Below are 228,543 nucleotides of genomic sequence, written 5' to 3'. Positions count from 1 at the left end.
CGCGACGCTCGAAAGGCTGGCGATTTTCGCGCCGTCGTTTCACATCAAAGGGAATTTTTCGGCGCAGCTGGATGCGCTGCATCGCGCGATCGATGCGCGGCACGTGGTGCGTTTCGCCTACACCGACGCGAGCGGCGCGGCCACCGAGCGCCGCGTCTGGCCGCTCGCGTTAGCGTATTGGGGCGCACGCTGGACCCTCGGCTCATGGTGCGAATTGCGCGGCGACTTCCGCAATTTCAGTCTGGAGAAGATCGTGGATATTCAGGTGCTCGAACAGTATCCGGATCGGGAAGGCCGGCGGCTCGCGGATCTGCTGCGGCACGTGAACGCGAAGCCGAAGTGAGGATCCTGGCGTGTCGCGATGCGAGCGCTGGAGGGAACCTGTTGCAACACGCGGGCGTCAGGTCGAAGCGAACTTAGGCAAGCATCGCCGGGCTGACCGTGGTGAACCTCGGCAGGCACCCGGCGCGCCCCGTTCCAACAGCCGCACGCGAACGCCACGCCGAAGCGGGAATCACGGGCCCATAAACCATGCAACCCGCGATCCCCGGTTACGCACTTACTCGACCGCCTTCACCATATCCTCGATCACCTTCTTCGCGTCGCCGAACACCATCATCGTCTTGTCCATGTAGAACAGGTCGTTGTCGAGCCCGGCATAGCCCGCCGCCATCGAGCGCTTGTTGACGATCACCGTCCTCGCCTTGTACGCCTCGATGATCGGCATGCCCGCGATCGGCGACTTCGGATCGTTCTTCGCGGCCGGGTTCACCACGTCGTTCGCGCCGAGCACAAGCACCACGTCGACCTGGCCAAACTCTCCGTTGATGTCGTCCATTTCGTAGACCATGTCGTAGGCGACTTCGGCTTCGGCGAGCAGCACGTTCATGTGCCCCGGCATCCGGCCGGCGACCGGGTGAATCGCGTACTTCACCTCGATGCCCTTCTCGACCAGCTTGTCAGTGAGCTCCTTCAGCGCATGCTGCGCACGCGCCACGGCAAGCCCATAACCCGGCACGATCACCACGGTTTCGGCGTTGCCGAGCATGAATGCCGCATCGTCGGCCGAACCGGACTTCACCGGACGCTGCTCCGCCGCGCCGCCGGCCACCGCCGCGCCCGCCTCGTTGCCGAAGCCGCCGAGGATCACGTTGAAGAACGAGCGGTTCATCGCGCGGCACATGATGTACGACAGAATCGCGCCCGACGAGCCGACCAGCGACCCCGCGATGATCAGCATCGGATTGTTCAGCGAGAAGCCAATGCCCGCCGCCGCCCAGCCCGAGTACGAGTTCAGCATCGACACGACCACCGGCATGTCCGCCCCGCCGATCGGAATGATGATCAGCACGCCGAGCACGAACGCGATGATCGTCATGATGATGAACGGCAGCCACGCCTGCGTGAGAAAGAAGATGATGCCGAAGCCGAGCATCGCGATGGCGAGCATCAGGTTGATCAGATGCTGGCCGCCGTACACGACCGGCGCGCCCTGGAAGAGCCGGAACTTGTACTTGCCCGAGAGCTTGCCGAACGCGATCACCGAGCCGGAGAACGTGATCGCGCCGACGAACGTGCCGATGAACAGCTCGATGCGATTGCCGAACGGCAGGAAGCCCGGGATCGGATAGTCCGGATCGCCGAGCCCGAACGCGGCCGGCTCCGACACCACCGCATACGCGATACAGACCGCCGCGAGACCGATCAGCGAGTGCATCGCCGCGACCAGTTCGGGCATCTTGGTCATCTCGACGCGCGCGGCGACGAACGAGCCGACCGCGCCGCCGATCACGAGCGCGACCAGCAGCAGGCCGAGCCCGAGGCCGAGGTTCGAGCCGAGCGCCGAGGCCTGTTTCGCGATCAGCGCGATGGTCGTGAGGATCGCAATCGCCATCCCGACCATGCCGAAGGTATTGCCGACGCGCGCCGTCTTCGGATTCGACAGCCCCTTGAGCGCCTGAATGAAGCAGACCGACGCGACCAGATAAAGCAGCGTGACGACGTTCAGACTCATTACGCGTTCTCCTTAGCGGCTGCGGGGAGCTTCTTCGGCTCTTTCTTGCGAAACATCTCCAGCATTCGCCGGGTGACGAGAAAGCCGCCGAACACGTTGACCGCCGCGAGCGCGACCGCGAGCGTGCCGAAGAACTTGCCGGGCGCGCCCAGCGTGAGACCCGCGGCGAGCATCGCACCGACGATCACGATCGCCGAGATCGCATTGGTCACGGCCATCAGCGGCGTGTGCAGCGCGGGCGTGACGTTCCAGACCACGTGGTAGCCGACGTAGATCGCCAGCACGAAAATGATCAGGTTGATGACGGTGTGGTTGATGACTTCCATTGCCGTTCTCCTCTATGCCTTGCGCGTGACTGCGCCATCACGGGCCAGCAGCGTGGCCGCGACGATGTCGTCCGCGAGATCGATGTTCAACGCGCCTTCCTTCGTGATGATCAGCTTGAGGAAGTCGAGCAGGTTGCGCGCGTAGAGCGACGACGCGTCGGCAGGCACCATCGACGCGAGGTTCGTATAGCCGACGATCTGCACGCCATGCTTGACCACCACCTGGTCCGCTTCGGTCAGCGGACAGTTGCCGCCGCGCCGGCCTTCATACTCCGCGCCGCGTCCGGCCGCGAGGTCGACCAGCACGGAGCCCGGTTTCATCGCCTGCACGGTGTCGACCGAGATCAGCGTGGGCGCGGCGCGGCCCGGAATCAGCGCGGTGGAGATCACTACATCCGCCTGTTTCGCCCGCTCGTGGACCAACGCCGATTGACGCGTGAGCCACGACGGCGGCATCGGCCGCGCATAGCCGCCGACGCCTTGCGCGGCTTCGCGCTCCTCGTCGGTTTCGTAGGGCACGTCGAGAAACTTCGCGCCGAGCGATTCGATCTGCTCTTTCACGGCGGGCCGCACGTCTGACGCCTCGATCACCGCGCCGAGGCGCTTGGCGGTCGCGATCGCCTGCAGGCCGGCCACGCCCGCGCCGAGAATCAGCACGCGCGCGGCTTTCACGGTGCCGGCCGCGGTCATCAGCATCGGCATGAAGCGCGGATAGAGCGTCGCCGCCAGCAGCACCGCCTTGTAGCCCGCGATATTCGCCTGCGACGACAGCACGTCGAGGCTCTGCGCGCGCGTCGTACGCGGCGCGGCTTCGAGCGCGAACGCGGTGACGCCGGCCTCGGCGAGCTTCTGCGCGTTCTCGGCGTTAAACGGGTCGAGCATGCCGACCAGCGTCGCGCCGCGCTTCAGGAGCGGCAACTCGGCGTCGGTGGGGGACTGGACTTTGAGGAGGAGATCGGCGCCGAAGGCGGTGGCCGCATCGACGATTTCCGCGCCGGCGGCCGTGAAGGCCTCGTCAGGAAAGCTCGCGGGGACGCCCGCGCCGCTCTGGATCGTGACCCGGTGGCCCTGGGTCACGTACTTCTTGACCGTTTCGGGCGTCGCGGCGACGCGGGTTTCGTGCGCGCGCGTCTCAGCTGGCACTCCGATATGCATCGTGTTCCTCCTCGACTTCCTGTTTGACGACAGATCGGCCGACGAGGCACGCCGGCTTGCAATTGCAACGGCTAACGCCTCACTTTAACCGAAACCGGGGGGTGCACAGAAATCGGGGACAATCCGGGGTTGCCGTGCGGCCCGCCATGGGCCGCCGCTGGCCGGCTCCCGGCAGCCCAGGCCCATAAACGGTAAAATGCGCAGCCATGAAACCGGAAACCTGGCTGCCGCACGTGACCGTCGCGGCGATCGTCGAGCGTGACGGGCGCTTTCTCGTCGTCGAGGAACATACCGCCGACGGCCTGCGCCTGAATCAGCCCGCCGGCCACCTGGAGGCGGGCGAAACGCTGTTGCAGGCGGTGAGCCGCGAAACGCTCGAGGAAACCGCCCATCCGTTCACGCCCGAGGCGCTGGTCGGCCTGTACATGACCCACTTCGAGCGGCCCGGCAGCGCGGGCATCACCTACCTGCGCTTCACCTACTGCGGCGCAGGCGGCGAACCGGACCCGCAGCGCGCGCTCGATCCGGACATCGTCCGCACCTTGTGGATGAGCGCCGACGAATTGCGCGCGTGCCCCGAACGGCACCGCACGCCGCTCGTCATGCAATGCGTCGACGACTACCTCGCCGGCCGGCGTTTCCCGCTCGACTTCGTGCATACGCATTCGGTCGGGCCCACAAGATAACCCTCGCGGGCGCCGTCACGAGCGGCCGTCCCACGATCCATGCAGTCATGCAGCACCCAGTGAGCATCTTATGAGCAAGCAGAAAGTCGTAGTAGGCATGTCGGGCGGCGTCGATTCGTCGGTCACCGCATGGCTGCTGAAGGAACAGGGCTACGACGTGGTCGGCCTGTTCATGAAGAACTGGGAAGACGACGACGACAGCGAATACTGCTCGACGCGGCAGGACTGGATCGACGTGGTGTCGGTGGCGGACCTGATCGGCATCGACGTCGAAGCGGTCAACTTCGCTTCCGAATACAAGGACCGCGTGTTCGCCGAATTCCTGCGCGAATACTCGGCCGGCCGCACGCCGAACCCGGACGTGCTGTGCAACGCCGAAATCAAGTTCAAGGCTTTCCTCGACCACGCGATGTCGCTCGGCGCGGAAACCATCGCCACGGGCCACTATGCGCGCGTGCGCGAGAACGATGGCCGCTTCGAATTGCTGAAGGCGTTCGACCATACGAAGGACCAGTCGTACTTCCTGCACCGGCTGAACCAGGCGCAATTGTCGAAGACGCTGTTTCCGCTGGGCGAGATTCCGAAGACCAAGGTGCGCGAAATCGCCGAGCAGATCGCACTGCCGAATGCGAAGAAGAAGGATTCGACCGGCATCTGCTTCATCGGCGAACGGCCGTTCCGCGACTTCCTGAATCGCTATCTCCCGACCAAACCGGGCCCCATGAAAACCACCGACGGTAAAGTGGTCGGCGAACATATCGGCCTCGCGTTCTACACGTTCGGCCAGCGCAAGGGCATCGGCCTCGGCGGCAGCAAGGACGGCAGCGGCGACCCGTGGTTCGTGGCCGGTAAGGATATTGCGTCGAACTCGCTGTACGTCGCGCAGGGCCATGAGCATCCGTGGCTGCTCAGTCATACGCTGAGCGCGGGCAATACGAGCTGGGTCGCGGGCGAACCGCCGGCGGAAGGCTTCGCGTGCGGCGCGAAAACGCGTTATCGGCAAGCAGATGCGCCGTGTACGTTCAATGCGGCGAACGGTGGCGAAGGCCTCTTCGAACTGACTTTCGACACCGCGCAATGGGCTGTCACGCCGGGGCAATCAGCGGTGCTCTATGACGGCGAAGTCTGCCTTGGCGGCGGCATCATCGAACACGCGGTGACAGGACAGCCGGCTGTCCTGCCGCAAGACCAGACGCAAGAGCGGCCAAAGAAACGGCGGCAGAAAGCAGCACTGCTGGGCGCGCGCTAAGCGATGCAATGGGGCAAGCTGCGCAGGTCCGGCGCGCCCAGCGTGCCTGGCTCGCTCGCGCCGTCCGTTGCGCCCCTTCCTTCGCCATTCACACACGCTTCACCTTCGCGTGCGACGCTTGTCATTCGTTCGCATGCCTCATCTTCAGATTCGGCCGGCCGCTGCATTGTGCGTGGCTTCACCCGCACGGGCCAGCACGCGAGGCTGCTCCAGGCTCACGCCCGCTTCGCGCTGATCCGCAGCCGTCAGTTTCCTTCGCGGTGGATTCCGCCTGCGCCGAACGCGCCGGCGATCCCGCCGCGACGATCTTCACTGCACTGGAGTCCCCATGTTTTCTCGACGTTATCTGGCCATGTGGTGCACCACCGCGCTGCTCGCCATTTGCGCGGCGCTGGCCGCCACTCAGGCTATTTCGTGGTTCTGGATCATCGTGCCGCTCGCGCTCGTCGCGCTCGGCCTGTTCGATTTGACGCAGCAGCGCCATGCGATTCTGCGTAACTACCCGCTTTGGGGCCACTTCCGCTTCCTGTTCGAATTCATCCGCCCGGAAATCCGCCAGTATTTCGTCGAAAACGACACCGATGAAAAACCGTTCTCGCGCGCGCAGCGCAGCATCGTCTACCAGCGCGCGAAGAACGACGTCGACAGCCGTCCGTACGGAACCGAGGTCGACGTCAAAGCCGTCGCGCACGAATGGATCAGCCACTCGCTTGCGCCGACCACGCTCGAGAATCACGACTTCCGCATCGTCGTCGGCCCCGAGCGTGCGCAGCCTTATTCGATGTCGATCTTCAACGTCTCCGCGATGAGCTTCGGCTCGCTGTCCGCGAACGCGATCATGGCGCTGAACCTCGGCGCGAAGAAAGGCAACTTCGCGCACGACACCGGCGAAGGCTCGATGTCGAAGTATCACCGCGAGCATGGCGGCGACATCATCTGGGAAATCGCCTCGGGCTACTTCGGCTGCCGCAACGACGACGGCACCTTCAGCGCGGAGAAGTTCGCGAAGCAGGCCGCCGAGCCGCAAGTGAAGATGATCGAGGTGAAGCTGTCGCAAGGCGCGAAGCCGGGTCACGGCGGCGTATTGCCCGCAGCGAAGATCACGCCGGAAATCGCGGAAACGCGCGGCGTGCCGATGGGCCGCGATTGCATCTCGCCCGCCACCCACTCCGAGTTCTCGACACCGCGCGGCCTGCTCGAATTCGTCGAGCGTCTGCGCACGCTATCGGGCGGCAAGCCGACCGGCTTCAAGCTGTGCATCGGGCATCCGTGGGAGTTCTTCGGCATTGCGAAGGCGATGCTGGAAACGGGCATTGTTCCGGACTTCATCGTCGTGGACGGCGCGGAAGGCGGCACCGGCGCGGCGCCGCTCGAATTCACCGATCACGTCGGCGTGCCGTTGCAGGAAGGCCTGCTGCTGGTGCACAACACACTGGTCGGGATCGGCTTGCGGCAGCGCATCCGCATCGGCGCGAGCGGCAAGATGATCACCGCGTTCGACATCACGAAGACGCTGGCGATCGGCGCCGACTGGGTCAACGCGGCGCGCGGCTTCATGTTCGCGGTGGGCTGCATCCAGGCGCAGACCTGCCACACGGGCCGCTGCCCGACCGGTGTCGCGACCCAGGACCCGGCGCGCCAGCGCGCGCTGGTGGTGCCGGACAAGGCCGACCGCGTGTTCAGCTTCCACCACAACACGCTGCATGCGCTGAAGGAAATCATTCAGGCCGCGGGGTTGAAGCATCCGGCGGAACTGCGCGCGCATCACATCGTGCGGCGCGTGTCGTCGCATGAGGTGCGGCTGATGTCGGAACTGCTGAAGTATCTCGAACCGAACGATCTGCTCACCGGCAACTATCGCTACTCGCTGTTCGAAAAGTACTGGCCTGTCGCGCAAAGCGACTCGTTCTCGCCGAGGGCGGAACTGGCGGCGACGTGAGCGCCGACGCATGACTCACGACACCGGGCCGCCAACGCGCGGCCCGCTTGTCGTTCAAAAGCCGCATCCCGCCCGCGTCCGACCCCGTAAAACGGACGCCCCCTTGCCTTTCCGTTAAAATCTACGGTTTAGCACTTCGCTCCACGGCCACCTCGCGCGCTTCGGCGCCTGGCGGGGAGCCCCATGCCCGAAAGGCACTTCATGCTCACGTTTCAGCAAATCATCCTGACACTGCAGTCCTATTGGGACAAGCAGGGTTGTGCATTGCTCCAGCCGATCGACATGGAAGTCGGCGCGGGCACGTCCCACGTTCATACGTTCCTGCGCGCAATCGGCCCCGAGCCGTGGCGCGCCGCTTATGTGCAGCCGTCGCGCCGCCCGAAAGACGGCCGCTATGGCGAAAACCCGAACCGTCTGCAGCACTATTACCAGTACCAGGTGGTGCTGAAGCCCGCGCCGGAAAACATCCTCGACCTGTACCTCGGCTCGCTCGAAGCGCTCGGCTTCGACCTGAAGCAGAATGACGTGCGCTTCGTCGAAGACGACTGGGAAAACCCGACGCTCGGCGCCTGGGGTCTGGGCTGGGAAGTGTGGCTGAACGGCATGGAAGTGACCCAGTTCACCTATTTCCAGGAAGTGGGCGGTCTGGTCTGCAAGCCGGTGCTCGGCGAAATCACGTACGGGCTCGAACGCCTCGCCATGTACTTGCAGAAGGTCGAGAACGTTTACGACCTCGTGTGGACCGAGTGGGAAGAGCAAGGCCCGAACGGCCCGGAAATGCGCCGCCTCACGTACGGCGACGTCTATCACCAGAACGAAGTCGAGCAGTCCACGTATAACTTCGAGCACGCCAACGTCGATCTGCTGTTCACGTTCTTCAACAGCTACGAAGCGGAAGCGAAGCGCATGATCGAAGCGCAGATCGCGCTGCCCGCTTACGAACTCGTGTTGAAAGCGGGCCACACGTTCAATCTGCTCGACGCGCGCGGCGCCATTTCGGTCACCGAACGCGCGGCGTACATCGGCCGGATTCGCGCGCTGTCGCGTCTGGTCGCGCAGGCTTACTACGATTCGCGCGAAAAGCTCGGCTTCCCGATGCTCGGCAATCCGGTGCACGGCGTGCCCGGCCTCACCACCGACGCGCAAGACGCCGCAATGCCCGCGTGGGCGCCGCCGCTGAAAGTCGAACGCAAGATCGACCAGGACTGACGAGAACATCACCTCATGACTCAACCCCAACAAGCTACCCTGCTCGTCGAGCTCCTGACTGAAGAACTGCCGCCGAAAGCACTCGCCCGTCTCGGCGATGCGTTCGCCGAAGGCATTGCGCAGCGCCTCGCGGCGCTCGATCTGATCGAAGGCGAACTGACGTTCGAACGTTACGCAACGCCGCGCCGCCTCGCGGTCACGATCAAGAACGTGCGCCCGGTTGCGCCGGAAAAACACGTGCGCGAAAAAGTGCTGCCGGTTTCCGTCGCGCTGGACAAAGACGGTCAGCCCACCGCGCCGCTCGCGAAGAAACTCGCTGCGCTCGGCTTCCCCGATTTTTCGGTGAGCGACCTGGAGCGCGCGCAGGACGGCAAGGCCGAGGCGTTCTTCCTGCGCTATGCGGCGCCCGGCGCGACGCTCGCCGACGGCCTGCAAAGCGCGCTCGACGAAACGCTGGCCAAGCTGCCGATCCCCAAGTTCATGACCTATCAGCGCCCGGACGGCACCAATGTGAAGTTCGTGCGTCCGGCGCATCGTCTGACCGCGCTGCATAACGACCAGGTCGTGCCGGTCAGCGCGCTCGGCATCGACGCCGACGACACCACGCTCGGCCATCGCTTCCTCTCCGAAGGTTTCGTGCAGATCCAGCACGCGGACGCCTACTCCGAAACGCTGATGCACAAGGGCCGCGTGATCGCGAATTTCGCTGACCGCAAGGAAACCATCCGCACGCATCTGCTCGCGCATGCCAACGGCGACCAGGTCGTGATGCCCGAAGCGCTGCTCGACGAAGTGACGTCGCTGGTCGAATGGCCGGTGGTCTATTCGTGCCGTTTCGAGGACGAGTTCCTGCAAGTGCCGCAGGAATGCCTGATCCTCACGATGCAGACGAACCAGAAGTACTTCGCATTGACCGATGCGAACGGCAAGCTGCGCTCGCGCTTCCTGATCGTGTCGAACATCGAGACGTCGACGCCCGGCGATATCGTCGAAGGCAATGAGCGCGTGGTGCGCCCGCGTCTGGCCGACGCGAAGTTCTTCTTCGAGCAGGACAAGAAGAAGCCGCTCGCCGAGCGCGTGCCGCTGCTCGCGAACGTCGTCTATCACAACAAGCTGGGCTCGGCGCTGCAACGCGTCGAGCGTGTGGAAGCATTGGCCGGTGCGATCGCCGGGATGATCGACGCCGATGCAACGCTCGCGAAGCGCGCCGCGCGTTTGGCCAAGGCCGACCTGATCACCGACATGGTCGGCGAATTCCCCGAGCTGCAAGGCACGATGGGCACGTACTACGCGCGCCACGACGGCGAGCCGGAAGAAGTCGCGCTCGCCTGCTCGGAACACTATCAGCCGCGCTTTTCGGGCGACGCGTTGCCCACTACCGCGACCGGCACCGTCGTCGCGCTCGCCGACAAGCTCGAAACGCTGGTCGGCATCTGGGGCATCGGCCTGCAACCCACCGGCGAAAAAGATCCGTTCGCGCTGCGCCGTCATGCGCTCGGCGTGCTGCGCATTCTGGTCGAGAAGCAACTGCCGGTCGACTTCGTCGAACTGTTGCGCACCGCTTATGCGCAATTCGCCGCAGTGCCGAACGTCGCCGATTCGACTCAAGCCATCTACGACTTCAGCATGGACCGCCTGCGCGGTTTGCTGCGCGAACGTGGCTATGCGGCCGGTGAAATCGACGCGGTGCTGGCGCTGAATCCGACGCGTCTCGCCGACATCGTCGCGCGTCTCGATGCGGTGCGCGAGTTCGCGGCGCTGACCGAAGCGGCGTCGCTCGCAGCGGCCAACAAGCGTATCTCGAACATCCTGAAGAAGTCGGAAGGCGCGGCGACCGGCGGCGTGCAAGCCGCGCTGCTCGTCGAAGCGGCGGAAAAGGCTTTGCATGCGCAGCTCGAACAGGTCGCGCCGCGCGTGCAGACGCAACTGGCCGCGCGCGACTACACGGGTGCGCTGACCGCGCTCGCCGCCCTGCGCGAACCGGTCGACACGTTCTTCAACGACGTGATGGTCAACGCCGAAGACCCTGCGCTGCGCGCCAACCGTCTGGCCTTGCTCGGCGCGCTGCATCAGCAGATGAACTGCGTCGCCGACATTTCCCGACTCGCCGCCTGAGCCCCGCGCCATGCCGAACAAGAAAGTGGTGATCCTCGACCGCGACGGCGTGATCAACGTCGACTCCGACGCGTTCATCAAGTCGCCGGACGAATGGGTCGCCCTGCCGGGTTCGCTCGAAGCGATCGCGCGCCTGAACCAGGCCGGTTATCGCGTGGCGATCGCGACCAACCAGTCGGGCATCGGCCGCGGTCTGTTCGACATGAACGCGCTCAATGCGATGCATCTGAAGATGCATCGGATGGCGGCGGCGGTCGGCGGGCGCATCGAAGCGGTGTTCTTCTGCCCGCATACGGCGGAAGATCACTGCGAATGCCGCAAGCCGAAGCCCGGCATGCTGAAGATGATCACCGAGCGTTTCGAAGTCGATCCGGCTAACACGCCGGTCGTCGGCGACGCGATGCGCGATCTGCAAGCGGGCGCGGCGCTCGGTCATCCGGTGCATCTGGTGCTGACCGGCAAGGGCAAGAAGACGCTCGCGGCCGGCGGCTTGCCCGACGGCACGATCGTGCACGACGACCTGCGCGCATTCGCGCTCGACTTCCTCGCCGACGCCCAAGAGTGACGCGCGCCATGCGCGTCCCCAACCCTCACTGACCACGCCGATGCGCTTCATCCGTTCCCTGTTGCTGCTGATCTACTTCGTTCTGTTCACGGTGCCGTACGCGACCGCGTGCTTCATCGCGTTCCCGTTCATGCGCGCCGACAACCGCTACTGGATGGCGGCAGGCTGGTGCCGTGCGACGCTCCACACGGTGCGTTGGCTCAACGGCATCCGCTACAGGATCGAAGGCTACGAGAATCTGCCCGACGGTCCGGCGGTGCTGCTCTCCAAGCATCAATCGGCGTGGGAAACGCTGGCGTTTCCGGCGCTGATGCCGCGGCCGCTGTGCTACGTGTTCAAGCGCGAGCTGCTGTACGTGCCGTTTTTCGGCTGGGCGCTCGGCATGCTGAAGATGGTTCACATCGATCGCAAGGAAGGCAAGTACGCGTTCGAATCCGTCATCAAACAAGGCAAGGCGCGGATGGCGGAAGGCGCCTGGGTCATCATGTTTCCGGAAGGCACGCGCACGCCGACCGGCAAGCAGGGCAAGTACAAGACCGGCGGCGCGCGCTTCGCGATCGCCACCGGCGCGCCGGTCGTGCCGATCGCGCACAACGCGGGACGCGTGTGGCCGCGCAACTCGTTCCTCAAATATGCGGGTATAGTCACAGTGTCGATCGGCAAGCCAATCGACACGACGGGGCTCACGCCCGACGAAGTGAACACGCGCGTCGAACAATGGATCGAAGCTGAAATGCGTCGCATCGATCCTGCCGCGTACCGCGCGGCGGACAGCAGTTCCGCCGTCGCACCAATCTGACGCGCCCACGCCCTCGAAGGCGTATTGCGCGAAGCGAATCCGATGCAGAAGTCTCCTACGTCGCAGCCCGCTGCGGCGCTCGATAACCGGCAGCTCGATCTCCCGCTCTTCGCCGAGCCGGGGTCGACGTCGTCGTCCCCTTCGCCGTCCGCGCCTTCATCGGGCTCGCCCGCCGGGCAACAGCCGGCCGTGCCGCTGGCACCGGACGGCAGCAAGCTGCGCAGTGTGTCCATTGGCCCGCGCACGCTGCATTACGTGCTCAAGCGTTCGGCACGCCGTTCGATCGGTTTCGCGATCGACAGCACGGGCCTCACGATCACTGCGCCGCGCTGGGTCACGCTCGCCGATATCGAAACCGCGATTACCGAAAAACAGCGCTGGATTTTCACGAAGCTGATCGAATGGCAAACGCGTGTCGAACAGCGCGCGCTGCCGAAGGTCGACTGGAAAGACGGCGCCGAAGTGCCCTACCTCGGTCAACCGGTGCGCGTGAAGCTCGGCTCGCCGCAAGGCACGCTCGCGTTCAACGCGGACGACGCCGCCCTGCAAGTACCGTTGCCGTTGCAAGCCGATCCGCAGCAAATCAAGGACCGCGTGCAAGGCTGGCTGCAAGGCGAAGCGAAGCGTCTGTTCGGCGAGCGCCTCGCCATTTATGCGGAGAAGCTGGGCGTCAACTATCGCGCGTATGCGCTCTCGTCAGCGGCCACGCGCTGGGGCAGTTGTTCGAGCGACGGCAAGATCCGCTTGAACTGGCGGCTGATTCACTTCCCGCTGTCCATCATCGATTACGTGGTCGCGCACGAACTCGCGCATCTGCGTGAAATGAATCACAGCCCGCGCTTCTGGCAAACGGTCGAATCGATTTTTCCGGAGTTCCGCGAAGCGCGGCAAACGCTGAAGTCGCATCCGCCGGAATTGCTGCCGACGCTTTGAGCTAGCGCGTTGCGCCTCGAAGCCGGCGCTTCACGTGATGAAGCGCCGGGCGCATCGCAACCGGCAGACACTCAATCACCCTCGCCAGTTGCACCGATTCGCGCGTCACTCCGTGCAGTAGGTCTCGTGCAGATGACGCCAAGTCACCTTGCCGTGCGCGTCGAGGTCCAGCACCGCCGTCGAGCGCCGCACGTTCGCATTGCCCGCACCGTCACGCTGATATTCGCGATACTTCACCACCGCGCCCGACCCGTAGTCGGCGACGATTTCCATATCACGGATCGTGATTTGCGAGCCCGGACGCGCGCCGCGCAGCTTGCCGAAAAGCTCGTGCACGCCGGCGTGGTCCACGGCGATGCCGGACGGCATCACCATCGTGAATTGCGGCGCGAAGCGCGCCACGATCCGTTGCAGCGCACCGTCATCCGCGGAGCCGTCGAACAATGCCTGGATTTCAGCGTGGATGTCGCCGAGTTCTTTGAAGTAGGGATTATTGTTGTTCATCGTTCGCACTTGCCCCGCCGGCTACGTTACTTTTTCTTCTGGATGAATTCGATCTTGTAGCCGTCCGGGTCCGTCACGAATGCGATCACGGTGGTGCCGTGTTTCATCGGGCCGGCTTCGCGCACGACCGTGCCGCCTTGAGCCTTGATCTTGTCGCAAGCGGCATACGCGTCTTCGACTTCGACCGCGAGGTGACCGAAACCGCCGCCCAGATCGTACGACGGCGTGTCCCAGTTGTGCGTCAGTTCGATGACAGTGCCGTCGCGTTCGTCCGTATAGCCGACGAAAGCCAGCGTGAATTTACCGTCCGGATAGTCGTCGCGGCGCAGCAGTTTCATGCCGAGCAGTTCGGTATAGAAGGCAATCGAACGATCCAGGTCGCCGACCCGGAGCATGGTGTGAAGCAGGCGCATTGTGCACTCCCTGTTGCGTAGTGAAACGAGACCGTCAATGTACCCCGAATCACGCGGCGCTGCAGAGACCGGCGCGTGGGACGCGGCGTTCAGAACTGATGCCGCAGCCCCGCCATCAGGCCGAGTTGCGTGCCCTTCTGCGCGAGCCCGACGCCATTGACGCCTTGCAGCTGCGCGCCGATCAGGTCGCCCCGGTACTGCGCGAAATCGCCTTCCAGATAGACGTCGGTGCGCTTTGACAGGTTGTAGTCGGCGACCAGTTGATATTGCCACGCCGAGCCGTCCTGCTTCGCGCTCTTGCCGTCCTGCAACGTGCGCCAGATGTTCGCGGCGAAGTGCCATGCGTTGCCGACCTGCTGCGTGATGCCGCCCATGATCATGCGGCGCCGCGCGAAGTCCGTGTACTTGAGCGCGGCCAGCACGGGCGCGGTGAACGGTCCGTTGGCGAAGTTCGAAAAGCCGGCGTCGTTCTGATTGACGATGTAGCCTGCCGAAAAGCGTGTGAGATTCCATGTATACGAAGCGCCGAAGGTCCACGCTTTAGCCGCCGCGCCGTTCACCGAATCCTTCGACTCTTCGTACGCGCCGCCAATGCTGAACGGTCCGCCCACCGGTTTATAAGCGAGGGCCGCGCCGATCTGACTGCCGTACGAATTGCCCGCGTTGCCGCCAAACGCGTAGCCGGCCGCGAAGCTGAGACCGTTATATCTCGCCTGATACTGCACCTGGTTGCTGGTCCAGATGCCGCCCGTCATCGTCACTTCCGGCTGAAAGCTGAAGTCGTACGGAATCCACCAGTTACTGCCGTAGCCGCCCGCCGTGATGCCTTCGATCATCACGTTGTACTGGCGCCCCAGAATGACCTGGCCAAACGCGTTCGAGCGCACGCCCACCTGCGCTTCATTGAAGAACGGCAAGGTGGGGTCGCTGCGCCCGCTGTTGATGTTGAAACGGTTTTCGAGCTTGAAGAAAGTGGACCAGCCGCCGCCGAGATCCTCGACGCCTTTCATGCCCCAGCGGCTCTGCGTGAGGCCGCCCGGACCGAGCCCGACCGACGAGTCGCCGGCCTTGTTCACGTTGGTCAGATAGCGCACGCTCTCGTCCACCACGCCGTAGAGCGTGACACTCGATTGCGCGTGCGCGATCGGGCATCCGAGCGCTGCCATCGCCGCCACCCACCTGGTTGCGTTCTTCATTCCGTCTCCTCGTACCGGGCTCCGTGTTGCGCGGATGGGGTTCGTAGGCGTGGGGCGGCGCAATTCGATCTGGCGCATTGTCAGCGCGTTCGTCGTGGCGGAACGCTGCACTTGCTGTCGTCTCGGTCCATGCAAATGGGCTGACGAAACCCATCTGTTCGAACCTTAGCGCGAAACGGCAGCGTCAAGAAAATAGTCTGACAAGGGTGTTGTTAAGTGCACAAAAAACTTGCAGCGGTAAAGAAGCACGCGTAGAAGGTAGGGGCTTCGTTTGTAGGCGCGACGGGTTTGCTATCGTACGATCCGGCAGATGAGCGAGGCGACGGCCGCACGGCGAAGCCCGGTCCATCCGGCCGATTACCGATTACCCGCGGCGTGCCGGCATCCGATACTGTGCGCCGCCCCTCCACTGCTTCGTCGACCTCACCGCCACCGCCCCATGAGCACCACCGCCCTGCCCGCACGCCGCGCCCCGGATAGCTTCGCGATCCTGCTGATGATCGGCTTGTGCGCGATCTGGGGACTCCAGCAAGTCGCGATCAAAAACACCAACTCGGCATTGCCGCCGCTCTTCCAGGCGGGCTTGCGTTCGGCGATCGCGGCGGTGCTGGTATGGGGCTGGGCGCGCGCACGCGGCACGCCGCTCTTTCGCGACGACGGCACGCTCGGCGCGGGCCTGCTCGCAGGCGTGCTGTTCGCGGCGGAGTTCGTCTGCATCTTTCTCGGCCTGACGCTGACCAGTGCGTCGCGCATGGCGGTGTTTCTGTACACGGCGCCGTGCTTCACGGCGCTCGGGCTGCACTGGTTCGTCGACGGCGAGCGGATGCGGCGGATTCAGTGGCTCGGCATTTTCGTCGCATTCGCGGGGATGACGCTGGCCTTCGCGGACGGCTTCCTGCACGGCCCCGCCGCCCGTGGCTCGACGCTCGCGGGCGTGGCCGGCGACGCGCTCGGCGTGCTGGCCGGCATCGCGTGGGCCGCGACGACCGTGGTGGTGCGCGCGACGCGTCTCGCACAATCGAGCGCCAGCAAGACGCTGTTTTATCAGCTAACGGTGTCGGCGGTGGTGTTGCTCGCGCTCGCACTCGGGCTCGGCCAGGCTCACGTGGAAACCGTCACGCCGCTGGCGCTCGTGAGCCTCGCGTACCAGGCCGTGGTCGTCGCGTTCGTCAGCTATCTGGTGTGGTTCTGGTTGCTGACGCGTTATGTCGCGTCGCGCCTGTCGGTGTTCTCGTTTCTCACGCCGCTGTTCGGCGTGACCTTCGGCGTGTGGCTGCTCGGCGAGTCGTTCAGCCTGCGCTTTCTGATGGCCGCCGTGCTGGTGCTGACCGGCATTGCGCTGGTCAATGCGCCGGCGAAACGGCGGGTGGTGGCCTAGTCCTGGCAGGATTTAGCGGCGCACGCGGGCCTCGGAGGCATCAGAGGCCTCGGCGGGCCCTACGAGTCACGAAGCCTTGCCCGCCACAATCTGCGCCACACGCACGTATTCGTCCACCGGCACGTCTTCGGCGCGGCGTTGCAGATCGAAGCCGAGCGCCTCGAAATCCACCGAATCGCGGAACGCGGCCAGCGTGTTGCGCAACATCTTGCGACGCTGCGAGAACGCCGCCGTCACCACTTCGCCGAGCACGCGCTCGTCGACAGGCGCCAGTTCATGCAGTTCGTACGGGATCATCCGCACGATCGCCGAATCGACCTTCGGCGGCGGCTGGAACGCTTCGGGCGGCACATCCAGCTGCTTGTCGATCACGTAGCGGTACTGCAGCATCACCGACAGCCGGCTAAACGCCTTGGTGCCGGGCTCCGCCACCATCCGTTCGACCACCTCGTTCTGCAGCATGAAGTGCTGATCGATCACGCGATGCGCGAACGACGCCAGATGAAACAGCAGCGGGCTCGAAATGTTGTACGGCAGATTGCCGACGATGCGCAGCGACGCCTTGTCGCCCGGCGCGGCCAGCGAGCCGAAGTCGAACGCGAGCGCGTCGCCTGCGTGGAGTTCGAGCAGGTCGCCGAACCTGGTCTTCAGACGGCCGATCAGATCGCGGTCCAGTTCGACCGCGTGCAACGGCGTTTCCGGCGTCGCGAGCCGCTCGATCAGCGGTTCGGTGAGCGCGCCGAGTCCCGGCCCGATTTCGACCATGCGCTCGCCGCGTTGCGGCCGGATCACGTCGACGATCGAATCGATCACGCCCATGTCGACCAGAAAGTTCTGACCGAAACGCTTGCGCGCGAGATGACCTTGGTGCCGGCCCTGTTGCTGTCTGCTGGTGGACATCGAAGAAACGCTAAGAAAAAGAACTGCTTGAGAAAAAGGAAAACGCCGCAAACCGCGCCGCGGCGCGCGCGCAATCAGCCCGCGCGGCGATGCTGCGCCATCGACACCGCCGTGTCGATCGCGGCGATCAGGCTGCCCGCGTCGGCGCGGCCGGTGCCGGCCAGATCGAGCGCGGTGCCGTGATCGACCGAGGTGCGGATGATCGGCAAGCCGAGCGTGACATTGATGCCTTCGCCGAACGTTGCGTACTTCAACACCGGCAGACCCTGATCGTGGAACATCGCGAGCACGCAGTCGGCCTCTTCCAGATAACGCGGCTGGAACAGCGTATCGGCCGGATACGGGCCGCGCGCGTCGATGCCCTGGTCGTTCGCGAGCTTGAGCGCCGGCGTGATGACCTCGATTTCCTCGCGGCCCAGATAGCCGTTTTCGCCCGCGTGCGGGTTCAGGCCCGTCACGAGGATGCGCGGCGCCGGCAAGCCGAAGTGATGCCGCAGATCGTGATCGATGATGCGCAGCGTCTCGACGATGCTCTCGACCGACAGCGCGGCCGACACGTCCTTGAGCGGCAGATGCGTAGTCGCGAGCGCGACGCGCAACGGACGCTTGCCGGTGCCGGCCAGCATCATCACCACGCGTGGCGTGTGAGTGCGCTCGGCCAGATATTCGGTGTGGCCGGTGAACGGCACACCGGCGTCGTTGATCGTGCTTTTCTGCAGCGGCGCGGTAACGATCGCGTCGAAGGTGCCGGCCACCGCGCCGTCGATCGCGCTGTCGAGCAGATCGAGCACGTAACGGCCGTTGGCGGCGTCCAGCTTGCCCGCGCGCGACGGCGCGCCGAGCGCCTGATGCTGCACGCGTACGCGCTGGCCATGCGCCACCAGCGCGGCCCAATCGACACCCACCGCCCGCGCGCGTTCCGCGAGCAGACCCGCGTCGCCCAGCACGGTGAACTGCGCGTTGGGCCAGTGCGCCGCCGCGCCGGCCAGCGCCTGCGCCGTCAGTTCGGGACCGACGCCGGCGGGCTCGCCGGTCGTGATCGCGATCTGCAACGGCAGGCTGGTGGACTGGGCGGCGCTAGTCATGATGGTTATTGCACGCTCGACAGCGTGGGTTTCACTTCCACGTAAGCGGTGTCGCGCAGTTCGCGCAGCCAGTCGGCGTAAGCCTGTTCCGCCTTGCGCTGACCGATGGCCTGGCGCGCCAGATCCATCTGCTGCGATACCGAGCCTTCCGCTTCGCGGCGGCCCAGCACCTGGATCAGGTGGTAGCCGTACTCGCTGCGCACCGGGTCGCTGATCTGGCCGTCCTGCAGCGAGTTCATCGCACGCTCGAATTCCGGCACCGTTTCGCCCGGGCTGATCCAGCCGAGATCGCCGCCTTGCGACGACGAACCGTCCTGCGAGTAGGTGTGCGCGAACTTCGAGAAGTCGCCGCCCGCCGCAATCTGACTCTTGATGTCGAGCAGCTTCTGACGCGCTTGCGGCTCCGACATGCCGTCGCCGACGCGCAGCAGGATGTGGCGCACGTGCGTCTGCACGAGTTTCGGCGCATCCGCGCTCGTGCCCTGACCGGCGCGGCGATCGACCAGACGCACGATCTCGAAACCGTCGTTGGTGCGGATCAGATCCGGGCTGACCTCGCCGGGGCGCAGCGTCGACGCGGCCTTGACGAATTCAGGCGGCAGCTTGGACGGCGTGAGGAAACCCAGATCGCCGCCGTTCTTTGCCGCGTCCGGCGCCTGCGAGTTGGACTTCGCGAGCTTTTCGAAATTGGCGCCGCCCTTGGCTTCGGTCAGCAGCGATTGCGCTTTCTGCTGCGCCGCCTCGATGTCCGTTTCCGGCGCGTTCAGCGGCGCCTTCACCAGAATGTGCTGCAGATGCAGGTCGCTCGTCTGGCCGGCGTTAGGGCCACGCTGACTGGCGATGTAGTTCGCCACTTCGGCGTCCGACACCGTGACCTTGCTGTCCACTTCCTTCTCGCGCAGACGCGACAGCGTCAGTTCGGTGCGCGCGTCGCCGGTGAAGGTGGTCCAGGGCACGCCCTGCGCCTCGATGCGCGCGCGGTACATTTCGAGCGACATGTTGTTCGCCTGGGCGAGCCGTTCGAGCGTTTTTTGCACGGTGGCGTCGTCGATGTTGATGCCGTCTTCCTTCGCCTTCTGCAACTGGATGCGCTCCAGCACCATCTGGTTGAGCACCTGCTGGCGCAGCTGGTCCATCGGCGGGACCGGCGCGTTTTGCTGGTTCAGTCGGCGCGTGATCAGGCTCATGCGCTCGTCGAGCTCGCGCCGCGTGATGACACCGTTGTTGACCACTGCGGCGATGGTATCGACCGTCTGGCCGCTACTGCCGCCCAGCGCCTGCGCCTGAACCGGCGCGACCGACAGGAAAGACGCCGCGGCGACAAGACCGGCCGCAAGCGTTGCCAAGCGATGCTTTTTCATGATTGCCACAGATACTCCAATGATGTCGGGCACGCCTGGCCCGTCTTTTCGCATTCGATAAATGATTGGGCGCGCGTCATTCGTAATTGGTGAAGCGCGATTCCGGCGGCGGTGGCGGCGGCAACGGCGTGTAACCCGCCACGCTGTTGCGGAACGCGGTCATCAGCCCGTTGTCGACGCTCGACAGGCCCTTGAAGGTCAACTGCGCCAGGAACCGCGTGCTCGACTGATTCTGCCCCGAGGTGTTCAGGCCGTTCGCATACCGCTGGATGCCGGCGCCGAGCGTCCAGCAGTCGGCGTCGTATTGCATGCCGACCAGGCCGTCGACGATCCGGTGGCCGCCCAGGTCGTAATTGAAGCGCGCGACGCCGTACACGCGGTGCGTGAGCGGCCACTGCCCCGACACCAGTATCTGGTTGATCGGCTGGTTGTCCAGCGTGGTGTTCGCGCGCGTGTAACGGTACGCGACGTTGATCACCTTGCCGCTCGCCGGACTGAACCCGAAGCCGACACTCGTCTTCACCAGCTGATTGTTGTCGGCATTATATTGGAACGCCGTTTCCGAGGCGAAACCGGCGCCGAGCTTGAACGACGCACCCGCGATCAGGTCCGAATGCGTGGCCTGCGTGCTGGTCTGGTTCGGCTGCAGCGTGACGCGCTGGTCCTGGAAATAGTACTGCTGCGCGATCACGAAGCGCGCCCGCTCGTCGCCCGTGGCCGGGTTGATGAAGCGCGTGGTGATGCCCGCGGTCAGGCGGTTCGCGTCGGCGATCCGGTCATTGCCGACGAAGGTGTTCGGCGTGAAGATTTCCGCGAGACCGAAGTCGGAGTCGGCGGTGTCGAAGAGCGGCGCGTTGTCCTGATTGCGGTACGGCGTGTACACGTAGTACAGGCGCGGCTCCAGCGTCTGGATGTAGTCGGTGCCGAATATGCGCACCGAACGCTCGAAAGTCAGCCCCGTGTCGAAGCTCAGCGTCGGGATCGATTCGGTGAAATTCTTCGCCGAGCCGGCCGGCAGATCGGTGCCGATGTTGTTCAGGTTGTACGACGCGAAGTGCCACTGCACCTTCGGCGTGACGAAGTAGCCCGGCCCGACCACCGAATACGACACGTACGGGTTGAACAGCACCCGCTGACCTTCGGTCACGTCCGCGGTGGTGATGCGGAAGTTCGTGTAGTCGGCTTCGGCGCCGAAATCGAAGCCGCCGACGTTGTACTTCGCGTACTTCACGTTCAACTGCGGCTCACGGCCGTACGGCGCGACCGACGGCTCGAGCGTCTGCCAGTGCTGTTCGCGCGCGAGCACCGACCACGGCCCGTTGTTGTAGGTCAACCCGGCTTCCTGCTGATACAGGAGCTGGGTGCCGTTCATGAACTGATTGACCGACGACGACAGGTCTTCCGGATACGTATTGTCCGAAACCCTGTTGTAGTAGATGTAGCCGCCGAACCCGTTGCCGAAGTTCTGGTTGTGCTGGATATACAGCGCGTAGCGGTTGGTCTTGGTCAGGTGATCGTCCGGCAGGAATTCGCCGGTGATCGAGCCGGAATACGTGGGCGACAGATAACGGAACGTGCTCTGCAACTGCACACCGCGCTTGGAGATCAGACGCGGCGTGACCGTCAGATCGCGATTCGGCGCGATGTTGAAGTAATACGGTACCGAGAGTTCGACGCCATTCGACGAACTCAACGAGAACGTGGGCGGCAACAGCCCGCTGCGCCGCTCGCCCGACAACGGGAACGACAGCCAGGGCGAGGCGAACACCGGCACGCCCTGGAAGAACAGCACGCTGTTGTACGCGACGCCTTCGTCCGCGCCGGTGTCGAAGTCGAACTCGCTGCCCTTGATGTACCAGGCCGGGTTGTCCTCGCACGCGCACGCCGTGTAGGTGCCGCGCGTGAACACTGAGCGCTCGTAGTCGAGCAGGTCGACACGCTCCGCGCTGCCCGAGCCGCCCGTCAGGTTGAAGTGATACTTCGGCGCGGTCATGAAGCCTTCGGTCGAATCCACGCGCAGATGCGCTTCCGGACCGATGAAGGTATTGCCGCTGTTGATCACGTGAACCTGGCCGTATGCGTCGGCCATGTCCGTGTCCTGATCGTAATGCAGCGCGTCGGCCTTGATCACGGCCGTATTGCGGCGCAGCTCGCCCGAGCCCTTGACCGCCAGATCCTGGTCGATGGTGCCGGCGGCGCTGTCGCCGAGCACGAACGTGGCCGGGCTCTGGCCGGCTTGCAGCGGATGATCCTCGAGCTGCGGGGCAAGCCGCATGCCCCAAGGGATGTCGATGGATTGCGGCTGCGCGGCTTCCCCCACCAGCTGGGCGTGCGCGAGCGCGGGCATCAGGCCCGGAGCGGCGATCAACGCCGCGACGAGCCGCCTTTTGCGCGGCACTACGGCACAAGAGGGAGTCGTTTGGGAAAGCTTTCTAGGCGGCATGTATCGTTTGGCGAATCGGCCCGTCCGTCAGCTCCTGCAGTCACGATCCACCGCCTGCACACCCCGACCGTGACAGTCGGCTGTACATCAATATTTACAATCTGTCGAACGATGAGGCGGGCGGTAAAGCGGACCACGCGAAAGCCGGCGTGAGTCGCGTCAAAAAAGTCGTGGGGTATTATATGGCAAGACGTTGCCCCTCTGAATTTGCTGCCGGTTTTCATGACGCCCCCCTCCTCCCAAGACACGATCCAAGACTCCACCGACAGCCGTCTCGAACTGCTCAAAGCCTGGCTGCAAGGCCATGCGGCGCGTTATGCGCTCGAGCTCGACACGCTGGTGCCGGCTTCGTCCGACGCCAGTTTTCGCCGCTATTTCCGGCTCGCCGGTAAGGCGGCGGAAGGCGAAAGCGCCACTACCCTGATCGCCGTCGACGCCCCGCCGCCCGAGAAATGCCGCGAATTCGTGCAGATCGCCGGCTTGCTCGGCGACGCCGACGTCCATGTGCCGCGTGTGCTGGAGGCCAATTTCGACGCCGGGCTGATGCTCGTCACCGATCTGGGCACCGCGTCCTACCTCGCTGCGCTGACCGACGCGCAGCAGTCCGGCGATTCGCGCCGCGCCCGCACGCTGATGCGCGACGCGCTCGACGCGCTGATCCGCTGGCAGCTCAGTTCGCGCGAAAACGTGCTGCCGCCGTTCGACGAAGCGTTCCTGCGCCGCGAAATGGAGTTGATGCCGGAGTGGTTCATCGGCCGGCACCTCGCGCGCGAAGTCGACGAAAAAACCCGTGGGGTGCTCGATCGCACGTTCGCGCTGCTGATCGCGAGCGCGCGTGCGCAGCCGCAGGTGTTCATGCTGCGCGATTTCATGCCGCGCAATCTGATGATCGCCGCCGCACCGAATCCCGTGAACCCCGGCGTGCTGGACTTCCAGGACGCGGTGTTCGGCCCGATCACGTACGACGTCGCATCGCTGCTGCGCGACGCGTTCATCGGCTGGGACGAGGAGTTCGAGCTGGACTGCTTCGTGTACTACTGGGAACGCGCGAAAAAAGCCGGCCTGCCGGTCGATGCCGATTTCGGCGAGTTCTACCGGCAGATCGAATGGATGGGGCTGCAGCGGCACATCAAGGTGCTGGGCCTCTTCTGCCGGATCCACTACCGGGACGGCAAGCCGCACTACATGAAGGATCTGCCGCGTTTCATCGGCTATGCGCGCAAGGTGGCCGAACGCTATGCGCCGCTGCGTCCGTTCGCGAAGCTGCTCGACGAGCTCGAAGGCCGCGCGAATGAAGTCGGCTACACGTTCTGACCGGTCACCATGTCCCTGAAGAAAGCGATGATTTTCGCCGCGGGCCGCGGCGAGCGTATGCGTCCGTTGACCGACGCGTGCCCCAAGCCTTTGCTCGAAGTGGCCGGCAAGCCGCTGATCGTCTGGCAGATCGAACGGCTCGCGCAAGCCGGCTTCCAGACCATCGTGATCAATCATGCGTGGCTCGGCGCGCAGCTCGAAGCCGCGCTCGGCGACGGTTCGCGCTGGCAGGTCGAATTGCGCTACTCGGCCGAGCACGAAGCATTGGAGACGGCAGGCGGTATCGCGCAGGCGCTGCCGCTGCTCGAAGATGACGGCGCGAGCGACGTGTTCGTCGCGGTTGCCGGCGACGTGTACGCCGATTTCGATTACGCCGCGCTCGATGCTCGCGCCCGGCAATTGAAGGCGCAGCCCGCTCCGGGCATGCATCTGGTGATGGTGCCGAATCCGCCGTTTCATCCGACCGGCGACTTTGCTCTGGTCGACGGCGTGTTGTCGCTCGACGCGCAGCCGCGCCTGACGTTCGGCAGCATCGGGCTTTACGACACGCGCATGTTCCACGATCTGCCGCGCGGCACGCGGCGCGCGCTCACGCCGTATTACCGCGAGACGATTGCGCGCGGACTCGCGAGCGGCGAGTTGTACGAAGGCTTGTGGGAGAACGTCGGTACGGCGGCTCAACTGCAGGATCTGGATCAGCGCCTGAGGATGCGCTGAGGGCGGCGAATCAGGGGCGCAGCGCAATAAAGCGTCGACGGGAGCGGCGGCGTCACGCGAAGGCCGACGTGCAATGCCGCGCAGTTCACGCACGAGATTCGGTTCGACAGTGAAGCGGACGTAGTGCGTTCACCGCTCAAACCATTCAACCGCTCCCCGCGCCGCGCACGTTGCACAAGCCACCCAGGCCCACCCAGGTGCGGCACTCACCGCCCGCCCTCTCCCGTTCCAATCGTCTCCATCGGCTCCGGCGCCTGCGCCGCACGTTGCTGCTGCAAGGCCCACATCTGCGCAAACAGGCCGTTCGCGCGCAGCAATTCCGCATGCGTGCCGCGCTCGACGATGCGCCCCTTGTCCATCACGATGATCTGCTGCGCGTGCACCACCGTCGACAGGCGGTGCGCGATGATCAGCGTCGTGCGCTCGCGGGCGATCTGATCGAGTTCGTGCTGGATCGCGCGCTCGGAGCGGGAATCGAGCGCGGAGGTCGCTTCGTCGAACAGCAGGATCGGCGGATTCTTCAGGATGGTGCGCGCAATCGCCACGCGCTGCTTTTCGCCGCCCGACAGTTTCAGGCCGCGCTCGCCGACCGGCGTGTCATAGCCGTTCGGCAGCCCTTCGATGAACTCGTGAATATGCGCCGCGCGCGCCGCCGCGATCACTTCTTCGCGGCTCGCCGACGGCCGGCCGTATGCGATGTTGTAGTAGATCGAATCGTTGAACAGCACCGTGTCCTGCGGCACGATGCCGATCGACGCGCGCAGCGAATCCTGCGTGACGTCGCGAATGTCCTGAGCGTCGATGGTGATCGCGCCGCCGGTCGCGCGGTCCAGATCGTAGAAGCGGAACATCAGCCGCGCGAGCGTGGATTTGCCCGAGCCGCTATGGCCGACCACCGCCGTAGTGGTCCCGGCGGGAATCGTAAAGCTCACGTCGTGGAGAATCTGGCGCGCCGGCTCGTACGAGAAGTTCACGTGCTCGAAGCGCACTTGCGCACCGCGCACTTGCAATGGCGGCGCATCGGGCTGGTCGGGCACTTCCTGCGCCGCACCGAGCAGCGTGAACATGCGGTCCATGTCGGTGAGACTCTGCTTCAGTTCGCGATACACGACGCCGAGAAAATTCAGTGGAATATAAAGCTGCAACATGAAGGTGTTGATCAGCACGAGGTCGCCGAGCGTGAGGCGCCCGGCCATCACGCCTTGTGTCGCGCGCCACAGAATGAACACGAGCCCCGTGCCGATGATCGCCTGCTGCCCGAAGTTCAGCGCCGACAGCGAACGCTGCGATTTGATCGCCGCCGTGCGATAGCGCTTGAGGTTTTCATCGTAGCGGCTCGCTTCCCACTCTTCGTTGCCGAAGTACTTGACGGTTTCGTAGTTGAGCAGCGAATCGATGGCGCGCGAATTCGCCTTCGAATCGAGATCGTTCATCGTGCGGCGAAAATGCGTGCGCCACTCGGTGACCTTCACCGTGAACACGATGTACACCGCGAGTGCGATGAACGTGACGATCGCGTAGTACGCCTCGTATTTGACGACGAAAAAGCCGAGCACGAGGCCGACTTCGACGAGCGTCGGCAGGATGCTGTACAGCGAATACGAGATCAGTTGCGTGATGCCGCGCGTGCCGCGTTCGATATCGCGCGACATGCCGCCCGTCTGCCGTTCCAGATGAAACCGCAACGACAGCGCATGCAGATGGCGAAACACCTTCAGCGCCAGTTGCCGCACCGCGCTCTCGGTCACTTTCGAAAACAGGATCTCGCGCAACTCGGTGAAGAGCGACGTGGACAGCCGCACCACCGCATATGCAACCACCAGCAGGCCGATGCCGCCGAGCAGCACGATGCCCGGTGCGTCGTGCGCGCGGCCGAGCGCGGTGAGATGCTGGACCGACGCGAGGCTGTCGACGATGCGCTTCATCACGATCGGCACGCCCAGATTGGCGACCTTCGCGCCGATCAGGCAACTGAGCGCGAAGCCGACGCGCCATTTATAAGTAGCGAGGTAAGGCAGCAGCGACAGGATCGTCTGCCAGTCGTTGCGAGGCTGAGTGGAAATCGGCGAGGGTTCGGACGAGGGCGTGCGGCGCATGGGGATCTGCAAGGGGGAGAGTGTGGAAATGCCGGAGCTCACGCGACAATAGCGGCGCGCCGGGAGCGGTCTGCCGAGCCGGCACACCGCTTATTGACGCACGACCTCGCTGAACGCTTTCCCGTACAATTCCTGATCTTTCTATTGTCGCAGAAGCCGGCTGGCGCCGCTTTTCATGGGCTGTCCGGCCACCGGTTGCATGCTGGCCGCGCGGCCGTCCCATCTGGCTGGGTTGCCCCGCCGATGGTGCAGTCGTCGTGAAATCCCCGCCTGCCGGTCGAGCCGACCGAGCCAATACGTTTCTCAAGGGTGCCCCGATGACCGATCTTCTTCAACTCCCGCAAAAGCATTGTGCGCTGCGCGTCGTGCCGCAACCGTCGGACGCGAATGTTCACGGCGACGTGTTCGGCGGCTGGATCATGGCGCAGGTGGACATTGCCGGCTCGATCCCGGCGAGCCGCCGCGCCAACGGGCGGGTGGCGACCATCGCGGTGAATTCGTTCGTGTTCAAGCAGCCGGTGTTCGTCGGCGATCTGCTGAGCTTTTACGCGGATATCGTCAAGACGGGCAATACGTCGGTCACCGTGTCGGTCGAGGTCTACGCGCAGCGCATGAGCCTGACCGAAGATCTCGTGAAGGTCACCGAGGCCATCCTCACCTACGTCGCGACCGATAGCGACCGCCGCCCGCGCGCACTGCCGGTGCTCGACTGAGTGGCCGAACTGACTCGCTGAATCGAGCCGCTCAAGCACAAACGGAACGAGGCGCCTTGGCGCCTCGTTTCGTTTCATACCGTGAAGTTGCAGGTGCAGCGGCACGCTCGGGACCGGGCGAACCCGGTCCGGCTCCGCTACGGCTTGCCCGCTTACTGGCTCGCCGCCGCGCCAATGCCCGCTTTCTTCTGCGCGTTCTGGATGTCGTTCGGATAGTTCGGATCGTTGCGCGACGGCTGATAGCCGTGCGCCTCCAATTGTTTCAACTCCGCGTTCTTCTTCGCACGCGCTTCTTTGCGCGCGGCCTTGCGCTCCGCCTTCGTCGTGTGCGGCTTGGTGCCGGTCGTCGCCTTGGCCGCATCCGAGCCCTCGCCCGCCGGTCCTCCTCCGCCGCCCCCGCCGCCGCTTTGCGCGAACGCCGGCGCGGCAGCCGCCACGCTCAGTACAACCGATGCCAACAACACAGCCAGTTTCTTTGCAGGTGAAGACGACATTGTTTTCTCCAGTCGGATTGGCGGATAGTCGGCAGCACAACGCCCGGCACGCGATACGAGCAGCGGGAACGACGATCGGGCGAAGCGCTGCGTGAATCGGTGCTTCTTCGGTGCTTCGTCATGCCCGGCAAGGTCCCGGATGGGAGTCGTGAATATATCCGACTGTAATTCATGCGCAAATCGCTTTGGCCCGTGCAGGCAGCGGCTAGGCCGCCCGGCTGGACACCGCGGACGCGCCGTCGCCGCGCAAATAGGCATCGACCTGCGCTTCGATCCACTGCGCGAAATGCGCCTGGCGGGCGTTGGGAATTTCGCGCTGCTGCCACACCAGCCAGTACGGATAGCGGTACGGGACGCGAATCGTGGTGATCTGCACCAGCGCACCTTGTGCCAACGCGTGCGCGACCAGACTGCGCCGCTCGAGCGCGATGCCCTGGCCCAGCAGCACCGCGCCGATCGCGATGTTCGAATCGTTCGCCGACAGGACCACGGCTTCGGGCGGCGGCGGCGCCACCTGCGCCGCGTGGCACCAGTCGGCCCACGGGGCATCGGGGCTGGCGATCAGCGGGCAGGCGACCACGTCCTCGGCGCTGACCGGAAAGCGGCCGCCCGGCGCGAGGGCGAAATGAGGCGCGGCGACGACCACCATGTCGTCGTCGAACAGCTTTTGTTGCGCGACGTCGGGCCAATGGCCTTGTCCCATGCGGATGCCGATGTCGGCCGCGCTCTGGCGAAAATCCTCGACCTGCAGACTGGTCAACAGGCGCACCCGATAGTACGGATGCGCTTCGCGAAAGCTCGCGAGCCGCGGCACGAGCCAGTGCTGCGCGAACGACGGCAGGGTCGAGATCACCAGTTCGCTCTCGTGCGGGCGCGCCTGCGCGCGGCGCGTAGCCTGCGTGATGTCGCGCAGCGCGGCGCGAATGTCCAGCGCATACAGGCGCCCTTCGTCGGTGAGGCGCAAACCGCGCGCCTCGCGGATGAACAGCGCGACGCCCATCGCATCTTCCAGCACCCTGATCTGCTGGCTCACCGCCGAGTGCGTCACGTGCAGTTCGCGCGCGGCCTGGGTGACGCCGCCCAGACGGGCGACGGCTTCGAAACAGCGCAGCGCGGTAAGCGGCGGGATGGGCTTCATGTTAGAAATTCTGACGTAGATCGTCGGTAATTGTCGCTTTTTTTGCCGTGCGGAGATGCTTAATCTATCGGCTTGAGGCGCCACGCATCGCACTGACGAGAGGCGCCGCGCCGCGGTCCGCTCAGGCGCGCAATGATAGAACTTCTAACGGGAAACACATGAAACTGATCGGAATGCTCGACTCGCCCTACGTACGCCGGGTCGCCATCTGCCTCAAATTGCTGAAGCTCGACTTCGAACACGCGTCGATCTCGGTGTTTAGCACATACGACCAGTTCGCGCAGATCAACCCGGTCGTCAAGGCGCCGACGCTGATCGCCGACAACGGCAGCACGGTGATGGATTCATCGGTGATTCTGCAGTACCTGGCGACGCTGGCCGGCCCCGGGCAGCGGCTCTTCCCCACTGTGCCGGACGACGCTTTGCGCGCCGCCCGTCTCACCGGGCTCGCGCTCGCGGCGTGCGAGAAGAGCATCCAGATCGTCTACGAGCGGAATCTGCGGCCGGTGGAGAAGCAGCACGAGCCCTGGCTCGAGCGCGTGCGCGCGCAACTGCTCGCCGCTTACGCCGAACTCGAACGCGAGGTGGCGGCAGCCGCGCTGCCGGTCGAGCAGGACCAGTTCGACGCGGCGGACGTCACCGTGGCGGTGAGCTGGCATTTCACGCAGATGATGCTGCCGGAAATCGTCGATAAAGCCGCGTACCCGCGCCTGCAGGCGTTTTCGACGCTGGCGGAGGACTTGCCGGTTTTCGTGGATACGCCGGCGGTGTGACGCCGGCGGTGCGGGAAGCGCACGCCGTCATCGAGGGTGGGGCGTGCCGGGATCACCCGGCCCGCTGTTCCTTGTGGCGCGCGGCAGCACGATTGCCGCGCGCTGCCGCGCCCGGCTCCCCACGGCCAATCAAGCCGGCTCCAACTCCCGCCCCACGCCTCCTTGCAGCAACTCGGAAATCGCATCCGTCGACAACGGCCTCGCGAAGTAGAACCCCTGCATCTCGTCGCACGCGCGCTCTTTGAGGAAGTCGAGTTGCGCCGACGTTTCCACGCCTTCCGCGATCACATGCAGCTTCAACGAGTGCGCCAGCGCGATGATCGCCGAGGTGATCGTCTCGTCGTCGCCCGACACGCCGATGTCCGAGACGAACGAGCGGTCGATCTTCAGCCGGTCCACCGGGAAGCGTTTCAGATAGCTGAGGCTCGAATAGCCGGTGCCGAAGTCGTCGATCGCGAGGCCGATGCCGAGCGCGTGCAGCTCGTTGAGCATCGACACCGCTTCTTCGGCGTTACGCATGATGGTGCTTTCGGTCAGCTCCAGTTCGAGGTAGCGCGGCTCCAGACCGGTCTCGGTCAGCACCTGCGTGACCAGCTTCGCGATATCGCGCTGCTGGAACACACGCGCCGACAGATTCACCGACACCCGCGTCGGCGGCAGGCCCTCGTCCTGCCAGGCCTTGTTCTGGCGGCACGCTTCACGCAGCACCCATTCGGACAGCGGCCCGATCAGACCGCTCTCCTCCGCCAACGGAATGAACGCCGAGGGCAGCACCAGGCCGTCTTCCGGATCGTGCCAGCGCACCAGCGCCTCGATGCCGACAATCTGCCCGCTGCCGATATCCACCTGCGGCTGGTAGTGCAGCAGGAATTCATCGTCGCGCAACGCCCGGCGCAAACGCCGTTCGAGATTCAGACGCGCGCCCGCGCTCGCGTTCATCTCCGGCTGATAGAACTGGAACGTATTGCGGCCCATGTCCTTCGCGCGATACATCGCGAGGTCGGCCTTTTGCATCAGCGATTCGGCGTCGTCGCCGTCTTGCGGAAACAGGCTCGCGCCCATGCTGCAACCCACGTACAGCTCGGTGCCGTCGAGCCATACCGGCTCGGAGATCGACGAGCGCACGCGCTCCATCCACGCGATCAGCGACTGTTCGTCGACGGTGTCGGTCATCACGATCACGAACTCGTCGCCGCCGTGCCGCGCGACCGTGTCGCTGGTGCGCGAGCAGCGCGCGAGGCGCTCGGCGACCACGCGCAGCAGCCGGTCGCCGACGCTATGGCCGAGCGTGTCGTTGACGTTCTTGAACCCGTCGAGATCGAGGAACACGACCGCGACGCCGTTGTGATGCCGACGCGCGACGACCAGCGCATGTTCGAGCCGATCGCGCAGCAGGTTGCGGTTCGGCAGGCGCGTGAGGCTGTCGTAGTTGGCCTGGTATTCGAGCTGTTCCTGATAGCGGATCAGGTCGGTCACGTCGTTGATCACGCCGATGTGATGGGTGATCACGCCTTCCGCATTCGGCACGGGCGCGATGAACAGCTGATTCCAGAACAGCGCGCCGTCTTTGCGATAGTTGCGCAGCACCGCGCTGACCTCGCGGTTCGCCGCGAGCGCCTGACGGATCAGCGCCACACCTTCCTGGTCGCGGTCGTCGCGTTGCAGCACGCGGCAATCGTGGCCGATCACCTCGGCGGGATCGTAGCCGGTGATGCGCATGAACGCCGGGTTCACGTATTCGATCAGATTGCCGGTGGGCGACGGCGCCGTGATCAGAATCGCGTTGACGCTCGCGTCGAGCGCGCGGCTTTGCAGACGCAACGCGAGATCGGCGCGCTTGCGCTCGGTGATGTCCGTATAGGAACCGAGCACGCCGATCACGCGGCCCTCGCCGTCGGTGAACGGCAGCTTGCTCGTGACGGTGGTGCGGTGCACGCCGTCGATCACCAGATCGACCTCGAAGTTCATCTTCGGCACGCCGGTGCTCACCACCTCCTGGTCGTGGTCGCCCAGCAGATCGGCGAACGCGCGCCACGGCATATCGGCGTCGCTCTTGCCCACCACCTGCTCGGGATAGGCGAGCCCGGCGTCGCGCGCGAACGCCATATTGCAGCCGAGATAGCGCGACCCGAGGTCCTTCCAGAAGATGCGCTGCGGAATGTTGTCGATCACCGCTTCGAGCATCTGGTTCGAACGCTGCGCCTCGGCTTCGGCGTTGATCTGGTCGGTGACGTCGTCGGCGAGCACGAAGAGCGACGCGCGGCCCATGAAGTTCAGCGCGTGATATGAAATATCGACGCTGATGATCGAGCCGTCCTTGCGCCGGTGATGCCAGATGCCCGCCATCGTGCGGCCGTGCGGAACCGCGTCCTGGCGTTGCAGGTGCGATTCGAGTCGCGCGATCTCGGTATGGGTGCGGATCGCGCGAATCGTCATGCCGAGAAATTCGCTTTCGGTGTAGCCGTATTGCTGGATCGCGGCCGCGTTGACGGCGAGAAAGCGCATCGTCTCGCGATCGAAGATGTACATCGGCACCGGATGGTCGTCGAACAGGCCGCGAAAGCGTTCGTCGTGGCGCCCGAGCGCGCGCACGCTGCGCAGTTTTTTACGCGCGGTGTTTTCGCGGGCGCCGAACGTGAAGATGAGGGGCACGCTGCCGGCTAGCATCGTCACGATCAGCAGAAACATCGCGCGTTGGGTTTCGCTCGCCGAGACCGCGAGCGCCTTCTGCAACGCGCGGTTTTCCTCGCTGCGCAGCGCGGCCAGCGCGGCTTCCACGCGATCGAGTCCGAGCCCGAGGCGGGTATAGGTCGACGCAGCCCACGCGCGCGACGCATCCGGCTGGGCGCTGGCGCTTTTCAACAGCGCGTCGTCGATGTCGTGCTGCAACGCGTGGCTGTCCGCGTTCAGCCTCGCCAGCGCGTCGAGCATCGGCGGATCGCCGGCCAGTTCCTGACGCAGCTCGTGCTCCAGACCGGCGAGCGTCGTGGTCATCGCGGCGGCCGCGTTGACCGGCGCGGGTTCGCCCGATGCCTCGAAGCGGCCTAGTGCGGCCAGTGCGCTGTCGAGCGCCGTGTGATACGCGTCGAGGTTCTGGCGCACGCTCGTCGAGCGCAGCATGCGCACGTCGGCGTCGCGCTGGCCGACGATCTGCGTGTAGGCGACGAACGCGTTCGCACCGACCGCGGCGACGACCACCGCTATGTTGATCAGCAGCCGCTTCGATAAGAAAAGAGTCATGGATTCCGAACGTCAATCGTTCCGAGGGCGGGAGCGCGCGATCGTTCTCGGTGCGTCGGGCTGCATCGATGCGAGTCTTTTTACGCGCCAACCCATGGATAACGGCAACTATCGGAAAGGGGTTGAGGGTGGGGAATGAAAAAAAATGGGGATGGGGGCGCAATGATGGAAAGCGCATGGCAGATCGCGCTTGTCGGATCGTGCGTGGGTGGCTGCGCCCGCTACCCGCGCCTCGGCGCGGCTACCCCGCCGCGCCGAATTCCTTCATCGCCGGGACGAAGTCGTGATTGGCCTCAGGCTTGCGCGACAGCTTGGCGAGCACGTAGCGCTTGAATGGATCGAGTTCGGCCCAGCGGGCCGCGCTCGGCGCGACGAGGCCGGCCAGCCCGGCCTGAAGCGTGACGCCATCCGGTACGCTGTCCGTGTGGCGCCACGCGGGCGACTCGTCGGGCGTGAACCACTCCGGCTCGACGTTCGCGTGCGTGCGCAGCATCTCGAACAACGCGTGATCGAAATTCGGTTCGATTTCCGCGTCGTCCTCGACCGGGAAACGCGCCAGCAGCTTGCGGTCTTCGAGCGGCAGCAACTGCCACTGCGCCAGCGTGATGCGCAGCCCGAAACGGTCGAGATTGAAGCGCACCGACATCGGGATGTAGGTGAAATTCTCCGAAGACGCGACTTCGAAGTTGAACAGAAGCGGTGCTTCGTTGAGTCCCATAACAAGGCTCCTCCTGATGGCGCACAGCGTGCAAGCGCAGCTTGAGGTATTTTAGAACCTTATTCGCGCAACGGCGGCATGGCCAGGAGCCGCCCGGCGGCGCAGGGCAACCTTGGGGACCGCTACGCGCGCGCAGCATCGCACAGGAGTCGAGCATTGAACGAACAGGAAACAGCCGGACAGCCGGGCGCAGTGGAGCGCCAGGTGCACCGGCATCGCGGCGCGGCGGTCGAAACCGTCACCGATCACGTCGGTCAGGAATGGCCGGTCGCGCTCGTCTTCAACGGCATTTCACACGCGGTGATGATGTGTACGCCGCGCGATCTCGAAGCATTCGCGGTCGGCTTTGCGATTTCGGAAGGCATCGTCGAGCGCGGCAGCGATATTCAGGACATCGAGGTCGAACTGCATGACGACGATGAATTGCCGCATGCCGAAGTGCAATTGCAGGTCGTCCAGCAGGCGTTCGTCGCGCTGAAGGAGAAGCGCCGCGCGCTCGCCGGGCGCACCGGCTGCGGGGTCTGCGGCATCGAAAGCATCGATCTCCTCGATCTGAAACCGGAGCGGGTGCCCGACACCGGCTTTCTGCAACGGCTCGCGCCGGACGCGATCGCCCGCGCGGCCCGCGAACTGCCCGGACATCAGGCGCTCACGCGCTTGACCGGCGGCCTGCACGCGGCCGCATGGTGCGACGCGGCGGGCGCGATCCGCTACGCGTTCGAGGACGTCGGCCGCCACAACGCGCTCGACAAGCTGATTGGCCAGCTCGTGCTCGATCGCGCGGACACCCGCGACGGCTTCGTGTTTCTGTCGAGCCGCGCGAGCTACGAACTGGTGCGCAAGGCCGCGCGCGTCGATGTGCCGATGCTCGCGACGATCTCCGCGCCGTCGTCGCTGGCGATTGCGATTGCCCGCAAGGCGGGCGTGCGGCTGGTCAGTTTCTGCCGCGAAGGCAGCTACGTCGATTACGACACGTGGCAACCGGCGCAGGTTTGAGGGCTGATGGGTGCGGGTGGGGGGAATTTGAGGGCCTGGGCGTGTGAGCACCCGAGTGCCCGAGCGCCAAATCCCCCAGCGCTCAGGCATCCCGCATCAATCGAACTGCCGGAAATCCGGCTTGCGCTTCTCGAAAAACGCCTGGAACGCCTCGCGCGCTTCCGGCGCGAGCAGCATCTTGCCGAAGTGCAAGGCTTCTTCCGACATCTGCGTTTGCAGTTCCTGTCGGCTCGCGCGCTTCATCAAACTCTTCGTCACGCGCAGCGACGACGCCGGCAACGCGGCCAGCTTCGCGGCCTGCCCGGCAGCGAACGCATCGACTTCAGCGGCCGGCAGCACGCGATTCACGAAGCCCATGCGCTGCGCTTCGGCGGCGTCGAACGCTTCACCGAGCAGCAGCTTTTCCGCCGCCGCCTGATAGCCGCCCACGCGCTGCAACAATAGGCTCGACGCCGCTTCCGGACACAGGCCGAGCTGTGTGAACGGCAGCGAGAAGCTCGCCGTGTCGGCCGCGTAGACGAGGTCGCAATGCAGCAGCAAGGTCGTGCCGATGCCCACCGCCGGCCCTGCCACCGACGCCACCACCGGCTTTTCCGCCGAGCTGATCGCGCGCAGGAACTGGAACACCGGCGCGTTTTCGCCCATCGGCGGCGTCTTCATGAAATCTTCGAGATCGTTGCCGCCACTGAAAATGTCGGCGCTGCCGCGAATCAGGATCGCGCGCACGGACGTGTCGCCGTGCGCTTGAACCATCGCGTCGGCCATCGTCTGATACATCGCGGCCGTAATCGCGTTCTTCTTGCCGGGCCGGTTGAAGGCAATCGTCAGCACGCCGTCGGCGCGCTCGACCAGGATATCCATCGTCATCTCCTTCCTCTCCTCGTACTGTTGCTGAGAATGTAAAAACGGTTCGCAAGCCAGGCGGCCTGCGAACCGTTCTGCGGTTCTTAACGGACAAGCGCGGCCGTCATCTCGCCGATGACCGCGCGGACCGGGGCGTACACGCGCTCACCCGGTTACAGGCGCTCGATGATGCCCGCCGCGCCCATGCCGGTGCCGACGCACATCGTCACCATGCCGTACTTGTAGTTGCGGCGGCGCAGGCCGTGCACCACCGTCGACGCACGAATCGCGCCCGTCGCGCCGAGCGGATGGCCGAGGGCGATCGCACCGCCGAGCGGGTTGATCTTCGACGGGTCCAGCCCGAGGTCCTGAATCACCGCCAGCGATTGCGCGGCGAACGCTTCGTTCAGTTCGATCCAGTCGAGGTCGTCCTGCTTCAGGCCCGCGGCCTTCAGCGCGGCCGGAATCGCTTCCTTCGGACCGATGCCCATGATTTCCGGCGGCACGCCGCGCACCGCGAAGCTCACGAAGCGCGCGAGCGGCGTCAGGTTGAACTGCTTGAGCATCTTCTCCGACACGACGATCAACGCGCCCGCGCCATCCGACGTCTGCGAGCTGTTGCCCGCCGTCACCGAACCCTTGTTCGCGAACACGGCGCGCAGCTTCGCCAGACCTTCGAGCGACGTTTCCGCGCGCGGACCTTCGTCGAGCGACACTTCGCGCGTCTGTACACGCACTTCGCCGGTCGCGAGATCGGGGAAGCGTTCGGTGATCGTGTAGGCGGCGATTTCGTCGTTGAACTCGCCGGCCTGTTGTGCGGCGATCGCGCGGCGGTGCGATTCGACCGAGAAGGCGTCCTGCGCTTCGCGGCTGATCTTCCAGCGCTCGGCGACCTTCTCCGCGGTCAGGCCCATGCCGTATGCGATGCCGATGTCTTCGTTGCGATCGAAAATATGCGGCGAGAGCGAGGGCTTGTTGCCCATCATCGGCACCATGCTCATCGATTCACAGCCGCCCGCGATCATCGCATCCGATTCACCGACGCGGATGCGATCGGCGGCCATCGCCAGCGCGGTCAGGCCCGACGCGCAGAAGCGGTTCACCGTGACGCCGCCGACCGTGTTCGGCAGGCCGGCCAGCAGCGCGCCGATGCGCGCGACGTTCAGCCCCTGTTCGGCTTCGGGAATCGCGCAGCCGATGATCGCGTCTTCGATCACCTTGGTGTCGAGACCGGGCACTTGCGCCACGGCCGATTTGATCGCGTGCACCAGCAGTTCGTCGGGGCGCGTGTTCCTGAACATCCCGCGCGGCGCCTTGCCGATCGGCGTACGGCTCGCTGCGACGATGTATGCGTCTTGCAATTGCTTTGCCATTTGAGACTCCTTTGTCGGCGGGAGTTAGCGCTTTAGCGCTTACTCCCGCCCCATGCAACCCGTTGCGGTCGGCCAGCGTTAGCGCTTTAGCGCTTACGCTGGCCCCATGCATATGTATGCGATTGCTCGTCGCTTCAGTTGCGCACCGGCTTACCGGTCTGCAGCATGCCCATGATCCGCTCCTGCGTCTTCTGGGTGCCGAGCAGATCGACGAACGCACGACGCTCGAGTTGCAGCAGCCATTCTTCATCGACGAGACTGCCCGCTTCCACGTCGCCGCCACACACCGCTTCCGCGATGCGGCTGGCGATCAGGAAATCATGCTCGCTGATAAAGCGCCCATCGCGCATGTTGACGAGCGATGCCTTGATGGTCGAGATCGCCGAGCGGCCCGCGACCGGCACCTGCGTCACCCGCAGCGGCGGACGATAACCCGCCGCCGCCAGCGCGCGCGCTTCCTTCTTCGCGACGTCGAGCAACTCGAACACGTTGAAGACGATCGTATCGGACGGCTTCAGATAACCCATCGTGCGGGCATCGAGCGCGGACGCCGAGACCTTCGCCATCGCCGCGTTCTCGAACGACTTCTGCACAAACTTCAGCAGATCGGTGGTCGCGCCGACCTGGGTAGCAGCTTCCGCCGCGCGCAGCGCCGCTTCTTTCAGGCCGCCGCCCGCCGGCACGAGACCCACGCCGACTTCCACGAGACCCATATAGCTTTCGATGTGCGCAACCCGCTTCGCGCTGTGCAGCGCCAGCTCACACCCGCCGCCGAGCGCGATGCCCGACACCGCCGAGATCACCGGCACGCTTGCATACTTCACGCGCAGCATGCCTTGCTGGAACTTCTGCACGAACGGCTCGATGCCCTTCGCGCCGCCCATCATGAACGCGGGCAGCGCCTCTTCGAGGTTGGCGCCCGCCGAGAACGGGCCGCCCGGCGTGCCGAGCTTCAGCGACGTGGGCTGCCACACCACGAGGCCCTTGTAGTCCTTTTCCGCCAGTTCGATCGCCTGCGTCAGACCGTCGATTACCGACGGTCCAATCGTGTTCATCTTGCTCTTGAACGACACGATCAACACATCGTTCTCGCCCGCGCGATCGTCGACCCATGCGCGCACGGCATCGGTTTCGAACAGCGTCTTGCCGTAGGTCTTCGGATCGGCCGTCGTGTCGCCGACCAGCGGTGCACGGAACACCTGCCTGTCATACACGGACAGCGACGAGCGCGGCACAAAGGTCTTCGAAGCCGGCGACCACGACCCTTCGTTCGTATGCACGCCGCCCTTCTCCGCGACCACGCCTTCCAGCACCCACGACGGCAGCGGCACGTTCGACAGCGCCTTGCCCGCCGCGATGTCTTCCTGCACCCACTCGGCGACCTGCTTCCAGCCGGCCGTCTGCCAGCCTTCGAACGGGCCTTCGTTCCAGCCGAAGCCCCAGCGGATGGCCAGATCGACGTCGCGCGCGTTGTCGGCGATCGACTCCAGATGCACGCCGATGTAGTGATACACGTCGCGGAAAATCGCCCACAGGAACTGCGCCTGCGGATGCTCCGATTCGCGCAGCAGCTTCAGACGCTCCGCCGCTGGGCGCTTCAGGATGCGGCCGACCAGTTCGTCCGCCTTCGCGCCGCCGTCGACGTACTCGCCCGTCTTCGGGTCGAGCACCTTGATCGCCTTGCCTTCCTTCCTGTAGAAGCCGCCGCCCGTCTTCTGACCCAGCGCGCCCTTCTTCACCAGTTCGGCCAGCACGGCCGGCGTTTCGTAGACCGGGAAGAACGGGTCGTCCTTCAGCGTGTCCTGCATCGTCTTGATGACGTGCGCCATCGTGTCGAGTCCGACCACGTCGGCGGTGCGGAACGTGGCCGACTTCGCGCGGCCCAGACGCGCGCCGGTCAGGTCGTCCACTTCGTCGAAACGCAGGCCGAACTTCGCGGCTTCCGTGATGACGGCGAGGATCGAGAAAATGCCGACGCGGTTGGCGATGAAGTTCGGCGTGTCTTTCGCGCGCACGACGCCCTTGCCGACCACGCTCGTCAGGAACGTTTCGAGTTGGTCGAGAATTTCCGGACGCGTCGTCGCGGTCGGGATCAGTTCGACCAGATGCATGTAGCGCGGCGGATTGAAGAAGTGCACGCCACAGAAGCGCGCTTTCAGTTCAGCCGGGAAGCCTTCCGACAAAGCCGTGATCGACAGACCCGACGTGTTGGTCGCGAAGATCGCGTTCGGCCCGATGTGCGGCGCGACCTTCTTGTACAGGTCGTGCTTCCAGTCCATGCGTTCGGCGATCGCTTCGATCACGACGTCGCATTCGGCGAGCTTGGCGATGTCGTCGTCGTAATTGGCGGGCTGGATGTACTGCGCGTCGTCCTTCACGCCGAACGGCGCCGGCGACAGCTTCTTCAGATTCTCGATCGCCTTCAGCGCGATCGCGTTCTTCGGGCCTTCCCTGGCCGGCAGATCAAAAAGAAGCACAGGCACCTTGGCGTTGATCAGGTGCGCTGCGATCTGCGCGCCCATCACGCCGGCGCCGAGCACGGCTACCTTGCGAATGATCAGATTGCTCACGTCGTTCCTCCGGAGAGTTGTGCGGATGTCGCGAAGCGTCGAGGATGCTTCGCGATGTATGGCTTGAGCCAGGCGGGAATCAGGCGCCGCGGTTTCGATACGCGCGGCGCCTGTACCTCGATGTGTGTTTGCGTCGGGCTTAGAACAGCGCTTCTTCGACGTCCATCAGCGACTTCGAACCGGCGCGCGCCTGACGGATCGTCATCGCCGTTTCCGGCAGCAGCTTCGCGAAGTAAAAGCGCGCGGTGGCGAGCTTCGCCTTGTAGAACGGATCGCCCGACGCTTCCTTGTCGAGTGCGATACGCGCCATGCGCGCCCAGAAGTACGAGAACACCAGATGGCCGACGGTGCGCAGATACGGCACGGCTGCGGCGCCGACTTCGTCCGGGTTTTGCATCGCCTTCATGCCGATTTCCATCGTCAGCTTCTGCACCTTGTCGCCGATGTCGGCAAGCGGGTTCACGAACTCCTGCATCTCCGGCTTGATGCCTTCGGCTTCGACGAACTCCGTGACCAGCTTGCCGAACTTCTTCATCTTCGCGCCCATGTCGCCGAGAATCTTGCGGCCCAGCAGGTCGAGCGCCTGAATCGCATTGGTGCCTTCGTAGATCATGTTGATGCGCGCGTCGCGCACGTACTGCTCCATGCCCCACTCGGCGATGAAGCCGTGGCCGCCGTAGATCTGCATGGCGTGATTGGTGCCTTCGAACGCGTTGTCCGACAGGAACGCCTTCAGGATCGGCGTGAGCAACGCGACGAGGTCGGCTGCTTCCTTGCGCACCGCTTCGTCGCCGTGCGACAGTTCCTTGTCGATATGCAGCGCGGACCAGTACGAGAACGCACGCGCGCCTTCGGCGTAGGCCTTCTGCGTGAGCAGCATGCGGCGCACGTCCGGGTGCACGATAATCGGGTCCGCCGCTTTTTCAGGCGCCTTCGGGCCGGTCAGCGAACGCATCTGCAGACGCTCTTTCGCGTACGTGAGCGAGTTCTGATAGGCGATTTCGGTCAAGCCGAGGCTCTGCATGCCGACGCCCAGGCGCGCGGCGTTCATCATCACGAACATCGCGTTGAGACCCTTGTTCGGCTCGCCGACGAGCCAGCCCTTCGCGTTGTCGAGATTGATCACGCAGGTCGCATTGCCGTGAATGCCCATCTTGTGCTCGATCGAACCGCACTTCACGCCGTTGCGCTCGCCGGGCTCGCCCGCTTCGTTCGGCACGAACTTCGGCACGATGAAGAGCGATATGCCCTTGGTGCCCTTCGGCGCATCCGGCAGACGCGCGAGCACAAGGTGAACGATGTTTTCCGCGAGATCGTGTTCGCCGCTGGAAATGAAGATCTTCGTGCCGCTGATCGCGTACGAGCCGTCGCTATTCGGCTCGGCCTTGGTGCGCAGGATGCCGAGGTCGGTGCCGCAATGCGGTTCGGTCAGACACATCGTGCCGGTCCACACGCCGGCAACCAGCTTCGGCAGATAACGCTGCTGCAACTCGGGCGTGCCGTGCGCGTGCAGGCATTCGTACGCGCCGTGCGAGAGACCTGGATACATCGTCCACGCCTGATTCGCCGAGTTCAGCATTTCGTAGAGCGCGTTGTTGACGAATGCGGGCAGCCCCTGCCCGCCGTATTCCGGATCACAGCCCAGTGCCGGCCAGCCGGCCTCGACATACTGTTGATAGGCTTCCTTGAAACCCTTCGGCGTGGTCACGACGCCGTCGCCGGCATACGTGCAGCCTTCCTGATCGCCGCTATGGTTGAGCGGGAACAGCACTTCGGAGCAGAACTTGCCGGCCTCTTCGAGCACGGCGTTGATCGTGTCGGCATCGAGATCCGCGTGCTTCGGCATCTGCTTGATCTCGGCTTCCACGTTGAGCAGTTCGTGCAACACGAATTGCATGTCGCGCAGCGGCGCGGCGTACTGTCCCATGACTCTCTCCAAAGTTTGACAAGAAGCCAGGCCGTTAGCTGAGTCCGTGGACCGGAACCTTCTGCGCCGCTGAATCCGGTTGGTACCCGACGACGTTGCTAACGGCTTTCGCTTTGATACGAAACAATCAATTTTTCCAGCGCGGCCCACGTGAGAGGCACCGCATCCGGCAGGTGCAGGAAGCGCGCATCGTGATGCAGGCCGAGCGTGAAGCTGTACAGTTCGAAAAGCATCAGCTGCGGATCGGTGTCGGCGCGCAGATGCCCTTCTTCCATTGCCTGCGAAATCGCGCGGGTAAGCGCCGCACGCCAGATCGTCACGCTCGACACCAGTTGCTCGCGCACCGGGTTGTCCGCGCGGTCGTCGTATTCGACGGCGCCGCTGATGTAGATGCACCCGGTGGTGACTTCCTGAATGCGCTTCTCGATCCAGCGGGAAATCATCGCGCGCAAGCGCGGCAAGCCGCGAGGCTCGCGCAAGCTCGGGAAAAACACCTCGTCTTCGAAACGATGGTGATATTCGCGCACGACTTCGACCTGCAAATCCTCGCGCGACCCGAAATGCGCGAACACTCCGCTTTTGCTCATCTGCATGCGCTCAGCCAGCAGGCCGATCGTCAGACCTTCCAGTCCGTCGCGGCTTGCCAGATCGAGTGCTGCGTCGAGAATTGCGACGCGCGTTTGTTCGCCTTTTCGCATAGCTGTTTTTTACCGTTCTAATGTGACCGAAAGAAAATCGAACGGCCGTACTATTATTGAGTGCCGCCGTCCGCGAAACAAGGACTTTATTAGAAACCGGTTTCTAACCTGGTTTCAATTCTGCGACATCCGTCCATCAGAGGAATCAGATTTTTTAGAGGCGTTTGCCTTGAGACAGGTATTGCCATGCAGAATGCTTGCGTCTCCGTGATTGTCGCAGCCGGCCGACATGATGCCGCAGATCGGCGCGAATCCAGGAGGGTTTGATGGGTGTGGGGCGGGTGGCGGTTGTCGCTGCGCAACGGGCGCGGTGGTTGGAGGAATGGCGGTGTGTCTGGCGCCGATCAGAATAGCCCGACGGCGGGAGCGCCGCGCCGATGCGGACATGCTCGCGCGGAAGCCGTCATTCGTCCAATGGGAATCTCTGCTGCAACGCAATGGCGACCCGCGTCAGCACTTCGTCCCAATCGCCGCGCTGCGTCTGCGTGAAAAGACGCAAGCCGGGATACCACGGACTGTCGTCGCGGCCGCGTAGCCAGCGCCAGCAGCCCGCGAATCGGTTCAGCAACCAGACCGGCTTGCCCATCGCGGCGGCAAGATGCGCGACCGAGGTGTCGACGGAAATCACCAGATCGAGATTGTCGATCAGCGCCGCGGTCTCCGCAAAGTCGGCGAGTTCATCGGTCCAGTCGGTCAGACGTGCCTTGCTGGCAGCGTCGGCGAGCTTCGCGGGGTCATCGGTCTTTTGCAGACTGACCCAGCGCACCTGCCTCAGCGCGAGCAGCGGCGCGATCTGCGCGACCACGAGGCTGCGCCGCCGGTCCACCGCAATGCCCGAATGGCCGCCCGCCCACACGACGCCGACACGCGGCAAATGCGCGGCGGGCAGCGCTTCCAGGCGCGCGCGCCAATGGGCGGCGCGCGCGGCGTCGGCATGCAGATACGGCAGCGCGCTCGGGATCGTAGCGAGCCGTGTGCCGAACGCCATCGGCAGGGACATCAGTGGGCAGTAGCAATCCCAGCGGCTCAGATCGGAAGGCACGCCATCGAACAGCTGGAGGTCCGGCCAGCGCTCGCGCAACGACCGCTCGTACAGGCGGCGCAACGGCGGCGGGCACACGTAGCCCACCTGGGAAAAACGCTCGAGCGCCATCGGCAGGTAGCGTACGAACTGCAGACTGTCGCCATAGCCCTGTTCGTCGAGGACGAGCAGGTGTTCATTGGACTGCAGCCCGTTACGTCGAATTTGAATCGCAGCCGATGGGCGCTCGCCGGACCATCGCGGCAAAGCCACTTGCACAGGCTTCTGCGCGGGTCGTCCGTCGGACAGTTTGAAGCTGACCCAGCGGTCTTCGAAATACGGCCACGCCTCTTCGTAGCGACCCGCGGCGAGCAGCACGATCGCCAGATTGTTGCGGGCGACGAGGTTCGCAGGCGCCAGTTCGAGGGCGCGCCGGTAGTGCCGCTCGGCCTCTTCCAGCGCGCCGAGATCCGCATGGATGCGCCCCAGATTGTTGTGCGCGGCCGAGTGTTCAGGGTCAATCTCGAGCGTGCGCCGGTAGCTGAGCGCGGCGTCTTCGAGACGTTCGAGATGTTGCAGCGTCAACGCGAGGTTGTAGTGCAGCGCCGAGAAATCCGCCTGCAGCGCGAGCCCTTGCCGCAGGCTCTCGAGCGCGCCCGGATAGTCGCCGAGTTTGAGCCGGATCGCGTAGAGCGTGTTGTACAGGATCGGTTCGGGACGAATCCGGATTGCGCGTTCGAGCAAGTGCTGCGCGCTTTGCGTATCACCGCGAGCAAGTGCGAGCAGTCCTTGCAAATGAATTGCGCCGACATGCTCGCCGTCCTCGCCGAGGATTCGATCGACGAGTGTGCGCACCGCATCGAAGCGGCCGGCCTGATAGGCGGCTATGGCCTCGTCGTGAAGGCTCGATGTGTCGACGGATTCGGCTGGCTGGCGAACAGACATGATTGACGAACGAGCGAGCGCGCGTGATGCACGGGCCGGTCGCTATAAACGACGCAGGTGAACCGGCAAACACCGCTTGATCAGGGAAAGTGTCAGCGGTGCATCTCATACACGAGGCCGCTCGACTCTATCGAACGAAGATTATGTTTGAGCAGCGGCAGGGAGTCTTTAGGAGCGCTCTGAAACGCGTTATGCACCGTGCTTTGCATTGATGTGGCGCACGGCACGACGGGGTTGCATCTGAGCGATGCGACGGTCGGCCTTGCGGAGTGCGTGCGAGATTGCCGCCCCGTGTATTGCCGTGTTCGGAAATGGCGGCGCTTCGCCGCTTACGCTTGAATTCGCCATCCGCGTTTGCGCCTGCCGGACCGGGCCCTGTCCCGCCGCAGCCGGCCCTTGCGCCGCTACCGCCTAATCGTACCCACCCACCGTCAACAGCTTCATCGCCACCCGATAGCTCGTGTAAGCCAGCCAGTTGAGCGCCCGCTCGACGACCGGACGCGATTCGTAATGCGCCTTGTCGATACGGCGCGAATCCTTGAACGCATCGAGTATCGCCTCGCGCAGCGCCTGGGTCGACACGTCGTTCACCAGCACCACATTCGCTTCGTTGTTGAGCATCAAACTCAGCGCATCGAGGTTCGACGAACCCACGGTCCCCCAGTTCGAATCGACCACCGCGACCTTGCCGTGCAGCAGCGTCTTCTCGTACTCGGCGATCTGCACGCCGGACCTGAGCAACGCGTGATAAAGAAACGGCACGGCGTAGTCCAGCGCCTTGAACTCCTTGCGCCCAATGATCAGCTTCACCACGACGCCGCGGCGCGCGGCGAACACCAGCGCACGCCGCAGCTTGCGCCCCGGCATGAAGTACGGATTGGCGAGCAGGATCTCGTGCCGCGCCTGGCCGATTGCGGCCAGATACGCCTTCTCGATCGCGCGTCGGTTGATCAGGTTGTCGCGCGCGACGAACGCCACACACGGCTGCCCGCCTGCCCACAACTGCTCGTTGCGGCGACGTCGGCGCCGCCGCAAACTGCCGAGCGACGCGGACGTGTGCGTGCCGAGGTCCGGTTCCAGGGCCTCGATCGGCCGATGCCCGAGTTGAATCCGGCGCCACTGCAGCTCGAACGCCTGACGGACGTCGGCGACGACCGGTCCGTGCAGCTCGACCGCGAAGTCCCAGCGCCGGTAAGGCAGGGTCTCGCCGTTGTTCTCGTAGTCGTCGACGATGTTGATGCCGCCGCAATACGCAAATTGATCGTCGATGACCGCGAGCTTGCGGTGCGTGCGCGAAAAGCCGAACCGGCCGAACAGATGCGGGTTGTAGATGCGATGATCGATGCCGGCCGGCGTCCATTCGTTGAACATCGGCAGACGCGCGGTGCCGATGCCGTCGGTGATCACGCGCACTCTCACGCCGCGCGAGGCCGCGCGCAGCAACGCCGCGCTGACTTCCTGGCCGGCGGCGTCGTCACAGAAGATATAGGTTTCCAGAACGACGTCGCGCTGCGCGGCATCGACACGCTCGATCAGCGCGTCGAAAAAATCGTCGCCCGAGCGCAGCAGCCTGACGTCGTTGTCACTGGTGAAGCGATAACGCTGCCAATAGCGCCGGCCAAGCAGCGTGTGCCGCAGCCGCGAGAAACGGCCGCCTGCGCTCATCGGCCACGCTCCGCGGCAGGGACGCCTGCCGCGCGGGCGGCAAGCCGCCTTGGCAACTGCAGAATGGCGTCCGCATTCGACGACGAGAAGCAGCGCGAGGCCGCCTCTTCATGCGGCAGCCACAGAAACGCGGTGTGCTCGCGCGGCGCCAGCGTCACCTCGAGCTGCTCCGGCACCTGCACGCTGAACCAGTGCTCGGTGTTGTGGATCACGCCTTCGGCATAGCGATGGCGGAACTCCGGGTAGATCTCGTATTCGATCGAATACTGCCAGTCGAACAATGCGCTGTCAGGCACCTGCGCGCCGCCGATCACGATGCCGGTCTCCTCGGCCACTTCGCGCACCGCCGTTTCGACGAGCGGTTCATCGAGCCGATCCTTGGAACCCGTCACCGATTGCCAGAACCCCGCATGATCGGCGCGCTCGATCAGCAGCACGTCGAGCGCGGGCGTATGAATGATGACGAGGACGGATTGAGGAATTTTCGGCGGTTTCGGCATGGTGTAAAAACTGGGCGCAACGCTTGCGCGGTACATGTCGGCACAGAGTGCAATGAGCGGTCGAAAGCGGTTGCTTCGACTGTAACGCAAAAAATGAAAAAGGCGCATGCGCGCCTTTTTCGTTTGCTCCTGCTGTCGTTTTCAGACAGCACTCACTTGCACTTGCCTCAAGCCTTCGGCTCAGGCGTACGCAGACGGATGTGCAGCTCGCGCAACTGGCGCTCGTCCACTTCGCTCGGCGCCTGCGTGAGCAGGCACTGTGCGCGTTGCGTCTTCGGGAACGCGATCACGTCGCGGATCGAATCGGCGCCGGCCATCATCGTGACGATGCGGTCCAGACCGAACGCGATACCGCCGTGCGGCGGCGCGCCGTATTGCAGCGCGTCGAGCAGGAAGCCGAACTTGGCTTGCGCTTCTTCCGCGTTGATCTTCAATGCGCGGAACACCTTGCTCTGCACTTCTTCACGGTGGATACGCACCGAACCGCCGCCGATTTCCCAGCCGTTCAGCACCATGTCGTAGGCTTTCGCGAGGCAGCGCGCCGGGTCCGTTTCGAGGTACTCGAGGTGCTCGTCCTTCGGGCTCGTGAACGGGTGATGCGCGGCGACGTAGCGGTTGTCTTCCTCGTCGTATTCGAACATCGGGAAGTCGATCACCCACAGCGGCTTCCAGCCGGATTCGACGAGACCGTTGGCCTTGCCGAATTCCGAATGGCCGATCTTCAGACGCAGCGCGCCCAGGCTGTCGTTCACCACCTTCGCGCGATCCGCCGCGAAGAAGATGATGTCGCCGTCTTGCGCGCCGGTGCGCTCGATGATCGCCTTGACCGCTTCGTCGTGCAGGTTCTTGACGATCGGGCTCTGCAGACCGTCACGGCCCTTCGCCACTTCGTTGACCTTGATCCACGCGAGACCCTTCGCGCCGTAAATGCGCACGAATTCCGTGTAGCTGTCGATGTCGCCGCGCGAGAGTTCGCCGCCCTTCGGCACGCGGATCGCCGCAACGCGGCCGTCCTTCGTGTTGGCCGGCGTGCTGAACACCTTGAAGTCGACGTCCTTGACCGCGTCCGTCAGGTCGGTGAATTCGAGCTTCACGCGCAGGTCCGGCTTGTCCGAGCCGAAGCGGCGCATCGCTTCCGAATACAGCATGACCGGGAATTTTTCGTCGAGCGAGACGCCGATCGTTTCCTTGAACACGTGACGGATCATCGCTTCGAACAGATCGCGGATTTCCTGTTCCGACAGGAACGAGGTTTCGCAGTCGATCTGCGTGAATTCCGGCTGACGGTCCGCGCGCAGGTCTTCGTCGCGGAAGCACTTGACGATCTGGTAGTAGCGATCGAAGTTCGCCACCATCAGCAGCTGCTTGAACAGCTGCGGCGACTGCGGCAGCGCGAAGAACTGGCCCGGGTTCGTACGCGACGGCACGAGGTAGTCGCGCGCGCCTTCCGGCGTGCTCTTCGTGAGCATCGGCGTTTCGATGTCGATGAAGCCTTGCGCGTCGAGGTACTTGCGCACTTCGATCGCGACGCGGTAACGCAGACGCAGGTTGTGCTGCATCTGCGGACGACGCAGGTCGAGCACGCGGTGCGTGAGACGCGTGGTTTCCGACAGGTTGTCGTCGTCGAGCTGGAACGGCGGCGTGATCGAGGCGTTCAGCACGATCAGCTCGTGGCACAGCACTTCGATCTTGCCGCTCTTCAACGCGGCGTTGGTCGTGCCTTCCGGACGGCTGCGCACGACACCCTTGATCTGCAGGCAGAACTCGTTGCGCACGCCTTCGGCGGCCTTGAACATCTCCGCGCGATCCGGGTCGCAGACGACCTGAACGAGCCCTTCGCGATCGCGCAGGTCGATGAAGATGACGCCACCATGGTCGCGGCGGCGGCTCACCCAGCCACACAGCGAAACGGTTTGGCCCAGCCGTTCTTCGGTCACCAGACCGCAGTATTCAGTTCTCATCGACATGATGTTTGTCTTTCGTTTTGCATTGGTTGAACGGCGCGCGGCAGTTTGAAACTGCGTGAAACCTTGCGCACCGGCATTACAGCGGAGGCTCGACGGTCGTGCGGCGCACCGGCGCCGGCGGCGCGGACGGCGCCACGACGCCCATCGAGACGATGTACTTGAGCGCGGCGTCGACCGTCATGTCGAGTTCGATCACTTCGCTCCTGGGCACCATCAGGAAGAAGCCGGACGTCGGGTTCGGCGTAGTCGGCACATAGACGCTGACGTAGTCTTCTTTCAGGTGGTTGACCACGTCGCCACCCGGAATCCCGGTCAAAAATCCGATCGTATAGGAGCCGCGGCGCGGGTACTCGATCAGCAGCGCCTTGCGGAACGCATTGCCGCTGCTCGACAACAACGTGTCGGACACCTGCTTGACACTGGTGTAAAGCGGGCCGACCACCGGAATGTGAGCGACCAGCAGTTCCCACCACTTCACGAGCTTCTGCCCAATGAAGTTCTGCGTCAACAGCCCGACGACAAAGATGAACGCGAGCGTGAGCACTGCCCCGAGGCCGGGCAGGCGATAGCCGATTGCGCGCTCCGGCTGCCACGAGGTCGGCAGCAGCAACAGCGTCTGGTCCATCGTGCCGATGATCAGGCCGAGCACCCACAGTGTGATGGCCAGAGGCACCAGCACCAGCAGGCCGGTCAGAAACACCGATTTGAGCGTCGTCTTTTTCGTCGTCATGTGTACCGCCAGAAGACCGCGCGGGCCGAGGCACGACGCGCGGTGTGTGCGCCGCCCATCAGGGCGGCAGTCCCACTAGGCGCTGCCGGCACCGCTCGAGCTTGCCGAGGCGGCCGGTGCGGCAGCAGGCGCGGCCGGTGTAGCGGCTGCGCTCGATGAACCGGTTGCGGCCGTACCGTTGGCCGAGCCCGTATCGGATTTGGCGGCGCCGTTACCGACGGCCACCGTGTTCTCGCTCGCGCCATTCGACGCGCCGTTCGCGTCGGACGTGGCCGGCGCGCTCGCGCCGCTGTTGCCACCGCGGAAATCGGTCACGTACCAGCCGGAGCCCTTCAACTGGAACCCGGCGGCAGTGACCTGCTTGCGAAAGGTGTCTTTCCCGCATTCGGGACACTGCGTCAGCTGAGCGTCGCTCATCTTCTGAAGCACGTCTTTCCCGAAGCCGCATGACTCGCAACGATAAGCGTAGATCGGCATGAACTTTTCCTACTGAAATCGTGTAAACGCTTGCAAAGCCTTGAATTATAGCCGCAAACGATATCCGTTCCGTGGATTTCGGGAACCGATGCTCGACGCGACCGCCGTTGCGGTAAATTGGGGCGGCCGCGTTCGAATCAAGTGCGCCGGGCCGTGGCCGGGCATGACGGCGCACCCTTACGGACGTCGGCGCCAGGTGAGCCAGCGCTCACGTCCGGCGAAAACGGCAATCGAATCGGTCACGGCGTCGTCTTCGATCAGCTCGAAGTACGGCGTGAGCAGCGCATCGAGTTCGGTGCGATCGATACCGAACGGCGGCCCCTTGGGCGTCGCGCCGATGAAATAGAAACCCGCGAGCAGCGCGCCGCCGGGCAGCAGCTCCGCCATCCGGCAAGCGTAGTCGGTGCGGCGTGCAGGCGGCAGCGCACAGAGGAACGCACGCTCGTAAATCCAGGCGGGCGTAAACGGCGGCTCATAGGTGAAGAAATCCGCCTGCTCCACCAGTTGCGCGTGTTGCGCGCCCAGTTGCTCGTGCGCCGCCGCGACGGCGGCCGGCGAGAAGTCGATTGCGCGGACCGGGTTGCCGTGCCCAGCTAGCCAAACGGCTTCGTAGGCGCTGCCGCAGCCCGGAATCAGCACCGCGGCACCGCTGTGCCGCGCGGCGAACGCGCGAAACGCGGTGGGCACGCCCGCCTGATCCCACGGCATGAAACCGCGCTCGAAGCGCTCGTCCCAGAACGCGGGCGAGTTGGGGTCGCGCGTCGAGAAGTCGGGTGCGGTGGGTTGGGTCGGATCGCTCATCGGATGCCTCGCATGGGTCTTAATTACCCGCCATAAGCCAGCGCCAGAAACGCCCGCGCCAGCACCGCGCCGACGCCTACCGCCACGCCGAACAGCAATAGCCCTTGCAGCAGCCGGTTGGTGCGCTTCTGCTCGAGCAGGATCTGGCGAATCATGTCGTCGTTTGCGCCGCGCGTGTTGTCGTGCCGCTCGGCGAGCACGTGATGGATCAGGCGCGGCAACTGCGGCAGCGTCTTGCTCCACTGCGGCGCCTCGATCTTCAGGCGCTCGTACCAGCCGCGCACGCCGATCTGCTCGTTCATCCAGCGTTCCAGATAGGGCTTGGCGGTCTTCCACAGGTCCAGCTCCGGATCGAGCGAGCGGCCGAGCCCTTCCACGTTCAGCATGGTTTTTTGCAGCAACACCAGTTGAGGCTGGATTTCGACGTTGAAGCGGCGCGAGGTCGAGAACAGGCGCATCAGCACCTGGCCAAGCGAAATGTCCTTCAGCGCGCGGTCGAAATACGGCTCGCACACCGCGCGGATCGCGCTTTCGAGTTCTTCGACGCGGGTAGTCGGCGGCACCCAGCCCGACTCCAGATGCAGCGTGGCGACGCGGTGATAGTCGCGCTTGAAGAACGCGAGAAAGTTCTGCGCGAGGTAGTTCTTATCGAAATCCGACAGCGCGCCGATGATCCCGAAGTCAAGCGCGATATAGCGGCCGAAGTGCGCGGGATCGAGACTCACCTGAATGTTGCCCGGGTGCATGTCGGCGTGGAAGAAACCGTCGCGGAACACCTGGGTGAAGAAAATCTCGACGCCTTCGCGCGCCAGCTTTGGAATGTCGACGCCCGCCGCGCGCAGCGTCTCGACCTGGCTGATCGGCACGCCGACCATGCGCTCCATCACCAGCACCGTGGGCGTGCAGAACTCCCAGTACATCTCCGGCACCAGCAGCAGGTCGAGACCGACGAAGTTGCGCCGCAACTGGCTGCCGTTGGCCGCCTCGCGCATCAGGTCGAGTTCGTCGTGCAGGTATTTGTCGAATTCGGCGACCACCTCGCGCGGCTTCAAACGCTTGCCGTCGGCCCATAGTCGCTCGGCCCATACGGCGATGTCACGGAGCAATGCGAGATCGGAGTCGATCACGGGCAGCATGTTCGGGCGCAGCACCTTGACTGCAACCGCCTTGCCCGCATGCTGGCCGGCCTTCACCTTCGCGAAGTGCACCTGCGCGATCGACGCGCTCGCCACCGGCACCCGCTCGAAATCGTCGAACAGTACGTCGACCGGCGCGCCGAGCGACTTCTCGACCAGCCCGATCGCCACCGCCGAATCGAACGGCGGCACCTGATCCTGGAGCTTCGCCAGTTCGTTGGCGATGTCCACCGGCAGCAGATCGCGCCGGGTGGACAGCACCTGGCCGAACTTGACGAAGATCGGCCCGAGGCTTTCGAGCGCGAGCCGCAAGCGCACGCCCGGCGGCGCGTCGAACTTGCGGCCGATCGTGGTGACACGCAGCAGCAGACGCACGCGCCGGTCGTTGATGCGACCGAGCATCATCTCATCGAGACCGAAACGGATGACCGTGAAAAATATCTTGAGGAAACGCAGAAAACGCATAGTTGTGCCCGGTGACTAGCGCGTGCCGCGCGACATGGCGGCGCCGCCCGGCGCATTCGCGCCGCGGGCTTCGACCTTCTGTTCAAGACGCTCGATGCGTTTTTCCACGCGCGCCAACGCGTCGCGCGCGCGGGCCAGTTCGACGTTGAAATCTTCGAGCGCGGTACGGCGCACCAGTTGCGGATTTTCATCGAGCAGATATTCGGCGGCCGTGTCGAGCAGGTTGCGGCCGGTGCGTTGCACATGCTGGCCGACCGTGCGCACCACCGACGCAACCCGCCACGCCGGACCGTCGCCAATCAGCTTTGCCAGATCTTCTTCCGGCTCCCAGCGCAGATGCTCGGCGAGTTTCGCGATCACGGTGGCGAACTCGGCGTCGCCTTCGATCTTCACGTGCTTCATGACGGCGGCCTGGCCGCCTTGCACGAAGGCAGGCAATGCGTCGGACGGCACCGAGACGGTCACGTCGAACTGGTGCGTTTCGGTTTCGCCGACCGCGCCCAGATAGCCGTCGGGTTGCACCAGCAGCGTCAACACGACCGGTGGACACGACAGGCGCGCGATCTTGCCGGCGTAAGGGGCGAGGCGCTCACGAGCCCACGATTCGCGGGCGAGCAGATGATTGACAGCAGCAGCGAAGGGCTTGGCGGCGAGGGTCATCGAAAGTGGCAAGAAAAAACCCGCGCGAACGAGGTGCTCGCGCGGGTTCCTATTGTAACGTCCGTTCGCTTCGCGGCCTGCTATGCCGAACGGCCAACGCTATGCGCAAAATCAGGAAGAGCCGTACCGCCCGGCTCTATCCAGCTCACAGTTCAGTGCTGCGCCACCTGCTGGATGCCGGCCAGCAGCCACCCTTCGCCGGCGCGGTTCGCCTTGGACAGATTCCAGACTTCGACGAACGGCTCGGCTGCCGCGCCCGGTGCTTCGCGAAGCAGGCCGGAGAAGCGCACGCTGGCGAAGTATTCATTCGCGCGCTCTTCGACGCCCAGCAACTCGGCGTTCAGTTGCACCACGTCCGTCTGGTTGGACTCCGTGCCGCGCGAAGCGAGGTCGACCCGCACTTCGGCGAACATTTCCGGCGTGGTGAATTCGCGGATGTCCTCGACGTTGCCGACGTCCCATGCGGCTTGCAGGCGCACGAAGTACACCTTGGCATTACGCAGGAACGCGTCCGAATCGAAACCGGCAGGCACCATGGGCATCGGGTTGATGGTCGGCGTGCTCAGCGGGTTGCCCTGCGGCTCGAGATACGAGCCGGTGGGCGGCGCGCTGTAGCGCGGCTCCTGGCTATAGCCGGTGCCGCCCGCGTTCAGCGACGGCGAAGCGCCCGCGTACGCCGCTTGCGCCGTATCGCGCTTGCGGCCCGTGAAGCGGCGGATCAGCCAGATGACGACCATCGCGATCAACGCGATGATGATGACGTTGGCCATCATGCCGGCAAACGCTTCGCCCATGCCGAAGTGCGACAGCAACGCGGCGATGCCGAGACCGGCGGCGAGACCCGCGATCGGCCCGAGCCAGCGGTTGCGGTTAGGCGCGGCAGGCGGCGTCGGCGTCGGTTGCGCGCGCTGCTGCTGCATGGCCTGATTGTTTTGGGCAGGTTGCGACGGCGTCGCCTGCTGCTGCTGAACCGTGTTCGACTGACGGCCGATGCTACGGCCACCACCCATGCGGCGAGCTTCCGCATCGAGCGAAGCGAGCGTGCCGGCCATGATCAGACCGACCATCGCGATCAGTCCGATTCTTCTCGCCAGCGAACGCCCAACCTTACGAGTAGATAACACACCTGAATCGGACATTTTCGTACTTTCCTTTAAAAATCGATGGGTTAGGAACCCTAGTATTTGGTCCCCACATGTAAAGCTACCACGCCAGCTGACAAATTGTAATATTTGACGCCGTCGAGACCTGCTTGTTCCATCATTGTTTTTAAAGTTTCCTGATCCGGATGCATCCGGATCGATTCCGCAAGGTACTGATAACTCTCGGCATCTTTAGCAAAGCGCTCACCCAGCCACGGCAGCACCTTAAAAGAATAGACGTCGTAGACCTTTTTGAGCGGATCCCACACCTTCGAAAATTCCAGCACCAGCAGACGGCCCGCCGGCTTCAGCACGCGGCGCATCTCAGCCAGCGCGACATCCTTATGCGTCATGTTGCGCAAGCCGAATGCCACGGTCACTACATCGAAGTAGTTGTCGGGAAAGGGAATTTTCTCGGCGTCGCAAAGCAGCGCCGGGGTGATGACGCCCTTGTCCAGCAGCCGGTCGCGGCCCACGCGCAGCATCGATTCGTTGATGTCGGTGTGCCAGACTTCGCCGGTCTCGCCGGCCTGTTTCGCGAAAGCCTTCGACAGATCGCCCGTGCCGCCCGCGATGTCGAGCACCTTATAGCCCGGCCGCACGTGCGCCTGGGCGATCGTGAACATCTTCCACGCCCGGTGCAACCCGCCCGACATCAGGTCGTTCATCAAGTCGTAGTTAGCGGCAACCGAGTGGAACACGCCCGCCACCTTCTGCGCTTTTTCCTGTTCGTCGACCGATTGAAAGCCGAAGTGGGTTTTGCTCATCGCGCTCGTCCTTTCGCGTATTCTGAAATGTTGCGCCGCATCGGTGCGGCGATCGGGGCGAATCGTATCAGTGACAGTGGCCGTGCGCAGCGCCTGACGGCACCATCGGCGTATCGCGGTCGACACCCGCCGCTTGCAGTTTGGCGAGATAGTCGCGCCAGAGTTCATCCTGGCGGACCGCCATGTCGTACAGCAGGTCCCACGAATAGATGCCGGTAGCGTGCCCGTCGGAGAACGTCGGCTGCAGCGCATAGTTGCCGACACCTTCGATCATCGTGATCGTGACCTCGCGCTTGCCGGTCTGCAGCGTTTCCTGGCCGGGCCCGTGGCCCTGCACTTCCGCCGACGGCGAATACACACGCAGCAGCTCGAACGGCAGGCGATACGATTCGCCGTTTGCGTACTGCAATTCGAGCACACGCGATTTCGAATGCACGACGACGCCGGTCGGCACGGGGGTTTCGGGAGTCAGTCCGCTCATGATGGACTCGCAAGAAAACGCAGGGCCGCCTCAGGTTTTCGCCCCTAGGGGCTTGGGGCGCGCGACGCGTTGGGTTAGGGGCGCTCAGCTAAGAGCTTGTTCGATTTCCTGCCGCACGGCTTCGCGCAGCAAGGTGGCTTGCGCGCGGCGCGACGACAGCATGGCTTCGGACACCGTGCGCTGGCGCGGCGCCCAGATGGCCAGTGGAAAGTGAGCGTCGTTCGAAAAACGCGGAATCACGTGCCAGTGCACGTGTGGCACCTGGTTGCCGAGGCTCGCCAGATTCACCTTGACCGGCTGCATGACACGCCGGATCGCGCGTTCGACCGCATACACGGCCTTCATCACGCGATCGCGGTCGTTCACGGCGAGATCGGAGAACTCGGCCACGTGGGTGTTCCAGATCACCCGGCAAAAGCCCGGGTAATCAGGTTCGTCGGCCAGGACGACACGCAAGGTATCGTCCTGCCACAGCACATCGCCGCCTTCTTCGCGGCAAAAAACGCAGTCCATCGTCGTCCTCAGGCAAAAATCGTCAGTCGTGCCATTAAACCAGCACGCGCTCGATTCCGCCATTGTTCGCCCGTTGGACGTAATCCGCCATCCAGTCTTCGCCCAGCACGTGGCGCGCCATCTCGACGACGATGTAGTCTGCCTCGGTGCCCGCATCCTCGTTGTAGCGCGACAGGCCTTGCAGGCACGACGGGCAGCTCGTGAGGATCTTGACGTCGGTGACGCCGTTCGGCTGCGGACCGTCGCCGGCCTTCAACACCGAGCCGTTCGGCGCACCCGCCGCACCGGCCGAAGCATTGGCCGGATTGATCGCGTTCGCACCTGCTTCGGCCACGAGCGGAATGCCGCGCAGCTTGGCCGCGCCCTTACGCATCTCTTCTTCCTTGCGGAAGCGCACCTGTGTCGAAATGTCAGGGCGTGTGACCGCGAGTGTGCCGGATTCGCCGCAGCAACGATCGTTCTTCTCGATCTTGTAGCCGTCCTTCTCCGAACCCATCAGCTGGTTGACCAGCTTGACCGGGTCCATCGTCTTGATCGGCGAGTGGCACGGGTCGTGATACATGTAGCGCACGCCGTTCACGCCTTCGAGCTTGATGCCCTTCTCCAGCAGGAACTCGTGGATGTCGATGATCCGGCAGCCCGGGAAAATCTTCTCGAATTCGTAACCGGCGAGCTGGTCGTAACACGTGCCGCACGACACCACGACCGTCTTGATGTCGAGATAGTTCAGCGTATTGGCGACGCGGTGGAACAGCACGCGGTTATCCGTGACGATCTGTTCAGCCTTGTCGTACTGGCCCGAGCCGCGCTGCGGATAGCCGCAGCACAGGTAGCCCGGCGGCAGCACGGTTTGCACGCCCGCTTCCCACAGCATGGCTTGCGTAGCCAGTCCCACCTGCGAGAACAGGCGCTCGGAGCCGCAGCCCGGGAAGTAGAACACCGCTTCCGTGTCGGCCGTGGTCGTCTTCGGATTGCGGATGATCGGGACGATCTTGTTGTCCTCGATATCGAGCAGCGCGCGCGCGGTTTTCTTCGGCAGATTGCCCGGCATCTTCTTGTTCATGAAGTGGATCACCTGCTGCGTGACCGCCGGCTTGCCGACCGTGGCCGGCGGATGCGCCGTCTGCTTCTTCGCGAACTTCTTCAGCACTTCGTTGCCGAGCCGCTGCGCCTTGTAGCCGACGCCCATCATCGCGGTGCGCGCGAGGTTGATGGTCTGCGGGTTGGTCGCATTCAGGAAGAACATGCCTGCCGCGTTGCCCGGGTTGAACTTCTTCTTGCCCATCTTGCGCAGCAGGTTGCGCATGTTCATGGTCACGTCGCCGAAGTCGATCTTCACCGGGCACGGCGTCACGCATTTGTGACAGACGGTGCAGTGATCGGCGACGTCGTTGAACTCGTCCCAGTGCTTGATCGACACACCGCGGCGCGTCTGCTCTTCGTACAGGAACGCCTCGACCAGCAGCGACGTAGCGAGAATCTTGTTGCGCGGGCTGTACAGCAGGTTCGCGCGCGGCACGTGGGTCGCGCACACCGGCTTGCACTTGCCGCAGCGCAAGCAGTCCTTGATCGACTCGGAAATCGCGCCGATGTCGGACTGCTGCATGATCAGCGATTCATAGCCCATCAGGCCGAAACTCGGCGTGTAGGCGTTGCGCAGGTCGGCGCCTTCGAGCAGCTTGCCCGCATTGAAGCGGCCATGCGGATCGACGCGCTGCTTGTACGCGCGGAATTCGCCGATCTCATCCTCGGTCAGGAATTCGAGCTTGGTGATGCCGATGCCGTGCTCGCCGGAAATCACGCCGTCGAGCGAACGCGCGAGCTTCATGATGCGTGCGACCGCGGTGTGCGCGTCCTGCAGCATCTCGTAGTTGTCGGAGTTGACCGGCAGGTTCGTGTGCACGTTGCCGTCGCCCGCGTGCATGTGCAGCGCGACGAACACGCGGCCGCGCAGCACCTGCTTGTGGATCGCCTGGGCTTCGTCGAGGATCGGCTTGAACTCGCCGCCGTTGAAGATCTGCCGCAATTCGGCGCGGATCTCCTGCTTCCACGACACGCGGATCGTGCGGTCCTGCGTGATGTGGAACACGGTCGCGTCGGGTTGCTGGTCGGCGCGGTCGGCGAATTTTTCCGCGAGGCCCTCGTAGCCGAGGCCGACCAGATAGTGCTGCGCCTCGCGCACCGACAGGTCGAGCTTGTCGCGCAGGAACTCCCAGCGAGTGCGCACACGCGTGAGCAGATCGAGCGCCTGCTGCACGCGGTCTTCGAGCAGTTCGGCGCTGGGGATTTCGTTGGCGTCGTCGCTCTTGCCGAGCGGCAGCTTGCCGCCCTTGAAGAACGCTTCGAGCGCGTCGACCAGTTGCAGCTTGTTCTTGATCGACAGCTCGATGTTGATGCGCTCGATGCCGTCGGTGTACTCGCCCATGCGGTCGAGCGGGATCACCACGTCTTCGTTGATCTTGAACGCGTTGGTGTGCTTCGCGATCGCGGCGGTACGGCTGCGGTCGAGCCAGAAGCGCTTGCGTGCCTCGGCGTTGACCGCGACGAAGCCTTCGCCGCTCTTGCCGTTGGCCATCCGCACGACTTCCGAGGTGGCTTGCGCCACTGCATCCGCGTCATCGCCGACGATGTCGCCGATCAGCACCATCTTCGGAAACGCATTGCGCTTGCTCTTGGTCGCGTAGCCGACCGCGCGCAAATAGCGCTCGTCCAGATGCTCGAGGCCCGCGAGAATCGCGCCGCCCTGGCGCGACGTCTCGAACAGGTAGTCCTTGATCTCGACGATGCTCGGAATTGCCTCGCGCGCCTGGCCGAAGAATTCGAGGCAGACGGTGCGCGTATGCGCGGGCATCTTGTGCAGCACCCAGCGCGCGGACGTGATCAGGCCATCGCAGCCTTCCTTCTGCACGCCCGGCAGGCCGGCGAGAAATTTGTCGGTGACGTCCTTGCCGAGACCTTCCTTGCGGAACACGCGGCCCTTGATGTCGAGCGCTTCGGTTCGCAGCAGCTTTTCGCCCGGCGCGTAGTTGCCGTCGAACCACTTGAGCTCGAAACGCGCGACTTCGATGTCGTGAATCTTGCCCATGTTGTGGTCGAGGCGCGTGACTTCGAGCCAGTTCCCTTCCGGGTCGACCATGCGCCACCACGCGAGGTTGTCGAGCGCCGTGCCCCACAACACCGCTTTCTTGCCGCCCGCGTTCATCGCGACGTTGCCGCCGACGCAAGACGCATCCAGCGAGGTCGGATCGACCGCGAACACGAAGCCGGCCTGCTCGGCCGCTTCGGTCACGCGGCGCGTCACGACGCCCGCGCCGGAGAAGATCGTCGCGACCTTGCGGTCGACGCCCGGCAGCTGGGTCATCTCGACCGCGCCGAGCTGTTCGAGCTTTTCGGTATTGATGACGGCCGAGAACGGCGTGAGCGGCACCGCGCCGCCCGTGTAGCCGGTGCCGCCGCCACGCGGAATCACGGTCAGCCCGAGCTCGAAACACGCCTTGATCATGCCGGCAATTTCGGCTTCGGTATCCGGCGTGAGCACGACAAAGGGGTATTCGACGCGCCAGTCGGTCGCGTCGGTCACGTGCGACACACGGGACAAACCGTCGAACTTGATGTTGTCTTTTTCCGTGACTTTGCCCAGCACCTTCGTCGCGCGACGGCGCAGATCGTAGGTCTTCTGGAACTCGCTCGCGAAATCGTCGACCGCGCGGCGCGCGGCCTGGACCAGCGTTTCGACGCGCGCGGCGCGATCCACGCCGGCCTCGTCCCCGTGTTCCGTCAGATCGGCGCGGCGGCGCTTCTCGATCTCCGACAGACGGTGATGCAGCGCTTCGATCAACTGCGCGCGGCGCTTCGGATTGTCGAGCAGGTCGTCCTGCAGGTAAGGATTGCGGCGTACGACCCAGATGTCGCCGAGCACTTCGTACAGCATCCGCGCCGAACGGCCGGTGCGGCGTTCCGCGCGCAGTTCGGCGAGGACCGCCCACGCGTCGTCGCCAAGCAGGCGGATGACGATTTCGCGGTCGGAAAACGACGTGTAGTTATAGGGAATTTCGCGCAGGCGCGCTTCGGGATCGGCGGCCACCGTAGCGGCGGCCCCGTGCGGATCGAAAACTTGAGGTGCGTTCATGTTCGGACGACTCGGTAGATCAACCGGGCGCGCTCTTCGGGAGGCGTCGGCTGACGGTGCGCGTGGGGCGCAATGCCTGAAATCTTTCTATAGGGGAGCGAAGCACGACCGACGGCCTACCCACATCGGTCGCTTCGCGGCGCTCAGATATAACTACACGATCGTGCGTGGCGGACGTGACGCTCCGCCGCGGGACAAGACTCGCGCGGGACGGGCATCAAGTGAGCGATCCGAGGCTGCCAGTGCATCTTCCGATCCTTATTCCAAAATGGAATTCTACCGCATGATTCCGCCACGCGTTGACGGCTGCAATCGGAGCAGCAGCGGGGCTTCAGGCGTTTTCACACTGGGAGCGCATGAAGTCGATTTGCCGACCGGTCGGTCGGGTGGCCCCGCGCGAACGCACCCGACGCGCTTGCGAGACCGTCGCGGCGCTGCCGGGCGGATCGGGCGGAAAGGCCTGAGCGGGCACCGTTGGCGCTATCATTGACCCTTTCCCGTCTCACAACGCGCACCGCGCCACCCGCATGGCTTCCCACGACTACCTGAAAAAAACCCTGACCGCACGCGTCTACGACGTGGCCCGCGAAACCGAACTGGAACGCGCGCCGAATCTGTCGGCGCGGCTGCGCAATCCGGTGTATCTGAAGCGTGAGGACAACCAGCCGGTGTTCTCGTTCAAGCTGCGCGGCGCGTACAACAAGATGGCGCATATTCCGGCTGAAGCGCTGGAGCGTGGGGTGATCACGGCTTCGGCAGGCAATCACGCGCAGGGTGTCGCGTTGTCGGCGGCACGCATGGGTGTGAAGGCGATCATCGTGGTGCCGGTGACGACGCCGCAGGTGAAGGTCGATGCAGTACGTGCGCATGGTGGGCCGACGGTCGAAGTGGTGCAGTTCGGCGAGTCGTATAGCGACGCTTACGGCCATGCGGTCAAACTGCAGGAAGAGCGCGGCCTGACCTTCGTGCATCCGTTCGACGATCCGTACGTGATCGCGGGCCAGGGCACCGTGGCGATGGAAATTCTCAGCCAGCATCAGGGGCCGATCCACGCGATCTTCGTGCCGATCGGTGGCGGCGGGCTCGCGGCGGGCGTGGCCGCGTATGTGAAATCGGTGCGCCCGGAGATCAAGGTGATCGGCGTACAGACCGACGATTCGTGCGCGATGGCCGCCTCGCTCAAAGCGGGTGAGCGCGTCACACTGAACGAAGTGGGCCTGTTCTCGGACGGCACGGCGGTGAAACTGGTCGGTGAAGAAACCTTCCGCCTGTGCAACGAATATCTGGACGACGTGCTGCTCGTGAACACCGACGCGCTGTGCGCCGCAATCAAGGACGTGTTCCAGGACACCCGCAGCGTGCTCGAACCGGCAGGCTCGCTGGCTGTTGCCGGCGCCAAGCAGTATGCCGAGCGCGAAGGCATCGAGAACCAGACGCTGATCGCGATCACGTCGGGCGCGAACATGAACTTCGATCGCATGCGCTTCGTCGCCGAGCGTGCTGAAGTCGGCGAGGCGCGCGAAGCAGTGTTCGCGGTGACGATCCCCGAAGAGCGCGGCAGCTTCAGGCGTTTCTGCGAACTGGTCGGCACGCGCAGCGTCACCGAGTTCAACTACCGGATCGCGGACGCGAACTCGGCGCATATCTTCGTCGGCGTGCAGATCAGAAACCGCAGCGAATCCGCGCAGATCGCGGGCGCCTTCGAAGCCCACGGCTTCGCCACCGTCGACCTGACCTTCGACGAACTCTCGAAGCAGCACATCCGCTACATGGTGGGCGGCCGCTCGCCGCTCGCGCATGACGAACGCCTGTTCCGCTTCGAGTTTCCCGAGCGGCCGGGCGCGCTGATGAAGTTCCTGTCGTCGATGGCGCCGAACTGGAACATCAGTCTGTTCCACTATCGCAACCAGGGCGCGGACTACAGCTCGATCCTCGTCGGCATCCAGGTGCCCGCGAGCGAGACCGAAGCGTTCGAACGTTTTCTCGCCACGCTCGGCTATCCGAACTGGGAAGAGACGCAAAACCCGGTGTACCGGCTGTTTCTGGCATAACAAGGACTGAAACGCGCAGATGGCTCTCTCGCTCGCCGACAAACTGGTGGTGGCAATCTCCTCGCGCGCGCTGTTCGACTTCGAAGAAGAGAACCGTGTGTACGAAGAAGGCGACCTGCACACCTACGAAGCGTTGCAACGCGACCGGCTCACCGTGCCCGCCAAACCAGGCGTTGCGTTTGCGCTGATCCGCAAGCTGCTCGCGCTTAACGCCGGCGGGCATCGCGTCGAAGTGGTGATCCTGTCACGCAGCGATCCGATCAGCGGATTGCGCGCGTTTCATTCGTGCCGCGAACACGGGCTGGCGATCGAGCGCGGCGTCTTCACGCGTGGACGCGCGCCTTTCGGCTATCTGAAGCCGCTGAACGCATCGCTGTTTCTGTCCGCGAATCAGCAGGACGTGCGCGACGCGCTGGCCGCCGGATTTCCGGCTGCACGCGTGTTGCCCGAATCGGCGAAAATGGCGAGCAAGTATCCCGACGAAATCCGCATTGCGTTCGACGGCGACGCCGTGCTGTTTTCCGACGAAGCGGAACGCGTGTTCCAGAAAGACGGCCTGCGCGCCTTCGTCGGCCACGAGATTCACAACAAGGACTTGCCGCTCGCGGACGGTCCGTTGAAGCCGTTGCTCGAAGCGCTGCACCGGCTGCAAAAACTCGCGGATGAAGCCGCACCGATGCATATTCGTACGGCATTGGTGACGGCGCGCTCGGCGCCCGCGCATGAGCGCGCGATCCGCACCCTGATGGCGTGGAACATCGAAATCGACGAAGCGATGTTCCTCGGCGGCCTCGACAAGAGCGCATTCCTGCGCGAGTTCGAGCCGGACTTTTTCTTCGACGACCAAATTGGCCACTGCGAATCGGCCCGCGTCGTGACGGCGACCGGACACGTGCTAAGTGGCATCGTGAATGCATCATGACACCCGAACAATCTCCGCTGGGTAAGGTCTCCACTTACACCGAACAATACGACGCATCGCTGCTGTTTCCGATCGCGCGAAAAAACGCGCGCGAGGCGATCGGCATTGGCGCGCAGTTGCCGTTTTTCGGCACGGACATCTGGAATGCTTACGAGCTGTCCTGGCTGAACGCACGCGGCAAACCGCAGATCGCGGTGGCGACCTTTTTCGTACCGGCCGACTCGCCCAATATCGTCGAGTCGAAGTCATTCAAGCTGTATCTGGGCTCGTTCGCGCAGACGGCGTTCGAGTCGATGAACGTGGTGCGCGACACGATCCGGCGCGACGTCTCCGCTTCCTGCGGCGCGACGGTGTCGGTTCATCTGGCCGCGCCGTATGAATTCGGCAAGCTGCAGATGGAAGAATTCGAAGGCTTGTCGCTGGATCGGCTGGATCTGGATACCGACGTTTATCACCCGGACGCGTCGCTGCTGAGCGCGGCGCACGATGAAGCGCCGGTCGAGGAAACGCTGTTTTCCAACCTGTTGAAGTCGAACTGTCCCGTGACCGGTCAGCCCGATTGGGGCAGCGTGCAGATTCACTACGTCGGCCCGCAGATCGATCATGCGGGCTTGCTGCGCTACATCATCTCGTACCGCAATCACACCGGCTTCCACGAGCAGTGCGTCGAGCGGATTTTTATCGACGTGCTGAAGGCCTGCAAGCCGGTCAAGCTCGCGGTGTATGCACGCTATACGCGGCGCGGCGGGCTGGACATCAACCCGTTCCGCACCAACTACAACCTGCCGATGCCGGACAACGTGCGCCTCGCCCGGCAGTAACAACGACGCGTTTCGCCGCAGGTCCAGTCAACCGCGGCGAACGCAACGCCTCAAGCCGTCGGCTTCTTATACGCGACGCAATCCACTTCCACCTTGCAGTCGATCACCATCGACGACACCACACAGGCGCGCGCCGGCGGATTCTCGCCGAAGTATTCGCGGAACACCTTGTTGAACGACGCGAAGTCACGCGGATCGTCGAGCCACACACCGCAGCGGACCACATGCTCCGCGCCGTAGCCCGCTTCCTTCAGAATGGCGAACACGTTCTGAATCGCCTTGTGCGATTGCTCGACGATGCCGCCATTGATCACTTCGCCGTTTTCCATCGGCGTTTGACCGGACACGAAGAGCCAGCCGTCCGCTTCGACCGCACGCGAAAACGGCATATGCTGACCGCCCGTTCCCTTTCCGCCTTCAACGCCATAACGCTTCATCATCACACTCCTTAAAAAGTCCGGCACGCGCCCGGCACCAGCGCCGCGCGCACCGCCATCAATCGAACAAAAATAGTTAGAACGCGCCGTGCGCGTCACCCTTCGACGGCGCGCCGCGCGCCACGAAGTGACCGGCCCGCTCGCCCGTCACCGCGCCATCGCGATACGACAGCACGCCGTTCACCCAGACCGCGTCGATCCCGTCGGCCGCCTGCTGCGGCTTGTCGAACGTTGCCGCGTCGCGCACCTTGTCCGGGCTGAACAACACCAGGTCGGCGTGATAGCCGATTTGCACTTCGCCACGCTGCGCCAGACCAAAACGACGCGCCGACAGACTGGTCATCTTGCGCACAGCCTCTTCGAGCGGCAGCAGACCGGCGTCGCGCGCGTAATGGCCGAGCACGCGCGGAAACGCACCCCACAAGCGCGGATGCGGCAGCGGGTCGTTCGGCAAACCGTCCGAGCCGACCATCGTCGCCGGATGCGAGAGGATGCGCCGCACGTCGTCTTCGGACATGTTGTGATACACCGCGCCCGCCGGTTGCAAACGCTTGCCCGCCTCCTGCTGCGTGACGCCCCACTCCGCCGCGATCTCCTTGACGAGCTTGCCCGCCATCTCGGGATGCGGCTCGGACCACGTGATCGTGATATCGATGTCGCCCGTCACCTGCTTCAGATCGAGCGTCGACGAGCTACGGTTGTACGGATAGCAATCGCAACCGATCGGCTGCATGCGCCGCGCGCCTTCGAGCGACTTCAGCACCTCTTCGCTGCGCCCCCAGTTCGACGGCCCCGCGCACTTCAGATGCGAGATCACGACCGGCACATGCGCGTGACGGCCGACGCGGTACGCCTCGTCCATCGCGTCAAGAATCGCGTCGAATTCGGTGCGCATGTGTGTGGTGTACAGTGCGCCCGCGGCGGCGAGCGGTTCGGCCAACGCCATCACTTCTTCGGTCGGCGCGGCGAACGCCGAACCGTACGCAAGCCCCGAGCTCAAACCCAGCGCGCCATTGGCCAGCGCCTCTTCGAGTTGCGCGCGCATGCCGTCGATTTCCTGCGGCGTGGCCGCGCGATCGAGCCGGTCCATCTGATTGCTGCGCAATGCCGTGTGGCCGATCAACGCGCCGACGTTCACCGCCGGACGCGCGGCGTTCACCGCCTTCACGTACTCGGCGAAAGTCGGATACTTGAACGCGTCGCGCTCTCCGAGCAGGTTCATCGGATCGGGCGGATCGCCCTTCAGTGCCACCGGCGACGCGCTGATCCCGCAATTGCCGACGATCACCGTCGTCACGCCTTGCGTAATCTTCGGCAGCATTTGCGGCGACTGGATCACGTGCGTGTCGTCGTGCGTGTGGACGTCGATGAAGCCCGGCGCCAGCGCGCGGCCTTCCGCCTCGACCACTTCTTCGGCAAGCCAGTTCGACAGATTGCCAATCGCGACGATGCGGCCGTCGCGGACCGCCACGTCGCGTTCGACAGGCGGTGCGCCCGTGCCGTCATACAGTTGCGCGCCGACGATCAGCGTATCGGCGGCTTCGGGATGCGAGTGCATGGATCAGTCTCCTAACGGTTGTCGATCGCCGCCGCCGCGATGCGCGTCGAGCGCGTGCTTCATGCGGCGCAGCAATTCGCGGCTCTCGTCACCCTGACTGACGGCAAGTTCGGTGACGAGCACATCGAGCGCCATCATCATCGCGTAGCGCGACGACGACGGCTTGTAAATGAAATCGGTTTCGAATGCGACGATCGGGATCACCCAGTCCGCGAGCTTCGCCAGCGGCGAGGTGGGCGCGGTCAGCGCGATCACGGTCGCGCCGTAGCTGCGCGCGATCTTGCAGTTCTCGATCATCTCCGGCACGCGTCCGGTGGTGGACAACGCGATCACCACACATTCGCGCGACACGGTGCTCGCCACCATGCGCTGCAACAAGCCGTCCTGATAGGTCGCGACCGGGCGGCCGAGACGCACGAGCCGAAAGCGCATCTCGTCGGCGAGCGCGGTCGAGCCGCCACCCATGCCGAACACGTAGATCATGCGCGCCGCGCGCAAGGCGCTGGCCGCTTCATCGAGCGGCGCATTACGCAACAGTTGATGGTTATGGGCCAGCGCGGTTTGCAGTTCGTCGAATACGCGGGTCGCGATCGGCTCGGGTACGTCCGTTGCGCCGCCCGGCTGCAGGAAACGCTGCCCGACCGCCGCCGCCTGCGCGAGCCGCAGCTTCAGTTCGCGCACGTCGCGGCAACCGACCGCCTTGGCGAAACGCGTGACGGTCGCGACGCTCACCTCCGCCTGCTGCGCGAGCGCGCCGATGCTGGCGCGCGAGGCGCCCGTCAGATCGTCGAGGATCAGCGCGGCGACCTTGCGTTCGGCCGAGCGCAGGTCCGGCGCACATTCGGCGATGCGCGCGACGATGTCGAAAGCCAGCGGTTCGGCGGTTGAGTTCATGGCGGACTGGGGGAGGTCGCGCGAAGGCTTGCAATACGCCTTCGGAACGGCGTGGTACTAAATAACATTTCTCCTCCCATCGTACTTTCGGTAACATGGTAAAGTCAAATTTGATTCAATTTAACTGGACGATGGAGCAAGGAGACATGAAAGTTACAAACTATCAGGGCGCAACGATTGATCCTTATAGCAAGGGCTTGGGCATGGTTCCGGGCACCAGCATCCAGCTCACGGATGCACCGCGCCTCGAATGGAACCTGCTCAACGAGGACGTGAGCCTGCCGGCGGCCGTGCTGTACGCGGATCGCGTTGAGCACAACCTCAAGTGGATGCAGGCGTTCGTCGCGCAGTACGGTGTGAAGCTCGCGCCGCACGGTAAGACCACGATGGCCCCGCAGTTGTTTCGCCGCCAGCTCGAAACCGGCGCGTGGGGCATCACGCTCGCCACCGCGCATCAGGTGCGCGCGGCGTATCACGGCGGCGTCTCGCGCATCCTGATGGCCAATCAGCTGGTGGGCCGCCACAACATGATGATGGTCGCCGAGCTGCTGAGCGACCCGGACTTCGAATTCTTCTGTCTCGTCGACTCCGTCGAAGGCGTCGAGCAATTGGGCGAGTTCTTCACGTCGGTGAAGAAGCCGTTGCAAGTGCTGCTCGAACTCGGCGTGCCGGGCGGCCGCACGGGCGTGCGCGACGAAGCGCAGCGCAACGCGGTGCTCGCCGCGATCGCCCGCTATCCGGATGTGCTGAAGCTCGCCGGTGTCGAGTTGTATGAAGGCGTGCTGAAGGAAGAGCACGAGGTGCGCGAGTTCCTGCAAAGCGCGGTCGCGGTCACACGTGCGCTCGTCGAAGAGGGGCGTTTCGCGCGCACGCCGGCGGTGCTGTCGGGTGCGGGTTCCGCGTGGTACGACGTGGTGGCGGAAGAATTCGTGAAGGCGTCGGAGACCGGCAAGGTCGAAGTCGTGCTGCGTCCCGGCTGCTATCTGACGCACGACGTCGGCGTCTATCGCAAGGCGCAGACGGATATCTTCGCGCGCAATCCGGTCGCGAAGAAAATGGGCGAAGGCCTGCTGCCGGCGCTGCAATTGTGGGCGTACGTGCAGTCGATTCCGGAGCCCGATCGCGCGATCATCGGCCTCGGCAAGCGCGACTCCGCGTTCGACGCGGGCATGCCGGAACCGGCGCGTCACTATCGTCCGGGGAATGTTGCGCCGCGCGATATCGCGGCGAGCGAAGGCTGGGAAATTTTCGGCCTGATGGATCAGCACGCGTATCTGCGTATTCCCGCCGGCGCCGATCTGAAAGTGGGCGACATGATCGCGTTCGACATCTCGCACCCGTGTCTGACGTTCGATAAGTGGCGTCAGGTGCTGGTGGTCGATCCGGCGTATCGCGTGACGGAAGTGATCGAAACGTTCTTCTGATGTGGCCGTGAGTGGCGCGCGCCTTGCGGTGACAAGGCGCGCCGCTTGCGGTGGCTTTGATCATTAGTGGCTTGGACAACGCAAGGCAAATGCATTCCAGCGGCGTCCGTAGGCCGCCCACGCGACGAACGCGGTAGTGAATCAGGGCTGCCGCAACGCCCCACTGTGTGCCGCTTCACCTGCCTGTCCTACCTCAGCACCAACTGCACTCGCCGCGGCTGCAACTTCACCGATCCGCGCTTCAAGTATCTTCAGCGCGCCCGACAGCGCCCCCAGCGCATCGTCTGGCAGCGCGGCCATCGTGTCGTGCAAAAACGCGTTGCGACGCGGCAAGCTCGCTTCGGTCGCCGACTGCCCCGCCTCCGTCAGCCGCACATTGGTGACGCGGTTGTCGCGCGCATCCATGCTGCGCGCAATCCAGCCCAATCCTTCCAGCGTTTTCAGCTGCCGCGTGAGCGCGCCCGGATCGACCCGCAGGCGTTCGACCAGCCGTTTCTGCGACGATTCGCCCGCTTGCTCGTGCAACGCGAGCAGAATGCGCCAGCGCGGCAGCGGATGGCCGACCTGCGCCTCGAACGCGGACATGAACGCCCGATAAGTGCGGCCAAATTGCTGCATGACGGCGACGCGGTCCTGTTCTTCCATGATCTGTTCAGTCAAACGGTAAGTCTAAAAATCAGTCCGCGTGGATCACGGGCTCGAGCTTGCGCTGGAGCTTGATCGGCGGCACGCGGCGGCTTTGCCACACGGACACCACGGCGATGATCGCCGCCATTGCGAGGCCCAGATGAATCGCCCCGACGAGCGCCTCGCGCGCGCTTTCGAGCAGCATCGCGCCGTTGTGGCCCGCATGCGTCAGCTGCTCGACCAGGGTGGTCTGTGCTTCCCGGTTGATCAGGATTTGCGGATCGCCGAGATCGGCGAACCAGTGCGATGCGTTCGCGCTGTCGAGCGCGCTGCGCACGCCGCTCGCGTACAGGTGGCTGACCAGCGTGCCGGTCAGCGCCGTGCCGATCATCCCGCCGATCATCCGCAGCGACTGCAGCAGCGCCGTCGCGATGCCGAGATGTTCGCGGCCCGCCGTCTGCTGCGCGAAGATCGTCAGGTTCGGCATGACGAAACCGAGCCCGAGGCCGCCGACCACCATGAACGACATCAGCACCCATTGCTGCATGGAACGCGTCGCGACGACAATGCCAAGGCACGACAACGCCACCAGCGAAAAGCCGATGTACAGCATCAGATTCGGATTGCTCACGCGCGACACGATGCGCCCGTTGGCAATGCTGCCGATCGTGATGAACACCACCAGCGGCGTAATGACGAGCCCCGCTTCTTTCGGCGACATGCCGAAGCCGCCCTGAAACAGCAGCGGCGCGTAGAACAGCAACGAGAACATCGTGAAGCCGCCGAGCACCGCGAGCGTGAAGAGCGCGGCAAGACTGCGGTTGCGGAACATGTCGACCGGCAGGATCGCCGTCGGGCAGCGTTTTTCCCACTGCCAGAGCGCGTAGGCCGAGGCGATGCTCAGCGCGAGCAGCGCGAACGCGCTCAGCGTCACGCCGTGTTTCGGCAGCAACTCGACGAACAACTGCAGCGAGCCGAGCGCCACCGCGATCAGCACCGCACCGGGCCAGTCGAGCCGCATCTTGCCCTCGTGCTCGACGTGCCGCAGATGCGGCAGGAAGCGCCAGACGAAAAACAGCGACAACAGCCCGACCGGCAGATTCACGTAGAACACCGAACGCCAGCCGTAGTACTGCGTGAGAAAGCCACCGAGCGACGGCCCCACCGCGTTCGCAATGCCGAACGCCGAACTCATCAGCACCTGCCAGCGCAGGCGCACGACCGAGTCGGGAAAGAGATCGGGAATGCAGGCGAATGCGGTGCCGACCAGCATCCCGCCGCCGATGCCCTGCAAGCCGCGCGCGAGCACGAGGAACAGCATGTTGTTAGCCGCGCCGCACAGCACCGACGCCGCGGTGAACACGACGATCGACGCGATCACGAATGGCTTGCGCCCGTAGTAATCGCCGAGCCGGCCGAAAATCGGCACCGTGATCACCGAGGTGAGCAGATACGACGTGGCGACCCACGCGTACAGCTCGAAGCCTCTCAGTTCTGAGACGATGGTGGGCAGCGCGGTGCCCACCACGGTCTGGTCGAGTGCGACCAGCATCGTGACGAACGAGATGCCGAGCATCGCCAGCAAGGATTCACGGAAGGGTAAAACTTGCCCACTCGAGTGGTGGGCCGCGGTATGGACAGCCATTTTTTAGCGGAGCTTTTGATAGCGCAACAGTTGACTCGTCAAACGATTGGGAATCATACCACGGTGTGGCGCTCTAAGCGGGACGTGCCCGCGCGGTTCGACGCGCCGGCAATCGATCGATAAATGCACATGACATGACGCCAGGGAGGCCCATGCAGCCGAGTTCGCTCGCAACACCATCCTTATCGGAGCAGGATCTGACCGCGCTGCGGCGCGCGAAACATCAACTCGAAAGCCCCGCGCTGGCGATGAAGCTCGCGAGCGTCGTCGGCGCGCCGATCGAAAAGCTGTTGGCGCGGCTTCCGGCATTCGCCAACGCCAAGGTTACCGACGCGACCGAGTTGGCGCTACGCAAGTGCCTGTCGATCGCGCTGCGCACGCTGAACCGGCGCGACGCCACGTCCCTGATCGCGCCGGACAAGCCGAGCAACCTGCTGCACAAGTTCGCGGTGGCCACGACCGGCGCGGCCGGCGGCGCCTTCGGACTGTTCGCGCTGCCGGTCGAGTTGCCGGTCACGACCACGCTGATGTTCCGCTCGATCTGCGACATCGCGCGCAGCGAGGGCGAGGATCTGTCGTCGATCGACACGCAGTTGCAGTGTCTGACCGTGCTCGGCATGGGCGGCACGTCGAGCGAAGACGACGACGCCGAGTACGGCTATTTCTTCATGCGCGGCGCGCTCGCGCAGGCGGTATCGAAGGCGTCGTCGGAGATCGCGACCAAGGGCTTCACCTCGCATGGTTCGGCGGCATTGCTGCGGCTGGTGCATGCGATCGCCGCGCGCTTCTCGGTGCAGGTGAGCGAACAGATCGCCGCCAAATCGATTCCGGCGATCGGCGCGGTGCTCGGGGCGATGGTCAATACCGTCTTTATCGACCATTTCCAGCAGGTCGCGCACGGCCATTTCACCGTGCGTCGGCTGGAACGGCAGTACGGTCAGGACACGATCGAAGCCGTGTATCAGACTCTCGACGTCGCACTCGACGGTTGAGCGGCCCCTTGTTCCCCGTTCGCGGCGCGGCTCGTCGCGCGCCGCACGAAAGCGGCCGCATGATCGAGCGCGCGATTCGCTTCCGGAATGAACGGCGCGAACAGCGGCCAGACGTGCGGCATCTTCTTCCACACCTCGAACTCGCAGTCGACGCCCGCCGCACGCGCGTTGTCGGCGACGCGTTGCGAGTCGTCGAGCAACACTTCGGTGCTGCCCGCCATGATGAAAAGCGGCGGCAAGCGGTGCAGATCGGCATAAACCGGCGACGCATACGGATCGGTGGCCGGTGTATCACCGAGATAGACCTTCGCGGCACGCGCGATCGCGGCGCCGCAGAACATCGGATCGACGCTGTCGTTACCGCGGATGCTGGCGCCGGCCGCCGCCAGATCGGTCCACGGTGAAAACAGCAGGCCGCCTGCGGGCAGTGGATCACCGGCGTCGCGCAGCGCCACCAGCGTGGCGAGCGCGAGGCCGCCGCCGGCTGAATCGCCCGCGATCACGATCGACTCCGGCGCGATGCCCATGACGAGCAACTGTCGATATGCCGCGCTCGCATCGTCGAGCGCGGCCGGGTAGCGATGCTCGGGCGCAAGACGGTAGTCGAGGGAAAAGACCCGCGTATCGGCACGCGTCGCCAGTCCGAACACGAGCGAGCGATGTGTACGTGGGGAGCAGAAGTAGTAGCCGCCGCCGTGGCAGTACAGCACGGTCGGCGGTGCGTGGACGGCCGGCGCCTGAGCGGCGCGCTCCAGCCACTCGCCGCGCAGCGGCGCATCGTGCGTGCGGTACGTTTCGCGCAGACGCCAGTCGCGCGGCACGCGCGGCGACCAGACACGCTTTGCGGTCAGCGCACGCGCTTTCGCGACATCGATGCGAGGCGCAAAGGTTTCCGGTCGAAACTGCTTGCGCAGATACCAGCATGCGAGTGCGCTTTGCCAACTCATCAGGACACGCTCCTTCGATAATGTCCCGTCATGGTACGTGCGTTCGCGGCCGCGCCTGTGGACGGCGGCTTCTAATCGGATAACCGGTGGCCCACCTTGGGGGTCAGGTGAGCGTCTTCTAGTTCGCCGGCAACACCTGCCCGCGAATCTCGCCCGTCGGGTTCTGCGCGGTATGCACGTTGAAGTACCACTGTCCGGCCATCAGGTCGGTGACCTGTTGCTCGGTGAGCGCCGCCGATCCTTTGATCGGGCTCGCGAGCGCACCCTTGTCGATCGGCACCTGGACCTTCGCGTTCTGCCCGACCGGCGCCGGTCCGTGGAAATGCGCGGCGGTGGGCGCGCCGCTCAAGCCTTCATAGGTGACGGTCCATTGCAGGGATTGCGTCTTCGTATCGAAGGTCGCGTTCAGCATGCCGTGCCCATGACTCACGCGAGGCGGCACTTCGCTCGACGGCTCGAGGTCCGCCTTCAGTGCCACCGTATCCGCGAACGCGGCCCCCGACGCCAGCGCCCACACCACCACGGCCAGATTCAATTTTCGCAGCGAAATCATGGTCTTCTCCGGACTTTGATGCGCCGCCGCACCGAGAGTTCGGCCACGCGCGGAGCCACCACATACTAGTGCAAATTCCTCGGATATGTTGGCGTGGCGAGCGTGTTCGAATCGATGGCGACATTGCCGCTCTATCGCGGCGCGGGCTGGATCTGTAGTTATCCGAACCTGTTTGTCGCGTTCGTCATGCGTGACTGCGTTCGCCATGTCGAACTCGCAGCACGCACCCTCAACGCATTTCGAGCCCCTGTTTAGATCAATTTAACAATTGAGCCGCTTGTCTTCGCCGGTGCTTTACTCGAATTATCCGAACAATTATTTGCGAATTTTGTAATGAATCAATCGCGGCATCCCGGTTATGCTTCCGCCTGCGAGAAGTGACTCCTTCATCGAGGGAAGTCTCCAAACCTTTAACGCGGCCTCGGCCGCGTTTTTTTTCGTCCGCTTTTTGCCTGGTTATCGCGTACTCGCCTGCATTTTTTGCATTCGCCTGCACTCACCGGCATTCGTTGAGCCCCTACGCGAGCAAAGCCGCCTGCTGCTCGATACCGTCGAGCATCGCATTGCATTTGTCGATCAGTGCCCGACCTTCGTCGCGCAATCGCTCCGGTGACTTGAGGGCAATGTCGCGGCGATAGTCGTCGAGCGCGTTGAGCAGCGGCGGATATTGCAGCACGCCCGCGGCCCCTTCCACCCGATGCAGCCATTCGCGCACACCCGCAATCTCCACGCGTTCGAGCAGCGGCGACAACGACTGCATGTCTTCACGCACCGCTGAAACGAACGCGTCGAGCAATGCCTTGACGGTCGACGCGCTGCCCCACAGTTGCGTCATGTGCGTGAGATCGACCGGAACGAACGGCTCCTCGCCACCCTGCGCGAGCGGCCCGGCGACCTCCGGCTCGCTCTGCGTTTCCGCGGGCGCGGTCTGCCACGCACTGTCGATGCCGAACCAGCGGCTCAGATAGTCGCGCAACGTGGCGAGCCGGGTCGGCTTCACGAGACTATCGTCCATGCCGGCATCGCGGCATAAATTCAGATCGTCGGGCGCGGTGTTCGCCGTGATGCCGAGAATCGGCAGACGCTGCGTGCAGCCCCGCTCGTTCTCCCGGATGTGTCGCGTGAGTTCGTAGCCGGACAGATTCGGCATATGACAATCCGTGATCAGACAGCCATAGTTCGTGCGCTCCAGTGCGGCCAGCGCTTGCGCGCCGTCGTTCGCGACGTCGCACGCGAAACCGAGCAAAGCCAGTTGATGACGAATCAGTTCCTGGTTGACCGGATGATCTTCCGCGACAAGGATCAACCGCCCGCTCGCGATGGCGCGCTCACGGTCCGGCGGCGTCATGACGCCTTCGGCCGTGCGCGGCAGGCCTGCCGCAGGCCGCGCCATCGAAGGCAGTCCGGTCATCGCGGCGGCGCACGCCGCGCCAAGACCGCGCCACGAAATAGGGTTGACGCTCACGCGCACGGTATTGTCGAGAATGCGATACCCCGTCGGCTTCGGTTTCTCCGTCAGGATGATGACCTGTGTATCCGGGCCGAGGCATGCGGGCAACTGCACCTCCTCGCTCACGAACAGCAAATCCACGTTGGCCAGCGTGGCGCGGTCACGCAGTGCGCTGGCGTGCGGCGCGACGCTGCGCAACTTGAGCCCGAGCGCCTTGCCGAAATGCATCAGCGCATGGCCGACCCGCCTGTCACCGGTCGCGACAATCCCGTGTTTGCCCCGCAGGCGGCTCACGGAATAGCGCTGCGCCACGACTGGCATCGTGACCCGCACGATCATGCAGGTGCCGTGACCCGGCACGCTCCGCAACGCGAGCGTGCCGCCCATCAGGTCGATCAGCTTGCGGCAGATCGTCAGCCCGAGGCCGGTGCCGCCGAAGCGCCGCGTGGTGGACGACTCTGCCTGCACGAACGGCTCGAACAGACTGGCCTGCACGTCCGGCGCGATGCCGATGCCGGTGTCCTCCACACTCATTTCGAGCGTCTGCGCGGCTCCGTTCTGCTCGACGACCAACACGTCGACGTCGACCTCGCCCTGCGGCGTGAATTTGATCGCATTGCCGAGCAGGTTGAACAGAATCTGCCGCAATCGCACACTGTCGCCGCGCAGTGTGGCGGCGACGTCCGATGCAATGTTCACGCGCACTTTCAACCCCTTCTCGTGCGCGCGGCCCGCGAGCAGTCCGACGGCATTGTCGACCAGCTCACGCAGGTCGATCGGCTCCGCTTCGAGCGTCAGCCGGCCCGCTTCGATCTTCGAATAGTCGAGCAGGTCGTCGAGAATCTGCAGCAGCGCGCCCGCCGACTCGTGGATCATGCTCAGCATCTCCCCTTGATCCGTATTGAGCGGCGTGCGCTCCAGCACTTCGACCAGCCCCAGCACGCCGTTCATCGGCGTGCGGATTTCATGGCTCATCATCGCGAAGAAATCGTCTTTCGCGCGCGAAGCCGCCTCGGCCATGTCGCGCGCGCGAGCGAGTTCCTCGGAGCGGGCACGCTCCACGCTCGCGTCCACCCAGAAGCCGCTCCACACGACGCTGCCATCCGCTTCACGGCGCGGCACCAGCTCGGCGCGCACCCACTTGGGCTGCTGCCCGCCGCGCAGGCGAAACTCCATGTGTACCGGCGTTTCGCTGCGCGCCGAGCGCTCCAGTTCAGCCTGCACGAACTCCCGGTCTTCTTCCGCTACACGATCGAAGTCCACCTGAGCGCGATGACTCAGCGACACGCCGTTGTCGCCCAACAGGTGCCGCGTGTCGCCGCCGATATACGGAAACGAGTACGCGCCGCCCGCGGTGCGGCGCAACTGAAACACCACGGCCGGCAATGAACGCGTCACGTCGAAGAGGCGCCGCTCGGTGTCGTGCGCGAGCATTTCGGCGCGCCGGATAGTGGTGATGTCGACCATCGCGCCGACGAGGCAAACGGGTTGTCCATCGCTGCCGTGGCACACGCTGTTCCAGAACAGCCCATGCCGCACATCGCCCGTGCTGCTGCAGAACTGCAATTCCACTTCGGCAATGCCGCCGCTCTTCAGCACCTCGCGCGTCATGCCGTCGAGAATGCGGCTGTTCGCATCGCCCCATGTCCGCACATCGATCGTCGTGCGTCCGAGCACTGCCTCGCGGCTGATGCCGCACGCCTCCTCATAGGCCCGGTTGACCGCGATGTAGCGCCCCGCCAGATCTTTGGCGACCAGCGCATAGGGGACCGTCTGCATCATGGATTCCTGGAAATTCAGTTGCAGCGCGAGCGCGCGCTCGGTCCGCTTGCGCAGTCTGACTTCCCGTTGCAGCAGCAAATAGGCGCGCAACGTGACCACCAGTACGACGCCGACGCCGATCAGCACCGGCAGCAGACGCACCGCGCTCACGCTCCATAGGCCGGTGTCCGGAATCACGCCGCTCACCCAGCGTTGCCGGATGCGCTGCTCCTCCGCCGCCGGCATGGCCAGCAGCGCGCGATCGATCAGCCCGGCGAGCGGCTTCAGGTCCGAGCGCACCGCGATGTAGAGCGAGTCGGATTCGCCGAGCGCGCCGAGAATCTTGAGAGCGCCGCCATAGCGACGCTTCAGGCGGCTATCGACGGCGGCCAGGTTGCCGACCGTCAAGTCCGCTTCGCCGGCTGCGACCATTCGCAACGCGTCGTCCGTGCTGGGCGCGACGACGATGTGATCGGGCGCAGCGGCTTCGAACGCATGCGGGACCGAACCGGCAACACGAGCCGGGATGACGATACGGCGCGACATGAAATCTTCGAACGCGCGCGCCGGTTCGCCGGCGCGGCCGACGGCCACCATCGGGTAGCTCGCGTAGGCGCGAGTATGGGCGACGTTATTCAGTGTTGGCCCGTTGCTGGACGCCATGGGCAGAATCGCCAGTTCGCCGCGCTGGAACGCCTCGACGTTGGCCGACCAGTCGGACAGCCGGGTCCGGTTGAAGACGACGCCGAGAGCGCGGCTCAGGTATGCCAGATAGTCGGCTGTCATGCCGGCAGGGCGGCCCGATTCGTCGATGAAGCTGAACGGCGGGCAGTTGCTGTCGAAGCCGATCTGCAATGGCGGCAACGACCGAAGCCACGCTTTCTCTTCCGAGGTCAGCACGAACTGACGCGCGGCGGCGGCCGGCTGCGCGTTGAAGTTACCGGACAGCCAGCGCATGCGAATCGCCGCTGTGTCTGCCGGGCTCATCGACGCGAGTGCGCGATCGAGCTGATCGCGCAGCGCGACCTGATTGCGGGGCACGCCAAAGCGCAGGTCGGAGATTTTGCCGCTCTCGTCGAACGCGACATGCAGATCGCGGAATGGCTCGGTCGCCAACTCGAACTGGACGACCGTGGTCAGGCCGAAATAGGCGTCTGCGTCGCCGCGGGCCACCGCGGAGAGCGCGGCGTGCGTAGTGGCGAACGCGTGGACTTCAGCGCGCGGAAAACCCTCACGGATCGGACGCTCGAGCGCGAAACCCCGCTCTATCGCGATGCGCGCGCCGGCCAGTTCGCCACGGCTCGCATACCGCTCGCTGTCGCGCCGCACCACCGCCGAGATCGACGAGCGGAAATACGGCGCCGTGAAATCGAGGCACTGTTCGCGCTCGGGCACGCGGGCGACGCTCATCAACAGATCGACATTGCCCGCGCAGGCGGCGGCCAGCAACTGCGGCATGTCGGGATACGCTTTCGCTTCGATAATGACGTTCGGCCCCACCAGCGCGCGCAGATAGTCGCCGCTGATGCCGGTGAGGCGGCCGTCCTGCAGCATGTCGAACGGCGGCCAACCGCCCGCGAGCACGCCGACGGTCAGCCTGGCCGGGAACGTGCGCGCGGCCGGATAGCGCGCGTGGCTGCCGAACGGCTCGGCGACGGACCTCACCACGCCTATCGACAGGCAGACGGCGAGCAGCCACAGCGGCAGGTGCCGCACTGCGCGCCTCATCGCAATGCGCTCGACGAGACCGACGATGAACGGACCACGTGGCACGAGGCCGTGTTCACGCGGCGTCGCCCGGACCGTCGGCCAGCGCGGCCGCGGATGGATCGGCGTCGCCATTCAGAAACGAGAACAGCACGCCGGCCGCGATGCCGCCCGACAGTGGCGCGGCCCAGAATACCCAAAGCTGGTCGAGTGCCCAGTTGCCGACGAACAGCGCCTGCGCCGTGGAACGGGCGGGATTGACCGAGCCGTTGGTAACCGGGATCGATACCAGATAAACGAGCGTCAGACATGCGCCGACGATGAGCGGAGCGATCGGCGCCAGGTTCTTTCGGCCGACGATCAGCAGGCACACCATGACGAATGCAAACGAGAGCACGAACTCGATGGCCAGCGCCGAGTGCAGTTGATAGTCGGCAGGAGAATGGGCGCCGAAACCATTCGCAGCGAATTCGCTTGCGCCGGGGTCGAAGCCGGGGCGGCCACTCGCCACATACACGAGGAACGCCGCGGCGGTGATCGCCCCAGCAATCTGCGCGGCAATGTAGGGCAGCAGGTCACGCACAGGAAAACGCTGCGCCACCGTGAAGCCGACGGTGACGGCGGGATTGAAATGCGCCCCTGAAATTCCACCGAACGCGTAGCCGGCCGTGGCAAACGCAAGGCCGAACGCCAGCGACACTTCCAAGCCGCCATATCCTTGCAGAATCACGCTGGTATCCAGCACGGTGCTGCCGCATCCAACGAACACCAGCCACGCCGTTCCCACTCCCTCCACCCACATCCGCTTACCCAGCGTGACCATCCGCCCCTCCCATTTTTTTCCATACGAGGCAGACGCACCGCGTGATTGCACCAGACCTCTACTCTGACTTGTCTTAGGCCCGTCGCTTCCAGGACAACGAAATACGAGTCGCCGTCAGGTAGGTAAGCAATAGCGCCTCAGTCAATTCAGAATTATAGGATTCAGGGATCGCTATACGAATAAGAAAAATCTTAAATCCATTACTCTTTAATCATCAATGTTATTCGTTAAATTAATTTAAAAATTTTATTCAAAAGTCAAACACTGTTAGATCACGCCAATTTGCCTTGCGTAATCGACTAAATCGTCTTCCGTTTCCAATCCGAGTTTGCGCATCCCGCTGCGTTTTTGCGTGCTGATGGTCTTGCCGCTGCGCTGCAGACGTTCGGCGATTTCATGAACCGCGAGGCCTTGCGCATAGAGCTGGAAGACTTCCCATTCCCGCGCGCTCAGCGCACTGGCGCGAGGGTGCGGCGCCCGGTCCGCCGCGTTCAGCGCGATACGCACCTGCTCCGACAGATGAATGCGGCCGGAAACCACGACGGTGATGGCATCGACCAGCGTTTGCGCGGCGTCGCGCTTGTCGATTATTCCGCTCACGCCGATGCTTTGCAGTCCGGACAGCAGGTGACCGTTGCCGATCATCGTCAGTGCGACGACGTGCGGATGCGACCGGCGCCGCAACAGTCGGCGCAGAAACGGCACCGCGTTACTGCTTCCGTCGATCCCCGGCATGGCGATGTCCGAGACGACGACGTCGCACGCGCAGGCGTCGAGCAGGACAGCCAGACCACGGGTGTCGGCCGCCTCGCCGACCACCTCGATGTTGGGCCTCGCCTTCAGCAGATATTTGACGCCGACGCGAATGCATTCATGATCGTCGGCCACGATGACGCGGATCTTGTGTGTCATTTTGTTGTTGTCTTTGCCGATTGACGACGCCCGCACGCGCTGTGCTTCCCCGGGCTACGTCAACACTTATGCATGTTCGCCATGCGACCGCACGGCGCGTCACCTGTTTGTCAGTGGCTTATCAGTCACATCTTCCCGGTCTTTCAGCGGCTTTGATTACGCCACTCAGAAATGACGCCGTGTTCGGCGGCGAAGCGAAACAGTTCGGCGTCGCTGCGCAATGAGAGCTTGCGCATCGCCGTGCATTTCTGCGCACTGATCGTCTTGACGCTGCGCCCCAGACGCGCGGCGATTTCACTGACGGCGAACCCCGACGCGTACTGTGTGAACACCTCGAGTTCACGGCGCGACAACGCGCTGCGAACAAGGTCGAGCCTTTGGGCCACCGTTGTATCGGCAATCAGCGTGCGCACCGCCGGTCCGACATAACACTCGCGCGCGAGCGCCGTGACGACCGCCACGTGAATCAGATCGATCCGGTCGCGTTTGCTCACGAGTCCGTCGACTCCGAGCGCGATAACCCTCTGCAGCGCGGCCGCCTCCGTTTCCATGGTGAGGACGATGAGCGCGACATCGGGATACCGCGTTTTGAACTGCTTGACGACATCCAGCCCGGTGCCGTCGAAATTGCCCGGCATGTAGAGGTCCATCAGCACCAGGTCGCATGGACTGCGATCGACTTGCATGAAGAGTTCGGTGGCGTCCGCCGCGCGTCCGACAATCTGCATGTTCGGATAAGTGCGCACCAGATTTTCGATTGCCAGCAGAACCAGTGGATGGTCGTCCGCTATGATGGCTCGAACCGGTATGCTCGCCTCAGCGGCGTCGTTCATCGTCTGCTGCTCCTCGGTATTTTGTATTTTCGCCGCTGTTTGCGACGCAACCGGCTCGATCACGATAATTGAATATTTTTTCGCCGATAAACATAAGAGCGTTCCGAAATAACCTTAGTCAATCGGCAACGATCAATGCTTAAATGTGCGAATCAATTTCAAGAATGCCGCATGCGTACAGGCGTGAGAAAAGACCGGGGTTGTGGGTGACGCCGAGCTTCGCCATCGCTGCGCGCTTTTGCCGGCTAACCGTACGGCGATGACAACCGAGCGCCTCCGCTATCTCGGCAATAGACTGGCCACTGACCAGCCGCTTGATGATCGCTGTCTCTCGCCATGACAGACGAACTGTCTGCGGCGTTGCGCGCTCGTCGTTCCGCGGGCACGCGAGTACGTCTACGATGGAACGGCCGAGGTAGCGCGCGCCGTTTGCGCTGGCTTCGATCGCTTGCCAGAGTGCGTCCATCGACTCGGCTTTACTGAGCGCGCTCACCGCGTCGTCCGCCACGACCGCGCGCAGAATCGAAGGGTTCGTCAGCGTCGTGACCGCGACGATCCGCAGCTGCGGCCAGTCGCGGCGAAGGCGCCGGATCAGCGCGAGATCGTCTTCGGGAACGCCGTCGGCGTCCGGCATAGAGAGGTCGGTCACGAGCACGTCACAAGGGGTGTGCTGTAGCAGTTCGATCAGCGCCCGAGGCGTGTGCGCCTCGCCGGCGATCGTGACACCGGCGTGCACTGCGAGCATCGCCCGATAGCCGAGCAGCACGAACGGGTGATCGTCTGCCAGAATGATTCGAAGATGCACTGGAATTTAGCCCGTTCGTTGTAGGAATGATTAGCTCGCGCGCCAGACACGCTGAGGGCACGACGCGCTTTGACGTAGCGCGCGATGACGAAGCCATGCGCGAAGGCGCCCATAAAATCATCACTAAAATTCGGTAAAAATCAGAGCATTCCGAATCATGCAAAAATAAATGGTTTGTCTTTTTCTTATCGAAAAAACGAAAAATAATTATCCGGGTTGAATCATTCTGGTATTGGCATATCGCGCCTTTCTGTTAAGGCGCAATGGTTCGACTACCGGACGGCATCGCAAGCCCTCGCCCCAGACTTGGCCCTCGGCACTGCACGCGGGAAAACCGGCAACGCGAGCAGCGCGCACGCACTCGCCACCGCCCACACTATCGGCCACGAACCCACGGACAACAGCGGCGGAATCGCGAGCGGCGTCAGAAAGAGTGTGAGAAACACGCAGGTATTGCCGATCGCCAGCGCCGTGCCCGCGCGGCTCGTCCCGGCCAGCGTGGCGAGTTCGGTGAAGGCGACGCCGTGCCATGCCGACGCGCTCACGCCGCCCAGCACGACCATCAGCGCCAACAGCGTCGTGATCGCCGTGTGATGCGGGCCGGCGAGCCCCGTCGCCAGCGCCAGCGACGCGAACAGCATCGCGGTCAGCAAGCTGCAGGCACGCATGTAAGCCCGGCGATTGCCGCGCCGGTCGGTCCAACTGCCGCTCCAGACCCGCGCGATCGCGGCACCCGTTTGTACCGCGGCCATCGTCACGCTGATCGCCAGCACGCCCGCGTGGCCGTAGTCGTGCAGAAACACAGTGCCGAACGTGACGACGGCGAGTTGCGGCACGCACAGCACGCCGGCGCCGAGCGCGACCCGCCAGATGCCGACGTCGCGCAACGGCGAGACCCTCGTCGGCGCGCCGGCCGCCGCAACCAAGCCCGGCCTCGCCGCGCTGACCGCCGACGTCGAAACTTGCGCCCCCGAAGCGAGCGCCGCACTGGCGCCATGCGCCTGCCGAGCCGGCCGAAGCGACCCGCGAGCGGCCCCGCCCTCCTCTGCATCAGCATGCGCACGCGGCGGCTCATGCAGCCAGCGCCAGGCGAACAGCGCCGTGGCCGCACACGCCAGAGCCAGCACGGTATAAGCGCTCGCAAAACCGAAGCGCGACGCGAGCGCCGGCAGCATCAACGCGCCGAGTCCGCCGCCCGCGGGCACGGCGGTCTGCCGGATGCTCATCGCCAGCCCGCGCTCGCCCTCGCGAAACCACGCCATCACCGCGCGGCCGCTCGATCCGTTGACGCTGCCGCCGAGCAGGCCGACCAGCAGCAGCCCGAGCGCGAGCATCGTCACGCTGGGCACATGAGCACCGCTCGGCGCGACGAACAAGGCGAGGCCGGCGAGCGCGGCGGCGGTCGACAGCAGCCCGAGAAGCAGCACGCGGCGGTCGCCCCAACGGTCGGTCAACAGGCCCCACGGCAACTCGCTGATCGCAATGCCGAGACCCAGCATGCCGAGCACCAGTCCCAACCCGTCATTGCCGAGGTGGTAGCCCGAGCGCAGAAACACCGCGGTCGTCGGAATACCTGAAAACGCGGCGGAAAAGCTCGCGTTCGCGGCGAACCCGACCCCCAGCACCTTCCACCGATGGCTCGCCCCTCGCTCGTGCACCCCGCCTGCAACCGCAATCGACCTGTTTCCCATGACACCCTCCGCAATGATCTTTGGAGGTATCCTACGGCTGGGCTTTTCATCGGAAAAGCCGGAAAATCAGATGCCTTCCATCGGATATACCGAATCATGAGCCAACGCGGATTCGACCTCACCCAGTTGCGCACTTTCGTCGCCGTCGCCGAATCGGGCAGCGTTTCGGCGGGCGCGGAGCGTGTTTTCCTGTCGCAATCGTCGGTGAGCGAGCAGTTGAAGAAACTCGAGGAGCGCGCCGGCCAGCCGCTGTTCCTGCGCAGCAAGCAGGGCGTGAGCGCCACGCCCGCCGGCAGCCGCCTGCTCGATCATGCTCGGCGCATCATCGCGATGAGCGAAGCGGCGTTCGAAGACCTGCAAGGCCGCTCGCTCGACGGCGAGTTGCGCATCGCGATCACGGACTACTACCGGCCGCACGACATCGCCCGCATTCTCAAGACGTTCTCCGAGCAGCATCCACGGCTGAAGCTGCACGTCACCGTGTTGCCGAGCGCCGTGATCGACAGCAAGGCCGATGACGACGCGTCGTTCGACATCGGCCTCTCGCTACGGCTCGTGACGGGCAGCCCGCGCGCCGCCGGCCGGCGCAGCGGCGCGCCGGGCACCGTGGTGCGGCGCGAGAACCTGCGGTGGGTGAGCGCGGCCGATGCCCGGCAGCGGCCGGCGGCGCCGTATCAACTGGTGCTGCTGCCGTCGAGCTGCCAGTTGCAGCGTTTCGTCGTGAAGCTGCTCGACGAGCACAAGGTGCCGTATCTGATTTCGCATTCCGCGTCGGGCGTGGCGGGCTTGCAACTGGCATTGAAGGCAGGGCTCGGCATTTCCTGCCTGAACGAATCGTCGATCGGCGGCGGTCTCGTGGCCTGTCCCGCCAGCATCAGGCTACCTGCGTTGCCGGCCGTGGAGTTTCATCTGCTGCCCGGACGGCTCGGCGAAAGCGAGCTGGTCAGCAATGCACGCGCGGCCTTGATGCGCCTGTTCGCGTGATGCGTATGGTGCAACCTCAAACGATCCTGTTCGGGTGACAGCATCGATATGGATGCGTGCGCGCAATCCCATTTGAAAGCGTTTTAGCCGGCGCCTATGATGGCTTGATATAGATCAATTCGAGGTTTTTCCGGCTATTGACGCGTTGGTTAAATTCCTGCACCCTGCTACACGCTGCCTGACGTTTCAAACGTCGTTTCTCGCAGCCCGGAAGCCGCAGCCCAGCGGCGCATTCAGCGCAGGTCACCGTTTTCGCCAAACACTTGCATCGCCGCACAGCATCAACGCTTCGTCGTCCAGAATAAGTCCGTTTCGATTCGCCGTAATGCAGTCGTTATAAGAACAAAAGCAAAAAAACTGGCAGACCCGCGATGCGTCGTACGTCGGATTCGCGCATGAATCCACGAACGAACGCGTGACAAATAAATCGAGAAGCAGAACGCTCCCAACGAGGCCTGGCGTGCATCGTAGAACTATCGGATCTTCGGTTCTGTTCGTGCTTCATGTCGTGTGGAGCGGCGCGGCGCTCGCAGCCACTGATGCATCCAGTGCGATGCCGTCCGCGATGGCCGAGCGTATGCGCGCCTGCACCTCGTGTCATGGCGTGCAGGGTCAGGGCCGCAACAACGACTACTTTCCGCGCATCGCCGGCAAACCGGCCGACTATCTGTTCAATCAGTTGACCGCCTTTCGCGACGGCGGCCGCACCTATCCGCCGATGGGCTATCTGCTCGCCTTCCTGCCCGACGACTATCTGCGCCAGATCAGCCAGTACTTCGCCGATCTGCAGCCGCCCTATCCCAACGCCGATCACACCGACGTCTCGCCCAAGGTGCTCGCGGCCGGCGAGCAGTTGGTCATGCATGGCGACCCGGCCCGCGGCATACCGGCGTGCATCGCCTGCCACGGCCCGCGCATGACCGGCACGCAGCCGGGCATTCCCGGCCTGCTCGGTTTGCATGCGAGCTACATCGCCGGACAGATGGGCACGTGGCGCTCGGGCGCGCGTCGAGCGCTCGCGCCGGACTGCATGCATTCGATCGCGGTCAAGCTGAGCGACCGCGACATCACCGCGGTATCGAGCTGGCTGTCCCGCCAACCGCGGCCCGCCGATCCGCGGCCCGCACCGGCGTCCGCTGAGCGCCTGCCTCTAGCATGCGGGAGCCAACCACAATGAAGCCGATACTTTGTTCGCGGGATTGGGGGCGGGTGGGGGGCCTGGTTTTTAGCGGCGTTTCCAGCCGCGTTTCCTGCCGCGTTTCCTGCGCTGTTTTGCGCGCCGTTGCCCGCGCTGCGACGCAGGCTCGCCGCACGGCCTCGTCATTCGCCTCGGGCACGCTGAGCGCCGCCTTCATCGCGACGGGCAGCGCCGTTCTACTTCATGCCCTGCATGCGCCGCTGCTCTCCGAAGCCCGCGCCGCCGACACCGCGCCGGCCACGCCGACGGCCTCGCCATCGACTGCCGCGACGCACGGCGCCATGCCCGACACCCGCCCCGAGATCGTCAAACGCGGCGAATATCTGGCGCGCGCCGGCGACTGCATCGCCTGCCACACCGCGCCGCGCGGCAAGCTGTTCGCCGGCGGCCTCGCGATGGAAACGCCGTTCGGCACGCTGTTTTCGCCTAACATCACGCCCGACGCGCAGTACGGCATCGGCACGTGGAGCGAGGAAGCGTTCTTCAACATGATGCGCACCGGCCGCAAACCGGACGGCACGCTGATTTACCCCGCCATGCCGATCGCCCAGTACACGAAGGTCACGCGCGAGGACTCGGACGCGATCTTCGCGTTCCTGCGCACCGTCGAGCCGGTGCGTGAGCCGAACCGCAAGCACACGCTGCGCTTCCCGTTCAACAAGCGCGAGCTGCTATACGGCTGGCGCACGCTGTATTTCCACGAGGGCGAGTTCAAGCCCGACCCGACCAGATCGGTCGAATGGAATCGCGGCGCGTATCTGGTCGAAGGCCTCGGGCACTGCTCGATGTGCCACACCAGGATCAACATGCTCGGCGGATCGTCGCAGCGCGAACAGTTCGCCGGCGGCCTGATTCCGGTGCAGAACTGGTACGCGCCGTCGCTGACATCGGACAAGGACGGCGGCCTCGGCGACTGGAGCATCCAGGACATCGTCGACCTGCTGCAAACCGGCATCTCCGCTCGCGGCGCCGTGTATGGACCGATGGCGGAAGTCACCTATCACAGCCTGCAGCATATGTCGGACGAAGACGTCCGCGCGATGGCCGTGTATCTGAAGTCGCTGCCGGACAATCGCGGCCGCAAGACCGGCCCGTCCCCGCAAGCCGATCCCAAGACGTTCGCGCTCGGCAAACAGATCTACGCCGACAAATGCGCGCTGTGCCACGGCGCCAACGGCGAGGGACAGTTGCCGCACTACCCGCCGCTCGCGGGCAACCAGTCGATCGAGATGGATTCGGCGGTCAATCCGATCCGGATCGTGCTCAACGGCGGTTTTCCGCCCGGCACCAGGCACAATCCGCAGCCGTACGGCATGCCGCCGTTCGGCCAGGAACTGAACGACGTCGAAGCGGCGGCCGTCGTCACCTATATCCGCACGGCGTGGGGCAATCACGGCCAGCCGGTGACGGCCCGCGAGATCAACGAATTGCGTAAGGCGCCGTTGCATTGACGCGCCGCACCGGAGAACCATCGAGATGGAAGCGAACGACACCCACAGCGCGGCCCCGCCCACCGATGACGAAGTGGAGCGCGTCGTCGCGGCCGGTCCGCATGGCGCGGTTGCGCTCGCCGGCGTCGCCACGCTGATCGTCATGGCGATCTGGTTCGGCTTCTACTTTTTCGCGTTCCTGCCGCGCGGCATCATTCACTGACCATGTCGACCGATTCCAATCCTCAACCGGAGAGCGGCCACGCGGTCGCGTTGCGCGCCGAGCGGCGCTGGGCGATTTTCGCGGTCGGGCTGATCGTGCTGATGCTGGCCGTGATCGTCTTCTCCGGCCTGCATTGGGCGATGATGCCGCCGTCGCGCGTCGAGACGATCGACCCGGCGCGCCTGCAACTGTCCGGCGAATTCGTCGAGGACAATCTCGGCAGCGCAGTGCAGCCGGACGGCTCGGTGATCGTGCGCTTCATCGCGCAGCAGTATTCGTTCACGCCGCAATGCCTGCTGGTGCCCGCCGACACGCCGATCACGATCCGCACCACCAGCGCCGACGTCGTGCACGGCCTGCTCGTCACCAACACCAACATCAACACGATGGTCGTGCCCGGCTACGTCGCCACGCTGAACACGCGGTTCGACCAGCCCGCCGATCACACCATGCCGTGCCACGAATTCTGCGGCTTCGGCCATCAGACCATGTGGGCGCATGTGAAAGTAATCGACAAAGCCGCCTTCTTCGAGCAGGCCCGACAATCACGGAGGCTGAGCTGTGTTTCACGCTAAGCGACTCGTTCTCGCGCATTTCTGGCTCGCCTTCATCACGTTTCTGATCGCGCTGCTGCTGGGTGCCTGGCAAATGCTGGTGCGCAGCCCGCTCGTGCCGTGGATCGGCGACCCCGAGTTGTACTATCGATCGGTGACCGCACACGGCTCGGTGATGGCCTACGTGATGCCCACGCTGGTGTCGATGGGCTTCGGCTACGCGATCGTGGAACTCGCGCTCGCGCAGCGACTTGCCGGCATCAGGTGGGCCTGGGCCGCGTTCATCATGCTGGCAGTCGGCGCGGTCATGGCGATGGTGCCGGTCGCGCTCGGCACGGCCTCGGTGCTCTACACCTTCTATCCGCCGATGATCGGCAGCCCGTTCTATTACCTCGGCGTGGTGCTGGTGGTGGTCGGCTCGTGGATCTGGGTCGCGCTGATGCACGTGAATCTGCGCATCTGGAAGCGCGCCAATCCCGGCAAGGCGGTGCCGCTCGCGATGTTCGCCAACGTGGCGGGCGCGTACCTGTGGGCGTGGACCGCCGTCGGCGCGGCGGCCGAGATCCTGTTCCAGATCCTGCCCGTCGCCTTCGGCCTCACGCGAACCATCGACGCCGGCCTCTCGCGCATCCTGTTCTCGTGGACGCTGCACGCGATCGTCTACTTCTGGCTGATCCCGGCGTATATCGCGTACTACACGCTGGTGCCGCGCGCGATCGGCGGGCGCCTGTACAGCGATGCGATGGCGCGCGTATCGTTCATCCTGTTCCTCGTGTTCGCGATGCCGATCGGCATCCACCATCTGTTCGCCGATCCGCAGGTCGGCTCCGGCTTCAAGTTCCTGCACGCGGTGTTCACCGGCATGGTCTCGGTGCCGACGCTGCTGACGGTGTTCACGATCTGCGCGTCGGTGGAAATCGCCGGCAGGCTGCGCGGCGGCAAGGGCGCGTTCGGCTGGCTCACCGCGTTGCCGTGGCGCAATCCGATGATGCTGGTGATCGCGTTCTCGTTCGTCATGCTGGGGTTCGGCGGCGCGGGCGGGCTGATCAACATGAGCTACCAGCTGAACTCGACGGTCCACAACACGCAATGGGTGACCGGCCACTTCCATCTGATTTTCGGCGGCGCGATCGTCATCATGTACTTCGCGATCGCCTATGAACTGTGGCCGCAACTGACCAACCGCGCGATCGTCTCGGTGAAGCTCGTGCGCACGCAATTGTGGCTGTGGTTCATCGGCATGATGATGGTGACGCTGCCGTGGCATTACGTCGGCCTGCTCGGTGCGCCGCGCCGCATGGCTTACTACGACTACACGATGTCGGGCATGCAGGACCAGGCGTTCTGGGTCGGCATGTCGGCGGTGGGCGGCCTCGTTCTCGTCGCCTCGGGCGTGCTGTTCGTCTACATCCTCGCGAAGTCTCAATTCGGGCCGGCGGTGCAGCCGCAGGCGTTCCGTTTCGCGAGCGCGGTGCATCCGGTCGAACGCGTACCGGCCGCGCTCAATAGCTTCGGCTTGTGGGTCGCGCTGATGATCGGCCTCACGGTCGTCAATTACAGCGTGCCGATCGTGCAGTTGCTCAGACTGCCGCAGACGTCGGTGCCGGCGGTCGTCATCGGAGCGCAGCGATGAGTGAGGAACGCGTCTTCAGCTTGCGTAACCCGTGGTTCACCTGGAGCGTGGGCGGCACGATCGCGATTGCGATCGTAGGAATACTGATCGGTTTCATCTGGCTGCCGTCGGCGAGCAGTGCCTTCGGCGATCGCGGCTTATGGGCGACGATCTGCGGCGCGGCCGGCGCGCCGTCGAACTGGTATAGCGGTGCGAGCGCAGGCAGTCCGGTGCCGAGCGAGGTGGTCGTGTTGCCGCCGTGGCACCCGACGCGCTCCGCAGCGGATTCGATCGGCCGCGGCGCGACGATCGCGACGCAGCACTGCTCGATGTGCCACGGTGTGCTCGGCACGCCGCAGGTCACGGCACCCGGGCTGGCCGGACAGTACGGCGATGCGGTCTATAAGGAATTGCGCGACTACCAGAGCGGGCGGCGGCAAAACGCGGTGATGCAGGCGATCATCGCGGGGCGCAGCGATCAGGATCTGCAGGATCTCGCGGCTTACTACACGTCGCTGACGAGAGGCTTCGGCGCCGAGACGCCACGCGTCGGCGAAGAGCCGGATGCGAACGCGGTGAAGCTGGCGATGCAAGGCGATCCACAGCGCAACATCGCGCCTTGCGCAGCCTGTCATGGAGAGCTCGATCGCAAAGGCGCGGCGCCGTGGCTGGGCGGGCAGTCGTCGGCGTATCTTGCCGGGCAGATGCGCGCGTTTGCTTCCGGCGCGCGGCACAACGATATCAACGAACAGATGCGCAATGTGGCGCGGCAGTTGACCTCGGCGGAGATAGATAGCCTCGCCAGGTATTACGCCGCCATGCAATAACGCTGCACTTGAATGCGCGGTGCCTGTCGTCGTCGCTTCGAAGACGCTGCGCGCAATGGGCCTCGACCGAACGGCCTCGACGAACGGGCGCCAACGAACAGGATTCGACGTCAGGCCGCCATGAACTCGCCCGCGTCATCCCGCTTCGAAGCAGCGCCAGAAGCGTCCCGGCGCCGCGCGCCCGCAGCGCCGAACGCCGCGGAGCCGCTCTCCGTCTGGAACACCGCCACCGCCGACGACAACCGCCGCGCCTGATCTTCCAGCGAACTGGCCGCCGCCGCAGCCTGCTCGACCAGCGCGGCGTTCTGCTGCGTCACCTCGTCCATCTGCGCGACCGCGAGATTGACCTGATCGATGCCGGTGCTCTGCTCGATCGCCGCCGCCGCGATCTCACCCATGATCGAACTCACGCGCGCAATCGCGTCGACGATCTCAGCCATCGTCGAGCCCGAGCGTTCGACCAGTTGCGAGCCCGCCTGCACCCGCGCCGTCGATTCGTCGATCAAGCCCTTGATCTCCTTGGCCGCCGCCGCGCTGCGCTGCGCGAGCGAGCGCACCTCGCTCGCCACCACCGCGAAGCCGCGTCCCTGTTCACCCGCGCGCGCCGCTTCGACCGCGGCGTTCAGCGCGAGGATGTTGGTCTGAAACGCGATCCCTTCAATCACGCCGACGATATCGGCAATCCGCCGCGAGTCGTCGACGATGCCGTGCATCGTGCCCACCACCTGCTCGGTGAGGTCGCCGCCCTGCGCAGCCAGGCTCGACGCGCCCTGCGCGAGCGAACTCGCCTGCTTCGCGTTGTCCGCCGTCTGTTTGACCGTCGACGTGAGTTCTTCGATGCTCGCCGCCGTTTCTTCGAGCGACGCGGCCTGCTCTTCGGTGCGCTGCGACAGATCCGCATTGCCGGCCGCAATCTCGCTCACGCCGGTATCGATGGATTCGGTACCTTGACGTACCGCATTCACCGTCCCGATCAGCGACTCCTGCATCTTGCGCAGCGCCGCCGCGAGACGGCCCATTTCGTTGTCGCTGGTGACGTCGATCCGGCTCGTCAGATCGCCGTTGGCGATTCGCTGGAATTGCGCGATGGTCGCGTCGACCGGATTGACGATCGCGCGCACCAGCACCATGCGCCCGATCAATGAACCGAGCAGCGACACCACCATGCCGATCGCCACCGCGATGCAGATCGCGTAGAACAGATCCTGCGCCTCCTGATAGCGTTGCTCGCCGTGATCGAGCTGCAACTGTTCGAGGGCGAGCATCGCCTTCTCGTACGTGCTGTAGAGCGACGGCAGCTTGTGCGCCTGCAATTGATTGAATGCATTCCTGTCGCCCGACTTGAGCGCGGCAAGCGCCGGATCGACGCCCTCGCGCAGGAAGCTGTCGCGCTTGGCCTGCATGTCCTTGATCAGGCGCTGCTCGGTGTCGTCCGCGCTTGCGCGGCTCACATAGTGGGCAAGCCGCTCGTTGGATACTTTCTGGTACTGATCGAAACGCTTGAGCACGGCATTCGCGCCGTCCTGATCGTTCAGCTCGATCAGCGATGCGTACGTCGCGAGCGCCAGACGCAGGCGCAGCAGCTGGCCGGAGCTGCCTTCGAGGTCCGCGACGGCGGGCGTGTCGACCGTGTACATCTGTTGCAGTGACGCGTTGCTCGAGCGCAGCGACAGCAGGCCCGCGGCGGCGCCGAGCAGCAACACGACGCCAAAGAACACGATCATCAGGCTAAGGCTGGTGCGAATCGACAGATTTCTCAACATCGGGCTTGTCTCCAATGGGCCGCTGACCGGGTGCCTCGATGGCTCCGGCCACGCGTGCTGCGCCCAAACCCTTCCGGCCAGGTCCGCAACTTTTGTCTAGAATTTAAGCAACCACCACACTGAGGGACTACGGCGGCACAGCAGAAAACTTTATGGTCGATGACGCATACGGTTGCGATACATCAACTGACGGGCGCCAACGCAGGTCCGTTCCCGCCGCGCATTCTGGTGCGGGACTACCCGGGTATCCGGCGCCCGGCAGTTGATGGAAAGTGACGACGCACCTGTCTTCGGAGTATTTCTATGGCGGAAGTCGGATCGGCTCTACTGGTTTTTGCGCTGCTGCTGGTCGCGACCGGCCTGGGCGTGTGGGTGCGGCCGCTTCTGCCCGAAGAGCACAAGGCGCACGAGACCGTGCAGCTCATCCAGTTGGTGATCGGCATGCTGGTGACGTTCGCCGCCCTGGTGCTCGGCCTGATGACGGCCTCCGCGAAGTCCAGCTTCGATACCGCCTCGAACGATCTGCGCAGCTATGCGGCCGATCTGATCGAATTCGACACGACCTTGCGCGACTTCGGCAACGATGCCGACGAAGCCCGCCGCCTGTTACGTCAATACACGGCGGCGGCAATCGCGTCGACCTGGCCTCACGAGACGGCGCCGAGCGGCGACTACCCGAAGAACCTCGGTGTGCAGGACTCGAAGCGGCTGGAAAACGTGCGGCTCGGCGATATGCTCACCGACGTGGGCCGGCAGTTACGGCAATTGCGAATGCGCGATTCGCTGGAGGCACGTGCGCTCGACGACGCGTTGGCGCAATACCGGCGCGTCGTGGACGCGCGCTGGAAGCTCATCGAGGAAGCGCATAGCTCGATATCGCAGCCATTCTTCAAGACGCTCACGTTCTGGTTGTGCGTGATTTTTCTGAGCTTCGGCTTGATTGCGCCGCGTAATGCACTGGCGCTCGTCACGATTTCGCTGGGGGCGGTGTCGATTGCTTCGGCGATTTATGTAATCGTCGATCTGGATACGCCCTTTTCCGGGCCGATTGTGATTTCCAGCCAGCCGTTGAGAGATGCGCTGACGCATTTGCAGCGGTGAGCGCAAGAAGCAATGAAAACGGCCCCGGAAATTCTCGCCAAACCGTTTGAACGGTCGGGAGAGCCCGGGGCCTGCTGTACTTGCTGCCGAAATGGCTATTAGAACGGAATATCGTCGTCCATCTCATCAAAACCGCCGCCTGCCGGCGCGCTCGGACGGCTGGAACCGCCGCCGCCGCCGCCGCTGCCGCCACGCGAAGCACCGCCGCCCGACGACATCGCGCGGCCACCACCACCGCCGCCGCTACGCTCCGACGGCTCGCCGCGGCTATAACCGCCTTCGTCGCCACCGCCGCCGCCCATCGAGCCACCACGGCCACCCAGCATTTGCATCTGCTCGGCGACGATTTCCGTCGAGTAACGATCGGTGCCGTCCTGCGCTTGCCACTTGCGCGTGCGGATGCGCCCTTCCAGATAGACCGACGAGCCCTTCTTCAGATATTCCGAAACGATTTCCGCGAGGCGGCCGAAGAACGACACGCGGTGCCACTCGGTGGCTTCCTTCATCTCGCCGGACGCCTTGTCCTTGTACCGGTCCGTCGTCGCAAGGCGGATGTTCGCCACTGCGTCGCCGCTCGGAAGATAACGGACTTCCGGATCGGCTCCGAGATTGCCGACGAGAATGACCTTGTTCACGGATGCCATGAGTTTCTCCTGTTGATTCCGTTGCGGGCGGCGCGGCACTGCGCGGTTCGCGTCTAGTGGCCCGCAGGCCGAGATCGGAACAGCACCTCTGCCCGCCGCCGGGTGAGTTCTGGATGAATTCGGGATGTGCTCCCGGGTGCGCCGCGATAGCCCGGCGAATGTTGCGTACTACGCCTTGCGCGGCGGCTGTTTCATCTTTGCGGCGATTATAAGCCAGCAAAACACGAGCCCCGAGCAAGTGAGGAACACAGTGCTTTGTCCATCCACTTTCAGCAGCCAGCCGCCGACCATCCCGCCCAGCGCAAGACCGATCGACTGCGTGGTGTTGTACACGCCGGCAGCCGCGCCTTTGCGGGTGCCCGGCGCCAGTTTCGACACCAGCGAAGGCTGCGACGCTTCGAGAATATTGAAGCCGAGAAAGTACACAAAAAGGATCGCCGCCACACTCAGAATCGTATGCGGAGCGACGCCCAATAACAACTGTCCGATCAGGATAAGACCGATCGCGGATAGCAGCACGATCTTCATTTTGCCGCGCTTCTCGGCGGCGATGATCGCCGGCACCATCATCACGAAAGACAGGCCCATCACCGGCAGATACACCTTCCAGTGCGACGCGACCGGCAGGCCGCCGGCTTCGAGAATGCGCGGCACGACGAGGAACAGCGCGGTTTGCGTCGCGTGCAGTACGAGCACACCGAAATTCAGGCGCAGCAGTTCCACGTTGTGCAGCACTTCGGCGAACGGCGCACGCACGTGCACCGGCCTCGGCGCATCGGGCACGACCCACAACACCACGCCGATCGCGAGGATCGAGAAGATGCCGACCAGCGTGAACAGGCCGCTCATGCCGATCCACTGGAACACGATCGGCGCGCCGACGATCGCCACCGCGAACGACACGCCGATGCTCCCGCCAACCATCGCCATCGCCTTGGTGCGATGCTCTTCGGAGGTGAGGTCGGCGATGAACGCGATGACCGCGGACGACACCGCGCCCATCCCCTGAATCACACGGCCGACGATGATCCACGTCATGTCGTGCGCGCCCGCCGCGACGAAGCTGCCGAGCGCGAAGATCAGCAGGCCGGTGGCGATGACCGGCTTGCGGCCGACCTTGTCGGAGATCCAGCCGTAGAAGATGTAGAGCATCGACTGCGTCACCCCGTACGCGCCGAGCGCGATGCCCACCAGCAGCACGTTGTCGCCGCCCGGAATGGTCTTCGCATAGATCGAGAACACCGGCATGATCATGAAGAGACCGAGCATGCGCAGCGCGAAGATGGCGGCAAGCGACACGGTCGCGCGCAGTTCAGGCGCGCTCATGCGTGTGGAAGTGGCGGACGGATTGGACATCGGGAGCGTTCTTTGAATGAGCTGGACGGCACACTGCGGGCGGCCGGCGGCGGGACCGGCTCGTTGGGACCGCCACAAGCCGGCAGCCTGCCGCGGCGTAGGCGCAAAACCCGCGGCGCAGGCCTTCGAGCCGGCGGCCTTGCAGCATGCCCGCCCAGCCTCGCTTTGCCTTGTACTCGCGGAAAACGGCCCCAGTTAAACCCCTTCCCCGCGGCACCAAACCGCAGCCTTACAGCTTGCCTCGCGCGTGATTCGCGCCGTCAGGAAGCCGTAACGACGGCCTTGAAAAGTCGTTATAGTAGCAGGTTTAGCCTCTTCCTCTTTCCGCCAGTTCATGGAATAAATCCGTGGAACAAATCCGTATTCGTGGGGCTCGCACCCACAACCTGAAGAACGTCAATCTAGACCTACCCCGTCACAAGCTCGTCGTCATTACGGGCCTTTCCGGCTCGGGCAAATCGTCGCTGGCGTTCGACACGCTCTATGCGGAAGGACAGCGGCGCTACGTCGAAAGCCTCTCCGCCTACGCGCGCCAGTTCCTGCAGTTGATGGAAAAGCCGGACGTCGATCTGATCGAAGGTCTGTCGCCGGCAATCTCGATCGAACAGAAAGCAACCTCGCACAATCCGCGCTCCACGGTCGGCACCGTCACCGAAATTCACGACTATCTGCGACTGCTGTTCGCGCGGGTCGGCACGCCTTATTGCCCCGATCACGAGATTCCGCTCGAAGCGCAAAGCGTGTCGCAAATGGTCGACGCGGCGCTCGCGCTGCCGGAAGAGACCAGGCTGATGATCCTCGCGCCCGTCGTGGCGGACCGTAAAGGCGAGCACGTCGAACTGTTCGAGGAAATGCAGGCGCAAGGCTTCATCCGTTTCCGCGTGCGCTCGGGTGGCGGCACCGCCAACGAAGGCGTCGCGAAGATCTATGAAGTCGACTCGCTGCCGAAGCTGAAAAAGAACGACAAGCACACGATCGACGTCGTCGTCGATCGTCTGAAAGTGCGTCCGGACATGAAGCAGCGCCTCGCCGAATCGTTCGAAACGGCGCTGCGTCTCGCCGACGGGCGCGCGATCGCGCTCGAAATGGATACGGACAAAGAGCATCTGTTCAGCTCGAAGTTCGCCTGCCCGATCTGCTCGTATTCGTTGCAGGAACTGGAGCCGCGGCTCTTCTCGTTCAACAACCCGATGGGCGCGTGCCCGGACTGCGACGGCCTCGGCCAGATCACCTTCTTCGATCCGAAACGGGTGGTCGCGCATCCGTCGCTGTCGCTCGCGGCGGGCGCGGTGAAGGGCTGGGACCGGCGCAACCAGTTCTACTTCCAGATGCTGCAAAGCCTCGCGGCGTTCTATGAGTTCGACATCGACACCGCCGTCGAAGATCTGCCGGAGAAAGTCCGCAAGATCCTGCTGTTCGGTTCGGGCAAGCAGGAGATTCCGTTCTCGTACATCAACGAACGCGGCCGCACGTCCGTGCGCGAGCACGTGTTCGAAGGGATCATCCCGAATCTGGAGCGGCGTTACCGCGAAACCGATTCGGTCGCGGTCCGCGAAGAACTCGCCAAGTATCAGAACAATCAGCCGTGCCCGGCCTGCGCCGGCACGCGGCTGCGCCGCGAGGCGCGCTTCGTCCGGATCGGCGCGGATGGCGACGCGCGCGGCATCTTCGAAATCAGCGGCTGGCCGTTGCGCGATGCGCTCGGCTATTTCCAGACGCTGCGGCTGGAAGGCTCGAAGCGCGAGATCGCCGACAAGGTCGTGAAGGAAATCGTCGCGCGGCTGATGTTCCTGAATAACGTCGGGCTCGATTACCTGTCGCTCGAACGCAGCGCGGAAACGCTGTCGGGCGGCGAGGCGCAACGGATTCGCCTCGCGTCGCAGATCGGTTCCGGGCTGACCGGCGTGATGTACGTGCTCGACGAGCCGTCTATCGGCCTGCATCAGCGCGACAACGACCGGCTGATCGCCACGCTCAAGCATCTGCGCGATCTCGGCAACTCGGTGATCGTCGTCGAACACGACGAGGACATGATCCGCATGGCCGACTACGTGGTCGACATGGGCCCCGGCGCGGGCGAGCACGGCGGCATGGTGATCGCCGAAGGCACGCCCAAACAGGTGCAGGCGAACGCGGCGTCGATGACCGGCCAGTACATGTCCGGCACGCGCAACATCGAGTTCTCCGACGAGCGCAAGGCGCCCGATGAGCGGCGCCTGCGCATCGTCGAGGCGTACGGCAACAATCTGCAGCACGTGTCGCTGGACCTGCCGGTTGGCCTCCTCACCTGCGTGACCGGCGTGTCCGGTTCGGGCAAGTCGACGCTGATCAACGACACGCTGTATCACGCGGTCGCGCACCACCTGTACGGCTCGGCCACGGAGCCGGCACCGTACGAATCGATCGAAGGCCTCGAACATTTCGACAAGGTCATCAACGTCGACCAGTCGCCGATCGGCCGCACGCCGCGCTCGAACCCGGCCACCTACACGGGCCTGTTCACGCCGATCCGCGAGCTGTTCGCGGGCGTGCCGGCGGCCAAGGAACGCGGCTACGATCCGGGCCGCTTCTCGTTCAACGTGAAGGGCGGGCGCTGCGAATCCTGTCAGGGCGATGGCGTGCTCAAGGTGGAAATGCACTTCTTGCCGGACGTATACGTACCGTGCGACGTCTGCCACGGCAAGCGCTACAACCGCGAAACGCTGGACGTTCAGTACAAAGGCAAAAACATCAGCGAAGTGCTCGACATGACGGTGGAGAACGCCTACGAGTTCTTCAAGCCGGTTCCGGTCGTCGCGCGCAAGCTGAAAACCTTGCTGGACGTCGGTCTGGGCTATATCCGGCTGGGCCAGTCGGCGACTACACTGTCGGGCGGCGAGGCGCAGCGCGTCAAACTATCTTTGGAACTGAGCAAGCGTGACACGGGTCGCACGCTATACATTCTTGACGAGCCGACCACCGGTCTGCACTTTCACGACATCGCGCTGCTGCTGGAAGTGATCCACCGGTTACGCGACCAGGGTAATACGGTCGTGATCATCGAGCATAATCTCGATGTAATCAAAACCGCCGACTGGGTCATCGACCTTGGTCCCGAAGGCGGTGCGGGCGGCGGGCAGATCATCGCTCAAGGCACGCCGGAGCAGGTGGCGAAATCGAAGGCAAGTTTTACCGGCAAGTATCTGGCGCCGCTGCTCAAGCGGGCGGCCAGCAAAAAGTAATGCTGCACAACAAGGGTGGGAGACGGGATAAGCCATGGCCAAGCGGAATCAGGCGCGCGACGACGGGGAAGTGCAGGACCTACGCCCACGCCCGGTCAGGCTGACTAGCGACATGAGCCTGCCGAAGCTATCGGCGGTCGAAATCGGCAGTTATGTGCTGATGCTGGCCGGCATGTGGGCGGTCATCGAACTGAAGCTGCTCGGCGCATTGCTCGCCGGACTGCTGGTGTTTCAGCTCGTGCATACGATCGCGCCGCGCATCGAGCGCCACATGTCGAGCATGCGGGCGCGCTGGCTCGCGGTGGTGATCCTGTCGGTGGTGATCGTGGGGGCGCTGACCGGGCTCACGCTCGGCATCATCGAGCATTTCGAGAACGACGTGCCGAGCGTGCAGAACCTGCTCGATCAGGCCATGCAGCTGATTCACCAGGCGCGTGGCCGGATTCCGCAGTTCATCGCCAATTCGCTGCCGGTCGACACCGAGCAGATGAAGGCCAAGGCCGAAGAACTGATGCACACGCACGCCAACATGCTGCAGCAAAGCGGCACGACCGCGGCGCGCGGCTTCACGCACATCCTGATCGGCATGATCATCGGCGCGATCATCGCGGTCGGCGCGCAGAAGCATACGCACCGGCTGCCGCTGTCCACGGCCTTCATCACGCGCGTGACCCGTTTCGCCGATGCGTTCCGCCGCATCGTGTTCGCCCAGGTGAAGATTTCCGCGCTCAATGCGGTCTTTACCGCCATCTTCCTGCTGGTGGTCCTGCCGATCTTCCACGACCAGTTGCCGCTGTCGAAAACGCTGGTGCTGGTGACGTTCATCGTCGGTTTGCTGCCGGTGATCGGCAACCTGATCTCGAACACGATCATCGTCGCGGTGGCGCTGTCGGTGAGTTTCCCGGCGGCGGTCATGTCGCTCGTGTTCCTGATCCTGATTCACAAGCTGGAGTATTTCCTGAATGCGCGCATCGTCGGCGGACAGATCGAGGCGCGCGCATGGGAGCTGCTGATCGCGATGCTCGTGATGGAAGCCGCGTTCGGCATCCCTGGCGTGATCGCGGCGCCGATCTTCTACGCGTATATCAAGCGGGAATTGATCTACCTGCGGCTGGTGTGAATCGCGGACGAAACCCGGACGCCCGGGCAGCCAGGCAAAAGAACGGCACTTCGGTGCCGTTTTTTTCGTCTTTTGCCTTTGATGACCCCATCAAGCGCAGGCGGTCGCCGCAGCACGGGGAACTTGCGGGAGCTTGCACAAGCCCCTAAGATGCGAACAATTCCCATTCACAAATCGCTTCCGCCGTGACATCTGCCAAGTCCTTCCGCTCCCTCCTGCCGGCTCGTGCATGAGGCGCCAGCTCGTCCGCCTGCACCGGTGGTTCGGCGTCGCCACCGCGCTGTTTCTGTTCGTCGCCGGCCTGACCGGCGCGATCATCGCGTGGGACCATGAACTCGATGCAGCGCTGAATCCGTCGTTCTTCAAAGTCCACACGGAGGCTCCGGCGCTGTCGGGTCTGGAGCTGGCCCGCCGCGTGGAAGCCGCCGACCCGCGGCTTCAGGTGACCTATCTGCCGCTGACCGCCGAACCCGGCCACACGCTGCAGATGATGGTGCTGCCGCGCACCAACCCGGCCACGAAACAGCCCTACCCGCTCGATTTCAACCAGGTCGCCGTCGATCCCGCCACCGGCGAGATTCAGGGACGCCGCGAGTGGGGCGCCGTATCGCTCGCGCCGATCAATCTGATTCCGTTCATCTACAAGCTGCACTACACGCTGCACTTGCCGTTCGCCGGCAGTATCGATACCGGCACGTGGCTGATGGGGATCGTCGGCATCGTGTGGCTGTTCGACAGCGTGATCGCCCTCGTGCTGTCGTTCCCGAGCGTCAAGGCATGGCGCAAGTCGTTCGCGTTTCGTCTGAAGCGCGGCGGCTATGCGCTCACCTTCGACCTGCACCGCTCCGGCGGCGTCTGGATCTGGGGCCTGCTGATGGTCATCGCGCTGACGTCGATCTCGATGAATCTGTCGGGGCCGGTGGTGCGGCCAGTCGTCTCCAGGCTCTCGACGCTCACGCCGGACCCGATCAACAACCCTGAAATCCTGCGCGCCCCGCAGCCGGGCGATCAGGTATTGAGCCGTGAACAGATCTTCAAACTGGCTGAGCAGGCCGGCAAGTCGATGAACCTCGCCGCGCCGCCTGGCGGCATCTACTACGCGGAATTCCTGCACGCGTACGGTGTGGGCTTCTACGCGCCCGGCAACGATCACGGCGACATCGGCCTCGGCAACCCGTGGATGTATTGGGATGCGGTCACCGGCAAGCTGCTCGGCAAAACGATTCCGGGCAAGGGCACCGCCGGCGACATCTTCATGCAGGTGCAATTCCCGCTGCACTCGGGGCGCATCCTCGGACTCGGCGGGCGGATTCTGATCAGCGTAATGGGCATCGCGGTCGCCGTGCTGAGCGCGACGGGCCTGCTGATCTGGCTGAAGAAGCTGAATGCGCGCCGCCGTTCGGCACAGAACGCCGGTCTCGCGCGGAACGCGGGTGGGTCGGCGGCGCGGTCGTAGGGGGAAGGTTGCGCCGGCGGCATCGCGCGGCGCATTTTGTGGCGGCGGCACGACGACTATCGCCGCCGCCCGCTACAGAGTCATGGGCGCCTTGAACGCCTCTACCGGTTTTACCGGAACACCACCGTCTTACTGCCGTTCAACACGACGCGATGCTCGACGTGCCATTTCACCGCACGCGCGAGCGTCACGCATTCGACGTCGCGGCCAATCGCCGTCAATTGCTCCGGCGTCATGCTGTGGTCGACGCGCTCCACTTCCTGCTCGATGATCGGACCTTCGTCGAGATCCGTCGTCACGTAATGCGCGGTCGCGCCGATCAGCTTCACGCCGCGGTCGAATGCCTGGTAATACGGCTTCGCGCCCTTGAAGCTCGGCAGGAACGAGTGATGAATGTTGATCGCGCGGCCGGCCAGCGCTTCGCACAGCTTCGGCGACAGAATCTGCATGTAGCGCGCGAGCACCACCAGATCCGCCTGATGCTCGTCGATCACTTCGAGCACGCGCGCTTCCTGCGCGGCCTTAGCGTCGGGCGTGCCGCCCAGCAGCGGGAAGTGATGGAACGGAATGTCGTAGCTCGCGGCGAGCTGATAGAACTCCTTGTGATTCGAGATGATCGCGGCAATCTCGATGGCCAACTGACCGGTGCGGTAGCGGAACAGCAGATCGTTCAGGCAGTGGCCGATCTTCGACACCATGATCACTACGCGCGGCTTCACCGACGCGTCATGCAGTTCCCAGCGCATGCCGAACTGTTCGGCGAGTTCCGTGAACGACGTGCGCAACGCCTCCAGCCCCGGATCGCCGCCCACCTGCTGAAAATGCACGCGCATGAAGAACTCGCCGGTGCCGCTGTCGCCGAACTGCGCGGAGTCGAGAATATTGCTGCCACGCTCGAACAGAAAGCCCGACACTGCGTGAACGATGCCGGGCCGGTCGGCGCACGACAGTTTGAGGATAAAGCTGTGATCGGTCGACATGACCTGGGTGACTCCCTTCTTCAATGCGTGGTTTGTTCAGTCTGTACGGCTCGATGCTGCGTGCTTCGGGGTGTTCGTCGTGCGGGCGCTGCGGCTGTCAAAGTCGATGCCTACACCAGCGCCGGTGGCGCGAACAACGCTTCGATACCGGCGCACGCCTCTTCATCGAGCCAGCGGCGGCGCAGCAGGCAATCCAGCGTGGCGAGACTTGCGTCCACCGTCATCGCGCCCTCCTCGATCCAGCGCGCCACTTCGTCGATGCGCGCGAGCCGGTGCTCACCCACTTCGCCGTCCTGATTGCGCGGCGCGAAATCAGCCGGCAGCGCAAGGTCGTAGATAAAAATCTGTTCGGCCTGCGTGCCTTCCGGCAGCGATTGCAGCACATGCGCGGTGCGCCCGGCGACGGCGCGTGCGGCAATTTCCTCGGGGATGCCGGCTTCTTCCCAGCACTCCTTGATGATCGTCGCCTCGATGCCGAAGCCCCAGCCGATCCCGCCCGCGACGACATTGTCGAGCATGCCGGGGTCGGTCGCCTTGGTGTCGCTGCGGCGCGCGATCCACAATTGCGGTGCGCCCTTCTGCGCGCCATCCGCGTATTCTACGACGCCGTTCAGATGCACCGCGTAGGTCATCGTGCCGAAGAAGCGCGACGCCGCGCGTTCGATGTACGCGAGCGGCGGCGCGTCGAACGCATTGCGGATCGCGTAGGTCTCGTTGCGCCAGCCGGGAATGCGGCCTTCTGCGGCGAGCGCGCCGATCACGGAACCGAGCGCCGCGCTGCGCAGATCGACGCTATTGAACGCGGCCGCGAGGGTCACGCGGGCGTGGCTGCTATTGCTGTCGATCTCGAACACGTCGGGCCAGCGCGTGAGCAGGGGCACGTCGCCCGCACGGATCCAGCCGACCTGTTCGGCGCCGATCCAGAACGGCAGATGCGCAGCCGCATCGAAGCGGCGCGCGGCGGTGATGCAAGGCAAAGTCATCCAGAACTCCAAACTGAACAGTGCGCAAGACGCGGCCGGTGAGCGGCGAGCGCGTGGTCGATCGCACGGCCACGTCAGTCACGCAGCGCCACGCGAATCCCTATGGCGATAAACGTCGCCCCGGCGAGGCGATCGAGCCACACGCCCACCCGCGGCCGACGCTTGAGCCAGCCGCCGATGATCCCCGCGCACACGCCGAACAGCGAAAACACCACGACCGTCTGCAACATGAACAGCACGCCGAGTTCGAGCATCTGCACCGTGACGCTTTGCGCGCCGTTCGGCTGCACGAACTGCGGCAGGAACACGACGAAGAACAGCGTCACCTTCGGATTCAGCAGATTGCCGAGCACGCTCTGGCGAAACACCGTCATCAACGGCTGCGGCGCGCGCTGATGCGCGCTCGCGAGGCCCTGGCTGCGCAGCGCCTTGATGCCGATCCAGATCAGATAGGCGGCGCCGGCCAGCTTGATCGCTTCGAACGCAAGCGGCGACGAGCGCAGCAACGCGGCCACGCCGAACGCGGCCAGTGTCGTGTGAAACGTGATGCCGGCCGCGAAGCCGAGCGCGGCGACGAGACCCGCCGCGCGGCCCTGCGAGATGCCACGCGCGAGCACCTGCAGGTTATCGGGGCCGGGCGCCACGGTAATCGCAATCGACGTGGCAAGAAACAGCAGGAAGTTGGGCATCGTCGTTACCTTCTTGTTGTGCGGCGAAGTTCGGCGAAAAGCGGCGGCTACGCGCGCGCTCAATGACCTTCGAAGCTCGTCGCGGTGTAGAGCGCGAGGCCGGCCTCGCGCAGCAGCTTCGAGCCGCCGAGTTCGGGCAGATCGATGATCGCCGCGCCTTCCACGACGACCGCGCCGAGCCGCTCGAGCAGAATCTTGGCGGCCATCATCGTGCCGCCGGTAGCGATCAGATCGTCGATGATCACGACCCGGTCACCGGGCTTGCACGCATCTTCGTGAATCTCGACGGTCGCGGTGCCGTATTCGAGTTCGTACGACTGCGAGAGCCGCTTATACGGCAGCTTGCCCGCCTTGCGGATCGGAATGAAACCGATGTTCAACTCATACGCGAGAATCGGCCCGAAGATGAAGCCGCGCGCATCGAGCCCGGCGACGTAGTCGAGCTGCGCGTCGAAGTAGCGCTGCACGAACAGGTCGATCAGCACGCGCAGCGACTTCGGCTCCTGCAGGAGCGGCGTGATGTCGCGAAACTGCACGCCCGGCTGCGGCCAGTCGGGCACCGTGCGAATGTGGCTTTTGATGTAATCGGCCGCATCGAGCGGCGCGCTGACGAGCGCGTTGGACATGATGTCTCCGGATGGACCTCGGTAGGTCCAATGAAAAACTGAATCTGAGCGGCGTAAGGGCCGGCGGCTCGCAGCTTGTGCCTTGCGGCGCGGCGTCACGCGACGCGCATGCGCCCCCGGGCGCCCGCCTACGCCGCAGCCGCGCCCGCACCCGCTCGACGGTGCTTCGAGAGCCGTTCCTCGGCTTCCGCCAGTTGCTCGGGCAGACCGCGCAGTACCACGATGTCGCTCGCGCGCAGCTTGGTGGACGGGTCCGGCTCGACGCCGCGAATACCGTGCCGGCGAATCGCCGTCACTTCCACGCCCAGCTCCAACAGACCCAGTTCGGCGAGCGTGCGGCCCACCGCGTCCGCGTTGGCGTCGACCGGCACCGATTGTAGCCGCACCTGTTCGTGGCCGTCGTCGTCGTCGACGTCGTCGGCACCGTGGAAATACCCGCGCAGCAGCGCATAACGTTCGTCGCGCATTTCCTCGACCCGCCGCACCACGCGCCGCATCGGCACGCCCATCACCACCAGCGTGTGCGAGGCCAGCATCAGACTGCCCTCGACGATTTCCGGAATCACTTCGGTCGCGCCGGCGGCCAGCAGCTTCTCCAGGTCGGCATCGTCGACGGTACGCACGATCACCGGCAGCGTCGGTTCTTCCTCGTGAATGTTGTGCAGCACGCGCAATGCCGACGGCGTGTTCGCGTAAGTGATCGCGACCGCGGCCGCACGATGCAGGCCGGCGGCGAGCAACGACTCGCGCCGCCCGGCGTCGCCGAACACGACCGACTCACCGGCGGCCGCGGCCGCGGCGACGCGATCGGGGTCGAGATCCAGCGCGACGTACGAGAGGCCTTCGTGTTCCAGCATGCGCGCCAAATTCTGCCCGGCCCGGCCGTAACCGCAGATGATCACGTGGCCGCTCTGCTTCAGGCTTTGCGTCGCGATGCGCGTCATCTGCAACGACTGCATCATCCATTCGGTCGACGACAGCCGCAGCACGATACGGTCCGCGTTCTGGATCAGGAAGGGCGCGGCCAGCATCGACAGCAGCATCGCCGCGAGAATCGCCTGCAGCAGCGTGGCATCGACCAGGTGTCGATCGAGAATCAGGTTCAGCAGCACGAAGCCGAACTCGCCCGCTTGCGCGAGGCCGATACCGGTGCGCATCGCGACGCCGGGCGTCGCGCCGAACAGCCGCGCGAGGGCCGTGATCATCACCGCCTTCAGCAGAAGCGGGCCGATCAGGAAGGCGAGCACGATCAGCGGATGTTCCCAGATCACGGTCGGATTCAACAGCATGCCAGTGGTGATGAAGAACAGGCCGAGCAGCACGTCGCGAAACGGCTTGATGTCCTCTTCCACCTGATGCCGGTACGGCGTTTCGGCGATCAGCATGCCGGCGATGAACGCGCCGAGCGCGAGCGACAGCCCGAACTTGTCGGTGATGAACGCGGCGCCGAGCGTCACCAGCAGCACATTGAGAATGAACAGTTCCTGCGAGCGGCGCCGCGCGACCACGTTGAACCAGCGCGTCATGAAGCGCTGCCCGACGATCAGCAGCAGAGCCAGCGCCACGACGATCTTGATCGCCGCGATGCCGAGCGAGGTGACCAGTTCTTCCGACTTGCCGCCGAGCGCCGTGATGATGATCAGCAGCGGCACCACCGCCAGATCCTGGAACAGCAGCACGCCGAAGATGTTGCGCCCGTGCTCCGTTTCGATTTCGAGCCGCTCGGCCAGCATCTTGCTGACGATCGCCGTCGATGACATCGCGAGCGCGCCGCCGAGCGCCACGCTCGCCTGCCAGGTGATATGCACCCAGCGCTCCAGCAGGAAGCCGAGCGCGACCGCCACCGCGATCGTGCCGAGCACCTGCAACAGGCCGAGACCGAACACGAGCCGGTGCATCGCGCGCAGCTTGGCGAGCGAAAACTCCAGCCCGATCGAAAACATCAGGAACACGACGCCGAACTCGGCGAGGTTCTGCGCGCCGGCCGAGTCGGGAATCAGACCGAACGCGTTCGGTCCGACGACGATGCCGACCGTCAGATAGCCGAGCATCGGCGGAAGATTCAGAAAGCGAAACAGCACCACGCCCGCCACCGACGCCAGCAGCAGGAACAACGTCATCTCGAGCGGGGAGATCATCGGCAAAAACGCATGGGTGAAGCGTCCTCGTTCGTCAGCGGAACCGTGCACGCAAAACGCCGTGCGGCGAGGTTGAGGGGCCGGCAAATAGGCCGAAAAAAGGCTGTTGAAGGCAGCGGCTTGGCACAGCAGGCCCGGCGCGGCGAACAGGCGCCTTTGCTATACTCCGCGAATGATAGCGAAAATCAATGGCGACCGGGCACTGACGCTCGCTCGCGACGTGCTCGACATCGAAGCGGACGCCGTGCGCGCCCTTCGCGACCAACTCGACGACGGCTTCGTAGGGGCGATCGATTTCATCCTGGGTTGCCGTGGCCGCGTGGTGGTCTCCGGCATCGGCAAATCCGGCCATGTGGCCCGCAAGCTCGCGGCCACGCTGGCCAGCACCGGTACCCCCGCGTTCTTCGTGCACCCCGCCGAAGCCAGCCATGGCGACCTCGGCATGGTCACCTCGGACGACGTGTTCCTCGCGCTGTCCAACTCCGGCGAAACCGAAGAACTCGTGGCGATCCTGCCGCTCATCAAGCGCATCGGCGCGAAGCTGATTGCGATGACGGGACGCCCGTCGTCGAGTCTCGCACAACTGGCCGACGTGCACCTGAATTCCGCCGTCGCCAAAGAAGCCTGCCCGATGAATCTCGCGCCGACCGCCAGCACCACCGCCGCGCTCGCGCTCGGCGACGCGCTCGCGGTCGCGGTGCTCGATGCGCGCGGTTTCGGCCGCGACGATTTCGCGCGTTCGCATCCGGGCGGCGCGCTCGGCCGGCGCCTGCTCACCTATGTGCGCGACGTGATGCGCACCGGCGATCAGTTGCCGCAGGTCACGCCCGAGGCGACCGTGCGCGACGCGCTGTTCCAGTTGACCGCGAAACGCATGGGCATGACCGCGATCGTCGACGAGGAAGGCCGCGTGGCAGGCATCTTCACCGACGGCGACCTGCGCCGCGTGCTCGAACGCGATGGCGATTTCCGCCAGTTGTCGATCGCCTCGGTGATGACCGCCGGCCCGCGCACCATCGGTCCGGATCGACTCGCGGTCGAAGCCGTGGAACTGATGGAGCGCCACCGCATCAATCAGATGCTGGTCGTCGACGAAGCAGGCAAGCTGATCGGCGCACTCAACATGCACGACCTGTTCTCGAAGAAGGTGATCTGATGGCCATCGCTCCTCCCACTGCTACCGAACGCGCAAGCCGCGTGAAGCTGATGATTTTCGACGTCGACGGCGTGCTGACCGACGGCGGCCTGCTGTTCACGGCGGAAGGCGACACGATGAAGGGCTTCAACTCGATGGACGGCCACGGCATGAAGCTGCTGCGCCAGGCGGGTATCGAGACGGCGATCATCACGGGGCGCAAGTCGGGCATCGTCGCGGCGCGGGCGAAGGAAATGAACATTGCGCACGTCTATCAGGGCGTGCAGGACAAACCTCAGGCGTTTGCGGACCTTTTGCAGCAGACCGGCCTCACCGCGGAAGAATGCGGCTACATGGGCGACGACTGGGTCGACCTCGCCGTGATGCTGAAGGTCGGCTTCGCGGCGGCGCCCGCCAACTCGCATCCTGAAGTGATCGCGCGGGCGCATTGGGTCAGCGAGGCGCGCGGCGGTCACGGCGCGGCGCGCGAAGTCTGCGACACGCTGCTGCGCGCGCAGCACAAGTACGAAGCCCTGCTCGCTGCCGCCTGCAGCGGCGAACAGCGAGGCCTCGTCGGATGAATCAGTTTCGCTGGACTTCGCTGATTCCGCTGGTCGCGATGGCCGCGCTCGCCGGTATCACGTGGTGGCTGCTGCAAGCCACGCAGCCGCGGCAGAACGAAGGCGCGCCTCGTCCGAAGGGACACACGCCGGACTATTTCGCGGACAACTTTTCGGTTTCCGAACTCGATCAGTCGGGCGCGACGCAATACCGCCTGACCGCCCAGTCGCTGATCCACTACGAAGACGACGAGCTGAGCGACCTGATCAAACCGGCCATGCGCGCATTCCAGCCCGGCAAGCCGATCGTCACCGCCACCGGCGACACCGGCAAGGTGAACGCCGACGCGTCGATCGTCGATCTGTACGGCAATGCGCGCATTTTGCGGGCGCCCGGCAACGGCGATCCGCAGATGCAGGCAGATTCGGAGCATTTTAGGGTGCTGGTCAACGACGATGTGATCGAGACCGAAAAGCCGGTTAAACTTCAGCGCGGCATGTCGGTGATGACTGCCAGCGGCATGAACTACAACAACGTCACCCGGGTGATGCAGCTGTTCGGCAACGTGAGAGGCGCGATTACCTCGTCCGACGCCGGCGGCAGCTCGCCCAAGTAACCCGGGTAATCCATTCCAGGCGTGACTGCATGAACGAATCGTTCCCCCGTTTTTTTACCGGCCGCTCGCGCACCCTGTCCGCGTGCCGCGCCGGACTCGCTGCGTTCGCCGTCGCGTTGCCGCTCGCCGGCTTCGCGCCGCTCGCGCATGCGGATCGAGCCGACAAGGACAAGCCGCTGAACATCGAAGCGGACAACATGACTTACGACGACCTCAAGCAGGTCAACATCTTCACCGGCCACGTGGTCGCCACCAAAGGGACGATCGTGATCAAGGCCGATCGTGTCGAAGTGACTCAGGACCCGCAGGGCTATCAGTACGCCACCGGCACGTCGAGCGGCGGCAATCTGTCGTATTTCCGCCAGAAACGTGAAGGTCTCGACGAATACATCGAAGGCACGGCCATCCGCATCGACTACGACGGCAAGCAGGATCTGACCACGCTCACCACGAACGCCACGGTCCGCCGCTTGCAGGGTCTGTCGACGGTGATCGACCAGGTGCGCGGCAGCGTCATCACCTACGACGGCCAGAACGACTTCTATACCGCGAAGGCAGGCAAGGACGTCGCCAGCCCGGGCAACCCGACCGGCCGAGTGCGCGCGATGCTGTCGCCGCGCAACAACGGCGCGGCAGCGCCGGCCGGCGCGTCGGCCACGCTCGCGCCGTCCACCACGATCCAGGGAGCGCCGAATCAGTGAGCACGAGCGCGTCCCTCCCCAATCGCAAACCGGCCGGCACCAGCAGTTCGCTGGTCGTACGTAATCTGAAGAAGCGCTACGGTTCGCGCACGGTCGTCAAAGACGTGTCGCTCGACGTGAAAAGCGGTGAAGTGGTCGGTCTGCTCGGCCCCAACGGTGCCGGCAAAACGACTTCGTTCTATATGATCGTCGGCCTCGTGCCGCTCGACGCGGGCGAAATCGACCTGGACGGCAAGTCGATCAGCCTGCTGCCGATCCACAAGCGCGCGTCGCTCGGCCTGTCGTATCTGCCGCAGGAAGCGTCGGTGTTCCGCAAGCTCACTGTCGAGCAGAATATTCGCGCGGTGCTGGAATTGCAGCACGAAGACAACGGCAAGCGGCTCAGCAAAGACACCATCACCACCCGCACCGAAGCCTTGCTCGACGAGCTGCAAATCGCACACTTGCGCGAGAACCCGGCGCTGTCGTTGTCGGGCGGCGAGCGTCGCCGCGTCGAAATTGCCCGGGCGCTGGCCACCAATCCGAGCTTCATTCTGCTCGACGAGCCGTTCGCGGGCGTCGACCCGATCGCCGTGCTGGAAATCCAGAAAATCGTCAAGTTTCTGAAGCAGCGCAATATCGGCGTGCTGATCACCGACCACAACGTGCGCGAGACGCTCGGTATCTGCGATCACGCGTACATCATCAGCGACGGCAGCGTGCTGGCTGCCGGGGCGCCGAGCGAAATCATCGAGAACGAAAGCGTGCGGCGCGTCTATCTGGGCGAGCACTTCCGCATGTAAGCGCACAACGGGCCACCGGCGGTGCGAGCGCGCATCCGCCAGCCCTTTTGCGGCAACCGCACATCAGCATTCTGACCTGGGCCGTCCCGCGCCCAGCCCCGTCGAAACGGGCGCACGCGTAATTGCGCATGTCGCAAGGTATCGCGGTCGTGGCAAACTCTCTACAATGAATCTCAACTTGCCATGAAAGCCAGCCTCCAACTCCGCCTATCGCAGCATCTTGCGCTGACGCCACAACTGCAGCAGTCCATCCGGCTGCTTCAGCTGTCCACGCTCGAACTGCAGCAGGAAGTCGCCATGGCGATCTCGCAGAATCCGCTCCTCGAAAACGAGGATGACTGGATCGCGAGCCCGTTGCGGGTGGCGGCTGACGGTTCGCTGATCACCCAGTCGCCCAATTCGTCCCCGCCCCCTGAGCAGATGGGCGGCAACGGGTCGTCTTCGTCCACCAGCAGCAACGAGCGCGCCGAAAATGGCGAGCCGCAAGGTGTCGACGAATACAACGGCCTCTCGGGCGACAGCAGCGGCGACGCGTCGCAATGGAATCTCGACGACTACGGTCGCTCCGGCAACGCGTCGGACGACGACGACCTGCCGCCGCTGCAAATCCACGAATCGAGCACGTCGCTGCGCGACCACCTGATGGCGCAATTGCGCGTCACTCAGGCGGGTCAACGCGACCGGGCGCTGATCACGTTCCTGATCGAATCGCTCGACGACGACGGCTACCTCGCCGCCACGCTCGAAGAAGTGCTGGCCGACCTGCCCGAAGAGCTCGAAGTCGATGTCGACGAAATGAACGCCGCGCTCGCACTGCTGCATAGCTTCGACCCGGCCGGGGTCGGCGCGCGTTCCGCGTCCGAATGTCTGAAGCTGCAACTGCTGCGGCTCGATCCGTCGCCTACGCGCACTCTGGCGCTCGACATCGTCAGCCACTACCTCGAACTGCTCGCCGCGCGCGATTTCACGCGGCTGCGCAAACACCTGAAGGCGAACGACGACGACCTGCGCGACGCGCACGTGCTGATCCGCTCGCTCGAACCGTTTCCCGGCGCTGCCTATGGCAAGGCCGAAGCGGACTACGTGGTGCCGGACATCATGGTGCGCAAAACCGCACAGGGCTGGCAGGCCGAACTGAATCCGGAAGTGGTGCCGAAGCTGCGCATCAACCACCTGTACGCGAATATTCTGCGCAATAACCGCGGCGATCCGGGCAGCGGATCGTTGCGCCAGCAACTGCAGGAAGCGCGCTGGCTGATCAAGAATATCCAGCAACGTTTCGAGACGATCCTGCGCGTTGCGCAGGCCATTGTGGAGCGTCAGAAGAGCTTTTTCGTGCACGGCGAAATTGCCATGCGCCCCTTGGTTTTGCGAGAAATTGCTGATACGCTGGGCCTACACGAGTCGACTGTCTCGCGTGTGACAACCGGTAAATACATGCTGACCCCATTCGGGACGCTGGAATTCAAGTATTTTTTCGGCTCACACGTTTCAACCGACACGGGCGGCGCAGCCTCTTCCACGGCCATTCGCGCGCTCATCAAACAACTGATAGGAGCGGAAAACCCGAAATCGCCTCTCTCAGACAGTCGCATAGCCGAACTGCTGGCGGAACAGGGCTTCGTGGTCGCACGACGTACCGTTGCGAAATACCGCGAAGCGCTCAAGATCCCGGCAGTCAACCTGCGCAAGTCTCTGTAGCCCGTCGCCTTCCGTGGCGGGCATTTACCGGCCGCTCCGCAGTTGGCGGACAGGCCGGCCGATGCGACCTGCCAGATGTCAGTCACCGGGGGGCGACTCAGGCAAGCCGACAGATCGACCGGACCTTTGTCATCGTGCGGAACAAGCGGCCACTAGCTTGGAGAAGCACTATGAATCTGCAGATCAGTGGACACCACCTCGAAGTAACGCCTGCGTTGCGCGAATACGTGATCACCAAACTGGATAGGGTGCTAAGACATTTCGATCAGGTAATCGACGGCAGTGTGGTCCTCTCGGTCGACAACCACAAGGAAAAGGACAAGCGTCAAAAGGTTGAAATCAACCTGCATCTCAAGGGCAAAGACATCTTTGTCGAGAGCTGCGACAGCGATCTCTACGCTGCGATCGATCTGATGATCGACAAGCTCGATCGGCAAGTGATACGCCACAAGGATCGCCTGCAAGGTCACCAGCACGAAGCGATCAAGTACCAACCGGCGCCGCAACTGGACGTGCCGCCGCAATAAGGAGAATTAGAGGGCTTTCCTCATTTTTCTTACCCTGGCAAAACCGCCCCAAATCGGGCGGTTTTTCGTTTCTGGGCGCCTTTTTCGCACGTCGGCTCGGCTTGTGGACCAAATCGTTAAAAACCCATCGCGCATCGATGGCGCGCCGCACCATCCGTAGCTACCCTGTTCTATAATGTTCCGGTTACCATCGGGGTCAAGCTAGCTCATACGGAAATCGGCCGGTCAGAGTCGCGCACTTTCCGACTCCAACGCAGGTCTTCGCGAGCATCGAACGAATGGAACGCCACTCAAACGCCCCAGCGAGGAGAACCCAGGCCACGTTTTCGCCTGTCAACATGAATCGTTTAGCCAAATTTCTTCCCCTCGAGAACGTCGTCGTCGGACTATCGGTCACCAGCAAGAAACGTGTGTTCGAGCAAGCGGGCCTGATCTTCGAGAACCAGAACGGCATCGCCCGAAGCACGGTCACTGACAATCTGTTTGCGCGCGAGCGCCTCGGATCGACGGGGCTGGGTGAAGGCGTCGCGATTCCGCATGGCCGGATCAAGGGCTTGAAGCAACCGCTCGCCGCGTTCGTCCGACTTGCCGAACCCATCCCCTTCGAGTCGCCCGACGGTCAGCCCGTCTCGCTGCTGATCTTCCTGCTCGTGCCCGAACAGGCCACTCAGCAGCACCTCGAAATCCTGTCGGAAATCGCGCAGTTGCTGTCCGATCGCGAGGCCCGCGAGCGCCTGCACACGGAAGAAGACCGCGAATCGTTGCATCGCCTGCTCACTCAGTGGCAACCTTGATGCATCGGCGGTTATCCGCCCGCATGCGAATACCGGCTGGCAACGCGCGCGGCCCGCGTTAGCGCGTCCGCCTCTTGGCCCGGCAAGCGGCCCACACTGGAGTCACTGACTCATGGATACGTCCAGCATCAACGCCCAAAGCATTTTCGACGACAACGCCGCCATGCTGAAGCTCAGCTGGCTGACGGGGCATGAAGGCTGGGAACGCGGCTTTTCTTCGGAATCCGTCGCGAATGCCACGTCGAGCGCCGACCTCGTCGGCCACCTGAACCTGATCCACCCCAACCGGATCCAGGTGCTCGGCGACGCCGAAATCGACTACTACAAGCGCCAGACTGATGAAGACCGCTCGCGCCACATGGCCGAGCTGATCGCGTTGGAGCCGCCGTTTCTGGTGGTGGCGGGCGGCGTCGCCGCGCCGCCGGAGCTGGTGCTGCGCTGCACGCGCTCATCCACGCCGCTGTTCACCACGCCGATGTCCGCCGCCGCGGTGATCGACAGCCTGCGTCTGTACATGTCGCGCATTCTCGCGCCGCGCGCCACCTTGCACGGTGTGTTTCTCGACATCCTCGGCATGGGTGTGCTGCTGACCGGCGACTCGGGCCTCGGCAAAAGCGAACTCGGGCTGGAGCTGATCAGCCGCGGCCACGGCCTCGTTGCCGACGACGCAGTCGACTTCGTGCGCCTCGGCCCGGACTTCGTCGAAGGGCGCTGCCCGCCGCTCCTGCAAAACCTGCTCGAAGTGCGCGGCCTCGGCCTGCTCGACATCAAGACGATCTTCGGTGAAACGGCCGTGCGCCGGAAAATGAAGCTGAAACTGATCGTGCAACTGGTGCGCCGTCCCGACGGCGAATTCCAGCGGCTGCCGCTGGAAAGTCAAACCGTCGACGTGCTCGGCCTGCCGATCAGCAAGGTCACGATTCAGGTGGCCGCGGGCCGCAACCTCGCGGTGCTGGTCGAAGCGGCGGTGCGCAACACGATCCTGCAACTGCGTGGCATCGATACGCTGCGCGACTTTATGGACCGCCAGCGCCTCGCGATGCAGGAACCCGACAGCCAGTTTCCCGGCAAACTGATCTGAGCCGGCAAACCATGAAGCGTCCGCAGCCGCAGGCCGGCAGCAGGTACGCGCATGGGGACCGGATGCTATGATGAAATGTACGGTTTCGACGACTCCATGCGCATAATTCTCATCACTGGTATATCCGGCTCCGGTAAGTCAGTTGCCTTGAACGCGCTTGAAGACGCAGGCTACTACTGCGTCGACAATCTGCCGCCGCGCTTTCTGCCGCAACTTGCTACCTATCTGGCCGAAGACGGGCAAGACCACCTCGCGGTCGCCATCGACGCTCGCTCGAGCGCGTCGCTCGACGAAATGCCCGCCATGATCCGCGACTTGTCGCGCGCTCACGACGTGCGCGTGCTGTTCCTGAGCGCGAGCACGCAGTCGCTGATTCAGCGCTTCTCTGAAACGCGCCGCCGCCATCCGTTGTCGGGTTCCACCGCGCACGACGCGGATGTCGGCCTCCTCACCTCGCTCGCGGAAGCAATCGAACGGGAGCGCGAGCTCGTCGCGGGCCTTGCCGAATTCGGCCATCAGATCGACACCAGCAATCTACGCGCAAACGTGTTGCGCGCCTGGGTCAAACGTTTCATCGAGCAGAAGGAAGCGGGACTCGTGCTGATGTTCGAGTCGTTCGGCTTCAAACGCGGCGTGCCGCTCGACGCGGATTTCGTTTTTGACGTACGCACGCTGCCAAACCCGTATTACGATCATGAATTGAGGCCTCTCACGGGCCTCGACAAACCGGTGATGGATTTTCTCGATGCACTGCCCGTTGTGCATGAAATGATCGACGACATCGAGAAGTTCCTCTCCAAGTGGCTGCCCCATTTCCGCGACGACAATCGCAGTTATCTCACCGTCGCGATCGGCTGCACAGGTGGCCAGCACCGCTCGGTGTTCATTGCGGAGACGCTCGCCGCGCGTCTCGCAAAGTCGGCGAATGTGATTGTGCGGCACCGCGATGCGCCGGTCGACGTCGGCGAATCATCGAAGCTAGTGGCTTAACCGGCCGCGTCGCGCGGCCTCAACTCGAAGCGTTGCGCCATGTCTTCTACTTCTACTGTGCTTGCCGATGTGCCGCTGTTTCCGCTGCATACGGTGCTGTTTCCCGACGGACTGCTGCCGCTGAAGATCTTCGAAGCGCGCTACCTCGATATGGCGCGCGAATGCCTGCGTGAAAAAACGCCGTTCGGCGTGTGCATGCTGAAAAGCGGCGCGGAAGTGGCGCGCGAGGAAGAGCCTTCGGTACCCGAAGCAATCGGCTGTCTCGCTGAAATCGAAGAATGCGACGTGGAAGCCTTCGGCATGCTGCTGATTCGCGCGCGCGGCACGCGGCGGTTTCGCCTGCTATCGCATCGTGTGGAAAGCAGCGGCCTGCTGGTCGGCATGGCGGAACCGATCGGCGAGGACATGCCGCTCGAAGGCAATGAGTTGCTGGCCAAATTCGGCGCGTGCGCGGAGGTGCTCGAACGGATCATCGCGACGATTCGCGAACGCGACCCGGACAGCCTGCCGTTCGCGGAACCGTTCAGACTCGAAGACCCGTCGTGGGTGTCGAACCGTCTCGCCGAAGTCCTGCCGATCGCGTTACGGGCACGCCAGAAACTGATGGAACTGCAGGACGCCGGCGCACGGATCGACGTGGTTCATCACTACATGCAGCAGCATCAACTGCTTTAACGTGCCGCCGCGTCGCCGGCAAGCCAGGCCGATCGTTAGATCAACGAACCCTGCAGACTGTCCAGCAGTTTGCGCACCGGCGCCGGCACCCCGACTGAATCGAGATCGCTGAGCGCGACCCACGCGGTGTCCGCATCGCCCAGCGCGGCCAATGCGCCCACGCCGCGATCGAGTTCCGCGAGCCGCGGCTCGATATCCAGCTTGAAATGCGTGAATACGTGTGTGAGCGGCGCGAGCGGCGAGACCGCGCCGTCGCCGCCAAAGGCACGCGCCCGCTCGGCCAGCGCGGCTTCGTCGGCGGCTTCGGGCAGGCTCCACAAGCCGCCCCAGATGCCCGACGGCGGACGCTTCTCCAGCATCACCGCGTTGCCGTCACGCAGCACCAGCATCCAGGTGCGGCGCGTCGGCACGAGTTTCTTCGGACGCGATGTCGGCAGTTCGCGCTGACGTCCCGCGACGTTGGCCACGCAGTCGGCCGCGAACGGGCACCGCGGGCAGTCCGGCTTGCCGCGCACGCAGAGGGTCGCGCCGATATCCATCAGACCTTGCGTGTACGAACTCACTTCGTCATCCGATGCATTCGGCGGCAGCAGCGACTCCGCCAGCGTCCACATCGCATTCTCGACTTTCTTCTCGCCCGGAAAACCTTCGACGCCGAATACGCGCGCGAGCACGCGCTTCACGTTGCCGTCGAGGATCGTCGCGCGCGCGCCGAAGGCAAAAGACGCGATCGCCGCCGCGGTCGAACGGCCGATGCCCGGCAACTCCGCGAGTTGCTCGACCGACGCCGGAAACGCCCCGCCATGCTGCTCGACCACCACCTGCGCGCAGCGGTGCAGATTGCGCGCGCGCGTGTAGTAGCCGAGGCCGGCCCATAACGCCATCACGTCGTCCGAAGGTGCGGCTGCCAGCGCGGCGACATCCGGAAAACGCGCGAGAAATCTGGCGTAGTACGGAATCACCGTCGACACCTGGGTCTGCTGCAGCATGATCTCCGAGAGCCAGATCCGATACGGATCGCGCGTGTTCTGCCACGGCAGATCATGACGCCCGTGCCGGCGCTGCCACGCGATCAGGCGCGCGGAGAAATCGGGCATGGCTGGAAAAGCAGGCGTTTCGGACGTGCCGGTTTCGGACGTGCCGGTTTCGGACGTGCCGGTTTCGGACCTGCCGGACGAAGCTGAACGCGCGGCGGCGCGCGGAGTTAAACGAGAAGGCATGGACGATTTAGCGCTGGCAGGTGGGACAGAAATACGTAGAACGCTGCCCCTGCACGATCTGTTTGATCGGCGTTCCACACACGCGGCATGGCAGGCCCGCGCGATCATAGACGAAATAGTCGAGCTGGAAATAACCGCTTTCGCCGTCGCTGCCGACGAAATCGCGCAGCGTGCTGCCGCCCTTCTCGATCGCCGCGGCAAGCGTCACGCGCACGGCGTCCGCGAGCAGGTCGTAGCGCACCAGCGAAACGCGGCCCGCCGCGGTGGTCGGCCGGATGCCGGCGCGAAACAGGCTCTCCGACGCATAGATATTGCCCACGCCCACCACGATTTCACCGGCCAGCAGCGCCTGCTTCACCGACACCTTGCGCCCACGCGTGAGCCGATGCATCAGCGCGCCGGAGAACGCCGGCGAGAACGGTTCGACGCCGAGTCCCGCGAGCAGCGGATGCTCAAGAATGTCGCCGGCCTCGCGCGGATGCCACAGCACCGCACCGAAGCGCCGCGGATCGCGATAGCGCAGAATGAATTCGTCGAAGATCCAGTCGACATGGTCGTGTTTCGCCGCCTCAGGCGGATGCGGCACATGCCGCAGCACCCGCAGCGTCCCAGTCATGCCAAGATGCACGATGAACCAGCCCGCGTCGATCTCGAACAGCAGATACTTGCCGCGCCGCTCGACTTTGCGCACCACGCGGCCGCGCAAGGTTTTCGCAAGGTCGGCCGGAATCGGCCAGCGTAGCGCGGGCGTACGCACCTCGACGCGTTCAACCTTGCGCCCGGACACATACGGTTCGATTCCCCGTCGGGTAACCTCAACTTCTGGCAACTCTGGCATTTCTAACTGGTCTGCAACTTGCGTGAGTGGTTGTGCCCGTATTGTAGCGAGCGCGTTACAATCGTCCGAAACATTGAACGGATTTCCATGAACTTGTCCTTCGTGAAGCTGTTTTCGAAGCGCCCGGCTCGCGCATCCCGCGTGCCGCACGCCGTGTCCGCCCGCCGGATGCTCGGCGCCGCCGCGCTTGCCGTCTGGGCGCTGGCTGCCGTGCCCGCGCACGCGCAGGACCCATCGGCGGATCCGGACGATACCTCCGTCACCTTGGCGGACCCGCTCGGCCCGGCATCGGCGGAAGACCAGAAATCGTTGCCCGCCGTGCCGCTGTCGAGCCAGATCGTATTTCAGGTGCTCGCCGCCGAAGTCGCGCTGCAGCGCGACCAGCCGGCGCCCGCCTACCAGACCTACCTCGCCCTCGCGCGCGACACGCACGACCCGCGCATGGCGCAGCGCGCCACCGAGATCGCGCTGGCCGCGCAAAGCCCGTCGGACGCGTTGGCCGCCGCGCAATTGTGGCAGCAGTATGCGCCGAATTCGGAGCGCGCCGCGCAGCTCGACGCGTCGCTGCTGGTGCTGTCGGGCAAACCTGACGAGGCAGCGCCGATTCTCGCTGGCGAACTCGCGAAGGTGCCCGCGGACAATCGCGGCAGCGCGATTCTCGCGTTGCAACTGCTGCTGTCGCGCGGCCCGAACCGGATCGGCGGCCTGCACGTGCTGCAGGATTTGCTGAAGAACGACATGAACCGGCCGGAAGCGCAATTGGCAATCGCGCGCCAGCAGCTCCTGTCGGACGACGCACCGGGCGCGCGCAAATCGCTCGAGCAGGCGCTGACGCTGAAGCCTGACTACTTGCCGGCGGCGCTGCTGCTGTCGCAGATGGGCCCGGAAGAGCGCGCGGAAGGCATCGCGTCGCTTGAAAAATACGTGCAGCAGAATCCGAAATCGCATGACGCGCGCCTCGCGCTCGCGCAGCTGTATCTCGCGAGCGATCGTCTGGACGACGCGCAGAAGCAGTTCGAGATCATGCACAAGGCCAACCCGAACGACCTCACGCCGCTGATGGCGCTCGGGCTGATCAAGATTCAGCAGAAGAATTTCAACGAAGCGCAAACGTATCTGACCCAGTACGCGCAACTGGCCGAAAAGACGCCGGGCGCCGATGCGGGCCAGGCGTACATCTACCTGGCGCAACTGGCGCTCGAGCAGAAGAACGAAGCGGCGGCGAGCGACTGGCTCAACAAGATTTCGCCGTCGAGCCAGCAATATATGGCCGCGCAGATCACGCGCGCGCAACTGCTGGCGAAGCAGGGCAAGACCGACGACGCGCGCAAGCTGCTGGCCAATCTGCAGGTGTCCGATCCGCGCGACCTCGCGTTGATCTCCCGCACCGACGCGGCGATCCTGTTCGACGCGAAGCGCTACCCGGAAGCGGAATCCCGCCTGCAACAAGCCACGGCGGCCTTCCCCAACGACCCCGATCTCACTTACGACTACGCGATGGCCGCCGAAAAAACCGGCCATTACGACGTGATGGAAGCGCAGTTGCGCAAGCTCATCCAGACGCAGCCCGACAATCCGCAGGCGTACAACGCGCTCGGCTATTCGCTGGCCGATCGCAACCAGCGCCTGCCGGAAGCGGACAAGCTGGTCGAGAAAGCATCGGCGCTGGCGCCGAACGACGCGTTCATCATGGATAGCGTGGGCTGGGTCAAATTCCGCATGGGCGATACGTCGGACGCCATCAAGCTGCTGCGTAAAGCCTACGACCTCCAGCCGAACGCCGAAATCGGCGCGCACCTCGGCGAAGTGCTGTGGAAAAGCGGCCAGCAGGATCAGGCTCGCGCCGCCTTCCGCGAGGCGCGCAAGCTCGAACCGGACAACGAAACGCTTGTCAAAACGCTCCAACGTCTTCAGGTAAACGATCTTTGATGCGTCTTTCCCGTTTGATTGCCTTTCCCCCGGCGCCGCGCGGTGCGGCGCTCGGTTTCGCTGCGGCAGCGGTTGTCGCGTTGGCCGGTTGTGCGTCGGTGAAACCGCAGGGGCCGTCCACGTCGAATGCCGCCACCTCGGTCACCGCGCAGACGAGCCGCGCTTACCAGGGCCGCTTCGCGATCCAGTACAACGACCAGAATGGCCAGCAGCGTAACGCTTACGGCAACTTCTCCTGGCAGGAAACGGGCGACACCGTGACACTGCAATTACGCAACCCGCTTGGCCAGACGCTGGCAATCGTGACGTCGTCGCCGTCCGCGGCCACGCTCGAACTGCCGAACCGGCAACCCCTGACCGCGGACAACGTCACCACGTTGATGCAGGATGCGCTCGGTTTTGCGCTGCCTGTCGAGGGTCTGCGTTATTGGCTGCAACCGTCGCCCGCGCCTACTTCGCGCGCCAAAACCGAAAAAGACCCGGAGCAGCCGTCGCGTCTGAAGCAGATCACGCAGGATGGCTGGACCGTCGACTATCTCGCGTATGCCGACGCACCCGCCACCGGCGTGAAGCGCGTCAACCTGAGCCGTTCGGAGCCGCCACTCGACATCAAGCTCGTGCTGGATCAGTAATCCGCGTCTATTTGCAACCTTGCCGCTTCTTTGGCGCCGCCTGGCGCATGTAGCCTCGACTCATGATTGAAACGACCGATTCGCTGCGCGGGTGCCTCGCGCCAGCGAAACTCAACCTCTTCCTGCACATCACCGGCCGCCGGCCGGATGGTTATCACACGCTGCAAACGGTTTTCCAGTTGCTCGACTGGGGCGACACACTGCACTTCAAGCGACGCGACGACGGGCGCATCACGCGCAGCACCGAGATCGCGGACGTGCCGCCTGAGCATGACCTGACCGTGCGCGCCGCGACTTTGCTCAAGGCGCATACGGGCTCGCCCGAGGGTGTCGAGATCGAAATTGAGAAGCGCCTGCCGATGGGCGCCGGCCTCGGCGGCGGCAGCTCCGACGCGGCGACCACGCTGCTCGCGCTGAATCGCCTCTGGAAGCTCGATTTGCCGCGTCTGGAATTGCAGGTGTTGGCATTGAAGCTGGGCGCGGACGTGCCGTTTTTTGTTTTTGGAAAAAATGCGTTTGCAGAGGGTGTCGGTGAAGCTTTAGACGTTGTACAATTGCCGCCGCGCCACTTCCTGGTGGTGACACCGAGGGTACAGGTTCCGACTGCAGCGATTTTTTCCGAAAAAGCGTTGACAAGAGATTCAAAGCCCCTCATAATTACGGACTTTCCTGCAGAACTTAGCTGCAACACTGAATGGCCGGAAAGTTTTGGCCGGAATGATATGCAGCAGGTTGTCGTAGGAAAGTACGCGGAAGTAGCGCAAGTGCTGCGATGGTTTGAAAACGTCGCGCCGGCGCGGATGTCTGGATCAGGTGCAAGTGTTTTTGCAGCGTTCCGTAGTAAAGCTGAAGCAGAAGCGGTGCAAGCCAAGCTGCCAGCCGAATGGAATAGCGCAGTGGCCGCCGGTCTGGATCAGCATCCACTCTTTACTTTCGCGTCATAAGTTTTGCATCGTCGAACGAAACTCCACGTTCGGCGGAGCTCAGAGTTAGTGTAGGGGAGTCGCCAAGCTGGTTAAGGCACCGGATTTTGATTCCGGCATGCAAAGGTTCGAATCCTTTCTCCCCTGCCAAAATTTCTCGCATTTCCCCTCGCCCCCAGCCTGAAGCAGGTGCATGATGAGCAGCCATGACGGCCTGATGGTTTTTACTGGCAACGCGAATCCCGCGCTTGCACAGGAAGTCGTCAAAATCCTCGGTATTCCCCTCGGCAAAGCAATGGTTAGCCGTTTCTCGGACGGTGAAATCCAGGTCGAGATTCAGGAAAACGTGCGTGGCAAGGACGTCTTCGTCCTGCAATCCACGTGCGCGCCGGCGAATGACAACCTGATGGAACTGATGATCATGGTCGATGCGCTCAAGCGCGCATCCGCTGGCCGGATCACCGCAGCCATCCCCTACTTCGGTTATGCCCGTCAAGATCGTCGCCCGCGTTCCGCGCGCGTCGCCATTTCGGCGAAGATCGTGGCGAACATGCTGGAAATCGCCGGCGTCGAGCGGATCATCACGATGGATCTGCACGCCGACCAGATCCAGGGCTTCTTCGACATCCCCGTCGACAACATCTACGCTACGCCCGTGCTGCTCGGCGATCTGCGCAAGCAGAACTACGAGAACCTGCTGGTCGTTTCGCCGGACGTCGGCGGCGTGGTGCGCGCCCGTGCACTGGCGAAGCAGCTCAATTGCGATCTCGCGATCATCGACAAGCGTCGTCCGAAGGCGAACGTCGCCGAAGTGATGAACATCATCGGTGAAGTCGAAGGCCGTACCTGCGTGATCATGGACGACATGGTCGACACCGCGGGCACGCTCTGCAAGGCAGCACAGGTTTTGAAGGAGCGCGGTGCGAAGCAGGTGTTCGCTTACGCTACCCACCCGGTTCTGTCGGGCGGCGCAGGCGAGCGTATCGCAGCTTCCGCACTCGACGAACTCGTTGTCACGGACACGATCCCGCTCGGCGAAGAAGCCCGCTCGTGCGCAAAGATCCGTTCGTTGACCAGCGCCGGCCTGCTTGCCGAAACGTTCTCGCGCATTCGTCGCGGCGATTCGGTCATGTCGCTGTTCGCTGAAAGTTAAGTATTTGCGAAGGCGCAGCGTATCGCTTCAGGCGGCACGCTGCGCTTTTGCACAATCGGCGCGAGCGAACGAAGGTTCGTGCCGCAGCTCTGGGGCCTCAGCCATATTGGCTTGGAGGCCCCGTTTTTACTGCCTGGTCGCGGGCAGTGCATTGGAGATTCAACATGAAAGTAGTCGCTTTCGAGCGTTCTTTGCAAGGTACGGGTGCGAGCCGCCGCCTGCGTAACTCGGGCAAGACCCCGGGCATCGTATATGGCGCTGGTGCTGAAACGCAATTGGTCGAACTGGACCACAACGCGCTGTGGCACGCGCTGAAGAAAGAAGTTTTCCACTCGTCGATCCTCGACCTGGAAGTGGCAGGCAAGTCGCAACAGGTTCTGCTGCGCGACGTGCAATACCACCCGTTCCGTCAGCTCGTGCTGCACGTGGACTTCCAACGTGTCGACGCGTCGAAGAAGCTGCACACCAAGGTGCCGCTGCACTTCATGAACCAGGAATCGAACCCGGCAGTGAAGCTGTCGAGCGCAGTGATCTCGCACGTCCTCAATGAACTGGAAATCGAGTGCCTGCCGTCGGCACTGCCGGAATTCATCGAAGTCGACCTGGCGAAGATCGAAGCGGGTCAATCGGTTCACGCTAAGGACATCGCGCTGCCGGCAGGTGTATCGCTGGTCGCTCACCTCGACGCAGAAAACCCGGTGGTCGCAGCTGCGACGATCCCGGCTGGCGCAATCGCTGAAGGCGACGCCGCTGCTGCTGCTGAAGGCGAAACGCCGGCTGCTTAAGGACCTTTCGGGTTCTAGCCAAGCAATCCTCTCGATCCGTTTTCAATGAAACGGTCGATGTGACCCGCCGAGGTTCGCCCCGGCGGGTTTTTTTTGGTTTTTTTCGGCCCGGTCGAGTTCGGCTCCCTGGCCAGATGGACCTACACAATCATGATCAAGCTGATCGTCGGGCTCGGCAATCCGGGCGCCGAATACACCGCGACGCGCCATAACGCCGGCTTCTGGCTGGTCGATCAACTGGCGCGCGAAGCAGGCACGACGCTGCGCGACGAGCGGCGCTTCCACGGTTTCTACGCGAAAGCGCGGCTGCACGGCGAGGAAGTGCATCTGCTGGAACCCCAGACGTATATGAACCGCTCCGGCCAGTCGGTCGTGGCGGTCGCGCAATTCTTCAAGATTCTTCCCGACGAAATTCTGGTCGCGCACGACGAACTCGACATGCCGCCTGGCAGCGTCAAGCTGAAGCTCGGCGGCGGCAGCGGCGGCCATAACGGGTTGAAGGACATCACCGCGCATCTGTCGTCGCAACAATACTGGCGGCTGCGGATCGGTATCGGCCATCCGCGCGACCTGATTCCCGAAAGCGCACGCGCCGGCGCCAAGCCGGATGTCGCCAACTATGTGCTCAAGCCGCCGCGGCGGGAAGAGCAGGAGGTGATCGACGCATCGCTCGAGCGGGCGCTTGCCGTGATGCCGAAGATTATCGCAGGCGAGCTGGAGCGCGCGATGATGCAGTTGCATCTCAACCCTTGAGCTGCCACGCTTGCCGACGTATTGGCGTAGCGTTATCGCTCGCTACAGCAACTAGCTTGCATGGGACCGACCGTCTTGGCATGGGACTGCCTTGGCATGGGACCAGAGTAATCGCTAAAGCGCTAACTCTGGTCGACCGCCTTGGCATGGGACCAGAGTAAGCGCTCAAGCGCTAACTCTGGTCGACCGCCTTGGCATGGGACCAGAGTAAGCGCTCAAGCGCTAACTCTGGTCGACCGCCTTGGCATGGGACCAGAGTAAGCGCTCAAGCGCTAACTCTGGTCGACACAGGAGAATCGTTTGAGCCGCTATTGGAGTGACATCGTTCATCGTCTGACGCCGTATGTGCCGGGCGAGCAGCCCGTGCTCGCGCATCCGGTGAAGCTGAACACCAACGAGAATCCCTATCCGCCGTCGCCGCGCGTGCTCGAGGCGATCCGCCGGGAACTGGGCGACGCCGGTGAATCGCTGCGGCGCTATCCCGATCCGACCGCGCTCAAACTGCGCGAGACGGTCGCCGCATACCACGGCATCCGCGCAGACCAGGTATTCGCGGGCAACGGTTCGGATGAAGTGCTAGCGCTCACGTTCCAGGCGTTGCTGAAGCACGACAAGCCGCTGCTGTTCCCGGACATCACGTACAGCTTCTATCCGACCTACGCGCGGCTGTTCGACGTCGACTACCGGACCATCGCGCTCGACGACAGTTTCGCAATCAATGTCGACGACTACACAGTGCCCAATGGCGGGGTGCTGTTCCCGAACCCGAACGCACCGACCGGCCGTCCTCTGCCGCTAGCGGACATCGAGCGTCTGGTGGCGAGCAACACGGAATCGGTCGTCGTGATCGACGAGGCGTACGTGGATTTCGGCGCGGAGTCGGCCATTGCGCTGATCGACCGCTATCCGAACCTGCTGGTCGTTCAGACAACCTCGAAGTCACGCTCGCTGGCCGGCATGCGTGTAGGTTTCGCATTCGGCAATCTCGCGCTGATCGACGCACTGAACCGCGTGAAAGACAGCTTCAACTCCTATCCACTCGACCGCCTCGCGCAAACCGCGGCCAACGCCGCGTACGAAGACGACGCGTGGTTCCGCGACAACTGCGCCAAGGTGGTGGCGAGCCGTGAGCGGCTGGCGGCGGGATTGACGGCGCTCGGCTTCGAGGTCGTGCCGTCGGCAGCCAATTTGCTGTTCGCTCGCCATGAAGGCTACGATGCGGCCACGCTCGTCTTGCGGTTAAGAGGAAAGGAGATTTTCGTGCGCCACTTCAAGGCGCCGCGAATCGACCAGCATCTGCGGATCTCGGTCGGCACCGACGCCGAATGCGACATTCTGCTGGACGCGTTGCGCGACATCTTCAGCGCTTACGTCGGCTAGTCCGCGCACGACGAAAAAGCGCCGCGGCAAAAGGAAAGCGGCGAGGCCAAGGCCTCGCCGCTTTCTCGTCCACTTCGCGGATCTTATGCGCCCTTCGCTGCCTGCAGCGCGTGGTACTTCGCCATCAAGCCATCGGGCGTTTCCAGATGGTCAGGGTCGCGCGGAATGCACTCGACCGGGCATACCTGAATGCACTGCGGCTCGTCGAAATGGCCGACACACTCGGTGCATTTCTTCGGGTCGATCACGTAGATTTCCGGGCCCATCGAAATCGCGTCGTTCGGGCACTCGGGCTCGCACACGTCGCAATTGATGCACTCGTCGGTAATCATCAAGGCCATACTTCTCTCACTTCATGCCGGCCGCAGCCGGCTTTGATCCGTCAAACCGACAGTTTACGCCGGTTACGGCTGTGCCGCCGAAGCGCCGTTGTCCGGATCCAGCGCGGCGACCTTCTCGTGCAGCCATTTTTCGACCGACGGGAACACGAACTTGCTGACGTCGCCGCCCAACTGCGCGATCTCGCGCACGATCGTGCCCGAGATGAACTGGTACTGGTCGGACGGCGTCATGAACATGGTTTCGACGTCAGGCAGCAAATAGCGGTTCATGCCCGCCATCTGGAACTCGTATTCGAAGTCCGACACGGCGCGCAGGCCACGCACGATCACCCGGGCGTTATTGCTGCGCACGAAGTCCTTCAGCAGCCCCTTGAAGCTCATCACCTGGACGTTCGGGTAGTGCCCGAGCACCTCGTGAGCGATGTCGAGGCGTTCTTCCAGCGTGAAGAACGGCTTCTTGTTGCGGCTGTCCGCAACGCCCACCACCAGCGTGTCGAAAATGCTCGACGCGCGCCGAACGAGGTCTTCGTGACCGCGCGTCAGCGGGTCAAACGTGCCCGGGTACACGGCGACTACCATGAGACTTCTCCTCTTTTCAGACAAAGGGCACGTCAAAAGCGTCCACACGACGCATTTGGCACCGACCGCGCTCGTGACGTCAAACCGCCCGGCGCCTGTTTTGGAACGCGCATTATTCCTTATTTTCGCGCTGCAGCAAATGAAAGTGGACAGCGCCCGCTTTCCCCTGCCGCACGACTTCCCAACCGGCGAGCGTCTCGTTCCCGTCGAGTTCGAGCGCGTCGCCCGCTTCCACATACAGAAACCCTTTCGCGCTGACGAGCGGCACGGCCAGCGCGAGCGCTTTGGCGAGCAGGTCGCCGTCGAACGGCGGATCGAGGAACACCACGTCGAACGAGCCGGGTGCGAGACTCGCGGCAAGACGCAAGCCGTCCGCCTCGGCAATTTCGATCGTGCGCGCCGCCAGCCGTTCCTGGTTCGCGCGCAACTGGCCGGCGGCCCGCGCGTTGCGCTCCACCATCAGCACCCGCGCCGCGCCGCGCGACGCCGCCTCGAAGCCCAGCGCGCCGCTGCCGGCGAACAGGTCCAGGCAGCGCTGGCCGTCGAGGCGCTGGCCCAGCCAGTTGAACAGCGTTTCGCGCACGCGGTCGGGCGTGGGGCGCAAGCCGTCGAGATCGAGCACAGGCAAAGGCGTGCGCTTCCAGTCGCCACCGATGATACGGATGGCGTGCGGCTTGCCGCCTTTGGACGAAGCGCCGTGGGCGCGTGAGGGTGCGGAACGAGGCATGCAGTTTCAATGACGTGATGAATGCACCCGCGACGTCGATACGCGCGGGGTCGGAGCGCCAACGTTACCACAGGGGCGGCCCGCGTCCAGCTTGGCCGATCGGCCGATACGACGGGCGGCGGCGCGCCTGATAAAATGTCCGGCTTCCAGCGCCTTGCATCTCGCGCTTTGTCTACCCCTGCAACGCTGCCTGCTGCTCCCGCCGGTCTTGTGCCGGCTGCGCGCATCGGCGCGCGCTCTCACCACGCCAGATCATGTTCAGCTTTTTCAAACGATTCAAGGGTTCGAAAGAGTCCGATACCGCGGCAGACGAATCGCAGGCGGCACCCGAAGGCTCGACGCCCGAGGCCGCCGCAGAAGCGCCGGCAGTGCCTGTCGCGCAGCCGGCTGCGCGTCCTGCAGCCTCCGTTGGCGTCGAAGCGCCTGCGCCCGCCCCGGCCGCAATCGAGCCGGAGCCGGAACCGGAACCTGAGCCGGAACTCGAACCGGAACAATCCGCGCTCGACACCATCGAAATCGTCCCGCCGCCCGCGCAGGACGCGGGCGCGAAGCGCTCGTGGCTCACGCGCCTGAAAACCGGCCTGTCGAAGACGAGTTCGAACCTGACCGGTATTTTCGTCGGCGCGAAGATCGACGAAGACCTGTACGAAGAGCTCGAAACCGCGCTGCTGATGTCGGACGCGGGCGTCGAGGCCACCGAATTCCTGCTCGAATCGCTGCGCGAGAAAGTGCGCAGCGAGCGCCTCACCGACCCGCAACAGGTCAAAGGCGCGCTGCGCACGCTGCTGGTCGACCTGCTCAAGCCGCTGGAAAAATCGCTGATGCTCGGCCGCGCGCAGCCGCTCGTGATGATGATCGCGGGCGTCAACGGCGCGGGCAAGACCACCAGCATCGGCAAGCTCGCCAAGCATCTGCAGAGCTTCAATCAATCGGTACTGCTGGCCGCGGGTGACACGTTCCGCGCCGCCGCACGCGAGCAGCTGGCGATCTGGGGTCAGCGCAACAACGTGTCCGTGGTGTCGCAGGAAAGTGGCGACCCAGCGGCGGTGATCTTCGACGCGGTCGGCGCCGCGCGCGCACGCAAGATCGACGTGATGATGGCGGACACGGCCGGCCGTCTGCCGACCCAGCTGCATCTGATGGAAGAGCTGCGCAAGGTGAAACGCGTGATCGGCAAGGCGCACGACGGCGCACCGCACGAGGTACTGCTCGTGATCGACGCGAACACCGGCCAGAACGCGCTCGCGCAAGTGAAGGCCTTCGACGACGCGCTCGGCCTCACGGGCCTGATCGTCACCAAGCTCGACGGCACCGCGAAGGGCGGCATTCTCGCCGCGATCGCGCGGCAGCGTCCGATTCCGGTGTACTTCATCGGCGTGGGCGAAAAGGTCGAGGACTTGCAGCCGTTCAGCGCAGAAGAGTTTTCGGACGCGTTGCTGGGCGGTTGAACGTCCCGGCCGCGCAACGTTCCACGCACGCGCCAGCAAAAAGGGCACTCCACGGAGTGCCCTTTTTCATTTAACACCACCCGTTGTCACTCGGCGTCGGGCTGCACGCCAGGCGCCGCACGGGCAAACGCGTCGATCTGCATCGCGTGATCGTAGATGCGCTGGATCGTCGGAAACCGCGTCGTGTCGACCTTGAAGCGCTGCGCGTTGAAGACCTGCGGGATCAGACAGGCGTCGGCGAGCGTCGGCGTATCGCGGAAACACAGCTTGCCGGTGCGTGCGTTGCCGGCCAGATGGGCTTCGAGCGTCGCGAAACCCGCCTCGACCCAGTGCCGGTACCAGGCGTCTTTGGCGTCGTCGTCGACACACAGCGTGTGCTTCAGATACTTCAGCACGCGCAGATTGTTCAACGGATGAATCTCGCACGCGACCTGCAACGCGAGTGAGCGAACGTACGCGCGGTCGCCCGGCGCTTTGGGCAGCAAGGGCGGCTCGGGATGCGTCTCCTCCAGATATTCGATGATCGCAAGCGACTGCGGCAACAGCTCGTTGCCGTCGACGAGCGTCGGCACGATGCCGTCCACATTGACCTTGCGATACTCCGGCTTCAGTTGCTCGCCGCCATCACGCACGAGGTGCACGGCCACATAGTCGTACGGCAGCTTCTTCACGTTCAGCGCAATGCGCACGCGATAGGCCGCCGAGCTCCGGAAATAGCTGTAGAGCTTCATGTTGTCTGTCTCCTCCAAGCCGCCGCCTGTCAGACGACGCGTACGCTGAATTCGCCGAGTCCGTCCACACCACCCTTCATCAGATCGCCCTTCACCACCGCGCCGACGCCTTCAGGCGTGCCGGTGAAAATCAGATCGCCGGGCTGCAGTTCGAACAGCGTCGACAGATAGGCGACCGTCTCCGCCACCGACCAGATCAGCTGCGACACGTCCGAGCGTTGCTTTTCCTCGCCGTTCACCGACAACCAGATCGCGCCGTTGCCGACATGGCTGATCGCCGTCACCGGATGGATCGGGCCGAGCGGCGCCGAGTGGTCGAAGCCCTTCGCGGTATCCCACGGACGGCCCAGCTTCTTCGCTTCGGCTTGCAGATCGCGGCGCGTCATGTCGAGGCCGAGCGCGTAGCCGTAGACGTGGTCGAGCGCGCTCTCGGCCGGAATGTCCTTGCCGCCTTTACCAATCGCGGCCACCAGTTCCATTTCGAAGTGGACGTTTTTCGACTGCGTCGGATAGGGGAATTCGCCGGTGGCACCGGCCGCGACGTACAGCACGGCATCGGCCGGCTTGGTGAAGAAGAACGGCGGCTCGCGGTCGGGATCGTGACCCATCTCGCGCGCGTGCGCTTCGTAGTTGCGTCCCACGCAGTAGATGCGACGCACCGCGAACTGCTCGCTGGACCCCACAACCGGCACCGCCACCTGCGGTGCGGGTTCAAATACGTAACTCATCCCGTTCTCCGTTGCTTGATTTGTGCCGACGACGCGGCGAGAAAACATCGAGTGTAACGCGCGGCAAAGCGCCGCGCGCGGCAGTCGGGCAAGCGCGCACCCGGGCGCACGGCCGCGCGCCATGCCTCGCAGTATCGCCATAGATGCGATACTGACACCAACCTGCGACCCAACAGCTTCCCTTGAATACCGTGGCGAGCCGCCAGCGCGCGGCACGCCATCACGTCCCCTTGCGCCCGATGACCGACTCCGCCGATACCGCCATTGACACTCCGTTCCCCTGCGCCCGCTTCATCAAGGAAATCGGCCGCGGCCCGAATGGCGCCCGCGCGCTGACCGCCGACGATACGCGCGCGCTCTACACCGCGATGCTCGATGGTCGCGTGGCCGAGCTCGAACTCGGCGCGGTGCTGCTCGCTTATCGCGTGAAAGGCGAAACCGCCGACGAACTCGCCGCGATGCTGGCGGGCGCGCACGCGTCGTTCGAGCCGATCCATTTGCCGCACGGCGCATTCCGGCCCGTGTCGATCCCCACCTACAACGGCGCGCGCAAACAGCCGAACCTGGTCCCGCTGCTGGCCCTGCTGCTGGCGCGCGAAGGCGTGCCGGTGCTGGTGCACGGCGTCACCGAAGATCCGGGCCGCGTAACGAGCGCGGAGATCTTCACGCATCTGCAGATCCAGCACGCGCGCTCGCATGCCGATATCGAAGACGGTCTCGCCGAGCACCGTCTCGCGTTCGCGCCGATCGACGTGCTCGCACCGAAGCTCGCGCGCCTGCTTGCGCTGCGTCGGCGCATGGGCGTGCGCAACTCGACGCACACGCTGGTGAAAATCCTGCAGCCGTTCGCGCCGGCGGGGCTGCGCCTTGTGAACTACACGCATCCGCCGTATCGCGACAGCCTCACACAGTTGTTCAACTCGCATCCGGATGCGGCCGTGGGCGGTGCGCTGCTTGCGCGCGGCACCGAAGGCGAGGCGGTGGCCGACACGCGGCGTCAGGTGCAGGTGGACTGGCTGCACGACGGCGTCTGCGAAACGCGCGTGCCGCACGAACGTTCGTCGCCCGATGCGCCGGAAGTCGACTTGCCCGAAGCGCGCGATGCCGCCACCACGGCCGCGTGGATCAGCGCCGTGCTGCGCGGCGAAGCGCCGGTGCCGAGCGCGATCGAACGGCAAGTGGAACTGATCGCGGACGTCGCGAAAACGCCGGTGTGAGGCGTTGAAAATGAAGTTGAAGCCGAGATCGACGCACGACGCGTGAGCCGCCGTCGGGCGCTCCTATGGCATGAGGAAGCGGTGGTCGCGGGTTGACACACCGCTTCATACCGTCATACATTTAGGCCCATGCGTTCCCTTCCGAACACCCTCCGAATTACTTTCGGCCGCCTCGCGCGGCCCCTATCGCTACGCCTGGCGTAAGTCAGGCGTAGCGCCGTTCGTTGGCAACCCTTGTTGCCGTCGGGCGGTCCTCCAGGCAGTTTCGCAGTTCCCGTTTCACACCCCAGCGTAGTTCTTCACAACCAGTAGTCGTTTGCATTCGTCCGTTTACCGTGCGGACGAAGCGCGAGGGTCAAATGCACGTTGCATGGGCATCATCCACGTTCGTTTTCGTCATCGTCGTGACGTTGTTCGTTCGCGCCCGTTCATTGTTGCCGCTAGCCATCGGCTGGCGGGCCGTGCATCCGTGGCAGTCCGCCAACCGCTCAATGCCACTCCCTTTCGCATACGACACAACGAACGAGGCACATCATGTTGCGCAATCCCGCTGAAAAATACCGCCCCTTCCCTCCCGTGCGCCTCACCGGCCGCAAATGGCCGAGCCGCACGATCGACCAGGCTCCCGTCTGGATGAGCACTGACCTGCGCGACGGCAACCAGGCGCTGATCGAACCGATGAACGCCGCGCAAAAGCTCGAGTTCTTCGAGATGCTGGTCGCGATCGGCTTCAAGGAGATCGAAGTCGGCTTTCCGTCGGCGTCGCAGACCGACTTCGATTTCGTGCGCAAGCTGATCGAGGAAAAGCGCATTCCTGACGACGTGACCATCGAGGTCTTCATGCCGTCGCGCGCGGACCTGATCGCCCGTACGTTCGAGGCGCTCGAAGGCGCGCCGCGCGCCATCGTGCATCTGTATAACGCGATCTGCCCATCGTTCCGGCGGATCGTCTACAACCAGTCGAAAGCCGGAATCAAGGCGCTGGCCGTGGACGGCACCCGTTTAATCAAGGAACACGCGCAGGCGCGCCCGGACACACACTGGACGTTCCAGTATTCGCCCGAAACCTTCAATACCGCCGAGCTTCCGTTTGCCCGCGAGATCTGCGATGCCGTCGCGCAAACGTGGCGGCCCACGCGCGCGCGCAAGATGATCCTCAATCTGCCGGCGAGCGTCGAAGCGGCAACGCCGAACGTCTTCGCCGACCAGATCGAATGGATGGACCGTCATCTTGCTTATCGCGACAGCATCGTGCTGTCGGTGCATCCGCATAACGATCGCGGCACCGCGGTGGCTGCGGCGGAACTGGCGCTGCTCGCAGGCGCGGACCGCGTCGAAGGATGTCTGTTCGGCAATGGCGAGCGTACGGGCAATCTCGATCTCGTCGGTCTGGCAATGAATCTCGACGCGCAGGGCATCACCACCGGCCTCGATTTCTCCGATATGTCGGCGGTGCGGCGCGTGGTCGAACGTTGCAATCAGCTTCCGGTGCATCCACGGCATCCGTATGCGGGCGATGCGGTGATGCGGGCGGCCGATGCGGCCCGCGGCCAGAGCGTCGCGGCGGATCAGGAAGGGGCAGCGAGCGCAAACGGCACGGAGGATCGTGCCGGGTCCCGCGACGAGGAGCCGCAGCGCGTCGCCGCCTGATATCTGTGCGGGAAGTATGAGAAAAGCGACGAGAACGAGCGCGTACCCCGCGCTCTCAGGCTGCCGGCGCGTTCACGAGACGCGACCGGCCTGACGAGGTGAACCCAAAAGGCTCACTCGAGCGCGCACCGTGTGGCCTGCCACGCAATCAGGCGCCATTGCCCGTCTTCCTGCGTGTGAATCGCGGTGTAGGCGATCGGAAACAGCAACGCGCCGTTATTCGCCTCCATCTCGATCAGCGCGCGGCCGGTGACGACATACGTTTCCCGTCCGGCCGGCAGCACCTCCTGCGACTGCACTTCGATCTGCCGGTAACGGCGGCGCCCTCCGGTAATCCCGTCGATGAACTGCCGCTTCGTTTCGCGTTTGCCATTCGTGTGCACATAGCTCACGTTGTCCGCGAGCAGCGTGTCGAGCGATTGTCCGTCGCCTTCGACCATCGCACGGAAGCGCTCTCGCTCCAGCCCGCGAATCGCTTCGATCATCTTTGCCGCCATTGCTCAGCCCCCACACCGGTAAGCCGAACGCGGCCTCGGTCGTCAGAAGTTATATTGCAAATATAGCTGGCTGAAATTTATACCAGGATTCGGCTCTTTGATACCGCCGTTGGAAATATGCTGGAAGCGTAGCCCGCGAGGTACGGCTGGCGGTGGCCGAACTGCACGCCGACGCCCGCCATGTCGGCAAACTGGAACGCGGTGCCGAGCGTAAGGTCCGAAGCAATCCGGGGGACTCGACAACAGCCGGATGCCCGCTGCCACTTCGACGAAAGGGCGCACCCATCCCGATATCTTGATGAAGCGAATCACCGGCGTCACGCCGATGTCGCTGTGCACGTTCCCTTCGTCGATATGCCACCAGGCCGCGTGCGCTTCGCCGATCAGCGCGAAATGCCAGTCGCCAATCCGTCACCATACAGCCCTGGCTCCCAGGCCGCGCCAAGGTCGAATTTCTTGACGTGATGATCGCCCGCGTCGACGGCGACCTGCACGCCAAACTGACCGGCGGACGCAAGATCCGGGGCCACGGAGAACAGCCCAACCATGCCGGTTTTTAGAGCCGGACCACGCAAAACATATGTTTTGGTTGTCCATCTAACACCCGAACCTACTGAGGTTAAAAATGCATAACAGTTTTGCTTATCCTAGATAGAAAGTCGATTTGGTCGATCGTATGAAAAATGCTCATTTCACGCAATCAGTCACTACTGATTCTGAAAATATCGGTCTTTTGTGAGACTAAGCAGGAAGGAACGGGCAAATTCCACGTACTGCGCAAGATGCCCCGTTGGTGTACGCTATGGCTATTAGAACGCGAATTTCAATAGGACTTTACGGAACTTGGATGCCCCTACTGCCTCTAAGTATTAGCACTCCCCAAATCAGAGTGCTAACATCCAACGCTGGAGTCGTTTACTGAATACGCTTTTGTCTGATTCCAAAGGAGTTTTCTACGTGAGCCATGCAATGACCCTTCCGAGTGTTTTGAGCCCGTCGTCGGCTAAGGCCGCTTCGGCAGGTGCACTGGCGCTCTCGCATTCCTCGCTGCTGCCCGGTCAACTGGGCAATATCGACGCCTACATCCAGGCCGTTAATCGGATTCCGATGCTGACGCCGGCGGAAGAACGCCAGTTCGCCACCGAATTTCGCGAGCAGGACAACCTGGAGTCTGCGCGCCGTCTCGTGCTGTCGCACCTGCGGCTGGTCGTATCGATCGCGCGCAACTATCTCGGTTACGGACTGCCGCACGCCGACCTGATCCAGGAAGGCAATATCGGCCTGATGAAGGCCGTGAAGCGCTTCGATCCGGAGCAGAACGTGCGCCTCGTGTCGTACGCGATGCACTGGATCAAGGCTGAGATCCACGAATACATTCTGCGCAACTGGCGGATGGTGAAGGTCGCCACCACCAAGGCGCAGCGCAAGCTGTTCTTCAACCTGCGCAGCCACAAGCAGGGGCTGGGCGCGTTCACACCGGACGAGATCGAAGGTCTCGCGAAGGAACTGAACGTGAAGCGCGAAGAAGTCTCCGAAATGGAAACGCGCTTGTCCGGCGGCGACATCGCGCTGGAAGGCCAGGTCGAGGACGGCGAAGAGTCGTATGCGCCGATCGCCTATCTGGCCGACTCGCATAGCGAACCGACTGCCGTGCTGGCTTCGCGTCAGCGCGACCGCCTGCAAAGCGACGGTATCGCCAGTGCGCTGGACGCGTTGGACGCCCGCAGCCGCCGCATCATCGAGGCACGCTGGCTGAAGGTGGAAGACGACGGTTCGGGCGGCTCGACGCTGCACGAACTGGCTGACGAGTTCGGCGTGTCCGCCGAGCGTATCCGGCAGATCGAAGCGAGCGCAATGAAGAAGATGCGCGGCGCACTGACCGAATATGCATAAGGCCTGAAGCTGTCGGCACACCGGTTCGCCCGGCGTGCGCCACCTGGCCCCGAGCCCCGCCCTCGCAAGACGGCGGGGCTTTTTTTCGCCCACGCGGCGGCGCACTCGCGCACGCCCACACCGGCTGGATGAGGTCGCCTGACGACGGCCTGCCACGATAGCTTTCTTGACGTATGACAAACCAGATAGCAATACTGGATAAACACGGCGAGTTTAGCGACTCAATGCCGCACTGCCGAATCGATGTGCGCGAGGTTCCGCTCCTAAAATCGGGATGCACTCGCCAGACCGCTCAGGCGGCCTGGATCCAGCCGGATTCACCGGTGTGAAGTCGCTTTCGACCGACTATGACCATAGCCCTCAATCGCAGTACCACTCTCCGGTCGCGCTGGCGCAAGCGGCTCGCCGGCTGGGTGCGCGGTCCAACGCTGGCGCGGGATATCGCCATCGTCCTCGCCATCAAATTCGTTCTGCTGATGGCGCTCAAATACACCTTTTTCAATCATCCGCAGGCGGAGCATATGTCGCTGCCGCCTGAACAGGTCGCGCAGGCGCTGCTGTCCGCGCCTGTCTCGCATTCGTCTCAAGGTGATCAACATGCCCGTTAGCGAAGTCGTAGAACTGTCGCGCCTCCAGTTCGCCATCACGGCGCTCTATCACTTTCTGTTCGTGCCGCTCACGCTCGGCCTCGCATGGTTGCTCGTCATCATGGAGTCCGTCTATGTGATGACCGGCAAGCAGATCTACAAAGACATGACCCAGTTTTGGGGCAAGCTGTTCGGTATTAATTTTGCGATGGGCGTCACCACGGGTCTCACGCTCGAATTCCAGTTCGGCACCAATTGGGCGTACTACTCGCATTACGTCGGTGACATTTTCGGCGTGCCGCTCGCCGTCGAAGGTCTGATGGCCTTCTTCCTCGAATCGACCTTCGTCGGCCTGTTCTTCTTCGGCTGGAAACGGCTGTCGAAGGTGCAGCATCTGATCGTCACGTTCCTCGTCGCGCTTGGCTCGAACCTGTCGGCGCTGTGGATTCTGGTGGCCAACGGCTGGATGAACAATCCGGTCGGCGCCGTCTTCAACTACCAGACCATGCGCATGGAACTCGACAGCATCGGCTCCGTCCTGTTCAACCCGGTCGCGCAGGTGAAGTTCGTGCATACCGTCTCGGCCGGGTATGTGACCGCGGCGATGTTCGTGCTCGGCGTGTCGTCGTGGTATCTGCTGAAGCGCCGCGATACCGAATTCGCGCTGCGCTCGTTCGCAATCGCCGCGGGCTTCGGTCTCGCGTCGACGTTGTGCGTGATCGTGCTCGGCGACGAATCGGGCTACCGCACCGGCGAAGTTCAGCAGGTGAAGCTGGCCGCGATCGAATCCGAATGGGAAACCGCACCCGCACCGGCCCCGTTCACGATCTTCGGCATTCCGAACCAGGCGGAGCAGCGCACGGACTACGCGATTCGGGTTCCGTACGCGCTCGGCATCATCGCCACACGCTCGATCAGCGAGCCGGTGGTGGGTCTGAGAGACCTGATCGCACGCAACGAAGGGCGCATCAAGAACGGCATGCTGGCCTACGCCGCGCTGCAGAAGTTGAAGCAAGGCGACGCAACCGACGAAGCCCACGCCGCCTTCGAACTCCACAAGCAGGATCTCGGCTACGGCCTGCTGCTCAAGCCGTTCACGGCGAACGTGACCGACGCCACACCGGATCAGATCGCCCAGGCGGCCAAAAGAACGATTCCGCCGGTCGCACCGCTGTTCTTCTCGTTCCGCCTGATGGTCGGCCTCGGCCTGCTGTTCCTCGCGACCTTCATCCTGGCGTTCTGGTTCTGCGCGCAACGTACGCTGCTGCTGGAAAAGCGCCGCTGGTTCCTGCGCTGGGCCGTGTGGGCGATTCCGCTGCCGTGGCTCGCAGCCGAATTCGGCTGGATCGTCGCGGAAGTGGGCCGTCAACCGTGGAGCATCGCCGGCATCCTGCCGACCAGCCTCGCCGCATCGAGCCTGACGCCGCGCGACCTGTACCTGAGTATCGCCGGCTTCGTGCTGTTCTACACCGTGCTGTTCATCATCGAGATCATGCTGATGTTCAAGTACGCGCGGCTCGGCCCTTCGTCGTTGCATACGGGCCGCTATCACCACGAAGTGAAAGAGCCGCTCGACCAGCCGCTGTCGGCCAACCCGGCTGCATGATTCACCGCCACTCTGTTCCAAGGGAAAGTTCATCATGGATTACGCAACCCTCAAACTGATCTGGTGGGTATTGATCGGCGTGCTGCTGATCGGCTTCGCGCTCACTGACGGCTTCGACATGGGCGCGGCGATTCTGCTGCCGTTCATCGGCAAGACCGACGCCGAGCGGCGCATCGTCGTGAACACGGTCGGCGCGACGTGGGAAGGCAACCAGGTGTGGTTCGTCACGGCAGGCGGCGCGATGTTCGCGGCGTGGCCGCTGGCTTACGCGGCGTCGTTCTCCGGCTTCTACTTCGCGATGCTGCTGGTGTTGTTCGCGCTGTTCTTCCGGCCGGTCGGGTTCGACTACCGCAGCAAACGTGAAGACCCGCGCTGGCGCGCCGCGTGGGACTGGGGACTCTTTATCGGCGGCTTCGTGCCGGCGCTGGTGTTCGGCGTCGCGTTCGGCAACCTGCTGCAAGGCGCGCCGTTCTCGTTCGATACCGACCTGCGTGTCACCTATCACGGCGGCTTCTTCGGTCTGCTCAACCCGTTCGCGCTGCTGTGCGGCCTCGTGAGCGTCGCGATGCTGGCTGCGCACGGCGCCGCCTTCGTGAAGCTGAAGTCGGATGGTGTGATCGCCGCGCGCGCGTCGCTGGCGCTGCGCATCGCAGCGGCGAGCGGCGTGGTGCTGTTCCTGGTGGCCGGCGCGCTGGTCGCCACGATGATCCCCGGCTATCAGATCGTCGACGCCCCGCCTCTCGACGCGGTCGCCAATCCGTTGATGAAGACCGTGATCAGCGCGCCCGGCCTGTGGCTCTCCAATTACGCACTTTATCCGTGGACGGTGATCGCGCCCGTGGCCGCTCTGGTCGGCGGCTTGCTGGCCGCGGCGCTTGCGCGCTCACGCTTCGAGAAGAGCGCGTTTCTGTCGACCGGGCTGATGATCATCGGCGTGATCCTGACGGCAGGCTTCTCGATGTTCCCGTTCATCATGCCCTCTTCGCTCGACGGCCGCAGCAGCCTGACCATGTGGGACTCGACTTCGAGCCGCCTGACGCTGGAGATCATGCTGTTCGCCGTGATCATCTTCCTGCCGATCATCCTGCTGTACACGAGCTGGGTGTATCGCGTGCTGCGCGGCAAGGTGACCGCCGCGGCGCTCAAAGAGAATCACCATACGATGTATTGAACGGCACTACGCTTAACAGGAGTTCATGATGTGGTATTTCAGCTGGCTGCTCGGTATCGGTGTCGCGTTGGCGTTTGGCATCATCAATGTGATGTGGCTCGAATCGCGCAGGCCGTCGGAAGCGGCAAAAATCAAAGCGCACTGATGCAGTACGAACCGGCCTCGAGCCGGTAAACGTAAAAGCGGCACCTTGAAGCAAGGTGCCGCTTTTTTGTTGCTGGCTTATTGCCGCCTCATGATCGCTTTACCGCCGTATCAATGAATGCGCGGCATGGCAGGCCACTTCGTTAGCACCCTGCACGCTTTACGCGGGCAACGGCGTTGCGCCGCCGCTTTCCGACATCCGCGTCGCCAGCCTCGCGGCATAGCGCTGCGCCGCTTCGCCGACGACGATGTGGAACGTGTCGCCGGAGACCCATGCGGTGTCGAGCGAGGCCAGACGCTGACGATCGACCGCCGACGGATCGCGCACGACGATACGCAGACGCGTCGACGCCACCGCATCCAGCGACACCACGTTGCCCGCGCCGCCGAACACGGCGAGCCAGCGCAGCGGGTCCGGGTCGAGCGGGCCGCCCGTCGCACCCGTAGTAGCAGCAGCCGGCGCGCTCGCGGCGCTCGCAACGACAGCGGCCGGAACAGCAGCCGCCACCGGCGCCACCGCCTCGCCCCCACCCTGCGCGATCACCGCACGCATTTCATCCGCGATGATGTCCGCTTCCGGTCCGATGATCACCTGCACATTGGTCGAGCCGCGCTTGAGCACGCCACGCGCGCCGATCGTCTTCAGTTCGCTTTCGGAGACCTTGTTCGCATCGACCACCGACAGACGCAGACGCGTCGTGCACGCATCCACCACCGACAGATTCGACGCGCCGCCGAGCGCGGCGATATAGCGTTGCGCGCGCGGCACGGCCGCACCGGCTGCCGGCGAAACGAAACCGCCCGCCGCGAACGACTCGGCCTGCTCATCGGCGGCTGCGGGTTCGCGGCCCGGCGTCGCCATGTTGAACTTGCGGATGAAGAAGCGGAACAGCCCGTAGTACGCGACCGAATACACGAGGCCGATCGGAATCGCCCACCAGCCCTTGGTCGACAGGCCGAAGTTCAGCACGTAGTCGATGAAACCCGCGGAGAACGTGAAACCGAGGTGAATGCCGAGCGCCGAACAGACCGCGAGCGACAGACCGGTCAACAGCGCGTGGATCACGTACAGCACCGGCGCGAGGAACATGAAGCTGAATTCGATCGGCTCGGTCACGCCCGTCAGGAACGAGGTCAATGCCATCGAGAACAGCAGGCCGCCGACCACCGCGCGGCGCTCCTTCGGCGCTTCATGGAACATGGCGAGACACGCGGCCGGCAGGCCGAACATCATCACCGGGAAGAAGCCGGTCATGAAGGTGCCCGCGGTCGGGTCGCCCGCGAAGAAGCGATGCAGGTCGCCCGTCACCGCTACGCCGCCCGGCGGCGTGAAGGTGCCGAACACGAACCACGTCAGCGAGTTGAGGATGTGATGCAAGCCCGTGACGAGCAGCAGCCGGTTCAGCACACCGAACACGAATGCGCCGAGCGCGCCCGCGGTGGTCAGCCAGTGGCCGGCCGTATCGATCACGGCCTGCACCGGCTGCCATACGTAGCCGAACGCTATGCCGAGCCCGAGACAGACCACCCCCGTGGCAATCGGCACGAAGCGTTTCCCTCCGAAGAACGCGAGGTAGTCGGGCAGCTTGATGTCTTTGTATTTGTTGTACAGCAAGCCCGCGACGATACCCGCCACGATCCCCGACAACACGCCCATGTTGAGCTTGTCGTTGATGTCCTTCATCACCGCGATCTGCACCAGATAGCCGATCGCCCCCGCAAGCCCCGCGACACCGTTGTTGTCTTTCGCGAAACCGACCGCCACGCCGATCGCGAACAGCAGCGGCAGGTTGTCGAAGATCGCGCCGCCGGCGTCGGCGATCATCTTGATGTTGAACACATCGGGCTGGCCGAGGCGCAGCAGCAGGCCGGCAACCGGCAGCACCGCGATAGGCAGCATCAGCGCGCGTCCCAGGCGCTGAATCTTCAGAAACGGATTCCCATCCATTGATATCTCCAATCCTTGTCTCGTGGTCGAACGTCGTCGTTGAGTTTTTGTAGCTATACGAAGTAACTGTGCGAAGCTGGTTGCGGACTGTGTGCGGTTCAGTCCAGAGGCCAGGTTTCGCGGCTTGCTGCTCTTACCGCCTGCGCCGATTTGAGCGCGAGAGCATCCTGAGCGCGTTGACGGCACAGCTGATAATCGAGGTTGCGCACCCGCGCCTTGATGCCCGGCACCGACACCGGGTCAACCGACAGCTCGGTCACGCCGAGGCCGATGAGCAGCGGCATCGCGAGCGGATCGCCCGCCAGCGCACCGCACACGCCGACCCATTTGCCATACCTGTCCGCGCCTTGCACGGCGGCCGCGATCAGGCGCAGCACCGCCGGGTGCAAGCCGTCGGCTTGCGCGGCGAGATCGGCCTGGCAACGGTCCATCGCGAGGGTGTATTGCGTGAGATCGTTGGTGCCGATCGACAGAAAGTCCGCGTGTTGCGCGAGTTGATCGGCCAGCAGCGCCGCCGACGGCACTTCGATCATCACGCCGACTTCGATCGGCTCCGTGCGGCCCGCTTCGCTCGCCAGTTCGTCGATACGCTTGCGGATGCGGATCAGCTCACCGACATCGGTGACCATCGGCAACAGGATGCGCACCGCGCCGAGCGGCTGCACCGCGAGCAAGCCGCGCAACTGATCGTCGAGCAGATCCGGGCGCACCTGAGCGAGGCGAATGCCGCGCAGGCCGAGCGCCGGATTCGGTTCGGGCGGCAGCGTGAGGTAGTCCACTTCCTTATCCGCGCCGACATCCAGCGTGCGGATGATCGCGGTGCGGCCGCTCAATGCGTCGACGATTCCCTGGTAGCTCTGACGATGTTCGTCGGTGGTCGGCGCAGCCGCGCGATGGATGAACAGCAGCTCGGTGCGCAGCAGGCCCACTGCATCGGCGCCGTTGTCGACGGCGGCTTTCGCGTCGTCGAGCGTGGCGATGTTCGCGGCCACTTCGATCGCACGGCCGTCGGAGGTCACCGCGGCCTGCTGCGACGTGCGGCGATTCGCTTCGCGCACGTCGGCAAGACGGCTGCGCTCACGGCGAGCCTGCTCGACGTCGAGTTCGGTCGGCGCGAATTCGAGGCGGCCGGTGCTGGCGTTCACCACCACTTGCGTGCCTGGCGGAATCGCATGCAGCGCGTCGCCGACCGCGACCAGCGCGGGAATGCCCGCCTGGCGCGCGAGAATCGCCGCGTGCGAGGTCGCGCCGCCGCGCGCCATCACCAGCGCGGTGACGCGCGAGCGATCCAGCGACGACAGATCGGACGGCGTGAACTCTTCCGCCGCGAGCACGGCTTCTTCCGGCAATGTGCGCGCCGCGGCATTCGTATAACCGAGCGCGCGTAGCACGCGCTTGTCGATGTCGCGCAGATCGGCGGCTCGTTCCGCGAGCAACGCGTCTTCCACATTACTTAGGATGCCGATCTGTGCGCGAATCGTCTCGCGCCATGCAAAGCCGGCGCTCTTGCCGAGACTGATCAGATCGCGCGCGGCATCGAGCAGCGTGGGGTCTTCGAGCAGCACGCGATGCACCGCGAAAATACCCGCCTCGCCGTGCGCGCCGCGTTGCGACGCGTCGCGCACCGTCGTGTCGAGATCGGTGTCGACAGTGGCGATCGCTTTGTCGAGCAAACGGCTTTCAGCCGCGGACGTGCCGCTCGCCTGCTCCGGCGGATCGATGTCCGCATCGTCCCAACGCACCAGCTTGCCGACCGCAATGCCGGGCGCCGCGCAGACACCGGCGAGCGTATTCGGCGCGAGCGCTTCGCCCGCCGCACGCGGCACCGTCTGCGGCGCAGGCGAACTTTGCCGCGCCGGTTTCTCTTCGACTTCACCGTGCGCTTCGCGCGTCAGCTCATGAGCGATCGCGTCGACTGCGGCTTGCGCTTGCGGACCGACGCCGAGCAATTCGACGCTCGCGCCCTCACCCGCGCCAAGACCGAGCAGACCGACCACGCTTTCGATCGCCGCTTTACGCCCTTCGTATCGCACTTCGACACGCGCATCGAAACCGCGCGCCGCTTCGCGCGCGCGCGCCGCGGGACGCGCATGCAGACCGCCTGCGTGAACCAGCGTGACCTGACGGCGCGCTTCCTCCATCACCTTCGTCGCGCTGTGCTGGCGCGACGCGTCGGCTGCCGCGCCATCGCGGGCACGCAGCATGAGCAGCGGCGTTTCGCCCGCCTTCAGCACACCGCCTTGCGCACGCTCGACGATCTCGAACGCATCCGAATTGGCGATCGCGATCACCGACACGAGGCTCGGCGCATTCAATGCGACCTGATCCTGATCGAACTCGATCAGCACGTCGCCGGCACGGACGTGCGCGCCCTGCTCGACCATCGGTGCAAAGCCTTTGCCGTTCAGCTCGACCGTGTCGATACCGATGTGTAGCAAGATCTCGGCGCCTTCGGCGGTGGCCAGCGTGAGCGCATGACCGGTGCGCGCGAGATGGGTAACGGTGCCGTCGCACGGCGCGACCAGTCGCCCCTCCAAAGGATCGATGCCGATGCCATCACCGAACATGCCGCCCGAAAACACCGGGTCGGGCACCTGCGCGAGCGGCACGACCGGACCGGTCAGCGGCGCGAGCAAAACAATATGGCCTTCAGAATGGCTCTTCAAGCGGGACTCCTCGACACGTCGCATCTGATGTCTCGTCAGTGAGTTTCGGTGACTTTGTTGAGATGGCGCGGCGCATCGGGATTGCGCCCGCGCGCGGCGGCAAGGCCGGCGGCCATCACGTAAAAGGACAGGATGGCGGCGATCGGGTCGAGCGCCGCGTGAGCGGTGGCGGCCAGCGGCAAGGTGGCATCGGGCACGTCGTCCGGTGCGGCGAGCAGCACGCGCGCGCCGCGCGCGCGCATGTCGTGCGCGAGTTGCAACAAGCCGGCTTGCTCGGGACCGCGCGGAGCGAACACCAGCAGCGGGTAATCGCGGTCGATCAGTTCCATCGGACCGTGACGCACTTCCGCACTCGAAAACGCTTCGGCCTGAATGCCGGAGGTTTCCTTCAGCTTCAGCGCGGCTTCCTGCGCGATCGCGAGACCCAGACCCCGGCCGATCACGATCATGCGCTCGATGCCGCGCAGCTCATCCACGGCCTTCGACCAGTCGAGCTTGCCTGCGGTCTGCAAAGCGTCGGGCAGCGTGTTCAGCGCGCCGAGCAATTCGGCATCCTTCTGCCAGTGCGCGACCAGTTGCGCGGAAATCGACAGCATCGCGATATAGCTTTTGGTGGCCGCGACGCTCAGTTCAGGACCGGCGACAAGCGGCAGTTGCCATTCGCACGCATCGGCCAAGGGTGAACTCGGCGCATTCACGGCGGCAACCGTCAATGCGCCCGCCTGACGCAATGCCTGCATCGTGCCGACCAGGTCCGGGCTCTTGCCCGATTGCGAGAACGCCAGCGCGAGCTGGTCGCGCACCTGCAGCGGCGCTTGCTGGAGGGTCGCGACCGACATCGGCAGCGATGCGACCGGCACGCCGAGGCGGCTCATCGTCAGCGATGCGAAGTAACTCGCCGCATGGTCCGAGCTGCCGCGTGCGACCGTCAGCGCGACGTGGCGCGGCTGTTGCGCCAGCGTCGCGGCGAGCGCCGCGACGCGCGAGGTGTCCGTGAGTTGCGCGGCGACCGTTTCAGCGGACGCCAGCGCCTCTTTAAGCATATTCGACAATTGCTTCTCCTTCGACGTAGGTCGCGGTCAACGCCAGTTCACGATCGAACACGACCACATCGGCCCAAGCGCCGCGCGCGATACGGCCGCGGTCCTCGATGCCGAGATAGTCGGCGGCATAGCGCGACAAACGGTTTGATACATCGGCGATCGGCAGGCCAATCGATACGAGATTGCGCAGCGCCTGATCCATCGTCAGGGTGCTGCCGGCGAGCGTGCCGTCGGCGAGACGTACGCCGCCCAGGCACTTCGTCACGTGCTGGCTGCCGAGGCGGTATTCGCCATCGGGCATGCCGGTGGCCGACGTGCTGTCCGTCACCACGTACAGGCGCGGAATCGCGCGCAACGCGGCGCGGATCGCGCCCGGATGGACGTGCAGCAGGTCGGGAATGATTTCGGCGAACTCGGCGTGCGCGAGCGCCGCGCCCACCAGCCCAGGATTGCGGTGATGCAGCGGCGACATCGCGTTGAACAGGTGTGTGAAGCCGCACGCGCCGTGCTTGAGCGCGGCGACGGCGTCGTCGTAGGTGCCGAGCGAATGGCCGAGCTGCACGCGCACGCCGCGCGCCGCCATCGCCGAGATGATCTCCATATGGCCGGCGATTTCGGGCGCCAGCGTAACCACGCGGATCGGCGCGATCGACAGATACTTCAGCACTTCGTCCATCACCGCCGAGACCGCCGCGTCCGGCTGCGCGCCGAGCTTGCCGGGGTTGATGTACGGCCCTTCCAGATGCACGCCGAGCACGCGCGCGCCGCCCGGCGTGCGCACCTTCGCGTTGTTGCCCAGGCCGGCGACCACGTTCATCAGTTCGTCGCGCGGCGCGGTCATCGTGGTGGCGAGCAGGCTCGTCGTGCCGTAGCGCGCATGCGTGCGGGAGATCACTTCGATCGCGTCGCCGGCTTCCATCACGTCGGAACCGCCGCCGCCGTGCACGTGCAGATCGATGAAGCCCGGCAGGATGTACGGCGCGTCGTTCGTCGACGGATCGACGCGCTCGCCGGTGAGCGCCGTGATGCGGCCGTTTTCGTATTCGAGCGTGCCGTGAATCCACCCATCGGTGGTGAGTATGTTTCCGGTCAGCATGAGTCTTCCTGGTGAGGCGTGATACGGGTGTGGCCGACTTGCGCTCGCCGGCGCCGCGTCTGACGGCCGGCCACGCGGACCGCCCGGCGGCGCAACCGGCTGCGGCAAGTCAGACGCGCAACTCACGTGCGCAATTCGGCGACGAAGTCGTAGTAGTCGTCGCGGCAATAGGTATCGGTCAGTTCAATCGCGCGCTGGTCCGCGCTATAGCCGATACGGGTAATGACCAGCAGCGCCGTGCGCGGTTCGATGTCCATCAACGAAGCGATCTCGCTCGACGCGTTGACCGCCCGGAAGTGCTGCAACGCGCGCACGACCGCCGCGCCACGCTGCTCCAGATAGCTGTATAGCGATACGCCGATGGCCTGCGGGTCGGGCACGATCGACGCCGGCAGCGCCGAATGCTCGACCGCCATCACGATGCCGTCCGCGCGCCTCAGCCGCCGCAGACTCGCGACCGCCGCGCCGGGCGACAGTCCGAGGTGCACCAGCTCGTCGCGGTTGGCGGCGCGGATATCGCGCTCGAGCCACACCGAATCCGGCCGGAAACCGCGCTGCTGCATCTTCTTCGTGAAACCGGTGAGGCGCGACAGCGGGTCTTCGACACGCGGCGTGATGAAGCTGCCCGCGCCGCGTGCGCGCCGGATCAGACCTTGTTCGACCAGCAGCTCGATCGCCTTGCGCGCCGTGATGCGCGACACGCCGATCGCATCCGACAGCGTGCGCTCCGACGGCAGCGCCTCGCCCGCGGACCACACGCCGCAATGGATCGCCGTCGCCAGATTGCGCGCGAGCTGCAAATAGAGCGGCGTGACGTTGCGGGCGTCAGGCATCAGTGCGGACCAGCGAGTTTCCATGGGACTCCGGCGGCCGTCACGAACAGATAGGCCTACGAAAAGTGAGAGCCCATTATATAACCAACATAATACCAGTCAACCAACTGGTTCCATGCTGGTATAAATGGCCGCAAAGCCTTGCCAGGTAAGGCACACACAGGTCTTGAAAGGCGGCGGAGAGGATGTGTCGATGACCAGGATTTACCCGCACTCGTCCCATCAGAAGGGGTTTTCGTGGTCTTAGCCAGCTGCTATTTCAGCCGAAGGGGAGGTCCTGATTGATACCTGTTTAATACCAGTTCGGGGCACCCTTGTCCGGCGCGGCTTTGCTCCCGACAGGCGTTCAAATATAGTGCGGGATACCAAGCCATAAAAATTCCCGGGGAGCCGCACTTGACCGATTCCGAAGCGCGGCGGCGCGCTCAGGTCGTCCGCCATTTCAACCGCTTCTACATCCAGCACATTGGCGCATTGCATGAGCATCTCGCGAAGAGCGAGTTCTCGCTGACGGAGGTGCGCGTGTTGCACGAACTCTCACGTGGCCGTGCGCAGACGGCCTCCGTGCTGGGCCGCGCGCTCGGTCTCGACAGCGGCTATCTCAGCCGCCTGCTGACCAGTTTCGAACGACGCGGCCTGATCACGCGCCGCCCGTCCGAGTCGGACGCGCGCCAGTCGCTGATCGCCCTCACCGAGGATGGCCACGCGGCTTACGCCCCGCTCGACGCCGCCGCCATCGACGAAGTGTCGGCGCTGCTCGGCCGCCTCACCGTGCTTTCGCAGGAACAGCTGATTGCCGCGATGAAGCTCATCGAGCGGCTGCTGCGCGACAGGCCGAAACACGAACTCGTGACCCTGCGGCAGCCGCGTGCCGGCGAGTGCGGCTGGCTCGTGCATCGGCAGGCCCAATGGTTCGCCGCGCAATACGGTTGGGATCGATCGTTCGAGGGGGTGCTGGCGCGCGTGGTCGCCGATTACACTCAGCGTGACGACCCGTTGCGCGAGATGTGCTGGGTCGCCGAACAGGACGGTATGGTGGTCGGTTCGGTGTGCGTCGTCGGAGTGTCGACGACGGTGGCCGGCGTGCGGCTGCTGTGGGTCGAACCGGACGTGCAACGCCTCGGCATCGGCACGCAACTGCTCAGCGAGTCGATGCGGTTCGCGCGGCGGGCGGGTTATACGAAGCTCACGCTGACGACCGCCAGCTCGCTCGGGGAACCGCGGCGGCTTTGCGAGCGCGCCGGGTTCAGGCTCGGCGGCACGGCGGCTGAGCGCCGTTTCGGCAAGGATCTGATGATCGAAAGATGGGAACTGGAGTTGTAGCAGAAGGCGCGCAGCGGACATGGCCGCGCGCGCCTGCGTGCTCAGTGCCGCTCGCTTAGAACGACGGCACCATCGAACCCTTGAACTGGGTCTTGATGAACTGGCGCACGTCTTCCGACTGATAGGCCGCGACCAGCTTCTTCACCCACGGCTTGTCCTTGTCCTGCGCGCGCACGGCGATCAGGTTCGCGTACGGGCTGTGGATGTCTTCCAGCGCGATCGCATCCCTGGTCGGCTGCAGGCCGGCGGCCAGCGCGAAGTTCGTGTTGATCACGGCGGCGTCGACGTCCGACAGCGAGCGCGGTAGTTGCGCGGCGTCGAGTTCGACGAACTTGATCTTCTTCGGATTCTCGGCGATGTCCAGCGGCGTCGCGTTATTGCCGCCCGTGCCCGCGCCGGCCTTCAGCTTGATCAGACCTTGTGACTGCAGCAACAGCAGCGCGCGGTTTTCGTTCGACGGATCGTTCGGCACCGCGACCTTCGCGCCCGGCGCCAGGTCCTTCAGCGACTTCAGCTTCTTCGAATAGACGCCGAGCGGCGAGATGTAGGTGAGACCGGCGTTGACGAGCTTGTAGCCGCGCTGCTTGATCTGGCTGTCGAGGTATGGCTGGTGCTGGAAGCTGTTCGCGTCGAGATCGCCTGCGTCGAGCGCGGCGTTCGGCTGCACGTAATCGTTGAATTCGACGACCTTCACGTTCAGGCCTTCGCGCTTCGCCACTTTGGTGACGACTTCCCAGATTTGCGCATCCGGGCCGCCGATGGTGCCGACCTTGATCACCTTGTCGTCGGCATGGGCGCCGACGCTGGTGAAGATCGCCGCGCCGGCGACGACGGCGGAGAGGGCTTTGAGGAGGTTTCTGCGCTGCATGTGATTCTCGCTGTTTCTAATCGACTGTTTCTCACCGATGCTTTGCCCGGTGTCGGATTCAGGTGGAAGCCGGCGGCGGCGCTTACAGATGCGAGCGCGCCGCCAACCAAGCCCTAAATGGTCTCATATGCGCGTCGAGATGGGAAATAGCGCGATGGCATATCGGTATGCATATGAACGGCGCGGGACCGCGTCCGCTGAACACGCGGTACGCGACGGGAGTGGTGGCTAGAAGGTGGTCCAGTCGTCGTCGGGGGTGCGGGTGCTTGCGGGGGCGGGCCTTGCCGAGGCGGCGGACGAACGCTTTGCGGCGGCCCCGTTGTTCGCAGTCGATGCGGCCGATGCGGCCGGTGTGGTCCTCGCCGAACCGGCTGCTGAAGCCGTCGCGGCGAGTTTCGGCTCGGCGCGTATGGATGCCTCCTTGACCTCAGCCGCCGTGCTGCCGTCCCGTGTCGCCCCTGCGAGCGCCGCTGGTGCCGCTTCACGCGCTCTCCCGGCAACCGCGCGTTCAGCCGCGTCCACCGCGCCACTCGCCCCACCATTCACACGAAACGCACTCACCGTATCGCGCAGACGCCCAGCCTGGTCCTGCAACGATGCCGCCGCCGCAGCCGCCTGCTCGACCAGCGCGGCATTCTGCTGCGTCACTTCGTCCATCTGCGTGACGGCGCGGCCGACCTGCGAGATGCCGCTGCTCTGCTCCTCGGACGCCGCCGCGATTTCGCCCATGATGTCGGTCACGCGCTGCACCGCCTGCAGAATCTCGCCCATCGTCGCGCCGGCCTGCTGCACCAGCGTCGACCCGTTGTGCACCCGCTCTACCGACGCGCCGATCAACTGCTTGATCTCCTTGGCCGCCGTGGCCGAGCGCTGCGCGAGGCTGCGCACCTCGCCCGCGACGACCGCGAAGCCGCGCCCCTGCTCGCCGGCGCGCGCGGCTTCCACCGCCGCGTTCAAGGCCAGGATATTGGTCTGGAACGCGATCCCTTCGATCACGCCGATGATGTCGGCAATCTGCCGCGAACTGTCGTTGATCTCGCCCATCGTGCCAATCACGCGGCTCACGACATCATTGCCCCGGGTCGCGATTTCGGACGCGTTGTGCGCAAGGCCGCTCGCCTGGCGCGCGTTGTCGGCGTTCTGCTTGACCGTCGCGGTCAGCTCTTCCATGCTCGCCGCAGTCTCCTGCAACGACGCCGCCTGCTGTTCGGTGCGCTGCGACAGATCGCCGTTGCCGGCGGCTATCTGCTGCGTCGCCGACGCGATCGATTCCGCCGAGCGCCGGATCTCGCCGATCGTGCGCTGCAAACGGTTCTGCATGTCGCGCATCGCGGCCATCATGCTCGTCGTGTCCTGCGCACGAACCTCGACCGCGTGGGTCAGATCACCCTGCGCGATACTCGCCGCCAGCCGCGCCGCCTGGTCCGGTTCGCCGCCGAGACTCGCGCGCACGTTGCGGATGATCAGCACCATCGCGAGCGAAATGACCGCGCCGATCACCAGCACGACCACGAGGTGACCAAGCAGCGTTTCGTAGTACACCGTGTCGATGTCCTTGATGAACACGCCGCTCGTGATGTTCCAGTCCCACGGCGCGAACCGCACCACGTAACTGATTTTCGGCACCGCCGTTTCGCTGTGCGGCAAACGTCCGCGATACTGCGCGAAGCCGCGGCCGCTTGCCTTGGCCGCATCGACGATCGCCACGTACAGCAGCTTGCCGTCCGGATCCTTGAAGTCGCCGACAGGCTTGCCGGTCATTTGCGGCAGCGTCGGGTGCATCAGCACGACCGGCTTCGAGTCCATCACGAACAGATAGCCGGATTCGCCGTAGCGCATCGTGGCAAGCCGGGCGAGCGCCTCGCGCTGCGCATCGGCCTCGCTCATCCTGCCGCTCTGCGACAGCGCGTAGTAGCCGCTCACCACGCCCTGCGCCGCCTCGACGAGGTTCGCCATGCCCGCCTTGCGCTCGGCCAGCATCGTGCTGCGGGTTTCGACCGCGCTCCACAGGCCGACGCCAAGCAGCCCCAGCCATACCAGCGCGAGCGACAGCCATAGTTTGCGATTCAAACTCATCCTGCTCATTGTTGTGGTCTCTCTCGTGTGATTCGTCTTCGATTCGCGGCGCGAGCGTGTGGCCGCGCGCTGAGCGCAAACGATTGCCTCAGTTATATCGGCATGCCGGACGGCCAACTTGAGGGACCTGGCTGCGCCGCATGGCGGCGCGCGGATGAGTTGGTTTCACGCAATAAATCGCTCGCTGACCGATAATTCAAGGTCGTAGCCGCGAGCGCACAGGCGCGCGGCTCGTTCAATTGCCCGCGAGAACGCTCATGTACGTCATCAACCTTATCTACACCGCCTCGTTCGAACGCATCGACGACGCACTCGACGCGCACCGCGCGTTTCTGGCGAAGCAGTTTGAAGCGGGGATATTCGTCGCCGCCGGACCGAAAGTGCCACGCGATGGCGGCATCATCCTGGCGGTGCGCATCGAGCGCGAGAGGCTGGACCGGATCCTCGCCAGCGACCCATTCGCCGAGCAGAAGCTCGCGCGTTACGAAGTGACGGAGTTCAAGACGACGCGTCTCGCACCGGGGTTGAATCTACCGATGCCTGTCTGAAATTTGGAGGGGATGGGTTGCAGCGAGGAGATTTGAAAATGGGCGCGTGATCCGATCACGCGCCCATTTTGATGGTGCCGCGACTCAGTCGAGCAGCAGCTTGATATCGTGCACCCACGGCGTGGCGCCCTGGCCGTCGCGCGCGAACAGACGCAGCTTGCCTTGCGTGTCGAACACATAGCTCGCGGCCGTGTGATCCATCGTGTAGCTGTCGGGCGTCTTGCCCGGCACCTTCGCGTAATAGACGCGGAAGTCTTTCGCGAGCTTGGCGAGTTGCGCCGCATCGGCGGGACGCAAGCCGACGAAAGTCGGATTGAACGCCGGTACGTATTGCCCCAGCAATTCCGGCGTATCGCGCTCGGGATCAACGGTGACGAACAGCACCTGCACGCGCTTCGCGTCCTCGGGGCCGAGTTGCTGCAACGCTTGCGAGAGTTCGGCCATCGTGGTCGGGCAGACGTCCGGGCAATGCGTGTAGCCGAAGAACAGCACCACCACCTTGCCCTTGTAATCCGCCATCGTGCGGATTTTGCCGGACGTATCGGGCAGCGAGAAATCGCTCGCGAATTGGGTATTACCGGTGATGTCTAGATTGGTGAACGCCGGCGGCTGTTTGCCGCAGCCCGCCACCAGCATCGCGCCGCCCAGCGCGCAAGCGATCACGGCAGCACGCGCGATGCGCGCGAAGCGGTTTGTGAGCATGGTATTACGCGCCAATCAGGACGCGCGCATAGTGGTCGATCAGCAGCGCGGCGAACAGCAGCGACAGATAGACGATCGAGTAACGGAAGGTGCTGCGCGCCAGATCGTCCGAGTATTCCCGATAGATCTTCCACGCATACGCGAGAAACACGGCGCCCAACAGCACGGCCGCGGCGAGGTACACGACGCCGCTCATGCCGGAGATGAACGGCATCAGCGTGACCGCGAACAGGATCACCGTGTACAGCAGAATATGCAGGCGCGTGTACTTCTCGCCGTGCGTGTTCGGCAGCATCGGCAGGCCGGCGTTCTCGTAGTCTTTGCGGCGATACAGCGCGAGCGCCCAGAAATGCGGCGGCGTCCACACGAAGATGATCAGCACCAGAATCCAGGCATCGCCCGGCACGTGACCCGTGACCGCAGCCCAGCCGAGCGCGGGCGGCATCGCGCCCGACGCGCCGCCGATCACGATGTTCTGCGGCGTAGCCGGCTTGAGCAACAGCGTATAGATGACCGCATAGCCGACGAAGGTGGCCAGCGTGAGCCACATGGTCAGCGGATTGGCGAACGTGTAGAGCGTCCACATGCCGATGCCGCCGAGCACGGCCGAAAACAACAGAATCTGCGACGTGGTGATTTCACCGCGCGCGGACGGACGCCACGAAGTGCGGCGCATCTTCGCATCGATCTTCTGTTCGACGAGGCAATTGATCGCGAACGCGGCGCCGGCCAGCAGCCAGATGCCGACGGTGCCGCCGATCAGCACGGTCCACGGCACCATGCCGGGCGTCGACAGGAACATGCCGATGACGGCGCAGAACACGGCGAGTTGCGTGACGCGCGGCTTCGTCAGGGCGATGTACTGGGAAACCCGGCTACCGGGCGTTTGGGAGAGTGTTGTGCTGTCCATGTGGAGTCACGCTGGCGCGGCATCGCGCGCTGGGAGCACGGCGCGGCCGGGACGGCTATAAGCGATCCGAAAGTTTAACATAACGAGCAAAAGCAGCAGGATCGCGGCCCCGCCGTTATGGGCGACTGCAATCGGCAAAGGCCATTGCAGAACGATGTTCGACAGCCCGGTGATGAACTGGATCAGCACCACCAGCAGCACGCCGTTCGCCGGCGCGCGCAGCGATTCGAAGCGGCGCAGCTTCGCCGCGAACCATAGCAGATAGCCAATCACCACGAACGCAAACGTGCGATGCGTCCAGTGGATCGCCACCAGCGCGTCCTGGGTGATCACGTCGCCGTCGCCGGTCATGCCGAGCGCACGCCACAGGTGAAAGCCGTGCGCGAAGTCCATCGGCGGAATCCATTGGCCGTTGCAGGTCGGGAAGTCGGTGCACGCGAGCACCGCGTAGTTCGTGCTGACCCAGCCGCCCAACGCGATCTGCACGACCAGCAGCGCGAGGCCCGCCAGCGCCGCCGCGCGCCAGCGCGCGGCTTCGGGCTCGTAAGCCGGCAAGGGCGTGAGCCGCGCCGCCAGCCAGCCGAGCGTGCCGAGCAGCGCGAGGCCGAGCAGGAGGTGCGTCGTCACGATGACCGGTTGCAGCTTCATCGTCACGGTCCACGCGCCGAACGCGCCCTGCACGAGAATCAGCAGCAGCAGCGAGGTCGGCCACCACGGCGACACATGCAGCGGGCGGCGCTTGATGCGCGCGGACCACGCAATGATCGTCTGCGCGATGATCAGCACGCCGATCGCCATCGCAAAGTAACGGTGGATCATTTCGATCCAGGCCTTGGTCATGCTGACCGGCCCGGTGGGCATCGCCTGGTGCGCGGCTGAAATCGCCGCGTGCGCGATGAACGGCGACGAGGTGCCGTAGCAGCCCGGCCAGTCCGGGCAGCCGAGTCCGGAGTCGGTGAGGCGAGTGAAGCCGCCGAACATCACGAGATCGAGCGTGAGAAAGGTGGTCAGCCAGACCAGCTTGCGGAATTTATTGTCGTCGACCTTGACCCATACATAGGACAGCGGCAGCAACGCAATACACAAGCCGATCAGGGCCAGTTGCAATACGAACATCTTTTTTTACTCTGTCGTCTTAGCCTGGTTGCGGCATCAGCCGATGCTCGACCATTTGAGCAGCTTGGTCACGTCGCCCTTGATCTTGCTGGGGTTCGGATCTTTCGGAAAACGCATCATCAGATTGCCGTTCGGATCGACCATGTAGATGTGGTCGGTGATCTGGGTGCCCGTGTCGGCGGGCAGCCACGCGGACACCTGCGCCGGATCGGCGACCAGCATGTTGGTGTCCGGGTAGGCGGTTTGTATCACGTCGGCGACCTTGCCTGCATCGGTGCGCAGCCACACTTCCACGACGCGCTCGCGTTCCGGGCCTTGGGCTGCGCGGATTTGTCGCATGAAGTAGAGCTTGGTGACACACGCTTTGTCGCATGCGCTGTTGTCGACCGAGACCAGCAGCCAGCGGCCGCGCAGCGTCGCCAGCTTGAGCGGCTTGCCGTCTTCGCCCGTGACCACGAGCGAGTCGGGAATCGGCCGCTGCGGGTCGACCAGCGTGCCATAGCTCGTGCTGCCGCCACTCGGCTTGATCACGTAGTACATGAAATACGACACGGCGATCGGCGCGGCGCAGATGATCGCCAGCAGCAGCAGCATCCAGCGGCCGCGCTGCCAGGAACCTTTGCCATTGGGTTGGCCGGGCATCGCTTTCGATGCGGCGGGTTTGCCGGCTCGCGGCGAACGGGGAGATTGCGTCGACACTACAGGACCTCTTTCAATGATTGCGCGGCCTGGCCGTGATTTACCGGACCGTTAAGCCGAATGTGCTGCGTCACGCGCGCAGCGTGTGCTCTGTTTCGTTACGCACCCCGCGCGTGCTCTCACGACGAGGCCCGAGCGCGAGGCCACGTTCCGATTACGCGCCCGGTGCATGCTCTCTCTTGCCGGCGCGGCGCGCGGCATACAGACCGAAAGCCAGGGCCGCGGCCGCCATGCCCCACCACTGGAACATGTAGCCGTAGTTGCGCTCGACACCGCTGGTCGGCGCGGGCCAGTCACGCACCAGTTTGTCGCCGTCGTCGCTCAGTTGCTGAATCACGAACGAGTGCAACGGCAGCCCGGTTTCCGCGGCATACGCGGCGATATCCAGATTCTGACGGATCAGTTGATGCGCGGCGGAACCGCCCTGCCCCAACTCGAACGCGCGCGACGCGTCAGCCCGCGCGATCCCTTCGATCTCGATTTCGCCTTGCGGCGTCGTGTACGGCGCGATGGTCTCGCGACTGCTCATGTTGCGCGGCAGCCAGCCGCGGTTGACCAGCACATAACCGCCGTCGGCCAGTTTAAAAGGCATCACGACGTAAAAGCCCGGTTGATCGTTATACGGACGATTATCCAGGTACACGACCTTGTCTGCGACAAAAGTGCCGCGCGCCTTCACGCGATGAAATTCGATGTCCTTCAGTTCGACCGGCGCGGCACTCACCGGCTGCGCGGGCGCATTTTCGAACTGCGTGATGTGCGCTTCGAGCGCCTCCTTCTGATGCGCGCGCTCGCGCTGCCAGAAACCGAGCCGCACCGTCACGACGATCACCACCAGAATCAGCAGCGCGGGAATCAGCCGGAACTTCATCGAGCACGCTCCGACACGGCTTGCGACACCAGCTGCCACCGGCGGCAAACGCTCACGCGCGGTGCGATAATAAACCTCTTGCCTCTGCGCTTCCTGGTTTGAGCCGGTTCCATGCACATTCTCGTTCCCATTGCCTTTGCTCTGATCATCGCCAGCATGGTGTCGGCGCTGTATTTCATGATGCATGACAAGGGCAAAACCAAACGGATGGTCTGGTCGCTCGCCACACGGGTGGGCCTCTCGATCTCGCTGTTTCTGTTCATCCTGTTCGCACACTGGATGGGCTGGATTCAGTCGACCGGCATTCCTTACGGGCGTTAATCGAGTCAGGCGGACGAACCCTCACGCCGCCCATTGCAGCCACTCACAGCCACTCGCATCCAAACAAAACGCCGCCCTGACAGGGTCGAGGGCGGCGCTGCTTGTGCTTGCATACTGCTCGTGCGCCCCGCCCCGAAGGACGTCGCGCGAACGGCCTGCACGCGGTCCGGTTAGCCGGTCGGCGCAGGCCAGACTCCGTTACAGCCAGTACACAACGACGTACAACCCGAGCCACACGACGTCCACGAAGTGCCAGTACCATGCGGCACCTTCGAAGGCGAAGTGATGCTCCGCCGTGAAGTGGCCGCGGATCAAGCGCGCCAGCACCACCGCGAGCATCGTGCCGCCGAGGAACACGTGGAAACCGTGGAAGCCCGTCAGCAGGAAGAACGTCGAACCATACACGCCCGACGACAGCGTCAGATTCAGTTCGTTGTAGGCGTGGAAATACTCGAAGCCTTGCAGGAACAGGAAGCAGACGCCGAGCACGAGCGTCGCCGCGAGCCAGATGATCGCCTTCTTGCGATGATTTTCACGCAGCGCGTGGTGCGATACCGTCAGCGTGGCGCCCGAGGACAACAGCAACGCCGTGTTGATGGTCGGCACCGGCCACGGCTGCATCGACTTGTAGGTCGATACGAGCGCAGCCGGACCGTTGTTCGGCCACACCGCCGAGAAATCCGGCCAGATCAGTTTGTAATCGAGACTGCCGAGTTGATGCATCGCGATTTCACGCGCATAGAACAGCGCACCGAAAAACGCGCCGAAGAACATCACTTCGGAGAAGATGAACCAACTCATGCTCCAGCGATACGACTTGTCGACATTCTTGCCGTACATGCCGCCTTCCGATTCGGCGATCGCGTCGCCGAACCAGTGCCACAGTGTAAAGAGCAGCCACAACAAGCCGGCGAAGACGCCGATCGGCGCCCAGCTTTGTTCGTTGATCCAGGCCGCAAGCGATCCGAGCATGACCAGCAAGCCGGTGGCGGCGCTGATCGGATGCCGCGACGGATGCGGTACGAAATAGTACGGGCTCTCGTTTTGACCGCTCATTCTTGATTCTCCACTTCAGTCCAGTTGTTCCGGAATCACCGGCTGTATCTTCGGCGGCGCGTCGATACCGCACCGCTTCACTCTAATTCGTGGGCTCTGCTTCGTCTCGCCCTGCTCGCTGCTCGCGTGCCTGAACGTCTGCCTGAACGCCTATCCCACCACGACACGCACGACCAGGATCAGCACGCCAATCAGGATAGCCGCGGCGATCAGCGCCGCCGCGACCACATGCAGCGGGTTCAACTGCGTCGCATCCGCTTCCAGATCGCGGCGCTTGCGCACGCCGAAAAACGACCACAGCACGGCCCGCATCGACTGACCGAAACTACTCTTGCGCGGACTGCCGCCGTTCTCGTTCATCTTGTCTCGTTCCTTCGCCCGCGGCTCGCGCCATCAGGCGGGGTTGGCGGCGGTTGCCGCCGTATTGGCCGTGGGCCCCGCGCTCCCGGCCTTCGCCGCTGCCGGCGTGCTCAACTCAAAGAACGTGTACGACAGCGTGATCGTCTTCACATCCTTCGGCAACTTCGGATCGACCACGAACACCACCGGCATCCGTCTGGTCTGATTCGCTGTCAACGTCTGCTGCGTAAAGCAAAAGCACTCGATCTTCTTGAAGTACTCGGTAGCCTGCTTAGGCGCGTAGCTCGGAATGGCCTGCGCCTGAATCGTGCGCGGCTGTTCGTTGCTGACCTCGTACATCACCGTCGTCACTTCGCCCGGATGCACGTCGAGGCTGCGCTGCTCCGGCTTGAAACCCAACGGGCCGCGCGCGTTCGCGTCGAACTCGATCGAAATCGTGCGGCTCATGTCGACCTGCGTATTCTTCGCCTCGCGCGCCGTGGCATCGCGCTGCACGAGGTTGTTCACGCCGGTGATCTGGCAGATCGCGCGATACATCGGTATCAGCGCGAAGCCGAAACCGAACATCATCAACGCGACAACGAACAGTTTGATCAGCATCGAACGGTTGAAAGAGCGGTCGGCCTGAGCCGGCGGTTGCGTCGACATCTCAATCCTCAACAAACCTGCATACAGACTCGAACGGCCTGGGCTGCCTCAGGCGAACCAGCACTGCTTGATGATGACGCTCGCGAAAAAGATCGCTGCGATGGCGAACATCACAAGACCTATTCGCCTGTTGCCCGCGCGGATCTGCTCCGGTGTACGTCGTTCCTGTGGATTGCGCGTCATGCTCGACTTTCTGAATACTTTCCGTGACTGGCGAGTTGCGGCCGCCGCCCGGCGGGTGCCCGGTTCCTCGTCACGCAGTAATGCGACGCCGGAGCCGGGCATCTCGCCGAAGACCGTTTATTCGACGGTCGGCGGATGTTCGAACGTGTGGAACGGAGCCGGGCTCGGCACGGTCCACTCGAGGCCCGTTGCGCCGTCCCACGGCTTGTCGCCCGCTTCTTCGTGCTCGCCGCCGCCACGGTAGGCCGGCAGCGCAACCGCGAACAGGAAGTAGACCTGTGCGAGACCGAAGCCGAACGCGCCGATCGAGATGACCTGGTTCCAATCGGTGAACTGTGCCGGGTAGTCGGCATAACGACGCGGCATACCGGCGAGACCGACGAAGTGCATCGGCAGGAACGCGAGGTTAAAGAAGAACATCGACGCCCAGAAGTGAATCTTGCCGCGCGTTTCGTTGTACATCCAGCCGGTCCACTTCGGCGCCCAGTAGTACCAGCCGGAGAACAGCGCGAAGAGGGAACCCGCCACCAGCACGTAGTGGAAGTGCGCCACCACGAAGTAGGTGCCGTGGTACTGGATGTCGAGCGGCGCCATTGCCAGCATCAGGCCCGACAGACCGCCGAACGTGAACACCAGCAGGAAGCCGACTGCGAACAGCATCGGCGTTTCGAAGCTGAGCGAACCGCGCCACATCGTCGCGACCCAGTTGAACACCTTCACGCCGGTCGGCACCGCGATCAGCATCGTCGCGTACATGAAGAACAGCTGGCCCGTCACCGGCATGCCGGTCGTGAACATGTGGTGCGCCCAGACCATGAACGACAGAATCGCGATCGATGCGGTTGCGTACACCATCGAGCTATAGCCGAACAGCGGCTTGCGCGAGAACGCCGGGATCACCTGCGACACGATGCCGAACGCCGGCAAGATCATGATGTACACCTCGGGGTGCCCGAAGAACCAGAAGATGTGCTGGTACATCACCGGGTCGCCGCCGCCTGCCGCGTTGAAGAACGACGTGCCGAAGTGACGATCGAACAGCACCATCGTGATCGCGCCTGCGAGAACCGGCATCACGGCGATCAGCAGGTAAGCGGTGATCAGCCACGTCCAGACGAACATCGGCATCTTCATCAGTGTGAGGCCGGGTGCGCGCATGTTCAGGATCGTCACGACGATGTTGATGCCGCCCATGATCGACGACGCTCCCATCAAGTGGACCGCGAAAATCGCGAAGTCCATGCCCGGGCCCATCTGCGTGGACAACGGCGCGTAGAGCGTCCAGCCCGCGGCGGTCGCGCCGCCCGGCGAGAAGAACGAACCAACCAGCAGCACCGCCGCCACCGGCAGCAGCCAGAAGCTGAAGTTGTTCATCCGCGCGAAAGCCATGTCCGATGCGCCGATCTGCAGCGGCACCATCCAGTTCGCGAACCCGACGAAGGCCGGCATGATCGCGCCGAACACCATGATCAGGCCGTGCATGGTGGTCAACTGGTTGAAGAACTCGGGACGCATGATCTGCAGGCCCGGCTCGAACAGCTCGGCCCGGATCGCCAGCGCCATCACGCCCCCGGAGAGGAACATGGTGAACGAGAAGATCAGGTACAGCGTACCGATGTCCTTGTGATTGGTTGCGAACAGCCAACGGCGCCAGCCATGCGGCGTTTCGTGGGCATGGTCGCCGTGCACGTGCTCGTGGCCCGCGACTACATCGTGTCCGATGCTAGACATGACAATCTCCTAAAGCGAATTCTGCGGTGCTGATCATGAACACGTCAGGCAGCCGGGCTGATCTGAACACGCCGGGCTTCTTTCGCGTCGGTGCCGCCCGTGATCGTTTCCGGCTTCTTCAAAATGATGTGATCTTCGGCAATGCCGGCTGCTTTCAGTGCGTCGCGCACGGCTTCGGCACGACTCTTCGCGAGCTTCGCGTTGAGGTCGGCGGACCCGGTGGCGTCGGTGAAGCCCGACAGCGTGAATTTCGCGTCCGGATGCGCCTTCGCGTAGGCGGCGGCCGCGTCGACCGCCGCTTGCGCGTCGGCCGGCAGCGTGCTCTTGCCCGTCTCGAAGTAAATGCTTGCCGGCAGTGCAGCCTGCGTTGCGGCCGCGCTGTCCGAACTGGGCGCGGCAGCTTCCGCGCCCGAAGCCGCCGTTGCCCCGCTTGCCGCGGCACCCGCGTCGGCCAGATGGTTGCCGCCTTCCGGCAGCTTGCCGTTACGGGCATCCGCAACCTGCTTCGGCTGGAGAATGTCACCGGTGTGATTGCCCCACGAGTTGCGCTCGTACGTGACCACCGATGCGATTTCGACATCGTTCAACGTCGGCGCCCACGAAGGCATCGCGTTCTTACCCTTCAGCACGAGGCTCACGTGCTCGGCGATCGCGCCGTTGGCGATCTTGCTCCCATCGAGCGCCGGGAATGCGCCTGCGCCCTTGCCGGTCGGCTGGTGGCAGACCGCGCAGTTCGCCGCGTACACCTTGCCGCCGCGCTCCATTAGCTCGGCCATCGTGTAGGTCTTGTTGGGATCGTCCTGGCCAGCGGCCATTTTCTTCTTCTGGGCGTCGACCCACTTCGCGTAGTCGTCGTCGGAGAGCACTTCGACCACGACCGGCATGAACGCGTGTTCCTTGCCGCACAGCTCAGTACAGAAGCCACGGAACGTGCCGACCCGGTTAGCCTTGAACCACGTGTCGCGCACGAAACCCGGAATCGCGTCCTGCTTCACGCCGAAGGCCGGCACGTACCAGGAGTGGACCACGTCGTTCGCGGTGGTGATGATGCGGATTTTCTTGTCGACCGGAACGACCAGCGGATTGTCGACTTCCTGCAGATACAGCGTGGAAATCGGCTTTTGGCCATCGGTCTCCGCGCGCGGCGTAGCCAGGGTGGACAGGAAGTTGATGCCCTCGCCCGGACCCTTCACGTAGTCGTAGCCCCATTTCCACTGGTAGCCGGTGACCTTGATCGTGAGGTCGGCGTTCGTGGTGTCCTTCATCGCGACGACGGTGCGGGTGGCGGGCAGCGCCATCAGCACGACGATGACGAACGGCACGATCGTCCAGATGATTTCGACGGTGGTGCTTTCGTGGAAATTCGAAGCCTTGTGGCCCTTCGATTTGCGGTGCGCGAAGATCGAATAGAACATGACGGCGAACACGCCGACAAAGATCACCGTGCAAAGAGCCAGCATGAACATGTGGAGGCTGAAGAGCTCCTCGGCGATTCTCGTCGCAGGCGGCTGGAGATTGATCGCGTTGACGGCAGGGCCGCCCGGAGCATCGCCCACTGCCAGGGCAGCACCGGCGAAAAGCAGTCCGCTCATCGCCAGCACGCTCATGAGCGCTCGCTTGATTGTTTTCATAGCTTCCTTACCCAAATTTTCCATTCAAACCCTCGACCCCGCTGGCAGCCTCTCTCGCACTCCCCTTGAACGCCGCGTGCCTCGCCCCATCTAACAACGGGAGAGCCACATACGCAATTCGCCTGCGAACTGCGCGCGCCGATACTGCGCGAGATGTTGCCCGATCATGATCGTCTGGCCGCGCGAGACCAGTTTGATCTGGTCACGCGGCGTTGCGCCCGGCTCGATCCGCACCCAGCGCGGATTGAATTCAAACTGCGTGAGCTGCTCGGCGCTGACCTGCTCGATCACCAACCGGCTCTGGAACAACCGGATACGTTCGTAATCGACAGCATGACGCGCATAAATGGCAAAGGCGATGCCCACCGCGAGCAATTCGATACCGGTGAACGGCAACACCAGCCAGGCGCCGACCAGAACCAGCATGAAAGCAATTGCCAACGAGAACAGCGCAAGCGAAACGTAGAGACAGATGAACTGCCGGGGCGATATCGAACAGTTGCGCTTCATCGTCCAGTCTTTGAGAACTGGTTCTGAATCCGCCAGCAGATCTGATGCGCCCACCGCCGCCTCCTGCGAATCGCCGACTTCGGCCATTCCTTGCGGCCATCGATTCCGGCCGCGCGAACCCTCTACCGCGTCACCGCATGTTGCAACCCTACGCCTCGGGCCTGCCGCCCCAAATGTGGGAACTCCGGGCGACAAACTGACGCATTATAGGCGCGATCCATAGCATCCACAAGCAAGCCCCGATTGGCCCACAAGCCAGGCGCGACAAGCCTTAGCGCCGTTTTGACCCGCCTTTTGCGGGTCTTTCGAAGTGCAAATTTCAGACATAACAGATGTCGTCTTTACCGCTTCAACGATTCCTCGACGAACCGCGTCCGATATCCTCGATGCGCACGATGCCATGCCCTTCGGCCGTGGTGCGCGGCACCGCTTTCCATGCGTGTCCATAGATCACCTCGAAGGTCAGCGCGATCGTGCCGTCGGCCCGGCGACGGGCTTCGAGCGCGGCCAGCAGCGCTTTGTGCAGCCTGCGCGCGGCCGCGCTCGAGGACGCTTCCCGCTCGAACGGATACGCGCCCCAGCGGCGCACGTCCGCGAGCAGCGAGTCCGGCGACTTGTAGGTGATGGTGAGCACTTCCTGGTCCATCACTGGAATTTCGAAGCCGCTTTCGACCAGCATGTCGCCGAGGTCATGCATATCGACAAAGTCGATCACGTGCTTGCGCGAGGCGACGCCATGCGCGGCCTCGACTTCGGCGTAGGCGCCGCGCAATTCCTTGAGCGTGTCGGGGCCGAGCGTGCTGAACATCAGCAGGCCATTGACCTTCAGCACGCGCTGCCACTCCGGGAACACGAGATCGGGCCGCGAGTGCCAGTGCAGCGCGAGATTGGACCAGATGAATTCGAAGGCGCCGGCCGCGAACGGCAGCGCGGAGAAGTCGGCTTGCGCGAAGCGCGGACCGCGGGCGCCGAGCGCCTTGCCGAGCGAGGCCGGCAGGAAGCGCCGCCAGCTCGTGTCGCCGGCATCGTGATGGAGTGCGCGCGTCAGCATGCCGTGCGACAGATCGGAGCCGAATACCGGCGCTTCGGGGAAGCGCTCGCGCAATGCGGGGATGTCTTCGCCCGCACCGCAGCCCGCGTCGAGCACGCTCGACGGCGCGACCTTGATGTAATCGAGACGCTCGCGCATGCGTTGCGCGATCTCGCGCGGCAGGAACGCAACCTCATCGAACCGTGCGGCGCGGCGGTCGAAAATACGCCTGAGGCGCCGTGAATCATAGGCCGGACGGCCTGATTGAGCGGAAGTTGGGGGCATGAGTGTCGTGCTGGCGTAGAGCACGAAGTATACTCGTTCGCTTCCTTCCATTCAGTGTGAAAGGCCTTCGCGGGCGCCCACTCGTGCTATTTCGACTGTTTTCTTCGGCTTCACGCGGCAGATTCGCGCGTTTCACATGTGGCTTGCATTCGGCATGGCCACACCTGATGCACGCGGCACTGCCGAACCTCTGCGCGCTGTGCGGCAATTTGTCGCATAAGACGTTGTGCGCCGGTTGCGACAAGGCCTACTGGAACGAGAGCCGGTTGCGATGCACGGTATGCGCGGTGCCCTTGCCGGCAACGCGATGGGCCGCACATGCGCGATATCGCTGTGCGGATTGCGTCGCCGAAGCGCCGCCGTTCGATGCGACCTTCGCGCTTGCCGACTATCGCGCACCGCTCGACACGCTCGCGGTCGGCCTGAAATTCCGCGCCCGGCTGATGCTGGCGCAGGAGTTCGCGCAGCGCCTCGCGCGGCTTGCGCAAGACGCATGGCAGGATGAGTCCGAGCGGCCCGACGTAATCGCGCCGGTGCCGCTGGCGGGCCGGCGTCTCACCGAGCGCGGCTACAACCAGGCATGGCAGATCGCGAAGCCATTGGCCCGCACGCTCGACGTGCGCGGCGACGCCACCTTGCTGCAGCGAGTGATCCACACCGCACCGCAATCGCGGCTCGACCTCGACGCGCGCCGGCTGAACGTCGGCCGCGCATTCCGGGTCGCGCGGTCGGTGAGCGGGCTGCACGTCGGCGTGGTCGACGATGTGATGACGACCGGCGCGACGCTCGAAGCGCTCGCCCGTACGCTAAAAGCTGCCGGCGCGCGGCAGGTCACGAACTTCGTCGCGCTGCGCACACCGAAAAACTAGTCTTTACCTGGTCTCACTATGTTCAATGTCGTTCTCGTAGAACCGGAAATTCCGCCGAACACCGGCAACGTGATTCGCCTGTGCGCCAACACCGGCGCGCGGCTGCACCTGATCGAGCCGCTCGGCTTTCCGCTCGACGACGCCAAGCTGCGCCGCGCCGGCCTCGACTATCACGAGTATGCGCAGATGAACGTGCATGCCGATTGGGCCGCGTTAGTCGCCAAAGAATCGCCGGATCCGGCGCGCATGTTCGCGTTCACCACGCGCGGTTCGGGCCGCTTTCACGAGCACGCGTTTCAGGCGGGCGACTGGTTCGTGTTCGGCGCCGAAACGCGCGGCCTGCCCGACGCCGTGCTCGACGAATTCGCGAACGAACAGCGCGTGCGCCTGCCGATGCGCCCCGGCAACCGCAGCCTGAACTTGTCGAATACCGTCGCGGTCGTGGTGTTCGAGGCCTGGCGTCAGACCGGCTTTGACGGCGGCGCCTGACGGCGTTTCAACTCGGCCTCGTAGCGGGCGAACATCGCGTCGTCGAAGCAGGCGAACAACACCTGTTCGATGTGCGGCGCGCGCGGCAAGGTGCCGAGCACCGTCGCGAGCGCGATCCGCACCGCATCGTCGGCGGGGAAACGGTAGATGCCACAGCTGATCGCGGGAAACGCAATGCTCCTGCATTGCGCCTCGCGCGCCACCTCCAGCGAGCGCTGATAGCAGGACGCGAGCAGATCGGCTTCGCCATGCGCCCCACCCCGCCAGACGGGGCCGACTGCGTGGATCACATGTTTGGCCGGCAAGCGGTAGCCGCCGGTGAGCTTGGCGTCGCCGGTCGCACAACCGCCCAACGTTTCGCATTCGCGCAGCAAGTCGCGGCCGGCTGCGCGATGAATCGCACCATCCACACCGCCGCCGCCCAGCAGCGACGTATTCGCAGCGTTGACGATCGCGTCCACTGCAAGCGTGGTGATGTCGACTACACGTGCTTCCAGCGTGCAAGCATTGACAGTGAGCATGGGAACCTCGCTGATCCGAAGCGTCGATAAAAACGTGGACAGCGATAGAGGGCAGCCGTTCAACGCGATGACGCGCTAAACGGCTGAAACTGATCGATTCAAGAACAGCGCTTATTCCGCCTTGGAATCGCGCCGCAGCAGGGCGCTGACGGCGTCGCGAGGCGCTACGCCGTCGAACAGCACGGCGCACACCGCTTGCGTGATCGGCATTTCGATCGCGTGCGCGCGGGCAATTGCGAGAACCGCTTGCGCGCAGCGGACACCTTCGGCCACGTGCCCCAAGGCACCGAGAATGTCGTCGAGTGTGCGGCCCGCGGCGAGTTGCACGCCAACTGTGCGATTGCGCGACAGGTCGCCGGTCGCGGTCAGGATCAGATCGCCGAGACCGGTCAGGCCGGTGAACGTCTCAGCCCGTCCGCCGAGCGTTACGCCGAGGCGCGACATTTCCGCCAGCCCGCGCGTGATCAGCGCCGCGCGCGCATTGAGACCGAGCCCGAGACCGTCGGCAATGCCCGTTGCGATGGCCAGCACGTTCTTCACTGCCCCGCCCACTTCCACGCCGACGACGTCGTCGCCGGTATAGATGCGCATGGCGTCGTGGTGAAACGCGGCAACCGTGTTCTCGCGGCATGCCGCCGACGCGCTGGCGATCGTCAATGCGACCGGCAAGCCCTGCCCGACTTCGCGCGCGAAGCTCGGACCGGACAGCACACCGTTGCTGCCATGCGTCGGCAGCTCGGCCGCGACCACCTGATGCGGCAGCAATTGCGGATCGGCTTCGAAACCCTTGCACAACCACACCAGATGCGCAGGCACCTTGCCAGCGTCGCGCATCGTTCGAAGCAGACCACGCAGGCCGGCCACGGGGGTGGCCACGACGCATAGCGCGTCATCGGCGAGGGCGTGGTCGAGCGCCGCGTTCAGGTCCGCTTCGTAGCGAAGCGCGGGCGACAAAGCAACGCCCGCCAGGTAGCGGACGTTTTCGTGCGTCGCGCAGAGATCGGCAATGAGCGCAGGCTCGCGCGCCCACAACACCGTGTCGTGCCGTAAGGCCAGATGGCCGGCGAGGGCTGTGCCCCATGCGCCGGCGCCGAGGACAGCAACCTTCATAGCCGGCACTGCTTGCGTCACCTTAGTGCGTGACGCCGTTTTGCGCCGCGCCTTCCTGGCTGCCCATCTGCGCGAGACGTTGCTCGTACAGCGCCTGGAAGTTGATTTCGGCGAGGTGGATCGGCGGGAAGCCGGCGCGGGTGATCGCGTCGGCAATGTTCGAGCGCAGGTACGGGAACAGGATCGTCGGGCAGGCGATGCCGACGAGCGGATCGATCTGCTCTGCGGGGATGTTGCGGATGTCGAAAATACCGGCTTGCTTGGCTTCGATCAGGAATGCAACCTTGTCCGACACCTTGGCCGTGACAGTGCCCGTCACGAGGATTTCGAACACGGTGTCGGCGAGACGCTCGGCCTTCACGTCGACTTCGACTTCGACTGACGGCATTTCCTGCTCGAGGAAGATGCCCGGCGAATTCGGCTGCTCGAGCGACATGTCCTTCAAATAGATACGCTGGATGTTGAAGAACGGCTGGTTATTCTCGTCGGACATGATTGAGTGATTCCCTGATAGGTATGCATGGTGGCGGCCCATGATTCCATGGGCCGCCGGATCGTTGCGGCGCGCCGCCCGCCCTCGCAGGGCAGGCATGCGCCAGCTTGTATTTCACGCGCCGGCTCACGCCTTCCGCAGATGTGCGGAGGACGCGCGAATTCAGGCGGCTTCGAGCAGCGGCATCAGACCGCCCGCGCGGTCGAGCGCGGACAGGTCATCGTACCCGCCGACATGCGTCTCGCCGATGAACACCTGCGGCACCGTGCGACGACCGGTCCGGGTCATCATCTCCTCACGACGAGCCGGGTCCTTATCGATCAGTACCTTCTCAACGTGCTCGACGCCGCGCGACTTTAAAAGACGTTCGGCCATCTGGCAATACGGGCACACCTGGGTGCTGTACATGATCACTTTGTTCACTTGGCTGCTCCTTGTTTCACAACCGGCATACCGGCTTTCTGCCAGGCGTCGACACCGCCTTCGAGAACGTGGACTTCCGCGTATCCCGCATCCTGCACGATACGCGCTGCCTTGTTCGACTGCTGGCCGGTCTGGCACACCAGCAGCACCGGGTTGCTCTTGTTCTTTACGAGTTGCGCGACTTTCGCCTGCAACTCCGCAAATTCAAGGTGCCGTGCCGAGGGCAAATGCCCCAGGGCGAAGTCGGCGGACGAACGAAGATCGATGACCGCCGCATTGCGCCGGTTGATCAGTTGGGTGGCTTCAGCGGCCGACAGGCCACCGCGGCCGCGCCGGATGATCGTCGGCCACAGCAGCAACCCACCGGAGATGAGGACGATCGCGATCAGTACAAGGTTTGTGTAATCAGTGAAAAACTTCACGGAAAATCCGCCGAAAAAGAGAGAAATCGAAAAGGGCAATCCACCCATTATAAAATAACCGTCTGACGCGATGGCGGTGCTCCTCCAGAGGAATCCCCGCTGCGCTTTACCGCTTCCTTACTACCGACCGGCAATCTCATGTACAAACTCGTTCTCATCCGCCACGGCGAATCGACGTGGAACAAGGAAAACCGCTTCACCGGCTGGGTCGACGTCGACCTCACCGAACAGGGCAACAGTGAAGCGCAGCAGGCGGGCGTGCTGCTGAAGGAATCCGGCTACACATTCGATATCGCCTACACGTCGGTGCTCAAGCGCGCGATCCGCACGTTGTGGCACGTGCAGGACAAGATGGATCTGATGTACCTGCCGGTCGTCCATTCATGGCGCCTGAACGAGCGTCATTACGGCGCGCTGTCGGGCCTGAACAAGGCGGAAACCGCCGCGAAGTTCGGCGACGAGCAGGTGCTGGTCTGGCGTCGCAGCTACGACACGCCGCCGCCGGCGCTGGAGCCGACGGACGAACGCGCGCCGTACGACGACCCGCGTTACGCGAAGGTGCCGCGCGAACAACTGCCGCTCACCGAGTGCCTGAAAGACACCGTTGCTCGCGTGCTGCCGCTGTGGAACGAGTCGATCGCCCCGGCCATCAAGTCGGGCCGCAAGATCGTGATCGCCGCGCACGGCAACTCGATCCGCGCGCTCGTCAAGTACCTCGACGACATCTCGGACAGCGACATCGTCGGCCTCAATATTCCGAACGGCGTGCCGCTCGTCTATGAACTCGACGAGAACCTGAAGCCGATCAAGCACTACTATCTGGGCGACCAGGAAGCGATCGCCAAGGCGCAAGCCGCGGTCGCCAAGCAGGGCAAGGCAGGCTGATTTCGCCCAGCCGGCCGCGGGCCTCGTGCATTGAACATGCACGGGCGCCGCGGTCCGCCGGCTGCGCCGACCGGCAACACCTACCGGTTGGCACGGCTCGCATCAGGCAAGCGCGCCCTTCTGGCCGCCTTGCGCGTGTTACGGCACATTACTTCGCTAGCGCGGCCTCAATCTCACGAACCCGCTCCGGTTCGCACTGTCGAATCACGATTGCCCGCCCTCCCCCCTGAGTAGGCGGGTGTGCAGTTATACTTGTCCGTCCAAATCCTATCGACGCTGCCACGCGCTTCCGACCGCAACAGACTCTATGCGAAAGAACCTGAAAAATATCGGCCTGATTGCCGCGGGCCTTGCTACCGGTGCATTTGCCACCCTGCAACTTTCCGCCTCGGCCCAGCAACCCGCTAGTGCCGCCGCCGCACCCCTGCCGTTAGACCAGCTCAGGCTCTTTGCCGAAGTGTTCGGGCAAATCAAGCACGAATACGTCGAACCGGTCGACGATAAAAAGCTCCTCACCTCCGCGATCAAGGGCATGGTGTCGAGCCTTGACCCGCACTCGTCGTACCTCGACAAGACCGATTACGAGGAACTGCAAGAGCAGACCAAGGGCCGCTTCGCGGGTTTGGGCATCGAAATTTCGTCGGAAGACGGCCTGATCAAGGTGATTTCGCCGATTGAAGACACGCCCGCGTTTCGCGCCGGCATCCGTCCGGGCGACCTGATTACGCGTATCAACGACAAACCCGTGCGCGGCATGACGCTCGACCAGGCGGTCAAGCAGATGCGCGGCGAGCCGGGCACCAAGGTCACGCTCACGATCTTCCGCAAGTCCGACGACCGCACGTTCCCGCTCACGGTGACGCGCGCGATCATCAAGGTCCAGTCGGTCAAGGGCAAAGTCGTTGCGCCGGGATTCGCGTATGTCCGCATCACCAGCTTCCAGGAGCGCACCACGCCTGATCTCGCGGCGAAGCTGCAGGACATCGCGCGTCAGGAGCCGAATCTGAAGGGCCTCGTGCTCGACCTGCGCAACAACGGCGGCGGCTTGCTGCAAAGCGCGGTCGGCGTAGCCGGTGCTTTCCTGCCGCCGAATTCGGTGGTGGTGTCGACCAACGGCCAGATTCCGGATTCGAAGCAGGTGTATCGCGACACGTACGACAACTACCGCCTGCAATCCTTCGACAGCGATCCGCTGAAGGACATCCCGGCCATCTTCAAGACCGTGCCGATGATCGTGCTGACCAACGCCTACTCGGCGTCGGCTTCGGAAATCGTCGCGGGTGCGCTGCAGGATCAGCATCGTGCGCTGATCGTCGGCAAGACCACCTTCGGCAAGGGCTCGGTGCAGACCGTGCGCCCCATGACCGCGGATACCGCGCTGCGCCTGACCACCGCGTACTACTACACGCCGAGCGGCCGCTCGATCCAGAACAAGGGCATCCGTCCTGATATCGCGGTCGATCAATACGCGGAAGGCGATCCGGACGACGCGCTCGTGACCCGTGAAGTCGACTACTCTAACCACCTTGCGAACACGCAGGACCCGAACGAGAAGAAGGAAGCGGAACAGCGCGAACAGGAACGCATGGACCAGTTGCGCCAGCTTGAAGAAGCGAACGACAAGAAGACGCCGGAACAGCGTCAGAAGGATCGTGAGCGCAAGCCGGTGGAATTCGGTTCGGCCGACGACTTCATGCTGCAACAGGCACTGGCCAAGCTCCAGGGCAAGACGGTGCAGGAATCGAAGTCGCTGACCGAGCGCCGTCTCGCGCAGAGCAAGCCGGCCACGTCGGCGTCCGCGCCGGTCGCGGTGAAGCCGACGCAACCGGTTCCGGGTGCATCGGGCGTCGCGCCCGCTTCGGTTCCGGCTACGCAAAGCAAGTAAGCAGCACACCCTCGCGTGTCTTCGCAGCGCATCCTGCTGCGCAGACACGCAGCATCACCCGCAACAAGCCTCACCCTTCGCGCGATTAAAATAACAACAACGAAACGCGCACGGCAGACCGCAAGTCTGCTTCCCTTTGCGCGACATACTCACGCGCTCCGCCATGAACGACGATCAACTCCTTCGCTACTCCCGCCATATTCTCGTCGATGAAATCGGCATCGAGGCGCAGCAGCGCTTTATCGACGCGCACGCGATCATCGTCGGCGCGGGCGGCTTGGGTTCGCCCGCCGCGATGTATCTCGCGGCGGCCGGCGTCGGCCGCTTGACGCTGGTCGATGCCGATACGGTCGACCTAACCAATCTGCAGCGGCAGATCCTGCACGCGAGCGCATCGGTCGGGCGCAAAAAGGTGGAGTCGGGACGCGACACGCTTGCGCAGATCAATCCCGAGGTGACGGTGAACGCGGTGGCCGAGCGCGTCGATGACGCCTGGCTCGATCGCGAAGTACCGCACGCGAGCGTCGTGCTCGATTGCACCGATAACTTCGCGACGCGCCACGCAATCAACCGCGCCTGCGTGAAGCATGGCGTGCCGCTGGTGTCGGGCGCGGCGTTGCGTTTCGACGGCCAGATCAGCACGTTCGATTTCCGCGACGAAGCATCGCCCTGCTATGCATGCGTCTTTCCCGAGGACCAACCGTTCGAGGAAGTCGCGTGCTCGACGATGGGTGTGTTCGCGCCGACGGTGGGCATCATCGGTTCAATGCAGGCCGCTGAAGCGCTCAAGGTGATCGGGGCAATCGGCACGCCGCTACAGGGACGTCTGATGATGCTCGATTCGCTGCGGATGGAGTGGAACACCATGCGAATCGGCCGCCAACCGGATTGCCCGGTATGTGGACAAAGGCACCACCCTTGACGGCGCGATGCCTACGCCCGCGAACCGCTGAATAGAAAAACGCCGCATGCGGCGTTTTTTCATGCGACTACGCCTGCCTCGCGCTCAGGCCTGCGCGACACGCTTGAGTGCGGCCTGCACCTCTTCCGGTTCGAACGAAGCCAGCACGTCGGCCACGGGCTTCTCCAGCGTTTTGAGATGCGAACGCAGCACCTCCTGCTTGACCACCAGCAACTGGCTCGGGTGCATCGAGAACTCGGTGAGGCCCATGCCCAACAACAAGCGCGTCAATGCCGGATCCCCCGCCATCTCGCCGCACACCGACACCGGCACGCCCGCGCGCTTCGCCTCGCGCAACGTGAATGCGATCAGATGCAGCACGGCCGGGTGCAGCGGGTCGTACAGATGCGCCACCGCGTTGTCCGCGCGATCGATCGCCAGCGTGTACTGGATCAGATCGTTGGTGCCGATCGACAGAAAGTCGAGCCGCTTCAGGAACAGCGGCAATGCGATGGCGGCCGCCGGGATTTCGATCATCGCGCCGACTTGCACGTTCGGATCGTAGGCAATACCCGCATCGTCGAGTTGGCGCTTGGCCTCGCGCAGCAGATCGAGCGTCTGGTCGATTTCCTGCGCGTGCGCGAGCATCGGAATCAGAATCTTCACCGTGCCGAACGCCGACGCGCGCAGAATCGCGCGCAACTGCGTGAGGAACATCTGCGGCTCCGAGAGGCTCCAGCGAATCGCCCGCAGCCCCAACGCGGGATTCGCGGCGGTCTCGTAGCCGTCACCACCGCCCATCGAGTCGAGCGGCTTATCGGCGCCGACGTCGATGGTGCGGATCGTGACCGGCAAACCGTTCATCAACTCGACGGCCCGGCGGTACGCGGCGAACTGCTCTTCCTCCTCGGGCAAGCGGTGCTTGTGATTCATGAACAGGAACTCGGTGCGGAACAGGCCCACGCCGCTCGCACCCGAGTTGACTGCGGCGCGCGCGTCTTCCGGCAGCTCGATATTCGCGCACAGTTCGATGCGCGTGCCGCACAGCGTTTGCGTCGGCGAAAATTTCAGGCGCTGCAGCTTGCGTTGCTCCAGTTCTTTTTCGCTTTGCCGATACGAATATTCTTCGAGCACGATCGGCGCGGGATCGACGATCACGATGCCATGATCACCGTCGACGATGATCAGATCGTCCTGCCGGATCAACGCGCTCGCGTGCTGCACGCCGACCGCGGCCGGAATGCCCAGGCTGCGCGCGACGATCGCCGTATGCGATGTGCGGCCGCCGAGGTCCGTGACGAAGCCCTGAAACGTCTGCGTCTTGAACTGCATCATGTCGGCCGGCGCGATGTCGTGCGCGACCACGATCATCTCGTCGCACGCACCGTGCACGCCGCCGCCGAGCGTCGCCGATGCGCCCGCGAGCGCCTTCAGCACGCGCTCCACCACCTGCTCGATGTCGGCTTTGCGCTCGCGCAGGTACTCGTCTTCGATGTCGTCGAAGTGACGCGACAGGCGCTCGAGTTGCTCGGTCAGCGCCCACTCCACGTTGTAGCGGCGCGTGCGGATCAGGTCGATGGTTTCCTGCACGAGCATCGCATCGTTCAGGATCATTGAATGAACATTGATGAACGCGCCCATTTCGCTGGGCGCGTCTGCGGCGAGATCGGCGCGCAGCGTGTCGAGCTCCCGATGCACGTGTTGCTGAGCCGCGCGAAAACGCTCGACCTCGCCCTCGATCTGGGCGGGTTCGATCAGATAGTGGTCTACGTCAAGTGCTGCCGGGGCGATCAGATAGGCCCGCCCGATGGCGATACCGCGTGACACGGGAATTCCATGCAGCGTGAAGGACACGCGCACCTCCTCTAGTTGTGTGATGCTGCGGCAAACCGCTGCAATGCTCTCAGACTCTGCTGATCATTATAAATTCCGCACCCTCTGCAAGTACGGCAAGGCTATGTGCAGCGCAGCACGAATTATCGTCATCGACATGACAATGCGCCCTCGGCAGGGTTGCATTCCGGCAAGTTGATCGCGCCTATGCGCAGACAGGCAAGCCGATTTCCCCGCGCCTATCCATCCATTTTCTCGCGCTAAAAAAAACGCCGCGGACAGCCGCGGCGTGGATACTCGTTGCAAACGTGCACGCGCGACTTCACTGACCCTCGCCGAATTTATCGGCAATCAGTTTCAACAGTGCGTCCATCGCTTCCTTTTCGTCAGTGCCTTCCGTTTCGATCAGCACCGTGCTGCCGATGCCCGCGGCCAGCATCATCACACCCATGATGCTCTTGGCATTGATGCGGCGGCCGTTGCGGCTCATCCAGATTTCCGCCTGGTAGTTGCCCGCGAGTTGCGTCAACTTGGCCGACGCACGTGCGTGCAGCCCCAGCTTGTTCACAATAGTCGTTTCCTGTTGCAGCATGTGATGGTCCGAAAGCGCGGGTAAGTATGGTTACGAAGGTGAATTTGCACACACCCGTTGCACTGCATTTGAAGCATTGGGCATCGGGCTTTTGAACGGCCTCCGCGCGGGCTACAAACCAGCCGCGTCGGTCTTCTGGGTCAGATCGGCGTCGGCCGGGAGTGCGGGTAGACAGTCGCCCGCAGCCGCGTCGGGCGGCAAACCCGGCATGCACTCGCTGACAGCCGCCGCGCACGCCACGGAGGCCGGCGTAGCCGGTCCAATTGCATGCACGCCCTTGGTCGCGCCGGCGAGCGCCTTGTCGACCAGCGTGTCGAGCGGCGTGGCGCGATAGCAGACCGCGCGCACCAGCATCGGCAAATTGACGCCGCAGAGCACGCGCACATTCGGCACCGTGGCGAGCCGGCCCGCGATATTCGCGGGCGTAGCACCGAACATATCCGTGAGCACGAGTGCGCCGTTTTCTTCCTTCAAACGCTCGATTTCCGAGTTCGCAAACGCAACCTGTTGCGCGGGGTCGCAATCGGGCGATACGTCGATGACGCCGATGCGAGCCGGCAAGCCGCCGTAGATGTGCGAAATACAATCGCGCAACGCGGTGGCGAACGGAGCGTGCGCAATGATCAGAATGCCTGCCATGTCAGCCTTACTGCAAAAGAACGGCCCCAAACCGTGGACCGGGACGACGCCCGGTTCGTCAGCGCCCTCGACCGGCCGTAGGTCATGAGAGCCGGAACGCATCATTTGACGAGCCGTGCGCCCGCGCTGCGCCATGCCGGCGCCGCTTGGGAATGGCTCGTTCACCGTCCGCAATCCGTGCCCGTGGCCTCGATTGAAGCCATCGAACCGGCTTGGCGCGGAAGAGCGGGCATTGTAGCAGGCTCATTTTCGCGCCAAATCCGGCGCTGCGCTTGATGCGGATTTACTACACAGGTTGGGGGTCATGGCGGGCATTCAAGGCCGCACGTCAGGCCGCCGCGCGCTCCAGCGCATCGATGAACATCGCCGCCACGTCGAAGCCGGTCTGATCCATGATCTCGCGGAAACACGTCGGGCTCGTCACGTTGACTTCGGTCAGCCAGTCGCCGATCGCGTCCAGCCCGACCAGCAGCAGACCGCGCGCCGCGAGCACCGGCGCGAGCGTGTCGGCGATCTTGCGATCATGCTCGGTAAGCGGACGCGCCACGCCCAGGCCGCCGGCTGCAAGATTGCCGCGCACTTCATTACCCTGAGGAATACGGGCGAGCGAATACGGCACCGCTGCGCCGCCGATCAGCAAAATGCGCTTGTCGCCGTCCTTGATCTCGGGGATGAACTTTTGCGCCATCACCGAGCGCGCGCCGTCGTGGCTCAGCATTTCGATGATCGAGCCCAGGTTCATGCCGTCGGCCTTCACGCGGAACACGCCCATGCCGCCCATGCCGTCGAGCGGCTTGAGGATCACGTCGCCGTGCTGTTCATGGAATGCGCGCAAACGGGTCGCGTCGCGCGTGACCAGGGTGGGCGTGACGAACTGTGCGAACTCGCCGATCGCCAGTTTTTCCGAATGATCGCGAATCGCCTGCGGCTTGTTGAAGATGCGCGCGCCGCCGCGTTCGGCCATTTCGAGCAGCCACGTCGACGTGACGTATTCCATGTCGAACGGCGGATCCTTGCGCATCACCACTGCGCTGAAGCTCTTCAGCGCGCGAGGCGCGGCCGCGTCGGCGGCGTGCCACTCGTCGCGATGCAGATCGGTCACGTCGCCGACGATCGCAATCCGCCGCACGTTCGCTTCGACGTCGCCGCCCGTCCACGCCAGATGCTTCGGCTCGCACGTGTACACCACGTGCCCGCGGCGTGCGGCTTCGGCCATCATCGCGTAGGTCGAATCTTTGTAGATCTTGAACTGGGAGAGCGGATCGGCGATGAAAAGAATGTCCATGAAGGTCCCGTTGCGCCCTGACGGGCGTGGCATTGTTCGTAAATATAGTCGTTGAAAATGGCGATGGCGGCACGCATGCCGCCATCGCCCATTCAGGATGGCTTAGACCTGGATCGCTTCCGGATCGGTCTTTTCCAGTTCGACCGATGCGGCGAGCAGCCCGAGCCGCGCCACCACCCCGTACATGTAGAAGCGGTTCGGCGGCGCCGCGCCGGGCTTCGCGTGCGCGTCCGGCAGCGCCGTATGCTCGAAGCCGAGCGGCACGAAGTGCATGCCGGGCGCGTTCAGGTTCTGGTCGCGCTCGCGGCTGCCGTGCACCCGATAGAAGCCGCCCACCACATAGCGGTCGATCATGTAGACGACCGGCTCCGCGACTTCCTCGCCGATGCGCTCGAACGTGTACACGCCTTCCTGCACGATCACGTCGTGCACTTCGAGGCCGTCTTTGGTGGCCGCCATCTTGGCGCGCTCGCGCTTGGTGAGCGCGGCCACTTCCGACGCGTCGTGCACGGTCATCACGCCCATGCCGTACGTGCCCGCGTCCGATTTGATGACGACATACGGCTTTTCGGAAATACCGTACTCGCGGTACTTCCTCGCGATCTTTTTGAGCACGCCGTCGATCGCGTCGGTCAGCGCTTCTTCACCGGTGCGCTCCTGGAAATCGACGCCTTCGACATGTGCGAAGTACGGATTGATCATCCATGGATCGATTTCGACCATCTTCGCGAACTTCTTCGCGACGTCGTCATAACACGAGAAATGCGTGGATTTGCGGCGAACCGCCCAGCCGGCGTGCAACGGCGGCAGCAGGTACTGCTCATGCAGATTTTCGAGTATGGGCGGGATACCGCCTGACAGGTCGTTGTTCAGCAGGATCGAGCAGGGGTCGAAGTTCTTCAGGCCGAGACGGCGCTGCGAACGTTCGAGCGGTTCGAGCACGAGCTTCTGGCCGTCCGACAGCGCAATCGTGACCGGACCGTTGATGCTTTCGTCAAGCGTGCCGAAACGCACGTTCAGGCCAGCCTGGCGCATGATCGCGGCCAGACGGGCGACGTTTTCGAGGTAAAACGCGTTGCGCGTGTGGCGCTCGGGAATCACCAGCAGATTCTTCGCGTCCGGGCAGATCTTCTCGATCGACGCCATGGCGGCTTGCACCGCGAGCGGCAGCACTTCCTGCGGCAGATTGTTGAATGCGCCGGGGAACAGATTGGTGTCGACCGGCGCGAGCTTGAACCCCGCGTTACGCAGATCGACGGAACAGTAGAACGGCGGCGTGTGCTCCTGCCATTCGAGCCGGAACCAGCGTTCGATGGCGGGTGTGGCGTCGAGGATCTTCCGCTCGAGATCGAGCAGCGGGCCGTTTAACGCCGTAACTAGGTGCGGAACCATTGATCACTCGCAGACTGGAGAAAAAAGATTGTAGAGCAAATGCTTTGCCCATTTGGGGACGGTTTCTCCATTCGCAAGCGGACGCGAATGCATTCTCACTATGGTCATGATAGGCGGGAAAATCCATCGCTCACAAGAGAGCCAGCAAGAAAAAAGCCCGCCATGAAGGCGGGCCAAATCGCTGCGCTTATTCGTGATCAGACGAGCCCGGGAGCACGGGCCCGCAGAAGTCTTTATTCGACGTGTTCGCCGTGCAGGCTCACGTCCAGGCCTTCGCGTTCCTGCTCTTCCGTCACGCGGATGCCCATCACCATGTCGATGATCTTCAGCAGGATGTAGCTCACCACACCGCTGTAGATCAGCGTCGTCAGCACGCCCTTGGCTTGCACGATGACGCTGCCGTCCGCGCCGCCGATGTCCTTGACCGCGAACACGCCGGTCAGGAGCGCACCCACGATACCGCCGATGCAGTGCACGCCGAACGCGTCGAGCGAGTCGTCGTAACCGAGCTTGTGCTTGAGCCACGTGGCCGACCAGAAGCAGACCACACCCGCCACGATACCGATCACCAGCGCGCCGAGCGTGCCGACGAAGCCCGAAGCCGGCGTAATTGCCACCAGACCCGCCACCGCACCCGAGACGATACCGAGCACCGACGGCTTACCCTTGGCCGCCCATTCGGCGAACATCCATGCGAGCGCCGCCGCTGCGGTGGCCACTTGCGTCGTGAACATCGCGAAACCGGCACGGCCGTCAGCCGCGACCGCCGAACCCGCGTTGAAGCCGAACCAGCCCACCCACAGCATCGCGCCACCGATCAGCGTGAGCGTCAGGTTGTGCGGAGCCATGGCTTCCTTGCCGTAACCGACACGCTTGCCGAGCACCAGCGCGCAGACCAGCGCCGCGATACCGGCGTTGATGTGCACCACCGTGCCGCCCGCGAAGTCGAGGATGCCCGCGCTAGCCAGCCAGCCGGTCGGTTCCCAGACCATGTGCGCGATCGGCGAGTAGACGATGATCGACCACAGCGTCATGAACACCAGCATTGCCGAGAACTTCATACGGTCGGCAAACGCGCCCGTGATCAGCGCCGGGGTGATGATCGCGAAGGTCATCTGATAGACGAAGTAGACCGTTTCGGGAATCGTCGGAGCCAGATGGCTGACGGTCAGCGTCGTGGCCTTGTCGCCCTTGATGTAGTTCATGCCCGCCATGAAGACGCGCGAGAAGCCGCCGATGAACGAACTGCCCGGCGTGAAGGCGAGGCTGTAGCCCACCACCGTCCAGACGATCGTCACGAGGCAGGTGATCGCGAAGCTTTGCATCAGCGTCGCGAGCACGTTCTTCTTGCGGACCATGCCGCCGTAGAACAGCGCCAGACCCGGGATCGTCATGAACAGCACGAGCGCGGTGGAGGTCAGCATCCAGGCGGTGTCGCCCGAATTGATCTTCGACGAATCGACCGAGAACGGCGCGGTCGGTGCCGCCGGTGCGGCGTCGGCTGCGGGAGCCGATGCCGCGGGTGCGGCGGAGGCGTCGGCGGCCGGTGCCGAAGCTGCTGCGGCGGCCGGTGCCGACGCGTCCGGCGCCGGGGCGCTGGCGGTCGTATCGGGAGCCGAAGCGGCTGCGGGAGCGGAAGCGTCGTCCGCGAGGGCGGCGCCCATACCGCCCGCGAGCAGCGAACCGGCCATCAGCAGGGACATCAATAATTTGCGCATCTTTCGTTTCCTCTTATCGCTATCTGTGTCGCTATCTTTTCGTGTTACAGAGCGTCCGCGCCGGTCTCCCCGGTGCGAATCCGGATCACCTGCTCGATCGGCGTGACGAAAATCTTGCCGTCGCCGATCTTGCCGGTGCGCGCTGCGCGTTCGAGCGCCTCGATCGCCTGGTCGACGATGTCGTCCGAGACAGCTGCCTCGATCTTCACTTTCGGCAGGAAATCGACGACATATTCAGCACCCCGATACAGCTCTGTGTGCCCCTTCTGGCGGCCGAAGCCCTTGACTTCCGTCACCGTGATGCCCGAGACGCCGATGGCCGACAAGGCTTCGCGCGCCTCATCGAGCTTGAACGGCTTGATGATTGCGGTAATGAGCTTCATGAAATCCCTCGCTAAGTTGCGTAACCCGTTGCGTAACCGTTTTGCGTACCCGTAACCCGTTCGCGTGGTCTCGTTCCTCTGCCGGCAGAAAGCGTCCGGCAGTGCGCGCGGGGCAGTAACAGCAACTCGCATGCCATGTTGTGTCAGACTGCGCACCGCGCGCGCCAGGAAAGGCGCGCAAGCGGCCCTGGCCGGATGGCTAACGATGGCCGGGCACGCTGGCGCGGCGTATGGATCGTTGCTAGAGTGTTCGAAGGTTTTGAACGCGAGGGCGGCGCACCAAAGGCGCTCATGCCGCGGCGGCGCGCAGATGGGCGCGCACCAAGACAGCCCATGCGCGATGACAAAGCACAGGCGTAATGAAATATGCACATTTTTTGTGCACAAAGGGGAACACCATGAAACAACCGAACGATGTTTTTAACGACTTTCAGGCTCGCATGAGCGAGCTGTTCAAGAACTCGCCGGCCAAAGATGTCGAACGCAACGTGAAGGCCATGCTGTCGCAGGGTTTTTCGAAACTCGATCTCGTCACGCGCGAGGAATTCGATACGCAGACCCAGGTACTGGTACGCACCCGCGCCCGCCTCGAAGAGTTGGAGCGCCGCGTCGCCGAGCTCGAACAGAAGCTGCCGGTCACCTCGCAAACGCCGTAACGCGTCGTTTGCAGCGCACTAGTTGCGCAGTGCTGCACATCACAGGCAAGCGAGCCGTGACGTCATCAGCGTTTTAGGGGATCTGCGCACGCCTTCGGCGTGCCGTCCGACGGGAGAAAATATGTCGCTTGCCGTGGTGCGCAGTCGCGCGCCGGCCTCCGGCCGCGCGCCCGAAGTCACTGTCGAGGTTCACCTCGCGAACGGATTACCCTCATTTTCGATCGTCGGCCTTCCAGACCTGGAAGTGCGCGAAAGTCGCGAGCGCGTGCGCGCGGCGCTGCAAAACTGCGGCTTCGACTTTCCCGTCCGACGGATCTTATGACGCCAACCGTAGTTTTCTCAGAAATGAACTAGGTAGACAACAAGGCCATGGAAGTCGTTTTGATGTTGTTTTTGCACATTATGAAATAATGTGTTGCCGCGGGCGCGAATTTGGATTCTTTCAACCAGCGCAAAAATCAACCTTCAGTCGCGTCCGCAAGTCGGAACACCAGTTGCCCCTCCTCTGCGGCCAAGGACGAGGATGCCCGACCAATGGCGCACGGCATTTTGCGCCACTGCCTGTCAGCGCCTCGGTAAACATACAAGGGCAGTTCTCCGCGCTCCCCAATGTCTCTGATTTCGGTCACGCTAGTCAGCGGCATCGATTCCCTTTCCGGGTCGCTTTCACAAAACAGGAAGACCTTGCGAACTCGCCGATCAAGTTGATTGGTCAGGTCCAACAGAGCACTGATTCCCGATATGAACCAGATGGCCGGGCCTCCTAGCTTTCCCACGTCCGCCTTGACCATAAACGTCGACTCGACCGCAGTCATCGTAAGCACTTTCCAAGGTAAGAACGGAGCAGAAATATCGCGAGCGGCACCATCGGCGCCCCAATCTTCATGTGTTAAGAACATCGCAATCGAATCTAAATTGTGTGAGCAAAGTGCGATTGTGACTCAAAAGCTACTGACGTGGTAGCAGCACATACACAACATCTTGCGGATGCCTCATCCGCCACTCCCATACCGCCCCGCGAGTGCTCGTGAACAACTCGCACTAAGCCTTCGCCGTATGCGCGCCGAGCGAGAGTGGTCACAAGAAGATCTCGCAGCAGCGGCTGGCCTCGACCGGTCCTTCATCGCGCACGTCGAAAGATCGGCGAGAAACATTTCCATCGACAATATTGAAAAGCTCGCAATCGGGCTGGGCGTCACCATCGCCGAACTCTTCCAAGCTCAAGATCCGCGATAACACAGTTGTAGCGGGGACCGTAGGCTGAGATTTTTGGGCGCACCTTCCGTTGATGCCGTCCTATCTGATGCCGGCCAAAAAGAGTGAAATCTGGCGAAGTCGGTGACGGTGGAGCGAGCGCGCGGCGGGAAGATTCTCGTATGGCAACACGGATTAGAAGTCGTTACACAATGCCGAAATCTCCGCTAAAGAAGCCGTTACACGCTTCCAAGCAATTGAATTTGCAAGGTAAACACTTCTAATCCGAAGACACCAAATCGCCCGCTTTCGAAGGGGAAATTCCTGAAAAGTGTCAGCGAATGAATTTGCCAAACGGGCGGACCGGGGCTTCGGCTTTGGCCCGCCCGTTTCGTTTTAGCCGGAGTCAAAAACGCACGCTCCGGTGCGAAGCTGCTACGTCGCTAAGAAGACACTAGCGTGGAGCTTCCATAGGACGGCATCGCTTGTTTGCTTGCGCTTGTTGGCTTTTTCGGCGAGTTTTCGAGATACTTTGCCCAGCGCCGGATGTTTGCCGCGCGGACGGGGCAGTATGAGCTGTTTTGTTCCGCCTCTGCCTCGTACAAACGGGCAATCGTCTGAGTCGCGCGAGCTTCGCGGCAGGACGTATGAGCTGAATTCATGAGTGATTCTCCTTTATAGTTTTTATGCACTCATGGTATCAGCACGGCGCGCGATAGTCGAAATCATTCTGAAACCGCGCAGCCTTGGGCCGCCCGTTTCGCTTCTCCACTTTGAGTACCCGCTTCACCGCCCGCCACACCATACTCTGGCCTTGCCTTGCCTTGCCTTGCCTTGCCTTGCCTGGCCTGGCCTGGCCTGGCCTGGCCTGGCCTGGCCTGGCCTGGCTTGGCCGGGCTTGGCCGGGCCGCCGCACGCCGTTACTTCAACGCCGCCACCGCGCTCCGCAGGTACTCACGCGACGCGTCAATCTTGTCCGGGTTGATGGGCTTGCTCAAGTCTGTTCGCTCCTTCTCGCCAAGGAAATATGCTGTTTGCTCAGCAGTCTCCGACCGCGGATGCGGAAGACCATGAAGCACGCGCTCCTTGCTCAAGAATCCCTCCTTGGTCAGCCATTCAACGCCTTTCGAAGTCGTCGTTCCCACAGGGATGACGACTGCTTCTGGCATGGCCTTGGCCATCTTCCCGAAGTGGTCTCGCATCTGCTGGCGGAGCATCGGGTCTCTCTCGGGATGAACGCCCGCCCTGAAGTTCTCACCGTTCCTGAACACGGGAAACTGAAGTACGGACGTCAGCTGCACCAAATCGCCTGCCTCGCCGAACAGGTCTTCGCTTGAGCGCAGGCCCAACCATTGGTGCACCCCAATGTGGTCGAGGAGCGATATGACCCGTTGGCGCGACGGCCCAGCGAAAGCTGCAGCGCGATTGGCGCGACGAAGAACATCGGGCAACGGTAGCGCTTCAGCGAGGGCGCGTTGCGCTTCGGTCAGCGCAACGTCGGCTTGGGAATTTCGGGGAGTGAGGTCGACCAGCACGAGCTTCGCCGTCGGATTCACCCATTCGCGTAATACACCGCCAAATCGCTGTTTCGATGCATACGGAGAGCGGTAGATTGCGGCTCGCCTCGCGGGCCCCGGTAGTCCCGGATAGTAGCTTCATACTTCTCGAACAGCTCGAATTTCACTTGTGGACTGGTCCGTGTATCTTGTTTTGTGTTTTCCAGCGATGCGTTATGCATCGAGACGCGGAAATCCGGCGCTCGTGGATGCCAGCAGGTATCGGCGAAAAGCAGTTTCGGACGTTGTAGCTTTGAAGTAGATACGAAAACCGGCACAGAAAACGTGGTATACATCTGGCCAGCATTCCAGTTTGCCTATCTCTTGATACGGTCTGTCGGTACGTGATTATCCGCTCTCCACGGATATTGCCCGTCGGCCGCTCGTGTGTAGGTCGTTGTCGAGCACCGGACAAGTCTCCAAACAATCGACCAAAGCTATTCTAAGTAGAAGAGTCGCAATATGGCGGGGCCTTTTTTCAAAGTGGTGGTCAATGACCTGGCTCGGAACCCCGGGCTCATGGGCATCTGCGCTGGATTCGAACTCGGCGAGTGGCGCGCCGACCAGCTGTCGAAGCTGCTGTTCCAGTCTCTTCCTGATTTCTGTCTCCGATATTCAGAGTATCAAAGCATCGATGCCGAAAATGCCGCCGAGAGATTGGGCGAGGCCGCGCGGAAGGTTTACCAGACCGACGCGTATCGAAACAGGGGGGAATTCGGCGAGCTCATTTTGCATGTTGCGCTCAAAAAAATATTCAACTCCATACCTGCGATTTCGAAAATCTTCTTCAAGGATTCAAGCAATCATGCAGTGAAGGGCTTTGACGCTGTTCATGTCATTCCAACTCAGACTGGTCTTGAATTGTGGCTGGGTGAGGTGAAGTTCTATCAGGACATCGCGAAAGCCATCACCGACGTCTGCAAAGAGCTCGACGCGCATTTCGAACGCGAGTATCTGAGAGAGGAGTTCCTTCTTATCCGCGGGAAGATTGATGAGGCGTGGCCGCACGCGGGAGCGCTGAATAAGCTTCTTCACGAAAGCACGTCCCTAGATGAAGTTTTCGATGTCGTCGTCGTACCCGTCTTGCTGACGTACAACAGCCCGACGGCCGCGCTTCACGACCGAAGCACCGAGGCTTATCTAAGCGCGCTAACGACTGAACTTGAGCGGCACTACTCGACGTTCACGTCGAAAAACAACCTGACGCACATCGAAGTGCGTCTGATTCTCTTCCCCATGCGGGAGAAGAAGCTGCTCATTGACGCACTCCATAAGCGGCTGGAGACCTATCGATGCCTTTGAAATTCCACGAAATTCGCGCACGAATATCCACGGCCGCCGCGGCCGGCGTCTCGGACTCGTTTGCGTTGCTGCGGGAAGTATCTGGCTATCTGAACTTGACGAAGGGCACGAGCGATGAGCATTTGGGCCAAGAACTCGTCATCCGATTGCTGGACGCCAAGCATATCTTTGAAGACCACGCGGCCATTCTGGATTCGTTCGTCCGTGAATCGGGACTTTTCCCTTATTTGCAGCCGGACCGACTTGGTATCGCTGACGCACTCGCATACGAGATGCACAGGCCGACCGCGAGCTCGGAAACGGTTTTTCACAGAGCGCAAGCGCAGGTGTTCGACCACCTCATGGCGGGCAGAAGTGTCGTATTGAGCGCGCCGACGAGCTTTGGCAAAAGCCTGATTATCGACGCCGTGGTGAACTCAGGTCGTTATCGCAACATCGCTATTGTTGTGCCGACTCTCGCGCTGCTTGACGAAACTCGACGTCGGCTTACCGTTCACGGCGAACGGTACAAGATAATCACTCATTCCTCACAAATCCCCGGTGAACGCAACATCTTTGTCCACACTCAAGAGAGAGTGGTCGAGAACAAACACATCCAGCACACCGATTTCTTCGTTATCGACGAGTTTTATAAGCTGAATCCCGGAGAAGATGACGGCCGCGCGCAGATGCTCAACTTGGCGTTTCACAAGCTCGCCAAGCAAGCGCGCCAGTTTTATATGCTCGGCCCGAACATCCAGAACATCCCGGACAGCTTCATCGAGAAGTATCAGTGTCGGTTCATCAGGACCGACTTCAATACCGTCGCCTCCGAGATTCACCGCTTCGATGTGAAGGACGACTCGGCTCATGCTGTGAATCTCTGCCTGCGGCTGAAGGAGCCGACGCTAATTTACGTTCGGTCTCCGGCACGCGCTCAGTCGATAGCCATACAGCTGGCCAATGCGTTGGGGAACAATGGCACCGAGTCGGCTAAGGAAACGGCTGCTTGGGTCAGAGAGCGCTATCACCGGGACTGGTCTTTCGCCAAAGCGTTTGATGCTGGGGTCGGCGTCCATCACGGCAGGCTGCCACGCTCACTTACTCAACTCGTCGTACGTCGTTTCAACGAGGGCGCGCTTCGCTATCTCGTTTGCACCTCGACGTTGATTGAGGGAGTCAATACGCGTGCGAAGCATGTCATCGTGCTAGACAACAAGGTAGCCAGCAAGAAATTTGACTATTTCACATTCGCCAACATTAAGGGACGCTCGGGACGGATGCTCAAGCATTTCATCGGGCATGTCTATCTCTACCACGAGCCGCCGCAACCCGAATTGCCGTTGGTCGACATCCCGGTGGTGACGCAATCGGATGAGGCTAGCGATGCGTTGCTCATCCAGCTTGAGCCAGCCGAGCTCAGCGCATCATCTTCAGGACGCGTCAAACAATACTTCGACGACCCTCTTCTGAGTCTCGACGTTTTGCGAGAAAACGCAGGCATTGACCCTGCCGCTCAACTTGATGTGGCACAAGCAATCGTCAATGACCTTCAGAAGGCGCACACGATGATGTCGTGGCGAGGTTTTCCAACGTATGAACAGCTCGCTTATCCTTGCGAGCTCCTTTGGAAACACTTCACCGGCGGTCGCCTACGGTCAGGAGCGCATACCGCAAGGCAGTTGGCCTTCCTTCTTATGCGTGTCCTGCAGGTTCCCAGATTCAGTGACGCGATAGCGCTCTTCCACCGAGACGGCCGACACATCGACGAGGCCATCGAGACGCTGCTCGACTTTCAGCGTCAGTGGGCGGAATTTCGAGCGCCAAATCTGTTATCCGCGGTTGACCGGATTCAACGCCATGTATTTGAAAAATATGGGCTGTCAGCTGGCAACTATGATGCATTCATCGGCCAAGTTGAAAACTTGGGCCGTTCGCCCGTCGTCAATGCGCTAGATGAGTATGGGCTGCCGACGCAAATTGGGCAGATTGTTTGGGAAAATTCGGGGCGCCCCGATACCTTGGACGAAATGCTGGATGCGATGCGTCAGCGACACCTCTATTTCATGGGTCTCAGCCAGTTCGAGAACCGGCTCGTCCAGGACGTTCGAATCAGCCTGATGCCAAGCGGCCCGCTATAAACGAAGGAAAGGGGTTTGTGCCTCGATGGCGGTCAGCCCACTCACGCCTCATGGCACCGCTTTCGATTAACCGTGCGAGTCGACCCAAGCGTGTGCCCACGACAGACCGGCTTCTTGCGCCTCTTCCTCGGTATCGAAAACACCAAGGATTCCCGAAGCTTCTACGAATTTCCGCTCCTGAGTAACCGTTCCGCTCGCCGCATACCGCTCGGGGGCTAGAACCTCCTCTTTTTGCTCAATGGCGTGGCCCCATAGCACGTAACCTTTATAGGTAGCCTGCTGCATCTTGTTCGTGTTCCTATGGAGTTGGTTTGACCTGCTATGCGCCGAACATTGTCGAAATAAAGCGTTTTGCTTCTTCGCGGCTCACGTGCTCAAACGGCGCGGCGTGGTGAGCGTACAGGAACTGCGTGCCTTCTCGGTCAGTCAGCTTCACCGTGAGGCGGAACAATGACCCAGCGGGATACTGCTGGCGCATGGACCGACTGCATTCAACTTTAAGCGCAGGGTTGACGCCCTGTCCAGGTAGTGGCCTCACGCGCAAACCTGCTGACGACGGTTCGCCAGATGGCACATACGTTTCAACGATGATTTCCATCGGTGGCTCCGGGCTTGTATCAGGGGCTCGCCAACTTGTGGCTGGAGCGTATTTTATTCCTGCCTGCATTCAGGCGAAGAGGTCGCGCACGCGTTCGAAAGGGAGCCCCGATTCGGCGGCGCGCCGAACCTTCCGTTCGAGCACATAATTCAAAGGAATCTGCCGGTCGAGGGCGTCGAACAGGTCGAGTCCGTCCATACAGATAACGCGCTTTGCTCGACCGAAGGCGGCCAACCCGTCCGGCGTGAAGCCGCTATTGCTTACGAACAGGCCGCGGGCCCATGCCGCTTTCTGTTCCAGCTTCCCGTGAAATGCGTGTAAATCGGCAGCGGGCGTCTGGGCCGAGTGCCACTTCGCCTCGACGAGGTAGGTTTCGCCTTGCAGCACAAAGCTGCCGTCTATCTGCTCGCCGCGATGGCGAAACGGCTCTCTCGCTTCAAGACCGAAGCAATCGAACGCTTCCTTGAGCCACGTCTCGAACGCGTAACCTCGCGGATGTGGAGGCAAGGACGAGAGCTCAATGAGCTTGGTTTTGAGTCCCAGAATCCGGCGAGTATCGAGCGCCGGCTTGGGCGGCGGTTTTGGATTCGCTGTGCGCTCGGGTTTGCCCTCGAGACGGTTTATCAGGGAGAGGAACTGTCCTTCAGCATTGGTGACCCACTCATCCCGTCCCTGTGACTGCCGAACGGCCTCGCGATTCCCTGCGCGTTCGGCAATCATGCCGGCGGTTTCTCGCCTGCAGCGCAGGCTGTTGTTCTTCTCGAATCCAGACGTGCAATCAAATAAAGTATGCCCGAACGCGAGCAGGGCATCACGGTGAATCAGCCTGTGCCTGCGAAAGTGTCGACATTGGGCATCGTCAGGAAGCGGTCGCCATCTGATTCGGCCTCGCCCTCTCCATCAAATTCTCATAGAACGGAGCGTAGACATTGGAAAGGTGACGCGGCAGCTCTGGGCTACGGTAGGGGGCCTCGTTCAGGAGGTCGGACAGCAGCAAGAGACGTTTTTCCGGGATGGCTCGACGTCGCGTGTAGTCTTCAAAGAACATCGCGAACCCGCGATTTTTCAGCCGAACAGCCTCGATAAGCCGGTCGAGATGGTCGACGCTGAGAATGTAGACCGGGTTTCCCGACGCGAAGTGGTCTACACTTGCTGAGAAGAACTGGTCCGTTTCGGCCGCAAAAAGGTCACCATAAGTGATGACGACCTTGTGCACGGCTGCGGTGGAGTTGGTCTTCCGTACGAAAGCCTCGACGTTCCTCAGCTGTTCATCCGCCTTCTTCACGGTTGCGCTGAGCTTCGAGGCGTAATCACGCGCGGTGCCTGTTGCAGGTAGCGTGTGGGTCAAGGCCTTGTTCTTGACCTCGAGCAGCACGACATCAGTCCCATCTAACACCGCGAAATCGCAGCACTTGCCGCTGACCGAGAAACGCGTCCGAACTTGCTCTTCATTCAGAATCTCAAGGCCAGTAAGACTGAGGCTACGCCCGACATACTGTTCGAACAGCTTTTCGAAGCTCTGCCGAATTCCAGGGTTCTCGCTGCGGCCGACGATGTCACTCAACGCGTATCCGAGGTTTCGGTCGAGGCAACAGCGCCCCCAGAAATACCAGGTGTTGTTGTCCAGACGCGTGAAGGGTGACCGGTACAGCAGGTTAGGCTGGAACCACTCGTCGGAGCTGACGTCATCAAAATGCTCTGCAGTCACCGTTCGGGGGATGAGCATCGTTTGATAGAATTCTTCGACGGGTGCTCGCCCAAAAATTCCCTGCAAAGCCACCCTATATCTCGGAGCCATGACGGTCGAAATATCTTCGAGTGAGTGTTTGCGAAAGAGGGTTGCAAGGCCGAGGAAGTCCATGGGCGGCATGCCCAAGCTCTCTTCGAAAAGACGGTAGAGCTGCGAGTTCGGTTGCAGTTGGTTTATGAGGTCAATCTGACGCGCAAAGGGCCCGAGCTCTTGCTCTCGTTGATGCGGAATTTGCGGGAGAATCCACGACCGGAGCGCGAGGTGAAACGAGCGGCCCGGCCCGAATCCGGTGAAGGCTAGCTCAGCGAGCTTCCAAGCCAAGTCGATACACCGCCTCAGCTCTTGCCGTGTGATTGCCTCGAAGCCATACATCCGCGGCTCATCGCGCAATACCCAGACTGCGACGCGCTCTGCTAGCCACGGGGCTCGTGGTTTTCCGTCGTCTGCCGTCGACTCGGTCCCGATGAACTGAGACAGCTGGGCCAATACGCTAGCGTAGGAAAACTTCCGGAGCCGGTTGCGGATTGGCCGAATGGCCTCGGCGTACGTCATCGTTTCTGTCGCTTTCAGAATGAAGTGCTGCCGGAAGAGCGCCTAGCGTAGCTACGGCTGGCTGCGCTTAGTGCGAAGCTCTTTTGGCAGCAGTCTGTTGAGCTCATCGTCGGTGAAGAAAAGCTCCTCAGCTTGCTTGAGCGCTTTTTGCGCATCTGCGTAGGCTTTGCCGCTCGTTCGGGGAGCTGCTTTGTAGATGTCTTCGAGGGTCGCGTTCAGTCGGTCACGGGCAGCGCGGATTTCATCGACCGCGCGACCGTCATTCATGTCGACCAGAAGAGAAAGAAGCGCTTCGCGGACTCCCCACAACTTGGATGCAACAATAGTGTGCTTCTGCGCCTGCTCGCCCAGGCTGGCCTCTTTGAAATACAGCGTGAAAGCCAGCAAAATTGTCGAGAGCACCGCGCCCACGAGGGTGTATGGATGGGTATCTCCAAGAACTGCCAGTAACAAGCTGCTTGTTGTCACAGCCGACAGGAAGATTTCCGCGTTTTTGATAAGCTTGTAGCGAGCAATGTATCGGTCGGCCATCTTCTCGTGGGTCTTGTGGGTGTACGCGGCGCGCGCGTACATCTCCCGCAACTGCCCCTCGAGCGAAGCCGCCAACTGCAGTTGTGATTCGTTAGTCTGGAAATGCTGTTCCATAGATTGCCCGAAATTTTTGCCGTGCCGACCAGTTTTCGCCAGCAGCGATATGCGCAATCGCCTCAATGGCCCTGAGCTCCGCAGAGCGCGCCTTGTACTGGAACACGTCGCTTCGGTACACATATGAACCGCTGCCAGGCGCAAGCCAATACGTCTGCGATGTGTCCAGGTTCGCCAAATACCGGAAGAAGTCCCGGGTCATATAGTCGTAATAGACATACGACTTGTCCCGATATTCCCAGTTCGCAATGAACTGGTAAGCAAGCGTGTCGACTAGCATTCCACTCATCGACACGTTGTTCGTGTCGCGCCATGCTCGCGCCATTCGACTGAGTTCGACCAGATTCTGATTGCAGGCCGCGTTCCTGACCGAAAACGCGTTCATCTCTTGTTTCGGCTTGCAGATACGCCATGAGCCGCCACCGTTCGAGTCTGCAAAGGTGTAGCTGTCGTCGGTATTGACGAATGCGGGCAGAATCTCGAACCGTATGCCATCGTCAAAATTGATGACTACGACTTGACCGTCCCCTGACACCTCGGAGGTTTTGTAGGTGTTCCGGATTGAGTTTCTGACGAGCGCTAGCAATGCGGACTGGCCATTTCCAGCGTGCCCGTGGAAACGCTGATACAGGGCATATGGAAGTTCGTAGAGCAGGTCGACATCGCTAACACTCGGGATAGCTGTGCTGCGACCGTACGAGCCGACGTAAAACCGATATGCCGTTTTCGAGTCTAGCTTGTCGCGGAGGTCATGATTCAATTGAGCAACGATGCGGCCGGTCCGATAACCAATCGAACCGCGTTTTTCAGCATTGATACGAAGCGCACTACAAAACTGAGAAAACCAATCCCCTTCGCCCATTTCTCACCTTCTTCTCTCAACTGTTATTTAACGCTATAGCGAACTGCGTCTGGCCCGTGGAATCCCGCCAAGTGCCTGCCTTACATTATCTTTTACAAGACAATATCAGTAAACCATGACGCATTGGGCCATCAGGCCGCAAGCTTGTGCTCGTAGTACGGGCGGTCCTTGTCATCGAGGATGGCGTACATCGCATTTAGGCTTGATGCCTCTGGATTCAGCCAGGCCTCGATGTTCTCGGGCTTGATGGGGATGATGCAGCGGTCATGGCCAGCGGCTTCAATCTCGGGCGGCGGCTCGTCGGTGATGGCCGCGAACGACAACAAGTCAGGCTCACCCGGTTTGGTCCATCGCGACCAAAGGCAGGCGACGTGCATCAGTTGCCGGTTGCTGGGACGAAACTCAAGGACGACGTTCTCGTCCTTGTCATGCGTTTCCAGCACCGTGCCTTCCATCTTCGCCTTCTTCACGTTCTCGTAGAAGACCTCGACGAGCATCACGCCGTGCGTATGGCCGAAGCACGGCTTCCAGAATCCCTCCAGATTGTCCCGGCGCGCGTTATAGGTGCCTGGGAATTTCGCATCGTAGTTCGCGGGCTTGCCCGCAATCCGGCACTGGTATCGCATCGGCCTGACCACGTATTCGCCGTTCTCCATCACGAGCACCGGCGCGTAGGTGCCGGGGAAGATGCGGGTGTCACGCGGCTTCGACTCGGTCCTGTTGATGTCCTCGATGCGACGCAGCGCGGCTTCAATTTTATCCGTGGCGATGCGGCGGCTCTCGGTCGCAACCTTCGTCACCTTCAATTCCAACTTGCGCTCGGCCTCTGTTAGGCGGGTGCGCTGTTTGAAGAGGTCCTGCTCGAGCTTCGTCTTCTGCTCGGCGCGCGTCTTTTCGATGAGGTGCCAAACCTCGCGCTCACCATCGTTCTGCGGGTCGCGAAAGGCATCGTCGAGCGCCTTCGGCGTCTTCACACTGCTTCCTTCCGCCTGAAGGAAGTAGAGACGCGCAAACTCGGCGATGTCCATGTGCGCGCCGAACATCCGAACGTACCGGCGATAGTCCGCCAAGATTTGAGCCGAATAGCACATGCGTCATCTCCGTTGACTGCATCGTATGTCGGTGCCGATGCATGACCCGTCACATCCGCGGCAGAAGTACCGGTCGCGCACGCTGCCGTCGACTCGCCAGCTGTTCGCGGTGTCAGGTGACCTGGTGCCCACCGTTCGGTCGTTCTCGCTTGCGAAAAACGTTGGCTCGCCCGCTCTGCCGCGCGTGACCGCCTCGTCAATAGTCGCATCCCCGAACGCGTGACGCAATTCGGCCACAAACGCCGCTATCTCAGGCATCGGGTGCTTGCGTACAGGCATATCCATCGTCGTCTCCCGTCGCGACCAAAAAGGGACTCTTCACAAGACAGGTTTTTGATATACGATACTGTACATACATACAGTGGTCGGTGCCAATGTCTGCCTTGCCCCAACATGTCGAGTCGATTCACCCAGCCTTGTGGACCTTTACCCAAGAAGTACATACTTCGTAGACTGACGGGGAAGACGCCGCCTGCAGCTTGACTTCAGCGGCGACTTCTTTTCGATGTATGAGTACATCGAAATACATTATTTGGTGGCCAGTCAGTTGCGGAGTATTTTGCGAATCGCGCGAGCGAAACCGATATCTAGGATCGTGCGGCCGTGCTCGTTCACGATCTCACCGTGGGTCCCCTCCCGTAATCCCTGTTTTTCGAGGTGCCCTGCGCAGATCGCCTTTTCCAACGCCTCCCGTTCCGAAGGCGTGAGTTGCGCTGCGTTGTGACCATCTGTCATCGTTGGCAATACCGTGGCAGCCGCTGACATGCGACCGCCGATCGGACGCCGGTCCACGACAACCTGGGTGTTTGCCTTCAAAAGGTTCACCTCAGCCCTGAGCTTGTCACGCTCTCCGATGATCGTTTGCATGACAGAGCGGATCGCGGGGTCATGAATACGCATGAGGTACTCGTGGCTTGCCAGCGGCTTCGATGACTGAAGTATCTGTGGCCCGGCATAAGTGACCCAAGCTGATATCAGCTCGCGGTAGTCCGCCGATTGCGTATTGTAGAGAACGCGCCCCTTCAGAATTCCGGTCGCCTCAACGAGGCGACCAATGGTTGGGAGTGAAAAATCGCGCGAGCCAGACTCGTGATGTTTTCGGCAAATCTCGTGCAGCGCTGCCAGTCTGGCGAGCCGATGAGACCGGCCACCTTTGGCGAGCAGCGCGTCGAGAACAACGTCCGGATGTCCGGTTTCCGCACCACTCATGCTTGGACCTCTTTGATTGATTGAGATTTGCGCGTGAACATTCCGGCGGAATCGCATCTCGGCAATAGAGCGGAGAAATCCACGCCGAATCGCTCACTCAAACTTCGACCAGCGTCCATCAGATTAACGATTTCCAGCCTACCCAGCGCTGGATTCGTCGGGTTCATCCGCCGCGCGAGATTTCGCATGAAAGCGTTGCCAGCGCGAAGCTGTTCCTCCTCGCCCAGCATCATGAAGAGGGGTGGCCTGTTATCGCGATAAAGCACAGCGTCGAGCAACTGACTACGACGGAATATCGCCTTGCCGGCATCGAGATCTGGATAAAGCTCGACGTCCTCGCAGACGCCTGCAAGTTGCAGCAGTTCCGATTCGGTCTCTTCAAACGCAATGTGTACGTCACTTGCAGTACCCACGGCCACTAACTGGGTAGAATCTTCGGCTGGCCTCTCGAGCGCCGACTTGCAGCGTTCAATTAGCCGCCAACAGGCAGCAAGATCCTCCGCGAAGTCGTTGAATCGCTTCATCGCTCCTTCCCACACGCGTTCCGCCTAGCGAAAGGTATCGAGACGGAGAAACACTTGCCCTGCCTCTTCCGCGTCAGCCTTTTGCTTCTTCAGATCAAGAAGCACACGCTCATTCGCGAGGCAAGCATTGCGTGACTCATCAAAATGGTAGGCGATCGTGTTGAAGTGCGCGACAAGCGCTGGCAGATAGTGAGGCTCCGTTACGAACCACCGGCATCGAATGCAGTTGCGATTCCCTCCCGGAACAGGAGCGTGCTTTGCGTTGCCAACAAGATTACCCGACAGAATCCTCGCGCCTCCGTTGTGGCATCCGCCAATTGCGCGGTTCTCCACAGAATCGCTGGCGTTCCCTCCAACAAGGCACAAACCATGGTGCATTGGCATCCAACCCAATGCATTTCTTGCCGCCGGATGTTCTGGAATTGCATCTGCAACACTGGCCACACTACTGCAAATCGCTCTTTGCACAAGCTCCTCGTGCGCGGTGTCGAGCAGGAAGTTCTGAATACTTGCGTTCTTATTTGCATCCAGGCGCGCCTTCGCATCCATGAGCACGTCGTGAATATGAGTGGCTCCTGGCTTGGTGTAATACAACGTCATGACTAAACGGCTATGACCGACGAGCTTTTGTAGCACGGGAAACGGCACCTGCCCTTCAAGGGCCAGTGCAGTTATAAGGGATACGCGTAAGCTGTGTAGAGGGAATAAAGTTCTCTTTTTGGACTGGGGTGCCAGCAGTCGAATCGGTGTCCCATTTTGATGGGCCTCGCCTCGCCCGGCGAGCCGAGATTCGAATGCCTTCAGCAAATGGAACCAGCACACGTTGAGCGCCTGATCCTGAAGCGGATAGTTACGCATCTGTGCAGTCGGGTACTCTGGCAATCGGAAGAGAAAGCACGCGTCGGGATAGCGTGCCAACTGAAAGTCAGTCTTAGCGATGATATGCCGGCGATCCAATTCTGCCCATGACGTCCGACGCGTAATGCCGTTGTATTTCTCTTGCCAATTGCGCAGCTTCTCGAGCCAGTAGAAAACGTTCTGGTGGACCGCTCCCCCGTGAGTCCACGGCAGCAGATAGCCTTTCTCTGGCCCCGACTTCGATATGTCCGCGGTCTTGTTCGTATTGATATAGAGGACGGTCAGCGCGCTATCATTGTCGCTGTGATCGTAGTCGCGCCGGAACACACCCTGTTGCAGCGGTCGAGATTCGCTACCCTGTGCAATCTCGCTACTGTTCAACTCCCAACGGGCCGCCGTGTAGCGCCAGGTATCCGCCTCTCCAGAGTCCAGCACACGGACCTGGCTGGTGCGCAGTGGCAGGATTAGCTTAACAAGCAATGCCACCCATCGGACCGGGCTCCACATCTGCAACACTTGCCCACCGCGGTAGTTCCGGCTCAGCTTACGCATACGCCAGACGCAATCCGGATCGTCACGATCAATCTGGTCTTCGGTCACTTCGAACCAGTCAGGCGCGCTCGGACCCAGATCACCGATCTTGCTCCCGAGCGCACCCTGAGCCCATTCCCAATCAAGAAAATGGGGTCCAGCTGCGAGCATCTGCCGAAGTTGATCAATATAGCCATAAGGAAGCGGCGAGTAGACGCTCTCGCGCCGCTTCGGTAAAGCTGTTTTCGACATGCGAGGTACCGGGTTGTGATAGCCATGCAACACCATAGCTCTGCCATCTTTGCCAATCTGACTGAAGCGCCGCAGCAAAACAAACTGCAGGAAGGTATGGATGAGATTGTTTGCGTCGATGCCCCACGCAGTATCGGGGCACGCCGTTTGGTAAAAATCGGGAAGCGAGGTCGTCTGCGCCAGCAATAGGTTTGGATCGAGAGGTAGTCCCTGAGCAACCAGATAACGCTCAAAGAAGTTCGCCAGCGCCTGGAGTCGCTGGCTGAGACCATGAGTTTCCCCACTGAGCCACTCCAACGCCAGAGCTCGCCAAGCACCGAGTTCTGGATAACGCTCGTCCACCCAAGCGAGCGTTGCATCGGAGTCGCGCCGCACGCTGCGTTCAACTCTCGCTGCCTTGCGGCTTCCCACGGGTGCGGTCGGATAGTTCTTGGTCATGTGTATGTTTAGTCACTGGAAGATATGGCGGGTCGAACGAACGGGCCAACCCCGAAGCGAGCGTGGCTTGCCCCGTCCAGCCTGTGCGCAGCTTCCTCGAGCGCCTTTCTGGCTTCGCTGAAGCTTGCCTGCGTGTAGACCTCCTGGCTGTCAATGGACGCGTGATGCATGAAACGGCGGATCATCGACTTCTCGACCCCCGCGTGCTTCAGCCGCTGCCCATAGGCGTGTCGATGCCCATGAGGTGTCGTGCCCCGCACCTTCCCGACCTCCAGCCCTATGCGTTTGCACGCGGCCGCGTGAGCCTTGTTATATTGCGTCAGCGTGTACATCGCGCCGTGCGGCGCCCGCGAGAGATTCACGAAGGCAAAAGGATGATCTCGCTCAAAGTGCGCGAGCTGCTTGAGATAGGAGTGCCATAACTCGAGGAACCACTCGCCATATTCCGGCACGAACCAGTAAGCCTGCTTGTAGTAAGGACCATCGTGCATGCCGCCCTTCCAGCCGGCATGCCGACGGTCCATCAAGTCCGTGCGCGGCACGAGGCCAAAGCATTGACCAAGGTATTCCGCTCGGTTCGACTTGCGCGGCCTGCCTCGCTCGTCACACCAATCGGCAGGTGCGCTTCCATAACGCGGATGGTGAATAAGGACCTTCGCCTGACGGGGGCTCTGTGGGTCCGAAAACACATCCTGAACGTAAAGGTGAAAAGGCTCCGACTCTCGAAATCCCGCACCATGGAGCAGTAATGTAATCAAGATGCCGCGATAATCGTAGTGGTCACCGTTGCGAAAGCCCTTAAATAGCAACGCTTCAAAGTGGCGCTCTGGAAAAGTCGGCGGCTCTCCCTGTGCGACCTTCGGCAGGCCACGATAACGGAGCCGATACGCGGTTGAGCGCGGCGTTGCGTTCGACGCCCATATATGCCCGAGAAAGGCTCTGTTTCGGCGGTACTGGTAGGCGGCTTCATCGGTCTGTCGATCGAAAGCGCTGCCAACATATCGAGGATTGACGGTGGACGCTTCCGGACGAATCTCGCCCAGCCAATTGAAGAAGTCGCTTAGATGGGTGATGATTCGCGCTGCGTCGTGTGGCGAACGAGGGGGCCAGCAAAGGCGAGTCGTGTCGATTCCAGTTGCGCGATTGAAGGTTCCTGTGTACAGACGCTGCGCGAAGTTTTGAAACAGTTGGTGAGGATCACGCTCAACCGGATTGACTTGAATGTATTCGAGAAAGAGCCGAACGGATCGCGTTACCTTCCGCATCCACTCCAGACTCCGGTCATGGCTGCGATGCAGAAAATAGTCGATGAGCGGTTCAAGAATCCCCGACGCGGTGAGTATCGCGGGAATTTCGGCGTAAACGCCGGTTTCGTCCGTGAAGACCTTTGCTCTGATGCTGACGAACATCGCTCGACAGAAAAAAGCGATTACCCTACCCTCGAATTAAGTCACTACTTTGACGGTTGAGATCTCTCATTAGAACACCCGCGCCGGCGACAACTTCGAAGCCACAAAGGAAGCGGATTTCGGGAAGCTGGACCTTTGTCTGCAGACACTGCGGCGCCCCGATGATCATCATCGAGACCCTCCCGCGCACCCATCCGATTCGCGCGCCCCGACATTCCGAGGCAGCGTATGAGCGCAAATGACCAAGATCTTCATTCGGACCGTCGGCTCTTCGGCAACGAGCGCCAACAGGAGACACTCGCGTCTGCCGCTCCAGGCAGCCCCTGGCGCCGCTCGCGGCATCGTCACATCATCCCGGTCGACACCTTCGAAACCGCGTTCGACACCATTCCGACCCAGGTTCGCTTCAGCATCCGGTGGCAAGGCTGACGGTGAGCTCGCTTTATTCTCCATAGCCGATCAAGGGTCCGGCCGCGTCGGTTCACTCCGTGGTTTCCTCCCTCGAGCCTTGTCCAACGCCTGCCCGCATGCGTCGCCGTGTACTTATGGGCTGCGGACAAGGGCAGGCATCGAACAACGCTTAACGGAAGTGCGCGTTGACGATCGGCCGCTTCCGGGAGGCGAAATACACGACCGGTTTGCGGCGATGAGTTTGAAGCGCGGATGGTCTCAGCCCGGACCCTAACCGGCCGTCGGGGAAGAGTATGGGACGATGACCGAATTCGGGGCAAGAAGCGCCATCGACGCCGCTTTAGGAAAGCGAGGCCCGACATCTCCGCCGGATGCCAGTCAGTAGCTATGCCTTGACGGCGGCAGCCGCATCCCCAAACTTTCCTTGGGATTCGTTGTAGCGCGTCCTCCGCAATACGACTCCGATTGCCGAGCGACGCATACGGTCGCACGTCGCGACTCGAACGCAGCGTCGCGGCATTCGTGGCGCATCCCTCTGTCAGCCGAAGCCAATTAAAGGCGAACGGACGTACGAAATCGCTTTCGTGCAATGTTTACCCAACTCAGCTTGACCTTGGTTTCTTTCCTGATTAGCATTAACCGAAATCGTTTTCGTTCAACCCGCATCGATCTGCGCCGCGTGCAGATTTCCCGCCGAAAGCTGCGCTTCGCGCCGGGGAAGACTGTCGACGTCATTCACGAGTCCGACTAGGAGACACCGTGTCACACCTTTTCCGTTTGCTGGCTTTTGCTTTGATAGCGGCTTCATTCGCATCCCCTTCGGCCGCGATGGCGGATACGCCTGTCCGCACGAAGCTGCGCGTGGCGTCCGTCGTGTCGGCCGCCTGGCTGCCGTTGTGGGTCGCCAAGGACAAAGGCATCTTCGACGCTCATGGGTTGGACGTCGACATCACGACCGTGCAGAACGTTTCGACCGTCGTTGGCGCGCTCGGCCGACAGTTCGAGATGTCGGGCTGCACGCCGATCGACATCATCAAGGCGCGGCTCAGGAAGCTCGATATCGTCGGCATTTCAGGTAACACGCAGGAGCGATCGTCGAACCAGCAAATGCGGCTGGTGGTCACGGCTAACGGCCCGATAAAAAGCATGGCCGATCTCACAGGACAAGTCGTCGCCACGCCATCGCTGAACGGGGTGATTCACATTGCTACGTTGAACGCGCTCCGCGAGCGCGGCGTCGACCCGAAGAGCATCCGCTTCCAGGAGATGTCCTTCGCGAATATGGGCGACCAGCTGGCCGTGGGACGCATCGCCGCGGCCGAGATCGTCGAACCGTACGCATCCGCATCGATGAAGACAAGCGTCAATAGCCTCGGCAATCCGATGCTTTCCGTCGGCGACCCCGTGGTTCTGACCTGCTGGATGACCAACGGTCAGTGGGCCAGGTCGAATCACGCGACGCTCGTCGCGTGGCGTGCCGCGCTCGACGATGCGATTCAGTACATCCAAAAGGACGACAAAGCATCCCGCGCGGTACTCGCGAAATGGACGCACCTACCGGACGAAATCGCCAAATCCACACGCTTGCCTGCTTATCACACGCAACTCGACGACGCCGATATCGAGATCTGGATAAAGGCTTCACTTGCGGTCGGTGCGATTAGTGAGAACGTGAGCGCAGCGGGATCGAGCGCCAACTAGAAGAACAGACGCGGTAATAGAGCACCCCAAAAAAACACAGGAGACGCAGTAATGAAACAACGGTATCCGGCAACCGCAGTCCACTTTGCCCAGTACGCAGCAGGTTTGACCATCGTGTCAGCCGCAAGCACCGCACATGCGCAGTCGAGCGTGACGCTCTATGGCATCGTCGACAGTGGCATTGCATACGTCACCAACGCCGGAAAAAGCAACGCTCAGAATCACAGCGTGGTTCAGATGATCACTGGCGGCGATGCAAGCGACCGGTTCGGGATTCAGGGCAAGGAAGACCTGGGCGGCGGCATGAAAGCAATATTCACGCTTGAAAGCGGCTTCAATATCGCCAACGGTACGCTTCAACAGGGTGAGCGCCTGTTTGGCCGGCAAGCATTCGTGGGCCTTCAGACACCGTACGGCACGGTAACGCTGGGTCGTCAGAACGTTCCGCTCTTCGACTATTTCATCCAGCTCGATCCGCTAGGCTATTACAACTGGTCGCTGGTTGCCCAGGACGCCCAGTACGCGAACCGGGCGGACAACTCGATCAAATACGTCGCGTTCGCCGGACCTTTGCATTTCGACGCGCTTTTCAGCACCGGTTACGACACAACCATCCCGAACGGCGCACAGGTTCCAGGCGAATTCCACGTCGGCCAGGAGATCAGCGGCGGTGTCAGCTATGCCACCGGTCCGATTCTGGCGGCTCTCGTGTACGACATACGCCGTGGCACATCGACCGCCACGCAGAGCAACAAGGAGCAACGCATTGGCGCCGGACTCAGTTATCAAGTGATTTCGCCACTGAAACTATTCGCTGGATTCAAGTGGTTCAACAGCTCCATTCCGGCTACTGCAGCGCGCTCCAATATGTACTACGGCGGAGTCCAGTATCGCGCCACGCCCGCCTTGTTTGTTTCCGTGGCCACTTACTACACGGACATCACATCGGCAGGCCAGCATCCGATCGATTTCGGCATCAACACAGCCTATTTTCTTTCGAAACGCACCAACCTCTACGCGGCAATCAGCTACGTGAAAAACAGTCATGGATCCAACCTCGGAGTTGCTGGCTTTGGGTCCGGGGTGGTCGTCGGCGCCAATCAGACAGGCGTCGAATTGGGCGTAACCCATCGGTTCTAGCGGGCGCAGCGGCTTCGCGCGACACAACAGCCTCTTTGACGGATAAACATGAACGCACCTGCATTTTGCTGTGACCAGACCGAGGTCAGATTGGCATCGGCGAGCGGAGAGAAAGTGATTCTCCAAAGCATCGACCTGCGTATCGGCCGCCGGGAATTTCTTTGTCTGGTCGGCGGGTCGGGCACCGGCAAGACAACGTTGCTGCGCGCATTGGGCGGCTTTTGCGAACCAACGGGCGGCAAGGTCCTGTACGAGGGTAAGACTTTCAGCGGACCGCCCGAGGGCGTCGTCACGGTGTTTCAGGACTACGGCAACGCGTTGCTGCCATGGAGAACGGTCAAGGGTAACGTAGCGCTTGGTATCGAGGAGAAGATTTCCGGCAAGGAACTCGACCAGCGGATCGACACGGCCCTGACGCTGGTCGGACTCAAGCATGTCGAGAAGGAATATCCGGCCAAGCTGTCCGGCGGCATGCAGCAACGGCTGCAGATCGCGCGCGCGTTGGCCCTGCAGCCGAAAGTCCTGCTGATGGACGAACCCTTCGGCGCGCTCGATGCGATGACCAAAGCGAAACTGCAGGACCAGTTGCGCCATATCCAGGCCAGCACCGGAGCCACCATCGTCTTCATCACACATGATGTCGACGAGGCCATCTATCTGGGAGACCGGGTCGTGCTGCTGGCCGGCTCGCCAGGAAGAATCGCGTCAGAAATACGCCCCGCGCTCCCCACGTCGCGGGATCAGATTTCCACGAAGGAGATGCCCGAATATCTGCAGGCGCGCCACGAGCTTCTGAACCTTCTGCATGGAGCCGCGCGATGACGAGCCTCTCGCGCGAGAGACGCCAATGGCTGCTGCCCATTGCACTACTGGCAGCCTGGCAACTGGCGACCACAACCTCCGACGGGCCTAACGTTCTGCCGACGCCCATGCAGATCGGCGAGGCGCTGCTCGATGCGCTGGTGAGCGGACGTCTGCCCGCCGATGCATTGCATACCTTCGGCGCAGCGCTCGCGAGCTGGGGCATCTGCCTCGTCGTCGGCATACCGCTAGGCATGGCGCTGGGCAGTTCGGCAAAGCTTCGCATCATGTTGTCGCTCTTTATCGAACTGCTGAGGCCCGTGCCCGCGGTCGCGCTGATTCCGCTCGCGATTCTGGCGTTTGGATTCTCGTTGCAAACCGAGATCAGCGTCACCGTGTTTGCGAGTGTGTGGCCCGTGCTGTTCAGCAGCAAGTCAGGCATCGAGCGGCTGCACGCCAGAATGTTCGAGGTCGCCGCCACCTTGCACCTCAGCAGGTCGCATGCGCTACGGAGCGTCGTCACGCCGGCCGCCCTTCGCGAGATTCTCGTCGGCGCGAGGCTCAGCTTCAGTCTATGCCTCGTCGTGAGCGTCGTCGCGGAGATGGTGGGCAATCCGGCCGGCCTCGGTTGGGGACTGGTCAGAGCACAAGAAGCCATGAAAGCAAGCGAGATGTTTGCCTATCTCTTTGCCATCGGAACGCTCGGTGTGTTCGCGAACTTCGCGTTGGACTTCGCGGTCGGGCGTCTGCTTCCTGGCTTGTACCAGCGGAACTGAAAGGAAAGTCACCCGTGAACAACATTTCTCGTATGCTTGCAGGCCTTGTCCTGCCGATCGCCTTGTTATGCGCATGGTGCGCGTGGGGAGATCCGTCGTCACCGGTTGCGCCGGCACCGCAGGCCTGGTTGCCGCAAGCGGCCACGATGCTGGCAACAGGCGATCTTCAATTGGCGGTGTTGGCCACACTGAAGACCGTCGTGCTTTCCACCGCAGTCGCCGGCGTGATCGGCACGCTGATCGGCGCGGTCCTCGGCGCGCGGCTTGCCCTCTCCGAAGCCGTGACGCCGACACTCGAATTTCTTCGCTCGATCCCACCGCCGACGATCGTTCCCGCCGCGATGCTGTTGATCGGCACCGGCGCCGGACTGGAAGTCTCGGTCGTCACGCTGGCGACGCTCTGGCCGGTCCTGCTTAATGTGCTACAGGCAACCCGGTTGATCCACCCGACTTTGACCGGCACGGGCCGCACGCTGAGACTTTCCGCGCGGAGCACGCTCATCAACATCTACGCTCCATGCGTCCTGCCAGGCATCATTGCTGGACTGCGCGTCGCGGTACCCCTGGCGATCATCGTCGCGCTTCTGGTCGAAATGCTCGCAACCCGGCCCGGCATCGGCGGCACGCTTCTATCTGCTCAACGCGACTTCGATGCGCCCACCGTCTTTGCGTTGCTGTTAATCGTCGGAATCATCGGCGTATGCCTGAACTCCGCGCTCGAATGGCTGGAGCGGTACGTTTCGAGAAGGCTGCCCAACAGCGTGCGCTGAACCTATGCGGAAGATGGCATGCCCGAACCGCATCGTGCGCCCCCTTTCCACACATGAGCCCGCGCCACTGCTCAGGATCACACGCAATGGCCGGGTTCCGACTTCAACGGTACATTCATGTCCATCGATTTCCAGATCATCGATCACGCTATTGCCCATATCGTGATCAACCGTCCCGAGCTTCACAATGCTCTCGACGTCGAGCACGATCGCGACCTCGCGCGTGCATTGCAGCGCTTCGATGAAGACCCGCAGTTAAAGGTAGCCATTCTGTCCGGAAGTGGAGGACAGGCGTTTTGCACCGGTGCCGATATCGGCGACTACCTGCCGCACAGGCGTGAAATCGCGGCGAGTAATGCGCCGACGTCGGTCATCAGCTTCGGCGGCCTGACGGGCGCCAAGGACATCGTCAAGCCGACGATTGCCGCGATAGACGGGTTCTGCGTGGCCGGTGGCCTCGAACTGGCTCTCGCTTGCGACATCCGCGTGGCCACGTTCGAATCGCGCTTCGGGTTGCCCGAGGTCAGGCTGGGCATTCTCCCCGGCGGCGGCGGCACGCAGCGACTCGCGAAGGTCACGGGCCTGGGAATCGCAATGAGGATGATCCTGACAGGCGACACCTTCGACGCCAACTTCGCGTTCAATCATGGCCTCGTGACCGAGCTGGTATCCGCGCAGGAGTTGCAGCAAACCGCGCTGACGATCGCTCGCCGGCTGGTCGCGAACGGTCCACTCGCGGTCGTTGCCGCGCGCCGCGCGGTCATCGCCAGCTACGGGCTCGATCTCGCGGACGGTCTGCTTCAAGAAGCGCAGCTGCAGAGGGAACTACTGCTGAGCCGTGACTCGCACGAGGGTGTCACCGCATTTACCGAACGCCGGCCGCCCGAATACACGGGGAGCTGATAACTGTCGACTTGTGGGGGTCGTGCCGTCCATGCCGCGGGCGGCACCGGCTCTCAACGATGTTTCGATGGATCGCGTTCGCGCAGCCATCCGGACAGCGCCGCAAGAGAAAGCACTTCAACGTCCGGCCGAACTTCGAGCCCTTTAAAGGGACTACCGGTGCGATCGATCCATGCGACCGTGTACCCGAAGTTTTTAGCGCCGGCGGTATCCAGGCCTTTGGACGAGACGAACAGGATCATTTTTCGCGAGGCGCCGACTGCCTGTTCGCCCAATTCATAGCCCGCCGCCTGTGGCTTATATGCTCGTACGGGTTCCGTGCTGATCAGATGGGGGAAGTACGTTTGCAAAGCGGAATGGTGAACGACCCGGCGTATGGATTGCGCTGAACCATTAGACAACACTTCACGGAGCGCCGATACTACGCAACATCTCCAGTGTGGCGGCCGTAGCCGGAAACGGATCCAGCCTCAAAGTATGCATCGCAAGGGTCCGCACGGTCGCGCCCGTTCAACGCCAGATGGAGCCGGAACGGACAATAGCGTCGCATCAGGCCACGTGCTCACATATATTCGAGCTGCTTCTGTCGCCACTACGGACTGATTTCAATCCCGCGGCCCGGGAACAACTGGTCGGATTGCTCCACGGCTGAATGTACGTCGAAGAGGGTGCCTTATAGAGCGAACAGAACGTCGCTGATTTTCGTCATGCGAGTTTCTCCATTCGGACTTGACTGTCACGGACTCAGTGCAAAGCGCGTAGTGCCGGCGATAGGCGCGAGCCATTGCGCAGCGCGCTCCGTATAGATTTCGATTTGCGGAGGCTGCAAGCCTTCCATGCTATCGAGCGTGCCAGCTTTCACGAGAACCTGCCCTGGTAGCGCCGGAACCTTCGTAATGACCGGAGAACCGCAATTCCCGCAGAAATGACGATATGAGGGCTGGCCGCTATCGCCCTTGTCTTCATAGATCATCGTCTGCCCTTCCTGCTCGTAGTCGGCCTCGCTTACGAACAGGTTAAAGGAAAACAACGTTCCACCCGCCTTCTGGCAGTGCCTGCAATGACATATTGCGGCGGCCGTCGGCTCCCCCTTGATGACGTAACGCACCGCGCCGCATAAGCAACCACCCTTTCGAATCTGCATGATTTATCTACCAGACTAAAAATTGCGGAGGAGCCGGCGGGCTCCTCCGCGGACGAATAGCAGCGTTTGTCGCCACTAACTTGCGCAGCGACATACGGCTTCACGGTGCGAGAACGTCACGCTGCGTCGGCGACCCGCACGAGCTTGCGGTTAAGGAATTCGCCAATGCCCAATTCCGACAGCTCGCGACCGAAACCGGCATTCTTGACGCCGCCAAAAGGCAGCCCCGGCGAGTCGACGAAACACGAATTGATGTACACCATCCCCGACTCGATGCGCGACGCAACCTGTTTGGCGTGCGCGATATCCGCGTCGAACACATAGCCACCGAGCCCGTACTTCGTCGCATTTGCCAGCTTGATCGCTTCTTCCTCTGTATCGACGACATAGAAAGACAGCACCGGCCCGAACGCTTCCTGCTGAAACAGCGGATTGTCTTCGGCGATATTCGTGACGATCGTCGGCTCGAGAAAGAAGCCGGGACGATCGACCCGCTTGCCGCCATAAACGATCCGCGCGCCGGCGGCCTCGGCGTCCGCGATCTGCTTGAGCAGACCTTCCAGCGCGCGTTCACTGACGAGCGGGCCGAGCTCGGTCGCTTCGTCTGTCGGATCGCCCACCTTGATCGCCGCGAAGCGCTCCTTCAGCGCCGCCAGCATCTGCTCGCCGCGCTCCTTGCCGACCACGATGACGCGCTTGATATTGACGCAGCCTTGTCCCGAGTTGAACGTGCGGCCCATGACGCACTGCTCGACCGCATGTTCGAGCGGCGCGCCCGGCAGAATCAGCGCGGGGTCGCTGCCGCCCAGTTCGAGGATCACCTTCTTCAGATTGCGCCCGGCGCGTTCACCGACCGAAATCCCTGCTCTTTCGCTCCCCGTGAGCGCGACGCCGCGCACGCGAAAGTCGTCGATCAGACCGGCGACCTGCTCGATGCTGCAAAAGAGATTGGTATAGGCACCCTTCGGCGCTCCGGCTTCCTCGAACAGCCGCGCGAAAGCGAGCGCACATTGCGGCACGTTTTCCGCGTGTTTCATCAGCACCACGTTGCCTGCGATCAGTTGCGGCGCGGCGACGCGGGCGAGTTGGTAGTACGGGAAATTCCACGGCTCGATCGCGAGAATCACACCGATCGGCTCGGATAGCAGCGTGGCGCCCGGTTCTCCCGGCAACGATTGCTCCGCCAGAAGCCGCTCGCCGTGTTGCGCGTAGTAGTCGAGGATGTCGGCGACCAGATCGATTTCCATGTACCCGAAGCGCACCACCTTGCCCATTTCGAGCGTCGGGTACTTCGCGTATTCGTCGCGCTTCTCGCGCAGGATCTGCGCAGCTCGCGCGACAATCCGGACCCGTTCGGCAACCGGCCTGAATTTCCAGTCTTCGCGATAAAGTTTGTCGGCCGTTTCCAGCGCCGCGAAAACTTCTGCGTCGGTCTGCAGCGGGAATTCCTTGATCAACTCCCCCGTGGCAGGGTTGATAGTGCGAAAGCTCATGTTCTACTCCGTAGTCTTGACCTTACAAGAAAAAGCGACGGTCCCGTCGACCCTCGCCTTGGCTGCGCGCATTGCCTCGTCGAAGCTCATTTCCGTCGCCACGTGCCGGTGGTCGACCGACACCAGCCAGGCCCCATGGGCCAGACACCATCTGATGCGCGAGTCCTGCACCATCAACGAGAACCATCGCCACAAGCTGGCGTCTTCCGCATTCGCGGTTGCGACTCCCTGCAGGCGGCCGATGTCGACCGGATTTGCACGGCTTTTCCAGCCAGTGGAAACCGGCGCGTTCATGAACTCGCGTCCAACTCGTGAAGAAGCGAAGGAACGCAATCGAACAGATCACCGACGAGGCCGTAGTCGGCGACGCTGAAAATCGGCGCCTCTTCGTCCATGTTGATCGCGACGATCACCTTCGAGTCTTTCATCCCGGCCAGATGCTGGATCGCGCCGGAGATGCCGACGGCGATATACAACTGCGGCGCGACGATCTTGCCGGTCTGGCCGACCTGGTAGTCGTTCGGTGCATAGCCCGCATCGACGGCCGCACGCGACGCGCCTATCGCCGCGCCGAGTTTGTCGGCCAGCGGTTCGAGCACGCTGCGGTAGTTGTCGCCGCTGCCCAGACCTCGCCCACCCGACACGATGATGTTCGCCGACGTCAATTCCGGCCGATCGAGTTTCGTCACTTCGCGGCTCACGAATTTCGACGTTCCCGTATCGGCCGGGGCCGCAATCTCTTCGATCGACGCACTGCCGCCTTCCGGCGAGGCCGGATCGAAGGCCGTGGTGCGGACCGTGACCACCTTGACCGGATCGCCCGATTCCACCTGTGCGATCACATTGCCCGCGTAGATCGGCCGCTCGAATGTGTTGCCGGCCATGACGGCAATGATGTCGCTGATCTGCGCAACGTCGAGCCGCGCCGCAATGCGTGGCGCGATGTTCTTGCCGTAGGCGGTTGCCGGCGCAAGGATGTGCGAATAGCCGCTCGCAACGCCGAGCACCGTGGCTTCGATGTTCTCCGCGAGACCGTCGGCCAATGCCGGCGAATCCGCGAGCAGTACTTTGGCGACACCGGCGACTTTCGCGGCGGCTTCCGCCGCGGCCTTGGCTCCGTGTCCTGCGACCAGCACGTGCACCGCCTGATTCGTGAATGTCGCAACGATCGCGGCAGCCGCGATCGTGTTGAGCGTTGCCGCTTTCAGCGACGCGTTATCGTGTTCGGCAATGACCAGAATCGACATGTGATCTTTCTCCGCATATCCGTGCATCAAAGCACTTTCGCTTCGGTTTTCAGCTTTTCGACGAGTGCCCTGACGTCCGCCACCTTCACGCCAGCCGCGCGTTTCGGCGGCTCGCTGAGCTTCAAGGTCTTCAGACGCGGCGTCACGTCGACGCCCAGATCGCCGGGTTTGACGGTCTCCAGCGGCTTTTTCTTTGCCTTCATGATGTTCGGCAGCGTCACGTAGCGTGGCTCGTTCAGACGTAGATCCGTCGTCACGACGGCCGGCAGTGTCAGCGCCAGCGTTTCGGTGCCGCCGTCCACTTCGCGCGAAACGGTCGCGTTGCCGTTCGCTACGACGAGCTTCGAAGCAAACGTCGCTTGCGGCAAACCCACTAACGCGGCGAGCATCTGGCCCGTCTGGTTCGAATCGTCGTCGATCGCCTGCTTGCCCAGAATGACCAGCGAAGGCTGTTCCCTGTCGACCACCGCCTTGAGCAGTTTTGCGACTGCCAGCGGCTGCAGTTCTTCGTTCGACTCGATCAGGATCGCGCGGTCCGCGCCGATCGCCAGCGCCGTGCGCAGCGTTTCCTGACATTGGGCGACGCCCGCCGACACCGCGATCACCTCTGTCGCCACGCCGGCCTCGCGCAGGCGCACCGCTTCCTCGACGCCGATTTCGTCGAATGGATTCATCGACATCTTCACGTTCGCGAGGTCGACGCCCGTCTGGTCCCGCTTCACGCTGACCTTCACGTTCGCGTCCACCGATCGTTTAACCGCAACCAACACCTTCACATCGCTCTCCTTCACAGACCGCATTTGCCCGGCGAATCACCCTTCAATCTGGATGTCGCGACCGTCAATTACCTATTCCCCAAAAGCGCTCATAGTTCGGCGCTCTCTTCTGATTGAACGCGGCGAGCCCTTCCTGCCACTCTTCTTTCGGAACGTCGAGTGGCGATTCGACGACGCGGCGCCAGTCGATCGACGTGTGCGCGAGCAGGTTGAGCTTCGCTGCCTTGAGAGCACCCGGCGGTACCGACTCGACGACTTTTCCGGCAAGCAACAACGCTTCGTCGAGAAGCTGGTCAGCCGGCAACACACGATTGACGAGGCCGATGGCCACCGCCTCGTCCGCGGGCACGCGCCGGCGCGTCAATATCAGCTCGGATGCACGGCGCAGGCCAATCACACGAGATAGCAACGCGAGCCCGGTATTCGGAATCACGCCGTGACCCAGTTCGGGCATGCAGAACCATGCGGAGTCGGCCGCCACGACGAGATCGCATGCAAGCGTGAGCTCCATCCCACCGCCCACCGCGGCGCCATGAACAACGGCTATCACGGGCCTGTCGAATTGCGCGATACGTTTGAACATCACCGCGGGATCTTCATCGGGCGCCGGACTTTCCATCCATCCGTCGCGCAGGTCGTCGATATTGGCGCCCGCGCAAAAGGTCGGCCCCTGTGCGGCGATCACGACCGCGCGCATCCCGTCGGTCAATGCGGTGTCCAACGCACGCGACAATCCGCGGACGATTTCCCGCGACAGCGCATTGCGGCGACCGGGGTCATTGAGTGTCAGCAGCGCAATGTCGCCACGCCGCTCATAAACAACTTTATTGCCATTCATGCGAAAGACTCCTTTCCACTGCTGGTCAGAAGATAAGAGCGCAATTCCGGTGTAACAGGATGCGGACGTCCGGTCTCGCCATGCACCAGCACGCAGACGGCCTCCGCTTTCGCGCGACAGCGATCGTCCCCGTCCACGAACAACCCCTGTCGTACCTTGAACGATGTCCTTCCTACTTCTACGACCGTGGTTCCGACACACACACGTCCGGGAAAATGCACCTCCTCGTCGAACTCGATCAACAGTCTGACGACCGCGAGGTTCGCGCCGTCCATCAGCGCGCGAATCGACGGCGGCGCAACGATCTCCATGCGCGCGGCTTCGAAAAAAGTCGCGATAACGGCGTTGTTGACGTGTCTGAACTGATCGGTGTCGGCGTTCCTCAGCTTCTCTTCCGTCCAGAAGCGAAACTCAGCGCACTGCGCAGCCGCGTGTGACGTCGACGACATCCGTTCCGATTCGAAGGCATTCATACTTGCTCTCCTGTTACTCCTTCGGGATCAGATGCGCGCTGGCTTCGTGTTCAGTACGCAAATAAAGCGCGGTCGCGAACGGTTGACGCATTTCTTCGAGGATGTGCCCGACGAGCCCAACCGAGCGCGCGGCAACCGCCAGCCCACGGCAGATCTGCCAGGGAATCTTCATTTCCGATGCAACCGCGGCCATCGCACCGGTCACGTTCACCGGCAAAGGACGGTTCAGTTGCGACTCGGCTTCTTTGCCGATCGCGTTCATCAGGCGAATGTAAGGGCCCGCATAGCCGGTCTCCTCGGCAACCTTGAACAGGGCCGGCGCGCGCGGATCGATCGGCTTATGAAACGGATGCCCGATGCCCGGCAGGATCTCCTTGCGCGCGCGGTAGTCATTGACGATTTCACGGGCGAGCACGTTGATGTCCGGCACATTCGTTGGATCGGGAAGCGACGCCTGCAACAGCCGCGCGGCGTTGTCCAGCGATCCGACGAAGACCGAACCCAACCCCAGCAAGCCTGCCGCGACCGCTGCTTGGACCGCTTCGGGCGCGCCGGCATAAGTCATACGCGTAGCCAGCGACGAAGGCGTAATGCCGTGCTCGACCAGAATGACCATCATCGCGTTGAACATGCGCAACTCGCGCTCTTCAGGCAATCGGGCAAACAGTTGCAGAAACGCCATTTGCCCGAAGTCGAGTTTGCCAACGATGTCCTCGCACAGGTCCAGACCGTGAACGACGACCTTCGTCGGTGTCGCCCACGCGATGTCGGAGCGAATTTCAGCTTGCTTCATGATGGATTTCTCGCGTTGTGGATGAGTGTTGAGCAACGCCAAGACATTGCGCGGCCATGTCACGCAGCACGCTCTTCAGGATCTTCACGCCATTGGGGCCATCCTGCTGCGGAAAAGACTCGACTGCCAGAATGCGGCGCGGAATCTTGAAACCGGCAATCCCCTGCTTGCACCAGGCGAGCAGTTCCTGCTCGGTTGCAGGGTTGCTGGAATTGCGGACGAAGGCAACCGCCGCGTCCCCCTCGCCGTCGATATGAACGCCGACGACCTGCACTGCCTGAACGCCCGGATGTTGTGCGAGAAAGTTCTCGATCTCGACCGGATCGACCAGATAACCGCGCAAACGCAGGCTGTCCCCGATCCGCGCCGAGTAGCAGAACGCGGCGCCATCGGCGTAGGCGAGATCGCCCGTTCTGAACCAGCCGTCAGGTGTCAGCGCTTCGGCGGTCGCGGCGGGATTGTTCAGATAGCCCGCCATCACGTTATAGCCGCGAAGCTGCAGTTCGCCCTGCTGTCGGTCCAGCAACGGCGCACCGGTGACGGGATCGACGATCCGAAACGAAATCTCGGCAGAAATCGGCGTACCGCCGGGTAGGCCTCTTTGCTGTGCATCGCCGTCACGATCGCCGATGGCGGTCATTGCAAGACATTCGGACATCCCATAGAGGCCCGTCAAGCGCACGCCCCACGCCGACCATGCCTGCGCGATCACGCTTTGACCGAGGCTCGCATACTCGGCAAACGCGCCGCGACGCCATGTGGCCAACGAGTAATCCCCGGCATTCAACACCATGTCCATCATCGCGTCCGAGCCGAAGAAATGCGTGACGCGATGACGCTCGATAGCTTCGGCAGCGGCTTGCGCCTTGAACACAGGCAACAGCACGCAGGCACCGCCTGACGCGAGCGCCGCGATCGCCTGCACGAATCCGAGCACGCCGTACAGAGGCAACGCGCAAAGCACCACGTCGCCGGTGTTCATGTCGTTGAAGCGGGCAGCATTGCGTGCATGGCGGGCAATGCCGCCCGCCGTATGAACCGCTAGCTTGGGCCGGCCGGTCGTGCCGGATGTCGTGAAGGTGCACAACAGATCGGTGTCGCGTCCTTCCCACTTCGAATACGGCTCATAGGCATCCCATTCGAATGCATCGAATTGGCTCACTTCTACGACGTGCTGCAATACATCGCTCGACGCCTGGATCTCACGGGCCGCGCCTGCATAGTCGAAATCCAGAAAGCGCTGCGGCACGAGCAGGACTCGCGCTTGCGCGGTATCGACGACGTGTTGGGCTTCCTGCTGTTTGAAGCGCGTACTCACCGGCACCATCAGCACGCCGAGCTGTGCCGCCGCGAAGAGCAGTTGCAGCCACACGCCGCCGTCCGGCAACCAGACGGCGATGGTGTCGCCCCGCCTTACTCCCAACTCAGACAGAAACGAAGCGGCTCGTCGCGACGCGATCCGCAACTCACCGCGGCTCATCGTTCTTTCGCCGTGATACACGGCGACCAGATCGGCGTCGCCCGATTCGAGCAGATCAAATGCCATGACGTCCTCCAGACACGGCAAACGCGGCTCGTGCGATCTGGATTCGCTGCATTTCCGACGTGCCTTCGCCGATACGGAATGCGCGTGCATCGCGATAGAAGCGTTCGATCGGCAGTTCGGTCATGTAACCCATGCCGCCGAAGATCTGCAGCACGCGATCCGTTACGCGGCATCCCATCTCGCTCGCATAGAGCTTCGCACGGCATGCCGCGACGTGAGCCTGCGGATCTTCCTGCTCGATCATTTCCGCGGCCGTGCGGATCAACATTCGCGCCGCCTCGATCTCCACGTCGTTATCGGCGACCATGAACTGGATGCCCTGGTGCTGCGACAGATTCGCGCCGAATGCCTTGCGTTCGAGCGCATACTCGCAGGCCATGGCCTGCGCGCGCGACGAAAGACCGAGCGAGCGGCTGGCCGACAGCAACCGGTCCTGATTGATCGATTGCATCATTCCGAGAAAGCCGGCGTTGATCTCACCCAGCAGATCATCGTCGGGAACGAAACAGTTTTCGAGGGTGAAACCGTTTAGGTGATAACCGCGCCATCCCATCTTCCGGTACCGCGTCATGCCCACTACACCGGGATTGCCGCGCCGGACTATAAAGGTGGTCAGCTTGTTCTTCAACGCAGCGGACGGCTCAGTGACCGCGAGCACGATGATGTAGTCGGCAGTCTCGGCGTGCGAAATGAAATGCTTGCTGCCGTTGAGTACCCATCCGCCCGCCACTTTTTCCGCCCGGGTGCGAAGCCCGCTGAGATCCGATCCGGCGTTTGGCTCCGTCAACGCATAGGTGACGATCTTCTTTCCGGACAGGATGTCTGGTAGGAGCTCGGTTCGTTGACTTTCATTGGTCTGTGTCAGTTGCAGCGGAAGATGACCGAAGACCTCGCTCAGCGGCACCGACGTATGCGTGAGCTCCTCCAGAATCGCCACTTTTGCAGCCGCCGACAGCCCCGGTCCGCCGATGCTCTCGGGAAGATTGAAGCCGTACAGACCGAGCGCGGCAACTTCCGAACGCAGTTGCGCCAGCAATTGCGTGCTTACATCGTCATCTGTTTCAATTTGCTGCTCTAGCGGCACGAGCCGGTTGCGCACGAAACGGCGCGCGGTTTCCCGGATCATGGACACTTCGCTGTCGATCTGAGTCATGGTCATTCTCACTTCCGAAAACGATTTCGATAAATTATGTTTGCACAGCAACGGTTAGTGGTCAAGCACAAACACAGGGTGGGGTGAAACGATTTCGATTTTCCGGGCGACGGAAAAATTCACGACACTGGACGAATCATTTCGAATCTCTCGCCGATCCCGGCGTAATCACCGCGGTAGCCGGCCCGCATGATCGGTTGCGCGGCATACGTGTCGAACAGACCGTCCTTCAGATACGCCTTCTGAATATGCACGCCGACCACCTGGCCGAGCACGAGCCAGTTGTCCGTCGGTTGGCCGTGCAGATCGTGCAGTTGAGAAATCTGCAGCAACCGGCATTCGAGTGCCGTCGGCGATTCGCCGACACGCGGCACCGCTACGTTGCGTCCCGCGACCGGTGTAACGCCCGCCAGCAGAAACTCGTCGACATCGGGAGCAACAGTGGCCGACGTCCGGTTCATCTGCTCGGCAAGCGGACGCGTCGCCAGATTCCACACAAATTCGCGCGTTTGCTCGACATTGCGGAGACTGTCTTTGCGGCCTTCACTGCAAAACCCGATGATCGGCGGGAATGCCGCGAATGCACCGAAAAAGCTGTACGGAGCGAGATTCGGCTGACCGCTCGACGAACATGTGGATATCCAACCAATCAGGCGCGGAGCGACGATCGCCTTGAACGGATCGTGGGGCAAACCATGTCCTGCGGCGGGATCATAGAATTCGACCTCCGCATCGGAATCAACGACATCGATTCCTGAATTACGACTCATGCGTATCTCCAATATGTCTGAACGTGCGCAAAAGCAAGGTGACCAAAACGAGTGTCTAGGTGCGCGGGAAAGATCGACGCTTCCATCTGCGTAGAGGCGTTGCCGACTCCAACATATCCGCCTGATCGTACGAATCGTCGATCGGCACAATATTCGACAGATCGCGTCCGCGCGTTTCCGGCAGGAATGCCAGCGCGAGCAGCGCACAGAAGTAGCCGATAAAGCAGAACAGCGCGATCGATCCGATCAGCCCCAGGTGTTCAGCCCCAAGGCCGACCAGCGCGACACTCAGTGCGCCAAGCGACTTGCCGACGTTGTATGAGAAGCCCATGCAGGTCGTGCGGATCTGCGTCGGGAAAAGCTCCGACAACATCGGGCCAATGCCAGCGAATGCGCCATTGATACCCATCCCCACGGGCAGTCCTAGTACCGCGAATAACCACGGGTTCATCGGCACCAGCAGATAACAGCCGGTCACGAGGGCGGAGAACAGACAGAAGCCAATCGCGGTGAAGCGGCGGCCCAGTGAGTCGTTGATATAAGCGAAGCCCACCTGTCCGATGAACGAGCCGATACTCATCATCGTCACCATCATCGCGACCGACGACGGCGGCAAATGGCGGATCTGGACCAGCATCGTCGGCAACCAGATCATGACCGCATAGCTGCTGCCTTGAAGCCCGGTAACCAGCAACGCGGCAAGAAGGCTCGAACGCCGGACGTCTTTGCGAAACGACGAGCGCCAGCTTGCTACCGTCCTGCTGCCGGTCGCTTCTTTCATCTCGCGGAATATTTCAGGCTCCGGAATATATCGGCGGATGGCCAACACGATCAGCGCCGGAATAACACCGACCCAGAACGCTGATCTCCATGCGAGCCATGAAGGCAGGTACGCGAGAAGCAAACCGGTGACAACCGCGGCAAGCGCCCACCCTACCGAGAATCCGCTCTGAACCAGACCGAGCGCTTTGCCTCGATGCGCGGGGTTGATCACCTCCGCCATCAGCGCGGCGCCGACGGCCCATTCCGCGCCGAAGCCCAAACCTTGCAGCGCTCGCACGACCAGTAGCTGATGATACGAACTGGTCAGCCCGCCGATGACGCTGAACGCGGTGAACCAGATGATCGACCAAGTCAAAACGCGCACGCGCCCGTGGCGATCGCTTAGAATTCCGGATACCCATCCCCCAAACGCCGCGGCAAGCAAAGACGAAGTGGCGATCAAGCCCGCCTCCGTCTTGGAGAAGTGCCACGCCGCCATCAGGACCGGCAAAAGAAATGCCAGAACCTGATTGTCGAACGTATCCAGACTCCAACCGCAAAAGCATCCCCAGAACGTTCGCCGTTCCACCGGCGTCGCCGCCCGATACCAGTCAAACATTTGCATTTCGATCTCCTCTTTGCTCCAGACGGTCCGCGTATGCAGTGCCGTGTTCCTGTTTGCCGATTGGGCCACGCCGATAATCCGGCCGACTGTCCTTCTCGACCCGGCGCGCTATTTATCTGATTGGTCTCTAGCGCGCGTCATTGCTCAACGCAATTGCACTGATTTCCACCTGTGCGCCGTAGTGGAGACGCCCACACGGCACGACCGTTCGCGCGGGCGCCGGGTCGCCGATGAATTCCCGGTAAAGCTCGTTCACGCGCGGCCAGACTTCTATGTCGGAAACGAACACCTGCACGCTCAGCAGCTTGCTTAGGTCGCTTCCCGCCGCTACCAGTACTTCTCGCACGTTTGAAAGTGCCTGAAGAACCTGCGCGTCGAGACCTTCGACGAGCGTGAAGTTGGCGCCGGCCGTCAGTGGCAGTTGGCCCGAAACGAATACCAACCCGTTTGCTTTGGTCGCTTGTGCGTAGTGCCCGCGCGGCAACGGCGCCTTATCAGTCACGATGTGTTCTATCAAAACGCTCACCATCAAGAGGAAATAGCGGTTAATCACAAATCACCGCCAGTAAGCGAAGGCTTACGTTGCATTCATCTGCGGCCGTCGCGCGTCCGCAATTCCAGTTCCGTCTTTCGATCGCACGAGCCCGCTCGTCAGCAAAACTGATGTACGCCCGTTCGGGCCAATCAGCGGCCGCAGCTCGTTGGTACAGCTTTGGCGATGGAGCGAAAACGATTTCGATTAAAAGATAGCAGCCGGCTCGGCAAAATACAAGCGTTGAAAAAATCTTACGAAATCGATTTCCGTCTGCATTGGAAAGTCCGGAACTTCGCCAGAGCCGTCTCGTGCAAGGCTTGTTAGCCGCATGGCAGCACTGTCGCAGGCCCACTTTGACATAACGGTTGTGCGTGTAAACACTGATTTCTGCCATTACGAACCATCCGAGCGCGGGAAGGCGCGGCCGGCGTCATAGCTGGCGAGAGTACGCGTCAAAGTTGCTGCTGTTCGTCTGTCGCGTAGAATGGCAAAATCGTTTTCGATAGACCTCACTCACTCAGATCCAGAGAATGTGAAATGAACATCCAGGAATTTGCGGCCATGCTTAAGCTGTCCATCAGCACGGTGTCGAAGGCACTGAACGGCCGCGACGACGTCAGCCCGGCGACCCGTAAGCGCGTACTCGAAGCGGCTGAGCTGCACGGTTTTTCTCCGGATCCGTCCGCGCGCCGCTTGCGCAGGCAAACGGCCGATACCATCGCCTTCGTCGTGTCGCCTCCGCAAACGTCGTTCGCTCACCCGTTCTTTTTGGACATGCTGATGGGGGTGAACGATGCGATGGACAACAGCGGCTATCAGGTCATCGTCGCGTCAGCACGAAGTGTGGAAACGGAAATGGACGTCTTCAAGCGTCTGATAGAGCGCCAGCGCGTCGACGCACTGCTGTTCGGTCGCACGCGCCGGCAGGACGAGCGCATTGCCTATCTTCTCGACCAGGATATCCCGTTCGTCGCTTTTGGCAGAAGCGAAACGTCCAACGATTTTCCTTACGTCGATATCGATCATCACGTCGTAGGCCGCGCAGGGTGTGCACGATTCATTTCATTGGGGCATCGGCGCATAGCACTCGTTCATGCGCCGGAGTACCTGATGTTTAGTCACCTCGAACGGGGGGGATATGTTGAAGCGTTGCGGGCTGCAGGGATCAAATACGACAAAACGCTCTGCATCGAGGCGGCGATATCCGAAGAAGGCGGAGCGGACGCCGCACGCCGGTTGCTGGCGCTCCCCGACCCGCCGACGGCCATCGTCTGTGGGCACGATCTGATAGCACTAGGCGTAATGCGGGGGATTTCGGAAACAGGCAAAGCGCCGGGTCGTGACATCGGTGTAATCGGTGGAGACGATCATCCAATCGGGCGCTATGTGCAGCCCGCGCTGACCACTTTTTCCGCGGAGACGCATCGCGCAGGGAAGCGGATGGCGGAAATGCTGCTCGAGCGGTTCGCCGGCAGGTCACCGCACGATCTGCAGGAGGTTTGGGCTCCGGAACTGATCATTCGCGCGTCAGACGGTCCTCACCGCATCCCCAATCCGGCTGAAAGCAACGCCAGTCCACCCAAACGGTCACGCACGCTTCGGCGGTGAGGTCCGCGCCCTGTGCTGCATGAGAACCCTTCCTGTCAGGAACGCATCGATCTGTCGCTCGAAATCTGGTCGGTCGTAGTTGACGAGCGCCATCCGCCATAGACCTTGCAAGCGGGAGGTAATGACCGATGCCGTGATTTGCAGGTCCAGCGGTTGCGGTAGCAAGGCTTGATACCAGTACGCGACGAGGCGATCAGGGGAATCGCCGAAACCTGCGACCAGGAATATCCGATTTTCCCATGTGCCACCGACTCGTGGACGACGAGTTCATTCGTGCGCCGGCGATCACCGTCTTGAAATTCTAAAGATCGACTGCTATCGTTCCGTTCGAAATCGTTTTCGTTATCATGTACGTCCGAGTGTGCCCTGCGAAACGGGAACCTCACCGCTCGCTTAAGTTGTGAGCCGGAGCAGTGAAGGTATTCGCTAAATTGGGTCGGGGCGCGACCTCCCACAACTCTCGGTGAAGCGTGGCCATTGCTCGACCTAAGTCCTCAGTGACCACGCCGTATGACCGTTTCCTCGGAAAAACACTGAATATGTTCTCTTCTATTCGCGCGCGCGTCGTGGCTATGTGCGTCGCTATTGTCGTGGTTTCGCTCGCAGCCAACACAGTTCTCAACTACCTCGTCGCCAGCGCATACAACGTCGATGCGATCGACAATAGCCTAAACGCCATCGCGGACGGTCACGCGGACGGCATAGGCGGTTGGATCGCGATGCATGGCCAAATGATCAACTCGCTTCAAGACGCCGTGCTCCTGCCAGACCCTTCGGCTGTGTTGAAGCAGATCGGCGCGGCCGGCAAGTTCACCAGCGTGTATGTCGGTTACCCAAACAAGACTGCGATGTTTTCCCCCCCCACTCTCCTGCCGGCCGATTACGATCCGACCCGCCGCCCATGGTATAAGCGGGCAACAACAGCAAACAAGCTGGTGGTCACGCGGCCTTACGTTGAAGCCGGCACAGGAAAGCTCGTGGTCGCCTTTGCCACGCCGGTGATACGCGATGGTGTGGTAAAGGCTGTAGTGGCGGGAGACGTAGAGATGGACACCGTAATTGCCAACGTCAGGGCGATCCACCCGACGCGCTCGAGCTTTGGGATGCTTATAGACACGAGTGGCCATATCGTCGCGCATCCGGACGTCAGACTGACACTCAAACCGGTGTCGGATATTGCACCGGCTCTTACCAGTGAGAAACTGACGGCGTTGTTACGCGCAGATCGTCCGGTCGAATTCGACTTCAGCGGTCGCGCCAAGCTGTTGCGTGCGCAGGCGATTGCTGGTACTGACTGGTACGTGATCGTCGCGCTCGATAAATCGGAGGCAACGGCCGGCATGCGTTCGCTGCTTATCGCGTCGGTGATAGCGCTCATCGTGATCGTAGCCATTGCCGCGGCGGTGGCTACGACTGTCACCGCGGTATCGTTTCAGCGTCTATCGAAAGTACGGGATGCGATGGACGCGATCGGGTCGGGCGAAGGCGATCTAACGCAACGTTTGCCCGCCGTCGGTAATGATGAAGTAACGCAGATCGCGTGCTCATTCAATACTTTCATCGAGAGACTCGGTCACGTCATGCTCCAGATTCGCGATGCCAGCGAATCCGTGCGTGTGGCCAGCAACGAAATCGCGGCCGGCAACGGCGATCTGTCGATTCGCACGGAATCCGCCGCAGCGAACCTGCAGCAGACCGCGGCCTCGATGGAACAAATCACCTCGACTGTGACGCAATCGGCAAACGCAGCCAAGCAGGCAGATGCTACTGTGATGTCCGCCTCGGAGGTCGCCTCGCGCGGTGGCGTGGTGATCTCCGAGGCAATTGCGTCGATGGGGCAGATCGAACAGGCCTCCGTCAAGATTTCAGACATCATTGGCGTGATCGACGGCATCGCCTTCCAGACCAATATCCTAGCGCTGAACGCTGCGGTGGAAGCTGCGCGCGCCGGCGAATTCGGCCGCGGGTTCGCTGTAGTAGCGGGCGAGGTACGCAACCTTGCGCAACGCAGCGCGGAAGCAGCGAAGGAAATTAAGACACTGATCGAAACGACAGTGGCAAGTGTGATCTCCGGTTCGCGCCAAGTGCGTCAGGCCGGCAAGACAATGACTGAGATCGTTAGCAATGTCGCCAACGTGACGATTATCATTTCCGAAATCACCAGAGCGGCCAATGAACAGACCGGCGGGATCCAGGAGGTGAATCGGGCTGTTAGCCAGCTTGACGAAATGGTTCAGCAGAACGCAGCCTTGGTCGAGGAATCCGCGGCTGCTGCGGCATCGTTGCAGATCCAGGCGGCGAGTCTCGCAAGCGCAGTGATGCGATTCAAACTGGACTAAGGAGGCGCGGAACAATGGACCCAAACAGAGGTCCTTCCATACGCAGTCGCATCGTTGGATCGGAGCCACGTGTTGATCGAGGAATATTTGCGGCTCGGGGGGGGCGTACCGCCGAATTGCGATGCGCGTCTCACACTTCAACGTTGCGCTAGCGACACTCATGCGCACGGGCTGGGTCGTGACGCTTCCTCGCGGCGTCGCCGACATTTTCAACGACGCAGGTCAGTTTGCGGTTTGTCCGCCGCCCATCGATCTACCGCATTTCGAATCGACCATTCACTGGCATGAGCTTTATTAGTCGTACGAGGGCGAACAATGGTTTCGAAAATTGTTACTGGAGACGTTGAGGCGATGAGTCAAGTGCTCGCCGCATAATGTCGAAGACTCAAAGCTGCCAGTCTCAAGCAGGTGGCTCGGTACCATCAAGGAGCGCAAGAGCATAACGACGACTTCAGCCGGTAAGCAGCGGCGGGCTCGTCCATCGGCGAAAGCATTCTCTGGCTTCGTCCGACATTGCGCAGGACAAAGGCGCCTTAGCCCGCCTCCTTATCGTAAATAGTCGATACTTCAACTCGCGCCTCTCTCCTCGCTCCTCGCTCAATGAAACGACGGATAGATCTGCGACTCCATGCGCACGTCCGCTTCACCTCTGGCTTCTGCCGTTCGAACGGCTCGGAGTTGGAAAGACCGATTGTCTCTTCCTAGCCGATTGGGTGAGGTCGCCACCGGCCGGTTTGGGGCTTTCAGGTCTTCAAGATCAAGGTTAAGACTAAGCATCCGGTTAGGAGGAAGTTGTCTGAGCGGGTTGGGCCGGAGGCGCCTCTCGCCTTCGGCGCTTGCCGGTCGCGACCGCATGACATCGGCGGGAGGCGCTCGGTCCGTCGCCACCATCAGGAGTTGAAGGCGGCCACGGCTTCCCAGCGACTTTCACGACATTGCCCCTCCCGTTTGTGCTCGAGAGGGCGAGTCTGCACACCATTAATTAGAAAGAGAGACGAAAGGCAAGCCGCTTGCAGGACTCGAACGATCTGGCGCGAAAACGAAAGGAAAATCAAGCCAGCCCCGAGTTGCAACTTCATAACTTGCGCTAGAATACCTGTATATTTATACAGTATTCGGGGCGATCGTGAGCCGAACTACCGCAGCCGCACAGCAGCTACGAACCACAGACGAAAGGGCACGTTCCATCGATGCTGCGCTGGAAGCAACTATGTATTCTGACTCGGGGGGAATAACGCTATGGCGCGGGGCACAGCTCGCGCGTGCCCACGGCAGGACGGTCGATACGGGCTACGCGGCCCTGTCGGCGGAGCTGCCCGGCGGTGGGTGGCCATTGGGCGCACTGGTGGAACTGCTGGTCCAGCAACCAGGGATTGGCGAGATGCGGCTTCTGAAGCCGGCGCTCGCCGAGCTGAGCGCGCGGCCGATTGCGCTGCTGCAACCGCCGCATGTCCCCAATTCGCTGGCGTTCAGCTATCTCGGCGTACCGGTGGAACGTCTTATGAGATTGCGCGCGCCGAAGACGGCAGATGCGCTCTGGTGTGCGGAGCGCGTGTTGCAGGCGGCGAGCTGTGGTGCACTCATCCTATGGCAGCAGCACATCCGGACCGACGCGCTACGGCGATTACACCTCGCGGCGCAGGCGTCGGAAACGTTGCTTGTGCTCATCCGGCCGCTGGCCAGCGCGCAGGACGCCTCGCCTGCCGTGCTGCGGCTGGGAGTCAGACCGGCTGACGGAGGCCTCGTCGTCGACGTCGTCAAGCGACGGGGCCCAATACGAAGCGAAATGCTGTCCATTACCCTGCAACCGTCACCGATTCTGCTCAGCCCCTATGGCCGTGTTCGTCGCCATCTTCCTTCCCCGGCTTTCGCTGGAGGTGTTCCGTCCGAGGTGGTCGCCTCGCACTGAGCACGGGTGCGTCGTGCTCGAGCGCGACAAGGTTGTAGTGGTGGATACGATGGCGCGGGAAGCCGGTGTGCTGCCCGGCATGAAACGGGGCGGAGTGACGACACTTTTGCCCGATGCGTTGATGTACGACCGGAGCGTCGAGCGCGAGCGCGAGATGCAACGCGAGGTCGCGTTCGGTTTGCTGCCTTTCTCGCCGCAGGTCGCGGTCTGCGACGAGGAAACCATCGTCATGGATGTCACGGCCAGCCTGCGCCTCTTCGGTGGCATCCGCCGCGTCTGCGAATTGATGCACGACGTGGTGAAGTCCATCGGCGTGACGGTACGCATGAGCGTCGCCCCAACTGGCCAAGGCGCGTGGCTGCTCGCAAAGCGCGGCCGCTGCCGCGTGCTCAAGATGCCGTCTCTTGAGCGCAACCTGAACGTGTTGCCGTTCACGGTCGTGCAAGAACTGCGTCCGTTCGCGGACTGGTTCCAGGGACTTGGCTGCCGGGTGTTGGGTGACGTCCGCCGCTTGCCGCGCGCCGGGCTGAAGAAGCGCTGCGGTGCAGGCTTACTCGATGCGCTCGACCGCGCCTACGGCCTTTCGCCAGAGCTGTATCAATGGCTCGAGATGCCACCGACCTTCAGCGCGCGCACCGAGCTCCCTGACCGTGTCGAGCATGCCGAAGCCATCCTGTTTTCGGCGAAGCGCCTCATCGTCCAGATGTGTGGCTGGTTGAGCGCTCAGCAACTCGCGCTCACTCACGCCACCGTGTCGCTCGAACATGAGCGTGGCCGCGAAGCCGTCGAGCCAACCACCCTCGAAGTCGCGCTCGCAGAACCGACATGGCACGAGGAGCATCTCGTCCGCTTGCTGAAGGAGCGCCTTGGTCGCATCGAACTCCCAGCCGCCGTCCTCGCAGTGCGCCTGACCGCATCCCGCGTGCAGCCCGCAGAGCCGCCAAGCGATTCGCTTTTCCCCGACCCGGGTGGTTCAGCCGAAGACCACAACCGTCTCATCGAGTTGCTGGTCGCGCGGCTCGGCTCCGAGAACGTGGAGCGCGCGGCGCCAACATCCGACCATAGACCGGAGATGGCGAACCGCTGGGTGCCCATCCAGAACGACGCGAAGACGCAGGCGCTGCCCGTTGAACTACCTCGACCGACCTGGCTGCTTGAGGAACCCATCAAGCTCATGATGAAGAATCATCGACCGTTTTATGGTTCGCCGCTCAGGCTCGTCTCGATGGGCGAACGCATTGAGGCGGGATGGCATGACAGTGAAGCAGTCACACGCGACTACTACGTCGCTGAAGCTGCCGACAAAAGCTGCTACTGGATTTTTCGCGAACGGCCCGTCGTGAAAACCGAGGAAGTCCGCTGGTTCCTACACGGCCTGTTCGGCTGAGCGGATAGGACGGCGCGCTCGTGGACTTTCCATCGTCAATGCTTCCAGATTATGCGGAGCTTTTCGCATTCACCAACTTCACGTTTCTCCATGGCGCGTCGCACGGGGAAGAGCTGGTGCAACGTGCATCCCGGCTTGGATACTCGGGGCTTGCGATAACCGACGAGTGTTCGCTCGCCGGCGTCGTGCGCGCCCATGTCGAGGCGAAGAAAGAGAAGCTGCCGCTGGTCATCGGTTCGTACTTCCAGCTCGTGAATGCGGACCGGACGCCGGCATTCGGCCTCATCCTGCTGGCACAGAATCGCGACGGCTATGGCAACCTCTCCGAGTTCATTACGCTGGGACGCACGCGCGCAGCGAAGGGTGAATATCTGCTCACGCCGCACGACATCTCGAAACCCGAGAAAGGCTATACACATCTCCGCGGCATGCCGAACTGCCTTGCCATACTGGTGCCGGGCTTCCCCGTGAAAGAGCACACGCTCGCCGTCCAGCTCGAATGGATGAACGATGTATTCTCAGGCCGAGCATGGGTCGGACTCACCATGCACCAGCGCGCGATGGACGACATCCACCGCGGCATCGTCGAACATGTGGCTGACCAGTATCGGGTGCCGGTGGTGGCGACAGGAAGTGTCGTCATGCACGTCCGCTCGCGCAAGCCGCTGCAGGACACGATGACGGCAATTAGGCTTCGGAAGACCGTTGCTGAATGCGGCTATGACCTCGCGCCCAATGCCGAAGGGCATCTGCGCTCGCGGTTTAGGCTGGGCAACCTCTATCCAACTCGCGCGCTCTACGAGACGCTCAACATTCTCGAGCGGTGCCATTTCTCACTCGACGAGCTTCGGTACGAATATCCGGATGAGCTTGTGCCAGAGGGCTTCACCCACGAAGCGTATCTGCGGCAGGAGACGTACATCGGCGCGCACCGGCGCTATCCCAATGGCATTCCGCACAACGTGCAGGAGCAGATTGAGCATGAGCTGCAGCTTATCCGCGAACTGGACTACGAGGCGTACTTCCTCACGGTCTACGACATCGTGCGTTTCGCGCGTAGCCAGCACATCCTGTGTCAGGGGCGTGGGTCCGCTGCAAACAGTGCGGTCTGCTATTGCCTTGGGGTGACGGAAGTGGACCCCGCGCGCGGCAACATGCTGTTCGAGCGCTTCATCAGCAAGGAACGCGGCGAACCGCCCGACATAGACGTGGACTTCGAGCACCAGCGTCGCGAGGAAGTCATCCAGTACATCTACCGGAAGTATGGGCGTGACCGCGCTGCGATTGCCGCGGCAGTATCGACGTACCGACCGCGCGGCGCGCTGCGTGAAAGCGGGAAGGCGCTCGGCGTTGACCCGCAGATTGTGGACAAGGTCGCGAAGTCGCATCAGTGGTTTGACCACTCGGCCGACCTGCTCCAGCGTTTCGCGGAATCGGGACTCGACCCGGAGAATCCGCTCATCGGCCTCTGGGCAAAGCTGGCCGCGCAGATTCTCAACTTCCCGCGCCATCTGTCGCAGCACTCCGGTGGCTTCGTCATCAGCCGCGGCAAACTCACGCGCCTGGTGCCCGTCGAGAATGCGGCGATGGCGGACCGCTCCGCAATCCAGTGGGACAAGGACGACCTCGAAGCGCTCGGGCTACTGAAAATCGACGTACTCGCGCTCGGAATGCTGTCAGCAATCCGGCGCACGCTCGACATCGTGTCGGAGCAACGCGGCGAGCGCTTCGAGATGCAGGACATACCGGCTGAAGACGCGGCGACCTATGAAATGATTTCGCGCGCCGACACGGTGGGCGTGTTCCAGATTGAGTCACGCGCCCAGATGAGCATGTTGCCCCGGATGAAGCCGCGCGAGTTCTACGACCTTGTCATCGAGGTCGCCATCGTGCGGCCCGGCCCGATTCAGGGCGGCGCCGTTCATCCGTACCTGCGTCGTCGTCAAGGGCTGGAACCGGTGACGTACCCGAGCGAAGCGCTAGAGGTCGCGCTCGGCCGGACGCTGGGCGTGCCCATCTTCCAGGAGCAGGTGATGCAGGTCGCCATCCTGGCTGCCGGCTTTACGCCGGGTGAAGCGGACCAGCTGCGCCGCGCGATGGCCGCCTGGAAGCGCAAGGGCGGCCTCGACAAATACTACGACCGCATCGTCAACGGGATGATGGAGGGCGGTTACGAGAAGGACTTTGCCGAATCCATCTTCCAGCAGATTCATGGCTTCGGCGAATACGGCTTTCCCGAAAGTCACGCGGCAAGCTTCGCTTTGCTGGTGTACGCGAGCAGTTGGCTCAAGTGCCATGAGCCGGAGGCGTTTCTTGCCGCGATGCTGAACAGCATGCCGCTCGGCTTTTACTCTGCGTCGCAGCTCATTCAGGATGCTCAGCGTCACGGCGTTAAGGTGCTGCCGGCGGACGTCACCATCAGCGGCTGGGATTCTGTCCTCGAATGTCACGAACCCAAATCGCGGCCGGCAGTACGCCTTGGCATGTCGCTGCTGAAGGGCATGAAAGACGGGGCCGCGGAACGCATTGAAGCCGCGAGAGCCGTGAGGCAGCTCGCTAGCGTCAGTGACCTCGCCAAACGTGCGCAGCTCGACCGGAAAGACCTTCAGGTGCTCGCGGCAGCGAACTCGCTGTCATCGCTCGCCGGCAACCGGCGCGAAGCGCTTTGGGCGTCGGTCGCCGCGGTGCCCGACCGCGACCTCCTTGCCGATGCACGCGTGGATGATGAGACGCCGGTGCTCGGCGCGCCGTCGGAAGGGGAAGACATCGTCGCTGACTACAACTCGATGAGCCTTACGCTCGGTCGCCATCCGCTCTCGCTGCTGCGGCCGGCGCTGCTCGAACAACGGCTCGTGCCGGCGGCGACGCTGATGACCTACCGCAATGGCCGGCTCGCTCGAGGCTGTGGACTGGTCACGGTCCGTCAGCGCCCAGGGACGGCGAAGGGCGTGATGTTCGTCACCATCGAGGACGAGACGGGGAACGTGAATGTCATCATCTGGCCGTCAATCCAAGAGCGGTTCCGGCAGGAGACGTTGGGCGCATCCCTACTCGCGGTGTACGGCACATGGCAGTGCGAGGGCGAAGTCCGCCACCTTGTCGCCCAACGGCTCGTCGACTTATCGCACCTGCTCGGCGGCCTAACGGCCATCAGTCGCAACTTTTGCTGAACACGAAGCCACGCGGCAACCAGAAAGACCGAGGTTGCCGCGGGAGCTAACTTCGCGCATGCGACACGAACAGCTGGTCTCCTGATTACCTCGAACCTACGAGCTATGCGAACCGTCGGCCGATTCCCGCGGCATCTGGAACATCCCGGAATCGGCGAGTTCCTCCCCGATGTAGGAACTCAACCTGATGGCTTCATCAATTTCGGGAGGAACGTCGTCGCCTTTGACTCGGTAATTGGCAAGCTTCCAGGATTGATTAGGCATGGTCGTCGTGAACTGCTCAATCGCAACCCGCTTATCGCGCTGGCGAAACGGATTGCTAAAGCTTACGCTGAACGCCTTGCCCAAGTCCCAGTGGTCAGCGAGTCGGTCCTTCTCTCGATAGTTATAGTGACGGTGATAGAGGTTCGTTAGCAGAACAACATCCACCCTGTTGTAGTCAGCCACCGGATGGTACGAGTCCTTTGTGAGAAGACCCTGCCGACCGAACATGTAGCCAACCCACTTTTGCAAATCGCTGGGACCGTCACCGCAAACTGCAAGCACATTCAGTGTATCGTCATGAGTCGAGTCGGCGAACTTTCCGTGGGCAGATATAAGAAAGTCTTTGAGCTTGTTGTCCATGTGAGGCTGCTTACGCAACGGCTGCGCGTTCGGGGCGTGCGACAACGCTTTCTGGAGGTCCTCATACACCTGCTCAAGTTCCGGGTGGCGCCCCCATACCCCGAGTTGATAGCCCTCGGTTTGGTCTAATTCGTTCTTTTTCGAATAGTCTGCGCACTTCACCTCGACATTGAACCTGAGGCCACGCGATTCGAAGGAGCAGTCGACGTCCTTCGGTGCGGTTACGACAGGTTCATACTGAAATTTGGTCGGAAATTTACTCGCGAAGTATCCACAGATAGACAGCTCACAAGCAGCTTGTAGATATTGAACCTCATTGAGCACGGCTTTATTCAGCTGAAGCTTTTGCCTCAAATTCGTCAATTGCTTTGGCGTGAGGAACGGCGCCAGCTTCTCATAGACCGCGTGCATGCCGGCCGTGTATGGATTGGATTCACCAGGCTCGGATGCCAGGTAGGGGTTGAGGATAAGGTCCTGCTGCATGAGAACGGAGCACCAAATGGGGGATAGTCATTTTACGAACTCTCCGTAACACTTGGGGGCGTCACACGCTGGCTTGCCGTCCATAATCGTTCACACTCGACCTCGCCGTTTGCACGACAGCGAAGCGGAGCGTTGCCATGGAGTGCAGCAGACATCATCGACGTCCGTCCTCCGGCCACCCAAGGCCAGCCCTTCCGAAATTTTTTGCAGGCAAATCTCCGTCGCTCGTAACCAGATTTTCGACCACTTCCTCCCAATGCGAAGTCATCCCCTCCGGCACGGTATACATACCGCTGGCCGTTCCGCGGACCAGGCGCGTGACTGGTCGGACATCAACGGCAGCGGTCACGGGATAGCCGGTACTGTGGGATAGCCTTGAGATACCGGACAGGGTGGCGAAGTTAGCGCCTTGAGGCGAACGGCTGACGGGCGACGCTGGCTCCGAGGGGCATCTCACGATACTCGGAACGTGTCTGAAGGCCGTGCATAGGATAAGGAGAGGCTCAACTTCACCGAGGGGCATTCTCGAAAAACTGGTTCTATACGAGAGAAAAGTGCTCAAACCCACGCAGATGAAGCGAGGGGTTCACCCTCGTTCCGCGGTGAGACCGTGCGACTCGTCGGTCACCAACGTCAGCGGTTGGCCGAAACCTTGGGTCGAGTCACCAGTTTCCGCGTCATAGCGGGGGGAGTGGGATTTGCAATCCGTGATTTTTTCGACGTCGTCTGCTGAAATCGAACCGGTAACACTTGGAACCCGCTCTCCGCGAAGTCGCGGAGGCAACAGAGGACACGACTATGAAACACGACAAGAATCACCGCCCTATTGCCTGCGACACTTGCCCGCAGGACGACCCAACGATGTTCGATGCGCACGTGACCGACGAAACACTGGCCGCGTACCAATGCGACCACATCGACGAAATGCTTGACGTCGACATTCGTAACAGCGGCCATGTCGATGGACACTGCCTGGAGTGCAACGGGCCGGACGATGGCGATTGCGGCGACGGCGAAGACTTCCGCGACCCGGTGTAGCCGACAGAAAGCTGGGCCGCGAATCGCGGTCCGGCCTTAAAGAACGAAATTAGGAAAGCACGATGACAACGGCGGAACAACGAGATAGCGACTGGCGTACGGTAAAACCCAAGACGGCAGCAATTCTGTCTATTTCACAACCGCAGGCTGCCGAAATCCTGCGTGCGGCGCCGCGCGACGACATTGCCGTTCTCGCACGGGCGTTCAAGGCGCCGGCGAACCGCGTACATAACAAATGGATGTTGTGGCTTCTGGCTGGACTGCCGACCGAACGGTGGGGTACGAGCCCCGAGGGTGAGCGCTATATCGTTCCGCAGGGCGACGAGTCTATGCGCTTTCTGACACAAATCGGCTCAGATGCCGACATCGGGTCGGAGGGGCATACGTTTTTGGAAGCCAGACGGCTGCTTGTAGATGCGCTTGACGACGAATTCAGCCCGTATCACAGTATGACGAGGTGGTTGCCGCCGGCTTCGTTTTCCACTAACACGCAGTTGCCGCTGAACGGAGATTGCGAATTCGGTGCTGCCCTCGCGTGGCTAGAAACGTGGCAGGACGGGCGAACGTTAGATTGCAGCTATGCCAAACATGTCGCAGCCGGATGGTCGGTCCATATGACCACTCCTGTCGAGATTACTCGAGCATGTTCGTTTGAAGTGCTGTCGCAAATGAAACGGCAGGTCAGTGAATGGTGTGCGGACTCATCTTTGGTGGGCACGCTGCCCCCGAGTCTTCCTGCACGAATTGCCGCCAACCAAGCCGTCAACCGTGCGCTGTTTGAGTGGTGCCGTAAAGACAAGCTCGGACGCGAGGCCGCGGTGGTGAGCTTTGAATTTCTAAGCCAGTTTAATGCACACGGATTCGATTTCGTACCGGCGGTCATAGAGGACTGGGCTGACAACAGGGAGGGTCAAAAGGCCGGGCTCGTTGATTTGCTGTCCCACTTCTTCGGGTCCAGCGGGCGGTTTATTGATGGCAACTTGTTCGACCTGCCTATGACGCAGGAAAACATTGAGCTAGCAGCGGAGTGGAGCTTCGCATTGCGTGACCACTACGTACCAGGTCGAGGAGGTGGGGAGAAGCGCAACGCACACAAGGTGCATGGAAATGCGGAACACCTCGCCATCTTTGCTTTCGCGATTGTCAGCACGTTCTACGTTACGGGGAGCTGGGAAGGTGAGTCAGAGCACCGGCGCGTCCGAACCTTAAGGGAGCTTCCGGGAAGCCGCAGCAATCGGACGTATGCCGTATTTCCGTGGGCAGGAAGTGGAACTGATGTGGACACGTCAGTTCGCGCTCACGCAGGTGAGCTTATCGGACAAATCTACAGTCAGATGTATTTCGGTAACTTGCGTGCAGGTGAAGCACGGGCATACGCATCGCTCCAGAGCATACGCAAAGCGCATCAGCAGCAGTTGCTTGAGTTCGCGGTGAAAAATCGCAGCTCGCAGGAGTTGATGAACCTGTTTTCGCACGTGATGAAACGGGGAGGAGAAGAGAACCCACAATCAGAAAGCGTCGTCGTCGACGTCTGACTACACACAATGAAGGTCGAATCCTAGAGAACAGCTCATGCTCGGTGCGAGCGTACGGAAAGGCCACACAGGATATAGCGTGGCGGTTGACGTTGGCACGGCGGCGCACCTCCATTTTCTGACTATCTTAGGCCGAGCGGTGTGCCTCCAGTTTGATTGAGGTCTGGGCCGACGGCCTGTCGGAGGAAGCCCCAGAAAGCACCATCGAGCGGCAGCCCTTTCGCCTGTTCGATGCGATGAGGCAGTGCGCAGGGAGAAGACGTCGGAAGCGATACAGTTCTATCGTGCGTCGGAACGTGTCAACGATGGGCGGCAACATGGCGTGGGCGGATTCAACCGGTGGATGCAATAGTTTGCTGGAATCGCTCAGCTGGCGTTTCGTAGTCCAGCGTCTTTCTGGGACGCTCGTTCAATCGCCTG

At 62.9% G+C, this 228,543-nt stretch carries 206 protein-coding genes, 1 tRNA gene and 2 pseudogenes (1 of these 209 only partly in view); 85 read left to right on the top strand and 124 right to left on the bottom strand.

What is annotated here, in order from left to right; genetic code table 11:
• Positions 1-343 carry the end of a helix-turn-helix transcriptional regulator gene (locus ACZ9H4_RS04960; RefSeq protein ID WP_408143503.1) on the top strand. 398 nt of this gene lie to the left of the window's left edge, so 343 of the gene's 741 nt are visible here — the last part of the coding sequence; its start codon lies off the left edge, out of view; it ends in the stop codon at positions 341-343.
• Between the two features lie 216 nt (positions 344-559).
• Here the strand turns inward: ACZ9H4_RS04960 and ACZ9H4_RS04955 are convergent, their stop codons facing one another.
• The 3 genes from ACZ9H4_RS04955 to ACZ9H4_RS04945 are packed head-to-tail and all read right to left on the bottom strand — an operon-like array spanning position 560 to position 3,495.
• Positions 560-2,014: an NAD(P)(+) transhydrogenase (Re/Si-specific) subunit beta gene (locus ACZ9H4_RS04955; RefSeq protein WP_408328525.1), complete on the bottom strand. Its 1,455-nt coding sequence runs from the start codon at positions 2,012-2,014 to the stop codon at positions 560-562.
• A complete protein-coding gene (locus tag ACZ9H4_RS04950; RefSeq protein WP_115781869.1) occupies positions 2,014-2,340 on the bottom strand; it encodes an NAD(P) transhydrogenase subunit alpha part 2 in 327 nt (108 codons plus the stop codon). The genes ACZ9H4_RS04955 and ACZ9H4_RS04950 overlap by 1 nt, the downstream gene beginning before the upstream one ends.
• Positions 2,341-2,352: 12 nt before the next feature.
• The gene (locus tag ACZ9H4_RS04945; RefSeq protein WP_476118370.1) at positions 2,353-3,495 is read right to left on the bottom strand and encodes a Re/Si-specific NAD(P)(+) transhydrogenase subunit alpha; all 1,143 of its coding nucleotides are present in this window, start codon (positions 3,493-3,495) and stop codon (positions 2,353-2,355) included.
• A 206-nt stretch (positions 3,496-3,701) separates the two neighbouring features.
• Here ACZ9H4_RS04945 and ACZ9H4_RS04940 point away from each other — a divergent pair, with 206 nt between their 5' ends.
• The 8 genes from ACZ9H4_RS04940 (at position 3,702) to ACZ9H4_RS04905 (ending at position 12,990) form a co-directional block, all read left to right on the top strand.
• Positions 3,702-4,181, top strand: coding sequence for an NUDIX hydrolase (locus tag ACZ9H4_RS04940; protein WP_408154696.1), 480 nt, complete (start codon positions 3,702-3,704; stop codon positions 4,179-4,181).
• A gap of 70 nt (positions 4,182-4,251) precedes the next feature.
• Positions 4,252-5,430: a tRNA 2-thiouridine(34) synthase MnmA gene (mnmA, locus tag ACZ9H4_RS04935; RefSeq protein WP_408154694.1), complete on the top strand. Its 1,179-nt coding sequence runs from the start codon at positions 4,252-4,254 to the stop codon at positions 5,428-5,430.
• 328 nt (positions 5,431-5,758) lie between these two features.
• Positions 5,759-7,369: an FMN-binding glutamate synthase family protein gene (locus ACZ9H4_RS04930; RefSeq protein ID WP_408328534.1), complete on the top strand. Its 1,611-nt coding sequence runs from the start codon at positions 5,759-5,761 to the stop codon at positions 7,367-7,369.
• Between the two features lie 201 nt (positions 7,370-7,570).
• Positions 7,571-8,578: a glycine--tRNA ligase subunit alpha gene (glyQ, locus tag ACZ9H4_RS04925; protein WP_408143604.1), complete on the top strand. Its 1,008-nt coding sequence runs from the start codon at positions 7,571-7,573 to the stop codon at positions 8,576-8,578.
• Between the two features lie 15 nt (positions 8,579-8,593).
• On the top strand, positions 8,594-10,693 hold the full coding sequence (gene glyS / locus ACZ9H4_RS04920) for a glycine--tRNA ligase subunit beta (protein WP_476118368.1): 2,100 nt from the start codon (positions 8,594-8,596) through the stop codon (positions 10,691-10,693).
• A 10-nt stretch (positions 10,694-10,703) separates the two neighbouring features.
• Complete coding sequence (gmhB, locus tag ACZ9H4_RS04915) at positions 10,704-11,258, top strand: D-glycero-beta-D-manno-heptose 1,7-bisphosphate 7-phosphatase (RefSeq protein WP_408143331.1); 555 nt, start codon at positions 10,704-10,706, stop codon at positions 11,256-11,258.
• A 40-nt stretch (positions 11,259-11,298) separates the two neighbouring features.
• Positions 11,299-12,057, top strand: coding sequence for a lysophospholipid acyltransferase family protein (locus ACZ9H4_RS04910; protein WP_408143329.1), 759 nt, complete (start codon positions 11,299-11,301; stop codon positions 12,055-12,057).
• A 42-nt stretch (positions 12,058-12,099) separates the two neighbouring features.
• Entirely contained in the window at positions 12,100-12,990 is an 891-nt protein-coding gene (locus tag ACZ9H4_RS04905; protein WP_408143327.1) for a M48 family metallopeptidase, read from the top strand.
• 105 nt (positions 12,991-13,095) lie between these two features.
• Here ACZ9H4_RS04905 and ACZ9H4_RS04900 read toward each other — a convergent pair whose 3' ends face one another.
• The 3 genes from ACZ9H4_RS04900 to ACZ9H4_RS04890 all read right to left on the bottom strand — a co-directional run bounded on the left by ACZ9H4_RS04900 (position 13,096) and on the right by ACZ9H4_RS04890 (position 15,103).
• Entirely contained in the window at positions 13,096-13,494 is a 399-nt protein-coding gene (locus ACZ9H4_RS04900; RefSeq protein WP_408328540.1) for a hypothetical protein, read from the bottom strand.
• A 26-nt stretch (positions 13,495-13,520) separates the two neighbouring features.
• On the bottom strand, positions 13,521-13,907 hold the full coding sequence (gene gloA, locus ACZ9H4_RS04895) for a lactoylglutathione lyase (protein WP_408143323.1): 387 nt from the start codon (positions 13,905-13,907) through the stop codon (positions 13,521-13,523).
• 89 nt (positions 13,908-13,996) lie between these two features.
• Positions 13,997-15,103 (bottom strand): porin, encoded by a 1,107-nt coding sequence (locus ACZ9H4_RS04890; protein ID WP_476118365.1) that lies wholly within the window; start codon positions 15,101-15,103, stop codon positions 13,997-13,999.
• Between the two features lie 439 nt (positions 15,104-15,542).
• Here ACZ9H4_RS04890 and ACZ9H4_RS04885 point away from each other — a divergent pair, with 439 nt between their 5' ends.
• Positions 15,543-16,481: a DMT family transporter gene (locus tag ACZ9H4_RS04885; RefSeq protein WP_476118364.1), complete on the top strand. Its 939-nt coding sequence runs from the start codon at positions 15,543-15,545 to the stop codon at positions 16,479-16,481.
• A 66-nt stretch (positions 16,482-16,547) separates the two neighbouring features.
• On the opposite strand, the gene rsmA is transcribed toward ACZ9H4_RS04885, so the two are convergent.
• The 4 genes from rsmA to ACZ9H4_RS04865 form a co-directional block, all read right to left on the bottom strand.
• Positions 16,548-17,381, bottom strand: coding sequence for a 16S rRNA (adenine(1518)-N(6)/adenine(1519)-N(6))-dimethyltransferase RsmA (gene rsmA / locus ACZ9H4_RS04880; RefSeq protein ID WP_408143318.1), 834 nt, complete (start codon positions 17,379-17,381; stop codon positions 16,548-16,550).
• A 74-nt stretch (positions 17,382-17,455) separates the two neighbouring features.
• On the bottom strand, positions 17,456-18,466 hold the full coding sequence (pdxA, locus tag ACZ9H4_RS04875) for a 4-hydroxythreonine-4-phosphate dehydrogenase PdxA (RefSeq protein WP_408143316.1): 1,011 nt from the start codon (positions 18,464-18,466) through the stop codon (positions 17,456-17,458).
• A 5-nt stretch (positions 18,467-18,471) separates the two neighbouring features.
• Positions 18,472-19,836: a peptidylprolyl isomerase gene (locus ACZ9H4_RS04870; protein ID WP_408154682.1), complete on the bottom strand. Its 1,365-nt coding sequence runs from the start codon at positions 19,834-19,836 to the stop codon at positions 18,472-18,474.
• A 67-nt stretch (positions 19,837-19,903) separates the two neighbouring features.
• Complete coding sequence (locus ACZ9H4_RS04865; RefSeq protein ID WP_408143312.1) at positions 19,904-22,270, bottom strand: LPS-assembly protein LptD; 2,367 nt, start codon at positions 22,268-22,270, stop codon at positions 19,904-19,906.
• A gap of 222 nt (positions 22,271-22,492) precedes the next feature.
• Between ACZ9H4_RS04865 and ACZ9H4_RS04860 the strand changes: the two genes are divergently transcribed.
• A complete protein-coding gene (locus tag ACZ9H4_RS04860; RefSeq protein ID WP_476118363.1) occupies positions 22,493-23,584 on the top strand; it encodes an aminoglycoside phosphotransferase family protein in 1,092 nt (363 codons plus the stop codon).
• Positions 23,585-23,593: 9 nt separating this feature from the next.
• The gene (murU, locus tag ACZ9H4_RS04855; RefSeq protein WP_408154678.1) at positions 23,594-24,301 is read left to right on the top strand and encodes an N-acetylmuramate alpha-1-phosphate uridylyltransferase MurU; all 708 of its coding nucleotides are present in this window, start codon (positions 23,594-23,596) and stop codon (positions 24,299-24,301) included.
• 206 nt (positions 24,302-24,507) lie between these two features.
• Here the strand turns inward: murU and ACZ9H4_RS04850 are convergent, their stop codons facing one another.
• Positions 24,508-26,397 (bottom strand): ABCB family ABC transporter ATP-binding protein/permease, encoded by a 1,890-nt coding sequence (locus ACZ9H4_RS04850; RefSeq protein ID WP_408143306.1) that lies wholly within the window; start codon positions 26,395-26,397, stop codon positions 24,508-24,510.
• 317 nt (positions 26,398-26,714) lie between these two features.
• Between ACZ9H4_RS04850 and ACZ9H4_RS04845 the strand changes: the two genes are divergently transcribed.
• Positions 26,715-27,110 (top strand): acyl-CoA thioesterase, encoded by a 396-nt coding sequence (locus tag ACZ9H4_RS04845; RefSeq protein WP_408143304.1) that lies wholly within the window; start codon positions 26,715-26,717, stop codon positions 27,108-27,110.
• 152 nt (positions 27,111-27,262) lie between these two features.
• Here ACZ9H4_RS04845 and ACZ9H4_RS04840 read toward each other — a convergent pair whose 3' ends face one another.
• Together ACZ9H4_RS04840 and ACZ9H4_RS04835 are read right to left on the bottom strand one after the other, a co-directional pair.
• The gene (locus ACZ9H4_RS04840) at positions 27,263-27,604 is read right to left on the bottom strand and encodes a DUF4148 domain-containing protein (RefSeq protein WP_408328555.1); all 342 of its coding nucleotides are present in this window, start codon (positions 27,602-27,604) and stop codon (positions 27,263-27,265) included.
• Between the two features lie 205 nt (positions 27,605-27,809).
• A complete protein-coding gene (locus tag ACZ9H4_RS04835) occupies positions 27,810-28,742 on the bottom strand; it encodes a LysR substrate-binding domain-containing protein (protein ID WP_408328558.1) in 933 nt (310 codons plus the stop codon).
• A gap of 158 nt (positions 28,743-28,900) precedes the next feature.
• Between ACZ9H4_RS04835 and ACZ9H4_RS04830 the strand changes: the two genes are divergently transcribed.
• Positions 28,901-29,515: a glutathione S-transferase gene (locus ACZ9H4_RS04830; protein ID WP_476118362.1), complete on the top strand. Its 615-nt coding sequence runs from the start codon at positions 28,901-28,903 to the stop codon at positions 29,513-29,515.
• Positions 29,516-29,644: 129 nt separating this feature from the next.
• Here the strand turns inward: ACZ9H4_RS04830 and ACZ9H4_RS04825 are convergent, their stop codons facing one another.
• Both ACZ9H4_RS04825 and ACZ9H4_RS04820 read right to left on the bottom strand, forming a co-directional pair.
• Entirely contained in the window at positions 29,645-32,755 is a 3,111-nt protein-coding gene (locus tag ACZ9H4_RS04825; RefSeq protein ID WP_476118361.1) for a sensor domain-containing protein, read from the bottom strand.
• A 241-nt stretch (positions 32,756-32,996) separates the two neighbouring features.
• On the bottom strand, positions 32,997-33,473 hold the full coding sequence (locus tag ACZ9H4_RS04820; protein WP_408143295.1) for a nitrate reductase associated protein: 477 nt from the start codon (positions 33,471-33,473) through the stop codon (positions 32,997-32,999).
• A 156-nt stretch (positions 33,474-33,629) separates the two neighbouring features.
• Here ACZ9H4_RS04820 and fdhD point away from each other — a divergent pair, with 156 nt between their 5' ends.
• On the top strand, positions 33,630-34,469 hold the full coding sequence (fdhD, locus tag ACZ9H4_RS04815) for a formate dehydrogenase accessory sulfurtransferase FdhD (RefSeq protein ID WP_408143293.1): 840 nt from the start codon (positions 33,630-33,632) through the stop codon (positions 34,467-34,469).
• 96 nt (positions 34,470-34,565) lie between these two features.
• Here fdhD and ACZ9H4_RS04810 read toward each other — a convergent pair whose 3' ends face one another.
• From ACZ9H4_RS04810 to ACZ9H4_RS04720, 19 genes are all read right to left on the bottom strand, one after another.
• Positions 34,566-35,336: an enoyl-CoA hydratase gene (locus ACZ9H4_RS04810; protein ID WP_476118360.1), complete on the bottom strand. Its 771-nt coding sequence runs from the start codon at positions 35,334-35,336 to the stop codon at positions 34,566-34,568.
• Between the two features lie 149 nt (positions 35,337-35,485).
• The gene (locus ACZ9H4_RS04805) at positions 35,486-36,685 is read right to left on the bottom strand and encodes an acetyl-CoA C-acyltransferase (RefSeq protein WP_476118359.1); all 1,200 of its coding nucleotides are present in this window, start codon (positions 36,683-36,685) and stop codon (positions 35,486-35,488) included.
• A 134-nt stretch (positions 36,686-36,819) separates the two neighbouring features.
• On the bottom strand, positions 36,820-39,255 hold the full coding sequence (locus tag ACZ9H4_RS04800; protein ID WP_476118357.1) for a 3-hydroxyacyl-CoA dehydrogenase/enoyl-CoA hydratase family protein: 2,436 nt from the start codon (positions 39,253-39,255) through the stop codon (positions 36,820-36,822).
• A gap of 139 nt (positions 39,256-39,394) precedes the next feature.
• Positions 39,395-41,182, bottom strand: coding sequence for an acyl-CoA dehydrogenase C-terminal domain-containing protein (locus tag ACZ9H4_RS04795; protein ID WP_408143277.1), 1,788 nt, complete (start codon positions 41,180-41,182; stop codon positions 39,395-39,397).
• Positions 41,183-41,280: 98 nt separating this feature from the next.
• The gene (locus ACZ9H4_RS04790) at positions 41,281-41,880 is read right to left on the bottom strand and encodes a TetR/AcrR family transcriptional regulator (RefSeq protein WP_408143275.1); all 600 of its coding nucleotides are present in this window, start codon (positions 41,878-41,880) and stop codon (positions 41,281-41,283) included.
• A 403-nt stretch (positions 41,881-42,283) separates the two neighbouring features.
• Positions 42,284-43,846 (bottom strand): tetratricopeptide repeat protein, encoded by a 1,563-nt coding sequence (locus ACZ9H4_RS04785; RefSeq protein WP_476118356.1) that lies wholly within the window; start codon positions 43,844-43,846, stop codon positions 42,284-42,286.
• Positions 43,847-44,257: 411 nt separating this feature from the next.
• Entirely contained in the window at positions 44,258-45,511 is a 1,254-nt protein-coding gene (clsB, locus tag ACZ9H4_RS04780; protein ID WP_476118355.1) for a cardiolipin synthase ClsB, read from the bottom strand.
• Positions 45,508-46,011: a dihydroneopterin triphosphate diphosphatase gene (nudB, locus tag ACZ9H4_RS04775; protein ID WP_476118354.1), complete on the bottom strand. Its 504-nt coding sequence runs from the start codon at positions 46,009-46,011 to the stop codon at positions 45,508-45,510. The genes clsB and nudB overlap by 4 nt, the downstream gene beginning before the upstream one ends.
• A gap of 167 nt (positions 46,012-46,178) precedes the next feature.
• Complete coding sequence (gene aspS, locus ACZ9H4_RS04770) at positions 46,179-47,978, bottom strand: aspartate--tRNA ligase (RefSeq protein ID WP_121316515.1); 1,800 nt, start codon at positions 47,976-47,978, stop codon at positions 46,179-46,181.
• Between the two features lie 76 nt (positions 47,979-48,054).
• On the bottom strand, positions 48,055-48,708 hold the full coding sequence (locus tag ACZ9H4_RS04765) for a DUF502 domain-containing protein (RefSeq protein WP_408143267.1): 654 nt from the start codon (positions 48,706-48,708) through the stop codon (positions 48,055-48,057).
• Between the two features lie 75 nt (positions 48,709-48,783).
• Complete coding sequence (locus ACZ9H4_RS04760) at positions 48,784-49,185, bottom strand: FmdB family zinc ribbon protein (protein WP_476118353.1); 402 nt, start codon at positions 49,183-49,185, stop codon at positions 48,784-48,786.
• Between the two features lie 177 nt (positions 49,186-49,362).
• Positions 49,363-49,986 carry a class I SAM-dependent methyltransferase gene (locus ACZ9H4_RS04755; RefSeq protein ID WP_408143264.1) on the bottom strand — a complete coding sequence of 208 codons (624 nt, stop codon included), beginning with the start codon at positions 49,984-49,986 and terminating at the stop codon, positions 49,363-49,365.
• A gap of 23 nt (positions 49,987-50,009) precedes the next feature.
• Positions 50,010-51,587, bottom strand: a complete 1,578-nt coding sequence (gene ubiB / locus ACZ9H4_RS04750; RefSeq protein WP_408154646.1) for a ubiquinone biosynthesis regulatory protein kinase UbiB — start codon at positions 51,585-51,587, stop codon at positions 50,010-50,012.
• A gap of 15 nt (positions 51,588-51,602) precedes the next feature.
• The gene (locus ACZ9H4_RS04745) at positions 51,603-52,247 is read right to left on the bottom strand and encodes a ubiquinone biosynthesis accessory factor UbiJ (RefSeq protein ID WP_175166130.1); all 645 of its coding nucleotides are present in this window, start codon (positions 52,245-52,247) and stop codon (positions 51,603-51,605) included.
• A 152-nt stretch (positions 52,248-52,399) separates the two neighbouring features.
• A complete protein-coding gene (locus tag ACZ9H4_RS04740) occupies positions 52,400-53,386 on the bottom strand; it encodes a Tim44 domain-containing protein (protein ID WP_408143260.1) in 987 nt (328 codons plus the stop codon).
• A 38-nt stretch (positions 53,387-53,424) separates the two neighbouring features.
• Positions 53,425-54,156, bottom strand: coding sequence for a bifunctional demethylmenaquinone methyltransferase/2-methoxy-6-polyprenyl-1,4-benzoquinol methylase UbiE (ubiE, locus tag ACZ9H4_RS04735; protein WP_408143258.1), 732 nt, complete (start codon positions 54,154-54,156; stop codon positions 53,425-53,427).
• A gap of 67 nt (positions 54,157-54,223) precedes the next feature.
• On the bottom strand, positions 54,224-54,637 hold the full coding sequence (locus ACZ9H4_RS04730; RefSeq protein ID WP_408143256.1) for a gamma-butyrobetaine hydroxylase family protein: 414 nt from the start codon (positions 54,635-54,637) through the stop codon (positions 54,224-54,226).
• Positions 54,638-54,721: 84 nt separating this feature from the next.
• Positions 54,722-55,150: an HIT family protein gene (locus ACZ9H4_RS04725; RefSeq protein WP_408143254.1), complete on the bottom strand. Its 429-nt coding sequence runs from the start codon at positions 55,148-55,150 to the stop codon at positions 54,722-54,724.
• A gap of 34 nt (positions 55,151-55,184) precedes the next feature.
• Entirely contained in the window at positions 55,185-59,279 is a 4,095-nt protein-coding gene (locus ACZ9H4_RS04720; RefSeq protein WP_408143252.1) for a DUF3683 domain-containing protein, read from the bottom strand.
• Between the two features lie 485 nt (positions 59,280-59,764).
• Between ACZ9H4_RS04720 and ilvA the strand changes: the two genes are divergently transcribed.
• Genes ilvA through queF form a run of 3 tightly spaced genes read left to right on the top strand, consistent with a single transcriptional unit; the run spans position 59,765 to position 63,073 of the window.
• Positions 59,765-61,330, top strand: coding sequence for a threonine ammonia-lyase, biosynthetic (ilvA, locus tag ACZ9H4_RS04715; RefSeq protein WP_476118650.1), 1,566 nt, complete (start codon positions 59,765-59,767; stop codon positions 61,328-61,330).
• Between the two features lie 19 nt (positions 61,331-61,349).
• Positions 61,350-62,252 carry a 5'-nucleotidase gene (locus ACZ9H4_RS04710; RefSeq protein WP_408323041.1) on the top strand — a complete coding sequence of 301 codons (903 nt, stop codon included), beginning with the start codon at positions 61,350-61,352 and terminating at the stop codon, positions 62,250-62,252.
• Positions 62,249-63,073, top strand: a complete 825-nt coding sequence (gene queF / locus ACZ9H4_RS04705; RefSeq protein WP_476118352.1) for an NADPH-dependent 7-cyano-7-deazaguanine reductase QueF — start codon at positions 62,249-62,251, stop codon at positions 63,071-63,073. Before ACZ9H4_RS04710 ends, queF begins: the two co-directional genes overlap by 4 nt.
• 50 nt (positions 63,074-63,123) lie before the next feature.
• Here the strand turns inward: queF and ACZ9H4_RS04700 are convergent, their stop codons facing one another.
• The 3 genes from ACZ9H4_RS04700 to ACZ9H4_RS04690 form a co-directional block, all read right to left on the bottom strand.
• A complete protein-coding gene (locus ACZ9H4_RS04700; protein WP_168670017.1) occupies positions 63,124-63,510 on the bottom strand; it encodes a RidA family protein in 387 nt (128 codons plus the stop codon).
• Between the two features lie 76 nt (positions 63,511-63,586).
• Entirely contained in the window at positions 63,587-65,068 is a 1,482-nt protein-coding gene (locus ACZ9H4_RS04695; protein ID WP_408323042.1) for an N-acyl-D-amino-acid deacylase family protein, read from the bottom strand.
• Between the two features lie 3 nt (positions 65,069-65,071).
• On the bottom strand, positions 65,072-65,962 hold the full coding sequence (locus ACZ9H4_RS04690) for a MurR/RpiR family transcriptional regulator (protein ID WP_408145742.1): 891 nt from the start codon (positions 65,960-65,962) through the stop codon (positions 65,072-65,074).
• 146 nt (positions 65,963-66,108) lie between these two features.
• On the opposite strand from ACZ9H4_RS04690, the gene ACZ9H4_RS04685 reads away from it, so the two are divergent.
• On the top strand, positions 66,109-67,386 hold the full coding sequence (locus ACZ9H4_RS04685) for an amino acid deaminase (RefSeq protein WP_408145740.1): 1,278 nt from the start codon (positions 66,109-66,111) through the stop codon (positions 67,384-67,386).
• Between the two features lie 141 nt (positions 67,387-67,527).
• On the opposite strand, the gene ACZ9H4_RS04680 is transcribed toward ACZ9H4_RS04685, so the two are convergent.
• Entirely contained in the window at positions 67,528-68,031 is a 504-nt protein-coding gene (locus tag ACZ9H4_RS04680) for a MarR family winged helix-turn-helix transcriptional regulator (protein WP_408145764.1), read from the bottom strand.
• A 31-nt stretch (positions 68,032-68,062) separates the two neighbouring features.
• Complete coding sequence (locus ACZ9H4_RS04675; RefSeq protein WP_408145738.1) at positions 68,063-69,658, bottom strand: MDR family MFS transporter; 1,596 nt, start codon at positions 69,656-69,658, stop codon at positions 68,063-68,065.
• Positions 69,659-69,810: 152 nt separating this feature from the next.
• Between ACZ9H4_RS04675 and ACZ9H4_RS04670 the strand changes: the two genes are divergently transcribed.
• Positions 69,811-70,650, top strand: coding sequence for an EcsC family protein (locus ACZ9H4_RS04670; protein WP_408145736.1), 840 nt, complete (start codon positions 69,811-69,813; stop codon positions 70,648-70,650).
• Here ACZ9H4_RS04670 and ACZ9H4_RS04665 read toward each other — a convergent pair.
• From ACZ9H4_RS04665 to ACZ9H4_RS04630, 8 genes are all read right to left on the bottom strand, one after another.
• Entirely contained in the window at positions 70,620-71,597 is a 978-nt protein-coding gene (locus ACZ9H4_RS04665; RefSeq protein ID WP_476118351.1) for an alpha/beta hydrolase, read from the bottom strand. The two genes, ACZ9H4_RS04670 and ACZ9H4_RS04665, sit on opposite strands and share 31 nt — an antisense overlap.
• 118 nt (positions 71,598-71,715) lie before the next feature.
• The gene (locus ACZ9H4_RS04660; protein WP_408145732.1) at positions 71,716-72,150 is read right to left on the bottom strand and encodes a CHRD domain-containing protein; all 435 of its coding nucleotides are present in this window, start codon (positions 72,148-72,150) and stop codon (positions 71,716-71,718) included.
• 517 nt (positions 72,151-72,667) lie between these two features.
• Positions 72,668-77,089: an ATP-binding protein gene (locus ACZ9H4_RS04655; protein ID WP_476118649.1), complete on the bottom strand. Its 4,422-nt coding sequence runs from the start codon at positions 77,087-77,089 to the stop codon at positions 72,668-72,670.
• A gap of 55 nt (positions 77,090-77,144) precedes the next feature.
• Positions 77,145-77,891: an aquaporin Z gene (gene aqpZ, locus ACZ9H4_RS04650; RefSeq protein ID WP_408145729.1), complete on the bottom strand. Its 747-nt coding sequence runs from the start codon at positions 77,889-77,891 to the stop codon at positions 77,145-77,147.
• A gap of 267 nt (positions 77,892-78,158) precedes the next feature.
• A complete protein-coding gene (locus ACZ9H4_RS04645; protein WP_476118350.1) occupies positions 78,159-78,803 on the bottom strand; it encodes a response regulator in 645 nt (214 codons plus the stop codon).
• Between the two features lie 143 nt (positions 78,804-78,946).
• A complete protein-coding gene (locus tag ACZ9H4_RS04640; protein WP_408156050.1) occupies positions 78,947-79,636 on the bottom strand; it encodes a response regulator in 690 nt (229 codons plus the stop codon).
• A 139-nt stretch (positions 79,637-79,775) separates the two neighbouring features.
• Positions 79,776-80,402, bottom strand: a complete 627-nt coding sequence (locus ACZ9H4_RS04635; RefSeq protein WP_408156052.1) for a response regulator — start codon at positions 80,400-80,402, stop codon at positions 79,776-79,778.
• A gap of 311 nt (positions 80,403-80,713) precedes the next feature.
• On the bottom strand, positions 80,714-82,132 hold the full coding sequence (locus tag ACZ9H4_RS04630; protein ID WP_476118349.1) for an MFS transporter: 1,419 nt from the start codon (positions 82,130-82,132) through the stop codon (positions 80,714-80,716).
• 96 nt (positions 82,133-82,228) lie between these two features.
• On the opposite strand from ACZ9H4_RS04630, the gene ACZ9H4_RS04625 reads away from it, so the two are divergent.
• The 7 genes from ACZ9H4_RS04625 to ACZ9H4_RS04595 all read left to right on the top strand — a co-directional run bounded on the left by ACZ9H4_RS04625 (position 82,229) and on the right by ACZ9H4_RS04595 (position 88,960).
• Complete coding sequence (locus ACZ9H4_RS04625; protein WP_476118348.1) at positions 82,229-83,116, top strand: LysR family transcriptional regulator; 888 nt, start codon at positions 82,229-82,231, stop codon at positions 83,114-83,116.
• Positions 83,117-83,576: 460 nt separating this feature from the next.
• Positions 83,577-84,293, top strand: coding sequence for a c-type cytochrome (locus tag ACZ9H4_RS04620; RefSeq protein WP_408156059.1), 717 nt, complete (start codon positions 83,577-83,579; stop codon positions 84,291-84,293).
• Positions 84,294-84,454: 161 nt separating this feature from the next.
• Positions 84,455-85,765 (top strand): c-type cytochrome, encoded by a 1,311-nt coding sequence (locus tag ACZ9H4_RS04615; protein WP_476118648.1) that lies wholly within the window; start codon positions 84,455-84,457, stop codon positions 85,763-85,765.
• A gap of 25 nt (positions 85,766-85,790) precedes the next feature.
• The gene (locus ACZ9H4_RS04610) at positions 85,791-85,967 is read left to right on the top strand and encodes a hypothetical protein (protein WP_168670655.1); all 177 of its coding nucleotides are present in this window, start codon (positions 85,791-85,793) and stop codon (positions 85,965-85,967) included.
• 2 nt (positions 85,968-85,969) lie between these two features.
• On the top strand, positions 85,970-86,542 hold the full coding sequence (locus tag ACZ9H4_RS04605) for a cupredoxin domain-containing protein (protein ID WP_408323047.1): 573 nt from the start codon (positions 85,970-85,972) through the stop codon (positions 86,540-86,542).
• Positions 86,529-88,154, top strand: a complete 1,626-nt coding sequence (locus ACZ9H4_RS04600; RefSeq protein WP_476118346.1) for a b(o/a)3-type cytochrome-c oxidase subunit 1 — start codon at positions 86,529-86,531, stop codon at positions 88,152-88,154. Before ACZ9H4_RS04605 ends, ACZ9H4_RS04600 begins: the two co-directional genes overlap by 14 nt.
• Positions 88,151-88,960, top strand: coding sequence for a c-type cytochrome (locus ACZ9H4_RS04595; RefSeq protein ID WP_476118345.1), 810 nt, complete (start codon positions 88,151-88,153; stop codon positions 88,958-88,960). Before ACZ9H4_RS04600 ends, ACZ9H4_RS04595 begins: the two co-directional genes overlap by 4 nt.
• A 110-nt stretch (positions 88,961-89,070) precedes the next feature.
• On the opposite strand, the gene ACZ9H4_RS04590 is transcribed toward ACZ9H4_RS04595, so the two are convergent.
• Positions 89,071-90,723, bottom strand: a complete 1,653-nt coding sequence (locus tag ACZ9H4_RS04590) for a methyl-accepting chemotaxis protein (RefSeq protein ID WP_476118344.1) — start codon at positions 90,721-90,723, stop codon at positions 89,071-89,073.
• Between the two features lie 303 nt (positions 90,724-91,026).
• Between ACZ9H4_RS04590 and ACZ9H4_RS04585 the strand changes: the two genes are divergently transcribed.
• A complete protein-coding gene (locus ACZ9H4_RS04585; RefSeq protein ID WP_476118343.1) occupies positions 91,027-91,824 on the top strand; it encodes a bestrophin-like domain in 798 nt (265 codons plus the stop codon).
• Between the two features lie 98 nt (positions 91,825-91,922).
• On the opposite strand, the gene ACZ9H4_RS04580 is transcribed toward ACZ9H4_RS04585, so the two are convergent.
• On the bottom strand, positions 91,923-92,468 hold the full coding sequence (locus ACZ9H4_RS04580; RefSeq protein WP_408156069.1) for a single-stranded DNA-binding protein: 546 nt from the start codon (positions 92,466-92,468) through the stop codon (positions 91,923-91,925).
• Positions 92,469-92,636: 168 nt separating this feature from the next.
• The gene (locus ACZ9H4_RS04575; protein ID WP_408145705.1) at positions 92,637-93,824 is read right to left on the bottom strand and encodes an MFS transporter; all 1,188 of its coding nucleotides are present in this window, start codon (positions 93,822-93,824) and stop codon (positions 92,637-92,639) included.
• A gap of 347 nt (positions 93,825-94,171) precedes the next feature.
• Here ACZ9H4_RS04575 and uvrA point away from each other — a divergent pair, with 347 nt between their 5' ends.
• The 3 genes from uvrA to ACZ9H4_RS04560 all read left to right on the top strand — a co-directional run bounded on the left by uvrA (position 94,172) and on the right by ACZ9H4_RS04560 (position 99,621).
• Positions 94,172-97,045 carry an excinuclease ABC subunit UvrA gene (gene uvrA / locus ACZ9H4_RS04570; RefSeq protein ID WP_408145703.1) on the top strand — a complete coding sequence of 958 codons (2,874 nt, stop codon included), beginning with the start codon at positions 94,172-94,174 and terminating at the stop codon, positions 97,043-97,045.
• Positions 97,046-97,079: 34 nt separating this feature from the next.
• A complete protein-coding gene (locus ACZ9H4_RS04565) occupies positions 97,080-98,165 on the top strand; it encodes an AI-2E family transporter (RefSeq protein WP_408156071.1) in 1,086 nt (361 codons plus the stop codon).
• A 229-nt stretch (positions 98,166-98,394) separates the two neighbouring features.
• Positions 98,395-99,621 (top strand): PepSY-associated TM helix domain-containing protein, encoded by a 1,227-nt coding sequence (locus tag ACZ9H4_RS04560; RefSeq protein WP_476118342.1) that lies wholly within the window; start codon positions 98,395-98,397, stop codon positions 99,619-99,621.
• A 110-nt stretch (positions 99,622-99,731) separates the two neighbouring features.
• Here ACZ9H4_RS04560 and purU read toward each other — a convergent pair whose 3' ends face one another.
• From purU to ACZ9H4_RS04535, 5 genes are all read right to left on the bottom strand, one after another.
• Positions 99,732-100,601, bottom strand: coding sequence for a formyltetrahydrofolate deformylase (gene purU, locus ACZ9H4_RS04555; RefSeq protein WP_408145697.1), 870 nt, complete (start codon positions 100,599-100,601; stop codon positions 99,732-99,734).
• 110 nt (positions 100,602-100,711) lie between these two features.
• On the bottom strand, positions 100,712-101,584 hold the full coding sequence (locus ACZ9H4_RS04550; RefSeq protein WP_476118341.1) for an NUDIX hydrolase: 873 nt from the start codon (positions 101,582-101,584) through the stop codon (positions 100,712-100,714).
• A 74-nt stretch (positions 101,585-101,658) separates the two neighbouring features.
• Positions 101,659-102,273 carry a LysE family translocator gene (locus ACZ9H4_RS04545; protein WP_476118340.1) on the bottom strand — a complete coding sequence of 205 codons (615 nt, stop codon included), beginning with the start codon at positions 102,271-102,273 and terminating at the stop codon, positions 101,659-101,661.
• Positions 102,274-102,332: 59 nt separating this feature from the next.
• Positions 102,333-102,899: an adenine phosphoribosyltransferase gene (locus ACZ9H4_RS04540; RefSeq protein ID WP_408145691.1), complete on the bottom strand. Its 567-nt coding sequence runs from the start codon at positions 102,897-102,899 to the stop codon at positions 102,333-102,335.
• A 128-nt stretch (positions 102,900-103,027) separates the two neighbouring features.
• Entirely contained in the window at positions 103,028-105,037 is a 2,010-nt protein-coding gene (locus ACZ9H4_RS04535; protein ID WP_408323051.1) for a monovalent cation:proton antiporter family protein, read from the bottom strand.
• A 172-nt stretch (positions 105,038-105,209) separates the two neighbouring features.
• Between ACZ9H4_RS04535 and kdsD the strand changes: the two genes are divergently transcribed.
• From kdsD to ACZ9H4_RS04480, 11 genes are all read left to right on the top strand, one after another.
• Positions 105,210-106,193 carry an arabinose 5-phosphate isomerase KdsD gene (gene kdsD, locus ACZ9H4_RS04530; RefSeq protein WP_408156078.1) on the top strand — a complete coding sequence of 328 codons (984 nt, stop codon included), beginning with the start codon at positions 105,210-105,212 and terminating at the stop codon, positions 106,191-106,193.
• A complete protein-coding gene (locus ACZ9H4_RS04525) occupies positions 106,193-106,753 on the top strand; it encodes a KdsC family phosphatase (protein ID WP_121316471.1) in 561 nt (186 codons plus the stop codon). Before kdsD ends, ACZ9H4_RS04525 begins: the two co-directional genes overlap by 1 nt.
• Positions 106,750-107,349: an LPS export ABC transporter periplasmic protein LptC gene (gene lptC / locus ACZ9H4_RS04520; RefSeq protein ID WP_168670624.1), complete on the top strand. Its 600-nt coding sequence runs from the start codon at positions 106,750-106,752 to the stop codon at positions 107,347-107,349. Before ACZ9H4_RS04525 ends, lptC begins: the two co-directional genes overlap by 4 nt.
• Before the next feature lie 29 nt (positions 107,350-107,378).
• A complete protein-coding gene (gene lptA, locus ACZ9H4_RS04515) occupies positions 107,379-108,050 on the top strand; it encodes a lipopolysaccharide transport periplasmic protein LptA (RefSeq protein ID WP_408145684.1) in 672 nt (223 codons plus the stop codon).
• Positions 108,047-108,832, top strand: a complete 786-nt coding sequence (lptB, locus tag ACZ9H4_RS04510) for an LPS export ABC transporter ATP-binding protein (protein ID WP_408145682.1) — start codon at positions 108,047-108,049, stop codon at positions 108,830-108,832. Before lptA ends, lptB begins: the two co-directional genes overlap by 4 nt.
• A 183-nt stretch (positions 108,833-109,015) precedes the next feature.
• Entirely contained in the window at positions 109,016-110,533 is a 1,518-nt protein-coding gene (locus tag ACZ9H4_RS04505) for an RNA polymerase factor sigma-54 (protein WP_408145680.1), read from the top strand.
• A 170-nt stretch (positions 110,534-110,703) separates the two neighbouring features.
• Positions 110,704-111,060 (top strand): ribosome hibernation-promoting factor, HPF/YfiA family, encoded by a 357-nt coding sequence (hpf, locus tag ACZ9H4_RS04500; RefSeq protein WP_020066967.1) that lies wholly within the window; start codon positions 110,704-110,706, stop codon positions 111,058-111,060.
• A gap of 278 nt (positions 111,061-111,338) precedes the next feature.
• Positions 111,339-111,854, top strand: a complete 516-nt coding sequence (locus ACZ9H4_RS04495) for a PTS sugar transporter subunit IIA (protein WP_012431657.1) — start codon at positions 111,339-111,341, stop codon at positions 111,852-111,854.
• A gap of 112 nt (positions 111,855-111,966) precedes the next feature.
• Positions 111,967-112,935 carry an HPr(Ser) kinase/phosphatase gene (gene hprK / locus ACZ9H4_RS04490; protein ID WP_121316466.1) on the top strand — a complete coding sequence of 323 codons (969 nt, stop codon included), beginning with the start codon at positions 111,967-111,969 and terminating at the stop codon, positions 112,933-112,935.
• Positions 112,936-113,031: 96 nt separating this feature from the next.
• Positions 113,032-113,925: an RNase adapter RapZ gene (gene rapZ, locus ACZ9H4_RS04485; protein WP_408145677.1), complete on the top strand. Its 894-nt coding sequence runs from the start codon at positions 113,032-113,034 to the stop codon at positions 113,923-113,925.
• A gap of 39 nt (positions 113,926-113,964) precedes the next feature.
• Positions 113,965-114,600 (top strand): LON peptidase substrate-binding domain-containing protein, encoded by a 636-nt coding sequence (locus ACZ9H4_RS04480; RefSeq protein WP_408156082.1) that lies wholly within the window; start codon positions 113,965-113,967, stop codon positions 114,598-114,600.
• A 35-nt stretch (positions 114,601-114,635) separates the two neighbouring features.
• Here the strand turns inward: ACZ9H4_RS04480 and mutY are convergent, their stop codons facing one another.
• Together mutY and mutM are read right to left on the bottom strand one after the other, a co-directional pair.
• Positions 114,636-115,697: an A/G-specific adenine glycosylase gene (mutY, locus tag ACZ9H4_RS04475; protein WP_476118339.1), complete on the bottom strand. Its 1,062-nt coding sequence runs from the start codon at positions 115,695-115,697 to the stop codon at positions 114,636-114,638.
• 130 nt (positions 115,698-115,827) lie between these two features.
• Positions 115,828-116,658, bottom strand: coding sequence for a bifunctional DNA-formamidopyrimidine glycosylase/DNA-(apurinic or apyrimidinic site) lyase (mutM, locus tag ACZ9H4_RS04470; RefSeq protein ID WP_408145671.1), 831 nt, complete (start codon positions 116,656-116,658; stop codon positions 115,828-115,830).
• Between the two features lie 87 nt (positions 116,659-116,745).
• On the opposite strand from mutM, the gene ACZ9H4_RS04465 reads away from it, so the two are divergent.
• The 8 genes from ACZ9H4_RS04465 to hisC all read left to right on the top strand — a co-directional run bounded on the left by ACZ9H4_RS04465 (position 116,746) and on the right by hisC (position 124,213).
• A complete protein-coding gene (locus ACZ9H4_RS04465; RefSeq protein ID WP_408145669.1) occupies positions 116,746-118,587 on the top strand; it encodes a tetratricopeptide repeat protein in 1,842 nt (613 codons plus the stop codon).
• The gene (lolB, locus tag ACZ9H4_RS04460; protein WP_476118338.1) at positions 118,587-119,219 is read left to right on the top strand and encodes a lipoprotein insertase outer membrane protein LolB; all 633 of its coding nucleotides are present in this window, start codon (positions 118,587-118,589) and stop codon (positions 119,217-119,219) included. Before ACZ9H4_RS04465 ends, lolB begins: the two co-directional genes overlap by 1 nt.
• Before the next feature lie 62 nt (positions 119,220-119,281).
• Complete coding sequence (gene ispE / locus ACZ9H4_RS04455) at positions 119,282-120,163, top strand: 4-(cytidine 5'-diphospho)-2-C-methyl-D-erythritol kinase (protein WP_476118337.1); 882 nt, start codon at positions 119,282-119,284, stop codon at positions 120,161-120,163.
• Between the two features lie 52 nt (positions 120,164-120,215).
• A tRNA-Gln gene (locus tag ACZ9H4_RS04450) sits at positions 120,216-120,292 on the top strand.
• A gap of 46 nt (positions 120,293-120,338) precedes the next feature.
• Complete coding sequence (locus ACZ9H4_RS04445) at positions 120,339-121,295, top strand: ribose-phosphate pyrophosphokinase (protein WP_006048037.1); 957 nt, start codon at positions 120,339-120,341, stop codon at positions 121,293-121,295.
• A 164-nt stretch (positions 121,296-121,459) separates the two neighbouring features.
• Entirely contained in the window at positions 121,460-122,080 is a 621-nt protein-coding gene (locus ACZ9H4_RS04440) for a 50S ribosomal protein L25/general stress protein Ctc (RefSeq protein WP_408145663.1), read from the top strand.
• Between the two features lie 150 nt (positions 122,081-122,230).
• Positions 122,231-122,833: an aminoacyl-tRNA hydrolase gene (gene pth, locus ACZ9H4_RS04435; protein ID WP_476118336.1), complete on the top strand. Its 603-nt coding sequence runs from the start codon at positions 122,231-122,233 to the stop codon at positions 122,831-122,833.
• Positions 122,834-123,133: 300 nt separating this feature from the next.
• The gene (gene hisC, locus ACZ9H4_RS04430; protein WP_408156091.1) at positions 123,134-124,213 is read left to right on the top strand and encodes a histidinol-phosphate transaminase; all 1,080 of its coding nucleotides are present in this window, start codon (positions 123,134-123,136) and stop codon (positions 124,211-124,213) included.
• An 83-nt stretch (positions 124,214-124,296) separates the two neighbouring features.
• On the opposite strand, the gene ACZ9H4_RS04425 is transcribed toward hisC, so the two are convergent.
• The 3 genes from ACZ9H4_RS04425 to rsmD all read right to left on the bottom strand — a co-directional run bounded on the left by ACZ9H4_RS04425 (position 124,297) and on the right by rsmD (position 125,860).
• Complete coding sequence (locus ACZ9H4_RS04425) at positions 124,297-124,554, bottom strand: YfhL family 4Fe-4S dicluster ferredoxin (RefSeq protein WP_012431644.1); 258 nt, start codon at positions 124,552-124,554, stop codon at positions 124,297-124,299.
• A 63-nt stretch (positions 124,555-124,617) separates the two neighbouring features.
• A complete protein-coding gene (coaD, locus tag ACZ9H4_RS04420) occupies positions 124,618-125,133 on the bottom strand; it encodes a pantetheine-phosphate adenylyltransferase (RefSeq protein WP_408145657.1) in 516 nt (171 codons plus the stop codon).
• A gap of 112 nt (positions 125,134-125,245) precedes the next feature.
• Entirely contained in the window at positions 125,246-125,860 is a 615-nt protein-coding gene (gene rsmD, locus ACZ9H4_RS04415; RefSeq protein ID WP_476118335.1) for a 16S rRNA (guanine(966)-N(2))-methyltransferase RsmD, read from the bottom strand.
• Between the two features lie 254 nt (positions 125,861-126,114).
• Between rsmD and ftsY the strand changes: the two genes are divergently transcribed.
• Complete coding sequence (ftsY, locus tag ACZ9H4_RS04410) at positions 126,115-127,308, top strand: signal recognition particle-docking protein FtsY (protein ID WP_476118334.1); 1,194 nt, start codon at positions 126,115-126,117, stop codon at positions 127,306-127,308.
• Between the two features lie 86 nt (positions 127,309-127,394).
• Here the strand turns inward: ftsY and maiA are convergent, their stop codons facing one another.
• The gene (gene maiA / locus ACZ9H4_RS04405) at positions 127,395-128,039 is read right to left on the bottom strand and encodes a maleylacetoacetate isomerase (RefSeq protein ID WP_476118333.1); all 645 of its coding nucleotides are present in this window, start codon (positions 128,037-128,039) and stop codon (positions 127,395-127,397) included.
• Between the two features lie 29 nt (positions 128,040-128,068).
• Positions 128,069-128,767: a fumarylacetoacetate hydrolase family protein gene (locus ACZ9H4_RS04400; RefSeq protein WP_476118332.1), complete on the bottom strand. Its 699-nt coding sequence runs from the start codon at positions 128,765-128,767 to the stop codon at positions 128,069-128,071.
• Between the two features lie 239 nt (positions 128,768-129,006).
• Here ACZ9H4_RS04400 and ybiB point away from each other — a divergent pair, with 239 nt between their 5' ends.
• Together ybiB and ACZ9H4_RS04390 are read left to right on the top strand one after the other, a co-directional pair.
• On the top strand, positions 129,007-129,984 hold the full coding sequence (ybiB, locus tag ACZ9H4_RS04395; protein WP_408145647.1) for a DNA-binding protein YbiB: 978 nt from the start codon (positions 129,007-129,009) through the stop codon (positions 129,982-129,984).
• A gap of 534 nt (positions 129,985-130,518) precedes the next feature.
• Positions 130,519-131,544, top strand: a pseudogene (locus ACZ9H4_RS04390) (2-isopropylmalate synthase); the annotation flags it as partial.
• A 203-nt stretch (positions 131,545-131,747) separates the two neighbouring features.
• Here ACZ9H4_RS04390 and ACZ9H4_RS04385 read toward each other — a convergent pair.
• Positions 131,748-132,131, bottom strand: coding sequence for a nuclear transport factor 2 family protein (locus tag ACZ9H4_RS04385; RefSeq protein WP_168666095.1), 384 nt, complete (start codon positions 132,129-132,131; stop codon positions 131,748-131,750).
• A gap of 42 nt (positions 132,132-132,173) precedes the next feature.
• A complete protein-coding gene (locus tag ACZ9H4_RS04380; RefSeq protein WP_476118646.1) occupies positions 132,174-132,485 on the bottom strand; it encodes an acyloxyacyl hydrolase in 312 nt (103 codons plus the stop codon).
• A gap of 603 nt (positions 132,486-133,088) precedes the next feature.
• Between ACZ9H4_RS04380 and rpoH the strand changes: the two genes are divergently transcribed.
• The 5 genes from rpoH (at position 133,089) to cydX (ending at position 137,533) form a co-directional block, all read left to right on the top strand.
• Entirely contained in the window at positions 133,089-134,024 is a 936-nt protein-coding gene (gene rpoH, locus ACZ9H4_RS04375) for an RNA polymerase sigma factor RpoH (RefSeq protein WP_408145645.1), read from the top strand.
• Between the two features lie 347 nt (positions 134,025-134,371).
• A complete protein-coding gene (cydP, locus tag ACZ9H4_RS04370) occupies positions 134,372-134,632 on the top strand; it encodes a cytochrome oxidase putative small subunit CydP (protein WP_408145643.1) in 261 nt (86 codons plus the stop codon).
• The gene (locus ACZ9H4_RS04365; protein ID WP_408156103.1) at positions 134,622-136,217 is read left to right on the top strand and encodes a cytochrome ubiquinol oxidase subunit I; all 1,596 of its coding nucleotides are present in this window, start codon (positions 134,622-134,624) and stop codon (positions 136,215-136,217) included. The genes cydP and ACZ9H4_RS04365 overlap by 11 nt, the downstream gene beginning before the upstream one ends.
• Positions 136,218-136,251: 34 nt before the next feature.
• Positions 136,252-137,388, top strand: a complete 1,137-nt coding sequence (gene cydB, locus ACZ9H4_RS04360) for a cytochrome d ubiquinol oxidase subunit II (RefSeq protein WP_408145639.1) — start codon at positions 136,252-136,254, stop codon at positions 137,386-137,388.
• A 28-nt stretch (positions 137,389-137,416) separates the two neighbouring features.
• Positions 137,417-137,533, top strand: a complete 117-nt coding sequence (cydX, locus tag ACZ9H4_RS04355) for a cytochrome bd-I oxidase subunit CydX (RefSeq protein WP_408145758.1) — start codon at positions 137,417-137,419, stop codon at positions 137,531-137,533.
• 159 nt (positions 137,534-137,692) lie between these two features.
• Here cydX and nagE read toward each other — a convergent pair whose 3' ends face one another.
• The 5 genes from nagE to ACZ9H4_RS04330 all read right to left on the bottom strand — a co-directional run bounded on the left by nagE (position 137,693) and on the right by ACZ9H4_RS04330 (position 145,142).
• Entirely contained in the window at positions 137,693-139,480 is a 1,788-nt protein-coding gene (gene nagE, locus ACZ9H4_RS04350) for an N-acetylglucosamine-specific PTS transporter subunit IIBC (RefSeq protein WP_476118331.1), read from the bottom strand.
• A gap of 98 nt (positions 139,481-139,578) precedes the next feature.
• On the bottom strand, positions 139,579-142,170 hold the full coding sequence (gene ptsP / locus ACZ9H4_RS04345) for a phosphoenolpyruvate--protein phosphotransferase (RefSeq protein ID WP_476118330.1): 2,592 nt from the start codon (positions 142,168-142,170) through the stop codon (positions 139,579-139,581).
• Positions 142,171-142,181: 11 nt separating this feature from the next.
• Complete coding sequence (locus ACZ9H4_RS04340; RefSeq protein WP_476118645.1) at positions 142,182-143,189, bottom strand: SIS domain-containing protein; 1,008 nt, start codon at positions 143,187-143,189, stop codon at positions 142,182-142,184.
• A complete protein-coding gene (nagA, locus tag ACZ9H4_RS04335; RefSeq protein WP_408145633.1) occupies positions 143,182-144,285 on the bottom strand; it encodes an N-acetylglucosamine-6-phosphate deacetylase in 1,104 nt (367 codons plus the stop codon). The genes ACZ9H4_RS04340 and nagA overlap by 8 nt, the downstream gene beginning before the upstream one ends.
• 122 nt (positions 144,286-144,407) lie before the next feature.
• Positions 144,408-145,142, bottom strand: a complete 735-nt coding sequence (locus tag ACZ9H4_RS04330; protein ID WP_042328750.1) for a GntR family transcriptional regulator — start codon at positions 145,140-145,142, stop codon at positions 144,408-144,410.
• A 372-nt stretch (positions 145,143-145,514) separates the two neighbouring features.
• Between ACZ9H4_RS04330 and ACZ9H4_RS04325 the strand changes: the two genes are divergently transcribed.
• Positions 145,515-146,441, top strand: a complete 927-nt coding sequence (locus ACZ9H4_RS04325; RefSeq protein ID WP_476118329.1) for a GNAT family N-acetyltransferase — start codon at positions 145,515-145,517, stop codon at positions 146,439-146,441.
• A gap of 55 nt (positions 146,442-146,496) precedes the next feature.
• Here ACZ9H4_RS04325 and ACZ9H4_RS04320 read toward each other — a convergent pair whose 3' ends face one another.
• Positions 146,497-147,309 carry a MetQ/NlpA family ABC transporter substrate-binding protein gene (locus ACZ9H4_RS04320; RefSeq protein ID WP_476118328.1) on the bottom strand — a complete coding sequence of 271 codons (813 nt, stop codon included), beginning with the start codon at positions 147,307-147,309 and terminating at the stop codon, positions 146,497-146,499.
• 228 nt (positions 147,310-147,537) lie between these two features.
• Positions 147,538-149,394: a methyl-accepting chemotaxis protein gene (locus tag ACZ9H4_RS04315; protein WP_476118327.1), complete on the bottom strand. Its 1,857-nt coding sequence runs from the start codon at positions 149,392-149,394 to the stop codon at positions 147,538-147,540.
• Positions 149,395-149,642: 248 nt separating this feature from the next.
• Between ACZ9H4_RS04315 and ACZ9H4_RS04310 the strand changes: the two genes are divergently transcribed.
• A complete protein-coding gene (locus ACZ9H4_RS04310; protein WP_476118326.1) occupies positions 149,643-149,933 on the top strand; it encodes a YciI family protein in 291 nt (96 codons plus the stop codon).
• A gap of 84 nt (positions 149,934-150,017) precedes the next feature.
• On the opposite strand, the gene ACZ9H4_RS04305 is transcribed toward ACZ9H4_RS04310, so the two are convergent.
• The 5 genes from ACZ9H4_RS04305 to ACZ9H4_RS04285 all read right to left on the bottom strand — a co-directional run bounded on the left by ACZ9H4_RS04305 (position 150,018) and on the right by ACZ9H4_RS04285 (position 154,231).
• Positions 150,018-150,635 carry an SCO family protein gene (locus ACZ9H4_RS04305; protein WP_476118325.1) on the bottom strand — a complete coding sequence of 206 codons (618 nt, stop codon included), beginning with the start codon at positions 150,633-150,635 and terminating at the stop codon, positions 150,018-150,020.
• Positions 150,636-150,639: 4 nt separating this feature from the next.
• Positions 150,640-151,545 carry a heme o synthase gene (gene cyoE, locus ACZ9H4_RS04300; RefSeq protein WP_408145618.1) on the bottom strand — a complete coding sequence of 302 codons (906 nt, stop codon included), beginning with the start codon at positions 151,543-151,545 and terminating at the stop codon, positions 150,640-150,642.
• Positions 151,546-151,551: 6 nt separating this feature from the next.
• Positions 151,552-152,661, bottom strand: coding sequence for a COX15/CtaA family protein (locus tag ACZ9H4_RS04295; RefSeq protein ID WP_476118324.1), 1,110 nt, complete (start codon positions 152,659-152,661; stop codon positions 151,552-151,554).
• Positions 152,662-152,697: 36 nt separating this feature from the next.
• A complete protein-coding gene (locus ACZ9H4_RS04290; RefSeq protein ID WP_408145614.1) occupies positions 152,698-153,360 on the bottom strand; it encodes an SCO family protein in 663 nt (220 codons plus the stop codon).
• A gap of 154 nt (positions 153,361-153,514) precedes the next feature.
• Positions 153,515-154,231 (bottom strand): SURF1 family protein, encoded by a 717-nt coding sequence (locus ACZ9H4_RS04285; RefSeq protein WP_476118323.1) that lies wholly within the window; start codon positions 154,229-154,231, stop codon positions 153,515-153,517.
• A gap of 111 nt (positions 154,232-154,342) precedes the next feature.
• Between ACZ9H4_RS04285 and ACZ9H4_RS04280 the strand changes: the two genes are divergently transcribed.
• Positions 154,343-154,552, top strand: a complete 210-nt coding sequence (locus ACZ9H4_RS04280) for a twin transmembrane helix small protein (RefSeq protein WP_121316432.1) — start codon at positions 154,343-154,345, stop codon at positions 154,550-154,552.
• A 198-nt stretch (positions 154,553-154,750) separates the two neighbouring features.
• On the opposite strand, the gene ACZ9H4_RS04275 is transcribed toward ACZ9H4_RS04280, so the two are convergent.
• The 8 genes from ACZ9H4_RS04275 to ACZ9H4_RS04240 form a co-directional block, all read right to left on the bottom strand.
• Positions 154,751-155,608 carry a cytochrome c oxidase subunit 3 gene (locus tag ACZ9H4_RS04275; protein WP_408145611.1) on the bottom strand — a complete coding sequence of 286 codons (858 nt, stop codon included), beginning with the start codon at positions 155,606-155,608 and terminating at the stop codon, positions 154,751-154,753.
• 150 nt (positions 155,609-155,758) lie between these two features.
• Positions 155,759-155,968: a DUF2970 domain-containing protein gene (locus ACZ9H4_RS04270; RefSeq protein ID WP_476118322.1), complete on the bottom strand. Its 210-nt coding sequence runs from the start codon at positions 155,966-155,968 to the stop codon at positions 155,759-155,761.
• Positions 155,969-156,001: 33 nt separating this feature from the next.
• Positions 156,002-156,616, bottom strand: coding sequence for a cytochrome c oxidase assembly protein (locus ACZ9H4_RS04265; protein WP_408145607.1), 615 nt, complete (start codon positions 156,614-156,616; stop codon positions 156,002-156,004).
• A 48-nt stretch (positions 156,617-156,664) separates the two neighbouring features.
• Positions 156,665-156,799, bottom strand: a complete 135-nt coding sequence (locus tag ACZ9H4_RS04260) for a cytochrome oxidase small assembly protein (RefSeq protein ID WP_217468646.1) — start codon at positions 156,797-156,799, stop codon at positions 156,665-156,667.
• Positions 156,800-156,916: 117 nt separating this feature from the next.
• Positions 156,917-158,530 carry a cytochrome c oxidase subunit I gene (ctaD, locus tag ACZ9H4_RS04255; RefSeq protein ID WP_168666060.1) on the bottom strand — a complete coding sequence of 538 codons (1,614 nt, stop codon included), beginning with the start codon at positions 158,528-158,530 and terminating at the stop codon, positions 156,917-156,919.
• 44 nt (positions 158,531-158,574) lie between these two features.
• On the bottom strand, positions 158,575-160,185 hold the full coding sequence (gene coxB, locus ACZ9H4_RS04250) for a cytochrome c oxidase subunit II (RefSeq protein ID WP_408145603.1): 1,611 nt from the start codon (positions 160,183-160,185) through the stop codon (positions 158,575-158,577).
• 66 nt (positions 160,186-160,251) lie between these two features.
• Positions 160,252-160,725, bottom strand: coding sequence for a DUF2244 domain-containing protein (locus tag ACZ9H4_RS04245; protein WP_121319223.1), 474 nt, complete (start codon positions 160,723-160,725; stop codon positions 160,252-160,254).
• Between the two features lie 295 nt (positions 160,726-161,020).
• Entirely contained in the window at positions 161,021-161,986 is a 966-nt protein-coding gene (locus ACZ9H4_RS04240; protein ID WP_476118321.1) for a methyltransferase domain-containing protein, read from the bottom strand.
• Between the two features lie 167 nt (positions 161,987-162,153).
• On the opposite strand from ACZ9H4_RS04240, the gene ACZ9H4_RS04235 reads away from it, so the two are divergent.
• Together ACZ9H4_RS04235 and trmL are read left to right on the top strand one after the other, a co-directional pair.
• Complete coding sequence (locus ACZ9H4_RS04235; protein WP_476118320.1) at positions 162,154-162,855, top strand: phosphoribosyltransferase family protein; 702 nt, start codon at positions 162,154-162,156, stop codon at positions 162,853-162,855.
• Between the two features lie 18 nt (positions 162,856-162,873).
• Positions 162,874-163,344, top strand: a complete 471-nt coding sequence (gene trmL, locus ACZ9H4_RS04230; RefSeq protein WP_476118319.1) for a tRNA (uridine(34)/cytosine(34)/5-carboxymethylaminomethyluridine(34)-2'-O)-methyltransferase TrmL — start codon at positions 162,874-162,876, stop codon at positions 163,342-163,344.
• Here trmL and ACZ9H4_RS04225 read toward each other — a convergent pair.
• The 5 genes from ACZ9H4_RS04225 to ACZ9H4_RS04205 all read right to left on the bottom strand — a co-directional run bounded on the left by ACZ9H4_RS04225 (position 163,317) and on the right by ACZ9H4_RS04205 (position 166,313).
• On the bottom strand, positions 163,317-163,865 hold the full coding sequence (locus ACZ9H4_RS04225; protein WP_476118318.1) for an O-acetyl-ADP-ribose deacetylase: 549 nt from the start codon (positions 163,863-163,865) through the stop codon (positions 163,317-163,319). The genes trmL and ACZ9H4_RS04225 overlap by 28 nt on opposite strands.
• A 111-nt stretch (positions 163,866-163,976) precedes the next feature.
• Positions 163,977-164,975 (bottom strand): NAD(P)H-dependent glycerol-3-phosphate dehydrogenase, encoded by a 999-nt coding sequence (locus tag ACZ9H4_RS04220; RefSeq protein ID WP_476118317.1) that lies wholly within the window; start codon positions 164,973-164,975, stop codon positions 163,977-163,979.
• A 22-nt stretch (positions 164,976-164,997) separates the two neighbouring features.
• A complete protein-coding gene (secB, locus tag ACZ9H4_RS04215) occupies positions 164,998-165,468 on the bottom strand; it encodes a protein-export chaperone SecB (RefSeq protein ID WP_074762880.1) in 471 nt (156 codons plus the stop codon).
• A 162-nt stretch (positions 165,469-165,630) separates the two neighbouring features.
• A complete protein-coding gene (grxC, locus tag ACZ9H4_RS04210; RefSeq protein WP_028199035.1) occupies positions 165,631-165,891 on the bottom strand; it encodes a glutaredoxin 3 in 261 nt (86 codons plus the stop codon).
• Entirely contained in the window at positions 165,888-166,313 is a 426-nt protein-coding gene (locus ACZ9H4_RS04205; RefSeq protein WP_408145752.1) for a rhodanese-like domain-containing protein, read from the bottom strand. The genes grxC and ACZ9H4_RS04205 overlap by 4 nt, the downstream gene beginning before the upstream one ends.
• Positions 166,314-166,451: 138 nt before the next feature.
• On the opposite strand from ACZ9H4_RS04205, the gene gpmA reads away from it, so the two are divergent.
• The 3 genes from gpmA to ACZ9H4_RS04190 all read left to right on the top strand — a co-directional run bounded on the left by gpmA (position 166,452) and on the right by ACZ9H4_RS04190 (position 170,005).
• Positions 166,452-167,198 (top strand): 2,3-diphosphoglycerate-dependent phosphoglycerate mutase, encoded by a 747-nt coding sequence (gene gpmA / locus ACZ9H4_RS04200; protein WP_476118316.1) that lies wholly within the window; start codon positions 166,452-166,454, stop codon positions 167,196-167,198.
• A 307-nt stretch (positions 167,199-167,505) separates the two neighbouring features.
• Positions 167,506-169,083, top strand: coding sequence for a S41 family peptidase (locus ACZ9H4_RS04195; RefSeq protein WP_476118315.1), 1,578 nt, complete (start codon positions 167,506-167,508; stop codon positions 169,081-169,083).
• 163 nt (positions 169,084-169,246) lie between these two features.
• A complete protein-coding gene (locus ACZ9H4_RS04190; RefSeq protein WP_408145586.1) occupies positions 169,247-170,005 on the top strand; it encodes a HesA/MoeB/ThiF family protein in 759 nt (252 codons plus the stop codon).
• A gap of 84 nt (positions 170,006-170,089) precedes the next feature.
• On the opposite strand, the gene ptsP (ACZ9H4_RS04185) is transcribed toward ACZ9H4_RS04190, so the two are convergent.
• The 7 genes from ptsP (ACZ9H4_RS04185) to ACZ9H4_RS04155 form a co-directional block, all read right to left on the bottom strand.
• Complete coding sequence (ptsP, locus tag ACZ9H4_RS04185; RefSeq protein WP_408145584.1) at positions 170,090-171,838, bottom strand: phosphoenolpyruvate--protein phosphotransferase; 1,749 nt, start codon at positions 171,836-171,838, stop codon at positions 170,090-170,092.
• 301 nt (positions 171,839-172,139) lie between these two features.
• The gene (locus tag ACZ9H4_RS04180; protein ID WP_054035732.1) at positions 172,140-172,409 is read right to left on the bottom strand and encodes an HPr family phosphocarrier protein; all 270 of its coding nucleotides are present in this window, start codon (positions 172,407-172,409) and stop codon (positions 172,140-172,142) included.
• A 111-nt stretch (positions 172,410-172,520) separates the two neighbouring features.
• Positions 172,521-173,048, bottom strand: coding sequence for a PTS sugar transporter subunit IIA (locus tag ACZ9H4_RS04175; RefSeq protein WP_408145582.1), 528 nt, complete (start codon positions 173,046-173,048; stop codon positions 172,521-172,523).
• A 328-nt stretch (positions 173,049-173,376) separates the two neighbouring features.
• Complete coding sequence (gshB, locus tag ACZ9H4_RS04170; protein ID WP_408156129.1) at positions 173,377-174,333, bottom strand: glutathione synthase; 957 nt, start codon at positions 174,331-174,333, stop codon at positions 173,377-173,379.
• 102 nt (positions 174,334-174,435) lie between these two features.
• A complete protein-coding gene (gshA, locus tag ACZ9H4_RS04165) occupies positions 174,436-175,725 on the bottom strand; it encodes a glutamate--cysteine ligase (protein ID WP_408145578.1) in 1,290 nt (429 codons plus the stop codon).
• A gap of 233 nt (positions 175,726-175,958) precedes the next feature.
• Entirely contained in the window at positions 175,959-177,443 is a 1,485-nt protein-coding gene (locus tag ACZ9H4_RS04160; RefSeq protein WP_476118314.1) for an ammonium transporter, read from the bottom strand.
• A 44-nt stretch (positions 177,444-177,487) separates the two neighbouring features.
• Positions 177,488-177,826, bottom strand: coding sequence for a P-II family nitrogen regulator (locus tag ACZ9H4_RS04155; RefSeq protein ID WP_006048089.1), 339 nt, complete (start codon positions 177,824-177,826; stop codon positions 177,488-177,490).
• Positions 177,827-178,224: 398 nt separating this feature from the next.
• Here ACZ9H4_RS04155 and ACZ9H4_RS04150 point away from each other — a divergent pair, with 398 nt between their 5' ends.
• Both ACZ9H4_RS04150 and ACZ9H4_RS04145 read left to right on the top strand, forming a co-directional pair.
• Positions 178,225-178,482, top strand: coding sequence for an accessory factor UbiK family protein (locus ACZ9H4_RS04150; RefSeq protein WP_408145574.1), 258 nt, complete (start codon positions 178,225-178,227; stop codon positions 178,480-178,482).
• Positions 178,483-178,603: 121 nt separating this feature from the next.
• Positions 178,604-178,798, top strand: a pseudogene (locus ACZ9H4_RS04145) (magnesium chelatase domain-containing protein); the annotation flags it as partial.
• Positions 178,799-178,940: 142 nt separating this feature from the next.
• Here the strand turns inward: ACZ9H4_RS04145 and ACZ9H4_RS04140 are convergent.
• Positions 178,941-179,381 (bottom strand): hypothetical protein, encoded by a 441-nt coding sequence (locus ACZ9H4_RS04140; protein WP_476118313.1) that lies wholly within the window; start codon positions 179,379-179,381, stop codon positions 178,941-178,943.
• 88 nt (positions 179,382-179,469) lie between these two features.
• Here ACZ9H4_RS04140 and ACZ9H4_RS04135 point away from each other — a divergent pair, with 88 nt between their 5' ends.
• On the top strand, positions 179,470-179,718 hold the full coding sequence (locus ACZ9H4_RS04135) for a helix-turn-helix domain-containing protein (RefSeq protein ID WP_476118312.1): 249 nt from the start codon (positions 179,470-179,472) through the stop codon (positions 179,716-179,718).
• 878 nt (positions 179,719-180,596) lie between these two features.
• Here ACZ9H4_RS04135 and ACZ9H4_RS04130 read toward each other — a convergent pair.
• Positions 180,597-181,211 carry a hypothetical protein gene (locus ACZ9H4_RS04130; protein WP_476118311.1) on the bottom strand — a complete coding sequence of 205 codons (615 nt, stop codon included), beginning with the start codon at positions 181,209-181,211 and terminating at the stop codon, positions 180,597-180,599.
• Positions 181,212-181,694: 483 nt separating this feature from the next.
• Between ACZ9H4_RS04130 and ACZ9H4_RS04125 the strand changes: the two genes are divergently transcribed.
• Positions 181,695-182,534 (top strand): HamA C-terminal domain-containing protein, encoded by an 840-nt coding sequence (locus ACZ9H4_RS04125; protein WP_476118310.1) that lies wholly within the window; start codon positions 181,695-181,697, stop codon positions 182,532-182,534.
• The gene (locus ACZ9H4_RS04120) at positions 182,525-184,654 is read left to right on the top strand and encodes a DEAD/DEAH box helicase (protein WP_476118309.1); all 2,130 of its coding nucleotides are present in this window, start codon (positions 182,525-182,527) and stop codon (positions 184,652-184,654) included. Before ACZ9H4_RS04125 ends, ACZ9H4_RS04120 begins: the two co-directional genes overlap by 10 nt.
• Before the next feature lie 66 nt (positions 184,655-184,720).
• On the opposite strand, the gene ACZ9H4_RS04115 is transcribed toward ACZ9H4_RS04120, so the two are convergent.
• The 11 genes from ACZ9H4_RS04115 to gmtY all read right to left on the bottom strand — a co-directional run bounded on the left by ACZ9H4_RS04115 (position 184,721) and on the right by gmtY (position 195,373).
• Positions 184,721-184,939 (bottom strand): hypothetical protein, encoded by a 219-nt coding sequence (locus ACZ9H4_RS04115; protein ID WP_476118308.1) that lies wholly within the window; start codon positions 184,937-184,939, stop codon positions 184,721-184,723.
• A gap of 34 nt (positions 184,940-184,973) precedes the next feature.
• A complete protein-coding gene (locus ACZ9H4_RS04110; RefSeq protein WP_476118307.1) occupies positions 184,974-185,252 on the bottom strand; it encodes a hypothetical protein in 279 nt (92 codons plus the stop codon).
• A gap of 69 nt (positions 185,253-185,321) precedes the next feature.
• The gene (locus ACZ9H4_RS04105; protein ID WP_476118306.1) at positions 185,322-185,972 is read right to left on the bottom strand and encodes a restriction endonuclease; all 651 of its coding nucleotides are present in this window, start codon (positions 185,970-185,972) and stop codon (positions 185,322-185,324) included.
• 139 nt (positions 185,973-186,111) lie between these two features.
• Positions 186,112-187,554 (bottom strand): hypothetical protein, encoded by a 1,443-nt coding sequence (locus ACZ9H4_RS04100; protein ID WP_476118305.1) that lies wholly within the window; start codon positions 187,552-187,554, stop codon positions 186,112-186,114.
• 51 nt (positions 187,555-187,605) lie between these two features.
• On the bottom strand, positions 187,606-188,199 hold the full coding sequence (locus tag ACZ9H4_RS04095; RefSeq protein WP_476118304.1) for an SLATT domain-containing protein: 594 nt from the start codon (positions 188,197-188,199) through the stop codon (positions 187,606-187,608).
• Positions 188,177-189,061 (bottom strand): SMODS domain-containing nucleotidyltransferase, encoded by an 885-nt coding sequence (locus ACZ9H4_RS04090; RefSeq protein WP_476118303.1) that lies wholly within the window; start codon positions 189,059-189,061, stop codon positions 188,177-188,179. Before ACZ9H4_RS04090 ends, ACZ9H4_RS04095 begins: the two co-directional genes overlap by 23 nt.
• Before the next feature lie 131 nt (positions 189,062-189,192).
• The gene (locus tag ACZ9H4_RS04085) at positions 189,193-190,152 is read right to left on the bottom strand and encodes an SOS response-associated peptidase family protein (RefSeq protein WP_476118302.1); all 960 of its coding nucleotides are present in this window, start codon (positions 190,150-190,152) and stop codon (positions 189,193-189,195) included.
• Positions 190,153-190,695: 543 nt separating this feature from the next.
• Positions 190,696-191,361, bottom strand: a complete 666-nt coding sequence (gene gmtX / locus ACZ9H4_RS04080; RefSeq protein WP_110406260.1) for a gamma-mobile-trio protein GmtX — start codon at positions 191,359-191,361, stop codon at positions 190,696-190,698.
• Positions 191,358-191,885: a hypothetical protein gene (locus ACZ9H4_RS04075; RefSeq protein WP_476118301.1), complete on the bottom strand. Its 528-nt coding sequence runs from the start codon at positions 191,883-191,885 to the stop codon at positions 191,358-191,360. Before ACZ9H4_RS04075 ends, gmtX begins: the two co-directional genes overlap by 4 nt.
• Positions 191,886-191,909: 24 nt before the next feature.
• The gene (gene gmtZ, locus ACZ9H4_RS04070) at positions 191,910-193,964 is read right to left on the bottom strand and encodes a gamma-mobile-trio integrase GmtZ (RefSeq protein WP_476118300.1); all 2,055 of its coding nucleotides are present in this window, start codon (positions 193,962-193,964) and stop codon (positions 191,910-191,912) included.
• A gap of 8 nt (positions 193,965-193,972) precedes the next feature.
• Complete coding sequence (gene gmtY / locus ACZ9H4_RS04065; protein ID WP_110406258.1) at positions 193,973-195,373, bottom strand: gamma-mobile-trio recombinase GmtY; 1,401 nt, start codon at positions 195,371-195,373, stop codon at positions 193,973-193,975.
• A gap of 228 nt (positions 195,374-195,601) precedes the next feature.
• On the opposite strand from gmtY, the gene ACZ9H4_RS04060 reads away from it, so the two are divergent.
• The 7 genes from ACZ9H4_RS04060 to ACZ9H4_RS04030 all read left to right on the top strand — a co-directional run bounded on the left by ACZ9H4_RS04060 (position 195,602) and on the right by ACZ9H4_RS04030 (position 201,875).
• On the top strand, positions 195,602-195,802 hold the full coding sequence (locus ACZ9H4_RS04060; RefSeq protein ID WP_110406256.1) for a hypothetical protein: 201 nt from the start codon (positions 195,602-195,604) through the stop codon (positions 195,800-195,802).
• 741 nt (positions 195,803-196,543) lie between these two features.
• Positions 196,544-197,485, top strand: a complete 942-nt coding sequence (locus ACZ9H4_RS04055; RefSeq protein ID WP_476118299.1) for an ABC transporter substrate-binding protein — start codon at positions 196,544-196,546, stop codon at positions 197,483-197,485.
• A 51-nt stretch (positions 197,486-197,536) separates the two neighbouring features.
• Positions 197,537-198,625: a porin gene (locus tag ACZ9H4_RS04050; RefSeq protein ID WP_110406254.1), complete on the top strand. Its 1,089-nt coding sequence runs from the start codon at positions 197,537-197,539 to the stop codon at positions 198,623-198,625.
• A 48-nt stretch (positions 198,626-198,673) separates the two neighbouring features.
• The gene (locus ACZ9H4_RS04045; protein WP_476118298.1) at positions 198,674-199,447 is read left to right on the top strand and encodes an ABC transporter ATP-binding protein; all 774 of its coding nucleotides are present in this window, start codon (positions 198,674-198,676) and stop codon (positions 199,445-199,447) included.
• Positions 199,444-200,202 carry an ABC transporter permease gene (locus ACZ9H4_RS04040; RefSeq protein WP_110406252.1) on the top strand — a complete coding sequence of 253 codons (759 nt, stop codon included), beginning with the start codon at positions 199,444-199,446 and terminating at the stop codon, positions 200,200-200,202. Before ACZ9H4_RS04045 ends, ACZ9H4_RS04040 begins: the two co-directional genes overlap by 4 nt.
• Positions 200,203-200,216: 14 nt before the next feature.
• Positions 200,217-200,972, top strand: coding sequence for an ABC transporter permease subunit (locus ACZ9H4_RS04035; protein WP_146221203.1), 756 nt, complete (start codon positions 200,217-200,219; stop codon positions 200,970-200,972).
• 117 nt (positions 200,973-201,089) lie between these two features.
• Positions 201,090-201,875 carry an enoyl-CoA hydratase/isomerase family protein gene (locus ACZ9H4_RS04030; RefSeq protein ID WP_476118297.1) on the top strand — a complete coding sequence of 262 codons (786 nt, stop codon included), beginning with the start codon at positions 201,090-201,092 and terminating at the stop codon, positions 201,873-201,875.
• Between the two features lie 53 nt (positions 201,876-201,928).
• On the opposite strand, the gene ACZ9H4_RS04025 is transcribed toward ACZ9H4_RS04030, so the two are convergent.
• The 14 genes from ACZ9H4_RS04025 to ACZ9H4_RS03960 all read right to left on the bottom strand — a co-directional run bounded on the left by ACZ9H4_RS04025 (position 201,929) and on the right by ACZ9H4_RS03960 (position 214,048).
• Positions 201,929-202,339, bottom strand: coding sequence for an HAD-IA family hydrolase (locus ACZ9H4_RS04025; protein ID WP_476118644.1), 411 nt, complete (start codon positions 202,337-202,339; stop codon positions 201,929-201,931).
• 272 nt (positions 202,340-202,611) lie between these two features.
• Positions 202,612-203,019, bottom strand: coding sequence for a GFA family protein (locus tag ACZ9H4_RS04020; RefSeq protein WP_110406248.1), 408 nt, complete (start codon positions 203,017-203,019; stop codon positions 202,612-202,614).
• 116 nt (positions 203,020-203,135) lie between these two features.
• Positions 203,136-204,512, bottom strand: a complete 1,377-nt coding sequence (locus ACZ9H4_RS04015) for an NAD-dependent succinate-semialdehyde dehydrogenase (RefSeq protein ID WP_110406247.1) — start codon at positions 204,510-204,512, stop codon at positions 203,136-203,138.
• A gap of 3 nt (positions 204,513-204,515) precedes the next feature.
• Positions 204,516-204,806, bottom strand: a complete 291-nt coding sequence (locus ACZ9H4_RS04010; protein ID WP_476118296.1) for a hypothetical protein — start codon at positions 204,804-204,806, stop codon at positions 204,516-204,518.
• Positions 204,803-205,759 (bottom strand): electron transfer flavoprotein subunit alpha/FixB family protein, encoded by a 957-nt coding sequence (locus ACZ9H4_RS04005; RefSeq protein ID WP_476118295.1) that lies wholly within the window; start codon positions 205,757-205,759, stop codon positions 204,803-204,805. The genes ACZ9H4_RS04010 and ACZ9H4_RS04005 overlap by 4 nt, the downstream gene beginning before the upstream one ends.
• 26 nt (positions 205,760-205,785) lie before the next feature.
• Complete coding sequence (locus ACZ9H4_RS04000) at positions 205,786-206,535, bottom strand: electron transfer flavoprotein subunit beta/FixA family protein (protein ID WP_476118294.1); 750 nt, start codon at positions 206,533-206,535, stop codon at positions 205,786-205,788.
• 64 nt (positions 206,536-206,599) lie between these two features.
• Positions 206,600-207,373 (bottom strand): enoyl-CoA hydratase/isomerase family protein, encoded by a 774-nt coding sequence (locus ACZ9H4_RS03995; protein WP_110406245.1) that lies wholly within the window; start codon positions 207,371-207,373, stop codon positions 206,600-206,602.
• Positions 207,370-207,846, bottom strand: coding sequence for an acyl-CoA thioesterase (locus tag ACZ9H4_RS03990; protein WP_476118293.1), 477 nt, complete (start codon positions 207,844-207,846; stop codon positions 207,370-207,372). Before ACZ9H4_RS03990 ends, ACZ9H4_RS03995 begins: the two co-directional genes overlap by 4 nt.
• Before the next feature lie 13 nt (positions 207,847-207,859).
• Positions 207,860-208,639, bottom strand: coding sequence for a citryl-CoA lyase (locus ACZ9H4_RS03985; RefSeq protein WP_476118292.1), 780 nt, complete (start codon positions 208,637-208,639; stop codon positions 207,860-207,862).
• A complete protein-coding gene (locus tag ACZ9H4_RS03980; RefSeq protein WP_476118291.1) occupies positions 208,626-210,185 on the bottom strand; it encodes an AMP-binding protein in 1,560 nt (519 codons plus the stop codon). The genes ACZ9H4_RS03985 and ACZ9H4_RS03980 overlap by 14 nt, the downstream gene beginning before the upstream one ends.
• The gene (locus ACZ9H4_RS03975; protein WP_476118290.1) at positions 210,175-211,344 is read right to left on the bottom strand and encodes an acyl-CoA dehydrogenase family protein; all 1,170 of its coding nucleotides are present in this window, start codon (positions 211,342-211,344) and stop codon (positions 210,175-210,177) included. The genes ACZ9H4_RS03980 and ACZ9H4_RS03975 overlap by 11 nt, the downstream gene beginning before the upstream one ends.
• Positions 211,345-211,457: 113 nt before the next feature.
• Positions 211,458-212,108, bottom strand: a complete 651-nt coding sequence (locus tag ACZ9H4_RS03970; RefSeq protein ID WP_476118289.1) for a flavin reductase family protein — start codon at positions 212,106-212,108, stop codon at positions 211,458-211,460.
• Positions 212,109-212,163: 55 nt separating this feature from the next.
• Positions 212,164-213,564 carry an MFS transporter gene (locus ACZ9H4_RS03965; RefSeq protein WP_476118288.1) on the bottom strand — a complete coding sequence of 467 codons (1,401 nt, stop codon included), beginning with the start codon at positions 213,562-213,564 and terminating at the stop codon, positions 212,164-212,166.
• A 58-nt stretch (positions 213,565-213,622) separates the two neighbouring features.
• The gene (locus ACZ9H4_RS03960; RefSeq protein WP_476118287.1) at positions 213,623-214,048 is read right to left on the bottom strand and encodes a RidA family protein; all 426 of its coding nucleotides are present in this window, start codon (positions 214,046-214,048) and stop codon (positions 213,623-213,625) included.
• Positions 214,049-214,567: 519 nt separating this feature from the next.
• Here ACZ9H4_RS03960 and ACZ9H4_RS03955 point away from each other — a divergent pair.
• The 5 genes from ACZ9H4_RS03955 to ACZ9H4_RS03935 all read left to right on the top strand — a co-directional run bounded on the left by ACZ9H4_RS03955 (position 214,568) and on the right by ACZ9H4_RS03935 (position 224,443).
• Entirely contained in the window at positions 214,568-215,638 is a 1,071-nt protein-coding gene (locus ACZ9H4_RS03955) for a LacI family DNA-binding transcriptional regulator (protein WP_110406240.1), read from the top strand.
• A 539-nt stretch (positions 215,639-216,177) separates the two neighbouring features.
• Entirely contained in the window at positions 216,178-217,977 is a 1,800-nt protein-coding gene (locus ACZ9H4_RS03950) for a methyl-accepting chemotaxis protein (RefSeq protein WP_110406239.1), read from the top strand.
• Between the two features lie 1,210 nt (positions 217,978-219,187).
• On the top strand, positions 219,188-219,886 hold the full coding sequence (gene imuA, locus ACZ9H4_RS03945; protein WP_476118286.1) for a translesion DNA synthesis-associated protein ImuA: 699 nt from the start codon (positions 219,188-219,190) through the stop codon (positions 219,884-219,886).
• A complete protein-coding gene (locus ACZ9H4_RS03940) occupies positions 219,810-221,273 on the top strand; it encodes a Y-family DNA polymerase (RefSeq protein ID WP_476118285.1) in 1,464 nt (487 codons plus the stop codon). Before imuA ends, ACZ9H4_RS03940 begins: the two co-directional genes overlap by 77 nt.
• Before the next feature lie 38 nt (positions 221,274-221,311).
• Complete coding sequence (locus ACZ9H4_RS03935) at positions 221,312-224,443, top strand: error-prone DNA polymerase (RefSeq protein WP_476118643.1); 3,132 nt, start codon at positions 221,312-221,314, stop codon at positions 224,441-224,443.
• 96 nt (positions 224,444-224,539) lie between these two features.
• On the opposite strand, the gene ACZ9H4_RS03930 is transcribed toward ACZ9H4_RS03935, so the two are convergent.
• Positions 224,540-225,550, bottom strand: coding sequence for a hypothetical protein (locus ACZ9H4_RS03930; RefSeq protein WP_476118284.1), 1,011 nt, complete (start codon positions 225,548-225,550; stop codon positions 224,540-224,542).
• Positions 225,551-226,348: 798 nt separating this feature from the next.
• Here ACZ9H4_RS03930 and ACZ9H4_RS03925 point away from each other — a divergent pair.
• Together ACZ9H4_RS03925 and ACZ9H4_RS03920 are read left to right on the top strand one after the other, a co-directional pair.
• Positions 226,349-226,588, top strand: a complete 240-nt coding sequence (locus ACZ9H4_RS03925; RefSeq protein WP_476118283.1) for a hypothetical protein — start codon at positions 226,349-226,351, stop codon at positions 226,586-226,588.
• A gap of 62 nt (positions 226,589-226,650) precedes the next feature.
• Positions 226,651-228,123: a hypothetical protein gene (locus ACZ9H4_RS03920; protein ID WP_476118282.1), complete on the top strand. Its 1,473-nt coding sequence runs from the start codon at positions 226,651-226,653 to the stop codon at positions 228,121-228,123.
• Positions 228,124-228,543 lie beyond the last annotated feature (420 nt).

The organism is Paraburkholderia sp. TE9906, assembly GCF_056279605.1.
The sequence above is the reverse complement of the archived record's forward strand: the minus strand, read 5'-3'. Positions and strand labels throughout refer to the sequence as shown.

What these genes read in the sequence shown, in the direction of transcription:
- ACZ9H4_RS04955 (WP_408328525.1), bottom strand. Translation starts at nt 2,014, where the DNA reads ATGAGTCTGAACGTCGTCACGCTGCTTTATCTGGTCGCGTCGGTCTGC.
- ACZ9H4_RS04950 (WP_115781869.1), bottom strand. Translation starts at nt 2,340, where the DNA reads ATGGAAGTCATCAACCACACCGTCATCAACCTGATCATTTTCGTGCTG.
- ACZ9H4_RS04945 (WP_476118370.1), bottom strand. Translation starts at nt 3,495, where the DNA reads ATGCATATCGGAGTGCCAGCTGAGACGCGCGCGCACGAAACCCGCGTC.
- ACZ9H4_RS04940 (WP_408154696.1), top strand. Translation starts at nt 3,702, where the DNA reads ATGAAACCGGAAACCTGGCTGCCGCACGTGACCGTCGCGGCGATCGTC.
- mnmA (WP_408154694.1), top strand. Translation starts at nt 4,252, where the DNA reads ATGAGCAAGCAGAAAGTCGTAGTAGGCATGTCGGGCGGCGTCGATTCG.
- ACZ9H4_RS04930 (WP_408328534.1), top strand. Translation starts at nt 5,759, where the DNA reads ATGTTTTCTCGACGTTATCTGGCCATGTGGTGCACCACCGCGCTGCTC.
- glyQ (WP_408143604.1), top strand. Translation starts at nt 7,571, where the DNA reads ATGCTCACGTTTCAGCAAATCATCCTGACACTGCAGTCCTATTGGGAC.
- glyS (WP_476118368.1), top strand. Translation starts at nt 8,594, where the DNA reads ATGACTCAACCCCAACAAGCTACCCTGCTCGTCGAGCTCCTGACTGAA.
- gmhB (WP_408143331.1), top strand. Translation starts at nt 10,704, where the DNA reads ATGCCGAACAAGAAAGTGGTGATCCTCGACCGCGACGGCGTGATCAAC.
- ACZ9H4_RS04910 (WP_408143329.1), top strand. Translation starts at nt 11,299, where the DNA reads ATGCGCTTCATCCGTTCCCTGTTGCTGCTGATCTACTTCGTTCTGTTC.
- ACZ9H4_RS04905 (WP_408143327.1), top strand. Translation starts at nt 12,100, where the DNA reads ATGCAGAAGTCTCCTACGTCGCAGCCCGCTGCGGCGCTCGATAACCGG.
- ACZ9H4_RS04900 (WP_408328540.1), bottom strand. Translation starts at nt 13,494, where the DNA reads ATGAACAACAATAATCCCTACTTCAAAGAACTCGGCGACATCCACGCT.
- gloA (WP_408143323.1), bottom strand. Translation starts at nt 13,907, where the DNA reads ATGCGCCTGCTTCACACCATGCTCCGGGTCGGCGACCTGGATCGTTCG.
- ACZ9H4_RS04890 (WP_476118365.1), bottom strand. Translation starts at nt 15,103, where the DNA reads ATGAAGAACGCAACCAGGTGGGTGGCGGCGATGGCAGCGCTCGGATGC.
- ACZ9H4_RS04885 (WP_476118364.1), top strand. Translation starts at nt 15,543, where the DNA reads ATGAGCACCACCGCCCTGCCCGCACGCCGCGCCCCGGATAGCTTCGCG.
- rsmA (WP_408143318.1), bottom strand. Translation starts at nt 17,381, where the DNA reads ATGTCCACCAGCAGACAGCAACAGGGCCGGCACCAAGGTCATCTCGCG.
- pdxA (WP_408143316.1), bottom strand. Translation starts at nt 18,466, where the DNA reads ATGACTAGCGCCGCCCAGTCCACCAGCCTGCCGTTGCAGATCGCGATC.
- ACZ9H4_RS04865 (WP_408143312.1), bottom strand. Translation starts at nt 22,270, where the DNA reads ATGCCGCCTAGAAAGCTTTCCCAAACGACTCCCTCTTGTGCCGTAGTG.
- ACZ9H4_RS04860 (WP_476118363.1), top strand. Translation starts at nt 22,493, where the DNA reads ATGACGCCCCCCTCCTCCCAAGACACGATCCAAGACTCCACCGACAGC.
- murU (WP_408154678.1), top strand. Translation starts at nt 23,594, where the DNA reads ATGTCCCTGAAGAAAGCGATGATTTTCGCCGCGGGCCGCGGCGAGCGT.
- ACZ9H4_RS04850 (WP_408143306.1), bottom strand. Translation starts at nt 26,397, where the DNA reads ATGCGCCGCACGCCCTCGTCCGAACCCTCGCCGATTTCCACTCAGCCT.
- ACZ9H4_RS04845 (WP_408143304.1), top strand. Translation starts at nt 26,715, where the DNA reads ATGACCGATCTTCTTCAACTCCCGCAAAAGCATTGTGCGCTGCGCGTC.
- ACZ9H4_RS04840 (WP_408328555.1), bottom strand. Translation starts at nt 27,604, where the DNA reads ATGTCGTCTTCACCTGCAAAGAAACTGGCTGTGTTGTTGGCATCGGTT.
- ACZ9H4_RS04835 (WP_408328558.1), bottom strand. Translation starts at nt 28,742, where the DNA reads ATGAAGCCCATCCCGCCGCTTACCGCGCTGCGCTGTTTCGAAGCCGTC.
- ACZ9H4_RS04830 (WP_476118362.1), top strand. Translation starts at nt 28,901, where the DNA reads ATGAAACTGATCGGAATGCTCGACTCGCCCTACGTACGCCGGGTCGCC.
- ACZ9H4_RS04825 (WP_476118361.1), bottom strand. Translation starts at nt 32,755, where the DNA reads ATGACTCTTTTCTTATCGAAGCGGCTGCTGATCAACATAGCGGTGGTC.
- ACZ9H4_RS04820 (WP_408143295.1), bottom strand. Translation starts at nt 33,473, where the DNA reads ATGGGACTCAACGAAGCACCGCTTCTGTTCAACTTCGAAGTCGCGTCT.
- ACZ9H4_RS04810 (WP_476118360.1), bottom strand. Translation starts at nt 35,336, where the DNA reads ATGACGATGGATATCCTGGTCGAGCGCGCCGACGGCGTGCTGACGATT.
- ACZ9H4_RS04805 (WP_476118359.1), bottom strand. Translation starts at nt 36,685, where the DNA reads ATGGCAAAGCAATTGCAAGACGCATACATCGTCGCAGCGAGCCGTACG.
- ACZ9H4_RS04795 (WP_408143277.1), bottom strand. Translation starts at nt 41,182, where the DNA reads ATGGGACAGTACGCCGCGCCGCTGCGCGACATGCAATTCGTGTTGCAC.
- ACZ9H4_RS04790 (WP_408143275.1), bottom strand. Translation starts at nt 41,880, where the DNA reads ATGCGAAAAGGCGAACAAACGCGCGTCGCAATTCTCGACGCAGCACTC.
- ACZ9H4_RS04785 (WP_476118356.1), bottom strand. Translation starts at nt 43,846, where the DNA reads ATGTCTGTTCGCCAGCCAGCCGAATCCGTCGACACATCGAGCCTTCAC.
- clsB (WP_476118355.1), bottom strand. Translation starts at nt 45,511, where the DNA reads ATGAGCGCAGGCGGCCGTTTCTCGCGGCTGCGGCACACGCTGCTTGGC.
- nudB (WP_476118354.1), bottom strand. Translation starts at nt 46,011, where the DNA reads ATGCCGAAACCGCCGAAAATTCCTCAATCCGTCCTCGTCATCATTCAT.
- aspS (WP_121316515.1), bottom strand. Translation starts at nt 47,978, where the DNA reads ATGTCGATGAGAACTGAATACTGCGGTCTGGTGACCGAAGAACGGCTG.
- ACZ9H4_RS04765 (WP_408143267.1), bottom strand. Translation starts at nt 48,708, where the DNA reads ATGACGACGAAAAAGACGACGCTCAAATCGGTGTTTCTGACCGGCCTG.
- ACZ9H4_RS04760 (WP_476118353.1), bottom strand. Translation starts at nt 49,185, where the DNA reads ATGCCGATCTACGCTTATCGTTGCGAGTCATGCGGCTTCGGGAAAGAC.
- ACZ9H4_RS04755 (WP_408143264.1), bottom strand. Translation starts at nt 49,986, where the DNA reads ATGAGCGATCCGACCCAACCCACCGCACCCGACTTCTCGACGCGCGAC.
- ubiB (WP_408154646.1), bottom strand. Translation starts at nt 51,587, where the DNA reads ATGCGTTTTCTGCGTTTCCTCAAGATATTTTTCACGGTCATCCGTTTC.
- ACZ9H4_RS04745 (WP_175166130.1), bottom strand. Translation starts at nt 52,247, where the DNA reads ATGACCCTCGCCGCCAAGCCCTTCGCTGCTGCTGTCAATCATCTGCTC.
- ACZ9H4_RS04740 (WP_408143260.1), bottom strand. Translation starts at nt 53,386, where the DNA reads ATGTCCGATTCAGGTGTGTTATCTACTCGTAAGGTTGGGCGTTCGCTG.
- ubiE (WP_408143258.1), bottom strand. Translation starts at nt 54,156, where the DNA reads ATGAGCAAAACCCACTTCGGCTTTCAATCGGTCGACGAACAGGAAAAA.
- ACZ9H4_RS04730 (WP_408143256.1), bottom strand. Translation starts at nt 54,637, where the DNA reads ATGAGCGGACTGACTCCCGAAACCCCCGTGCCGACCGGCGTCGTCGTG.
- ACZ9H4_RS04725 (WP_408143254.1), bottom strand. Translation starts at nt 55,150, where the DNA reads ATGGACTGCGTTTTTTGCCGCGAAGAAGGCGGCGATGTGCTGTGGCAG.
- ACZ9H4_RS04720 (WP_408143252.1), bottom strand. Translation starts at nt 59,279, where the DNA reads ATGAACGCACCTCAAGTTTTCGATCCGCACGGGGCCGCCGCTACGGTG.
- ACZ9H4_RS04710 (WP_408323041.1), top strand. Translation starts at nt 61,350, where the DNA reads ATGGCTCTCTCGCTCGCCGACAAACTGGTGGTGGCAATCTCCTCGCGC.
- queF (WP_476118352.1), top strand. Translation starts at nt 62,249, where the DNA reads ATGACACCCGAACAATCTCCGCTGGGTAAGGTCTCCACTTACACCGAA.
- ACZ9H4_RS04700 (WP_168670017.1), bottom strand. Translation starts at nt 63,510, where the DNA reads ATGAAGCGTTATGGCGTTGAAGGCGGAAAGGGAACGGGCGGTCAGCAT.
- ACZ9H4_RS04695 (WP_408323042.1), bottom strand. Translation starts at nt 65,068, where the DNA reads ATGCACTCGCATCCCGAAGCCGCCGATACGCTGATCGTCGGCGCGCAA.
- ACZ9H4_RS04690 (WP_408145742.1), bottom strand. Translation starts at nt 65,962, where the DNA reads ATGAACTCAACCGCCGAACCGCTGGCTTTCGACATCGTCGCGCGCATC.
- ACZ9H4_RS04685 (WP_408145740.1), top strand. Translation starts at nt 66,109, where the DNA reads ATGAAAGTTACAAACTATCAGGGCGCAACGATTGATCCTTATAGCAAG.
- ACZ9H4_RS04680 (WP_408145764.1), bottom strand. Translation starts at nt 68,031, where the DNA reads ATGGAAGAACAGGACCGCGTCGCCGTCATGCAGCAATTTGGCCGCACT.
- ACZ9H4_RS04675 (WP_408145738.1), bottom strand. Translation starts at nt 69,658, where the DNA reads ATGGCTGTCCATACCGCGGCCCACCACTCGAGTGGGCAAGTTTTACCC.
- ACZ9H4_RS04670 (WP_408145736.1), top strand. Translation starts at nt 69,811, where the DNA reads ATGCAGCCGAGTTCGCTCGCAACACCATCCTTATCGGAGCAGGATCTG.
- ACZ9H4_RS04665 (WP_476118351.1), bottom strand. Translation starts at nt 71,597, where the DNA reads ATGAGTTGGCAAAGCGCACTCGCATGCTGGTATCTGCGCAAGCAGTTT.
- ACZ9H4_RS04660 (WP_408145732.1), bottom strand. Translation starts at nt 72,150, where the DNA reads ATGATTTCGCTGCGAAAATTGAATCTGGCCGTGGTGGTGTGGGCGCTG.
- ACZ9H4_RS04655 (WP_476118649.1), bottom strand. Translation starts at nt 77,089, where the DNA reads ATGAGGCGCGCAGTGCGGCACCTGCCGCTGTGGCTGCTCGCCGTCTGC.
- aqpZ (WP_408145729.1), bottom strand. Translation starts at nt 77,891, where the DNA reads ATGGTCACGCTGGGTAAGCGGATGTGGGTGGAGGGAGTGGGAACGGCG.
- ACZ9H4_RS04645 (WP_476118350.1), bottom strand. Translation starts at nt 78,803, where the DNA reads ATGACACACAAGATCCGCGTCATCGTGGCCGACGATCATGAATGCATT.
- ACZ9H4_RS04640 (WP_408156050.1), bottom strand. Translation starts at nt 79,636, where the DNA reads ATGAACGACGCCGCTGAGGCGAGCATACCGGTTCGAGCCATCATAGCG.
- ACZ9H4_RS04630 (WP_476118349.1), bottom strand. Translation starts at nt 82,132, where the DNA reads ATGGGAAACAGGTCGATTGCGGTTGCAGGCGGGGTGCACGAGCGAGGG.
- ACZ9H4_RS04625 (WP_476118348.1), top strand. Translation starts at nt 82,229, where the DNA reads ATGAGCCAACGCGGATTCGACCTCACCCAGTTGCGCACTTTCGTCGCC.
- ACZ9H4_RS04610 (WP_168670655.1), top strand. Translation starts at nt 85,791, where the DNA reads ATGGAAGCGAACGACACCCACAGCGCGGCCCCGCCCACCGATGACGAA.
- ACZ9H4_RS04605 (WP_408323047.1), top strand. Translation starts at nt 85,970, where the DNA reads ATGTCGACCGATTCCAATCCTCAACCGGAGAGCGGCCACGCGGTCGCG.
- ACZ9H4_RS04595 (WP_476118345.1), top strand. Translation starts at nt 88,151, where the DNA reads ATGAGTGAGGAACGCGTCTTCAGCTTGCGTAACCCGTGGTTCACCTGG.
- ACZ9H4_RS04590 (WP_476118344.1), bottom strand. Translation starts at nt 90,723, where the DNA reads ATGTTGAGAAATCTGTCGATTCGCACCAGCCTTAGCCTGATGATCGTG.
- ACZ9H4_RS04585 (WP_476118343.1), top strand. Translation starts at nt 91,027, where the DNA reads ATGGCGGAAGTCGGATCGGCTCTACTGGTTTTTGCGCTGCTGCTGGTC.
- ACZ9H4_RS04580 (WP_408156069.1), bottom strand. Translation starts at nt 92,468, where the DNA reads ATGGCATCCGTGAACAAGGTCATTCTCGTCGGCAATCTCGGAGCCGAT.
- ACZ9H4_RS04575 (WP_408145705.1), bottom strand. Translation starts at nt 93,824, where the DNA reads ATGTCCAATCCGTCCGCCACTTCCACACGCATGAGCGCGCCTGAACTG.
- ACZ9H4_RS04565 (WP_408156071.1), top strand. Translation starts at nt 97,080, where the DNA reads ATGGCCAAGCGGAATCAGGCGCGCGACGACGGGGAAGTGCAGGACCTA.
- ACZ9H4_RS04560 (WP_476118342.1), top strand. Translation starts at nt 98,395, where the DNA reads ATGAGGCGCCAGCTCGTCCGCCTGCACCGGTGGTTCGGCGTCGCCACC.
- purU (WP_408145697.1), bottom strand. Translation starts at nt 100,601, where the DNA reads ATGTCGACCGATCACAGCTTTATCCTCAAACTGTCGTGCGCCGACCGG.
- ACZ9H4_RS04550 (WP_476118341.1), bottom strand. Translation starts at nt 101,584, where the DNA reads ATGACTTTGCCTTGCATCACCGCCGCGCGCCGCTTCGATGCGGCTGCG.
- ACZ9H4_RS04545 (WP_476118340.1), bottom strand. Translation starts at nt 102,273, where the DNA reads ATGCCCAACTTCCTGCTGTTTCTTGCCACGTCGATTGCGATTACCGTG.
- ACZ9H4_RS04540 (WP_408145691.1), bottom strand. Translation starts at nt 102,899, where the DNA reads ATGTCCAACGCGCTCGTCAGCGCGCCGCTCGATGCGGCCGATTACATC.
- ACZ9H4_RS04535 (WP_408323051.1), bottom strand. Translation starts at nt 105,037, where the DNA reads ATGATCTCCCCGCTCGAGATGACGTTGTTCCTGCTGCTGGCGTCGGTG.
- kdsD (WP_408156078.1), top strand. Translation starts at nt 105,210, where the DNA reads ATGATAGCGAAAATCAATGGCGACCGGGCACTGACGCTCGCTCGCGAC.
- ACZ9H4_RS04525 (WP_121316471.1), top strand. Translation starts at nt 106,193, where the DNA reads ATGGCCATCGCTCCTCCCACTGCTACCGAACGCGCAAGCCGCGTGAAG.
- lptC (WP_168670624.1), top strand. Translation starts at nt 106,750, where the DNA reads ATGAATCAGTTTCGCTGGACTTCGCTGATTCCGCTGGTCGCGATGGCC.
- lptA (WP_408145684.1), top strand. Translation starts at nt 107,379, where the DNA reads ATGAACGAATCGTTCCCCCGTTTTTTTACCGGCCGCTCGCGCACCCTG.
- ACZ9H4_RS04505 (WP_408145680.1), top strand. Translation starts at nt 109,016, where the DNA reads ATGAAAGCCAGCCTCCAACTCCGCCTATCGCAGCATCTTGCGCTGACG.
- hpf (WP_020066967.1), top strand. Translation starts at nt 110,704, where the DNA reads ATGAATCTGCAGATCAGTGGACACCACCTCGAAGTAACGCCTGCGTTG.
- ACZ9H4_RS04495 (WP_012431657.1), top strand. Translation starts at nt 111,339, where the DNA reads ATGGAACGCCACTCAAACGCCCCAGCGAGGAGAACCCAGGCCACGTTT.
- hprK (WP_121316466.1), top strand. Translation starts at nt 111,967, where the DNA reads ATGGATACGTCCAGCATCAACGCCCAAAGCATTTTCGACGACAACGCC.
- rapZ (WP_408145677.1), top strand. Translation starts at nt 113,032, where the DNA reads ATGCGCATAATTCTCATCACTGGTATATCCGGCTCCGGTAAGTCAGTT.
- ACZ9H4_RS04480 (WP_408156082.1), top strand. Translation starts at nt 113,965, where the DNA reads ATGTCTTCTACTTCTACTGTGCTTGCCGATGTGCCGCTGTTTCCGCTG.
- mutY (WP_476118339.1), bottom strand. Translation starts at nt 115,697, where the DNA reads ATGCCCGATTTCTCCGCGCGCCTGATCGCGTGGCAGCGCCGGCACGGG.
- mutM (WP_408145671.1), bottom strand. Translation starts at nt 116,658, where the DNA reads ATGCCAGAGTTGCCAGAAGTTGAGGTTACCCGACGGGGAATCGAACCG.
- ACZ9H4_RS04465 (WP_408145669.1), top strand. Translation starts at nt 116,746, where the DNA reads ATGAACTTGTCCTTCGTGAAGCTGTTTTCGAAGCGCCCGGCTCGCGCA.
- lolB (WP_476118338.1), top strand. Translation starts at nt 118,587, where the DNA reads ATGCGTCTTTCCCGTTTGATTGCCTTTCCCCCGGCGCCGCGCGGTGCG.
- ispE (WP_476118337.1), top strand. Translation starts at nt 119,282, where the DNA reads ATGATTGAAACGACCGATTCGCTGCGCGGGTGCCTCGCGCCAGCGAAA.
- ACZ9H4_RS04445 (WP_006048037.1), top strand. Translation starts at nt 120,339, where the DNA reads ATGAGCAGCCATGACGGCCTGATGGTTTTTACTGGCAACGCGAATCCC.
- ACZ9H4_RS04440 (WP_408145663.1), top strand. Translation starts at nt 121,460, where the DNA reads ATGAAAGTAGTCGCTTTCGAGCGTTCTTTGCAAGGTACGGGTGCGAGC.
- pth (WP_476118336.1), top strand. Translation starts at nt 122,231, where the DNA reads ATGATCAAGCTGATCGTCGGGCTCGGCAATCCGGGCGCCGAATACACC.
- ACZ9H4_RS04425 (WP_012431644.1), bottom strand. Translation starts at nt 124,554, where the DNA reads ATGGCCTTGATGATTACCGACGAGTGCATCAATTGCGACGTGTGCGAG.
- coaD (WP_408145657.1), bottom strand. Translation starts at nt 125,133, where the DNA reads ATGGTAGTCGCCGTGTACCCGGGCACGTTTGACCCGCTGACGCGCGGT.
- rsmD (WP_476118335.1), bottom strand. Translation starts at nt 125,860, where the DNA reads ATGCCTCGTTCCGCACCCTCACGCGCCCACGGCGCTTCGTCCAAAGGC.
- ftsY (WP_476118334.1), top strand. Translation starts at nt 126,115, where the DNA reads ATGTTCAGCTTTTTCAAACGATTCAAGGGTTCGAAAGAGTCCGATACC.
- maiA (WP_476118333.1), bottom strand. Translation starts at nt 128,039, where the DNA reads ATGAAGCTCTACAGCTATTTCCGGAGCTCGGCGGCCTATCGCGTGCGC.
- ACZ9H4_RS04400 (WP_476118332.1), bottom strand. Translation starts at nt 128,767, where the DNA reads ATGAGTTACGTATTTGAACCCGCACCGCAGGTGGCGGTGCCGGTTGTG.
- ybiB (WP_408145647.1), top strand. Translation starts at nt 129,007, where the DNA reads ATGACCGACTCCGCCGATACCGCCATTGACACTCCGTTCCCCTGCGCC.
- ACZ9H4_RS04385 (WP_168666095.1), bottom strand. Translation starts at nt 132,131, where the DNA reads ATGGCGGCAAAGATGATCGAAGCGATTCGCGGGCTGGAGCGAGAGCGC.
- cydP (WP_408145643.1), top strand. Translation starts at nt 134,372, where the DNA reads ATGACCATAGCCCTCAATCGCAGTACCACTCTCCGGTCGCGCTGGCGC.
- ACZ9H4_RS04365 (WP_408156103.1), top strand. Translation starts at nt 134,622, where the DNA reads ATGCCCGTTAGCGAAGTCGTAGAACTGTCGCGCCTCCAGTTCGCCATC.
- cydB (WP_408145639.1), top strand. Translation starts at nt 136,252, where the DNA reads ATGGATTACGCAACCCTCAAACTGATCTGGTGGGTATTGATCGGCGTG.
- cydX (WP_408145758.1), top strand. Translation starts at nt 137,417, where the DNA reads ATGTGGTATTTCAGCTGGCTGCTCGGTATCGGTGTCGCGTTGGCGTTT.
- nagE (WP_476118331.1), bottom strand. Translation starts at nt 139,480, where the DNA reads ATGGATGGGAATCCGTTTCTGAAGATTCAGCGCCTGGGACGCGCGCTG.
- ptsP (WP_476118330.1), bottom strand. Translation starts at nt 142,170, where the DNA reads ATGCGACGTGTCGAGGAGTCCCGCTTGAAGAGCCATTCTGAAGGCCAT.
- ACZ9H4_RS04340 (WP_476118645.1), bottom strand. Translation starts at nt 143,189, where the DNA reads ATGCTTAAAGAGGCGCTGGCGTCCGCTGAAACGGTCGCCGCGCAACTC.
- nagA (WP_408145633.1), bottom strand. Translation starts at nt 144,285, where the DNA reads ATGCTGACCGGAAACATACTCACCACCGATGGGTGGATTCACGGCACG.
- ACZ9H4_RS04330 (WP_042328750.1), bottom strand. Translation starts at nt 145,142, where the DNA reads ATGGAAACTCGCTGGTCCGCACTGATGCCTGACGCCCGCAACGTCACG.
- ACZ9H4_RS04320 (WP_476118328.1), bottom strand. Translation starts at nt 147,309, where the DNA reads ATGCAGCGCAGAAACCTCCTCAAAGCCCTCTCCGCCGTCGTCGCCGGC.
- ACZ9H4_RS04315 (WP_476118327.1), bottom strand. Translation starts at nt 149,394, where the DNA reads ATGAGCAGGATGAGTTTGAATCGCAAACTATGGCTGTCGCTCGCGCTG.
- ACZ9H4_RS04310 (WP_476118326.1), top strand. Translation starts at nt 149,643, where the DNA reads ATGTACGTCATCAACCTTATCTACACCGCCTCGTTCGAACGCATCGAC.
- ACZ9H4_RS04305 (WP_476118325.1), bottom strand. Translation starts at nt 150,635, where the DNA reads ATGCTCACAAACCGCTTCGCGCGCATCGCGCGTGCTGCCGTGATCGCT.
- cyoE (WP_408145618.1), bottom strand. Translation starts at nt 151,545, where the DNA reads ATGGACAGCACAACACTCTCCCAAACGCCCGGTAGCCGGGTTTCCCAG.
- ACZ9H4_RS04295 (WP_476118324.1), bottom strand. Translation starts at nt 152,661, where the DNA reads ATGTTCGTATTGCAACTGGCCCTGATCGGCTTGTGTATTGCGTTGCTG.
- ACZ9H4_RS04285 (WP_476118323.1), bottom strand. Translation starts at nt 154,231, where the DNA reads ATGAAGTTCCGGCTGATTCCCGCGCTGCTGATTCTGGTGGTGATCGTC.
- ACZ9H4_RS04280 (WP_121316432.1), top strand. Translation starts at nt 154,343, where the DNA reads ATGCACATTCTCGTTCCCATTGCCTTTGCTCTGATCATCGCCAGCATG.
- ACZ9H4_RS04275 (WP_408145611.1), bottom strand. Translation starts at nt 155,608, where the DNA reads ATGAGCGGTCAAAACGAGAGCCCGTACTATTTCGTACCGCATCCGTCG.
- ACZ9H4_RS04270 (WP_476118322.1), bottom strand. Translation starts at nt 155,968, where the DNA reads ATGAACGAGAACGGCGGCAGTCCGCGCAAGAGTAGTTTCGGTCAGTCG.
- ACZ9H4_RS04265 (WP_408145607.1), bottom strand. Translation starts at nt 156,616, where the DNA reads ATGTCGACGCAACCGCCGGCTCAGGCCGACCGCTCTTTCAACCGTTCG.
- ACZ9H4_RS04260 (WP_217468646.1), bottom strand. Translation starts at nt 156,799, where the DNA reads ATGACGCGCAATCCACAGGAACGACGTACACCGGAGCAGATCCGCGCG.
- ctaD (WP_168666060.1), bottom strand. Translation starts at nt 158,530, where the DNA reads ATGTCTAGCATCGGACACGATGTAGTCGCGGGCCACGAGCACGTGCAC.
- coxB (WP_408145603.1), bottom strand. Translation starts at nt 160,185, where the DNA reads ATGGAAAATTTGGGTAAGGAAGCTATGAAAACAATCAAGCGAGCGCTC.
- ACZ9H4_RS04240 (WP_476118321.1), bottom strand. Translation starts at nt 161,986, where the DNA reads ATGCCCCCAACTTCCGCTCAATCAGGCCGTCCGGCCTATGATTCACGG.
- ACZ9H4_RS04235 (WP_476118320.1), top strand. Translation starts at nt 162,154, where the DNA reads ATGCACGCGGCACTGCCGAACCTCTGCGCGCTGTGCGGCAATTTGTCG.
- trmL (WP_476118319.1), top strand. Translation starts at nt 162,874, where the DNA reads ATGTTCAATGTCGTTCTCGTAGAACCGGAAATTCCGCCGAACACCGGC.
- ACZ9H4_RS04225 (WP_476118318.1), bottom strand. Translation starts at nt 163,865, where the DNA reads ATGCTCACTGTCAATGCTTGCACGCTGGAAGCACGTGTAGTCGACATC.
- ACZ9H4_RS04220 (WP_476118317.1), bottom strand. Translation starts at nt 164,975, where the DNA reads ATGAAGGTTGCTGTCCTCGGCGCCGGCGCATGGGGCACAGCCCTCGCC.
- secB (WP_074762880.1), bottom strand. Translation starts at nt 165,468, where the DNA reads ATGTCCGACGAGAATAACCAGCCGTTCTTCAACATCCAGCGTATCTAT.
- gpmA (WP_476118316.1), top strand. Translation starts at nt 166,452, where the DNA reads ATGTACAAACTCGTTCTCATCCGCCACGGCGAATCGACGTGGAACAAG.
- ACZ9H4_RS04195 (WP_476118315.1), top strand. Translation starts at nt 167,506, where the DNA reads ATGCGAAAGAACCTGAAAAATATCGGCCTGATTGCCGCGGGCCTTGCT.
- ACZ9H4_RS04190 (WP_408145586.1), top strand. Translation starts at nt 169,247, where the DNA reads ATGAACGACGATCAACTCCTTCGCTACTCCCGCCATATTCTCGTCGAT.
- ACZ9H4_RS04180 (WP_054035732.1), bottom strand. Translation starts at nt 172,409, where the DNA reads ATGCTGCAACAGGAAACGACTATTGTGAACAAGCTGGGGCTGCACGCA.
- ACZ9H4_RS04175 (WP_408145582.1), bottom strand. Translation starts at nt 173,048, where the DNA reads ATGGCAGGCATTCTGATCATTGCGCACGCTCCGTTCGCCACCGCGTTG.
- gshB (WP_408156129.1), bottom strand. Translation starts at nt 174,333, where the DNA reads ATGGACATTCTTTTCATCGCCGATCCGCTCTCCCAGTTCAAGATCTAC.
- gshA (WP_408145578.1), bottom strand. Translation starts at nt 175,725, where the DNA reads ATGGTTCCGCACCTAGTTACGGCGTTAAACGGCCCGCTGCTCGATCTC.
- ACZ9H4_RS04160 (WP_476118314.1), bottom strand. Translation starts at nt 177,443, where the DNA reads ATGCGCAAATTATTGATGTCCCTGCTGATGGCCGGTTCGCTGCTCGCG.
- ACZ9H4_RS04155 (WP_006048089.1), bottom strand. Translation starts at nt 177,826, where the DNA reads ATGAAGCTCATTACCGCAATCATCAAGCCGTTCAAGCTCGATGAGGCG.
- ACZ9H4_RS04150 (WP_408145574.1), top strand. Translation starts at nt 178,225, where the DNA reads ATGAAACAACCGAACGATGTTTTTAACGACTTTCAGGCTCGCATGAGC.
- ACZ9H4_RS04140 (WP_476118313.1), bottom strand. Translation starts at nt 179,381, where the DNA reads ATGTTCTTAACACATGAAGATTGGGGCGCCGATGGTGCCGCTCGCGAT.
- ACZ9H4_RS04135 (WP_476118312.1), top strand. Translation starts at nt 179,470, where the DNA reads ATGCCTCATCCGCCACTCCCATACCGCCCCGCGAGTGCTCGTGAACAA.
- ACZ9H4_RS04125 (WP_476118310.1), top strand. Translation starts at nt 181,695, where the DNA reads ATGGCGGGGCCTTTTTTCAAAGTGGTGGTCAATGACCTGGCTCGGAAC.
- ACZ9H4_RS04120 (WP_476118309.1), top strand. Translation starts at nt 182,525, where the DNA reads ATGCCTTTGAAATTCCACGAAATTCGCGCACGAATATCCACGGCCGCC.
- ACZ9H4_RS04115 (WP_476118308.1), bottom strand. Translation starts at nt 184,939, where the DNA reads ATGCAGCAGGCTACCTATAAAGGTTACGTGCTATGGGGCCACGCCATT.
- ACZ9H4_RS04110 (WP_476118307.1), bottom strand. Translation starts at nt 185,252, where the DNA reads ATGGAAATCATCGTTGAAACGTATGTGCCATCTGGCGAACCGTCGTCA.
- ACZ9H4_RS04105 (WP_476118306.1), bottom strand. Translation starts at nt 185,972, where the DNA reads ATGATTGCCGAACGCGCAGGGAATCGCGAGGCCGTTCGGCAGTCACAG.
- ACZ9H4_RS04100 (WP_476118305.1), bottom strand. Translation starts at nt 187,554, where the DNA reads ATGACGTACGCCGAGGCCATTCGGCCAATCCGCAACCGGCTCCGGAAG.
- ACZ9H4_RS04095 (WP_476118304.1), bottom strand. Translation starts at nt 188,199, where the DNA reads ATGGAACAGCATTTCCAGACTAACGAATCACAACTGCAGTTGGCGGCT.
- ACZ9H4_RS04090 (WP_476118303.1), bottom strand. Translation starts at nt 189,061, where the DNA reads ATGGGCGAAGGGGATTGGTTTTCTCAGTTTTGTAGTGCGCTTCGTATC.
- ACZ9H4_RS04085 (WP_476118302.1), bottom strand. Translation starts at nt 190,152, where the DNA reads ATGTGCTATTCGGCTCAAATCTTGGCGGACTATCGCCGGTACGTTCGG.
- gmtX (WP_110406260.1), bottom strand. Translation starts at nt 191,361, where the DNA reads ATGAGTGGTGCGGAAACCGGACATCCGGACGTTGTTCTCGACGCGCTG.
- ACZ9H4_RS04075 (WP_476118301.1), bottom strand. Translation starts at nt 191,885, where the DNA reads ATGAAGCGATTCAACGACTTCGCGGAGGATCTTGCTGCCTGTTGGCGG.
- gmtZ (WP_476118300.1), bottom strand. Translation starts at nt 193,964, where the DNA reads ATGACCAAGAACTATCCGACCGCACCCGTGGGAAGCCGCAAGGCAGCG.
- gmtY (WP_110406258.1), bottom strand. Translation starts at nt 195,373, where the DNA reads ATGTTCGTCAGCATCAGAGCAAAGGTCTTCACGGACGAAACCGGCGTT.
- ACZ9H4_RS04060 (WP_110406256.1), top strand. Translation starts at nt 195,602, where the DNA reads ATGAGCGCAAATGACCAAGATCTTCATTCGGACCGTCGGCTCTTCGGC.
- ACZ9H4_RS04050 (WP_110406254.1), top strand. Translation starts at nt 197,537, where the DNA reads ATGAAACAACGGTATCCGGCAACCGCAGTCCACTTTGCCCAGTACGCA.
- ACZ9H4_RS04045 (WP_476118298.1), top strand. Translation starts at nt 198,674, where the DNA reads ATGAACGCACCTGCATTTTGCTGTGACCAGACCGAGGTCAGATTGGCA.
- ACZ9H4_RS04040 (WP_110406252.1), top strand. Translation starts at nt 199,444, where the DNA reads ATGACGAGCCTCTCGCGCGAGAGACGCCAATGGCTGCTGCCCATTGCA.
- ACZ9H4_RS04030 (WP_476118297.1), top strand. Translation starts at nt 201,090, where the DNA reads ATGTCCATCGATTTCCAGATCATCGATCACGCTATTGCCCATATCGTG.
- ACZ9H4_RS04020 (WP_110406248.1), bottom strand. Translation starts at nt 203,019, where the DNA reads ATGCAGATTCGAAAGGGTGGTTGCTTATGCGGCGCGGTGCGTTACGTC.
- ACZ9H4_RS04015 (WP_110406247.1), bottom strand. Translation starts at nt 204,512, where the DNA reads ATGAGCTTTCGCACTATCAACCCTGCCACGGGGGAGTTGATCAAGGAA.
- ACZ9H4_RS04010 (WP_476118296.1), bottom strand. Translation starts at nt 204,806, where the DNA reads ATGAACGCGCCGGTTTCCACTGGCTGGAAAAGCCGTGCAAATCCGGTC.
- ACZ9H4_RS04005 (WP_476118295.1), bottom strand. Translation starts at nt 205,759, where the DNA reads ATGTCGATTCTGGTCATTGCCGAACACGATAACGCGTCGCTGAAAGCG.
- ACZ9H4_RS03995 (WP_110406245.1), bottom strand. Translation starts at nt 207,373, where the DNA reads ATGAATGGCAATAAAGTTGTTTATGAGCGGCGTGGCGACATTGCGCTG.
- ACZ9H4_RS03990 (WP_476118293.1), bottom strand. Translation starts at nt 207,846, where the DNA reads ATGAATGCCTTCGAATCGGAACGGATGTCGTCGACGTCACACGCGGCT.
- ACZ9H4_RS03985 (WP_476118292.1), bottom strand. Translation starts at nt 208,639, where the DNA reads ATGAAGCAAGCTGAAATTCGCTCCGACATCGCGTGGGCGACACCGACG.
- ACZ9H4_RS03980 (WP_476118291.1), bottom strand. Translation starts at nt 210,185, where the DNA reads ATGGCATTTGATCTGCTCGAATCGGGCGACGCCGATCTGGTCGCCGTG.
- ACZ9H4_RS03975 (WP_476118290.1), bottom strand. Translation starts at nt 211,344, where the DNA reads ATGACCATGACTCAGATCGACAGCGAAGTGTCCATGATCCGGGAAACC.
- ACZ9H4_RS03970 (WP_476118289.1), bottom strand. Translation starts at nt 212,108, where the DNA reads ATGAGTCGTAATTCAGGAATCGATGTCGTTGATTCCGATGCGGAGGTC.
- ACZ9H4_RS03955 (WP_110406240.1), top strand. Translation starts at nt 214,568, where the DNA reads ATGAACATCCAGGAATTTGCGGCCATGCTTAAGCTGTCCATCAGCACG.
- ACZ9H4_RS03950 (WP_110406239.1), top strand. Translation starts at nt 216,178, where the DNA reads ATGTTCTCTTCTATTCGCGCGCGCGTCGTGGCTATGTGCGTCGCTATT.
- imuA (WP_476118286.1), top strand. Translation starts at nt 219,188, where the DNA reads ATGTATTCTGACTCGGGGGGAATAACGCTATGGCGCGGGGCACAGCTC.
- ACZ9H4_RS03940 (WP_476118285.1), top strand. Translation starts at nt 219,810, where the DNA reads ATGGCCGTGTTCGTCGCCATCTTCCTTCCCCGGCTTTCGCTGGAGGTG.
- ACZ9H4_RS03935 (WP_476118643.1), top strand. Translation starts at nt 221,312, where the DNA reads ATGCTTCCAGATTATGCGGAGCTTTTCGCATTCACCAACTTCACGTTT.
- ACZ9H4_RS03930 (WP_476118284.1), bottom strand. Translation starts at nt 225,550, where the DNA reads ATGCAGCAGGACCTTATCCTCAACCCCTACCTGGCATCCGAGCCTGGT.
- ACZ9H4_RS03925 (WP_476118283.1), top strand. Translation starts at nt 226,349, where the DNA reads ATGAAACACGACAAGAATCACCGCCCTATTGCCTGCGACACTTGCCCG.
- ACZ9H4_RS03920 (WP_476118282.1), top strand. Translation starts at nt 226,651, where the DNA reads ATGACAACGGCGGAACAACGAGATAGCGACTGGCGTACGGTAAAACCC.